Source organism: Streptomyces sp. NPDC087859 (genome assembly GCF_044742595.1).
GTDB classification, from domain to species: domain Bacteria; phylum Actinomycetota; class Actinomycetes; order Streptomycetales; family Streptomycetaceae; genus Streptomyces; species Streptomyces canus_F.
Map to the genome: position 1 here is coordinate 57,672 of NZ_JBIUUU010000016.1, position 204,079 is coordinate 261,750.

The window sequence follows — 204,079 nt, forward strand, 5'->3', positions numbered from 1 at the left end:
CCGACCACCGACGGCTTCGAGGGCTGGAGCGGTACGCAGTTCAAGGCGTACTCCTCCAAGGACCTGGTCCACTGGACCGACCACGGCGTCATCCTGGACCTGGGTCCGGACGTCTCCTGGGCGGACAGCAGGGCCTGGGCGCCGGCCATGGAGGAGCGGGACGGCAAGTACTACTTCTACTTCTGCGCCGACGCGAACATCGGCGTCGCGGTCTCCGACTCACCCACCGGCCCGTTCAAGGACGCGCTCGGCAAGCCGCTGCTGAAGGCCGGTGCCTACCCGGGCCAGATGATCGACCCGGCCGTCTTCACCGACGACGACGGCACCTCGTACCTGTACTGGGGCAACGGCCGCGCCTATGTCGTCCCGCTCAACGACGACATGGTCTCCTTCGACGCCTCGAAGGTCACCAACATCACGCCGAGCAACTACAACGAGGGCTCCTTCGTCATCAAGCGCAAGGGCACCTACTACTTCATGTGGTCGGAGAACGACACACGTGACGAGAACTACCAGGTCGCCTACGCCACCGGCCCCTCGCCCACCGGTCCCTGGACCAAGCAGGGCGTGATCCTGGAGAAGGACCTCTCGCTCGGCATCAAGGGCCCCGGCCACCACTCGGTGGTCCACGTCCCCAACACCGACGACTGGTACATCGTCTACCACCGCTTCGCCATCCCCGGCGGTGACGGCATGCACCGCGAAACCACCATCGACACAATGGAGTTCGACGCCGACGGCCTGATCAAGAAGGTCGTCCCCACCCTGGAGAGCATCGACCCGGTCACCATCGCCCGGGCCGGCGCGGACGCCTCCGGCAAGGAAGGCGACAGGATCCAGCTCAACGGCACGGTATCCGGCGCGGGCACCGCCAAGTGGACCACCGAGGCCGGGGCGCCCTGCACCTTCGCCGACGCCGGGGCCGCCCGTACGACGCTCACCTGCACCGACAACGGCACGTTCAAGGTGACACTGACCGGCGGCCGCAGCAGCGACACGGCAACCGTCGAGGTCGCCAACGCGGCACCGGCCCTCACCTCCGCCACGGGACCGAAGTCCCCGGTGTCGGTGGGCAAGCAGGCGGTCGTCACGGCCGGGTTCACCGACCCGGGCACCCGTGACACCCACACCTGCACGGTCGACTGGAAGGACGGCACCGCGCCGACGGCCGGCACGGTCACCGCGTCCGGCTGCCGGGCGGAGCACACCTACCGCAAGACCGGTATCCGCAAGCCGGTGATCACCGTCACCGACGACGAAGGCGCCTCGGACAGCAGGACGCTCCCCGAGCTGATCGTCTACGACCGCGCCGCCGGACCCGCGTTCGGCACCGGCCTCTTCACCTCACCGGCCGGGGCCTACCCCGCCAAGCCGACACTGACCGGCAAGGCCGCCTTCTTCTTCACCGCCTTCTACACGAATCTGACCTCCGTCCCCATCGGCCAGATGTCCCTCGACTTCGGCCCGGCCAAGCTCAAGTTCCGCTCCACCGGCTCCGACTGGCTCGTGGTCACCGGCTCCCAGGCCGTCTACCAGGGCACCGGCACGGTCAACGGCACCGACGGCTACGCCTTCCGCGTCACCGCCACCGATACCCCGGACAGCTTCCACGTCAGGATCTGGAAGAAGTCCGGTGGTGATGTCGTCTACGACAACGTCACCAGCTCGAAGATCACCGGATTGGTCACCATCGGCGACCGTCGGGAGTGACCCCCAGGCCGGGCGTACCGGTCACGCCGTCCCCCCACACTCGACGGCCAACCCCCCACAGGAGGACCTCATATGAGCCCACGTCAGAGCAAGGAGCACAGTCCTCGAACGGCCATACCCCGGCGCACCGCACTGGCCGTCACCGCGCTCGCCGCGGCCCTGCTCGCGGGGCCCGGCGTCGCGCAGGCCGCGCCGAAGGCAGCGCCCGTTCCCCAGGAGCAGGTGGCGGCGGCCACCATCACCTGGACCCTGGAACGGGCGAGCAATCCCACGGCGGACCAGCAGACCGCGTACAACCTCATCACGGCGGCCATGAACGCGGCCGTGGCGCGCTACAACAACCTCAGCGACCTGGGGAAGAGCATCACCGTGCGCTACGACCCGGGCGTGCCCACCGCCGACGGCAACATCAACGGCACCATCCGCTTCGGCAACCGCAGCTACATGACCGAGAGGACGGCCCTGCACGAGATCGCCCACACCATCGGAGTGGGAACGAGCTCGCGCTGGTCCGCTCTCGGCGGCAGCGGCACCTGGACCGGCGCGCAAGCCACGGCACTGGTCCGGCAGTTCGACGGTTCCAGCGCCAAGCTGTCCACGGGCGGTGGCCACTTCTGGCCCTACGGCCTGAACTACGAGAACGAGATGTCCGGTACGGCGGCCGACCGCCATGTGCAGATCGTCGCCGCCATGGTGCGTGACGGGCTGTAACCCACGGCCGGGAATGCCTGGGGTGTCCAACCCCCCAGGCATTCCCTTATTTCTGGCCGAGTCGGTCGGCGAGATCGCTCAAGTCGGCGGCGTGCACATCGAATCGGTCCGAGGAAGCGGGCGGGTCGCCGACCGGGCGGGCCACATAGGCGGTGCGCAGGCCGACGCTCTGCGCACCGCGCAGGTCCCAGGCATGGGCGGCGACCATCAGCAGCCGCTCCGGCGGTAGGCCGGAGACGGTGACAGCCAGTCGGTAGACGGCCGGGTCCGGCTTGTAGCTCCGGACGTCCTCGGCGGACAGGGCCTGATGCCAGCGCAGTCCCGCGTGGGCGTTGATGCCCAGGAGCGCCGTCCGGCTCGCGTTGGAGAGTCCGATCAGCGGGAACCGTTCGGCAAGGCGGGCGAGCCCCGCGACGGTGTCGGGCCAGGGCGGCAGCCGGCGACCCGACAGGGACAGCGCCGCCACCGCCGCCGGGTCGGCGACTCCGGCGGCGTCGGCGACCACGCGGGCGGCTTCCAGGTCCAGTACGTCGGTGGGGACATAAGCCCGGACTCCGTCGAGGACGCGGCGCTGCTCGGTCTCGATGTGCCGCTGCCACAGCGACAGGAGTTCCTCGATCCCGGGGGCGTCGAGCTTCGGGGCGAACTCACGGATACCGGCGCGCAGACCGGCGGGTTCGTCGACGAGGGTGCCGAGCACGTCGAACACGATGGCGTCGATCTCCGGCTCTGCCATGGGGAGGTCTCCTGGACGAGCTGGGACGGGTGAGCGGTCGTGGGAACAACGCGACGATCGGCCACCCTGATTCCCGAACCGGCTGCACGCTTCGAGGCTGCGCGTATCCCCGCTTGGAGGATGAGGGATGAGAGCGGGTCCGCGTGGTGAAGTGTGGGCCTTCGACAACTCCGACAGCAGGGAGCGTTCCTTCCGATGACCACCACACAGCCCGCACGCCCTGAGCGCGGCGGCCCCGGGACCGACTCGGCGGTGGATGTCTCGCCGTTCAAGCCTTCCCTCGTCAAAGCGGTGTTCAGGGACGTGAGCCCGATGCACGTGTCTCGGTCGGCCGCGTGGGCCGCCGCGTCGGTGACGCGGACAGTGCTGACGGAGATCATCGACGGTGCGAGGCGGGCGGCGGAGGCGGAGGCCCGGAAGAAGCTGATCCCCGGGGACCTTCTCTCGGCGATCGACCGGAACGTCGAGCTCGAGGTGGGGACCGAGTGGTACGACCACAGCCCGACGTTTCACGGCCTGACCGGTGTCCTGTACGACGCCGAGGGCGTCATCGTGCCTTCTCGTCAGCGCAGCAGGTCGCGCAGGCCGAGTGCGGTGGTCGGCGCCCACAGGTTCGAGGCCGGGGTCAAGAAGCTGCTGCGGAGCCGGCGGGCGACGGCCGTCCCGGCGATGGTCCGCGACCTGGACGGAATCGCGAGCGTGTTCCTGACGGACCTCGCCCGGGACGCGGTCATGGTCGTCCGCGAGGGCGGGGTCCAACGTTTCGGTACGGTCACCCTGGAGATGTCGGGCGAACCGTCCCCTCCCCCGTTCCACAAGGATCCCCTCCAGGCCCTGTCCACCCGCAGGGGGGACGGTCGGACCATCGGCAGGGAGGACATCCTGGCCGCCACCACGATGCAGTTGTTCGGCGGCAACCTCAGGCAGCGAGCCCTCGCCGAAGCACGCAAGGCGACACAGCGCACTTCGGTCGGCTGAGCGGGTGCGACCAGCACATCGACGCGCCCGTCAACTCATCCTTCGACGGCCTTCTTGATGAGCGCGGCGACTCGCTCCTCGGTGTCGCCCGTCAGGTCCGTCAGCGCGTAGGCGGTCGGGAACAGCGGGCCGTCGTCGAGCTTCGCCAGGTCGCTGAAGCCGAGCGTGGCGTAGCGCGTCTTGAACTTCTGCGCGCTCTGGAAGAAGCAGACGACCTTGCCGCCCCTGGCATACGCCGGCATGCCGTACCAGAGCTTGGGCTCGAGCTCCGGCGCGCTCGCCCTGACGACGGCGTGGAGCCGCTCGGCCAGGACACGGTCCGGCTCCGGCATCTCCGCGATCTTCGCCAGTACGTCGATCTCAGGGTCCGCCTTGGCGGCCCCCCGGCCCCGCCGCGCGGCCGTCTTCAGCTCCTGGGCGCGCTCCTTCATCGCGCCCCGCTCCTCGTCCGTGAAGCCGTCGTACTTCTCGCCTGCCGCGCCGCCGCTCTTCGCCGACGTCTGGGAGCTCTTCATGGCAGATTCCTTTCGGACGAGCCTTGCTGGGATGCCTCCAGGTTAGGAGTCCTCCGGCGCGGCGGCTTCTCCGAAACTGACCGGATGGCGCCCTGGGGACCAACTCCGGGGTGACGGGGAAGCCGTCTCCGCGAAGGCGAGGATCTCCGGTACCGCTGCGCGCAGGGTGGCGAAGTGGCGGTGTACGCCAGGCACCGGCACCGACGCGTTGACGCCCCACACCGTCATGCCGGCCCGCAGTCCCGCCTCCACCCCGGACGGGGCGTCCTCGATGACCAGGCAGTCCTCGGGCCGGACTCCGAGCTGTCGGGCCGCCTGGAGATAGGGCTCGGGCGACGGTTTGCCCTCCTGGACGGCCGCGGCGTCCACGACGAGGGGCGGGACCGGCAGGCCCGTGCGGGAGAACCGTCCGCGTACCCGGTGCTCGTAGTTCGAGGTCACCAGCGCCCATGCCGTCGGCGGCAGGGTGCCGAGCAGGTCGGCGGCTCCGTCGAAGGCGGTGTAGTCACCGGAACGGACGTCGGCATCCTCCAGTTCGTGCAGACCGGCCAGGCAGTCCTGCGGATTCCGGTCGGGAGCGACCTGGGCGAAGGTCTCGACCGGCCGGGTGCGCAGTGCCACGCGGTAGACCTCGTCCGCGTCCAGTCCGTAGCGGCGTGCCCAAGTCGCCCATACGCGACGCTGGTTGTCCACGGCGTCGATCAACGTGCCGTCGACGTCGAGGAGGACACACTTACGGGGGCTGGGCGGTATGCCGTCACTGATCACCCGGTGATGATGCCAGTGCGCCGCCCGTTCGGGCACCGGGCTCCGGGCTCCGGGCTCCGGGCTCCGGGCTCCGGGAGGCATGGCAAGATCCGCAGGCATGAGCAGCATCGAACAAGCGGATCGCCCCGTCGCCCTGGTCACCGGCTCCACCTCGGGCATCGGGGAGGCCGTCGCACGCAGGCTGGCGGCGGACGGGATGTGTGTCGTCGTGCACTCGCGGCGCAGCGTGGAAGCGGGCGAGGCGCTGGCGGCGGAGCTCGACGGCGCGTATGTGCGGGCCGATCTGGCGGTCGAGGACGAGGCGCGCGCCCTGGTGGAGGAGACACTGGGCCGCCATGGCCGGCTGGACGTCCTGGTCAACAACGCCGGCATCAGCCGGCCCATCCCCCACCACGACCTCGCGGCCGCGACACCGGCGGACTGGCGGCAACTGCTGGAGGTCAACCTGATCGCCCCCTGGGTGCTCTGCACGGCCGCCCTTCCCGCGCTGCGCCGCTCCCCCAGCGGCGGCTCCGTCGTCAACATCACCAGCCACGCCGGGGTGCGCCCCAAGGGCTCGTCGGTGCCGTACGCGGCGAGCAAAGCGGCGCTCAACCACGTCACCCGGCTCCTCGCGGCCGCCCTCGCACCCGATGTACGCGTCAACGCCATCGCCCCCGGCCTGGTCGACACCCCCATGACCAAGGACTGGACGCAGGCCCACGAACTGTGGCGCGACCGCGCCCCCATGGGCCGCCCCGCCCAGCCCTCCGACGTGGCCGACCTCGTGGCCTCCGTCATCGCCGGCACCTACCTCACCGGCGAGGTCATCGTCCTGGACGGCGGACTCAACCTCACCTGAGCGGTCGCACGTGGTTCCCTGCGCTCCGCGGCGGCCGACGGCACAGTGGGCCTATGGACGCAGACGACAGGAACATGCTGGCCCGGGGACGCGTGGCGACCCGGCTGCCCGCCCAGGATTTGGAGCGGGCCCGGCGTTTCTATGCCGAGAAACTCGGGCTGGAGCCCGTCGACGAACGACCCGGCGGACTGCTGTACCGATGCTCGGGCACGGACTTCGCCCTCTTCGCCTCCACGGGAGCCTCGGCCGGCACCTTCACACAGATGGGCTGGGAGGTCGACGACATCGAGGCCGTCGTGACGGAGCTCAAGCGGCGCGGCGTGGTGTTCGAGGACGTCGATGTGCCCGGTCTCCGCACGAAGGACTCCATCGCGGACGTCGAGGGCAACTATCCCGGCAAGGGGGCCCGGGGCGAGCGCGCCGCCTGGTTCCGGGACAGCGAGGGAAACCTGCTGGGCATCGGTGAACCCGTCGTCTGAGGGGTCGGTCCCCGCGGGTGGCGCCTGTCCGGCCGCTTTCCGGGTCTACAGGAGGACGACACATCCTCGTCGTTCCAGCTCGGCGAGGAGCGACGCGGGAGGGTCGCAGGCGTTCCAGCGCAGGTCCAGCTTCTCCAGGGCGGGCATCTCCAGCACCCGGTGCGGCAGGTGGACGAGGCGGTTGCCGCGTAGGTCGAGGTGGCGGAGGCGGGGCAGTGCGGTGAGGGGTTCCGGGAGTTCCGCGAAGGCGTTCTCACGCAGGTCCAGGTGGCGCAGTTCGTGGAGGTCGGCCACGGTCGGAGGCAGGCTTCCGAGTGCGTTGCCCCGGAGCCAGAGTTCACGCAGACCGCGCAGGTCGCCGAGGCTGTCGGGCAGTGCGGTCAACTGGTTGTGCTGGGCTCGCAGTTCGATCAGCCCCGCCATCCGGCCGATGGTCTCCGGCAGCGCGGTCAGCTGGTTCTCCCCGACGTTGAGGTAGCGCAGTCGGGTCAGGTTGCCCAGGGACTGCGGGAGTTCGGCCAGCTCGTTGTCGTGCAGATAGAGGCAGCCGTCGAGGGCGGTCAGGTCTCCGAGCGTGCCGGGCACCGCCGGGAGGAGGTTGTGGCCGAGGTCCAGTGTGGTCAGTCGGTGCAGCCGCCCGACCTCGGCCGAGAGCTCGGTCAGCCCGTTGTCCGCGAGGATCAGCACCTGGAGCTCGGTCCGGTCCCACACCGACTCGGGTACCTCGCCCAGCTGTTGACGCCAGAGGTTCAGGACATGCGGCACGATGTGTTCTTCCTTCCGGTGTACCAGCGGTGCAGAGCCAGTGTCGATCATCCGCGGCTCCTGCCCGTTACTCTTCCGGCGTGTATGCGTACGAGGAACTCACTTCGGCGGAGCGGCAGTTGTGGGACGCGTATCCCACGGGCCGCTTGGTGGACTTCCGTACGGGTGAGGCGGAGGACGACCCCGACAACGGGGGCGACTGGGGCGACGAGCGGACCGTGCGAGCCGGTGTCGTGGCCGCCCTGCTCCTCGGCGCGAACCCGGCCCGGCCGGGAGGGGTGCCCGCGCTGCGGCTCGCGGGCGCGCGGATCAGCGGGGTCCTGGAGCTCGGCGGGGCCGAGATCGGGCATGCCATGCGGTTCGAGGGGTGCTGGTTCGAACAGGGTGTCGGACTGTTCGGCGCGACCACCCGGACGATCCAGATCAAGGGCAGCAGGCTGCCGGGGCTCGATCTCAGCATGGCCAGGGTGGAGGGCAGGGTCGCTCTGCGGTACACGGTGGTCAGCGGTGCCGTGAAGCTGTTGAATGCGCGCGTGACCGGTGAGCTGGCGCTCAGCCACGCGGTCCTCTCGCATCCCGGCGAATGGGCCCTGTTCGCCGGCGGGCTCGTCATGGAAGGCGGGCTGTTCTGCCGTACCGCCACCGTGCGCGGCGGCATGCGGCTCGTGGGCGCCCAGTTGCTCGGTGGCCTGCACATGGAGCGGGCGCGGCTGCACAATCCCGGGGGTGTGGCGCTCCTCGCCGACCACGCGGTGGTGAGCAGCATGGCACTGTCCGAGGGGTTCACGGCCGAGGGGACGGTCAGTCTGCGGGGCACGCAGATCACCGACCAGGTGACCTTCGACGCCGCCGTGCTGCGGGCCGAGGGCACGGCCCTCGACTGTGCCCGTATGCAGGCGGGAATCGTCGTCTTCACCCCGGCCCAGCCGCCGTCCGGCGTGGTGGATCTCGAGGACGCCCGGGCCGCCGCCCTCCACGACCGGGAGGGTGTCTGGCCGGACACCGTACGGCTGCAGGGCTTCACCTACGGCTCCCTGCACGAGAGCAGCGAGCTCCAGGCATCGTCCGTGGAGCGCCGTGTGGCGTGGGTGCGACGGCATCCGGGGTACGCGGCCCAGCCGTACGAGCAACTGGCGTCCTGGTACCGGCAGATCGGCCATGACGACGACGCCCGGCGCGTTCTGCTGGCCAAGCAGCGTCATCGCAGAAGAACCCTGTCGCTGCCCGCCCGGCTGTGGGGCCACGTCCTGGAGGCCACCGTCGGCTACGGCTACCGCCCGTGGCGTGCGGGCGTGTGGCTCGCGGCGCTCGTCCTGCTCGGCACCACGGTCTTCGCCACCCACACCCCCACCGCGACCGAGCCCGGCCAGGTACCCCCGTTCACCCCCTTGGTCTACACGCTCGACCTGCTGATACCCATCGGCGGTCTCGGCCAGCGCACGTCCTGGTACTGGGAGGGCGGGACGGCCGCCTGGCTGTCGTACGCCCTGATCGCGGCGGGCTGGATCCTCACGACGGCGGTGCTCGCCGGTATCACCCGGACCCTGAACCGGAGCTGACCGCCCCCTTCCCGGCATCGCAACCGATGGTTGCGTCAGAGCTCCTTCGGTCGTACTCTGATACGCAACCGATGGTTGCAAAAGGGAGCCGGACATGGAGTACGGAAGCATCGAGCGCGACCTCCACGTCGACGCGTCGCCCGACGTGGTCTTCGAGGTCGTCAGCCGACCGGAACACATGCGGGAGTGGTGGCCGGACGACGCCCGGTTCGAGTCCGTCGAAGGGGCACCCGGAGAGCTCTTCTGGCGTGACAAGGACACGGGCGAGACCAAGACCGTGGCGTTCACGGTGGTCGAGGTCGACCCGCCCAGACGGTTCTCGTTCCGGTGGTGCCACACCGGTGCCGAACGCGGCGGGGACTCCCTGCTGGTCACCTTCGATCTCGAGCCGACGCAGACGGGGACCCTGGTACGGATGACCGAGACCGGGTTCCGCGAGATGGGCTGGGAGATCGCCGTACTCGAGGAGCAGTACCGCGATCACGTGAACGGCTGGGACCACTACATCCCCCGGCTGGGCGCCTACGCAGCACGGCTGGCGTCGACCCGATGAGCACGCCGGTCGACGACGACCTGTGGTCCGCGATCGGCGACCCGACCCGGCGCACCATGATCGACCTGCTCCTCGCGTCCGGACCGGGGACCGCCACCTCGCTCAGCGCGAGCCTTCCCGTCACCCGGCAGGCCGTGTCGAAGCACCTCGCCGTCCTCGACCGGGTCGGGCTGGTCCACGCCGAGGCGGCCGGACGGGAGCGGCGCTATCGCGTCGACGAGGCCCAACTCGCCCGCGCGGTCGCTCAACTGGCCGCGGTCGGCGCCACCTGGGACGCCCGGCTCCGCCGTATCAAGCACATCGCCGAAACGATCGAACGAAGCCGTACCACTACGGAAGGAACATGATCATGGTCGACATCCTGCACCGCATCGGCGCCGTCGCCCCGCTGGACGACGTCTACCAGGCGCTCGCGACACCCGAAGGCCTCGCCGGCTGGTGGACCACCGACACCACGGGCAAGAGCGAGGTCGGCGGCCGACTGGCGTTCCGCTTCGGCGACGTCGGCGGTTTCGACATGGAGATCCTGGAACTCGACCCCGCCGGCCATGTCCGGTGGCGCGTCACGGACGGCCCCGCGGAATGGATCGGCACCGAGATCGACTGGACCCTCAGCCGGACCGACGAATACACGATCGTCCTGTTCAAGCACGAGGGCTGGCGCGAGCCGGTCGAGTTCATGCACCACTGCAGTACGAAGTGGGCGCTCTTCCTGATGAGCCTCAAGGAGTACGCCGAGACGGGTCACGGCAGCCCGGCACCCGCCGATGTCCGGATCAGCGACTGGCACTAGAGGGCACCAGGCGTCGTAGAAGCGTCCTTGGCCGCACAGGGCGTCGAAGACGCGCCGGGCGTGGGCCAGGCGGCGGGCGACATCCCCGTCGGCGACGAACCTTCCCACTGTCGAGTCGTCGGCGGTTCCGGATGCCTCGCGGGAGCCGAGGCGGTCGAGCGGGACCACTCGTGGCTTCCACCCGGCGATTCAACTGCACGGCCGGTGCGCGAAGCCAGTCGCGAATGAATCCGCGTTGAGCGGGAGCCCGGTCCGTCCTACGGTGGCTCGGTGAGTGATGTGGAGCACGACGTCTACTGCACCGAAATCGGCTCTCGGGCCGACGAGTTGCGCGCGGTGGTGCGGTCAGCCGAGGCGGGGCCCGCGGCGACGCCCGTTCCCAGTTGTCCCGGGTGGAGTCTCACCCAGCTCGCCCGGCATGTCGGGGGAACCCATCGGTGGGCGGCGCGGATCGTCCGTGGCCGGGCCACCGGTCCCGTCGCACACGACATGGTGGACGACGTCTTCTCTCCCGGTCCCGAGGCCGCCGCCGACCTGGACGCCTGGGTCGCCGAGGGGGCGGCGGAGCTGACCGGTGCCCTGCGCGAGGCCGGTCCCGACGCCCCGGTGTGGACCGTCGCGCCGAGCGGTGTCGCGGGTTTCTGGGCCCGGCGGATGGCCCATGAGACGACCTTGCACGCCGCCGACGCCGCCTTCGTCACGGGCACCCCCTTCGCCGTACGGGAGGAACTGGCGCGGGACGCCCTGGACGAGTGGATGGGGTTCGGCGCGCTGCCCCGGGTGCTGGAGGCCGCCGGGCCCGACACCCCGCCGCTCACCGGACCCGGCCGTACCCTGCACCTGCACGCCACCGACGCGCCCCACGCCGAATGGCTGGTGGACCTCACGGGCGTCCCGATCACCTGGAGCCACACCCACGCGAAGGCCGCGGTGGCGGTACGCGCCCCGCTCACCGACCTCGTTCTGCTTCTCTACGGCCGCCGCACCCCGGCCGACCCGTCGGTCGAGGTGTTCGGGGACGGCGACCTGCTGTCCCTGTGGCTGGAGCGCTCCGGCTTCTGGCTCCGCAAATAGGTCAGGGTGCCGGGATCCCGAACTCCACCCACAGCGGAAAGTGGTCCGAGATGTGCCAGGACAGCTCGTTGAGCGTCCGCTCGCCGCGCAGCTCGGGCACGAAGTCGATGTGCCCTCCGGCCAGGGCTTCCAGCGTCAGCACCGGCCGGCGCTTCTGCCCCTTGGTGAACCACGCGATCTGGTCGTAGAAGTGTTCGGCGCCCGGGTCGTCGAAGATCGTGCGCGGCAGACCGTCCAAGGAGGGGGCGGGGACCAGGCCGGTGGAGGTGAAGGCCTGGAACAGGGGGTCGCCGGCGCGGTCGATGTTGAAGTCTCCCAGCGCGATGAGGTTGTGGTCCCAGCCGAACTCCTGTTCCGCCCAGGAGGCCAGCCACTGCGCGATCGCCCGCAGTTCCGGTACCCGGTCGCCGGCCTTGTCGCCGTACAGGACGTGCAGGGTGACCAGGGTGAACGTCTGGCCCTGGGAGAGGAAGCTGACCGCGTAGGGCGTACGGGCGAACTGTTTCTCCAGATCGGTCGCGGGTACGCCCGCGTCCTCCTCGATGGGCACCACCAGCTCACAGGCCAGGCCTGACGGCTTCACCCTGCGGGTGTCGAACAGGAACGCCAGCCGCTCGCTGTTGCCCGCGCTGCCCCGTGTCACGTCGGTGAGGATGAACGCCCAGTCGTCGCCGAGGACCTTCAGCAGGTAGCGCAGGGAACGCAGGTTGCCGCGCACCTCCTGCACCGCCACGACGTCGAACCTGCGGACGGCCGAGGCGATCAGGTGGATGTCGGTGAAGTTCCGCTTCGGCGAGGCACCCTCCGGGGTGGTCCAGGCCTTGGTGAGGTCGGAGAAGGCGCGCAGGTTCCAGGTCGCGATCAGCAGGTTGGTCCCGTCGTCCTTCGCCGGTACCGCTCCGTCGAGGAACGCGTCCCAGCGTTCGACCCGTTCGATCACCCGTTGGGGCGGCGCCAAGATGTCGGCTTCAGCGGGCACAGATCCTCCTCGACGCTGGGAGCAGAGCATTTCGAGCCTGCGAGATCGCGCACGGAGGAGCAAGAGGCCGTTGCGGTGACGCGCCTCGCCCGGCCGAACCCGGCGACCCGACGGGCCCGGGCTTCTCCTCCGCCGGGGCCGACCCCGTTCGAGGTGTGATCCGGCGGTTTCATAGGGTCGGGGCATGGTGAGCGAATTCAGCGAGGCGTTCCTGCTCGAGGCCGAACGACATGCCGCGTGGGGCGCGGCCCAGCTCGACGCGCTGGGCGCGTTTCTGCCCGAGGGACCGTGGACCGCCGATCTGCCCTCCTGCCTTTACCAGCAGGGGGAGCTGGAGCTGCGGGTGGCGGTGCTGGGCACGTACGACATGGAGCAGCGGTCCTGGATGTGGGGCTGGGCCAATCCTGGTCTGCGGGGCACCGAGGTGGTGGCGCTGACCGGCGCGGTCCGGCGGTACGGGCGGGTGCACGGGATCGCCGAACTGACCGAGGACATCGTGCCGTTGTCCGGGTTCGCCGATCCTCGGCGGGCCGCCGAGATGCTCGCCTTCACCGGGATGGGAGTGGCCGAGGCGCCCGGGTACATCGGCGTTCCGGCGGGACCGGCCACTCAGGTCTACTTCCTGCCCGACGACGCCCGGGTCCCCCGTGCCGGCCTGGACCCGGTCACGCTGCCCCGGACGCTGCTCACCGGAGCGGGGCTGATCGGGTACTCGGCCCGGGAGGTCGTCGGCGGCTACTTCGATCACCATGGTGTGCCCCGGAGCTCCGAGGGCGACCGGATCGTCGCGGACCTGGGCGCCGGCAACACGGTCGAGGTGGGCTTCGACGCGGTGGGGCGGATATCGGGGGTGCAGGTGAAGGTTCTGCCCTGAGCGACCGGGGGCGGTCAGCGCAGGCGCAGTCCGCCCGGATGCTCGCCCTCGATGATCTCGACCAGCCAGTCGAAGACGGTGGGCCCACGTCCGGCGCGGGCCTCCGCCAGTTCCGCGCTCACGGAGGGCCGGTTCGTCGGGTGGCACCGCGCGAGCCGGATCTCGAGCTGCCGGGCCGTCTCGGGGTGGCCGAGGTGACGGCGGGACGCCTCGTGCTCACGCCACTCGATCACGTAGTCGCCGTCCTCCGGCGTGCCGTAGCCGCCTCGGAGGCAGTCGGCGAAGGCGTCGAGGTTGCGGCCGAAATACCCGTCGTCGCCGATGCTCTCCCCGACAACGCGCCAGAAGTCCTCCAGCGTGGTGACCTGCGAGCCGTCCAGTACGTAGGTGATAGTCACGCCCCGGAGACTACGTGCCGTTCGGTGAGCACCCTCGTGGGACGCATCGGGTGCGAACTCTTCGCAGCGACGGGCAAGATGGCCTCATGACCAAAACATCCGGATCGTCGACACAGCGCACCGGCTCGAACTCCTTGCTGTCCCTGTGGTCGCAGGACTCGGTGCTGTCGATCGGCTCCGTGGGATCGGTGTTGTCCATCGGGTCGGTCGGCTCGGCCCTGTCCGTCGGGTCGATCGGGAGCGCGCTGTCCGTGGGGTCGATCGGGTCGGCGCTGTCGCTGGTCTCGTTCGGATCATGGCTGAGCACGGGATCGTGCCTGTCCGCGCAGTCGCAGTGGTCGGTGCTGTCCTGGCGTTCCTCACGCACCTTCCGCTCGGCCGGCGTCCTGGGGGTGGTGGGCGCGGCGGCACTGTTGATGGCTCAGCGGTCGCGGCACGGAGAGCGCACCTGACGGAAGAGTCCACTGCCGAGGGCCTCAGGACGTCAGTTCCGACTGTGCCGCTCCCGTGGAGACGGGATCGTGGCGGATGTACCACTCCGTCGACAGCAGCAGTTCACGGCCGGCCGCCGGGAGGTCGGCGATCAGGCCCGGGGCGGCTCCTCGGGTCACCTCGGTGCGGTGGGCGAGGACGGCGGCGATCTTCTGCTCCAGCCAAGGGCGGACATCGACCGTCGCGGTGACGCGCGCGTCGGGAACGGTGTACATCGCCTTGCCCGTGGGGGCCCAGTGGTCGCCCCACGCCCGCATGGCGGAGTGCGGATGCGTGGCCGTGTACATGGCTCTCGGTTGCCAGGGCTCGCCGGCTTCGGGGTAGAGGCGTTCCAGGCCGGCCGCCTCGAGAGCGAGTGTCGTGACCCGGTGGGTGTGGACATGGTCCGGATGGCCCGTCAGACCGCCGTAGGCATCGTGGGTGATCACGATGTCGGGCCGGAACTCCCGGATGCGCGTGACCAGTTGACCCACCAGGTCGTCGAGCGGCGCATCGCAGAACCGTGGACTGCCCGGGGCCGAGTGAGGAGCACGCGCGTCGGCGTGGCCGAGCATCCGCGGGGCGCCCGCACCGAGGATGCGCAGCGCCTCGGCCAACTCCGCGGCGCGCGGGGTGCCTTCCGCCCAGGTCGCCGTGACGACCCCGGTGCGCGCGCCGGCGGACGCGTGGCGGGCGAGCACTCCGCCCGCCGACAGGGACTCGTCGTCGGGGTGGGCGAAGACGGCGAGCAGGCTCGGCACGGGCACGGGTGATCACCTTCCGGGCGAGTGGTCGGCCGGATCGGGGACGGGGCGACCCGGTTGCGTTGCGTCCGGCGGAGGGGCGGGATGCCGCCGGGCCGGTGCCGGTCACCTGCCAAAGACCCTGCTGCGGCGGTCAGTCGGCGGTCCCCTCGGCGGGCTGCCAGGCACGCGGCCAGTTGCCGGAGGGCGGCGGCGGACCGGCCACCCCCAGCTCGCTGCGGGCGCAGGTGTAGAACGCGTCGCGTTTGCGGCTCAGCCGCTGGGAGTCCCGGGTCCATCCCTGCGCGTCCTGACGCTGCTCCCGCACGTGCAGCTCCAGGGTCCAGACGGCCTCGTGCCACGACCGCGCGGCGGTCACCGTCTCCGCGTCGCCCACCAGCAGGACGGACTCCCACAGTGTGGCCCGGCGCGCTTCTGCCTCGGCCAGCAAGGGCAGCCCTTCCGCGGGCTCCAGCGGGTCGACGACATGCGCGTACCCCAGGGCCGCTCCGATGCGCTGGGTGATCCCGATCTGTTCCTTGAGCGCGTTGCTGTAGCGCGCGTACACGTCGAACTTCTTCTCCTGCCAGCGCTCGGCCTGCGCACGGCGCCACCGTGCCCGTTCGGTCAGGGCCGTGACCGCGTACGACGCCACGGCACCCACCAGCACACCCAACAGCGTGCCCCACTGATCCACCACCGCGCTCCCCCGTTCGCCGGCTGATGCTGAACCTGGTGCGGCGCTCAGTCGCGCTTGCGCGCCACGCCGCCGTAGAAGCCGATCAGTTCGGACCCGGGCGGCGGCGGAGCGTCCGGGCGCCAGAGCGGGGCCTGGGCGAGGCCGGGTTCGACGAGGTCGAAGCCGTCGAAGTAGCGCTCGACCTCGGCGTGGGACCGGAGGTTCAGGCTGGCGGCGGCCTTGTTGTAGACGGCCTGGGCCGCGGTGCGGTCGGCGAAGTCGCCGGTGGCGTGGGACAGGACGAGGTAGCTGCCGGAGGGGAGTGCGTCCCGCAGGGTGGCGATGATCTCCTCGGGCTTGTCCGCGTCGGTCAGGAAGTGGACGATCGCGACGAGCAGCAGGGCGACCGGCTCGTCGAAGTCGATGACCCGGCGGATGTCGGGGTGGTCCACGACGGCTCGCGGGTCCCGGAGGTCGCCGAGCACGATGCTGGTCGTGCCGTCGCCGCTACGCAGGGCGTCGCCGTGTGTCTTGACGATCGGGTCGTTGTCGACATAGGCGACACGGACGTCCGATGCGACCTCGTGGGCGATCTCATGGACGTTCGGCGAGGTGGGGAGGCCGGTGCCGATGTCGAGGATCTGGCGGACGCCGCCCTCGGCGACGACGTGGCGGACGGCGCGCCGCAGAAACCCCCGGTTGGCGCGGAGGCCGATCCGTACCTCGGGTGCGGCGGCGGCGAGTTCGTCGCCGGCTCGCCGGTCGACCTCGTAGTGGTCCTTGCCGCCCAGCAGATAGTCGTAGATCCGGGCAGGGTGCGGTCTGCTGGTGTCGATCACCTCGGCACGCACGCCGTCCGCTGTCACCCTGCGCTCCTCTCGACGCCCGCCACGGCCCGCTCGCCGCCCACGGTGAGGACAGCTTCGCATATCAACTTCCGTGCTCGTGGCCCCAGTTCCGGTCGCCGTGCCGCTACGGGCGCAGCTCGACGGAGATGTGCGGCGACAGTGCGCGAAGGAAGTCGGGCGCGTCGAAGATCTCGCCGGCGGAGGCGACCCCGACCGTCCTGGTCCGGCCGGTGAGGATGCGGTGGACCGCCTCGACCGCGAGCGGTGCGGTGACGGCGTAGATGTCCCGACCCCGGGCCACCGCGCGCCGTTCGGTGCCGCCGGAGCGGACGACGGCGTCGACGAGGAAGGTCTGGTCGGAGCGCCCGTCGTCGGTCACGGTCGGCGCCGGTGTGTCGGAGGCGGCGAGTTCCCTGGCCGCCTCGGTCGCCATGTGGGTGCTCACCTCGGGGATGGACAGATGGCTGGGGATGGTGACGACGTCGGCCATCGTGAACTCCCCCATGACGTCCCGGATGCCCATCGGCTCGGGGAAGTGCCACTTCAGAACCGTCGGCTGGTCGTCGTGGTACGCCAGCCGCCCCTTCGTGTAGCGCACGCGCTGCCCGCCCCGTCGGCCGTGGGAGACCTCGCCCGCGGCCCGGGTGCCGGCGGTGGGATGCCAGCTGCTCAGCCCGTAGGCGATGTGGGCCTCGTCGGCCGTCGTCCAGTCGCCCATCGCGGCCGTGGCCAGGAGGTCGCCGAGACCGCCGTAGAACGCCATCGCGGGGACGATCACGGCTCTCGCCGCCCGGGCGCGGTCCGCGAAGCCGGTGAAGGTGTCGACGTTGGCCTCGATCTCGGCGGCCACGTCCACGTAGGGGATCCCGGCGCGCAGGGCCGCCTCGATCACGGGGGCGGCGGTGGTCGCGAAGGGGCCCGCGCTGTTGATCACGGCGTCCGCGCCGGCCAGGGCGCGGTCGAGGGCGGCGCTGTCGTCGACGGAGGCGGGCCGGACGTCGAGGCCGGGGAAGGAGGCGGCCAGCTGCCGCAGCTTGTCGGCGTCACGGCCGGAGAGCACGGGGACGAATCCGCGCTCCAGCAGGTGTGCGACCACGAAGCGTCCGGTGTGCCCGTACGCGCCGTACACCGTGACCGTCTGTCCCGATCCCATGAGATCTCCCCTGTGTGCGACTGATCAACGGTGTGCGCTGATCGACTGAGACCATCCTGTCGAATTCCTACGCCCATGCGTGAGTGTCTGGAACGACGTGCCCCGTACACTTTCGGACATGGCCTCTCTCGCGCTCGCCGTCACCGACGGAATGCTCCACTTCGAACTGTCCATGGCCTACGAGGTGTTCGAAGCCGCCCCGGTCGGCGTGACCGTCCCCTGGTACGAGGTCACCGTCTGCGGTTCCGCCGCCGTGCGGGTCGGCCGGTTCCGCCTCGAGCCCGATCAGGGGCTCGACGGGCTCCGGCACGCCGACACGGTGATCGTGCCGGGCTGGGCGGACGTCGACGTGGACCCGCCCGCCGAGCTGGTCGACGCGGTGCGCGCGGCCCATGAGGCGGGTGCCCGGGTGGCCTCCCTGTGCACGGGGGCGTTCGTGCTGGCCGCCGCCGGTCTGCTGGACGGGAGGCAGGCGACCACGCACTGGGCGCACACCGACGTGCTGGCCGCCCGGCATCCGCGCGTCGACGTGGATCCGGACGTGCTCTACGTCGACAACGGCAGCGTGCTCACCTCCGCGGGCAAGGCCGCCGCGATGGACCTGTGTCTGCACCTCGTCCGGCAGGACCACGGCTCGGCCGTCGCCAACGCCGTCGCCCGCCGCCTGGTGGTGCCACCGCACCGGGCGGGCGGCCAGGCACAGTTCGTCGCCGCCCCGGTGCCGACCCGCGACGACCATCCGCTCGGCGCGCTGCTCCCCTGGGTCGTCGAGCGGCTCGACCGGCCGCTGACCGTGGAGGATCTGGCCCGTCAGGCCCGGATGAGCTCACGCCACCTGGGCCGCCGGTTCCGGGAGACGACCGGCACCACCCCGCTCCAGTGGCTGCTGACCCAACGCATCCGCCGGGCCCAGGAGTTGCTGGAGGCCACCGACGACAGCGTCGACGCCATCGCGACGGCCACCGGTATGGGCACCGCCACGACCCTGCGCCGCCACTTCAACCGCACGGTCGGTGTGCCCCCGGACAGCTATCGCCGCACTTTCCGCGCACGCTCAATGTGACTCACGGCTGACTTCGGACCCGCTGGAGCCGACGAGGAAGTCGAGGTCGGCCCCGGTGTCGGCCTGCAGGACATGGTCGACGTAGAGCCGCTCCCAGCCGCGTCGGGGTGCGGCGAAGCCGTCGACCGTGGCCTGGTCGGGCTTGCGGTGGGCGAGTTCGTCGTCCGGTACGTCGACGTCGATACGGCGGGCTCCGACATCGAGGGTGATGAAGTCACCCGTGCGCACCAGCCCCAGCGGACCGCCCGCCGCCGCTTCGGGGGCCACGTGCAGGACGACCGTGCCGTACGCCGTGCCGCTCATCCGGCCGTCGCAGACGCGGACCATGTCGCGGACGCCCTGTTCGAGGAGCTTCTTCGGCAGCGGCATGTTGGAGACCTCGGGCATGCCCGGGTAGCCCTTGGGTCCACAGCCGCGCAGGACGAGGACGGAGTCGGCGTCGACGTCCAGGTCGGGGTCGTCGACACGGGCGTGGAAGTCCTCGATGGAGTCGAAGACGACGGCGCGGCCTCGATGGCGCAGCAGGTGCGGAGAGGCGGCGGCCGGTTTGACGAGGGCGCCGTCGGGGGCGAGGTTGCCGCGCAGGACGGCGATACCGCCCTCGGCGACGAGTGGCTCGGCGCGGGGGCGGATGACTTCGGCGTCCCAGACAGGGGCGTCGTCGAGGAAACCGACCAGGGGTTCGCCGGTGACGGTCAACGCGTCGGGATCGAGCAGGTCGCGGACTTCGCGCAGGACGGCGAGAAGTCCCCCGGCGCGGTGGAGATCCTCCATGAGGAAGCGGCCGGCGGGCTGGAGGTCCACCAGGACGGGGACGCGTGAACCGATGCGGTCGAAGTCGTCGAGGGTCAGGGCGATGCCCAACCGGCCCGCGATCGCGAGGAGATGGACGACCGCGTTGGTCGAGCCCCCCACCGCGGCCAGTGCCACGATCGCGTTGTGGAAGGAGCCCTTGGTCAGGAAGGTGCCCGGCCGCCGGTCGGCGGCGACCATGTCCACCGCCAGCCGTCCGGTGTGGTGCGCGGCCTCCAGGAGACGGCTGTCGGGCGCCGGGGTGCCGGCCACGCCGGGCAGTACCGTGCCCAGCGCCTCGGCGACCAGCGCCATCGTCGACGCCGTGCCCATGGTGTTGCAGTGTCCGCGGCTGCGGATCATCGAGGACTCGGAGCGGGTGAACTGCTCCTGGGAGAGCGTGCCCGCCCGGACCTCCTCCGACAGCTGCCACACCCCGGTGCCGCAGCCCAGCAGGCCGCCGCGGAAGGTGCCGTTGAGCATCGGGCCGCCGGGAACCACGACCGCGGGCAGGTCCACCGAGGCGGCGGCCATGAGCAACGAAGGGATCGTCTTGTCGCAGCCGCCCAACAGGACGACGCCGTCCAGGGGGTTGGCCCGCAGCATCTCCTCCGTGGCCATCGCGGCCATGTTGCGCCAGAGCATCGCGGTGGGCCGTACGTTCGTCTCGCCGAGCGACACGACCGGCAGGTCCAGCGGGATGCCGCCCGCCTCGTAGACGCCGTTGCGCACCGAGGCCGCGACCTCGTCGAGGTGTGCGTTGCAGGGGGTCAGGTCCGAGGCGGTGTTGGCGATGGCGATCTGGGGCCGCCCGGTGAACGCGTCGGCGGGCACGCCCCGGCGCATCCACGCCCGGTGGATGTAGCCGTTGCGGTCCTGACCCGCGTACCACTGTGCGCTGCGGAGCCTCACCATGGAGTCCCTTCCAATAGTCGGTACGGCGGTCTACTGTTCGGAACGCGATGAAGCCTACGCAGACGTACCACGGATCGACAGACCTCGGCACGGACGGCGCGACCGACGTCGACGGCGGCCGCCTTGTGGGTTCGGACCGGGTGCTCGCGGTCCTCAAGGAGCTCGCCCGCCATCCCCGCGGCGTGGGGCTGGAGGAGCTGACCCGGGTGATGGGAAGCCCCAAGCCGACCGTGCACCGGGCGCTGGGGGCGCTGCGGCGGGCGGGGCTGGCCGACCAGGACGCGCGCGGCCGTTATGTGCTGGGGGACGAGTTCCTGCGGATGGCGTTCGCCCACCACGAGGCACGGCCCGATCATGTCCGGGTCCGTCCCGTGCTCGACGCGCTGGCGGGCCGGTTCGGTGAGACGGCGCACTACGCGGTGCTCGACGGCCATGAGGTCGTCTACCGCGCCAAGGTCGACCCGCCCACCGGTGCCGTACGGCTCACGTCGACGATCGGCGGGCGCAACCCCGCCCACACCACCGCCGTCGGAAAGCTGCTGCTCGCAAGGGAGTTGACCTCCCTGGAGGAGGTCGAGGCGTGGGTGGGGGACTCGGGCGGCCCGGATCGCCGTACGCCACGGAGTCTGTGCGCGGCGGCCGATCTGCACCGGGAGCTCGCGGCCACGCGGGAGCGCGGGTACGGCGTCGACGACCAGGAGAACGAGACCGGGGTCAACTGCCTTGCCCTGCCGGTCTATCTCACCTCCCCGACGACCCCCTCCGGAGCCGTGAGCATCAGCGCGCTCGCCTACCGGACACCGCTCGCCTCCCTCGTCGACGCCCTCGACGAGATCCGTGCCCTGCTGAACGAGCCGAACGGCTGAAGCCCCCGTCACCGCTGGAGACAGCCCCGTGTACCTCATGCGCATCGGTGCCCCCGGCGCCGAGAAGCCCGTCGCCCGCGTCGACGACGAGACCTACGTCGATCTCTCCGACGTCGTCACCGACTTCGACGAGGCGTTCTTCGGTTCGGGCGGCCTGGACCGCGTCCGTCCCGTCGTGGCCGAGCGGACGGCGGCGGGGCAGGTGTCCCGCTTCGCCGGGGAGCGCGTCGGCGCCCCCTTCGCACGTCCGCACCAGATCCTGTGCATCGGGCTCAACTACCGTGACCACGCCGCCGAGAGCGGCATGGCCGTGCCCGACGAGCCGATCCTGTTCACCAAGTCGCCCAACACCCTGATCGGGCCCCACGACGACGTGCGCATCCCGCGCGGTTCCGCCAAGACCGACTGGGAGGTGGAGCTCGGCATCGTGATCGGCCGGCGCACCAGCTACCTGGACTCGGTGGCGGAAGCCCGCGACGCCATCGCCGGGTATGTGGTCGTCAACGACGTCAGCGAGCGCGGCTTCCAGCTGGAGCGCGGCGGGCAGTGGGCCAAGGGCAAGTCCGCGGAGACCTTCAACCCGGCGGGACCGTGGCTGGCCACGGCCGACGAGATCGACGACGTCCTCGCGCTGGACATGTGGCTCGACGTCAACGGGGTGCGGCGGCAGACCGGCAGCACCAAGACGATGATCTTCGACCCGTACTTCATCGTGCACTACCTCAGCCAGTTCCTCGTCCTGGAACCCGGCGACCTCATCAACACCGGCACCCCGCCCGGCGTCGGCATGGGCCTCACCCCGCCCGTGTATCTCCAGCCGGGTGACGTGATGGAGCTGGGCATCAAGCAGCTCGGCACGCAGCGCCAGCAAGTGCTCGGGCCCCGGTGAACGGCTCTCGATGCGCGCTTTCGTACTGACCGGCCCCGGTACCTACGAGGTCCAGGACCTCCCGGCGCCGGTGGCCGGACCCGGTGAGGTCGTCGTCGACGTCGAGCGGGTCGGCGTGTGCGGCACCGACGTGGAGTTCTTCACCGGCGAGATGGCCTATCTCCATCAGGGACACGCCGCCTACCCGATGCGCCTCGGCCACGAGTGGTCCGGCCGGGTCACGGCGCTCGGCGACGGCGTCGACCCCGGCCGGCTCGGACGACGGGTCATGGGCGACACGATGCTCGGCTGCGGCACCTGCCGTCGCTGTCTGCTGGGCCGCGGGCATGTCTGCGAGAAGCGCCAGGAGGTGGGTATCCGCGGGGCCAGGGCGGGGGCGCTGGCGGAACAACTCGCCGTTCCCGCCTCCTCGTTGCACGACCTGCCGGACTCCGTCGACGCCGTGCTCGGAGCACTCGTGGAGCCGGGCGGGAATGCCCTGCGCGCCGCACGGGCCGCCGCGTCGCGTCCCGGTGACCGGGCCCTGGTGCTGGGCCCGGGGACGATCGGGCTGCTGGTCGCGATGTTCCTGCGGGCCGCCGGTGCCGAGGTGCACCTGATGGGGGTCACCGACAGCTCCCTCGCCTTCGCCCGCGACCTGGGCTTCGCGCACGTATGGACGGAAGGGGACGTGCCGGACCTGCCGTTCGACTCGGTCGTGGACGCCTCGACCGCCCCGCATCTCCCCAACCGCGCCCTGGAGTTGGTCGAGCCGGCGGGCCGTGTCGTGTACATCGGGCTGGCCGGCGAACCCGCCCGTCTCGACCATCGCACGCTCCTCCTCAAGGACGTGACGGCGGTGGGCGTCCTGTCCGCCTCCCCGGGGCTCGACGCGACGATCAAGGCCTACGCCGAGGGGTCGGTGGACCCCAGGCCGCTGGTCGCCGCCACCGTGGGGCTCGACGAGGTCGGACCGGTGCTCGCCGGTGAGCGTCCGGCGGGCGCCGGGCCGGGTCCGAAGATCCACGTCGACCCGCGGCTGCCTCACGTCGCCGCGTCACCAGTGACGCGCAAGGCCTGAACATCCCGTCGTCGTGAGGGGCCGCACCCACCGCGGGTGCGGCCCCTCACCGTGCGCGGCGGACGGTCGACGGAGCCCTTCCGACGCCTTTCGTCAACGGCGCAGTTTCACCTTGCTGAGCGCTGCGACACCGAGGGCCGCGAGCGCGATCTGGATAAGCCATTCGACCCAGTCGACGCCGTCGGTGTCGGCGACGTCCAGGCCCGAGGCGATGCCGCTTCCGATGAACGCGGCGACGATGCCGATCGCGATCGTCCACAGCACACCGATGCGCTGACGGCCAGGAATGACGAGCCGGCCGAGCACACCGATCACTATGCCGATCACGATCGCGCTGATGACACCTGATATCTCCATGAGCGGTATGCCACCCCTCACTCGTTGGTGACATACGAGTGCCCGTTCGACTCGATGCCACGCAGATCCGTTTCATGGCTGCGAAATCGGCTGCGGGCGGGGCCGGTCGAGGCATACCGTCCCGCTGTGCGTTGATCTCCCGGGCGGCGGCCGAGCGCCGCCGCGGACGGTACGGGGCGCCCCCGCTGCGGGGCCGCCTTCACAGCCATGCCGCCGGCCTTCTGGAGATCACCCATGCCCGCTCCGCACCCCCTCACCTACGACTCCTTCGTGAAGCTCGCCCTCACCGACCCCGCCGTCGTCGGCCTCGTCCTCAAGGGCTCCCGCGCCCACGAGGGCATGGTCACCGAGCACTCCGACCACGACCTGTACGTCGTTCTCGCCGACGGCGCGACCACGGATCTCACCCGGTTCCAGGGCTACCGCACCGCCGGGCTCGATCTCGTCGTCATCCCGCTCACCGAGTTCCGCACGGCCGGCATGCCCGGCTTCGAGCGCTACGCCCTCGCCCGCGCGCAGGTCGTGCTCGACCGGCTGGACGGCGGCATCTCCGGGATCCTGGCCGCCAAGGCACTCCTGGACGCCGACGAGGCGTACCGGGACGCCGGCGGTTGGCTCGACGCCTACGCCAACTCCCTCTACCGGTCCCTCAAGAACGCGCGCGACGGCCATGGGCTCGCCGCCCGGCTCGACGCCTCCGACAGCGTGCGGTTCCTGCTGGAACTGCTCTTCGCCCTCGACCGCCGCCCCCGTCCCTACAACAAGTACCTGGAGTGGGAACTCGCCCGCCGTCCGCTGCCCGGCTGGGACACCGGCCCGCTCCTCGACGCCGTGGACCGCGTCGCGCGGACCGGCGACGCGGTCCTGCAACGCCGCCTCTTCGCCCGCGTCGAGGCGGCGGCCCGGCAGGCCGGGCACGGGGCGGTGCTGGACGCCTGGGGAACGGACCTCGGCCTGATGCGCCCGAGGTGACCGGCCGGTCGCCGGCTCACTCGTTGTGCAGCACTTCCGCGATCGTCAGCCGTGCCGCACGGCGGGCCGGGACGAACGCGCCCAGGACCGCGATCGCGAGGCCCGCGAGGGCGAGTCCGGTCAGGGCCGGGGCGTGCCAGACGTCCGTCATGTACGAGGGCAGGGTGATGTCGACCGCGTCCGCCATCCGCGGTACCACCAGGTGGTGGACCACGATGCCGAGCGGGATGCCGAGGAGGGAGCCGAGGGCACCGAGGACCGCCATCGACGTCACCGTCATCACCGTGACCTGGCGTGGCGTCATGCCGATGGACTTGAGCATGCCCAGGTCACGGCGGCGGTCCTGGGTGTTGAGGACGACGGTGTTGAAGACGCCGAGGGACGCGACCACGGCGAGCATCAGGGTGAGTGCCGTCGCGGAGCCGATGATCGTCTGGGTGACGGTGTCGGAGCCCTGCACGGTCGGGCTGAGCCCGGCGTCCGCGGCTCGGGCAGCCCGGGCGTAGGCGGCCGGGTCGGCGCCCTCGCGGAGTGTGACGTGGTACGCGATCGGTTTCTCCTTGGGTGCCGGGGCCGTGAAGGTCGCACGGTCGGCGACGACCAGCCGGGCGTTGCTCTCCATGAACTCCCCGACGACGAGCACCCTTTCGCCCCGGCCGCCCTTCTCCAGTCGCAGCCGGTCGCCGACGCGCAGGGCGTTCTCGCGCAGGAAGGCCGAGCCGGCGACGATCTCGCCCGCGTGCCGCGTCCACCGGCCCGCGGTGAGCACGCTGTCCAGTCGCGGCCGGTCCCCCCGACGGGCTTCGAGCCACACGGTCTCCCCGGAGCCCGCCACGCGGACCTCGACATCAGCCCGGGCCGTGACCTCGCGGGCGTCGGGCAGTGCGCGCAGGAGCGAGTGCAGCTCGGGATCGTCGTGGCGGGGCCGGATCTCCTTGCCGTCCTTGAAGGCGCCGACGTAGACCGTGACCTGGTAGGCGTCCCGGCCCGCGGTCCCGAACCGGTCCATCGTGGTGGCCAGGCCGGTCGCGAACGTCACGGTGGTCACGCCGAGGACGACGGCGGCGAGGGTGAGCGCGCTGCGCCCCGGCCGGGCGAACGGCAGCCCCAGCTCCCTCACGCGTGCTTCCTTCTCCCCGACCAGGCATCATGGCGCCCGGCAGCAAGGAGAAGGGAGCGCGCACGTGGGAGTCCACGTCAGCCTCGTACACGTCACTCAGGTCGGCACCAGCTCCAAGGGGCGCAGCCTTCGCCGCATGGCCACCGTGGGGAGATCCGGCGAGACCTTCGCCGACCTGTGTGCCCGGAGCGGACTTCCCATGCTGAGTCGCGTGGACCCCTACAGGACCCGGATCCTGACCGTGCGGGACATGCCGCAGTTCATCTCCGAGCTCGAAGCGACACGGGCACAGGGTGAGGATCCAGGGGCCGTCGGGCTGCTGAACGACCTGATCGCCCTCGCCCACCGTTGCGCGTCGGAGCCGGATCTGGAGATCCATCTCGACGGCGACTAGGTCTCCCGGGAGGCACTCACGATGTCCGAGCTCGACAGTCAAGTCCCCTACTGGGACGCGGCCGCCGCCACGAAGACGTTCACGCACCCGCTCCATCTGCCCTGGCTGGACGTCCTCGGCGGACAGGCCGCGATCCTCGACTACGGATGCGGGTACGGCCGCGCGATGGCAGAGCTCGAACGGCACGGCTTCGACAACCTCACCGGCGTCGACACCTCGCCGGGAATGCTCGACCGGGCCCGCGACCTGCACCCCGGCATGCGCTTCGCGCTCCTGGACACACCACCGCTCATGCCGTGTCCGGACGCCGCCTTCGACGCGGTCCTGCTCTTCGCCGTGCTGACCTGCGTCCCCGTCGACGACGCCCAGGACCGGTTGGTCGCCGAGCTGCACCGCGTCCTCGCACCCGGCGGGCTCCTCTTCATCAGTGACCTTCTGCTGCAGGAGGACGAGCGCTACCGCGACCGCTACAGCCGCCATGCCACGCGGTACGGAAGCTACGGCGTGTTCGAGGCCGGCGATGGTGCCGTGTGCCGCCATCACTCGCGCGAACGGCTCTGCGCTCTTCTCGCCGGGTTCGAAACCGTCGACACCCGGGTCATTCCCGTGCGGACGATGAACGGGCATACGTCGAAGGGGATCCAGATGCTCGCCCGTAAGTCCTGACGGCCGAGGTCGGCCTGTTCGGGGCATCGGGGAGCGTTCCGGCCGTCAGGAAGAACGTGACGGCGTAGGTGAAGCAACCCGTGCGCGCGGCCTCGTCGAACTGGACCACGAAGCGGTCCGCGTCCGCCGGATCGAGGTGGCCTCGGACCGCGGCCGTGTGCGCCCAGGTGCGCAGGCCCATGACGTGGTCGACCGCCGACGGATCACGGACGACCAGCGTGCGGGCCTCCACCGTGATGTCGTCGAGGCCACGCGCCGCGAGAAGGCCGCCGTGCCGGTGGGCCAGGGTGCCGTTGCGCAGCAGCACGTCGGCGCGGAAGCGCAGCACTCGGCGGGCGAGGTCCTGGTCGTCGATGTCGAGGACCTGGGTGTCGTAGTCGGGGTCCGCCAGCGCGACCCGGCCACCGGGGCGGACCACCCGCAGGAGCTCGTCCAGCACCCGGCCGGGATCGGCGACATGCTGCACGACCCGGTCGGCCCAGGCCCCGTCGAACCGCCCCGCGCCGAACGGCAGCCGGTGGCCGTCCGCGACGCAGGCGTGCGCGAGCCCTCGCGCCCGGGCCTGCGCGACCATCGTCAAGGAGCTGTCGACCGCGACGACTTCGGCCCCCCAACGCGAACACAGCGCCTGCGCGGCATCCCCCGTACCCGCTCCGACCTCCAGGAACACGCCGCCCGCAGCGGGGCGCAGCAACTCCTGCAAGCGCTGCTTGTAGGCGGCGTAGAACGGCTCCGCGGCCACCCGGTCCAGGACTCGCACCCAGTCGCCGGGCCGGGGCTGCGAGTCCACCGACGTGAAGCCATGAGCAACACCGGGATCGTCCATGCGAGCACGCTAATGCCCCGGGCAGTGCCCTCGGAGCGACTCCTGGGAACGCATGGTCCTCGCGGGCCCCAACCGTGACCGCTCGTCAGTCGCCCGTCGTCACCGCCGCGTCGAGGAGGGGGCCGAGTTCCCGGGCCACGGTCGTCAGGGCGCGGACGTCCCGTTCGGCCCGGGCGATGAGGAGGGCCCCTTCCAGGCTGCTGATCATGAGCGTGGCGAGATCCCCGGCCCGTTGCCCGGGCACGCCCATGTCGGAGAGCGCCTGGGCCACCGGTCCGGTCCAGGTGGCGAACGCGGCGGACGCGGCCTGCCGCGTGGACTCGGTGGACTCCGCGCAGTCGATCGTGGCGGCGGCGACGGGACAGCCGCCCGCGAAGCCGTCGGCCGCGTACTCGTCGGTCCACTGCCGCACCATCTCGGCGAACAGTGCGCCGGGCGTGGGCTCGTCCAGGGCGACGAGGAAACGGGCGACGCGTCTGCCCGCGTACCGGCCGGCCCACCCCACCGCCTCGTTGACCAGCTGTTCCTTGCCGCCCGGGAAGTAGTGCTGGAGCGAGCCGCGCGGCGCGCCGGCGTGGGCGGCGACCTCGCGCATACCGGTGGCGGCGACCCCGTCGCGCCGGATGAGCTGGGCCGCGCTGAAGACCATCCGCTCGCGCGGTCCTCGTTCGGACATCGTCGTCGGTCTCCCCTTCGTCGTGCGCTTCGACGCCCACTCTATGACCGCTGTCATAACGACGGCTACTATGACCGCTGTCATAGCTGGATTCAGGGCGGCCCTGCTTCGGTGGGGGCCGGGAAAGGCGGCGCCTCATGCACGTCGGATTCGTCGGCCTCGGGCTCATGGGGCAGCCCATGGCGCTCAACCTCGTCCGCGCCGGGACTCCGCTCGTCGTCTGGAACCGCACGCCCGGGCGTTGCGCACCCCTGCGCGCCGCGGGAGCGGAGGTCGCGGCGAGCGCGGCCGAGCTCTTCGACCGGGCGGAGACCGTGATCCTCATGCTGGCCGACGAGGCCGCCATGGACGCGGTCCTGGGGCGCGGCACCCCGGACTTCGCCACGCGCGTCGCCGGACACACCGTGGTCCACATGGGCACCACCTCGGCCGACTACTCGAGCGGCCTGGAGGACGACGTCCGGGCCGCGGGCGGCCGCTATGTCGAGGCGCCGGTCTCCGGTTCCCGTGCCCCGGCCGAGCAGGGCGAGCTGGTCGGGATGCTGGCCGGTGACGACGACGCCGTGGCGGCCGTACGTCCCCTGCTGGCGCCCGTCTGCCGGGAGATGTTCGAGTGCGGTGCCGTACCGGGCGCGCTGCTGATGAAGTTCTCGGTGAACCTGTTCCTGATCACCCTGGTCACCGGGCTGACCGAGGCGTTCCACTTCGCCGACCGGCACGGACTCGACCAGCGTCTGCTCCGGGACGTCCTGGACGCGGGCCCGATGGCCAGCGCCGTCTCCCGCATGAAGGCACCCAAGCTGCTGGCCCGCGACTTCGCCGCCCAGGCGGCCGCCGCGGACGTGCTGAAGAACAACCTGCTGATCGCGGAGTCGGCCCGCAAGGCCGACATCGCCTCCCCGCTCCTCGACGTCTGCCACACCCTCTTCGGCGAGACGGTCGACCAGGGCCATGGCGGGAAGGACATGGTGGCCGTGCTGCACGCGCTCGAGACGCGCACCGCCCAGGGTGTCCCATGGAACCGGAAGGCCGGGCAGAAGCGTTGTGATGAGGGAGTGGAGGGCGGGCCCTGACTCTCCGCCGGAGCGAATGAGGACGATCCATGAGTGACAAGGCCCGGATCCTGTTCGAAGCCCTCGACCTCGACCAGAACGGGACCCTGACCCGGCAGGAGATCATCATCGCCCTGCGGTCGAAGGGGCCGACGCTCGCCGCGTCGGGAGCCCTGCCGCTCTGGGCCTTGGGAGACGCCGACGCCTCCTCCGCGCTGTTCCACGCCGCAGACCAGAACGGCGACGCCGTGCTGACGCTGGAGGAGTTCGCGGCCGTGGTGGACCGTCGTTTCGGCTGGCGCTGACCTCGTCCTACGAAGCCGTGTGCGGCTTCACCAGGCCGCTCTGATAGGCGATGACGACGAGTTGCGCGCGGTCGCGGGCATCCAGTTTGGTCATGGCCCGCTGGATGTGGCTGCGTACGGTCAGCGGGCTCAGCACGAGCCGTTCGGCGATCTCGGCATTGGATCTGCCGTAGGCGGCCAGGGCCGTGACCTCGCGTTCGCGGTCGGTCAGGGCTTTGACGGCGTCGGGGAGGGCGAGGAAGCCGTCGGTGTCGGGGGTGGCCAGGAAGCGGGTGACGAGGGCCCGGGTGGCGGCGGGCGACAGAAGGGCGTCACCGGCCGCCACGGTACGGATGCTCGACAGCAGGTCCTCGGGGCGTACCCCCTTGCCCAGGAAGCCGCTCGCGCCGGCGCGCAGGGCCTTGGCCACGTTCTCGTCGTTCTCGAACGTGGTGAGGACGAGGATGTGGGTGCCCGACAGCTCGGGCCGGGAGCAGATGGCGGCGGTGGCCGCCACCCCGTCGAGGTTGGGCATACGGATGTCCATGACGACCACGTCGGGCCGGTGCTCGGCGGTGAGGTCGACGGCTTCCTGACCGTCGGCGGCCTCCGCGACCACGGTCAGGTCCTCGACCGAGTCGATGAGGATGCGGAAGGTGGCCCGGAGCAGGGCCTGGTCGTCGGCGAGCAGGACTCGGATGGTCATGTGGCGGGGCTCTCGTCGTGGCTGTGCGGCGGCGGGGCGTCGTGCGGGTCCGGTGGCGGGGCACCGTGGTGGTGGAGCGGCAGGGTGCAGGCGACCTCGAAGCCGCCGTGCGGACGCCGGCCGGCGTGGAAGGTGCCGCCCGCGGCCGCGGCGCGCTCGCGCATACCGAGCAGGCCGAAGCCGCCCCCGGTGGTGCCGGGGGCCACGGGGCGGTCCGGGGTGGTGTCGTTGGTGACGGTCAGGGTCAAGTAGTGGGGTGTGTAGGCGAGTCGGACCTGAGCGGTGCGGGTGGCGGCGTGCTTGGTGACGTTGGTGAGCGCTTCCTGGACGATCCGGTAGGCCGTCAGGTCGAGTACGGGTGGCAGTGGTCGCCGCTGTCCCTCGACGGTGACCGTCACCTCCAGGCCGACCATCGAGCAGGCGTCGACCAGGTCGGGCAGCCGGTCCAGTCCCGGTGCGGGAGTCAGGTCGGAGGTGTCGTTGTCCTGGCGCAACAGCCCTACCGCGGCCTTGAGTTCGCGCAGCGCGGCCGCGGTGGTCTCCGGCAGTCTCGCGAGGATGTCGAGGGCCTGCTCCGGGTGCGTGCGCGCGAGGTGCGCCGCGGTGCCGGCCTGGGCGTCGGCCAGGGTCAGGTGGTGGGCGACCACGTCGTGCAACTCCCGTGCGATGCGCATGCGTTCCTGGATCACGCGGTGCCGTGCCTCCTCCTCACGCTCGCGGACGGCGTGCTCGGCGCGGGCCACCGCGTACTGCCGGCGCACCCGGACATAGGCGCCGAGGGCCGCCGACAGCAGCACCATGGCCACCGGGTTGACGGTCCCGAGGATCGGTGAGTCGCGAAACGACGGAACGAACAGACCGGTCAGGACCAGACCCGCGGCAGCCGCGAGCGCGCTGTTCCAACTGGTACGACGCGGCGTCCGCACGCTGGTGGAGTACTGCGCGACCAGGAGCGGGACCATCACTCCGGCCGTCAGGAGGTATCCCACGGCCCCCAGGGCGATGGTGCACAGCGTCGTCGCGGCGAGTACCACCAGGGGGCGCTCGCGGCGCCAGGGCAGTGCGGCGCAGCCCACCGCGGCGAGCGCGATGCCGGACCACAGGTGGGGTGTCCCGGGCATCACCGCCCGGGTGACGAGGACAGCGGCGACGGTGAGCGCGAACAGCAGGACCAGTGTGGTGGCCTCGACCGCTTGGGGACGGGTCGCCGCCCGCCGCTGCCAGCTGTTGCTCATCGCGCTCCGAGAAAGGTTCGAGGACAGTCATGCTCACACACCACGGACCGCGATGCCGTCTCGCAGAAGGGCGCCGCGGTCCGTCGCAGGAGATTCAGATCCGGGCCGGTTCCTGCGGCACCGCCTCGCCGACCTCGTGCGTCTTCGGCGTGCCGAGTCCGGCGCCCTCCACGTCGACACGGGGCAGCAGCCGGTCGAGCCGGGCCGGCAGCCACCACGCCTTGTCGCCGAGCAGGGCGAGGACCGCGGGCACGATCGCCATGCGGACGACGAACGCGTCGAACAGCACCGCGACGGCGAGCCCGAAGCCCATGGTCTTGATCATCGACTCCTGGGCGCCGATGAAGCCGGAGAACACCGCGATCATGATGACCGCCGCGGCGGCGACCACCCGGGCACTGTGCCGGAAGCCCGTCACGATCGCCTGGGCGGGCCGGTCCCCGTGGACGTACGCCTCCCGCATCCGTGAGACGAGGAAGACCTCGTAGTCCATCGCCAGGCCGAACACGATGCCCACCAGGAAGATCGGCATCAGGCTCATGATCGGACCTGACTGCTCCACCCCGAGCAGTTCCGCGCCCCAGCCCCACTGGAAGACCGCCACGACGGCGCCGAGCGCGGCCAGCACCGACAGCAGGAACCCGAGTGCGGCCTTGACGGGCACGAGCACGGAGCGGAAGACGACCAGCAGCAGGATCAGCGCCAGCACGATGATGACGGCCAGATAGGGCACGAGCGCGTCCTGAAGGGCCTGGGCGACGTCGATGTTCATCGCGGTGTTGCCGGTCACCTCGAACGTCGCCCCCGTCTCCCGCTCCAGGTCCGGGCGCTCGGAGCGGATCGACTGGACGAGGTCCTTGGTCTTCTCGTCGTTCGGACCGGTGGCCGGCACCGCGGAGAGGAGGGCGGCGTCTCCCGCCTGGTTGAACTGCGCGGGAGTGACGGACACGACTCCGCTGGTCGCGCCGATCTTCTCGGCGATGTCGCTCACGGCGGCCTTGGGTTCGGCGGCCCCCTTGACGTCCACCACGATCGTCAGCGGCCCGTTGAAGCCGGCGCCGAAACCGTCCGCGAGCGCGTCGTAGGCACGCCGTTCCGTCGAGGAGACGGGCTTGGACTCGTCCCCCGGCATGCCCAGTTCCAGCTGTGCGGCGGGCAGCGCCAGCACACCCAGACCGGCGACGCAGGTCACCAGCACGGCCACGGGGCGGCGCAGCACGAACCGTGCCCACCGGGATCCGCCGTTGCCCTCCGTCGACGGAGCCGGGGCGCCGTTCTTGCGGGTACGGCGGGGCAGTACGGCGTCGGGCCACATGCCCAGCAGCGCGGGGACCAGGGTGAGCGCGATCAGCACGGCGACGACCACCGCGCCCGCGGCGCACAGCCCCATCTTGGCCAGCATGGGCACGCCGATGACGGTCAGTCCGGCCAGGGCGATGACGACCGTGAGACCGGCGAACACCACGGCGGAGCCGGCCGTGCCGACGGCGAGGCCGGTCGCCTCACGCGCGTCGTGTCCGTTGGCGCGCTCCTCCCGGTAGCGGGAGACCACGAAGAGGGCGTAGTCGATGCCGACCGCCAGGCCGAGCATCGTGGCGAGCGTCCCGGTGGTCATGGAGAGGCCGAAGACGCTGCCCAGGGCCATGATGGCGGCCATGCTGACGCCCACGCCGATGATGGCGGTGAGCAGCGGAAGGCCGGCCGCCGCGAGGGAGCCGAAGGTGATCAGCAGGACGACCGCGGCGAGGGCGATGCCGATGGCCTCGGAGGCGCCGCCCGCCGCGGGCTGGGTGGCGAGTGCGGTGCCTCCGGCCTCGACCGTGAGGCCGGAGTGGCGGGCCTCGTCGATGGCCTTCTCCAGCGTGGCCTTGTCGGCGTCGGTGAGGTCGGCGGCCTTCACCTTGTACTCCACCGTGGCGTAGGCGGTGGAGCCGTCCTTGCTCACCGCGCCCACCGTGAACGGGCTGGTGGCGCCGGCGACCCGGGGCTCGTCGGCGGCCTCGGCGACGAGCGACTCGATGGCGGCGCGGTGGCCGGCCGCCGTCACCTTCTCCCCGTCGGGGGCGGTGAACACGATCCGCGCGTCGGCCCCATTGGCGTCCCCGCCGGGGAAACGCTCCCCGATCAGGTCGAAGGCCTTCTGCGCCTCGATGCCCGGCATGAAGGAGGTGCCGTCGTCGGAGGCGGCGGGCGCCTTGGCGGCGCCCAGGCCGACGGCGCCGAGGACCACGGCCCACAACAGCGCCACGAGCAGGCGCCGCCGGAAGGCGGCCCGGCCCATCCGATACAGGAAGGTAGCCACGAGAAACGGATCTCCAGGTCTGGGTTCGGGTAGATCACCAGCCTGGCCTGACAGGGGGCACCGACACATCGTGCCGGTGCTGGCACTCCCCGTTGGTGGCCCTGCACGAGACGGGGCGCTCGTCTCCTCCTCAAGGACGAGCGCCGACTGCTGCGTGCGGAGGACGCGGGGCCGGGGATGCCGGACCGCGACCGTGGTCAGCGCGACGGCGCACCCACAGCGAGGAGCCCCCGGTACCCGGGCCTCGCCCTAGGGTGGTGGACCCGGGCCGTAGGCCCACCACGACCCGTGCCCGCACGAGAACTCACGGAAGAACACGCCATGCTCCCGATGGACCAGCTCCGGGCACGCCTGCGGGAACACGACGACCCCGGTCACCTGGAACGCCCCGCGGACTTCGACCGGGCCACTTCACGGCACTGTTTCGCCCGGCTGCTGAGCGCCCTCGAGGAACGCTTCGGGCCGTCCTGCTCAAGCGGCCTGGGTCAGGACAGCAGCTTCTACGGTGTCATCGATGTCCCGGCGGGCGCGACAGGCGTCGACCGGCCCATGGGTGTCGCGATGAGCAACTTCGGCACCTACTTCGTCACCGCGTTCATGAGGGTTGATGAGGGCTCTCCCGGTAGAGAGGCATGCCCGCCCGAGGAGTTCGTGACGTGGCTCGACGGCGTATGTACGGCCATGGGGTGCACCTTCATCCCGACCGGGCTGCTTCGTGAACCGTATGAGGGGCCGTCGGTCCTGGCGGCGGCAGGAGACCTGGAACTGGCGGCGGTGCTCGTGGCCGCCGGCCTGGCCGAGGCCGAGGACGACGACGAGGAGCTGGGCACGTCGGACTGGCACGACCGGTACTTCGACCACATGTGAGGCATCTGCGGCCCCGTCGGTCGCGCGTCTTCGCCTCGCCCGTCCCGAACAGGCAAAGGGAGATGTCCGCCCCGGGGAAGCACCGCTCCCGAGCGGTGGTCTTCACTGTCGGCCACCCGCCTCGGCGCAAGGGGGCCGATCATGGCCGAAGCAATCCGGCGGACAGGGGCGGACACCGTCGCGTCCAGCGCCGGGCGGCCCTCCGCCGACCGACCGAAGCGGACCGGATCACCCCGACCTCTACTCGGGCAGCCGCTCCAGCGCCGCCGAGATCCCGGACCGCTCCACCACCTCCATCAGCGCCTGTCCGATCACGGAGACGGGCTCGCGGGCCGGGAGCACCAGGCCGATCTGTTCGGAGCGGACGGGCCGGACCAGCGGGACGGCGCGCATGCCCGCGGGGACGCCGAAGACATGGAGCCAGGCATACGGGACGATGCTCGCCCACTGTCCGGCCCTGACCTGGGCGAACAGGGAGGCGATCGAGTCGGTCTCCACGCGCGGGGTGACGGAGACCCCGACGGTCGCGAACACCGCGTCGAGGATCTGGCGGCCCTGCATCATCGGGTCGAGCAGGCACAGGGGGTACTGAGCCGCCTCCTCCCAGGAGATGTCCACGGGGCCGGTGTCCGGGGCGCTCCGCTGGGTCAACAGGACGTGGCGTTCCCGGTACAGCGGGACGAACTTGAAGTCGTGGTCCGCGACCGAGCTCTGGTAGGTCACGGCGGCGTCGAGTTCGAATGCGCGAAGCCGGTTCACGATGTCCTCGGCCCGCAGGTCGGCGAAGACCTGGACGGTCGCCAGCGGGTTGGCGGCGCAGAACGGCTGGGTCAGCAGCCCCACCGCCGTGGAGGCCGTGGGCACGGTCCCGATCCGCAGGCGGCCGCTGAGCCCGGCCCGCAGTGCCTGGATCTCGTTCTCCATGGCGTCCCGGTCGGCGAGGATCCGCTGGGCCCACAGGACGACCCGCTCGCCCTCCGGGGTGAGCCCGTCGAACCGGCGCCCCCGCTGGACCAGGGGGATGCCGAGCTCCTCCTCCAGCTTCCGGATGCCCTCGGACAGGGCCGGCTGGGAGACATAGCAGGCCTGCGCCGCCTTGGCGAAGTGGCGGACCCGGGCGAGGGCGACGAGGTACTCGAGTTGACGGAGCAGCACCCCTCAATGATCCACCGCGTGCGCGGGATCCGGGGCCGACGGCTGTGCGGGTGTCATCGGTGCGGCCTATCACGCGATAACAACTACCGCTTTGACCTGGACGGATGCGCTGACGAAGAGTGAGGGGAGAACAGCTGGGAGAGGGCGTGGTGCTCGATGCGGGACATCGGCGAACCGGATGAGAGCGAGCTGTCGGTGACGGCTCCCAAGACGTGGGCCGCGGGCACTCCGGGCGTCGTGCACGCCCTTCAGTACGCGCTGGGCCAGACCTCGCCGAAACGCACCGCGCTCACCCTGCTCAACCTCAACCAGGCGAAGGGCATCGACTGCCCGGGCTGTGCCTGGCCGGAGCCCGCGCCGGGGCAGCGGCACCTCAACGAGTACTGCGAGAACGGCGCCAAGCACATCAGTGACGAGGCCACGTCCCGGCGGGTGACCGCCGAGTTCTTCCAGCGGTACTCCGTAGCCGAGCTGAGCCGTAAGTCGGACTACTGGCTCAACCAGCAGGGGCGGCTGACCGAGCCGATGGTGCTGCGCGAGGGCGCGGACCACTACGAGCCCATCGGCTGGGACGAGGCACTGGAGCTGCTCGCCCGCGAGCTGCGCGCCCTGGACCACCCGGACGAGGCGCTGTTCTACACGTCGGGGCGGCTGGCCAACGAGCCGGCGTTCCTGCTCCAGCTGTTCGCCCGGGCCTTCGGCACCAACAACCTGCCGGACTGCTCCAACATGTGCCACGAGTCCAGCGGCTCGGCGCTGAACGAGACCCTGGGCATCGGCAAGGGCAGCGTCACACTCGACGACCTGTACAACGCAGACCTCGTCTTCGTCGTGGGACAGAACCCCGGCACCAACCATCCGCGGATGCTGTCCGCGCTGGAGGAGACCAAGCGCCGCGGTGGCAGTGTCGTCGCCGTCAATCCACTGCCCGAGGCCGGGCTCATGCGCTTCAAGAACCCCCAGAAGGCGCGCGGCGTCATCGGCCGGGGCACCGCCCTCGCCGACCAGTTCCTGCAGATCCGTCCCGGTGGCGACCTGGCCCTCTTCCAGGCGCTCAACCTGATGCTCATCGAGGCCGAGGACAAGGAGCCGGGCACCGTCCTGGACCGGGAGTTCATCGACGCGCACACCACCGGCTACGAGGCCTTCGCCGAGCATCTGCGCGCCACGACGTCGTGGGACGAGGTCCTGGAGGCCACGGGGCTGAGCCAGGACGAGATCGAGCAGGTGCACGCACGGGTCCTGGAGAGCCGTGGGGTCATCGTCTGCTGGGCCATGGGCCTGACGCAGCACAAGCACGGTGTGCCCACCATCAGGGAGGTCGTCAACTTCCTTCTGCTGCGCGGCAACATCGGGCGTGCCGGCGCGGGGGTGTGCCCGGTCCGCGGGCACAGCAACGTGCAGGGCGACCGCACGATGGGCATCTGGGAGCGCATGCCCCAGTCGTTCCTGGACCGGCTGGGCGACGAGTTCCGCTTCACCGCGCCGACGGCGCACGGTCTGGACTCCGTCGACTCCATCCGGGCCATGCTCGACGGACGGGCCAAGGTCTTCCTCGGTGTCGCGGGCAACTTCGTGCGGGCCACGCCCGACAGCGACGTCACCGAGCGCGCCATGCGCAACTGCCGTCTGACCGCGCACATCTCGACGAAGCTCAACCGCTCCCACACGGTGTGCGGGCGCACGGCGCTCATCCTGCCCACGCTCGGCCGCAGCGACCGGGACGTCCAGGCGGGCGGGGAGCAGTTCATGACGGTCGAGGACTCCATGAGCGAGGTCCACGCCACCCGCGGCCGGCTCGCCCCCGCGTCCGCGCGGCTGCTGAGCGAGGTCTCCATCATCAGCCGCCTCGCCCGCAAGGTCCTGGGCTCCGCACCGGAGATCCCCTGGGAGGACTTCGAGGCCGACTACGGTCTCGTCCGCGACCGCATCTCCCGAGTCGTCGAAGGCTTCGAGGACTTCGACGAGCGGGTACGGCGCCCCGGCGGTTTCCGGCTGCCCAACCCGGTCAACGACAAGGTGTTCCGGACACCCAGCGGGAAGGCCGTCTTCAGCGTCAACGACTTCACGATGCTCCGGGCCCCGCAGGGCCATCTGATCCTGCAGACCCTGCGCTCGCACGACCAGTGGAACACCGTGCCCTACGCGATGGACGACCGCTACCGGGGCATCAAGGGCGGCCGCCGCGTCGTCCTCGTGAACTCCGCAGACCTCGCCGACCTCGACATCCCGGACGGCAGCCTCGTCGATCTGGTCGGCGTCTGGTCCGACGGCTCGGAGCGCCGCGCGGACGCCTTCCGTGTCGTCGCCTACCCCACTCCCCCGGGTTCGGCCGCCGCGTACTACCCGGAGACCAATGTGCTGGTGCCGCTCGACAGCGTCGCGGACATCAGCAACACGCCCACGTCGAAGAGCGTGATCGTCCGCCTGGAACGACGGCGGGCTTCGGCGTCGTAGCCTCGGGTCGTGTTGCCTCTACGACGGTGACCGGCCGCGGAGGTCCGCCGTGCTCGCTCGGCTCACCGTGCCGGGACGGGGTCAGCCGACCGGTGCGGTGCGGATGGCCGCGATGTCGAACTGGAGGCGGACCTTCTCGCTCACCATGGCGCCGCCCTCGGCCAGTCTGGAGTCGTAGTTCAGGCCCCATTCGGTGCGGTTGATGGTGGTGGTGCCGTCGAAACCGGCCCGCTGGTAGCCGAACGGGTCGGTGACATGGCCTATGTAGGTGAGCTCCAGGACCACGGGGCGGGTGCGGGCCTTGATGGTGAGGTCGCCGGTCATGCGGTAGACATCGTTACCGACCATCTCCACGGCGGTGCTCGCGAAGCGCATGCGCGGGTAGTTCCGGGCGTCGAGGAAGTCACGGCCCACGAGGTGGGCGTCGCGCTGTTCCACGCCGGTGTCGACGCTGCCGGTCGACAGCAGGATCTCCGCCTGCGAGCGGGACGGATCGCGGCCGTCGAAGTACAGGCGGCTCTGGTACTCCGCGAAGGATCCGCGGACCGTGGTCACCATCGCGTGCCGTACGGAGAAGCCGATCCTGCTGTGGGCGGGATCGATGACCCATTCGCCGGTCAGAGGCGCCAGCGCCGGGTCCGGGAGGAGCGCGGTGCCGGCAGCCGTCGCCATGGTGGGGGGCTGGGGCGTGACGGCGCGCTCCGTGCGGCGGAACGAAGTGTCACGGCTGAACAATTTCATGATTCACCTAGTTACTGCACGGGAGTTGTCGCCGCAAGCCCTGATCATCGATGAACAAAAACTCCACAAATTCCCCATGTCGTGGTCCAGTTCACTCCTGGTCCGCTCCGACGAGGGTGCGGACCTCGAAGTCCTCGTAGCTTTCGGGCGATTGCGGACTGCTCAACACCGAGCCCAGCCAACCGAGAAGGAATCCGGCCGGAATGGAGACAATGCCGGGATTCTGCAGGGGAAACAGGGCGAAATCGGCGGACGGGTAGAGCGAGGAGGGAGTGGAGGAAACCACCGGCGAGAAGACGACGAGCAGGATGGAGCTCAACAGGCCGCCGCAGAGGCTGAGCAGGGCGCCCTGAGCCGTGAACCGCCGCCAGAACAGGGTGTAGACGAGTGTCGGCAGGAGAGCGGAGGCGGCGATCGCGAAGGCGAGGAATGCCAGTGTCGCCGTGTTCGCGCCCCAGGAGATCAGCGCGAGCAGCATGCCCAGGACACCGATGACGGCCGCCGCGAGACGGGCCACGGCCAGTTCCTCGGTCTCCTTCGCCCGACCCTTGCGGATCACCTCGCCGTAGAGGTCGTGGGCGAGGGAGGAGGCCGCGGCCAGGGTGAGGCCGGCGGCGACGGCGAGGAGGGTGACGAACGCCAGACAGGACAGCAGGGCGGTCAGGATGCCCCCGCCGAGGTCCTGGGCCAGCAGCAGGACGGCGGCGTCGCCCTTGCGGTCGGTCTGCGCGATGGTGTCGCGGCCCACGATGGCGGTGGCGCCCAGGCCGAGGATGCCCGCGGCCAGACAGACGAGACTGACCAGGCCCATGGCCCACACCACCGAGGAGCGCAGCACGCCGACCTGCTTCGGGGCGAGGAGCCGCATCATCACGTGCGGAAGCGCGGCGAGGCCGAGCACGATGGCCAACTGGAGGCTGAAGAAGTCCAGTTTGCTGGTGGTGCTGCCGCCGTAGCGCAGTCCGGGTTCGAGGAACCGCTGGCCTCGACCGCTGTTGTCCGCGGCGGCGGCCAGCAGGGCGTCGAAGTTCCAGTCGAAGCGGTGCAGCACCATCACGGCGGTCACGGTGACCCCGCAGATCAGCATCACGGCCTTGACGACCTGGATGAACGTGGCGCCGGGCATGCCGCCGATGGCGGCGTACACGATGACGATGGTGCCGATGACGACCACGCACAGGGCGCGGGTGGTGGCACTGGGCTCGCCGGTGAACTGGGTCAACAGCGCGACGCTGCCGACGAGTTGGGCTACCAGGTAGAGGGTGGCGACGGCGAGGGTGCAGACGGCCAGGGCGAGGCGTACCGGTCGCTGCATGCGGGGCAGACGGTACGCCAGGGTGTCGCCCAGGGTGAACCTGCCGGCGTTGCGCAGGGGTTCGGCGATGAGCAGCAGGACCATCATCCAGGCGACGGCGGTGCCGCACAGATACAGCAGTCCGTCGTAGCCGGTCAGGGCGACCAGGCCGGTACTGCCCAGCAGGGTCGCGGCCGACAGGTAGTCGCCGCACATGGCCAGTCCGTTGCGCAGCGGCGACATCATGCGGTTGCCGAGGTAGAACTCGCTGATCTCGTCGCCCTGCGGTGCGGTCAGCAACGCGGTGAAGAGGGTGACGACGACCACGGACAGGAAGAGCACGAGCGTCAGTTGCAGGCTGAAGCGGTCCACGACCGCGGCGCCGGTCGTCATCATCGGCGGTGGTCCCCCTCACGGGGAGCGGCGCTCACTCGCGCCCGCGCCGCGGCCTCCTGGTGGCGGGCGAGCCCGCGCAGGCCTCGGACGACGGGTGTGATGTGGGTGCGGTGGTGCACGAGGTAGCGCCGCACGATGACGCCCATCAGCACGAACTGCCCGAGCCCCAGGGCCAGCCCCAGGGTGAGGTGGCCGCCGAGGGTGCGGTTCATCAGAGCGGGAGCGAAGCCGGACAGCAGGACGTACACCAGGAATCCGCCGACGGCGACGGCCGTGGCCCGCGCTCCGAACCGGCGGTGGGCGTGGCGGAGTGTCCGATAGGCGGGATCGCGCGCCACCGTCGACCGCTCCGTGGATTCACGGGGAGTTTCGGAGTTCGGCGGCGGGGCGCCGAACGGCAGGGAGTGCCGTGACACAATGCACCTTCTTCGCTGCTTTGCGCGGAGGCAGGCCAGAGCCACGCTCTGTGCGGACTTCGTGGGGGATTCGTGCATCAGAAATTCGCGTGACGCGAATTGTCACAACGGGGTCGGGACGGGGATTCTCGCAGCGGCCACGTTGAACTATCAACGGGCCGAACAAGGCCGGTTCCCGCCCTGACTCATTCACACGCTCCGGCCTCCGCGACGACTCCCGCACAGCCTGCGGAAAGGGCTCTCCAGGGATCAGGTCTGCACCTTCTCTCGAGCCAGATTGTCTCAAATGCAGTACACAGCAAGGCAGTTGCCGCAGCCGCCGCACCAAGGACGGCACCGGGTAAGACCAAGATCCGCCCAAGATCACGTCACGCTTTCCCCGCGCTTCACCATGGTTTGGCAACGCGACGGACCGGCGCCGGACTCGGACATACGTTCGTCGCCGTGAACTCTCAAGACACTCCCCACAGAGCCGGGCGCCGCGCACTGCTGCGCGCCGGGCTCACCGGTGCCGCGGCTCTCGGCGCCGGCCTCACGCTCGGCGCTACCCCCGCCTCGGCTACCCCCGCCGGCACGCGTCCTCGACCCGGCACTCCCGACGAGGCGCTGCGGGAACTGGCGGCGGGCAATCTGCGCTGGCGCACCTACCGCGAGCGGCACCCCGACGAATCACCCGCCGTCCGGCAGGCCCTGGCCACGGGACAGCACCCCTTCGCCCTCGTCCTCGGGTGCATCGACTCCCGGGTGCCCCCGGAGCTCGTCTTCGACCAGGGCCTCGGCGATCTGATGACGGTGCGCAGCGGCGGTGAGGTGCTGGACGAGGCCGTGCTCGGCAGTGTCGCGTACGGAGTGCTCGAACTCGACATCCCGCTGGTGCTGGTCCTGGGTCATCAGTCCTGCGGCGCCGTGAAGGCCGCCGTCGAGAGCGACGTCACCGGCGCGCAACTGCCCGCCCACATCCAGTACCTGGCCGACCAGATACGACCGAACATAGACCGCACCAAGGACGGCGCCGCCCGCGTCGACGCGACCATCGACGCCAACGTCCGGGCCATCCGCTCCCGCATCGCCGCGGAGCCCGACCTCGCCGCGAAGGTGGCCGCCGGTGAACTGGCCGTCGTAGGGGCCCGTTACGAGCTGACCACCCAGCTCGTGCACCGCATCTCCTGAACCGGGGACGGGGTCGCCACCGGTCAAGTCACCGGCGGCGACCCCGTCTTCGTGTATAGGCTGAGCACGCAGCTGGTTCGCCCTGTCCGCCAGGCAGGCGCGTCGTAAGAGGGAACCCGGTGGGAATCCGGGACTGCCCCGCAGCGGTGAGCGGGAACGACCGCCGTCACACGCACTGGACCCGGCAAGCGGGTCTGGGAAGCGACGGCCATTAGGTGCCTCGTATGTCACGAGGTGTGCCCGCGAGTCCGAAGACCTGCCACTGCCCGTGTACGACCGATTCGTACACGGAGATCCCGGTGACCTCGAGGGCGGGTCGGCGAACACTCAGAGCGGGCACGGGTTCTCGTGCGGCCGCCCGGAGTGCCGTTCCCTTCGCGTTCTCCCCCGTCGCCGGGGTCGTGCTACGAGAACAGCTCGCGAAGGAGAGTTCCGTGACCACCGAGTCCGCAGCCGCGGCAGCGCACGCCACCGTGTACGGCTACCCGCGCCAGGGCCCGAACCGGGAACTGAAGAAGGCGGTCGAGGGCTACTGGAAGGGCCGCGTCACCGCCGACGCGCTCCACCGGACCGCCACCGACCTGCGCCGTTCGAACTGGCGAGAGCTGGCCGACGCCGGCCTCCACGAGGTGCCGACGGGCGCCTTCTCGTACTACGACCACGTCCTGGACACCACCGTCATGGTCGGCGCGATCCCCGCCCGCCACCGCGACGCCGTCGCGGCGGACCCACTGGACGGCTACTTCGCCATGGCGCGCGGCGGCCGGGACACCGCGCCACTGGAGATGACGAAGTGGTTCGACACCAACTACCACTACCTCGTTCCCGAGTTGGGGCCGGACACCGTCTTCGCCGCGGATCCCTCGAAGCAGGTGGCCGAGGTACGGGAAGCCCGCGCACTCGGCCTGGCGGCCCGGCCGGTCCTGGTCGGCCCGGTCACCTATCTGCTGCTGGCCAAGCCCGCCCCCGGGGTCGCCGCCGACTTCGACCCGCTGACCCTGCTGGACCGGCTGCTGCCCGTGTACGCCGACGTCCTGTCGGATCTGCGGGCCGCCGGCGCCGAGTGGGTGCAGCTGGACGAGCCCGCGCTCGTCCAGGACCGGACCCCGGCGGAACTGAACGCCGCCGCCCGCGCCTACCGTGAACTCGGCGCTCCGGCCGACCGGCCGAAGCTGCTCGTGGCCTCGTACTTCGACCGCCTCGGACAGGCCCTGCCCGTTCTGGCCAAGGCACCCGTCGACGGCCTCGCCCTGGACTTCACCGGCCCGGCCGCCGCGAACCTCGACGACCTCGCCGCCGTGGGCGGGCTGCCGGGCAAGCGGCTGGTGGCCGGGGTGGTCGACGGGCGCAACATCTGGATCAACGATCTGGAGAAGTCACTGTCCACGCTGGGCACCCTGCTGGGCCTCGCCGACCGGGTCGACGTGGCCGCTTCCTGCTCCCTGCTCCACGTCCCGCTCGACGTCACGGCCGAACGCGATATCGCCCCTCAGATCGCCCGCTGGCTTGCCTTCGCCCGGCAGAAGACGTCCGAGATCGTCACCCTGGCACGCGGACTGGCCCGCGGCACCGACGCCATCGCCGCCGAACTCGCCGCGAATCGCGCGGACCTGGCCTCCCGCGCGGCCTCCCCCCTCACCCACGACGACGCCGTGCGCGCCCGGACGGCCGCCGTCACCGATGCCGACACCCGCCGCTCACAGCCGTACGCCGAGCGTGTTCTGGCCCAGCGCGCCCGTCTGAAGCTCCCGCCGCTGCCCACGACGACCATCGGCTCCTTCCCCCAGACCGGCGAACTACGCACGGCACGGGCGGACTTGAAGGCCGGACGCATCGACACGGCGGCATACGACAAGCGCATCGAGGCAGAGATCCGCGAGGTGATCTCCTTCCAGGAGAAGACCGGCATCGACGTCCTCGTGCACGGCGAGCCCGAACGCAACGACATGGTCCAGTACTTCGCCGAACAGCTCACCGGCTACCTCGCCACCCGGCACGGCTGGGTCCAGTCCTACGGCACCCGATACGTCCGGCCGCCGATCCTCGCCGGCGACATCTCGCGCCCCGAACCGATGACGGTCCGCTGGACGGCGTACGCCCAGTCCCTCACCGACCGCCCGGTCAAGGGCATGCTCACCGGTCCGGTCACCATGCTCGCCTGGTCGTTCGTCCGCGACGACCAGCCCCTCGGGGAGACCGCCCGCCAGGTCGCCCTCGCCCTGCGCGACGAGGTGAACGACCTGGAGTCGTCCGGCACTTCGGTCATCCAGGTCGACGAGCCGGCGTTGCGCGAGACCCTGCCGCTGCGGGCCGCCGACCGGCCGGCCTACCTGACGTGGGCCACCGAGGCGTTCCGGCTCACCACGGCGGGCGTACGGTCCGAGACGCAGATCCACACCCATATGTGCTACGCGGAGTTCGGTGACATCGTCGGGGCGATCGACGACCTCGACGCCGATGTCATCAGTCTGGAGGCGGCCCGCTCGCACATGCAGGTGGCCGGTGAGCTGGCCGCGCACGGCTATCCGCGCGAGGCGGGGCCGGGGGTGTACGACATCCATTCGCCGCGGGTGCCGAGTGCGGCGGAGGCCGCGGCCCTGCTCCGCAAGGGACTTGAGGCCCTGCCGGCCGAACGGCTGTGGGCGAACCCCGACTGCGGTCTGAAGACCCGTGACTGGCCCGAGGTGCGTGCGTCGCTAGAGAACCTGGTGGCGGCGGCACGTGAGGTCCGGGGCGACGTGTCCTGAGTGGGTCGATGGCGGGTGCGGCCCCGGGAAGGCTTCCGGGACCGCACCCGCCATCCCCCTTGTGCGGGCTCAGCGGGCCGGTGTCACGAGGACAGCCACTCGGTGGCGTTCAGCGCGAGCGCCGCGTTGGTGGCGCCGGTGTCGTTCCAGCCGTCGTAGAGCGTGTTGCCGGACTGGCCGGTGCCGTCGTCGATCGGGGAGCTGTCGCCCCAGAAGGCGATCTTTCCGCTGCCGAAGGTGCTGGTCGCGAAGAAGGCTCCGGTGGTGCCGGAATGACCGCTGCGGTAGAGAAGCCCCTTGACGGCCGAGTTGTCGGCGGGCTTGAGGGTGGCCGTCGTACCGCTGGCGATCAGGCTCTTGGTGACGGTGCCGAAGGAGCCGTGCAGCACCGGGTCGGCGCTGTCGCTGATCGCCGCGGGGTAGCCGGAGCTGATGCTGAGCGAGTCGATGGACAGGCCGAACGGGTCGGTGGAGTCGACGCTGTTGTTCGTCATCAGGTCGTTGAGGATCTCGACCGCGTCCTCGCCGTCGTTGTTGCGGTCGGCGCCGGTGTGGTCGGAGATCATGAACAGGCCGCCGCCGTTCTTCACGAAGTTCATGATCGCCGTCTTCTCGGCGGTCGTGAACAGCGTGTTGGGCTCCGGCAGGACGAGGGTGTCGAAGTTCGACAGGTCGGTCGCCGAGGAGCCGCCGTAGGTGAGGCCGGAGCCCGACGGCAGGGTGTCCAGCGTGTAGTCGCCGGTCTGCTGGAGCGCCACACCCCAGGAGGACAGCGCGCCCGTCCAGTCCGTCTCGCCGGAGGGCGAGGAGTCCTCGCCGGTCGGGTCGGGCTGGCTGGTGGAGACGATCCAGTCGGCGTTGCCGGCCGTCTCGGCGTGCGCGTTGTCGAACAGGACGCGGTGGGTGGTGGCGGCGGCCGCCGGACCGGCGGTGGAAGCCTGGACCGCGGCGCCGGTGGCGAGCAGTCCGAACACGGTGACGGCGGTGGTGAATCTGCGGGGGGACGTGCCGAGGCCGAGCATGCGGTGAACCTCCAGGGGTGGGGGGAGCGGGAGGCGGTGCGGGCGCCGGATCTGCGCGCGTAGAACGGCGGTTGCACGACCGCCGCTCGACACAAGGCTGGACGCTACACACAAGATCCAGACGGGCGGCAGGGCCCGCTGGGGGTTCACGTAGAGCTCTTACCCCGGCAGGCTTCCCCGCGCACTACGTCGATACAGGACCGCCCCCGAGCCCGATCTCGTTGCCGTCCGGGTCGTGGTAGGTCATCTTGCGGACGCCGTTGGAGTAGGTCTCGCGCCTCGCGGGTCGCAGGCCCCGGTCGGCGATGGCGGCGACGCGGGTGTCGAGGTCGTCGACGAAGAGGGTGTGGAGGGCGTTGCCGGCGCGGGCGGGGAGTTGCTCGATGTAGATGTAGCGGTGTTCCGCCAGCTCCCAGACGGCTTCCGTGTCGTTCGGGAAGAACGCCGCTGGGGTGCCGAGGAGTTGTTCGTACCAGGCCAGGGCCGCCGTGTAGTCGCTGACCGGAATGCCTGCGAAGAGGTCGAGGGACATCCGCCCATGTTAGGCGTTCGCGCTCCACGCCGCCCTCGCCACGGCCGTTCCGGCCCGCAGCGCGGCCACGGGATCGGCCGCCTCGTCCAACTCGATCAGCACCGTGCCGGCACCCGGCGTGCGGGACATCGCCGCGGCCCAGCCCGGCCAGTCCACGATGCCGTTGCCGAGTTCGGTCATGTACGGCTGCTGTTGGGCGTAGATGGTGTCGTCGACGGTGAGGTGGACGTCGATCGGGCGTACCGCGTCCTTCCAGTGGGCCAGCGCGATCCGCGGGGCGTGGCGGCGGGCGACGGCCACCGGGTCGCCGCCGCCGAGCGCGATGTGGCAGGAGTCGGGGCACAGCCAGACGTAGCGCGGGTCGGTCAGGGCCATGAACAGGTCGATGTCCCGCTCGTACCAGAGCGTGCTGTGGGACTCCGTGTGGAAGGCGAGCTTCACACCCTGCCGGGCGACGGCCTCGCCTACCACGTGCGCGATGTCGGCCATGCGGGTCATGTAGGCGGCGTCGACGAAGAACGGCGGCCGGGTCCCGTACGTCGTCCGCATCGGCAGCCCGGCGACGAGGAGTTCACCGCCGGCCTCGGCGAGGAAGGCCGCCCGGCGTTCGGCGTCGGCGACGATCGCGGGCAGGTTGTCGCCGTGCCGCCAGTCGGGGGCGTCACTGCCCGCGATGAACGCGCTCACGACGGACAGGCCCCGGGCCGCGAGCTCGCCGCGGAACGCGGGGGCACTGCCGAAGGCGCGCAGGGCGGAGTCGATGTCGCCGGGCGCGAAGGTCAGCTCGATCCCGGTGACACCGGCGTCGCCCAGGACGTCCATGACCCGGGCCCAGAAGAGCTCCGGGTGTGCCCGGGCCCACTCGCGTACGGCGTCCGCCGAGGCAAGGCCCCAGAAGTCCGGGTGGTAGAAGGTGATGATGTCGGTCGCGAAACGCGGCGTCGTCATTCGGCACCTCCGCGGGCGTTGTAGACGACCCCGTCGCCCGCGTCGACGGCCTTGCGGTAGTCGCGGAACACGGCGAGAGCCTCGTCCCGGAGCACGTCGCCCACGACCTCGATGCCGCGTGCCTCGAACTGCCGGGCCCAGTCCGCGCCGAGCGGGCCCTCGTCGAAGGTGGTGATCTCCTCCAGTTCCGGACCCTCGCCGGCGACGACGAGTCCGCGCACCCCTGACCACATGGTCGCGCCGTAACACTGGATGCAGGGACGCCAGTTGACGACCAGCTCATGGGCGGGGAGCCCCTCGCCGCCGAGATCCCAGCCGCCGGTCGCCGTCTGGGCGAGGCCGAGCGCGAGAACCTCGGCGTGGGCGCTGGAGACTCCCGAGGCGAGGACGACGTTCACGCCGACGGAGACGATCCGGCCGGTGTCCCGTTCGGCGACAAGGGCGGCGAACGGGCCGCCGTTGCCCTCGCGCCAGTTGCGGTCGGCCATGCGGTGGACGAGGCGCATCCGCTCGTCGCGGTCGGGGATGACGGCGGGCACGTCGGCCAGTTCGTCGTCGATCCAGGCCGGCAGGGCCAGGTGGAACTGCTTGGCGATGTCGATCACGGTGGGGCTTCCTGTCAGTGGGCGGCGAGTGCGGTGTTGCGTACGGTCACGGCGCGGGCGGCCCGGATGGCGGTCACCGCGCCGGTCAGGGTGACGTTGGCGGCCATCGCGGTGGGGATGACGCCGTTTCCGGCGAGGTACAGGTTGTCGTAGCCCCACACCCTGCCGTCCTGGTCGCACACGCTGGTGCCGTCGTCGGCCGTGCCGGAGCGGACGGTGCCGGTCTGGTGCAGGGACGAGCCGGGCGGGAGCAGCGCGCTCTCGGTCGCCGGGTCGAAGGGCCCGAACTCCTCGGCCAGCGAACGGACTTCGGCCAGGGCTCGGTCGATCAGGGTGCGGTCGGTGTCGGAGTAGCCGAACTCGACGGTGATCCGGGGCATTCCGGCGAGGTCGGTCTCGGTGTCGGAGAAGACGAGCCGGTTCTCGGGGCGGGACTCGACGGGGGCGTAGAGCGACAGGCCCACGGAGTGGGCGAGGGGGCGGCCGCCGTCGTCGACGTAGGTGCGGTTCATGATCTGGCCGTGGAACGGCTGGGCCGGCCCGTTGTGCGGCAGCCAGAGCGAGTCGGTGCTGAACTCGCCGGGGCGTGGCAGGGGCAGGGTGTCGAGGTCGATGCCGAACCGGTCGAGGTCGAGCAGGACGCGGGCGGTGATGAACGCGTGCTCGTTGAGGCGGCGGCCGAGCGCTGGGGGCCGGATGCCCGAGGCGAACAGCAGTTGCGGGGTGCGCAGGGCATCGGCGCACACCACGACGGTGTCGGCGTGGAGTTCGGACTCGGCGCCGTCGGCGACGCGGCGCAGCCGGGCACCGGTGACCCGGCCGTCCGTGGCCAGGAGGGAGGTCACGACCGTGCCGGTCAGCAGGGTGAAGGCGCGGTCGCCGCCGGTCGCGAGGGCGGGGAAGATCGTCCCGGGAGCCGTGCGGGGCATGGGGCCCGACGCGGTCGGGGTGACGGCCATGGGCATCGGCTGCGGTCGCCGGTCCTGCGGTCCCACGCCGTCGAAGCGTCGGCGCAGGATGTCGAGGACCCGGCTCCCCACCTCGGTCGGGCCGATCGCGGCGGGCGTGACGGCGAGGATCCGGCGCGCGGTGTCCAGGTCCGTCGCCCAGCCGACCGGGTCACCGAAGTCGAACACCTCGTCCCCGGCGGGCCAGGGGGTCGCGGCGGTCCAGTGGACGCCCATGCCGCCCGCGTTCCACGCGAGCGCCGCCTGGGGCATCGCCTCGGCGTCCTCGCCGAAGGCCAGGGCGTGGAACATGCCGGGTGTCAGGTCGGCGAGGCTGCCCGTGACCTCGCGCACCACCTCGGCGCCGGTGTACATGCCCTGGATGCCGGTGGCGACGCGTTCGTTGTAGCGCGCCCACAGGTCCGGGTCGTCGAGGTCGTGCAGGTGCAGGCCGGGAGCCGCGCCGATCGTGCTGCCGCCGTCCACCATGGTGATGCGCAGCGCCGGATCGCTGTCGCGCAGCTGCCGGGCCACGACGGATCCCATGATGCCGCTGCCCACGACGAGGACGTCGGTGCGGGGGGTGTCGGTCAAGGTGAGACTCCATGTGTTGTGCCACGGGTGCGGGAGAAGAGTGGGAGGTTGCCGTCACGCGCGCGGGACGAGCGGGCCGAACAGTTCGGTGTCCATGCGGTCGAGGGCCAGCTTCACGGCGCCGACGAGGGCCGCGTCGCGGCCCAGGACGGTGGCGCGCAGTTCGATCTCGGGGGCGCGGGCGTCGCGCATCGCCTCCCGCACCCGGGGCAGCAGCACGTCGGCCGCGTCCTCCAGGCCGCCGCCGAGCACGATGAGCGAGGGGGCGACCGTCCACGACAGGATGGTGAGGATCGACGCCATGTTCTCCACGAACTCGTCGACCTCCGCGAGCGCGGACGCCTCGCCCGATCTCGCGGCCTCGCAGCGGGCGAGGGCGACGGCCCGCTGTCCCGGTTCGGGTGAACTCAGCCAAGCCACGGGGTGGTTCTCGACCGAGGCCGTCGGTATCGACCGTGCCTCGACGATCTCGCCCGCCGCGCCGTCGAGACCGCGGTGCACGGCGCCCCGTATGAGGATGCCGAGACCGGTGCGGTTGCCGAGGATGGCCCAGACGACGTTGTCGTGGTCGCCGGCCACGCCCCGCCAACGCTCCGCGAGCGCACCGAGGTTGGTGTCGTTGTCCGCGAACCACGGCATCGGGATACGCCGTTGGAGTTCCTCGGGGAGGTGCACGCCCTCCCAGTGCTTCGTGTGCACCAGCCGCCGTACGACTCCCTCGTCGTCGATGGCGCCGCCACCGGCGACCGCTCCGGCGCGCAGCCGGTCCACCGACCCGCCCGCGTCGTCGAGCGCCCGAAGGACCAGCGCCGCCGCGTCGTCGAGCGTGGTCTGCGGGTCCTGGTAGGCGCGCAGTGGTCCCTCGGCCCTGCCGAGGATGCGTCCGCGCACATCGGCGACGACCGCGGACGCGCCCGAGGTGGTGATGCACACGGCGGCCAACAGGGCGTGTTCGGCGCGTAGTTCGTAGCGCCGGGCGGGCCTGCCGGCCGAGCCGCTGACCGGGACCCGGTCGAGCTCCGCCACCCAGCCGGCTTCGACGAGCGAGTCCAGGATGAGTTCGATGGTACGGCGGGAAAGACCGGCCTGACCGGCGAGCGCGGTCAGCGTCGTGGGCCCGGCCGACACCGCGAGCGCCCGCAGCACGACCGAGGTGTTGACGCGTCGGACGGCGCTCTGGTTCATCCCGGACATCAGCACGTCGCCGCCTCGGGCAGTGGCCGTACGACGGGATCGAACACGCCCGTGGTGTCGGCCACGAGCGGTGCACCGGTACGGCCGTACTCGCGCGCCGGGTCGCCGGGCACGCCGGTCGCGCGTGCCCAGTCCGGTTCCTCGCCGTGGAGGAACGCGACCAGGTCGGCGTGCATGGAAGTGGCCAGCTCCTGGGGCGGGTCGGTGCCGAGGGCCTCGGCGATCCCGCCCGCGTCGAGTACGTCGAAGAAGTACGGGATGTCGACGCAGTGGGCGGCGCCTCCGAGCACGGGCGAGGGCCATTCGAAGGAGTACAGCCAGGTGTCGGCGCGGGCGGCGCGACGGGCCGCCGCGGCTCGGGGGCAGGCGGCGCGGAACAGGGTGTCGGTGCGACGGGTGCCCGCCGCGCGGGCTCCGTGAACGGGACCTGGGCCGCTGTCGAACTCGTCCCCCGTGGCACCGAGCAGCAGAGGTACGTCATGCCCGTGCGCGCCGAGACCCTCCACGACCGGCACCGGGAGGATGTCGTCGCCGACGAACGGGCCCAGCACGAGCGCGTCGTCGCCTGCTTCGTCCCGCAGGTCGAGGACGGCCCGCTGGAGGTCCGCAACGCCGCGGGCGCCGAATCCGGCGCGCGTCGCGGGCACACCGAGCCGCTCCCCCAGCCGCCCGAGGAACGCGCGGACCGCGCGTGGCTCGAAGAACCCGCCGGACAGACTGACCGCCCGCTGGAAGCGGCCACGGCCGGCCGGCGACGAGAGCAGCGCGAGCACCGCCGCGCCCCCGGCCGACTGCCCTGCGACGGTCACCCGGTCCGGATCACCGCCGAAGGCGGCGATGTTCTCCCGCACCCAGTCGAGGGCGAGCAGCAGGTCCCGCAGCCCCAGGTTGGTGGGGACGTCGTCCAGTACGGCGAATCCGTCGACGCCGAGCCGGTAGCCGACGGTGACGCAGACGACGCCGTCGCGGGCGAAGGCGCGGCCGTCGTACCAGGGGCCGGCCGGACTTCCCGCGAGGAACCCGCCGCCGTGGATCCACACCATGACCGGGAAGGGCCCGCGGTCGTCGTCCGCGGCCGGGGCGACCACGCTGAGGTTCAGCACGTCGTCCCCCGGCACCGACGGCTCGGGCACGGTGGTCGTAGCGAACAGCGGCACGCGCTGGGCGGTCGGGCCGTGCCGGGAGGCGTCGTACGGCTCCGGGAACCGGCCGCGTGGGACGGGCGCGGCGAACCGACGTACGCCCGTGGGTGGTTGGGCGTAGGGGATGCCGAGGAAGCGGCGTACCTGACGATGGCGGCGACCGGTGATCGTGCCGGCCGGAGCGCGGACCGTGACCGGCTCGCCCGGCGCGTCGAGGGAGTTCATCACGCTCACCGCATTCCCGTTCCCGAGATGCCCTGCACGAAGTAGCGCTGGAGGAACAGGAAGAGCAGCAGCACCGGCAGCATCACGACGATCGCACCGGCGAGGAGCAGGCCGTAGTCCTTGACGTTGGCGGCCGCCTGGCTGGTGGCGGCCAGGCCCACCGGCAGGGTGTAGGTGTCCATGCTCTGGGCGACGATGAGCGGCCAGATGAAGTTGTTCCACGAGGCGAGGAACGACATGATCGTGATCGTCGCGACGGCGGGGCCGGACAGCGGGAGGAAGATCCTGAAGAAGATCCGGAACTCGCCCGCGCCGTCGATCCGGGCCGCTTCGAGGAGTTCGTCGGGGATCGACATCGCGTACTGCCGCATGATGAAGACGGACAGCGGCATCGCCACGCCGGGCAGGGCGATCCCGGTGAGGGTGTCCGCGAGACCGAGGTCGACGGTGATCACGAACTGCGTGACGAACACCGCGGTGAACGGCACCATCATCGCCGCCATGACCGCGCCGAACGCGAGCCTCTTGCCCGCGAAGTCGAGCTTGGCGAGCGCGTATCCGGCGGCCGACGCCGCGACGACGTTGCCGGCCACGACGATGGCCGCGACCACGACGCTGTTGACCATGAACTGGCCGAAACCCTCGGTGCGGAACAGCCGCAGGAAGTTGTCGAAGGTGACGTGGTGCGGGAGCCAGGCGCCGGGGTCGGAGCGGATCTCGTCGAGGCTGCGCAGCGAGCCGCTGAGCACCCAGAAGAAGGGCAGCGCCGTGAGCAGCGCGCACAGCACCAGCGCGCCGTACAGCAGTGGCCGGGGCACGGGCCGGCGGCGCGGGGCGAGGAGATCGGTGGTGGTGGAAGTGTTCCGCAGCGCGGCGAGAGCGGTCATGTGCGGGGCCTCAGCAGTCGGAACTGGACAAGACTCACCAGGGCCACCAGGACGAGCATCACGAACGACGCGGCCGAGGACATCCCGAACTCGCCGGCGCCGAACTGGTGGTAGGTGTACAGCGCCACGGACTCGGTGGAGCCGAGCGGGCCGCCGTCCGTGAGCAGATAGGGCTCGTCGAAGACCTGGAGGTAGAAGACGGTCAGCAGCACCGACACCATCAAGGTGGTGGGCAGCAGCAGCGGCAGGGTGATGTGCCGGAGCTGCCGCCACTTCCCCGCCCCGTCGAGGGAGGCGGCCTCGTACACGTCGTCCGGGATGGCCTGCAGACCGGCGAGGAACAGCACCATCGCGGTGCCGAAGTTGCGCCAGACGCCGAGCAGGATGACCACGGGCATGGCGAGGTTCGGGTCGTCCAGCCAGTTCGGCCCGGCGAGGCCGACGGCGCCGAGCCCTCTGTTGACGGTGCCGTCGGCGGAGAAGGCGTACTGCCAGATCAGGGCGACCGCTACGACGTTGGTGACGACCGGCGCGAAGAAGAGCGTGCGGAAGGTGCCGCGCAGACGGCGGATGCCGGAGTTCAGCGCCACGGCCAGGGCGAAGCCGATCACCATGGTCAGCGGCACGCCGACGGCCACGAACAGGGCCGTGTTCAGGATGTCGCGCAGGAAGCTGTCGTCCTGGAACAGCCGGACGAAGTTGTCCAGGCCGGTGAAGTCGACCGCGAACGGATGCTTGAGGTCGGTGCCCCGCAGATCGGTGAGGCTGAAGCCGAGCGCGGCGACGGTGGGGACGGCCGTGTAGACCAGGAACACCACGGCGAACGGCGCGAGGAACAGCCAGGCGACGGCGGTACGGCGGGCGCGCCGCCGGGGGCGCGCCACGGAGGTGGTGGTCATGGGCGGCTCACTTCGCGCCCGTGCCAAGGCTGTCGGCGTACGACTGGATGCCCGCGGCGGCCTTCTCCGCGGTCGACGTGCCCCGGGCGACGGCCTCCATCTCCTTGCCGATCCGGGTCGCGACCTGCTGCCAGGTGCTGACCCGCGGGAAGGTCCGGGTGTTCTTGAGCTGTGTGAGGAAGGCGTCGAGGAGCGGCTGCCCCTTGATCGCGGAGTCGTCCCAGGCGGAGACCACCGCGGGCAGTGAGCTGTACGCCTTGTACTGCGCGACCTGGGTGCTCGGCTGCGCCATGTGCCGGACGAGCTTCCACGAGGCGTCCGCGTTGGCACTGTCCGCGAGGACGCCCCAGCTGCCGCCGGCGGAGAAGGAGACGCTGCCCGAGGACCCGGCCGGCAGGGGTGCGGTGGCGACGTGGGACGCGGTCCAGCCGTCCTTCTTCGCGGCGGTGTCGAGCTGGCCGACCACCCACGGACCGGTGATCATCGTGGCGGTCTTCCCGCTGACGAAGTACGGCTGCGCGTCGAGGAAGGTGGGCGTGGCGGTGTCGGCGACGCCCGAGGTGAAGAACGACGCGTTGTACTTGAGCGCGTCGATCATCGCCGGGGTGTCGAGTGTCCACTTCCCGCGGGCGGAGAGGAGCGAGCCGCCCGCCTGCCATGCGTACATCGCGACGTCCTGGCCGTTGAAGATGTCCCACCCGATGTCGGCCGCGAGGCCGTGCTTGGCGCCGGCGCTCTGGAGGGCCCTGAAGAACGGCACCATCTCGTCCCACGTGGCCGGCGCCTCGACGCCCGCCTTCTTGGCCAGATCGGAGCGGTACACGAGGGCGTACGTATAGGCGTACCAGGGCACCGTGTAGGCCACGTCGTCGACGACGCCCGCGTCCCAGAGGCTCTTGAAGAAGCTGTTCGGGTCGACGAGGCCGCCCGGCACCGGCTGGAGGATCGACGGGTCGAGGAACTGGGCCTGCGACTCGGGGAAGAACTGGGCGATGTCGGGCCCCTTGCCCGCCGCGACCGCCGACTGCAGCTTGGTGTAGTAGTCGGCGTTCGGGATCAGCGTGAACTTCACGGTGACGTCGGGGTTGGCGGTCTTGAACGGCTTGATGACCTTGTCGAGCACATCGGCGTCGCCCTGCGCGGCCCAGACCGTGACGGTTCCGGTGGCCGGCGAGTCCCCGATGGGCGAGGCGGAGGACTTCGCGGCGGCGGCGCCGTCCTCGCGTCCGCAGCCGGTGAGGCCGAGGGTGCCGAGGACGGCCATGCCGGCGGTCAGCTTCAGGGCACCGCGTCTGGAGAGGTTGGGCACCTTGGGCTCCTGGGATTTCAGGGGGAAGTAGCGTTTTCGGTCCGGCGGACCCGAGGACGAAGCTACGAGGCATGCATTTCGGCCATATGCACGGAGCCGTCGCGAATAATTTCGGAACTTGTAGCGAAATCGAGGCGCCGTGCGCTCCGGCGCCGCTTCCGGGCAGCGGCCCGGCAAGCACGCCGCCCAGTGACATGCCGACGAAGCGGGCCGTAAGTTGACCCGATGGGCCTTTTCGACAAGCTGACCGGCACGCGCCACCCCGACCGCGGCACCGCACCGCGTTCCACCGAGGAGGTCAGGACCGCGCTGCTCGCCGTCAACCGGCCCGACGTGCCGTACGTCGTGCGCGACGCCCGGCCCGACGAGCGTGCCGACCTGGTCGCGGAGTGGCGGATCGAGGAACCCGCCTGGCACACCTTCTTCGCCCGCTCCCAGCTCACGTCGACCCTCAGGACGCGGATGCGCCTGGTCCCGGACGACCAGGAGGTGCGGGCGGTCGACGAGCAGTGGCAGGTCACCTGGGTCGGGGAGACGCCCCGGCTGGCCATCTCGCGCGAGTACTCGCGTGGGCAGGTCTCCATGGTCAGCCGGCAATGGACGTACGAGCGCGGGGACGACGGCCGGATGCACAAGACGGAGGTGTTCCGCTTCGATCCCGCGGACCTCAAGGACCCGCTGCGCGCGGCGGTCCTCGGCGCGGGCTGGACGTGGCGCGGCGTCGTCTTCAAGTTGTGACGCCCTGACACTGCCGAGGCGTCCATCTCATTTGCCCACCGGCCTGCGCGCCGAGCGACCCATGGCCCAAGATGAGCAGGTCATGCACCCACCCGCCACGCACCGTCCAGCGCCCCTGCCCGTCCTGCGGGCCGCGGTGTTCGCCGTCGTCGGCACGGTGCTGGGGGTGAGCGCCCACCATCTGGCCGCCGAGGGCGCCGTACCGTGGGCGCGGGGCTCGGTCGTGGCCGCCGCGCTGTTCGGTCTGGGGCTGGTCGGCGTACGCCGTCCCCGGCGCATGGCAACGGTCGTGGCCTGCAGTGTCGTGGGCCAGTCCGGGCTGCACCTGTGGCTGACCCTCGGCGCGCACGCGCGGCCGCCCGCTCACCAGCACGGTCACCGCATGCAGGGCGCCCACACGGCCTCGTACGACTCCGTGGCCATGGCGGCGGCCCACGCCGTGGCCGCCGTGCTCGTCGCGGTGCTGCTGCACCGCGCGGACGCGGCGTGCTGGACCCTCGCGCGTGGCGTGGCCGCGGTGTTCGACGCGGCGCGTGCCCATGTCGCCGCCGCGCACACGTTGTTCACACGGCCCCGGACGGCGGTGCGGCTCCGGCCGCCGGTGCTCGTGCCGATGGAGACCGGATGGTGCGCGGCCACCGGTCCGGTGCTCGCGTATGCGGTGGTACGGCGCGGTCCTCCCGCGTTCGGGTCGGCCGAAGCCAACTGACCCAGCCGGGAGGCCTGTTGAGGCCGCCCCGGCGCACCCCCCTGCCTGGAGACACCCATGTCCCGCACCACCCGCCGCCTCGCCGTCGCCACCGCGGCCGCGGCAACCGCCGTCCTGCTCAGCGCCGTTCCGGCCGCCGCCCATGTGGAGGTCGAGGCCGACGGCGCACAGGCCCTCGCCCAGGACGTCGAGCTCACCTTCACCGCCGAGTCGGAGTCGGCGACCGCCGGCATCACCCAGCTCCGGGTGATCCTGCCCAAGGGCATCGCCCCGTCCGACGTGACGTACGAGGACGGCCCCGAGGGCTGGAAGTTCGCCACCACGAACGACGGTTACACCGTCAAGGGTCCGGCCGTGAAGGTCGGTGGCGACGCCGAGCACTCGGTGGTCGTACGGCAGCTGCCCGACGCGAAGGAGCTGGTGTTCAAGACGCTCCAGACCTACAGCGACGGCAAGGTCGACCGCTGGATCGAACTGGGCGAGTCCGACGACGGCCACGGACACGGGCACGGCAACGAGGCCCCGGTCCTCGAACTGAAGGCGGCCACCCCGGGCGCGACCACGGTGAGCCCCACCCCCAGCACGTCGCCCACGCCGACGCCGACGCCGACCGCCACGGAGACCGGCGTCTCCTCCACCCCGCAGGCCGCCGACACCGAACAGGACGAGGACAGCGGTCTGTCCACGGGCGCGTGGATCGGTATCGCGGCGGCGGTACTGCTCGTGGCCGGGGCGGTCTTCCTCGTCGTACGCCGACGGGGCGGCGCTCAGCAGTAGTCCGGCGGCACGCTCCAAGGGCCCTCGCATCCACGGCAGTTCACGGTGCGGGGGCCCTGCCTCAGAAGTTCTTGACGAGCAACGTCGCCAGCCACAACGCGACCACCACCGCGGCGAGCACTCCGACCACCTGGACGGCCCGGACAGGAATCCTGCGCATCGCGTCCACCCTCTCCTCGACTCCTGACGCAGTCCTACCCCGGGCACTGGCCGGCGGCACGGTTCACCGCGACGATCCGAGGGAATCCCGACCAATCGGCGGTCAAGGAGAGCCCCTGTGAAGGCCATCGTCCAGAACGCCTACGGCTCCACCGACACACTGCACCTGCGGGACATCGACCGTCCCGTGCCCCGCGACGACGAGGTGCTCGTCGAGGTGCGGGCCGCCGGCGTCGACCCGAGCGTCTGGCACCTGATGACCGGACGGCCCTACATCGCCCGGCTCAGTCCTCAGCTCGGACTGCGCCGCCCCGCCCACACCGTGCGCGGCTGGGACGCCGCCGGACGCGTCGAGGCCGTGGGCGCCGAGGTGACCGGGTTCAAGCCCGGCGACGAGGTCTTCGGCCAGTGCGACGGCTCCTTCGCGGAGTACGCGCGCGGCAAGGCCGGACAGCTCGCCGCCAAGCCGGCGAGCCTCTCCTTCGAACAGGCCGCCGTCCTGCCCGTCTCGGGCGTCACCGCCCTCCAGGCCCTCGACGTGGCGCGCCCCCGGCCGGGGCAGAAGGTCCTCGTCATCGGCGCGTCGGGCGGGGTGGGGACGTACGCCGTCCAGCTCGCGGCGCACTACGGCGCCCAGGTCACCGGCGTCTGCGGTCCCCCGGCGAGGACGCGGGCCCCGTGCTCGGCGGACTGGACCGGTGGGTCCGCGGTCTGGTCCTCTCCGCGTTCGTGGGCCAGCGCCTGCGACCGGTGTTCGCGGTCACCCGGCAGCAGGACCTCCTCACGCTCAGGGCTCTCGTCGAGACGGGCGCGATCACTCCGGTCATCGACCGCGCCTATCCCCTGGCCGAGGCGGCCGACGCCGTACGCCACCTGGAGAAAGGGCATCCGCGGGGCAAGTTGGTCGTCACGGTCTGAAGCGGCGTTCGGCCGCTCCGGCGTCAGTCGGTGCGCGCGCCCTGCCGACCGCCGGGGGACTCCGCCCGGGCGAGCCAGGTCGTGAGGAGCGTTTCGAGGGTCTCGGCCTCGCCGGGTGTCAGCAGGTCCAGGAGCCGGCGTTCGTTGCGCATGTGGTCGGTGAAGGCCCGGTCGATCAGGTCGCGGCCGGGCCTGGTGAGGGCGACGATCCGGCCCCGCTGGTCGTCGGCGGCGCGTCGGCGGGTGACGAGTCCGGCGCGCTCCAGGCGGTCGATCCGCTTCGTCATCGCGCCGGTGGTGACCATGGTGTGGGCGGCGAGCTCGCCGGGCGCCCGTTCGTAGGGCTCGCCGGCGCGGCGCAGGGCGCACAGGACGTCGAACTCCCCCTCGCTCAGGCCGTAGTCGCCGTAGACGAGGCAGAGCTCCTCGGTGAGCCGGTCGGCCAGGCGGTGCAGCCGGCCGATCACTCCCTGCGGGGTGACGTCGACGTCCGGCCGTTCACGACGCCAGTCGGCCTGGATGCGGGCCACGCGGTCGAGTTCTTCCATGCGGTCACAATACCTTCCCGGGAAGCTATATTGGCTTCCATGGAAGCTAATGCGCGCTGGGTGGCCCTGACCGCGGTCGCGCCGGTGGCCTGGGGCACCAACTACTACGTCACGCACGAGTACCTCCCCGCCGACAGTCCGCTGTACGGGGCCGCTCTGCGGGCGCTGCCCGCCGGGCTCGTCCTGCTCGCGCTGTGCCGGAAGCTGCCGCGTGGGGCGTGGTGGTGGCGGTCGGCGGTACTGGGGCTGCTCAATGTGAGCGTGTTCTTCGTGCTCGTCTACGTCGCTTCCCAGCTGCTTCCGACAAGCATCGCCTCGACCGTCATGGCCATGTCCCCGCTGACGATGATGCTCATCGCCTGGCCGCTGGTCGCCGAGCGGCCCGGCCTCGCGCACCTGACCGGCGCGGCGGTCGGGCTCGGCGGGGTGTGCCTGATGCTGCTCACCGGGGAGGGCGGGGTGAACGTGCCGGGCGTCCTCGCCTCGGCGGGGGCGATGCTGGTGTCGGCCTTCGGTCACATCCTGACCAAGCGGTGGAACGCCGGTACGGACGTGCTCGCCTCCACGGCCTGGCAGCTGACCGCCGGGGCGGTGTTCCTGCTGCCGGTCGCCGCGGCCGTGGAGGGCCCACCACCCACGCTCTCCCCGTCGGCGCTTCTCGCCTTCGGCTACGTCTCCCTGGTCGCCACCGCGCTGGCCTTCACCGTCTGGTTCGCCGGACTGCGCCATCTGCCCGCGGCGACCGTGGGCCTGATCGGGCTGCTCAACCCGGTGACGGGTGTGCTGCTCGGCACGGCCGTCGCGGGCGAGGCGATGACGGGCCGGCAACTGTGCGGGCTGGCGCTCGTGCTGATCGGCGTGGTGCTGGGCAGGCCCGCGCGCCCGGGCCGACGGGACTCCCGTCCGCGAACCCTCACGCCTCCCGCACCCGAGCCCTCCGCCTGCGAGCGCCGGTGAGACCGGTGCAAGGTTGAGGGGTGACCGAACGACGCTTCGACGTATGGGCGGCCGGGGACGCGTACGAGCGGTACATGGGCCGCTGGAGCCGGCTCGTGGCCGACGAGTTCGTGGCGTGGCTCCCCTGCCCGCCCGGCGCACGGTGGCTGGACATCGGATGCGGCTCGGGCGCGCTCACCTCCACGGTGGCCGTCCGCTGCCGGCCCCGGACGGTGCTCGGACTGGACGGGTCCGCCGGGTTCGTCACCACGGCCCGTGCCTCGACCCCCGAACCGGCCCGCTTCGCCGTGGCGGACGCCCGTGCCCTGCCCGTGCGGGACGCGGACTTCGACGTGGCCGTCAGCGGACTGGTCATCAACTTCCTCCCCACGCCCGGCGCCGCGCTCGCCGAGGCGGCGCGCGCGGTGCGGCCCGGCGGCCTGGTCGCCGCCTATGTGTGGGACTACGCCGAGGGCATGGAGTTCCTGCGCCACTTCTGGGCTGCCGCGACAACCGTGGATCCCTCGGCGACCGCCCACGACGAGAGCCGCCGCTTCCCGCTCTGCGATCCCACCGCACTGCGCGACCTGTGGGACGAGGCCGGGCTGACCCGGGTGACGGTCGCACCGATCGACATCACCACCCTCTTCCCCCACTTCGACGACCTGTGGTCCCCGTTCCTCTCCGGCCAGGGCCCCGCCCCCGGTTACGTCGCCACCCTCTCACCGGCCACCCGGGAACGGCTGCGCCGGACGCTGCACGACCGGGTACCGGCCGGGGCCGACGGGACGATCGCCCTGAAAGCCCGCGCGTGGGCCGTACGGGGGAGCAAGCCGGATCACTGACAGCACCCGGTAGTGTCCGCCCGGTGAATCTGAACCTCTCCGACAAGGTCCCCAAAGGGCTGACCCTGCGCGCCCGCAGTTTCATCGGCAGCGACTGCGTCAAGGTCGACGTCCAATCGAGGGAGCAAAACCGGCAGGCGTGGCTCGAGTTCGGCATCCCCGCGGAGGAGATAGACCGCGTCGTGGCGTTTCAGCGCCAATGGGGCGGCCTCGTACTGCCACCGTATCCGCGCTACGACGGTGGGCCCAGTTATCTGAATCCCGATGTGCCGGTGCGCTCCGGGGACGAAGGCTGGTGGTTCGCGGCAGGGGACCAACGGTGCTCGGTGCCCTTCTCGTTCATGATCGGACCCGGCGGGGAGTTCGGCATCCACTCGTGGCGCTGGACCCCCCTGCACGAGACGATCGAGGGGTGGGTGGAGTCCCTCGCCCTGGCTTACCACGCGGCCTTGTGGGCCAAGTGCATCACCAAGGTGACCGGCGACGAGGTCGAGGCCATCTCGCTGGACGGCTACCAGCCGGTGCGCGAGGTCAGAGGGCTGGCGGACACCTGGTGGCGGGGCACCGACTCGCTCGTGGCGATCTTCAACGGTGAGGCCGACTGTCTTTCGGCTCCCCAATCCCGTACGGCGTTGATCTACTCCGGCCTCGACGAGTGGGGCCTGAGAGGGGGTGTCGACGACGAAGAGTGAGTGCCCGGAACCTTGTCCCATATACCCTCCCCGGGTATGTTCCGTCGAGAGGAACTCCCGCACGGCACAAGGAGGGTGACCGCCATGTCCGAGAACCCTGCCGGCGTCGACGGCTTCGCCGAGGACGGGTACGCCGAGGTGCGGCGGGTCTTTCAACGGCTCGTGGACGACGGGGCGGAGACCGGGGCCGGGCTGTCGGTCTGGCGGGACGGGCGGGAGGTGGCGCGGCTGAGCGCGGGGTGGGCCGATGCCGGGCGGAGTCGGCCGTGGCGGGCGGACACACTGGTCATGCCGTACTCGCTGTCGAAGACCTTCGTCACGCTCGCGGCGCTGGTGGCGGTGCGCGAGGGGGTGTTGGCGCTGGACGAGCCCGTCGGCACGTACTGGAAGGCGTACGGGAGCAACGGCAAGGAGGCGACCACCCTCCGCCAGATCCTCACCACCGCGCGGGCCAGCCCCGCTTCCCCGCCGAGGCCGCGGACCTCGGCCTGCTGGACGACGCCGGGCTGCGCGACAGCCTGGCGCGGGCGGTACCGGAGTACGTCCCGGGCACCTCGCTCGCGAACACGCCCTGACGTACGGCCATCTCGTCGACGGCATCCTGCGCGCGGCCGCCGACACCACGCTCGGGGCGATGTTCAACGACGTCGTGCGGCCGGCACTGGACCTCGACGCCTGGTTCGGCGTACCGGACGGCGCGTTGGACCGCGTCGCCGACCTCGAGTACGCGCACCCCGACTGGCCGGAGCAACTGCCCGCCGCGCCCTGGCTGCGGATCCCCCACGGCGCCCTGGACACGGAGCGGACCAACTCCCGGGCCTGGCGCCAGTCGGTGTTCGGCGCGGCCAACCTCCAGACGACGGCCACCTCGACCGCGGCCTTCTTCTCCCGCCTCACCGACGACGACGGACCCGTACGTCAACTCCTGGGCCCGCGGCTGCACTCAGAGCTCCTCACCTCCCAGGTCACCGGCCACGACGAGGGGAAGATCGTCAAGGGCGGCATCGGCGGTTCCGCCGCCTGGTGGTCACTGCGGCACCGGCACGCCTGCGCGTATCTGACCCGCCGACTGGACGACCACGCGCGCGCCGTGCGGATCGCCACGGCCCTGGGAGACGACCTGACCGTCGGGGGCGAGGACCGAACAGGCCCCAGTTCTAGCGCAGTTCGACCGTCGCGCCACGGCGTTCGAGGAGTTGGACGATCTCCTCGAAGTAGGTGAGCCCCTCCTCGGACACGTCATCGGCGAAGGCCTGCCGTGCGATGTGGGAGCCGTGCCAGATCAGGGTGAAGGGCGCGGCGATGCCGAAGCCACCGCCCAGACAGTCCCTGAACGCGTTCCACTCACGCCCGAAGTAGCCGCCCGGACCCACCAGCGCCTCGGCCATCGCACAGTGCAGGCCGGGCTCGTCGGTGACGAAGGCGCCGTCGAGGTGGTGGACGCCACCGGAGCGGTCGAAGTGCGGCTCGCCGACACCGGTGGCGGTGAGTTCGAGCCACTCGTACCGGCCCTCGGTCGTGTGGGGAGCCCATTGATTACGGACCGTCGGGGCTCCCCGGTACCAGGTCTCCCAGATCGGACGGGCCGCCAACGGGCGCTGGTCGCCGCCGTCGGTGAGCGTGATGTCGAGGAGGTCGGCGCCGAGCACGGACGGACGTGCCTTCTCGATGCGCAGATACACGTGGTGGCGGTACATCACCCGGCCGTGCTGGTCCAGCGCCCACAGCCCCACCCAGTCCCTGTCCCACTTGCGCCGTCGGCTCAGTACGGTGCGCAGCGGCTCGGCGGGCTCACAGCCGAGGAGGTGCATCGGCACCGGCCCCCGGCCGTAACGGGAGACGAACAGCCCCTCCACGTCCAGGCACTGCCCGGCGGGCGTGGCCCCCGCGGTGGTCCCTGCGAACACCTTGAACACCGGCTGTGCCGGCCGCGTGTGCTCCCAGGCGTGTTCCTCTTCGACGCCCGCCCCCACGACGACATCCACCAGTGCCGGATGGCTCCGGTTCGGCCGGTGTGCCAGTACGACGGTGTCGGCCAGGGTCCACCACTGCAGCGGCTGTTCCTCGTCCCAGACCTCGACACACAGGTCACCCAGCAGCCCGGTGCCCGTACTGTCCGACAACAGGGCGTCCCGCAGCGGGCCTTCGGGAGTGCAGCCCCGCAGCGTCAGAACCTCACGCGGCGGCGGCACCTTGTCGACGAACAGGCCCTCGACAGCGGCACAGCGTCCCCAGTACCGCTCCTCGCCGTCCGCGTCCTCCTGAACCAGCAGATATCTGACCGGGACATCCCGCTCCCAGACCGCATGCTCCGCGCCCCGCACCCATCCCCCACACTCGAACCACCCGCACCCGACCCGCACTTGGGATCAGGTCCACGGAAGCGTTTCACCCGGGCGCGGTTCGCGCCTCTCAATTAGTTACCGATTCCGGCGGCGACCACGGAAGAATCGGGCCATGGGGATAGATCTGCAGTTGCACAACGGGCGGCCGCACCAGCCCAAGCGGCGTCAGAAGCAGAAGCCGAAGCCGACGCTGATCCGTCAGTCCCACGAGCATGGCGAGGCGCTGGCCGGGCTGATCTCCGAACTGCCCACCAACACCTCGGGCAAGCTCTGGATGGTCGACCCGTACAGGGACACCCTCTTCAACGAGCAGGTGGCCGAGGCCGCGCTCCGGGAGATCCCCGATCTGCTGAACCGCTGCGCGGACGACGCTCAGACCGCTGCGGTCCGGGACCTCGCCGCGTGTCTGGAGGACTGCGCCACGACCCCCGGCAGTTATCTCGTGTTCGTCGGGGACTGAGCGGCCTCACTCACACGTGGCGGTCCTGCTCATACGGCGCCGAGGAACCCCGGGTCGGCCGGGCCCAGCTGCCGGGCGAAGTCGGCGGCCACTCCGAGGACTTCGCGCATCGGCACGGCCCGCCAGCTGTTCGCGGCGAGATCGGCGTGGGCCTCCTCGGTCCACAGGAACGGGAACACGCTGATGCCCTGCGAGAGATCCAGCGCGGCGGCCTCCTCGCGCCAGCCGGGCCGCCGCAGCCCGTCGTAGAACGTCTCCAGGCGGCCGGACAACAGCCAGTGCACCCATGAGGAGTGGCCCATGTCCATCGCCTCCCACGCCAGGGTGTCGGGCGCGAAGTAGGTCATCCGGCCCGGGGAACCGGGGCGTCCGGACGCTGCGGGATCATGACCGTTCAGGGCGAACACACCTCCCAGCGCGTCCTGGCCCACCACGAGCCCGGCCTCGGGAGACCAGTCCGGGTCGAACGCGTCGGGGAAGCGGTTGACCTGGGCCAGGCTCGGCAGGCCGCCGCTCGCGTCGGAGCCGCCGCCGAAGACCCGTACCCAGCCGTCGTCGAGGACCAGTCCGCCGCAGTTCCAGGCCAGGGCGCCGAGCGTGGAGCGTGCGGTGACCTGCATCTGCAGCACGCTCCGACGCCCCTCGGCCGGGTCGGCGGCGAGCACCCGCACCGGGACGGCACTGCCCGCGAACGCCTCCCGGAGTTCCGGCCAGGCCGGGTCGTCCACCCGTGTGAGCTCGTCGATCTCCCGCATCCGAGGATGATCGCAGCCCTCGGAGGGGCGGGCTCTAGGGGGCCGCCGCCTCCAGGTCGGCGACGGTGCCCGACATGATCGTCCGGACATGTTCGGTGATGTGCTCCAGCGGCCAGTCCCACCAGGCCACCGCCAGCAGCCGGGCGATGTCCTCGTCGCTGTACCGGGTGCGGATGAGGCGGGCCGGGTTGCCGCCGACGATCCCGTAGTCGGGGACGTCGGTGGTGACCACCGCGCCGGTGCCGATGATGGCGCCGTGACCGATCCGTACGCCGGGCATCACCGTCGTGCCGTGGCCGAACCAGACGTCGTTGCCCACGACCGTGTCACCCCGGTTCGGCAGTCCGGTGAGCAGGTCGAAGTGCTCGGACCAGGAGCCGCCCATGGTCGGGAAGGGGAACGTCGAAGGGCCGTCCATACGGTGGTTGGCACCGTTCATGATGAACCGCACCCCCGTCCCCAGTGCGCAGAACCTGCCGATCACCAGCTTCTCCGGCCCGTAGTGGTACAGCACGTTCCGCGTCTCGAAGGCGGTCGGGTCCTCCGGGTCGTCGTAGTAGGAGAACTCCCCCACCTCGATGAGCGGCGACTTCACCAACGGCTTGAGCAGCACCACACGCGGCTGCTCGGGCATCGGATGAAGCACCGTGGGGTCGGCGGGTACGGGCATGGTGGCGATTCCTTGCTGATCCGGGTACCGGGGGTCCGGAGCCACGATCGCAGTGGGCCGGGCCCGGCGACACCGAATTCCCGCCGAGCCGCGGTGGCCGTCTCGGGCGGCGGCGCCGGTCACGGCTGGATCGGCGCACCAGGTGCTGCCCTACTGCTTGGCCGAGGGTCGGCATGACGATCCGCAGGCGGAACGGGTCGGCCGGCACTCCGTAGCGATTCGCGACACCCCCTGCCGGTTCACCGCGCCCAGTGCGGCGCCCAGGTCTCCGCGTCGGGGCGCCCCGGCCCCGTGCTGTCGAGGTAGGCACGGAGCCTCGCGAGGGCGGGGTGGGGGTTGTCGGACCGCCAGATCAGTGAGTGCGGGTACACCGGCACCGGGTCGCGCAGCGCGATGCGACGCAGGTCCTGGTCGGTGGGCCAGACCATGCGGGTCTGTTCGCCGACCAGGGTGGCCAGCTGCGGGGAGTCGGCGATCGTGTCCAGGAGCGGATCGGTGCCGAAGTCGGGTCCGGTCGCCTCGATGGTGAGACCGAACTCCGTGGCGAACTCGTCGTAGTACGACGCCCATTCGGTACCGGCGACCAGGCCCGGCATCCAGATCCGGTGCCCGGCGAGCTGGGCCGGGGTGACCGCGCGGGCCGTGGCCAGGGCGTGCTGTGGCCCGGTCAGCAGCTGGACGGGCTCGTCGTGGACCCGCGCCGCGTCGATGCCGTCGGGGAGCCGGCGAGCGGGGACGGTGACGGCGCGGAAGGAGGCGTCGATCGTCCCGGACCGGATGGCGGCCAGTGCCTCCTTGGCGTCGAAGAGGGTGACCACGTCGAGTTCGATCTCGGGACACGCGCGATGGAAACCGCGCAGCAGCGCGGCCGGGCCCAGCCGGCGGCCGATCACGTCCACGCGCAGAGCACGGGAGCCGGGCCGTACGGAGGCCATGGCCCGCTCCGCGGTGTCGAGCAGCGCCCGGGCGTGCGGCAGGAACGCCTGACCGTCGATGGTGAGCCGCACTCCGCGCGGGGTGCGCGTGAACAACCGCACGGCGAGCTCCTTCTCGAGCGCGGCGACGCGCTTGGAGACCGCCTGCTGGGTGACCGCCAGGGCCGTGGCGGCGTCCTGGAGCCGTCCCGTCTCCGCGGCCGTCACGAACGTCCGCACGGCATCGAGGTCCATGGCCGCCATCGTAGAGCCACAACCCCTGGTTGTGTCCGAGCCGCTCGGGGGTTGTTTGATCTCTGGATCCGTCGACCGCTTGGATGTCCGTGGACCAGGGAGAGAGGCGGCGGCATGGGGCGGGCGTTCGGGTGGTTGTGGGCCGCGTACGGCGTCAGTGCGCTCGGCACCGCGCTGGCTCTCCATGCCTTTCCGCTGATCGCGATCCTCGTGTTGCACGCAGGTCCGGCCGAGGTGTCGGTGCTGGCAGCGGCGGGGCTCGCGGTCGGGGCGGTGGTGGCGGTGCCGCTCGGGCCGTGGGTGGAGTTCCGCCGTAAGCGGCCGGTAATGATGGCCATGGATCTGGCCCGGTGCGCGCTGCTGCTGAGCGTCCCGGTGGCGTACGCCTTCGATCGGCTCAGCTTCGTACAACTTCTGGTTGTGTCGGTGCTCGTCGCCGCGGCCGACATCACCTTCACCGCCGCGTCCGGCGCCTGCCTCAAGGCGCTGGTGCCGCCGGAGGATCTGCTGACCGCCAACGGACGGTTCGAGGCCACGATGTGGACCACCACCATGATCGGGCCGCCCCTCGGCGGCGCGGCGATCGGGCTGCTCGGCCCTGTGGTGACCGTCGTCGCCGACGCCGTCAGCTATCTGCTCTCGGCGGTCGGGATCCGCGCCATGGGCGGGAAGAAGGAGACCCGCCCGATACGGCCCGAGACGGGAGACCGGCTCAGGAGCGGTGACCTGCTCGACGGCTGGCGCTTCATCCTCACCGATCCGGTGCTGCGCCCGCTGTTCCTCAACGCCGTCCTCGTCAACGGGCTGATCATGGTGGCCGCCCCGCTGCTCTCCGTCCTCATGCTCGGCGGCCTCCATTTCGCACCCTGGCAGTACAGCCTCGCCTTCGCGGTGCCGTGCGTCGGCGGGCTGATCGGCGCTCGGCTGTCCCGGCGGCTCGTCGCGCGGTTCGGCCGGCACGAGGTCCTCGTGACCGCCGGGACCCTGCGGGTGTGCTGGCCGCTGGGGCTGGCCTTCGTCGGTCCCGGTGTGCCCGGACTCCTGCTGGTCATGGTCGTCGAGCTCGGGCTCATCACCTGCATCGGCGTCTTCAATCCGGTTCTGGCCACCTACCGGCTCGAACACACCCCGCACGACCGTGTCGCCCGCACACTCTCCGCCTGGTCCATCAGCGCCAAACTGACCATCGCCGCCCTGACCGCGCTCTGGGGCCTGCTGGCCACCCTCACCAGCGCCCGCACCGCCATCGCCGTGGCCGGACTCCTCCTCCTCGCCACGCCCCTCCTGCTCGGCAGGCGCGCGCTGCCGTCGGCCTGACGCGGCAGCGGATCACCTCCGGGACGTACGCGCCGCCCCGGCCCTCCCCGCAGGCGCGCTCCTCACAGCCGTACGACGATCAGGGCCGTGTCGTCCGTGGCCCCCTCCGGCGGGAGGAGTTCCTCCAGGACCGCGTCCGCCAGCGTCTCCGGATCGGCGTCCCGGTGGCGGGTGAGGGAGTCCGCCAGGCGCCCCAGACCGATCTCGATGTCCTCGCGGCGGCGTTCCACCAGGCCGTCGGTGTAGAGCACCAGGGTGGAGCCGTCGGTGAAGGAGGTCGTCGCCTGCGGTCGCGGGACCGGGTCGGGGCTGGCGTCCAGCGGCGGGTCCGTGGCCGCGTCGAGGAACTCGACCTTGCCGTCGGCGTGGACCAGGGCCGGCGGAGGATGCCCCGCACTGCTGTAGGTGACGGTGCGGACGTCGAAGTCGATGAAGGTGATGACCACCGTGGCGGACTCCGCGCCGGCCACCACGTGCGCGTAGCGCCCCAGGACGTCGAGGGCCTGCGAGGGACCCTCGGCCACCCGCGAGGCGGCGCTCAGCGCGCTGCGCAGCTGACCCATCACGCAGGCCGCCGCGAGTCCGTGGCCGACCACGTCACCGACCGCGACACCGATACGGTCGCCGCCGACCAGGTCCACGAGGTCGTACCAGTCACCGCACACGTTCAGCGCGCCGACCGCGGGCCGGTAGCGCACGGCCACCCGGTGGTCCCCCTTCAGCTTGGGTGTCGGCAGCATGGCCTCCTGGAGCGCCAGCGCGACCTCACGCTCACGGGCGTGGGCCTTTCTCAGGCGCTCGTTGACCTCCTGCAACTCCCGGGCACGGATGTACAGTTCGGCCTCCAGCGCCCGGGCCCGGGTGCCGACGGGCCCGCCGCGGTCTCGGATGAACTCGGTGACCTCCTCCACCCGGTGCACGAGCAGAGCGACCTCGCCGTCGGGGCCCAGCACGGGGGCGTTGACCGGGCTCCAGTAGTGCTCCTCCCAGCGCCCCGGCAGCTCCAGGGACCGGACGTCGTAGCGCTGCACCGCCATGGTGTCGCGCTCGCCGGTGGTCAGGACACGCTGCAAGGAGGCGGCAAGATTGCGCATGCCGGAGGCGCCCGGGTCCTCCGGGTTGTCCGGGAAGACGTCGAAGAGGTAGTGCCCGACCAGCTGCTCCCGGCTGCGGCCGGACATACGGACGAACTCCTCGTTGGCGTCCACGTACACCAGATCGGGTGTCAGGACCGCCACCATGCCGGGCAGGGCCTGGAACACCGCCGCGTAGTCGATCCCCGCGTCCGCCATGGCACTGCCGCCTCACTGCCGATATTGCATCACTTCCCACGATATGAGGCGACGGTGTCCGGCGGGCGGTTCTTGCAGATCACGGGTGCCGGTAATTCGGTTGCCGCGACCCTGTCCGCACGGGCTAGATTCCGCGCATGGCAGACATTCGGGGCTCGTACGACGATCTGTTCACCGCCGTGCCGAACGCGCTGGCCGGTTTCCTCGACGCCGGGGACGTGGGTGGTTCGGTCGCGGTCTTCGTGGACGGTGAGCCCGTGGTGGACGTCTGGGGCGGCTTCGCGGACGCCGGCCGCACGGTGCCGTGGGAGCGGGACACCGTCACCAACGTCTGGTCGGTCACCAAGACGATGACGGCACTGTCCGCGCTGGTGCTGGCGGACCGGGGCGATCTCGACGTGGACGCGCCGGTCGCCCGGTACTGGCCGGAGTTCGCCGCGGCCGGCAAGGAGAAGGTGCTCGTACGGCACCTGCTCGCGCACACCGCCGGTCTGCCGGACTACGACGGGCCGGTGGAGGAGCTGTACGACTGGGCGGCGGTCACCGCCCGGCTGGCCGCGCTGGCGCCGCAGTGGGAGCCGGGGACCTCGGCCGGGTACCACTCGCTGACGCAGGGGTTCCTCGTCGGCGAGGTCGTCCGCAGGATCACGGGCCGGACGCCGGGCGCGTTCTTCGCCGAGGAGGTGGCCGGGCCGCTCGGCGCCGACTTCCGGATGGGGCTGTCCGCCGAGCACGACCACCGCGTCGCGCTCGCCGTTGCGCCGCCCGGCCAGGACGAGGACTACGTCGCCGGGGCCGCGGGCCAGGACCCGACCCCCTCCACGGCCACCGGGATCCGGCTCCGGGACGGCAACAGCATGTCCTGGCGCCGGGCCCAGATCCCCGCGGCGAGCGGCTTCGGCAACGCCCGCTCGGTCGCCCTCGTCCAGTCGGTGATGGCCTGCGCGGGCACGGTGCGCGGAGTCCGGCTGCTGTCCCCGGCGGGCTGCGCACGGGCCTGGGAGGAGCAGTACAGCGGCGAGGACCGCATCCTCGGCATGCCGGTGAGCTGGGGCCTCGGCTACGGCCGCTTCGGCACCACGTACGGCTGGGGCGGCTGGGGCGGCTCACTCGTCATGATCGATCCGGGCGCCCGTATGACAGTGGCGTACGTGACGAACCAGATGCGCGAGCCGGGGGCGGACCAGCGGGGCCTGGAACTGGTGATGGCGGCCTACGAAGGGCTGCAGGGGCTGGGCGGCTGAGCCCGACGGCGGGGGCGGGATTGCCGGGCCGGGGCCCCAGCGCGGGGAGACAGGGCGCGGGGGCCCGCGGCCCGCAAGCACAGGGGCGCGGGGCCAGGGGCCGGGCCGGGCACAGTCCGCACCGCGGGCGCACAGCGTCGAGGCCCGCGCCGCGAGAGCGCGCAGGCCCGACTCCGGGACACAGGGCCGGGCCCCGTTCCCGGGACGCAGGACGTCCGCGCATCGTCAGACCCTCGCGCACCGGCGGCGAATTCCAGGGCAGGGCCGGGCCGGGCACAATCCGCACCGCGGGCGCACAGTGTCAAGGCCCGCGCCGCGAGAGCCCGCAGGCCCGACTCCGGGACACAGGGCCGGGCCCCGTTCCCGGGACGCAGGGCGTCCGCGCATCGTCAGGGCCCCCGCCCTCCGACCGGGCAACATTCCCCGACCGGGTGCCCGGGGTGCGGCAAACTGTCCTGCGTACGGCGTGCTGCCGCAGAGGCCGTCCCACCCGGCGGTCCGTGCCTGCGCCCCGCGCCCGGCTCTTCGTACCGCCCGGTCGGGCGGGGCACCGAACCCCCGCCCGACTTCCGTCCCATCCGCCCCACCCGGATGCGCCACGGGCCCCTCGTGGCGCATTCTTGCTGTGTGTCGCCCGTGGGGCGATGCAGGGACAAGGCAGGCCGATGACTGGGAGCGGCGAGAACGCGCACCGGGCGCCGGGACGGCTGGCCGCGCTGCTGATCGACGCCTCGACAGAGGCGATCGGCGCGGGCGGTGGTCACTCCGGCGGCGTCTACCTGCGTTCGAGCACCTCCGGAATGCTGCGTCTCGCGGTGCTCGCCGGGCTCCCGGGACCGTTGTTCCGGCCGTGGTGGCGGCTGCACGCCGACCGTCCGTTCCCCGTCGCCGACGCCTACCGGCTCGGGGTGCAGGTCGTGCTGCCGAACGCCACGGAGACCATGCGCCGCTACCCCCAGTTCGCGGCCGGTCTGCCGTTCCAGTTCGGGTCGCTGTACGTACCGGTCGTAGGGACGTCCACGACCTTCGGCGTGCTGACCGTGCTGCGCCCTTCCGCCGCGGACGCCGCCGAGGTACTGGCCGAGCGGGAACGGGTGACCCGGGTGGCGGAGGACCTGGCCCGCCGACTGGAGGACCTGGAGGACACCGAGCCGGTCGCCTGGGACGGTGAGCCTTTGTGCGTGCGGCCGCCGACCGCGCATGTGTCGGCGGGACGGCTCGGACGGTTCGCCTGGGATCCGGCGACCGGCGTGGTCACCGCGGACGCGCACCTGCATGCCCTGCTGGGCGTGGCACCCACGGAGTTCGGCGGCACGGTCGAGGCGCTCGCCCGGGCCGTGGCCCCCGACGACACCCGGCGCGTGCTCGCCGCACTGCGGGAGGCAGCCGCGAGCACACCGTCGCTGCCGCTGTATGTGCGGGCCGCGGACGGCGGACTGCGGCTCATGGAGTTCTGGACCCCCGAGGCCCCCTCCGCCGCGTCCGGCGCACGGCCCGTCAGGGGTTTCATCCTCGATCCCGGGTCAGGGTCCGCGGCCGACGCCGCCGCCGATCTGCTCCCGGAGGGTGTGTTCTGCCTGGACCGGCTGGGGCTGGTCACCTACGCGAATCCCCGCGCCGCACAGCTGCTGCACCGGCCGCGGGACGTACTCCTGGGCCGCCCGCTGTGGGACGGCGTGCCCTGGCTGGCCCAGCCCGACTTCGAGGACCATCTGCGCAGCGCCCTGCTGTCGCCCGAGCCGGTGCATCTGCAGGTGCGGCGGCCGCCCGACGTGGACGCCGCCTACGAGGGCGACTGGCTCGCGCTGTCCGTCTTCCCCGGCCCGGACGTGCTGACCTGTACGGTTCAGCCGACGAGCCGGATGCCGGACTCCGCCGAGACCTTCGAGGTCGCCCAGACGGGTACGTCGTCGCTGGCGCCGCTGTACCGCCCGATCGTGCTGGCCATCGCGCTGACCGAGGCGGTCACCGCCCGTCAGGTGTCGGCCGTGGTCATGAAGGAGCTGCTGCCCGTGTTCGGGGGGCGCCGGCTGGCGATCTACCTCCTCCAGGACCGGCATCTGTACCTGGCGTGGGAGTCCGGTTTCCCGCCGGGGTTCCTCGCCCCGTTCGACGGGGTGGGGCTCGACGAGCATCTGCCCGGCGTCGAGACGCTCACCAGCGGCAAGCCGCTGTTCTTCGACTCGATGCAGCAACTCACCGATGCCTACCCCGGCATCCCGCTGGACGCGACGGAGGGCGCCCGTGCCTTCCTGCCGCTGATCGCCTCGGGGCGTCCGGTCGGCTCCTGCATCCTGGGCTTCGACCGCCCCCGCACCTTCACCGGCGAGGAACGCTCGGTCCTCACCGCGCTCGCCGGGCTGATCGCCCATGCCATGGACAAGGCACGGCGTTACGAGAGCGAGGCCGCACTCGCCCGTGGTCTGCAACAGGCCCTCCTCCCCCGCCGTCTGACGGACCATCCGCTGGTGGAGACGGCGGGCCGCTATCTGCCGGGCACCCAGGGCATGGAGGTGGGCGGGGACTGGTACGACGTCGTCGAGGCGGGCGACGGTCTGGCCCTGGTCATCGGGGACGTCCAGGGACACGGTGTGCAGGCCGCCGCGACGATGGGCCAACTGCGCAGCGCGGTGAGGGCGTTCGCGCTGGGCGACCGGCCGCCCGACGAGGTGATGAGCGGTACGAACCATCTCCTCATCGACCTCGACCCCGGCCAGTTCGCCAGCTGCTGCTACATCCGTCTGGACCCGGTCACCGGGCGCGCCCGGGTGGCCCGCGCGGGACACCCGCCGCCGCTCCTGCGCAACCCCGACGGCAGCACCCGCGTCCTCGACGTGCCCGGCGGCGTCGTGCTCGGCGTGGACCCGGGCGCCCATTACCCGGTCACGGAGCTGCGGATCGAGCCGGGCGCCGTCCTGGCGCTCTACACCGACGGTCTGGTCGAGCGGCCGGGCATCGACATCGACGACGGCATCAGCGCGCTGCGCGTGGCCCTCGCCCGGGCCGGAGCCCCCACGGCACGTCTGGCGGGTGTGGCGGACTGGCTCACCGCGGCGGCCCGGCAGGCCGTCGAGCGGCCCGACGACATCGCACTGCTGCTCGCCACCCGTAGGCGGCAGCGGTGAGGCGCCGTAGCCGTTCCGTCACGTTGTGTGACGCCTCTCGCCTCATGGGGCCGTGCAGTGTAGACATGGCACATGGCCCGACTCTCGCAGCGTGACGCAGGCCGGTCGCGGCGCGGGCGAGTCGCCGAAGCCCGCTCGGCGCTGGGCGGACGCAGCGTAGCCGGCCAGGTGTTCGTATCCCAGGTCGTGATCGTGCTGCTGCTGGTCGTGGCCGCGGTGGTGGCGCTGGTGCTGCAGGTGCGGCACGACAGCACGACCGAGGCCCGCAACCGTTCTGTCGCGGTCGCCGAGGCGTTCGCCAACGCGCCGGGCACCCGCGAAGCCCTCGACGCCCCCGATCCCACGGCGGTCCTGCAGCCACGGGCCGAGGCGGCGCGCAAGGCGACCGGCGTGGACTTCATCGTGGTCATGAACACCGACGGGATCCGCTACACGCATCCCAAGCCGGACCGCATCGGGAAGAAGTTCGTCGGCACCCTGGAGCCCGCCCTGGCGGGGAAGGTCGTGATCGAGGAGGTCGACGGGACCATCGGCCGGCTGGTGCAGGCCGTCGTACCGATCAAGGCGCCCGACGGGAAGGTCGTGGGGCTGGTGTCGGCCGGCATCACCACCGAGCACGTGGGCGGCACCGCGGACGAGCAGTTGCCGCTCCTGCTGGCCGCAGCGGCGGGCGGCCTCGCCCTGGCCACGGCGGGCACGGCCCTGGTCAGCAGACGGCTGCGGCGCCAGACACACGGTCTGGGACCGCACGAGATGACCAAGATGTACGAGCATCACGACGCCGTGCTGCACGCCGTGCGCGAGGGCGTGCTCATCGTGAGCGGCGAGGGCGTGCTGCTGCTCGCCAACGACGAGGCCGCGCGGCTGCTCCATCTGCCCGCCGACGCCGAGGGCCGCCACGTCCTCGAGCTCGGCCTTCCGGCGGACACCGCCGACCTGCTGGCCTCGGGACGGGTCGCCACGGACGAGGTGCACCTGGTCGGCGAACGGCTGCTGGCCGTCAACCAGCGGCTCACGGACCTGGAGGGCGGCCCGGCCGGCAGCGTGGCCACGCTGCGCGACTCGACGGAACTGCGGGCCCTGTCCGGCCGGGCCGAGACGGCACGGGAGCGCCTGAACATGCTGTACGACGCCGGGGTGGGCATCGGCACCAGCCTGGACGTGACCCGGACCGCCGAGGAACTGGCCGAGCTGGCCGTGCCCCGGTTCGCGGACTTCGTCACCGTGGACCTGTTCGACGCCGTACTGAGCGGCGGGCAGCCGGACTCGGGCACCGATCTGCGCCGCACGGCGTTCAGCGGGATCCGCAAGGACGCGCCGCTCCACTCGGTGGGCGACCGGATGCGGTTGGTCGCGTCCTCGCCGCAGATCCGCGCGCTGCACTCCGGGCAGGCGGTCCTCGAAGCGCGCCTGGCCGAGTCCCCGGGCTGGCGGGCCCAGGATCTCGAACGCACCGCGCAGGTCCTGGAGTTCGGCATCCACTCGCTGATCGCGGTGCCGCTGCGCGCGGGCGCCCTGGTCCTGGGTGTGGTCAACTTCTGGCGCTCGGAGAAGCCCGAGCCCTTCGACACCGACGAACTCGCCCTGGCGGAGGAGCTGGTGGCCCGGGCCGCGGTCTCCATCGACAACGCCCGCCGCTACACCCGCGAGCACACCATGGCGGTGACGCTGCAACGCAGTCTGCTGCCGCGCAACCTGCCCGAGCAGAACGCCCTCGACATCGCCTACCGCTACCTCCCCGCGCAGGCGGGGGTGGGCGGCGACTGGTTCGACGTCCTGCCGCTGTCCGGCGCGCGCGTGGCGCTGATCGTCGGGGACGTCGTCGGCCACGGACTGTACGCGGCGGCGACGATGGGCCGGCTGCGTACCGCGGTCCACAACTTCTCCGCCCTCGACCTGCCGCCCGACGAACTGCTGGTGCTGCTGGACGAACTGGTCAGCCGCATCGACCAGGACGAGACCCAGGACGGCGACAGCGCCCCGGTCACCGGAGCGACCTGTCTGTACGCCGTCTACGACCCGGTCACCCGGATCTGCACCGTCGCCCGCGCCGGACACCCGCCGCCCGCCCTGATCCACCCGGACGGCAGCGTGGAGTTCCCGGACGTGCCCGCGGGCCCCCCGCTGGGCCTCGGCGGCCTGCCGTTCGAGACGGCCGACCTCGAACTGGCCGAGGGCAGCCGCCTCGTGCTCTACACGGACGGGCTGGTCGAGGACCGGGAGCGGGACATCGACGTAGGGCTGGAACTCCTGCGGACCGCCCTGGAGCGGGCCGGTGACTCGCCGGAGGACACCTGCCGGACCGTGCTCGACTCCCGGCTCACCTCCCGGGCCGTCGACGACATCGCCCTGATCGTGGCCCGCACCCGGGCGCTCGGCGCGGACCAGGTCGCCGAGTGGGACGTGCCGTCCGACCCGGTGGCCGTCGCACAGGTGCGCGCCGATGTCACCCGGCAGCTGTCCCGATGGGGGCTGGAGGAGCTGGAGTTCGCCACCGAGCTGATCCTGAGCGAGCTGGTCACCAACGCGATCCGGTACGGCGGCGAGCCCATCCGCGTGCGGGTGCTGCGTGACCGCAGCCTGATCTGCGAGGTCTTCGACAGCAGCAGCACCTCGCCCCATCTGCGCTACGCGGCGATGACGGACGAGGGCGGCCGCGGCCTGTTCCTCGTCGCGCAGCTCGCCGAGCGCTGGGGCACGCGGTACACGCCCGAGGGCAAGGTCATCTGGGCGGAGCAGCCGCTGCCGTAACCGGCACACCTTGTTCATAGGTACGAACCTTTGACGCGACGGGTTCTCATTGTGTCGTGGCTCTGATAGTAAACCTTCCTATCAGTTCACGTACGGCCAACTCCCCACCCCCCACCTCCTTTTGGAGCCGCCGTGAAACACATGTCCCGCCGCGCCCTTCTCGGCCTGCTCGGCGCGTCCGCCGTCACCGTCCCCCTGTTCACCTCCGAGGCCGCCGCGGTCCGCGCCACAGCGACCGGACTCGACGACCCGGCGAAGAAGGAGATCGCCATGCAGCTGGTGTCGAGCGCGGAGAACTCCTCGCTCGACTGGAAAGCGCAGTACAAGTACATCGAGGACATCGGCGACGGCCGCGGCTACACCGCCGGCATCATCGGCTTCTGCTCCGGCACCGGCGACATGCTCGACCTCGTCGAGCTGTACGCCGACCGCCGCCCCGGCAATGTCCTCGCCCCCTACCTGCCGGCGCTCCGCCGGGTCGACGGCACCGACTCGCACGCCGGACTCGACCCGAACTTCCCCCGGGACTGGCGCCGGGCCGCCCAGGACCAGGCGTTCCGGCAGGCACAGAACGACGAGCGCGACCGCGTGTACTTCGACCCCGCCGTGCGCCAGGGCAAGGCCGACGGGCTGCGTGTGCTGGGCCAGTTCGCCTACTACGACGCCATCGTCATGCACGGCGACGGCACCGACCCGACCAGCTTCCGCAACATCCGAAAGCGCGCCCTGAACCGGGCCCGGCCCCCGGCCCAGGGCGGCGACGAGGTCACCTACCTGCACGCCTTCCTGGACGCGCGGGTGTGGGCCATGAAGCAGGAGGAGGCCCACAGCGACACCAGCCGCGTCGACACCGCCCAGCGGGTCTTCCTGCGCGCGGGCAACCTGGACCTGAACCCGCCGCTGGACTGGAAGGTGTACGGGGACAGTTACCACATCGGCTGACCGTCCCGGGGCACCGCGGTCCCGGCTACGGGCGCTGACCGATACGGTCCACGACGCCCAACTCCTCCCGGGCACGCATCTCGTGGTACCAGTCGCGATGCTTGAACTTCCCGTCGACGACGTCCGCGGTGCTCCCCTTCAGACGCAGCCCCAGGTACCTGTAGTCCTTCGCGTCGAAGATGAACGCGGAGTCGAACTTCGGATAGGAGACGGCTACTCCCTTGCGGCCGAGGCCGTCCACCGCCTCGCGATCGATCCGGATGCCGGGGATCCTGGCGACCGCCTCGAACGTGGCCGCCTCCAGCCCGGGCGGCATGATCCGCGGGACCACGAAGAACTGGACGGCGTTGACGAACGCCACCCTGTCGACGTCTTCCTGGCTCATCGGCGTCTCGTGGACCTTGTCCGATCCCACCGTCGCCTTCGCCGACCGGTCGCCGGCGCCCAAGCCCATCCGCAGCGTGTCCAGCAGTTCGTCCGGGTCCGTCGGCCACTCCGCCAGCTTGGAGTAGGCGGTCGGCGGCCACCTCACCTCATGCTTGCCGAGCGGCGGATCGCGGTGGATCTTGCCGTACTCCTGGCGCCTGGAGGGCTTGGAGCCGTCCACGGACATCCAGCTCTCGTCCGTCCAGGTCCTGCGCTTCCCGCCCTTCACATAGGTCCGGGTGATGAACATCTTGGTGTACACGTACTGGTCGTCGCGCGGAACCGGCGCCCCGGCGCTGTCGGCACGGGATCGCGCCGCGGCCTTGTGCATCAGCTCGGCCGCGCTCATCGTCGCCATCCGCGAGGTATCCGCGCCACCGTCTCCGTCGTGCCGGGCGGCCACGACCACGCCACCGGCGACCGCCGCCGTGGCGGTCCCCACCACCGCGACCCTGAGCATCAGCCGCCGGGACAGCGCGCCCGGGCGGCCGTCCCGGACGATTTCGCGCCGCAGCCGGGCGCGGGCGGCAAAACGGGCGTCGTCGGTGAGCGGGGCCACGTCGGCCTCGAACTCGCGCACCACAGTGAGGTCATCCACGGTCGGTCTCCTCGTTCTCCTCGTGAAGGGCTGTGGGGTCCGCCCCGCCCAGTGCGGCGCGCAGCCTGGTCCGCGCCCGGTTGAGCCGTGAGCGCACCGTGCCCACGGGGATGCCGAGGGCCTCCGCGGCCTCGGCGTAGTCGAGATCGCCCCAGGCGATCACCAGCAGCACGTCCCGGTACCGTGCGGGCAACTTGGCGAGCGCACCCGCCAGTTGGGCGCGGGAGTGCTCGGCGCCGACCTTCGCCACGACCCGGTCGGCCAGCGCCTCGCCGCCCTCACCGGCCCCTGTCGAAGCGACGCGCGAGAACGCCCTCAACCGCCTCGCCTCGGCGCGCCGGTGCTGGCCGACGAGGTTGGTGACGATCCCGTAGAGCCACGGGCGGGCCTGCGGCCGCGACAGGTCGTAGCGGTGGCGCTGCTGGAACGCGATGACGAAGGTCTCGGCCATCAGGTCGTCGGCCGCCTCGGCGCCGAGGCGTCGGGCCGCGTAGCGGTGGATGTCGTCGGCGTATCGGTGGAAGAGGATCTCGAAGGCATCGGGCTCCTCCCGCGAACGCTCGACGACCGAGGCGTCGGACTCGACGCCGTCGCGGGGGACGACGTCGGGAAGGTCTTCGACGCTTGGATCGCCTGTCGATTGCATGCGGTTCCCTCGAAGTCATGGGCATGGTCGACTGCTGTTGGCCGATGCCCGCGATCGGGTTCCCGTCCGGCATGGGAGGGTGCTCGCACAGCCCGTCGAGGTCATAAAGTAGCCTTATGAGCTCATAGACCGGACCCGCGTACCAGCTTAGGCTTGCCTTAGTTTAGGCTTCCCGACGAGATCGCTTTGTCGCCACTCGAAGGGAACCTGATCATGCCCCGCCCCCTGCGGGTAGCCATCGTCGGCGCCGGCCCGGCCGGCATCTACGCCGCCGACGCTCTGCTCAAGTCCGACGTGGCCACCGAGCCCGGTGTGTCCATCGACATCTTCGAGCGGATGCCCGCCCCGTTCGGGCTGATCCGGTACGGCGTCGCTCCCGACCACCCCCGCATCAAGGGCATCATCAAGGCCCTGCACCAGGTCCTCGACAAGCCGCAGGTCCGCCTCTTCGGCAACGTGGACTACGGCACCGACATCAACCTGGACGACCTGCGCGCGTTCTACGACGGCGTGATCTTCTCGACCGGCGCCATGGCGGACCGCGAGCTGAAGATCCCCGGCGTCGAGCTCGACGGCTCCTACGGCGCCGCCGACTTCGCCTCCTGGTACGACGGCCACCCCGACGTGCCGCGCACCTGGCCCCTGGAGGCCGAGAAGGTCGCCGTCCTCGGCGTGGGCAACGTGGCGCTCGACATCTCCCGCATCCTCGCGAAGACGGCCGACGAGCTGCTGCCGACCGAGATCCCGCCGAACGTCTACGAGGGCCTCAAGGCGAACAAGGCCGTCGAGATCCACGTCTTCGGCCGCCGTGGCCCGGCGCAGGCGAAGTTCAGCCCGATGGAGCTGCGCGAGCTGGACCACTCCCCCAACATCGAGGTCATCGTCAACCCCGAGGACATCGACTACGACGAGGGCTCGATCGCCGAGCGGCGGGGCAACAAGCAGGTCGACATGGTCGCCAAGACCCTGGAGAACTGGGCCATCCGCGACATCGGCGACCGCCCGCACAAGCTCTTCCTGCACTTCTTCGAGTCTCCGACGGAGATACTCGGCGAGGACGGCAAGGTCGTCGGTCTGCGCACCGAGCGCACCGAGCTGGACGGCACCGGCAACGTCAAGGGCACCGGACAGTTCACCGACTGGGACGTCAACGCGGTCTACCGCGCGGTCGGTTACCTCTCCGACAAGCTCCCCAAGCTGCCCTGGGACATCGGCTCGGGCACCGTCCCCGACGAGGGCGGCCGCGTCATCCAGGAGAGCGGCGCGCACCTTCAGTCCGTGTACGTCACCGGCTGGATCCGGCGCGGTCCGGTGGGCCTCATCGGCCACACCAAGGGCGACGCCAACGAGACCGTGGCGAACCTGCTGGACGACTTCGCCAACAGCCGTCTGCAGACGCCGGCCTCCCCCGAGCCGGAGGCCGTGGAGGCGTTCCTCGCCGAGCGCGAGCTCCGCGTCACCACCTGGGAGGGCTGGTACAGGCTGGACGCCGCCGAGAAGGCGCTGGGCGAGCCGCAGGGCCGCGAGCGCGTGAAGCTCGTCGAGCGTGAGGACATGCTCAAGGCGAGCGGCGCGTAAGCAAGTTGTTCCGTACGACGTGACGGGGCCAGGGCATGTCCCCGGCCCCGTCACGCGTTTCACTGCCCGACGGTGACGACGATCTTCCCGACCTGCGAGCCCGCCTCCATGTACCGGTGCGCCTCGGCGATCTCCTCCAGGGCGAAGAGGCGGTCCACGACGGGAGCGAAGACACCTGTCCTCAGACCGGCGGTGACGAACGCCTCGGCGCGGCGCAGCCGTTCGGGGTCCCTCGTCGTCTCGGGGAGGGTGTAGGTGCGCATGTTCAGCGCGGGCATGCCGAGGTCGAACCCGGGGTACGGGGTGGGCCGGCCGCTCAATGCGCCGTACAGGAACAGCGTGCCGCCGGGGGCGACCACCCGGGCCAGGTCCACCACGCCCGGACCGGCGACGGCGTCGAAGACGAACTCGGCGCCGCGCCCCGCCGTCAGCTCCAGCACCCGGCCGACGACGTCGTCCTCCGCGGTCACGATCACCTCGGCCGCGCCCGCCTTCAGCAGCGCCTCCCTCTTGGCCCGGGTGCGGGTGGTGGCGACGGGGACCGCGCCGACGCTGCGGGCGACCTGGATGGCGGCCAGGCCCACGCTGCTCGACGCGGCCGTCAGGACGACGGTGTCCCCGGCCCGCATCCCGCCGACCTCGACCAGCGCGCCGTAGGCCGTCAGATACGGCATCCACACCGCGGCCCCGGCGATGGCGTCGAGCCCGTCGGGGCGGCGCAGTACCGCCCTGGCGGGGACGACGGCGCGCTCGGCGTAGACCCCGTAGTCGTTCATGGAGAACGCCGGCACCACGCTGACGGGTTGGCCGATCGCGAACCCCGTCACGTCCGCGCCGACCGCCTCGACGATGCCCGAGGCTTCGATCCCGAGGCGGGCGGGGAGCCGGGCGGGTTCGATGTACTGGCCGCTGCGGAACAGCACTTCGGCCCGGTTGAGACCGATGGCGTCCACGCGGATCAGCAGCTCACCGGCGCCGGGTTCGCCGACCGGCACATCCTCCAGCCGCAGCACCTCGGGCCCGCCGAGCTCATGGAACCGCACGGTCCTGGTCATGACGCATCCCCCTGAAGCCTGAAGTTCGACGATTACCGTAGTTCGATAGTCACCGTACTTCAACGACCCCTAGAGACGGTCGAGTTCTCCCGTCGTACGTCCCAGGCAGGCGACCGGGCCGCCCAGGTCCGGGACGTCGATCTCATGGAAGCCGAGGCGGTCGTAGAAGGCGCGGGCCGGGACGTTGGCCGTCGCCATCACCAGATGCACGGCCGGCACCCCGCGGCCCCGCAGGGCCCGCAGGAAGGTCCGCATCAGCTCTCGGCCGTGACCGCGGCCCTGCCACTCGGGGAGCAGGTCGATGTGCAAGTGGGCGGGGTACGCGGCCAGTTCGGGGACGACCATGCGCTCGGGGTGGTGCAGCAGCGGGATCATCGCCTCGTCGGGGGTGGCGGGCGGGCCGCTGGGTTCCGGGTAGCGGTCGGCGACGAGAGGAAGCCACTTCTCGCGGAAGTCGTCGGCGAAGCGGGGCGTGTCGTCGGTGCCGAGGATGTAGCCGACCGCCTGCCCGTGCCCGTCGTCCAGCACGAACACAAGGTCCGGTTCCAGTTCGGCGTAGGGAGTCGCGAAGATCACCGGAAGGATTCCGGGGTCCGCGTAGACGGGGCGGCTGTCCAGGCCGTTGTGGGCGGTGCGGATGCAGATGTCCTCGAGGGCGGCTCGGTCCTCGGGACGGTACGAACGGATCACGGCTGGCGAAGTCATCGCAGCATCCTGCACAGTTGGGAGCGCTCCCACAACCCCGTGGACGGAAGATCACCTGTTAGCGTCCTGCGGTGTTCTCCCTCCATGAGCCTGCCCTCTTCACCCGTCTTCGTGCCGCGCGACGGATACTCGTCGCCGGTGCGGGCGGCGGTTTCGACATCTATGCCGGTCTTCCGCTGGCCCTCGCGCTGAGGTCGGCCGGAAAGGAAGTACATCTGGCCAACCTGTCCTTCGCGGATCTGTACGGCCTCGACACGGACGTGTGGCTGGACGTGGACGTCGCGGCCGTACGCCCCGACACCGCCGCCCGCGGCGACTACTTCCCCGAGCGCTCCCTCGCCCAGTGGCTGGACCGCCAGGGTCTGCCCGCGACGGTGTACGCCTTCCCCCGCACCGGCGTACAGCCGCTGCGGGCCGCCTATCGCACGCTCCTCGACCACCTCGGCCCGGTGGACGCGATCGTGCTGGTGGACGGCGGGACCGACATCCTGCTGCGGGGCGACGAGCACGGGCTCGGCACCCCGGAGGAGGACATGGCGAGCCTGGCCGCGGTGGCGGGACTGGAGGACATACCCGAACGGCTCGTGGCGTGCCTCGGGTTCGGGGTGGACTCCTACCACGGCGTCAACCACTCCCTGGTCCTGGAGAACCTGGCCGCACTGGACCGCGAGGGCGGCTATCTGGGCGCGTTCTCGCTGCCGCGCGAAAGCCGCGAAGGCGCCCTGTACCTCGACGCGGTGGCCCATGCCCAGGAGCTCACCCCGGAGCATCCGAGCATCGTCAACGGCTCGGTCGCCGCGGCCGTGCGCGGGGATTTCGGAGACGTCCGCTTCACCGAACGGACCCGCGACAGCGAGCTGTTCATCAATCCCCTGATGGCCCTGTACTTCTGCGTGGATGCCCCGGCCCTCGCCCGCCGCAACCTCTACCTGGACCGGCTCGAGGACACCGCGCTGATGCGCCAGATCAGTTCCGTCATCGCGGAGTTCCGTGACGAACTGCCACGGCAGCGGCCGCCGCGCGCGTACCCGCACTGAAGGTCACGTTTCGGGGAATCAACCGTGATCGCCCGGCAAGGCTGTATACGCTCCAGGTTCTTCTTCACTGAACCTTCACAAGGGGGGCCTTGTCATGCGTATACGCCTTGCCGCCACGACCGCCGCCGCCGCGGGCACACTGATCGCGCTCACGGCCGTACCGGCCCAGGCCGCCGAGTACACGTCCGCGCTGAAGCTCCGCGGCGTCCAGTACGACGCGCCCGGCAGCGACTCCAACAACTGCTCCACGGGGAACACCAAGGACGAGTATCTGACCGTCAAGAACTACTCGTCGACCAAGACCGTGAACCTGAAGGGCTACCTCGTCGAGGACGCGGTGGGCAACTACTTCGAGTTCACCGCGAACCACTACCTCCAGCCCGGTGACTACGTGAAGCTCCGCGGCGGCAACGGCTCCGACTCCGACGCAAAGAACGTCGTCTACCGCGACAACTGCAACTTCATCTGGAACAACGACAAGGACACGATCTACCTCTACAAGCCGTCCGGCAGCCGGGCCGACGTGCACTCCTACACCAAGAGCGGCTCCGACCCGGACCGGAACGGTTACATCAAGTTCCACAGCTGAGGTCGCGCCTGGCCAGCACCCCCAGCACCACGACCAGCAGCGCGAGGGCGGCCGCCTGGGCGACCGCGCCGACGAGGAACACGGCGGGCAGGGGGAAGCCGAGCCACGGGAACAGTGCCGCCACCCGCACCCCGAGGATCAGCAGGCCCAGTACGGCCAGGGCCAGGGCACTGCTCCCGGCGCCCGGTTCCGCGCGGCGGGCGCCCAGCAGCAGCCAGCCCAGGACGGCGAGCACGAAGCAGGTCGCGGGCGCCCAGGCGATGTCGGCCATGGCGGGCAGGACGGCGACGGAGGCGCCCGTGACGACGCAGCAGGCCAGGAAGACGAGGCCGGGCGCATCGCCGGGCAGCGTGGCCTGCGGGGCGTCGCGGTGGTACGCGGCGCACACGGCGAGGGCCGGCAGCCAGGCGAACAGCGCGTTGGCGGTGGCGAACCACGGGTCGGACGCCGACCAGTCGCTCACCAGCGGCGCGATCAGCGGCCACAGCGAGGGCAGCGCGGCCAGCAGAACGGCGGCCCGGGCGAGGCGCCGGTGGTCGTGGAAGAGGGCGAAGAACCCGACCGTCCACAGCAACGGCAGCACCCAGCCGGCGACGGTGACCACGGTCTCCGTCGGGCCGCCACCGGCGAAGCCCGTCAGGAACATGTCCCATTCACGCGCACCCCGGGAAGCCGACCAGGTCACCCGCAGGATCTCGTCGGAGACGACGGCGGCCGCCTGGAGCAGTACGGCGTACAGCGCGAAACGCCGGACGGCGGCGCCGAGCAGGGCGTAGCGGCGGGGCGCGCCGACGGTGGCCAGCCTGCTGCGGACGGCGAGGGCGGCGATGCTGGCCACTTCCCCGAGCGTGGGCCTGCTCTGGTCCTGGGTGTCGCGGTCGACGTCCCACAGGTAGACCTCGACCATCTCCTCCTCCCGGTCCCTGCGGTAGTAGGCGGGGAGCAGGCGCAGCACGGTGCGGTAGCGCGCTTCGAGCAGGGTCGTCATGCGAGTCCTCCCGCGAGTCCCGGGCCGGTGACGGGTGGGGTGCCGGTGGCCCTGCGGCCGTCGGCGATCCGCTGCTTGGCGGCGCTGGCGCCCGCGGCCATCCGCTCCGCCTCGGCGTCGAGGGCCCGCATGCCCTCGTCGGTGAGGCGGTAGTAGCGCCGGAGCCGGCCGTCGTGGACCTCCTCGCGGTCCAGCACGATCAGGGCGTCCGCGGTGAGCCGGTCCAGCACGCCGTACAGCGTGCCGACCCTCATCTGCACCGCTCCGGCGGAGAGTTCCTCGACCTCGCGCAGGATGCCGTAACCGTGCCGCGGTTCATCCGCCAGGGCGGTGAGGACGAAGAACGCCGCCTGTGTCATGTTCCTCGATGCCATGGAACTGAATATATCGGCTCCCGATATATTCTGCGAGCGCGACACACCTTGTCGGTTGCTGTCCGGGTCAGAGCGTGCGCCCCAGGAGCTCCAGCAGTGCCACCCAATGGCGGTCCGTCGCCTCGGCGCCGTACATCGCCGTGTCGGCCTGGGTGAAGCCGTGGTGGGCGCCGGGGTAGACCTCGGCGCGGTGGCGGACGCCCGCCGCGGTGAGGGCCTTGCCGAGGCGGGCTATCTGGTCGGCCGGGTTGGTGGAGTCCTGGTCGGCGTGGCCGAAGTAGAGCTCGGCGGTGATGCGGTCGGCGAGGAGGTGAGGGCTGTCCGGGGCGTCGGTGGCGAGGAACGCGCCATGGAAGCCGGCCGCCGCGGCGACGCGGTCGGGGTGGGTGCCGGCGGTGCGCAGGGCGAGCCCCGCGCCCATGCAGTAGCCGGCGACGCCCACCTTGCCGTCGGTGGCCAGCGGGGACCGGGCGAGCCAGTCGAGATAGACGGCCGCGTCGCGCATGGCCGCCTCCGGGGTGAGGCTCAGGGCGGCCGGACGGAGGCTCGCGATGATCTCCGGTCGTTCCGCCGGATCGATGAAGTCGGGCAAGTCCACGAGGGGCGCCCGGCCGGAGCGGTAGAAGACGTTGGGGACGAGGACGGTGTAGCCCGCCGAGGCGAGCCGGTCCGCCATGCCCTTGAGGTGCGGGCGCAGTCCGAAGGCGTCCATGTACAGCAGGACGGCGGGGTGCGGGGCGCCGTCGTCCGGGTGGGCGAGAAAGGCGTCGGCGGTGCCGTCCTGGGTGGGAATGTCGATCATCGTGTTCATGCGGCGGCACTCCCGGACTCGATTCTTGATACCCAAACTGACACCGAGTGTCACGCTAGCCACCAAGCTTCTCTCTTGCAAGTGAGCGTCGGAATGGCGGTACGATCACCGGGTGACCGGAGCAGCGCGCACGAACACCAGAGACATCGCCCGGGCCGCCGTACGGGCCGAACTGGCGCAGGTGGCCTTCGAGTTGTTCCGTCGTGAGGGGTTCGACAAGGTCACTCTCGACGACCTGGCGGCGGCCGCCGGAGTGTCGCGCAGCACCTTCCTGCGCTACTTCGGCACCAAGGAGGACGCCGTCCTGGGCGCCTTCGAGGGCCACGACCGGCGAGTGGCCGACGCACTGCGCGCCCGGCCCGCGGACGAGGACGAGTGGACGGCGCTGCGGGGTGCGATGGACACCGTCATCGAGCGGTATCGCGAGGACCCGGAGGGCTCGCTGGCGACGACACAGCTGGTCCGGGAGACCCCGGCCCTGTGCGCCCGGCATCTGGAGAAGCAGCACAGCTGGCGACCCGCGCTGGTCGAGGCGCTGGCCGAGCGGTCCGGCAGCGAGGGGCACCCGGCACTGGGCCAGACGGTGCGGGCCGCCGCCGCGATCGACTGTCTCCAGGTCGCCATCGACCACTGGACGGCCTCCGACGGCCGGCTCGACCTGGTCACCCTGCTCGACGAGGCCTTCGCCGCACTCGCACCACGCTGAACCGCGGGCCCGCAGCGGAGTCGATAGCCGGGCACCGGACGGACGCCACCACCGGCCGACACCACCCCGGCCGACACCCACCCGCCCTCGGCACCAGCCCGGCCTCACCGACCCCCGGCACGGCCCAGCACCACCACCGGCCGCCACCCGACCAGCGCCACCCACCCCCGGCACCGCCCCGACCACCCGCCATGACCGCCAGTCGTCACCCGACCGCCGTCACCACGTCACCCGACCGGCGTCATCCACCCGCAGTCACCCACACGTCGTCACCACAAGGTCCTCTCCACCAGCCGGCCGCCACCCGACCAGCGCCACCACCGGCCGCCACCCGACCGCCGTCACCACCAGCCGCCACCCGACCGCCGTCACCGACCCCCGGCACCGCCCGGCGTCACCAACCACCGCCGCCCGCCCGACCGTTCACTCACCCACCGTGCCAGTGATACCGGCGTTCGGGACGCCCCGCGTGGCCGTAGCGCAGGGACACCACCGCCCGGCCCGTGACGGCGAGGTGTTCGAGGTAGCGGCGTGCGCTGACCCGGGAGATGCCGACCCGTTCCGCGCACTCCGCGGCGGACAGGGTCCCGTCGACCGCGCGCAGCGCCCGCTCGACCAGCTCCGAGGTCTCCACGCTCATGCCCTTCGGCAGCGTGGGCGCCACCGTCGGCGTGGCGACCCGGCCCAGTGCCCGGTCCACGTCGGCCTGTCCGCTCACCGTTCCGGCGCACAGGTCGCCGCGCCGGGCGCTGTAGCGTTCCAGCCGGTCCTTGAGCTCCTCGGCGTCGAACGGTTTCAGCAGATAGTCCACGACACCCTGGCGTACGGCACGGCGCACCGCCTCCGCCTCGCGGGCGGCACTGATCACCATCACGTCGCAGTCGTGACCGGCGGTCCGCAGCCGGGGGACGACGTCCAGGCCGAACATGTCGGGCAGATAGAGGTCGAGCAGGACAAGGTCGGGCTCCAGCTCGGCGACGGCGGTGAGGGCCTGTTCCCCGCAGTTCGCCGTGCCGACCACGCGGAAGCCCTCGACGCTGTCGACGAATCCACGGTGGATGCGCGCCACCATGAAGTCGTCCTCGACCACGAGTACGTCGATCACCGGACCTCCTCCGTCTCCCGCTCGGCCGGCCGGCCCACGGACATCCGAGCCGTGAACACCGCGCCCGTCTCCGTGTTGGTCACCGACACCTCGCCGCCCCTGCGCGTACAGACCAGCCGGGTGAGGGCCAGGCCGATCCCCCGGACACCGCCCTGCGCGGCCTTCGTGGTGAAGCCGTGGGAGAAGACCTCCTGGGCGAGCTCGGGAGCCACACCCGGGCCCGAGTCGCGGACCACGATCTCCACGCAGGAGGCGTCCTGGCTCAGCTCGACCTCCACCCAGGCGCCGTCGGCACGTTCCGAGGCCGCCGCCGCGTCGAGAGCGTTGTCGACGAGATTGCCCAGCACGGTGGCCACGTCCGCGGAGTCCATCGGCTCCAGCCGGTCCAGGGCCGTGCGTTCGGAGATCCGCAGCTGTACCCGGCGCTCCGCCGCCAGCGCGGACTTGGCCATCAGCAGCGCGGCGACGGCCCGGTCCCGGACCCGGCTGGTGAGGGTCAGATCGAGCGACTCGCGGTGCTTGCGCAGGGCGCGGACATACCGTACGACCTCGTCGTGCTCGCCGATCTGGATCAGCCCGGAGATGGTGTGCAGCTGGTTGGAGAACTCGTGCGCCTGGGCGCGCAACAGCTCGGTACTACTGCGGAAGGACCCCAACTCCCGCTCCATCCGGGCCAGTTCGGTGCGGTCGCGCAGTGTCGTCACCGAGCCGAGGCGTCGGCCGTCCTTGGTGACCTCCATACGGTTCATCACCAGTACCCGGCCCCGGCGCACGACCACCTCGTCGCGCTGCCCGGCGCCGCGGTCACCGCCGGTCCCCGCGAGGACGTCGTACAGCCTGCCCTCGATCCCCAGATCGGCCAGGCTCATCCCGACGCAGCTCTCGGGCAGGTCCAGCAGGGCGCGGCCGACCTCGTTGACCAGCGTGAGCCGCAGCCGCGGGTCGAGGGCGACCACTCCTTCGGCGAGCCCGAACAGCATGGCCTCGCGATGCTCGGCGAGACCGGCGATCTCGCGGGGTTCGAGGCCGAGGGTCTGCCGTTTGATGCGGCGGGCCAGCAGCCAGGACCCGGCCACGCCGAGCACGCTCGCGGTGCCGAGGTAGGCGAGCAGATAGGAGGAGGCCCCGCTCAGGCGCTGCCAGACCGACGGTGAGGCCCGTCCGATCATGACCGTGCCGATGTGCTCGCCGACATGGGCGTCGTGTTCGGCGAGCACCGGCGCCTGGGCGACCAGTTCCCGGACTCCGGCCACCGCGAGCTCTCCCGACCAGCCGCGGGCCCGCGCGACGTTCGCCCCTACGACCGGGAGCCGGGTCCCGACCAGGGTGGGGTTGGTGGCGGCCACGATCTCGCCGTCCGCGTCGGCGACGGTGACCGAGGTGACGTTCGACCGGGTCCGTGTGGTCTGCAGCAGCGGTGCCAGCACTTCACCGGGCGCGGGCAGCACGAGCTGGGTGCGCAGCAGGGGGTTGCCGGCCATCTCCTCGGCGAGGGCGGTCACCCGGCGGCCCTCGACCCGGTCGAACGTCGCCTCGGACTGCGCCAGCGAGACGGCGGCCACCGCGACCAGCACAACCACCACGATGGCGAGCTGAAGCACCAGCAGCTCACCGGCGAGCGTGGGGCGGCGCGATCTCACGACCACTATGAACTCAACCTTCAATGGTCACACAAGGCAGACGGGCTGTTCGAGAATCCGCACAATCATGGCGCCGGACCAGCCCGAGCGAAAGAGATGAGCCATGAGAACTCGCAGAGCCGCACTTCTCGGCGCTCTTGCCACCCTGTCGATGATCGCCGTGAGCGCCTGCGGTGCCACCGCGGAGAAGGAGGACTCGGGAAGCGGAGGGTCCAAGACGGCCACCGGTCTGCGCCTGATGGTGCCCAACACCCCGGGCAGCGGGTACGACGTGACCGCCCGGACCGTCGCCCAGGTGATGCAGGACTCCGAGGTGGCGTCCGGGGTCCAGGTGTACAACCTGCCCGGCGCGGGCGGCACCGTGGGGCTCCAGCGCCTGGTCAACGAGAAGGGCAACGGCAAGCTGGCCATGCAGATGGGCCTGGGTGTCGTGGGTGCCGCGTACACCTCGAAGTCGAAGGCGACGCTCACCGACACGACACCGCTCGCCAAGCTGATCGAGGAGGCCGGCGCGATCGTCGTGTCGAAGGACTCCCCGTACAAGACGATCGACGACCTCGTGACGGCCTGGAAGAAGAACCCCAAGAAGGTTGCCGTGGGCGGCGGTTCGTCACCGGGCGGTCCTGACCATCTGCTGCCGATGCAGCTGGCGAAGGCGGTCGGCATCGAGCCGAAGGACGTCAACTACGTCTCCTACGACGGCGGCGGTGAGCTCCTGCCCGCGATCCTCGGCAACAAGATCGCCTTCGGTGCCAGCGGGTTCGGCGAGTTCCTCGACCAGATCGAGGCCGGGCAGGTGCGGGTCCTGGCGGTCACCAGCGAGGAGCCGATCGCGGCGGTCAAGGACGCGCCCACCCTCAAGGGCTCCGGCATCGACCTGGTCTTCACCAACTGGCGCGGCTTCGTGGCCCCTCCGGGGATCACCGACGCGCAGAAGGCGTCCTGGATCGACGCGCTGACCACGATGCACGAGTCGAAGGAGTGGAAGGCCGAGCTGACCAAGCGCGGCTGGACCGACGCCTTCGTCACCGGTGACGAGTTCGGCACCTATCTGAAGGACCAGGACAAGTCCGTCGCCGGTCTGCTGGCAGAGCTCGGGCTGGCATGAGCTCCCAGGTGACGGACGAACACACCGTGGCGGACGCCCGTCCGCCCCGGGACGGGGACCGCGCCCAGTACGGAGTGTGCGCGTTCCTCGTCCTGCTGGGCATCGCGGTGATCGTGGACGGACTGGGGATCCCGCACATCACCAGCGGCACCGACCCGGTCGGGCCGCGCGCGGTGCCGGTGATCCTGGGCGTGCTGCTCCTGGTGGCCGCGGCGGTGTACGCGGTCGACGTGGCCCGCGGCGGCCGAGGTGAGCCGGAGGCCGGGGAGGACGTCGACCTGTCCCGGGGCGGCGACTGGCGCACGGTTCTGCTGCTGATCGCCGCGTTCGTGGTGAACGCGGTGCTGATCGAGCGGCTCGGCTGGGTGATCAGCGGCGCGCTGCTGTTCTGGGGGACGGCCTTCGCCCTCGGCAACCGGCACTACGTACGCAATCTGCTGATCGCGGTGACGCTGTCCCTCACCACGTTCTACGCCTTCGCGATCGGGCTCGGTGTGAACCTCCCGGCCGGTGTGCTGCAAGGGATCCTGTAGATGGACAACCTCGACAACCTCATGCAGGGCTTCGCGGACGTCGTCGCCCCGATGAACCTGCTGCTGGCGCTTATAGGTGTCGTCATCGGCACCGCGGTGGGCGTGCTGCCGGGGATCGGCCCGGCGATGACGGTGGCCCTGCTGCTGCCGGTCACCTACGGCATGGAGCCGGTACAGGCGTTCATCATGTTCGCCGGCATCTTCTACGGCGGGATGTACGGCGGGTCGACCACCTCGATCCTGCTCAACACCCCCGGCGAGTCGTCCTCGGTGGTGACGGCCATCGAGGGCAACAGGATGGCCAAGACGGGGCGGGCCGCCCAGGCGCTCGCGACCGCCGCGATCGGTTCCTTCGTGGCGGGCACCATCGGCACCCTGCTGCTGGTTCTGGTCACCCCGTTCGTGGTCGACTTCGCGGTCGGTCTGGGCGCGCCGGACTACTTCGCCCTGATGCTGCTGTCGTTCATCGCGGTCACCTCCGTGCTGGGCGCCTCCCGGATCCGGGGACTGATCTCGCTGCTGCTGGGGCTGACGATCGGCCTGGTCGGCATCGACGCGGTCTCCGGACAGCAGCGGCTCACCCTGGGCATCCCCCAGCTCGCGGACGGCATCGACGTGGTCGTCGTCGCGGTCGGCATCTTCGCCGTCGGCGAGGCGATGTGGGTGGCCGCGCATCTGCGGCGCAAGCCCGCCGAGATCATCCCGGTCGGCACACCGTGGATGGGGAAGCAGGACTTCAAGCGGTCCTGGAAGCCCTGGCTGCGAGGCACGGCGCTCGGTTTCCCGTTCGGCGCGCTGCCGGCCGGCGGCGCGGAGATCCCGACCTTCCTGTCGTACGCGACGGAGAAGCGGCTGACCAAGCACCCCGAGGAGTTCGGCAAGGGTGCCATCGAGGGGGTGGCCGGTCCGGAGGCCGCGAACAACGCCTCCGCCGCCGGCACCCTGGTCCCGATGCTGGCCATCGGCCTGCCGACGAACGCCACCGCCGCCGTCATGCTGGCCGCCTTCCAGTCGTACGGCATCCAGCCCGGCCCCCTCCTCTTCGAGCGTGAGGCGAGCCTGGTGTGGGTGCTGATCGCCAGCCTGTTCGTCGGCAATCTGCTGCTGCTCCTGCTCAACCTGCCGCTGGCGCCCGCCTGGGCGAAGCTGCTGCAGATACCGCGCCCCTATCTGTACGCCGGGATCCTGTTCTTCGCGTCGATGGGCGCCTACGCCGTCAACGCCCAGCCCCTGGACCTGTTCCTGCTGCTGCTCCTCGGACTCCTCGGCTTCGGGATGCGGCGGTTCGGACTGCCGGTGCTGCCCCTCATCGTCGGCGTCATCCTCGGACCGCGGGCCGAACTGCAGGGGCGGCGCTCCCTGCAGCTGTCCGGCGGCGAACTGTCGGGACTGGTGGGCGGGCCGGTCTCGTACGCCGTGTACACGACGATCGTCCTGGTGCTCGCCTGGCCGCTGGTCCGGCGGCTCGTCGTGCGTCCCCTGCGTGAGCGAAGTGCCTGAGAGGAAGAGCAGACATGACCGTACTGGTCGGATACGTACCCTCACCCGAGGGTGAGGCCGCGCTACGGGCAGGGATCGACGAGGCCCGGCTGCGCGGCGAGAAGCTGATGGTGGTGAACACCTCGCGCGGGGACGCCTATGTGGACCCGCGGTTCGCGCAGGAGCCGGATCTGGCCCATGTCCGGGAGGATCTCGCCGCGCTCGGCGTCGAGTTCGACATCCGTCAGGTGCTCGGCGGGAGCGACGCCGCCGAGGAGATCATCGAGCTGGCGGAGCAGGCGGACGTGTCCCTGGTGGTGATCGGGCTGCGGCGGCGCAGCGCGGTCGGCAAGCTGATCACGGGCTCGGCCGCACAGCAGATCCTGCTCGGAACCGGCTGCCCGGTCCTCGCCGTGAAGGCCGCGGTGTAGCCGTCGCGCACGTCGGTGCGAACAGGGCCCGCCCCAATGCGGATGGTGGGCGGACCCTGTTCGTCCCGGACATTGTGGTGCGCGGATCGCACCGCGGACATGGGTGAACCGTGGGCACGCGAAGTGGATCGCGCACACCCCGGGTGCGCGGTTCGCACCGGGGCGGTGGCGGGATACCGACCCCGCCCGACCGGCGCGGTCCGGCGGTGACGATACTGGGAGCCGCACGGAACCCCGCCCCACAGATGGACTCATGCAGACCTCCCCCGCAGCCCTTCCCCCCACCGTGTGGCCGGCCCGCGGCCGCCACGTCGGATCCGCCGCCGCGGACGTGCTCCGCGTGAACCTCCGCCAGCTCAAGGACGGCGCTGTCGTCGACGACTTCCTGGAGCTCAAGGAGGAACAGGTCTTCGAGGCCCGCTGGCGGGTCGACGGCGAGGTGACCGTACGGGCCCGGCTGACGCTCGGGTCCGGCGAGGAGTGGGTCCTGGTCGCGGAGGCGGAACAGCCGTGGAAGGCGACGTGGGCCTCTCCGGTCGGCATGTTCTGGCCGCTGGACCCGGACGCGGGCTGGGACCACGACACCGTCGCCGGACTGCGCTTCCGTGACGTCAACCGGCTGCCCGAGGACGACAAGGAGCTGCGGCGACTGCTGCGGGACTGCGTGCGCGACTCCTGGGCGCTGCACATCGTCGTCCACGAGGCCATGACCCCCGACGAGCGTGGCCGCCGGCCGCTGACCGGGCATCTGCCGGCGAGCCTGCGTCATCGCGTGGTGGAGCACCGGGCCGCGCCGCATCAGCTGCGGGCCGTCAACTGGGCACTGAAGGAGTTCGACGTCCAGGTCCCGCGCGGCGGAGCCGTCGTACTGTCCCCGCTGCCGCTCGACCGCGACACCGACGCCGACGCCTTCTCCGTACGCAGTGTCTTCCTGGACGGCACCCCGCCCACGGAACTCATCGACGCCGTGACCCGCTTCGCCGGGCTGCCGAGGCCGCTGCCGGAGGGCGCCGAGGAGGCACTGACCGCGCTGCGCGAGCAGTGGCGGCTGACGACCGCCGAGGAGGAGCTGGTCCGCCAGCGCGAGCTCGTCGCCATGTACGCCGAGGCGCTCGAGGCGATGACGAACTCCCGCGACCTGTACCGGGAGGCCGCCGAGCGCGCCAACGAGGCGCTGGCCGCCTACCGTGAGGCGGGCGCCGAGGCGCCGAGACCGCCCGCCGAACAGCCTGGCTCGCCGCTGCAGCAGCTGACCCGGACCCTGGAGCGCTTCAAGCCTCGCCGGCCCCCGCGGGACGAGAACGGCGCCGGATAGCTGCCGCGGGCGCTGCGGTCACGACGGCGTCCTGGTCGCCGTCGGCCGCGGCGCCCGCCGCGCGATCACTCCGCCAGCAGGCGGTCCGCCGCGCTCCGCCCCGGTGTGTGCGAGGCCAGCCGGACGACCAGGGCGGCCAGTGCCGCGAGTGCCGCGCAGACCGCGGCGAGGCCGGCGACCCAGGCCGGCGCGAGCGTGAGATCGAGGGCCGCCGACAGCCGGCCCGAGTCGAAGCGGCTCGCGTACAGCTGGGCCGCCGCCAGGGCCGCCGGCACCAGGACCGCCGCGGCCAGCACCGGCACCGCCGGACGCACGGCCACCAGCAGACCGAGCAGCAGGCACAGCCCGGCCAGGCCGAGGACGAGGCCGTAGCGGCGCAGGGACACCCCGTCCTGGTGCAGCGGGAAATGGGCGACGGCGCAGAGGAAAAGGGCCACCGCGGTGAGGCCGGCGGGCCAGACAGGAGGCCGGGCGGGACGGCGGCGCACGAGGCCGGGGCCGGCCGCCGGGTCCCGGTGCCGGCCGGCGTCGTCCACTTCGTCCACGTGGTCCGCCGACGCTTCCGTGGTCTTCGGCGGAGGGGCTCCCTTGCGCTCCTCGGCCAGCCGGCCGATCAGCTCCACGAGTTCCTCGACGGACCGGCCGGTAGCGGCCGCCCTGACCGCCTCCTGCCCGCAGTGCGGCTCGAGCGGTGCCTGTTGCAGCAGGGCCATCAGCCGGGTCACGTCCTCGACCGGGCGGGTCTCGGCCGCGGCGCGGATCGCCTCGTCCGCGCTCGCCACGTCCCGCGGCGGCCGGGTGAGCAGGACGACCAGCCGGGTGACGTCGTCCACGGACCGGGTGACACCGACCGCTCGGAGCGCGTCGACCGTGGCCCGTGCGTACAGGGGAGACTGTTCGAGCAGCGTGATGAGCTGCGCCACTTCTTCCAGCGGCCGGTCGGCCACGGCGGCACGCACCAGGCCGTCCACCGGATCGCCGTAGGTCGAACCACGCCCCCCGACGGCAACGGGCGCAGGGCTCAGGGAGCCGGTGATCTCCGTCGCGGGTATGGCGGGATCGTTCGACTGCGGGATTGACGAGGGACTGGTCATGCGCGTTTCTCCAAGCGAGGGGATACGGCCGCTGTTGCGTCCCCGACACGCGACACGCGACCTTACGGTGACCATTACCGGGCGTCCGCGCCCGGGGCGCCACTCGGGTGCGCCACAGGTATGACTCCCGCTTCGGCGCCCCCACCCCGCCACCCCCACTGGTGTTCGGGTGCACCGGTTTGGCCCTGGCAGGCAATACCGGCGCCCCGAGCGGGAATCCGATAATTCGCGCGCGCTTCACGGGGCGCCCCGGAACGAGGAGGGCCCGTTGGACATCACCACCCGATGGATCGCTGTCGCCGTACTCCTCGCGGCGGCCGTCCTCGCCATTGCCGTCGCGGTGTTCGTACGACTGGTCCGGGCCCGGCGGGGGCTGCGGCAGGCCGGACTCCCGACCGGCCCGCGCTGGGTCTTCTGGGGGGCTCTCGCGTACTTCTTCCTGCCGGCCGATCTGGTGCCCGACCCCGTGTACCTCGACGACATCGGCGTCCTGCTGCTCGCGTTGCGCACGATGCGCAGGCACTCGGGCAGTGAACCTGCCTGAGTTCACCCACGTCTCCCCCAATGTCCGGAGCAGAAACCGCCAACAACTACGCAGCGTAAGGAAACCAATCACCCGTTCGATTCGTATAAGTCTCAGGAAGCCGACGGGAGTCGGCGGCCCGAGCGACGGCGCAAGGTGACCATCGCTGGATCGGCGCAGGACCCACGAGGGAGAGACGATGCAACCGTTCGCGCTCAACTACGCACGTCCGGCAGCGGAGTCGGAGGTCACCGCTCCGTACGCCTACGACACCGGACTGCAGTTGAACGTGCTCTCGGACGGGCGGATCGCCGCCCACGACCACGCGCTGCTGAGAGAGTTCGGGACCACGACCTCAACGGCGGGGTCGAAGACGCACTTCGACGACTGAACACGGGCAGACACTGATGACCGTGTTGATCCTGACCTGTGAAGCGGACGTCACCGCCGACATGGTGGTCGTCCACCTCCATACGACAGGCGTTCCGGTGGTCCGCCTCGACCCCGCCGACCTCACCGAGGGGGTGTCGCTGTCGGGCGAGTACGTGCACGGCGCCTTCCGGGGCCATCTGTCGTCGGGGGGCCGGCTGGTGAGCATCAACGGGCTGCGGTCCGTCTGGGTGCGCCGGCCGGGCACCGCGGCCGCCCGGGCGGCCGAGCCGTCAGGGTGGCTGACCGAGGAGTCGTCGCAGGCGCTGTACGGGATGCTCCGCAGTTCGGACGCGCGCTGGATGAACCACCCCGACGCCTCCCGCCGGGCCCGGCACAAGCCCTGGCAGCTGCGGCACGCCCAGCGCTGCGGGCTGCCCGTGCCGGCCACGCTGATCACGACCTTTCCGCAGGCCGCCCGCGAGTTCTCCGCGCGCTATCCGGACCTGGTGGTCAAACCGGTCTCCGGGGCGCATCCGCAGGACCCGCCGAGGGCGGTGCCGACCAGCCGGGTCACGCCCGACACGGACTTCGCCGCCGTCGCGTTCGGCCCCACGCTGCTGCAGCGGCGGGTCGCCAAACGGGCGGACATACGGCTCACGGTGGTGGGCGACCGGATGCTGGCCGCGCGCAAGACGACCGCGGAGGACGACGAGGTGGACGTCCGTTTCGCCTCCCCCGCCTCTCCGTGGCGCCCCACCGACGTGCCGCCGCGGGTCGCCGAAGCGGTGCGCGCGTACATGCGCGACGCCGAACTGGCTTACGGCGCCTTCGATTTCGCCGAGGACGCCGACGGGACGTGGTGGTTCCTGGAGTGCAATCAGTCGGGGCAGTTCGGCTTCGTCGAGGTGGAGACGGGTCAGCCGATCGCGCGCTCGATCGCCGAGTGGCTGGCCCGGCCCGTGCCGGACGGTGCGGGGCTCGTCAAGGGCAGGGACACCGTGGTCCCCTGAGCCTCACCTCTGCCCGGGTCCGGGCAGGGCCGCCCGCTGCCACTGCGGCGCGGGCGGCGCGGAGGGCAGTTCTCCGTAGTGGGAGCGGTCCATGGAGCGGAGGGGCTGCATGACGAACTCCAGTTCCCTGCTGACTCGCTCGGCCTCCCTGCGAACCTGAGTGGGAACGTCACCGCGCTCCGCGATGAGCCGGTCATAGATGGGGGAATCCTGGAACACCCGTCAACGTGCCTTTCGTGTCACGGCCCATAGGTATGGGCGCAGCTGCCGAGTCTAGGCGCCCTTGCACCCTGCGGGGTGAATTCCACCGTTCGACTTGACTCAGGCGCCCGTCGTGGAACCGGGGCGGACGATCATCAGAACGGTGACCGTGGCCCACAGCAGGTTGAAGATCCCGGTGAACATGGCGAGTTGGACGGTGTGGGCGCGCTCGACCGTCTGTCGGGCGCCCAGCTCTTCGAGAAGTTCCTCCTGACGGGGCAGCACGAAGGCGACCAGGACGCCGGCGGCCAGGGCGGTCAGGGTGATGGAGGTGATGAGCCAGGCATCACCCAGGACACCCATCGCGAGGGCGGTGGCGAGGCCGAACAGGGGCACGGCCACGCCGAAGCGGGCGTAGACCCGGCAGATGCGGTGCAGCAGGGCGACGGTGTCCACCGCTGTCCCGGAGGGGTCCGCGCGGCGCACGGCGGGAGGGAACATGCTGGCCGCGACGGTCACGGGGCCGATGGCGACGATGGCGGCCAGGACATGGAGGGACAGCAGGAACTTCGTCATGGGTGGCGTCCAGGGTGGTTCGGAGGTGTTCGGCCGCCCACGCTAGGGATCTCCGTGCCGGAGCGCCCAGAGGCTGAAACGACAGCTTGCAACGGATTCCCGCCAACCCCTGCTACCTGGTTGCTCTTGGCTTGACCCCGCATGATGGCGCTGGCGGGAATCCGCCTATCGTGTCGTTCATGCACACCGTGGCGATCCTGGCTCTCGACCAGGTGGTGCCGTTCGACATGGCGGCGCCCATGCAGGTCTTCGACTGGACGCGGCTGCCCGACGGCCGTTCTCCCTACCGGATCCGGCTGTGCGCCGCGTCGCCGGAGGTACGGGCCGACGGCGGCTTCTCGCTGCGCGTCGAGCGCGGGCTGGAGGCGCTGGCGGACGCGGACACCGTCGTCGTGCCGGGCTGCTCCCCGGCGGCCGGACCGACGCCCGCGCCCGTGCTGGAGGCGCTGCGCCAGGCGGCCGCGGCGGGCACCAGGATCGCCTCGGTGTGCGTGGGTGCCTTCGTGCTGGCCGAGGCCGGGCTGCTGGACGGGCTGCGCGCCACCACGCACTGGGTGGCCGCGCAGGAATTGGCGCGCCGCTTTCCGGACGTACGGGTGGAGCCGGACGTGCTCTATGTCGACAACGGACAGATCCTCACCTCGGCCGGTGCCGCCGCGGGCCTCGACATGTGTCTGCACATGATCCGCCGTGACTTCGGCTCGGCGGTCGCCGCGCACTCCGCCCGTATGTCCGTCATGCCTCTCGAGCGGGAAGGCGGACAGGCCCAGTTCATCGTCCATGACCATCCGCCGGTGCCGCGCGGCTCGACGCTCGAACCGGTCCTGGAGTGGATCGAGGACAATCTGGCCCGGGAGATCACGCTGGGCGCGCTGGCGTCCCGGTCGGGGATGAGCGAGCGGACCTTCAGCCGCCGGTTCCGCGAGCAGACGGGCACCACGCCGCTGCAGTGGCTGCTGCGGGCGCGGGTGCGGCGCGCCCAGTATCTGCTGGAGAACAGCGACCACACGATCGAACGGATCGCGCAGCAGGCGGGGTTCGGTTCACCGACCGCCTTCCGCGAGCGGTTCCGCCGGGTGGTCGGCACCAGTCCGCAGGGCTATCGCTCGGCTTTCCACGGGAGGCCGGGTTCCCCGGCAGCGCACGTCTGAGCCTGCGGACCTGGTGCCGACGAGGCCTTACACGGCCAACAGGCCGCCACGTCCTGCCGGTTCCTTCGCCGTGGACGCCGTCGGGCCCACGCCGAGGAGGAGAGCGTCCGCCTTCGCGACCGCGTCGCGGATGCCGGTGGTGCCCATCATGACGCAGAGTGTGTAGCTGACGTCCTCCAACTCCCTTGTCGTCGCGGGGTTGCCCCGCTCCGCGTCGGCGATCCGCAGCGATGCGTACCGCGTCAGCAGCTCTCTGACGACCTTCGGATCCGGAACGAGCACGGAGAGCCCCTTTCTCGATTTTCCGCTGCGTATGCCCGGGCAGGGGGAGGCCAATCACATCTCCCGCTCTCCGGCTCGCGATTGACGGGATCCTGTCGCCGAGCACCCGACTGACGCTCGAATCCCACCGGTGCGAAACCCACAGGAGTGACGTTTCGGCGGGTACGGCGCCGACCCGCTTCCCCCGGGGCCGCGGGCAGTTGAACAGGGGGCAGCCCCTCAGCACGGACGCACGAACGGTGACATCCATGAACTGCCCCCAGCGCCTGCTCTGCGCGCTCTACGTCAGCACGAGCTCCGGACTCGCCCTGACCACGGTCCACGAATTCCGACACGGCCCCTGGTGGGCCGCGGGTCTCTTCGCCGCCGCGAGCCTCGTCCCCCTGGTCGCCGTCGTCCGCGAGGCCGAGCCGCGTGGGCCGGCGACCGAACGGCGCCTGCGCAGCGTCGGCTCCGATGCCGACGAGGACATCGTGCGCATCGAGCTCGACGCCGCGTGCTGCGAACGCTGGTGGACGAGTTGCGGCACCGAACACGACGCGGCCTGCCCGCACCGCGTCCCGCGGAGCAGCGCCGCCTGACGGGTGCGGTGCCGTCAGGCGGCCTGCCCGCTGTGCAGCGCCGTGTACGCCCCTCCCCGACGCAGGAGTTCGTCGTGCGTGCCGATCTCCTGGACGCGGCCGTCGCCCATGACCACGATCCGGTCGGCGCCCCGCACGGTGGACAGCCGGTGCGCCACCACGAACGTGGTCCGTCCGCGCAGCAGCCGGGCGAGCGCCTGCTGCACCAGGGCCTCGGAGCGGGTGTCGAGGGCGGAGGTCGCCTCGTCGAGGACCAGCACCCTGGGGTTCCTGATCAGGGCGCGGGCGATGGCGAGGCGCTGGCGCTGCCCGCCGGACAGCCGGGCGCCACGCTCGCCGACGAGGGTGTCCAGGCCCTGCGGCAACTGCTCGACGAACTCCAGCGCGTTGGCGTCCCGCAGCGCCGCGCGCACCGCCTTCTCGTCGGCCTCGTCCTCCATGCCGTAGGCGACGTTCTCCCGGATGGTGCCGTCGAAGAGGATCGACTCCTGCGGCACGACCGAGACGAACCGCCGGTAGGTGCGCAGGTCGAGGGTGTTCATGTCGGTGCCGTCGAGCAGCAGCCGGCCCGAGGTCGGGCGGATGAAGCCGATGACGAGGTTGAGGACGGTGGACTTGCCCGCCCCGGACGCGCCGACGAGGGCGATGGTCTCCCCCGGCCGCACGGAGAGGGTGAACTCGTGCACGGCGGGCCGCTCACCGTCCCCGTAGACGTGGCCCACCTGCTCGAAGGCCACGGCCCCGCGCACCTCGGAGACCTCCGACTTGCCCTCGTTGTCCTCCAGTTCGGGCGCCTGGAGGACCTCGCCGACCGAGCGGACGGACTCCAGGCCCTTGGTGATGACCGGCGCGAGACCCGCCAGCGTGGTCGTGGAGTTGGTCAGCGTGGTCAGGAAGGCGCTGAGCATGACGACGTCGCCGGCGGTGACACCCCAGACGTCGTAGTACGACACCAGCGCCGCACCGGCGAGGACCAGCACACCGACGACGTTGAGCACCACCCAGGCCAGCGAGCCGAAGCGGCCGTTGACGAGGTCGAGGCGCATCCCGGAGGTGAGCAGCCGGTGCAGGGTGCCGTCCATGCGGCGCAGCGCCTTGCCCTCCAGGCCGTGGGCGCGGGTGACCGGGATGAGACGGGTCATCTCGGTCACGCGCGAGGACAGGGTCTCGACCTCGTGCCGGAAGTGCTCGTTGTGGGTGCGCAGCCGGGCGCGGAGGCGGGCCACGACGAGGGCGGCGGCGGGGACGACGACGAGGAAGACCGGGAGGAACTCCGGTGTGCGGACGCCGATGATGACGAGGCCGCCGATGAGCACGGTGCCCGCCCCGAGCCCGGTCTCCGCGGTCTGCTGCACCATCTGCTCCACGGTCTCCACGTCCCGCACCACCTTGGCCTGGAGCACACCGGCGCTGACGCGGGAGTGGTAGCCGATGGACAGCTGCTGCATACGGATGCAGAGCGCGGAGCGCAGCGAGGTGCCCATGCGGCGCACGCTGCCGTACAGGAGACGGACGTAGAGGATGTGCAGGGGGTAGTTGACGAGCAGGATCAGCAGGATGATCCCGGTGCTGAGCCAGAGCTCGGTGATCGCCCGGTGCTCGACGACGGTGTCGATGATGGACGCGGTGATCAGCGGCAGCAGCCAGACGGGGCTGTGCTTGACCGTGAAGATGCCGACCGCTGCGGCCAGGCGCCTGCGGTCGGCACGGAACAGATAGGCAAGGGTGCGGACGGGATGCTCGCCCCGGTAGCGGTGGTCGAGCGGTCTCTCCAACGGCGAGGCCATTGGTGGCGGTTCCTTCCGGGCGGTCGGATCATGGGGCTTCAGCAAGCGCTTTCTGCCCGGGGTGTGCCGGATTACACCGCATCCAGTACGGCGATCTCCTCCGCCGTCAGGACCAGATCGGCCGCGGCGACCGAGTCCCGGATCGTCTCCGGGCGGCTCGCGCCCGGGATCGGTACGACGACCGGCGACTTGGCGAGCATCCACGCCAGGCACACACGCTGCGGGCTCACCCCGTGCTTCTCGGCGATCCGGGCGAACGGCGCGTAGGCGGAGCCCAGTTCACCGGCCCGGGAGATACCGCCGAGAGGGCTCCAGGGCAGGAACGCGATGCCGAGTTCGTCGCACAGGCGCAGCTCGGGCTCGCTGGAGCGGAAGGCCGGGGAGAACTGGTTCTGCACGGAGACGAGCCGTCCGCCGAGGATGTCCTGGGCCTGCCGGATCTGCTCCGGGTTCGCGTTGGAGATGCCCGCCAGGCGGATCTTGCCCTCGTCCAGCAGGTCCCGCACGGCGCCGACCGAGTCCGCGTACGGCACGCGCGGGTCGGGGCGGTGGAACTGGTAGAGCCCGATGGCCTCCACACCCAGCCGGCGCAGGGACGCCTCACAGGCCTCCTTGAGGTACCGCGGGCTGCCGTCCAGGGTCCAGCTCCCGTCACCGGGACGCAGATGGCCGCCCTTGGTGGCGACCAGGACATCGGCGCCCCGGTCGTGGGAGGAGAGGGCCTTGGCGATCAGGGACTCGTTGTGGCCGACCTCGTCGGCGTCGCGGTGATAGGCGTCCGCGGTGTCGATCAGCGTCACGCCCGCGTCGAGGGCGGCGTGCAGCGTGGCGAGCGAGCGGGCCTCGTCCGGGCGCCCCTCGATCGACATGGGCATCCCGCCCAGACCGATCGCACTGACCTCGACATCACCGATGCGTCGCGTGTGCATGGCTCGTGACCTCTTCCGGGCTGTCGCGGGACGTTGGGCACCGGCAAGCGGTTGCACCGCACCGGTCGCACACCAGCCTGAACCCGCCTCGGCCCGCAGGTCCAATAGAAGAACGCGAACGTATTCAGCAGCGCGAGGACTGAATCACCGAGGCGTTCCGCCTGCCCGGCGCCCCGGAGCACGGCGAGGGCGGGCGCGTCGAAACCCGCGGCGGGCTGCCGCACGGCAGCCAGTGCTCGTACGCGGTCACGCATACGGGCGCCGCGTGCCCGATCAGCCGGGGCAGCAGGTCCGAGGACGCCAGGCCGGTACGTCGTGCGGCGAACTCCGTGACCAGCATCCACCACAGGGGCGACTTCCCGAGACAACTGATCAGGCTGGAGAAGCTGTTGGCGGCGACCGATCCGGCCGTCCCGCCCGGGCTCCCGCCGCTCCGCCCGTCACCGCCTGCCCCGTCCCGTGTCCGCACCCACGCCCACTCCCCCGATCACGCATCGGGCGGACCCCGCCCACGCCACCGCTCGCAACCGGGCCGACTCCGACGTATCCGGACGCTCCGGCGCCAGGCCCGGACATGTCATCGATCTTTCCCCGCATTCCGGTTGCGCGGCCCTCAGGTGCGTGTGGCACTCTCGGGCTGGACCTTCGGGGTGTGGAAAGGCGGGGCCATGCGCATCGGACTGCTCGGCACGGGCTCATGGGCCGAGGGGGCGCACGCGCCCGCCCTGAGCTCACACCGCGAGCTGGATTTCGTCGGGGTGTGGGGCCGCCGTCCGGAGGCCGCCAAGGAGTTGGCGGGCCGCTTCGGCACACGGGCCTACGACGACGTCGACGCCCTGTTCGCCGACGTGGACGCCGTCGCGGTGGCGCTGCCGCCCGCCGTCCAGGCCGGACTGGCGGTACGGGCGGCGCGGGCGGGCTGCCATCTGCTGCTGGACAAGCCGCTCGCGCCGACGGTCGAGGAGGGCCGGGCCGTGGTCGAGGCGGTCCGGGAGGCGGGAGTCGCCTCGGTCGTCTTCTTCACGACCCGCTTCCAGAGCGTGACCGAGGCGTGGATCACCGAACAGGCCGCCGTCGAGGGCTGGTTCACCGCGCGGGCCGAGTGGCTCGGCGCGGTGTTCACCACGGACAGTCCGTTCGGGGACTCGCCGTGGCGACGGGAGAAGGGCGCGCTGTGGGACGTCGGGCCGCACGCCCTGTCGGTGCTGCTGCCGGTCCTGGGCGACGTACGGCAGGTGGCCGCCGCCGCGCACGGTCCCGCGGACACCGTGCACCTGGTCCTTCACCACACCGGTGGCGCGTCCAGCACGCTGACGCTGAGCCTGACGGCGCCGCCCGCGGCGGCGGGTGCGGCGGTCGAACTGCGCGGCGAGGGCGGGGTGGCGCTCCTCCCGCGCAGCCCGGACGGCGCGGTTCCCGCGCTCGAACGGGCCGCGGACGCGCTGCTCGCCGCCGCTCGCAGCGGCCGTCCGCATCCGTGCGACGCCACGTTCGGGCTGCGGGTCACGGAGATCCTGGCGACGGCGGAGGCCCTGCTGGGCGGCTGACGCCGCTCACCACTCCCTCTCGACCGCCTCCGTCAGCCGGGAGACGGCCGCCGGATCCGGCAGGCTCGCCAGCGTGTCGACGACCTTCTTGCTCGCGAACTCCCGTTGTGCGGTGGTCGCGTCCGGATCGATCGCGCCCTCGGCCTGCACCTTGACGAAGTTCAGATCCGTCGCGAACAGCATCGAGAACGCGTCCAGGCTCCTGACCGTCGCACGGCCGCCGGCGTCCACGTACGCCCGCACGAGCCGACGCGCGGATCCGGCGGTGAAGTCGTTTCCGCCCGCCCAGACGTACAGGGCACGGGCCAGTTCACGTTCCGCCGCGATGGGTCCGGCGTTGTCCCAGTCCAGGAGGGAGGGGCCGGCCGGGCCGACCAGGACGTTCTGCGGCTGCATGTCGAGATGCGACACCACCAGGTCACCGGGGCCGGACGGGGAGACGTACCGAGCGAGTTCGGGCGCCGTGGTGTCGATGAACCGGCCGAGCTCGTCGGCCCACGGCATCCCGGCTCGGCGGACCTCCTTGTGGAGCTCCGCCCAGTCGGCGTCCCGGGGGCACTCCTCGTACCAGACGTGAGGTGTCCCGGTCGCGCCCCGGCCCGCCCGGTGGAGGAGGGCCAGGGTCCGGCCGCACCAGCTCAGGAGGTCCGGGTCGGCGGGGTCCGCCTGGGTTCCGGTGACCCAGTCGTAGAGCTTCACGGCGGAACCGTCGAGCTGCGAGACGTGCGCGCCGTCGCGGTTGGGCAGGAGGCGTGGTGCGGAGATCCCCAGACCTTCGGTGGCCTCGCGCAGGGCGATCTCGTACCGGAACTCCTCCTCGCTGCCGCCGAAGATCAGTTCCTTCACCGCCCACGAGGTGCCGTTCCCGGTCAGCTTCCAGATCTGCCCCAGGGCGCCGCGGGTGACCGGCGTCATCGTCCAGGGCCCGGCACCCAGTCCGTAGGTGTCTGCGATCAAGTCGGCGGCGCTCTGCATACAGCTCTCCTCCATGCGTCTCAACCACCCAAGATCGCAGGGAGGGCACCTACTCGTCGAAGGGTTTGTCGCTCCAGCGGAACCAGGCCCGGTCGCCCTCGATGTGCAGGAGGAACTCGGGGACCGGGCCTTCCGGCGAGGTCAGGGACACGCGTCTCCGGATCTCGTCGTAGGCCCGCTCCCATTCCTCGCCCAGGTCCTCGGTCAGGGCGAGTTCGCGGGCGAACAGCTCCCGCAGGGCGTCGAAGGCAGGAGCGGCCGTGAAGCGGCCCGACAGCCAGGGGAAGTCGCCTTCGTCGATCAGGATCTCCCCGACCGGGACATCGCCGCTGTGCAGGTGCCAGACCTCGCCGTCGAACCCCACTACGCCTCCGTCACCCGGTGCCGACTCTCCTGGACACCCTGCCATCCGGCACTGACAGCGGCGCCCGGGCCTACCGCGCGTCCGCCGGCAGATGGAAGTTGACGCGTTCGCGCGTGACCGGGTATCCGGCCTTGGCGAAGTGCGCGGCCATCGGGGCGTTGCCCTGGTCCGTCGCGGCGACGATGAACTCGGCGCCCTGCGCGACGAGGTGGTGGGTGCACTCGGTCAGAAGGTCGTAGGCGTAGCCGTGTCCGCGCTGTTCGGGCACGACGCCGATGAAGCCGACGATCGGGGCCTGGTGGTTGCGGGCCGGGATGTGGATCCCCGCCAGCTCTCCTTGCGGCGTGTGCGCGACCTGCCACCACTCGCGCGGCGACGGGCACCAGCGGAAGAAGTCGAGCTCCTCCTGTGCCGCCTTGTCGACGCCGCCCTCCTGGACGGCCTTCAGCGCGTGGGCGTCCAGGGTGGCGGAGTGGATCCGGCGCAGCGCGTCGAAGAAGACGGCGTCGTCGGGTTCGGCGCCGAAGACCAGACGTCCGGGCCGCTCGGGCAGCCCGCATGCGGGGGTCCAGCGGTAGTTGAAGCGTTCGACCAACAATGCGTACCCGGCCGCCCGTGCGGCGGTGAAGCGGGCCTCGACGGCGGTGCGCAGGGCCGGGTTCTCGCGCCAGCCGGGCGGCAGGCTGAAGTCGATGTCGACCTGCCAGGGCGCCGAGCGCAGGAGTTCCGCGGCCGCCTCCGTCTCACCGTCGGCCATGTCGAGCCGGTCGACGCAGAGCGGTTCGGTGTCGTCGGGGCCGCCCCACCAGGCGGCCCGGGCGACGATCCGGCCGTCGCGCAGCGCCACGCGCTGCCAGTCGGGGCGGTGCCGGGTCAGCGGGTGCGCGGCGCGCACACCGAGCGGGTCGGGCAGGGAGTCGAACTCATGGGCGGTGCTGTCGTCGAGCTGGCGGATGACCGTCGCGGTCATGGATTCCTCCGGGATGCTGTGTGGAGCGCTCCCGGGAAGCTCAGAGACGCACGCCGGGGGCGACGTGAAGGGAGCGCGGGATGTCGGTGTACTGCACGGCACTCGCCTCCTTCCGTCGGTCTCGGGGCGTGACGCGCTGACGCTAGAGGCTCCCGCGGGCGGCGTCCAGCGAATTTCCCCGGCGTGCGCGGCGCACCGGGTCGGAGGACCGTAGAGGCGTGGGAAAGGCGCAGGTCACACGGGACCGCCGGGACCGGCGCGGCTGGTTGCACGGCGCACCGCCGCCCGGCTGGGTACGCGTGCTGCCGCCCGCCCTGCTCGCGGGGGTGTGCGCGGTGACCCTGGCCAGCCCCGGCCCCCTCGATATCGGCTTCCTGCTGGGAGCCATCCCGCCACTGGCCGTGCTGTCCTACGGCCCCGTGGGCACCGCGCTGCTCGGCGGCCTCGTCGTGAGCGTGCTGGTCGTCCCGGCGTTCCGGCTCAACGACCCCGGCACCACGGATCTGCTGACCGTCTCCTTCGTCGCCGCGCTGAGTGTGCTGGTGTCCTACGTACGGAGCAGGCGCGACGCCCAGTTGGTCACCGAACGGGCGGTGGCCGAGGCCGCCCAGCGGGCCGTGGTGCCGCCGCTGCCGGAGCGGGTGGGGCCGGTGGGATGTGCGGGGCTGTACCGGGCGGCGCAGCACGGCACGCTCGTCGGCGGTGACTTCTTCGACGTACGGCGGGGCCCGCACGGTGTGCGTGCGGTGATGGGCGATGTGCAGGGGCACGGGCTGTCGGCCGTCGCGACCGTCGCCTCGCTGCTGGGCGCGTTCCGGGAGGCGGTGCTGGACGAGCCGGACCCGGAGTCGGTGGCGGCCCGGCTCGACCGCAGGCTGGTGGTGGACTCCGCGGACGTGCCGCACGCCGAGCTGTTCGCCACGGCCGTGGTGCTGGAGTTCTCCGCCGACGCGCGGGCCGTGCGCATCGTCGTGTGCGGGCATCCGGCGCCGCTGCTGCTGCGCGAGGGGCGGGTGGCGGAGCTGGAGGTGACGGCGGGTGTGCCGCTGGGGCTGGGGCTGTCCGGGGCCGGCCCGGCGGTGGGGGTCACGGTGCCGTTGCGCGCCGGTGACCGGCTCTTCCTCGCGTCCGACGGGGTCTCCGAGGCCAGGGGCGCCGACGGTGCCTTCTATCCGCTGCTCGACCGGCTCACCGGGTTCGCCGATGACGATCCCGCGGTCATGGTGCGGCATGTGTGGCGCGACCTGACGGGGTACGGCGGAACCGTCCTGGACGATGTGACGATGCTCGTCCTCAGCCCTGTCTGACCGGTTCGTGCTCCCCCTCGGCGTCGATGTGCGGCAGGATCCGGTCCAGCCACCTCGGGGTCCACCAGGCGTGCCGGCCCAGCAGCGTCATGACCGCCGGAACCATGAGCAGCCGGACGACGGTCGCGTCGATCAGCACGCTCACGGCGAGTCCCAGGCCGAGCATCTTGACCACGATGTTGTCGCTGACGATGAACGCCGCGAAGACGCTCACCATGATCAGTGCCGCGCAGGTGATGACCCGTGCCGTGATCTCCAGCGCGTGGGCGACCGACGCCTTGGCATCCCCGGTGCGCAGCCAGGCCTCGTGCACCCGGGACAGCAGGAAGATCTCGTAGTCCATGCTCAGCCCGAAGATGATCGCGAACATCATCATCGGGACATAGCTCTCGATGGGCACCGTGCCGGAGACTCCGAGGGCGGGGCCGCCCCAGCCCCACTGGAAGACGGCGACGACGACCCCGTAGGAAGCGGCGATCGACAGGACGTTGAGGACGGCCGCCTTGATCGCGACGAGCAGCCCGCGGAAGACCGCGAGGATGATCAGGAAGGCCAGGGCGACCACGACGCCGATGATGAGGGGCAGCCGGCTGGAGACGATGTCGCGGAAGTCGACCTGGGCGGCGGTCGTGCCGGTGACGTAGCCCTGGGCGTCGGTGCCGGACACCGCGGCGGGCAGCGTGTCGTCGATCAGGCGGTTGGTCAGGTCCGTGGTGGCGGCGCTCTGCGGGGACGTCTTCGAGTAGACCGTGCCGATCAGGACGTCGCCGTCCTCGGTGGTCGTCAGCGGAGTGACGGTGGCCGCGCCGGAGACACCGTCGAGGGTCTTCTGGGCCTGTGAGGTGAGGTCGGAGCGGCCGGAGTCCGGCACGGAGGTCTGGTCGATGACGACGGTGAGCGGGCCGTTGGAGCCGGGGCCGAACGCGTCGGTCATCAGGTCGTAGGCGCGCCGGTCGGTGAAGGAGGTGGGGTCGGCGCCGTCGCCGATGTGGCCGAGCTGGATGGAGAACACCGGGATGGCGAGGACGGCGACGGTTACCAGTCCCGCGGCCAGATAGCGCAGCGGGTGGTGTTCCACGCGGAGCGCGTAACGGTGCCAGGTGCCGTGCGGCTCGGCGCCTTCCCCGGCGTCGGTCTCGGCGACGGGGCGGCGCACCCGGTAGCGGTCGATACGGGTGCCGATCAGCCCGAGCAGGGCCGGGACCAGGGTGAGCGCGCCGAGCACGGCGGAGACGACCGTCACGGCGGCGGCGACACCGAGTTTGCCGATGAACCCCACACCGGAGGCGGACAGGCCCGCGAGCGCGACGATGACCGTGCAGCCGGAGACGAGTACGGCACGACCGCTGGTCGCGGTGGCCCGGCCCGCGGCGGTGACCGGGTCGGCGCCGTTCATCAGGTGCTGGCGATGACGGGTGATCAGGAACAGCGCGTAGTCGATGCCGACGCCCAGTCCGATCATCGTGGCCAGGGTCGGCGAGACGGTCGCGAAGGTGAACGCGGCGGCGAGCAGTCCGAGGCAGGCGAGCCCGCCGATCACACTGATCAACGCGGTCAGCAGAGGCAGACCCGCGGCGATCACACTGCCGAAGCCGACGAGCAGGACGACGATCGCCACCGCGAAACCGATCAACTCGCTCACCCGGTCGTCGGCTGCGGGCCGCGCCAGCTCGCCGAGCGGTCCGCCGTACTCGACGTCGGCGCCGGCCGACCGCAGCGGCTGCACCGAGGTGTCCACCCCGTGCAGGTAGTCGTCGCCCAGGGTGGAGGGCTGTACGTCGAAGCGGACGGTGATGTACGCCGTCTTCGCGTCGGAGGACAGCGGTCCGACGGCCGAGGAGGTGGCGGTCAGCGGGTTCTGGACGGCCAGGACGTGCGGGAGCTTCTGCAGGTCGCCGACGGTCGTCGACATCTGGGAGTCCAGCGAGGTGAGGGCCTTGTCGCCGTCGTGCACGACGATCTGGCTGCTGTAACCGCCCGCCGCCGGGTCGTGCTTCTTCAGGACGTCCAGGCCCTGTTCGGACTGCACGTCGGGCAGGGAGAAGTTGTCCTCGTACTCCCCGCCGAAGGACCGGTTCAGGACCTGGAGGGCGACCAGCGCGACCAACCAGGCGACGATGACGATCACGAAGTGCCGGGCACACCACTGGCCCAGCCGGCGCAGTGCCCCGACGGGGGCGGCCTCTTCGTCCCCTGCGGTACTTCGGGTGGGTGACATGTCCTGGACCTTTGTTCGGTACCCCCATTACACGCCCGCGCGATCTCCGCGGCATCCCGGGTGAGGCCCCTCCGGATGCACGCGGCGCTCCCGGGGTGAATGGTGATATCGGACCCGATGACGACCCGAGGAGCAGAGATCATGCCGACGTCACAGCCCGACGCGTCCGGTCCGTCCGAGGACCGCGCCACCCCGGACGCCCTGCTCCACACCCGCACCGGCACCGAGGTGTCACCCGAGGACCTGGTGCTCGCCACAGGCAGGGACCTCACCCCGCGCAACCTGGAGTGGGCCAGGCGCAAGCTGGAGGCCGAGGGACCGGCCGCCATGGAGAAGCTGCTGCCCTAGCGCCTGTCCGGCGGACAGGTCTGGTTGCACCACCATCGGGCCCGGTCTTCCGACCGGGCCCGTCAGTCCGCTGCGTCTTCGTCAGTCCGATGCGTCGTCCTGGTCCCTGCAGAGCACCGGAACCCGCTGGACGAGGTTGTTGGCGAACCCGCCCCGGTTCCAGGGCTGGTCCAGCGGCTGGGTGTGCCCCTCGGCGTCGGTGGCCCGCGCGCTCAGCAGGTACGCGCCGGGCGTCGCCGTCCAGGTGAGACGCCAGCGGCGCCATGCCCAGCGGTGCCCGTCGTCCGGCTCCAGTACGGTCTCGTGCCAGGTGCGACCGGCGTCCGCGCTCACCTCGACCCGGGTCACCGGCGCCCGCCCGGACCAGGCGCGCCCCTCCCGCGGGACCTCGCCCGGCCGCACCACCCGGGTCCGTGACATGAAGTCCGGGAAGCCCGGCGGCACCAGCAGGGCGCGCGGCGCGATGCGGGTGACGGGTTCGCCCGGGTCCTCGGGGCGTTCCCGCAGGCGGTAGGCGACGGCCTGCTGGAACCCGGTGAACGGTTCGTCGACGACGCTCACGTCGCACAGCCACTTCACATGGGCCATGCCGTACCAGCCGGGTACCACCAGCCGCAGCGGATACCCGTGCTGCGGCGGCAGCGGGGCGCCGTTCATCTCGTACGCCACCAGCACCTCGGGCTCGCCGCCCGTGGCGTCCTCGACGGACAGGGAGCGCTGGTAGTCCTGCTCGACCCCGCGCTCCACCCCGTGATCGGCGCCGGTGAAGACCACGTCGACGGCACCGGGCTCGATGCCGGCCTCCGCCAGCAGCAGCCGCAGCGGCACACCGGTCCACTCGGCGGTGCCGACCGCCTCGACGAGCCAGGGCTGGCTCACCGGCCGAGGCGTCAGCAGGGCCCGCCCGTTGCCGGCGCACTCCAGCGTCACCCTGGTGGTGACCTGGGGGAACGCCCGCAGGTCGGCCAGGTCCAGGCGCAGCGAGCGGCGGACCAGGCCGCCGAGAGTGAGCTGCCACGCGGTGTCGTCGGGGACGTAGGGAATGTCGTAGTGCGTCAGCACGTAGTGCAGGCCCGGCGGGGTGAGGTCGTGGCGCAGGGCTTCCAGGGGCAGTCCGTGGTTGCGGGTGGCGAGGGCGAGTTCGTCCGGGCCGATGCCCTCGTCGGGGGCGGCCAGCCGGGCGGGTGCGCTCACGTCACCGAGTCGTCGACCCATGACTCCAGTGTCGCGCCGCGAGCCAACCCTTGCACGCTGCTTGCGGGTTCACCCTTTCGAATGGGGCCCTCGAGCTGCCAGACTGCGGAAGGTGCCCGACTTCGACATGCTTGTCATCGGATCCGGTCCGGGTGGCCAGAAGGCCGCCATCGCCGCGGCCAAGCTGGGCCGCCGAGTGGCCGTCATCGACCGCCCCGACATGGTCGGCGGGGTCTCCATCCACACCGGCACCATTCCCTCCAAGACGCTGCGCGAGGCGGTGCTCTACCTCACCGGTCTCACCCAGCGCGATCTGTACGGGCAGAGCTACCGGCTCAAGGAGGACATCACCGTCGCCGACCTGACCGCCCGCACCCAGCACGTGGTCGGCCGGGAGGTCGACGTCATCCGCAGCCAGCTCTCCCGCAACCACGTCGCCCTCTACGCCGGAACCGGCCGTTTCGTCGACTCCCACACCGTCGCCCTGCGCGAGGTGACCGGCCATGAACGGCTGATCAGCGCCGAGCACATCGTCATCGCCACCGGCACCCGGCCCGCCCGGCCGGACACGGTCGAGTTCGACGAGCGGACGATCCTGGACTCGGACAACGTCCTCGCCCTGGAACACGTTCCGCGGTCCATGGTCATCGTCGGCGCGGGTGTCATCGGCATGGAGTACGCGTCCATGTTCGCCGCGCTCGGCAGCAAGATCACCGTGGTCGAGAAGCGGGCCGGGATGCTCGACATGTGCGACATCGAGGTGATCGAGTCGCTCAAGTACCACCTGCGGGACCTCGCCGTGACGTTCCGGTTCGGGGAGACGGTGGCCGCGGTCGAGCGGCACCCCCGGGGCACGCTCACCATTCTGGAGAGCGGCAAGAAGATCCCCGCCGACGCGGTGATGTACTCGGCGGGCCGACAGGGGCTCACCGACGACCTCGATCTCGACAAGGCGGGGCTGGCGGCGGACCGCCGGGGCAGGATCACGGTCGACGAGCACTACCGCACCGAGGTGCCGCACATCTACGCCGTCGGCGACGTCATCGGCTTCCCGGCGCTGGCCGCGACCTCGATGGAGCAGGGCCGGTCGGCGGCCTACCACGCCTGTGGGGAGACCGTCGGGCGGATGCACCACCTCCAGCCGATCGGCATCTACACCATCCCGGAGATCAGCTTCGTGGGCCGGACGGAGGATCAACTCACCGAGGACAGTGTCCCGTTCGAGGTCGGCATCTCCCGCTACCGCGAACTGGCCCGCGGACAGATCATCGGCGACTCGCACGGCATGCTGAAACTGCTGGTCTCCCCCGAGGACCGCACGTTGCTCGGCGTGCACTGCTTCGGCACCGGCGCCACCGAACTCATCCACATCGGCCAGTCCGTGATGGGCTGCGGCGGCACGGTCGACTACCTCGTCGACGCGGTGTTCAACTACCCGACGCTCGCGGAGTCCTACAAGGTCGCCGCCCTCGACGCCACGAACAAACTCCGCCAGATCGACCGCATCGGGGACTGAGGGAACCCGGCGCTCGGACGCTCCTCGCTGGTTCCGGTGGGCCGGTGCACGTCATCGGCTCCCGATCCGCCCTTCCGCACCACGGTCCTCCGTCGCGGGCCCTCGACAAAGCCCCTGGCCTGCGGCGGAGTTGGAAGCGAGAGGTTACCCTCCGGTCAATCCCGAAAGGGGATCCGGTAGGGCTATCATCACTCGCACACACGGTGCGTGACCGTCTGCCGACGCGACGCTGAACGGTGTCCGCCGCCCCCCATTGTGCCGCCGCCGGCCGAGGCCATCCCTCTTCGGCCTGAGGCGGGTTCACCCCCCACCCCTTACGCCGTCGAGGCCTGGTCGCCCTCGCGTCGTGCACGACGGAAAGCAGCTTCAGCATGAGCAACAGCAGGGGCAGAGGGTTGCAGGCCAACGCCCTCGGCACGTTCGACACGGTGGTGATGGCGGTCGCGGGAAGCGCCCCGGCCTACTCGATCGCCGCCACCACCGCCGTCCTTGTCGGCGCGGTGGGTCTCGCCAGCCCGGCCGCACTCCTGTACTGCGCGATCCCGATGCTGGGCATCGCGCTGGCGTTCAGCTATCTCAGCCGCATCGACGTGAACGCGGGCGCCAGTTACTCATGGGTGGGGCGAACTCTCCACCCGTTCCTGGGCTTTCTCAGCGGCTGGGCGCTGGTGGTGTCGGCGACCATCTTCATGGTGGCCGGTTCACTGCCGGCCGGTTCGATGACGCTCGCCCTGTTCGACGAGGGCCTCGCCGACGACACCGCGCTGTCCACACTCGTCGGCGCCGCCTGGTTCGTGGCCATGCTGCTGGTCGTGCTCGGCGGCGCCCGGCTCACCGTCCGCGCCCAGCTCCTGATGTCCGGCGTCGAGCTGGTGATACTGGCCCTGTTCGCGGTCCTGGCCTTCTTCCACACGGACAACGCCCGTGCCTTCGACTGGTCCTGGTTCGGCTTCGGCCAGTTCGACGGCATGGCCGGGTTCGCGTCCGGTGCGCTGATCGCCGCGTTCTACTACTGGGGCTGGGACGTGACCAGCAACCTCAGCGAGGAGACCCGCAACAGCCGCCGTACGACCGGACTCGCGGGCCTGATCGGGGTCGGCATCGTCTTCCTGCTGTTCGAGGTGTTCACCATCGCGGTGAACGTCGTGCTGTCCTCGACACAGGTCCGGGAGAACGAGGCCAACGTGCTCGCCGTGCTGGGCGAGGAGATCTGGCCGGGCTGGGGCGGCAAGCTGCTGATCGTCGCGGTGATGCTGTCCACCATCGCCACACTGGAGACCACGCTGATCCAGGTCACACGCTCACTGTTCGCGATGGGCCGCGACCGTACGATGCCGTCCGCGCTGGGCAGGGTGCACCGCGAGTGGAACACGCCCTGGGTCGCCATCGTCGTGGTCGGCGCGGTGGCGCTGGTGATGTTCATCGCCTCCAACGCGCTCGGCTCGGTGGGCGACATCCTCTCCGACGCGATCTCTGCGATCGGTCTGCAGATCGCCGTCTACTACGGTCTCGCGGGCCTCGCGGCCGTCGTCGCCTACCGCAAGATGCTGCTGAAATCCGCCGCCAACTTCTTCTTCGGCGGCCTGTGGCCACTGCTGGGCGCCCTGTTCATGTTCTGGATCTTCATCGAGTCGCTGGGCGAGCTCAGCCGGGCCGCCGTCACGATCGGCATCGGCGGACTCGCCGCCGGGCTGGTCCCGATGCTCTGGTACTGGAGGAAGGGCAGCGACTACTACCGGCCCGCCGCGCTGGACGCCACCCACACCATCGAGGCGGACTTCGTCCCCGCCGGGGCCGTGCCCGCGCAGTCCCGTGCCCACGAGGGTCTCTCCACCGACTTCTGAGGGGTGTGGCGATGACGCGGGATCGCTTCGCTCCCGACTTCGACCCCGACTGCGGGGACGTACCCCTCACCACGGCCCGCCAGGACATCGTCATCGGACGCTGGCAGGGTCTGAGGGAACTGCTGCGGGCGACCGGACCCGACTGGCCGGTACGCGGCCACCGGGTCCGACTGCTCGCCCAGGCCTGCGCGGGCAGTTCGACGGCGGAGTCATGGCTGGCCGCCGAACCGCACAGCGCCGACGCGCTGGTGCTGCGGGCGGCGACCGAGACGGCCCGGGCGTTCAACCTGGCGATCGCCGCGGGCCGCGGGGTGCCGATCGACCAGCACCGCGTCGACACCGCGGTGATGGCGAGCCTGCAGGCCGCCGACGCGTATCCGGAGGACCCCACCCCGTGGATCTCCCTGATCTCCGTGGCACGGCTGTACCCGGCGGGCGTCCGGAGGCAGGAACTGGCACGCTGGTGGGACGAGTTGCACCAACGCGACCCCTACAGCGTGGAGGGTCACCTCCAGGTGCTGCACTACTACTCGGCCCGCTGGCACGGCACCCACGGCCTGATGTACGACTTCGCCCGCGACGCGGCCGGAGTGGCACCGCCGGGCTGCGCGCTGCCGGTGCTGGTGCAGTACGCCCGGGTCGAGGAGTACCGGTTCGCGCTGGACGCGGCCAAGGGCCGGCAGTCCGCGGTGGCGCTCGCCCAGCACTGGAGCAACGACGGTGCCGTCAGCGACGTACGCCGCACCTGGCAGCGCTGGATCGCCGGCCGGCCCGAGGCCCCGGTCGCCCCCGCCGAGCTGCGTGACCTCAACTACCTGACGCACGCGGCCTGTCACGCGGGCCTCGCGGAGGTCGCGGGCCCGCTGTTCCGGATGCTGGGGCGGCGGGCCACCCGCACTCCCTGGTCCTACACCGGGGAGCCGGACAAGCAGATCGCCAAGTGGCGCAAGGAGGTGGGGGTGCGCGCCTGACGCGCTCGCCCCGGGTCCGGTCGCGGCCGGGGGGGTGAGTCAGGGCGTGGCGTTCGGGCCGTCCGGGCGGCTGCTGCGCCGCTCGACCATCTCCCGGGTGAGCTGCTCCGTCTCCGATTCCGGCAGCCGCTCGAAGCCGTCCTCGGTGATGACCGAGACGATCGGGAAGATCCGCCGGTTGAGGTCGGGGCCGCCGGTCGCGGAGTCGTCGTCCGCCGCGTCCCACAGGGCCTGGAGGGCGGCGAGCGCGGCGTCGCGTCGGGACATGCCCTTGTGGAACAGCTTCTTCAGCGCGCCCCGGGCGTAGGGCGAGCCGGAGCCCTCGGCGTGGAAGTCCGTCTTCTCGTACAGGCCGCCGGCGACGTCGAAGCTGAAGATGCGGCCCTTCTCCCCGTCGTCGGCCGTGTGGTCGTAGCCGGTGAGGAGGGGGACGACGGCGAGGCCCTGCATGGCCTGGCCGAGGTTCTGCCGGATCATGTTCGCCAGGCGCCGCGCCTTGGCGTTGAGGGACATCGGTGCGCCCTCGATCTTCTCGAAGTGCGTGAGCTCCACCTGGTACAGCTTCACCATGTCCAGGGCGAGACCGACGGTGCCCGCGAAGGCGACGGCGGTGTGGTCGTCGGCCGGATGCACCTTCTCCAGGTCGCGCTGGGCGATGAGGTTGCCCATCGTGGCCCTGCGGTCGCCTGCGAGCAGCACGCCGTCGCGGTAGGCGAGGGCCAGCACGGTGGTGCCGTGCGGGAACTGGTCAGGGGCGGCGCGCACGCCGTCGGGGAAAGGTCTGCGGGTGGGCAGCAGGGCAGGCCGGTGGGCGCCGAGGAACTCGGTGAAGGACGTGCTTCCCGGAGTGAAGAACTCCTCCCCCAGCCGTCCGCCGTGCTCGCTCTCCGTCATGCCGTTCCCCCTCGTGTCCCCGGTCCGACATCCGAGTCCTACCTGAAGCGGACGGACGGGAAACACGCGGCCGGGATCACAACTCACGCCCGGGACGCACCTGTTGTCCTCACAGGGCCTTGCGTCGCACCAGCACGCCGAGCACGACCAGGCCCGGCACCAGCGGCAGCCACACGGTCAGGAGCCGGTAGCCGAGTACGGCGGAGGCGGCCGCGGCGGCCGGGGCGCCCGCGGTGGTGAGGGCGAAGGCCAGGGCCGCGTCGAGGGATCCGAGGCCGCCTGGGGTGGGAAGCAGGGCGGCGGCACTGCTGGCGGCGAGATAGAGCAGCGCCACCCGGGCCGGCGGCAGGGGGAGCGCGACGGCCTGTGTGACGGCGATCAGGACGAGGGCGTGCAGGGCGGCGAAGGCCAGCGAGCCGCCCCACAGAGCGGCTGCCCGAGGCGGGTTGGCGTGCACGGCCCGGATGTCGGCGGCCACGGCGGCCAGGGCGCGCCGGCACCGCGGCCACGCCAGCACGCCGGCCGCGCAGACGACGGCGGCGAGGAGGGCGACGAGGATCGCTCCGGGCAACTGCGGTAAGCGCAGCACCCCCGGGCAGGCCAGCGCGAGCGCCACCACCAGGACGACCCGCACCACCGCGGCGGCGGTGCCCTTGACGGCGAGGGCGGTCGCCGCGCGGCCGGCCGACAGCCCGCAGCGCATGAGGAAGCGCAGGTTGACCGCGCCCGCGCCGAGCCCGGCGGGCAGCAGATGGTTGGCGGCGGAGGCCGCGAACTGCGCTGCCACAAGCCGTCCTTGGGGCAGGTGCCGGACGACCGCGCCCTGCTGGGCGAGCGCCGCGCAGACCCAGGTCGCGGCGGCGGCCGTGCCGCCCACCAGCAGCCAGCCCTGGTCGGCGACGGCGAGCCGCACCGCCCCGCGTTCGAGGACCGGCCAGTGCCGCTGGGCCAGGCAGACCGTACCCACCAGGACGACGAGGGAGAGTGCGGTGTGCCAGTAGACGCGTCTTCGACCTGGGGCGACGACGACCGGTTCGGACGTCATGGGCCGCCGTCCTCCCCCGCGGGTCCGATCCGCACCTGGAGCCCGTCGATCCGGTACGCGGCCCAGTCGCGGGCGTACCCGGCCGGGCCGCGGTGCTCCGGCACGAGGTGGGCGACCGGGATCCGGCGGGCGGTCTCCTGGATCTCCGCCGCCGTGGAGTTGGTGTTGGGGCCGCTGACCGCCGCGGAGGAGCAACCGGCGTAGTAGGCGATGGGGAGCGCCTCTTCTCCGGTGAGCAGACAGGGCGGCCGGACGCCCAGCCGGTGCAGGTCGGCCGCGGTGCGCTCCCAGGCCTGCCGGTCGGCGGTGCTGCGGCTGACGGTGCGGTCCAGGACCGCGAACTGCACGGCCAGGTGCCCGGCCAGCCCGAGCGCGACCAGGGTCGTGGCCACCGGTCGCCACTTGCCGCCCGGTGCCGTGACCAGGTGGAGCAGCCCGTCGGCGACCGGGATGGCCAGCAGCGCGTAGGTGGGCAGGAGGAAGCGGGGGGCCGCGTATCCGATCAGGAACAGGTACGGGAAGGCCGCCGACGCGGCGCAGGCCAGCGTGACGAGCGTGCGTGCGGTGCGGCCGGCCCGGACGGCGACGACGAGGCCGAGGAGGGCGAGCAGCGGAAGGACGTACCACCACACGGTGATCGCGGGGTGGGGCATCGAGCCCGTGCACGGCCGGCACAGGGTGCGCCCGACGAGGCTGCGCATCTGGTCGTCGACGGCGAGGTTCCAGCCGAGTCCGCCCTGGATGCGGGAGCCGTCGTGCAGTCGCTGCGCCAGACCGCCGTAGCTGAGGTACGCCTCCGCCACCCACTGGGCGGCGCCGAGGGCGGCTCCCGCGAGGAGGGCGGCGAGCAGGCGCCAATGGCGCAGCGCCACCGTGAGGGCGAGGAGGGGCAGGGTCACCCAGACGGCGTCGGTGGGCCGCATGAGCGCCATGAGGGCGGCACCCGCCGCGACACCCCACAGGTTGGCCGGGGCGCGCAGGAAGGAGCCGACGCAGACCAGCGCGCCGATCGCCACCCAGTAGTTGGGCATGGCCTGGGGGCCGTAGTAGACCGTCACCCACAGGGAGGCGAAGAGCGCCCCGGCGCCGGCGAGCACACGGGCCGGGAAGACCCCGCGCCAGACGCGCAGGGCGAGATAGAGCCCGATGCCCGACAGCACGGCCAGGTAGACGCGCAGCAGTGCGGTGGACGTCGACCAGGACGCGATGGGCGACACCAGCAGCGAGATGCCACGCGCGCGTGGTGCGCTGAAGTAGGAGGGTGGCGCCTGGGCACTGACCTGGCTGACGTACACGGTCTCGTCCCAGCCGAGGCCCATCCAGGGACGTACGAGGATCAACTGGGCGAGGACGAACGCACCGGCCACCACGGCGAGCAGAACGTCACCGCGGCGGTGCCGGGCCGTACAGGGCACGGTCGCCGTGTCGCGCCGTCGCACACTCACGAGCGTCGCGTTCGCGCCGTGCACCATCGTCCACCCCTTCGCCCCTACGCGTCGCAGGGTTCCTGAGACCCCATGGCCATGAGCTGGGGAAATAGAGAAAACACGGACAAAATAACCCGCGTCCGATCGGTGCGCAGCGCGAAGTTCGGCCAGGTGCCTGATATTTCGTCCGATTATCGGCGCAACCGTCGCGTCAGTCGTGCGGGAACGAGTGGTGCTCGTGGGCGACGAGCCAGCGGCCGTCCTGTTTGCGGAGCCCGAAGGTCAGGCGCAGGCGGAGGCCGGGGTGTTCGGCGAGTTCCTCGGGGGTCGCGCAGCGCAGGAGGGCGTGGGCGTAGGCGACCTCGGAGCCGGCGGTGACGTCGAGGGACTCGATGTCGAAGCAGGCACCCTGGGCCTGCCAGGCGAAGAAGGGCGGCCAGGCGGCGCCGTAGGCGGCCAGTCCGTGGATGCCGTGGTGGGGCGGCGGGACGTCGTACATGACGATGTCCTCGGCGTGGTCGGCCAGTACACCGTCGAGGTCGCCGCGGTGGACGGCGTCGGCCCAGTTCGTGATCAGGGTGCGGATCTGTGAGGCGTCGTCGGGCACGGTGGCGGCTCCCTCCTGTGTCCCCTCGCCATCCTCCCCGCCGCCCTGGGTCCCCGCGCGGCGGTGGGTGACACACTCTGCGGTGTGCCGCTGACATTCGACGACCTGCTCATCCGCGCCCGGGCCCTCGCGCGGGGCGACCGGCGCGCGATCCTCGGCATCGCGGGCAGCCCCGGCGCGGGCAAGACGACACTCGCCCAGATGCTGGTCCGGGAGCTGAACGCGGGCGCGGAGCCGTGGGTCGCGCACGTCCCCATGGACGGCTTCCACCTCGCCGACGTGGAACTGGACCGGCTCGGACTCGGCGACCGCAAGGGCGCGCCGGACACCTTCGACGCGGCGGGATACGCGGCGCTGCTGCGGCGGCTGCGCGCGGAGGACGAGGAGGACGGTGCCATCGTGTACGCGCCCGGTTTCGAGCGGGTGCTGGAGCAACCGATCGCCGCAGCCGTGCCGGTGCCGCCGACGGCCCGCCTGGTGGTGACCGAGGGCAACTACCTGCTGCTGGACACCGGTGCGTGGGCACGGGTGAGGCGGCAGCTGGACGAGGTGTGGTTCTGCGAGCTGGACGAGGCGGAGCGGATCCGGCGGCTGGTGGCCCGGCACGAGCGGTTCGGCAAGGAGCACGACGAGGCCGTGACATGGGTGCGGGGCACGGACCAGCGCAACGCCGACCTGGTCACGGCGACCCGGGACCGCGCGGACCTGGTCGTCCCCACCCGGGCCCTGGAACGCCGTCAGGCGGTGTCGTAGGCACTCCTCGCCCGCTCGACCTCGTCGAGGTGGTCGGCGGACCAGTCGGCGAGGTGCGCGAAGAGCGGGGCGAGGCTGCGGCCCAGTTCGCTGATCTCGTACTCGACCCTGGGCGGAACCTCGGGGTGATATGTGCGCACGACCAGCCCGTCCCGCTCCAACTGCCGCAGCCGCTGGGTGAGAACCTTCGGGGTGATCTTCGTGATGCGCCGCTCCAGCTCGACGAAGCGCTGGCGGCCGTGCGCGTGCAGGCTCCACAGGATCGGGGTGGTCCAGCGGCTGAACACGATGTCCACGACCGGGCCGATGGGGCAGGCGAGTGCGGGGTCGGTCGTCGCCTCGGCCTTCATGTGCATCCCTCCGAGATAGCCACTTTCCTCTAGGTACCTACTATATCCACGCTGTTAGCGTCCCTTCGTCGGCAACAACGCCGATTTCTCAAGGGAGTTGTTCATGATCGTGGTGACGGGGGCGACGGGCAACGTCGGCCGAGAGCTCGTGAGGACGCTGGCCGCCGACGGCACGCGGGTGACCGCGACGTCCCGGCGGATCGCCGACGGGGACGTGCCGCAGGGTGTCCGCGCATGGCCGGCGGATCTGGCGGACGCCGAGAGTCTCAGGGCCGTGCTCGACGGAGCCGACGCGCTCTTCCTCCATGACGGCGGCCTGTCCGCACACCTTCTCGACGTTCCGCATCTCATGGACGTCGCCAAGGCCGGCGGGGTCCGGCGGGTCGTCCTGCTGTCCTCGCTGGGAGTCGTGACCAGGCCGGAGTCGGTCTCGCACGGTGGCATCGGGCGGGCCATCGACGAGGCCGTACGCCAGTCGGGCCTGGAGTGGACGATCCTGCGGCCGAACGGTTTCCACTCCAACGCGTTCGCCTGGGCCGAGTCCGTGCGCGCCCAGCGCACCGTCGCCGCTCCGTTCGGCGACGTCGGCCTGCCCACGGTCGACCCCGCGGACATCGCCGCGGTCGCCGCGGTGGCGCTGCGCGAGGGCGGACACGCCGGACTGGCCTACGAGTTGACCGGCCCGGTCCCGGTCACGCCCCGTCAGCAGGCCGCGGCTCTCGGCACGGCGCTGGGCGAGCCGGTCCGGTTCGTCGAGCTGGGCCGGGACGAGGCCCGGACTCACTTGCTGCGCTTCATGCCCGAACCCGTGGCCGACACCACCCTCGACGTCCTGGGCTCCCCCACCCCCGCCGAACAGCGCGTCAGCCCCGACATCGAGCGCGTCACCGGCCGCGCTCCGGGCACGTTCGCCGACTGGGCGCGACGGAACGCCGCCGCGTTCCGGTAGGACTGAGCGCATGGGTCTGGACATCACCGTGCTCGCCGTCGACTGGCAGCGGCTGGCGGCGACACCGCGCGACGAGCGGCTCGGGCTGCTGGAGGACGCGGCGCTTCCCGAGGACGAGATCGACTGGGACGCCGAGCCGCGGAAGGGCTGGGCGTTCCCGGCGGCATCGAACGTGCCGTGGTGCGGGCGCTACGAGTTCCACAGCACTCCGGGCTCGTACAAGCCGCACTTCTGGGCGGGGCAGGCCTGGGAGGACGTACGGGACTTCGCCGACCCGGTGTTGCGGGAGCGGCTGAACGGGTTCCTGAGCCCGTTGCTCTGGGACGAGGACGACACCGGCCTCTTCCCGGCCGACCCCGACCCTCGGCGCCCCAAACTGCTGCTCGTCTGTCCCCCGCCGACCGTCTCCGCGCTGGCTGTCCACTGGGCCCTGGCGGAACCGCTGTTGGAGAGCCTGCGCGAGCCGTTCGCCACGCACGCGGCATCTCCGGGACGGTGGATCGAGGACTTCGACGAGTTCTCGGTACTGCTGCGCGAGTGGGCGGTGGTGGTGGGCGAGGCCGACCAGCGGGGCTGGGGACTGGTCGGCCTGCCGCTGTGATGCAGCAGGCTCTTGCGAGGAAACCCAGGCGTTTACGCCTGGGAGGAATCGCATCGTGTAGCGGCGGCGCGGAGCGTCGCAGCATCGAAGGGTTCGGACACGGAGTGCCCGCAGGGCTGTGCGGCGGAGCCGGACACTGCTCGCGCCTCAGCCGGGGCGTTTCTGGTTCTCGATGTATTCCTTGACCACGGTGAGAGGGGCTGCGCCGACAGAGGCGGCGAAGTAGGAGGGGGATCAGAAGTGTTCGCCCCACAGGTAACGCTGGATGTGCTCGGGGAACTCCTGGCGCAGGCGGCGGGCCGAGACGCCCTTGAGGGAGCCGACCAGTCGGGACAGGGCGACCTTGGGCGGGTAGTGCGCCAGCAGGTGGACGTGGTCGCGCTCGCTGGGCATCGTGAACATCGCCACCACCTCGGACGGCCAGATCATGGCCGGGCGTGCCCTGAACCGGGGACGGCTGCGCGAACGCACACTACGGACCAAGCTGCAGCGCAAGAACACCCCGTCCGCCAGGCGCCGGCTGAAGAAACGCAGGCGCAAGGAGACACGGCGGGCCAAGGACATCAACCACAAGATCGCGAAGCATGTGGTGGCCGAGGCAGAACGCACCGGACGCGGAATCGCCCTTGAAGACCTGACGGGCATCCGTGAACGGGTACGGCTTCGCAAGCCCCAACGGGCCACCCTCCACAGCTGGACGTTCGCCCAGCTGGGGCAGTTCATCGCGTACAAGGCCCGCCACGCGGGGGTACCGGTGGTGTACGTCGATCCGGCATACACCTCCCGCACCTGTTCCGAATGCGGCCACATCGACAAGGCGAACCGGGTCTCGCAGGCCTGGTTCGCGTGCCGGAACTGCGGATTCGTTGATCACGCAGACCGCAACAGCTCCCGCAACATCCGCGCTCGCGCGGAAGAGTTGTGGCGACGCGGGGCGCAGTCAACCGCCCCAGACCCACCCCCGACACCCGAGGGCGGGACCAGACGCAAGCGCAGCACCACACCCAGTGGCGCCCGCTGCGCAAGCCCATCGCTTTAGCGACGGGTAGTTGACAGGTGCAGCGTCAGCTCCGGTTCGCCGTGGGCGTCGCCCGCGATGTCACCGATCACGGCGGTGAACGCCTCGGTCCGGACCGTCAGGCCCTCGGCACCCTGCTCGACCGTCACCGTGCACGCGCCGCCGGGGCCGTAGCGCACCGCGAAGACATGCAGGTCCTCCGGGGCGTCCGGTACCGGGGCGGCCTCCAGCGCCGTCGAGGAGACCAGATGGCTCCAACCCTCGTCGGGGTTCCCGTAACCGCGGGGGTCCTCGGCGAGGGCGAAGGCGGCCTGCTGCTGGGTGGTCTCCGAGCGGGCGTCGAAGTGGTCGGCGCCCTCCGACCGCGGGTGGGTCAGGCGGAGTTCGCCGACGGAGGCGACCCGGGCCTCGGCGGTCCGGCGGACCCGGTCGCCGTCGTCCGCGGCGTAGGGCATCCCGGCGAGCAGATACGGCGTGCCGGGCAGGCGCTCCACGGCGACCGTCACCCACAGGCTCGTGCCGTCGGTGACGTACAGGGACCGCACGTGCCGCAGGACGTGGTCGCGGCCGACGACCGGCTTGGTGACCAGCTTGGCCGCCAGGCTCTCGGCGCGGACGTCACGGACGCGGACCTCGCCCATCGGGCGGCAGAACAGGAAGCCGTCGACGACCGGGCCGTACCCGTGCTGCCGGTTGACGGCGGCGGGCAGGTAGTACGTGCCGTCCGCCTCGGTCACGGACGGGGTCATGTGGCTGTCGAAGGCCACCGACACGGTTCCCAACCGGAGTTGATGACGGGCGGGCTCGGCCGACGGAGTACGGTGCCAGCGCGTCGTGTCCTCGGTCTGCCAGACCAGCATCCACGCGAAGTGCCCGTCGACCCCGCCGTCCGCCTTCACCGCATGCCGGGCCCAGCGGCTGTCGCCCCGGTAGCGGCCCAGGTCGGAGCCGATCCGGGCGCCGAAGTAGCGCAGTCCCAGGACCGACTCGAACGCGGAGTGCTGCTCGCTGTAGCGGGGGCCGCCGTTGTCGAAGCCGCCGCCCGTCAGCCGGGCGTCGATGTAGCGGGCGAGGGCGTCGCCGTCCTCCGCGAAGATCTCCTCGCCGCTGACCCGATGGGCCTGGGCGAGGAAGGACAGGGAGATCGGGCCGTAGTTGTTGTCGTAGGCGCCACCGTGCTCGGGGGGCAGCAGGGCGCCGCGGTCGCGGACCCGGTGGGCGCGGATCCTGTCGACGTACAGGTCCACGGCGTGCCCGCGGACCGACTCCCGTTCCGGGGACGGCAGATGGCTCGCCAGCATCAGCCCGCCCACGACACAGCCGATCGCCTGGTTGCCCGCTTCCTGCGGGTTGAAGAACGTCGCCTCGGTCAGCCAGCGCCAGTAGCCGCGCGCCACCTCGACCAGCTCGCCGCGCTGCGCGTCGTCGACGAGACCGTCCGCGGCGTCCAGCAGATTGACCGCCTGGAGCAGCGCCCACACCGTGCTGGGCCAGTCCCCGATGGGGTGCGCTCCGGCCTCGAGGGTGTAACGGGCGTACGGCAGACCGGAGTTGCGGACCCTCAGGTTCGGATAGCCGGGGTTGTCCTCGACGTACACCCGCTCGCGCAGATGGAAGGCGAGGCTGCGGCGCACCGCCTCCGGCAGCCGCGGGTCCTTGGTGCGCTGCCAGGCGAACGCGAGGAGCGAGGTGATGCCGAGGGAGGTGTCGCCGATGTCGTCGACACAGTCGGGGTGTTCGAGGTTGCCCTCCGGCGTGAGCCGGGCCAGGGCCTGCTCGACGACGTCGGCGAGGACGGCGTCGTACGCCTCCGGGGTGTCCGGGAGGTCGTGGAGCGGGCCGCGCTGGTGGAGGAGGTGCACGGGTGGATCAGCCCTTCATGCCTGAGATGTGGCGCGCAGTGTGAGGGTCAGTGTCTGCGGTCCGTGCCCACCGAGGTAGACGCGGTTCCCGGTCGTCGCGTCGGTGCCGCCGACCACGGTGTAGTCCTGCCCCGGGTCGTAGCGCAGTACGTCGCTCCGGTCCGGTCCGGCGAGCGGTTCGCCCGTCTCGACGGCGACCTCGACCCGGATCTCGTCGTCGCCGACGCGGTAAGTCAACGGCTCGGTCGTCATGCACCAGCTTCCGTCGCCGAGCGGTACGGCGCCCTGCGGCTCGCCGCCCGGCCGGAAGGTCAGTTCGAGGGCCCAGGGCACCGCCGGGCCGCTGATGTCGATCCGCAGGTCGGCCCCGTCCTCCCGCAGGTCGACCTCGACTCGGGTCGTGTGGGAGACCTCGTCCTGAGGGCGGTCGGGGAAGGCCATCGCCGCGGAGAAGCGACCTTCGTCCACCAGGCGGTAGGCGCCGTCGTCGCGCCTCCGGTCCTTCGGGAGCGGCTGGTAGTAGGCGGCGGTGAGGGTTTGGGTGAGCCGGTACCGGTTGTCGGCGAGCTGTTCCATGTCGGCGGCACGGAACGGGCCCAGGTCGAAGAACGCCCGCGAGACGCGGACCGCGTCGAGGACGGCGGCACCGGCGAACAGCCGCAGGAAGGTGGGGTTGCAGGCGAGGCCCGAGCGGATGCGCCGGTGCTCGGGCACGTCGGAGCCGCCGTACACCACGGTGTGCGCGGTGGCCGAGACGTGTGCGGCGAGGCGTGCGGTGGGAAGGTACCGGTCGCGCGGGAGCTTCTCCGCGTCCGGGGCCGGCAGGGCGCGGCACAGATCCGGGGTGAGGAGGGCCTGGGCGAGCAGGTCGGGGTCGTCGATGCCGTCGGCGGCCGCCAGGCGGGCCGCGCGGGCGAAGTCGCCCCGGCCGGTACGGATCGCGAGCAGTCGGTAGTGCGGCAGGTAGGGCCACAGCGCGAACGAAAGCTTCTGGTCCTGGCGGCGCGAGTGGACGGTCTCCACCGTGCCGTCCGGCCTGATCAGGTCCAGGGTCGCGGCGAGGTTGCGTTCGACGGCGTCCAGCAGGTCGGTACGCCCGAGCACCTCGGCCAGCAACAGCAGCGCCGGGTTGGTCACGATGGACGCGTAGACGGCGCTGCGTTCCGAGTACAGGCCCTCGGTGTCGATGTCGACGCCCTCGGCGAGCCACTCCTCGACGCGGGTGAGCAGCCGGTCGTCGGGGAAGGACCGGTGCAGACGGGCGAGCGCCGCGGACAGCTCCCAGCGGTGGTTCGGGGTGTGCACGCCGCCGGTGAGGAGACTGCCGGTGGCGGCGTCGGCGATCTCGGCGAGCGCTTCCGTGACGTCGCGCAGTTCCGGCCCCGCGCCGGCGGCGAGGACGTGCGCGTCGCACACGTCGTTGACGGTGAAGGCGGAGTCCGGCGGCGACTGCACGTTGTCGCCGCCCGCGAAGAGGCCGGAGGCCGTCTGCGCGGCCCGCAGGGCGCGGAGGTGGGTCATCGTGGCGGCGACGGCCTGTTCGCTGCCGTGCAGCGCCGAATCCGGGGAGCGGTAGGCCGCCACCAGGGTCTTCACCCGGCGGGCCAGGGCTCGGTGGGTCACCCCGGCGGGTTCCACGTGCGGGCCGGCCGCGAGCGGGGCGGCCGGCCCGTCGGCCGCGCGGGCGACCGCGCGGACGAACTCGTGGTCGAGCGGGCTGGGCAAGGTCAGTCCTTCAGGCCGGCGTTGATGTCGGCGCTCATGACGTACCGCTGGAACACCAGGAAGACGGCGATCAGCGGGATCATGGAGATGACCGATCCGCCGAGCAGCACCGACCAGTTGATGTTCTGTGCCCCGACGAGGCTCTGGATGCCGATCTGCACGGTGAACTTGTCGGGGTCGTTGAGCATCAGCAGCGGCCAGATGTAGTCGTTCCACCGCCACTGGAACGACAGGATGGCGAGCGTCAGCATGATGGGCCGGGAGATCGGCACCATGATCCTCAGGAAGATCGACAGCTCACGCGCCCCGTCGATGCGGGCGGCCTCGATGAGTTCGTCGGGCACCGTCAGGAAGAACTGGCGGAACATGAAGCATCCGGTCGCGGTGAGCACCGCCGGGAGGATGATGCCGCCGAAGGAGTTGTAGAGGCCGAGGTCGCGGACGACCAGGAACTCCGGGGCGAGCATGACCTCGGACGGCAGCATCGTGGTGGCGAGGATGCAGATGAAGAAGAACTTGAGCCACTTGTTGTCGTACTTGGCCAGGGCGTACCCGGTGCAGCAGCTGGCTCCCACGGTGAGGACCGTCGTGACCACGCACACGAGGGCCGTGTTGACGAAGTACTGGGAGAAGTTGGCGCTGTCCCACGCCGCCTTGTAACCCGACAGGGTGGGGTCGTGCGGAAGCACCGTCAGCGGGAGGGAGAACAGGTCTCCCGCCGGCTTGAAGGAGCTGAGGACGAACCACAGCACCGGCAGCCCGTAGAGGGCGGCCAGGATCCACAGCAGTGTCGTCGCGGGCACCGCGCGCCGGAGCCCGCCGCTGCTCACCCCGCGGGGCCGCTTCTTGGAGACGGCCCGTACGGAAGCGGCGTCGGTCTTACGCGGCGTGTCTGTGGTGGTCATCGGTTCTCCATCCGCCGGTTGACGATCAGCTGGATGATCGCGACGGCCATCAGGATGAGCATGAGCACGAACGACGCGGCGCTCGCGTAGCCGATCTGGCCCGTTTTGAAGCCGGTTTGGTAGATGTACTGGACCATCAGGTTGTTGGACGTTCCCGGTCCGCCGTTGTTGAGAGCGAGGAAGAGCGGGTATTCCTTCATCGCGTTGATCGTGTTGAGCAGGATGACGATGAAGGAGGTCGGCGCGATGCTCGGCAGGGTGATGCTGATGAACTGGCGCCAGGGGCCGGCACCGTCGAGTGAGGCCGCCTCGTAGTACGAGGTGGGCACGTTCTTGATCGCCGCGATGAACAGCAGCATCGAGAAGGCCGTGCCCCACCAGGCGCCCGCCATCACGACCACGCCCAGCGACAGGTCCGCGTTCGACTGCCACGCGATCGGGTCCCCGCCGAGCTTCTCTATGACGTAGTTGATCAGTCCGAAGTTCTCACCGAACAGCCACCGCCACAGCACGCCCACGACGATGGGCGAGATGAGCCACGGGATGAAGAAGACGACACGGGCGATCGACGCCCCCTTGGCCTGCTTGCTGACCACCAGGTTGGCGATGAGCAGCGAGAGCACGAAGTTCAGCGGAACGACGAGCACGGCGTAGAGCAGTGTCCGGCCCAGCGCGTCGTAGAAGATGGAGTCGCCGAACAGGTTCTGGTAGTTGTCCAGACCGACGAACTGGAACGCCCCTACGCCCGTGTAGTTCGTGAAGGAGTAGACGAGCCCGATCACCGCCGGCCAGACGAAGAACAGCGAGAAGAGCACGACATTGGCCGCGATGAGGACGAGCGGCGCAAGGGTGTACTTACTGCGTCTCCTGGGCGGGCTCACGGACACGTCCGAGGCGCGTTTTGTCATCTTCCTGACTCCGTGCTGGTGGATGGGATTGCGGTGGGCTCATGCCATGGGCCCGGCATCATGCGGCGCCCAGGGCCGGGCGGCGGTGGGTCGTCCCCGCCGCCCGGCCCTGTGGCCGACGATCAGCCGCCGACCTGCTGGTTGTAGCCGTCCACGATGTTCTGCAGGGCCTTGTCGGCCGACTGCTGGCCGTTGATCGCCTTGCCGAGCTCCGTCTTGGTCGGGTCCTCGGTGAGGCTCTTGCCCTTCAGCACCCAGTTCGTCTGCGCGCTGTTGAAGTAGCCGGAGATCGGGGCGTAGAGCGGGATCGACTCGTTGTAGAGCTTGAACGCCGCCTGCGCCGCCTCGGACTTGAAGGGGTACGTCGGGTTCAGACCGCTCTCGACGGGCAGGAACCCGGACGCCTCGCACAGGGCCTTGTAGTGGGCCGGCTCGTACAGCCAGGACAGGAACTTCGTCGCGGCCTTGGACGCGTCCGCGTTGTTGTTGAAGCCCACCGTCATGCCGCCGCTGTTGACGTCGCTGGCCTGCACCGGCTGGGCGGGAGTCGGGACGCTGGCCCACTCGAACTTCGTGATGCTGTCCGCGAAGGCGGGAACCTGCCACACGCCGGACCAGTAGGCGACGACGTCACCGCTCTGGAACATGGCCGCCGGGTCGGCGCCGCTGGTCCACACCGACTTCGGCATGACCTTGTTGTCGTTCCATCCGACGAAGGTGTTCACGGCCTTCTTGGTCGCCGCGTCCACCGAGAACTTGCCGGAGGAGTCCGCGTGGACGTACTGGCCGCCCATCTCGTACACCATGGCGCGCAGCCGCGACGGCGACTGGTCGAACGTCAGGGAGTACTTGGCGTCGGTCTTCTCCCGGACCTCGTTCGCCGCCTTGATGAAGTCGGTCCAGGTCCAGGTCTTCGAGGGCGAGGTCGGGAAGGAGACACCGGCCTTCTCGAAGAGCGACTTGTTGATGAACATGCCGGACGCGGTGACGTCCGAGGGGATGGACAGCACCTTCCCGGACGAGTCCTTGGCGACGAAGTTGGCGTTGATCTTGTTCGTCTTGTTGTTGGCGATGGAGCTGAGGTCGATCAGCTTGTTCGACCAGATCGGGTCCAGCGCCGGCACGGCCGCCACGTCGGGCAGCGAGTTCGCCTGCGCGGCGTTGTGCAGCTTCGTCGTGTAGCCGTCGTAGGGGATGTTGACGAGCTTGACGGAGACGCCGGTCTCCTTCTTGTACTGCGCCACCATCTTCTTCCAGCCCGCGTCCTGCCCCGGAACCGTGGAGATCCAGAACGTCAGCGACTTGGAGGTACCGCCCGAGTCGGAGCCCCCTCCGCAGGCGGAGAGCAGCAGGGCGCCTGCCGAAACCGCGGCAGCGAGGGGAACCATGCGGCGCATGCCACGGCCGAGTCGGCGTGAGCGCCGTACACCTACATTGGTCATCTTCGATCCCTTTTTCGTCGCAGGGGACGGAGCACGGCGCCGATCATGGCGGCACGGGTGCATTTTGCAGGAGAAGTCACTTTCCGGGGGCGCGGCCTCGCCCGGCCGCGTCATCCTGACGGGCGAGGATCCCCGGCCTTCATGGCCGTCACCGCACGGGCACGCCCTCGTGCGGTTGCCGTACGTCGAGTACGGGCGGGACGCTCGCTCCAAGCCGGCGTCCCGGCCGACTTAGAAAGCGCTTGTCCGGACATTGGCAGACCAAGCCGGAACCCGTCAATCCTTGGCCCGCGCCACATCGGTCACGGTTTGGACTCCCCGGGCCACGGCGAGCCGGGAAGCGCCCACGACGGTGCCGAGATCACCCACCGTGCTGCTCACCACCTCGGTGGGCCAGCTCAGCCGCGCCATCTCCGCCCGCACTCCCGCCAGGAGCAGGGGATCGGCACCGGTGCTGCCGCCCAGCACGATCAGTCCGGGGTCCAGTACGGCGGTCACCGCGGCGGCCAGCCGGCCGATGTCGGCGGCGTGACGGGCCACGACTGTACGGGCCGCCGCCCGGCCCTCCTGGGCCAGCGCGAAGAGCTCGTCCGGGGTACGCGGGCAGGGCCCGTCGGCCTCCGGCCAGGCCTCGGCGGCCCGGCGTACCAGCGAGCGGGCGCCGATGTACTCCTCCAGGGCCTCCTGACGCGGCTCCACGCCCTCGTCCCAGGGGTAGGGCAGCCGGGCGAGCTCACCGGCGGCCCCGTTGGCCCCGCGCAGCACCTGGCCGCCGACCACGATGCCGAGACCGATACCGACGCCGATCCGCAGATAGCCGAAGGAGGCGCGGCCCCGGGCGGCGCCCTCGTGCAGCTCGGCCAGCGCGGCGCAATTGACGTTGTTCTCGAGATGGACCGGGACGCCCTTCGGCAGGGCGACGGCCATGGCGTCGAAGACGGGCCCGGCCTTGGCGGTGGCGGGGCGGGCCCCCGCGCCGTCCTGCTCCGCGGTGACATCACCGACGGCGACGACGATGGAGCGCAGCGGAGCGCCGTCGGGCAGCGCGAAGACGGCCTCGCGCACGACGTCGGCCGCCTCGTCCCGGGAGCCGGTGGCCTGGGCGAGCAGGGTGCCGTCCAGGGCGCAGCCGCGCACCCGGGTGAGGGCGGGGCCGAGGTCGACGGCGAGCACCGCTCCGGCGGCCGGTCCCAGACCGTATACGGCGGCGGAGCGCCCGGTGGCGCCGGAGGCGGTGCCGGAGTGGGCGGCGAGGCGGGCGCTCTCGAGTTCCGCGACGGCGGAGGACACCGTCGGCTTCGACAGGCCCGCCAGGCTCGCGAGCTGCGGGCGGGTAGCCGTGCCGGCCTGTGCCAGCACGGCGAACACAGCGCTGGCGCTCTCGGTCAGACGGGGGGCTTCCGCCACGTCGTGTTCCACAGTTCTCCCACAGAGGTCGAGCGCCGCGCCCCGGGTCGAAGCGTCTTCACGGAATGCGGCGATGGGATGCCATGACGTCACGCGTTCCCGCCCCGCAGCGGCCCTGCGGTGGTCGAGTGCGCGATTTCTCTTGACGCACTGTACTTCGTTAGTTAACTTCCTAACGAACGTCACGGTACTCGCCTGCCGTGGTCCGTCAGAGGCCCGTCCCGGGGCTTCCCTAGTTCTTCAACTGCCCTTCCTCCGGCACGGTTTCGCCCGCCGTCGCATGCTTCAGCGCACCGACGAAAGAGGATCCGTGCAGGACGCCACACCCTCTGGCCCGCTCGTGGTCGGTATCGACGTGGGCGGCACCAAGACGCATCTGCGCGCCTTCGCGGGCGACACCCCGGTCGCCGACCACGTCCGCTCCAGCAGCGGCTGGCGGCCGCACGACCCCGTGACCGCCGCCGGCTGGCTCGCCACGCTGGCCGCCGACGCCCTGCCGGCGGGCGCCCGCCCGTCCGCTCTGGCGGTCGGCGGACATGCCTGCGAGACCCCCCGCCAGTGCGCCCAGATCCGCACCGCCCTGCAACTCCACTTCGACGCGCCCGCGCTGGTCGTGGGCGACGCCGAACTCCTCGTGCCCGCGGCGGGCCTGGACAAGGGGGTCGGCCTGGTGGCCGGTACCGGTTCGGTCGCCGTGGGCCGCTTCCCCGACGGACGCCCGGCTCAGGTCGGCGGCTGGGGTGCGGTCCTCGGTGACGAGGGCGGCGCCGCCGGTCTCGTCCGTGAGGCCGCACGCGCCGTCTGGGCGGCCCATGACCGCGGCGAGGAGCCCGACGCGCTCGCGCACGGCCTCGTCGCCTCCTTCGGAGTCGCCGAAGTCCCCGCGATCGGGGCGGCGATGGAAGCCGCCAAGGACATCTCCGCCGAGTGGGGCCGGCACGCCCCGGCCGTGTTCGCCGCCGCCGAGGCGGGCTCACCGCTCGCCCTGGCGGTCATCGAGGAGGGCGGCCGCTCGCTGGCCGCGCTCGTCGGACGGCTCGCCGCACGCGGAGTCGCGGTGGACGACGTGGTGGTCGCGGGCAGCACCGTCCTCGCCCAGTCGGTCCTCTACGACGCCTTCACCTCCGCCCTCTCGGACAGGGTGCCCACAGCCAGGCCACAGCCGCTGGGGGTGCCGCCGGTCGAGGGGGCGGTGGCGCTGGCGCGTTCACTCCTGTGACACCCGCCGGACGCCGGGCCCACCCCCGTCCGACACGACTCGCCCGTAGATCTTCGCTCGTAGGCCTCATGGGGCACCCCGCGGCTCGCTCCTCCTCCCGCGCCCCACGGGCCGTCATCGCACGACTCCCCCGGCCGCACGGCCGAAGAACTCAAGAGAGGCAGCAGCATGCCGTCATCCGCCGGGCCCCGCTCCACGTCGTCGGTCAGTGAACTCACCGTGAACAGAAGGGGGTTCCTGCGGACCTCCCTCGGTGTCTCGGCCGGCGTCCTGGCCGCGCCCACCTTCGCTTCGTGGCTCGGCGCCGCGGACGCGAAGGCCGCCACCGGTGCCGCCGCGTTCGTCGACGACTACAAGACCAACATTACGGCGAACCAGACCGCCGAGACCAACGCCGTGCTGCGGATCCTCGGCGGCTTCGCCGAGATATGGAAGACCGGCGGCACCTGGAACACCGGCGCGCCGCTGCTGCCCGAGATCCTGCGCGCCAACATGCGCTACTGCGCCCGCCTCACGCAGGCGCGCACCGAGGCGCAGGCCAGGGAGGCGTTCGTCTACGACCGCCAGCACCAGAGTTACGCGATGATCGGCGCGCTCGGTCCGCTCGCCGACCTGTACCGGTCGGGCGCCAAGGCGGTCACGTCGATCACCAGCGCGCCGGACACCACACCCGCGACCACCATCAGCGACGCCGTACCGGCCGGTGCGCCCGCGGGGTCCGCGATCGGCGCCGGCTCGTACACCTCGGACCTCGGCCTGGTCGCCAAGCTGGTCGACACCGTGCGCGGCCCGTTCGCCTCGGGCAACCCGGCCAAGTTCGCCTTCCAGTACCCGCGTCCGTGGCGCATGAACGAGAACAGCGAGGTCGTCGACACCGGGAGGACCGACGCGCTCGGCTTCCCCGTGTACGACTCGGACGTGGTCGTCGTGACCCAGCTGCTGCGTCAGCGCGGCACCAACGCGGCCGAGGACGGCGGCTTCCCCAGCGGGCACACCAACGCCTTCCACCTGGCGGCCCTGGCGTTCGCCTACGCCGTTCCCGAGCGGTTCCAGGAGTTGGTGACCCGCGCCTTCGAGCTCAGCCACACGCGGATCATGTCGGGCATGCACTCCACGGTCGACGTCCTCGGCGGCCGTGTCATGGCCACCGCCCTGGCCGCCGCCGCCCTCGCCGACCCGGCGAACGCGGACCTCAAGGCCGCGGCGCGCGCCCAGGCCCTGGCGTACTTCGAGGCGCAGACCGGCTCGACGGCGGACACGCTCTTCGCCTACGCCCACTCGGACGCCTCGGACGCGTACGCCGACCGCGACGACAACGCCTGCCTGGTCGAGCCCAAGCTGACGTACGTCCTCACCCGTCGGGGCCGCAGCACACCGCTGACCGTGCCGAAGGGCGCCGAGGTGCTGCTGGAGACGCGACTGCCCTACCTGGACGCCGAACAGCGGCGCGAGGTGCTGCGCACGACCGCGCTGCCCTCCGGGTACGTCCTGTTGGACGGCTTCGAGCAGTGGGGCCGGCTCAACCTGTTCGCCGCGGCGGACGGTTACGGCTCCTTCGACACCGACGTGAGCGTCGCGCTCGACGCCTCGGCCGGTGGCTTCGGTGCCGCCGACACCTGGCGCAACGACATCGACGGCGACGGCTCGCTGACCAAGCGCGGCACCGGCACCCTCACCCTGACCGGCCACAACCGGTACACCGGCGGCACCGTGGTGCGCGAGGGCGTCCTGTCCGCCGCCTCGGCGCACGCCCTCGGCCACGGCGACGTACGGGTGTCGGGCGGCACGCTGCGGGTGGCGACCAAGTCGTCGGTGCAGATCCACGGGACGTACGCCCAGGAGTCCTCGACGCTCGATGTGACGCTGCGTTCGGGCCGCGGTCCCGCCCTGGAGGTGACGCGGCGCGCGGTGCTCGGCGCGGGCAGCGTGCTGTCGCTGCGGCTCGACGCCGACAAGCCGCCGACGGCCGGCAGCGTGGTGCGCGTGCTCGCCGCCGCGGGACTGCGCGGCCGGTTCGACCGGGTGGAGCTGAACTCCGACACGCTGCGGGCCGTACCCGTCTACACGGCGGAAGGTCTGTCGGTACGACTCCTGAAGCGGTGACGCCCTGAGGGGCGGGAGCTGGTGCAGAGTAGGCGCATGAGGCGTCTCCGCATCGCTCCCGCCCCCTCGCGGCCCACGTCGTCGCGGGGCGGATGATGGCGCGCGAACTGCACCCGGTCCTGGAACCGGAGACGCCCCCCGACGTACCCGCCCCGCGGGCGGCGGGACGGTCGGGCAGGCCCTGGCTCGTGCCGCTCCTCGTCGTGCTGCTGCTCGCCCAGATGGCCTGCGCCATGGTGACCACCGCGGTGCAGCAGACGCCGACCATCGACGAGCCCGTGTACGTGGGCACCGCCGCCGACTCCCTGCACGCGCACGAGATCCGCTACAACCCCGAGCACCCGCCCCTGGGAAAGCTCGTCATAGCCGTCGGGGTGGCCCTCGCCGATCCGCGCTACGACCCGTCCTTCAGCGGCGATCAGGGGCAGGTCGGGCGGCATCTGCTGTACGAGTCCGGCAACGATCCCTGGCAGGTGATGCTGTGGGCCCGGCTGCCGGTGATCGTGCTGACGCTGGCGTTCGGGCTGGTGGTCCTCGGCTTCGCCCGTGAACTCGCCGGCCCGGCGGGCGGGTTGGTGGCGCTCGCCCTGTACACCTTCTCCCCCGACGTGATCGCGCACGGCTCGCTGGCCACCCTCGACGTGCCCGCGGCCGGCTTCCTGCTGACGTCGGTGTGGCTGCTGTGGCGGGCGCGCCGTCGGCCGCGGCTGTACGTACCGCTCGCCGGGGTGGCCGCCGGGGCGGCGCTGGCGACGAAGATGAGCGCGCTGGCAGCCGTTCCGGTGCTGCTGGCACTCGCCGCCTGGTCGGTGTGGCGCCACGACTCCCACGACCGTCGCAAGGCGCTGGCGCGGGCGGCCGCGGGGGCGGGTGTGGTGGCGGTGGCCGCGATCGCCGTCGTATGGCTCTCCTATCTGGTGGTGGATCCGAGGCTGCGCTGGAGTCCGCAGCAGCATGTGCCCGTCGTGCACGGTCTGCGGGCGCTGCTGGTCGATCTGATGCCGTTCCCGGAGGCCTACCGGGACGGGATGCGGGTGCAGTTCGGCTTCGAGAACCATCCGTGGCAGGGGTTCCTGTTCGGGCGGCTCTACACCGGCTCCCTCTGGTACTACCTGCCGGCCGCGCTGCTGGTGAAGACCCCGCTCGGCATGCTCGCCCTGTGGGCCGCGGGTGCCGTCGCTCTCGTGGCGGTACGACGGTTGCGGCCCGCGGCGCCCTATCTGCTGGCCCCCACCGCCGTGTTGCTCGCCGCGGCCATGACCGGCTCCCGGGACTTCGGCACCCGGTACGCGCTGTTCGTGCCGATGTTCCTGGCGGTGGCGGCGGCCGGTGTGCTCGCGGTGCGACGGCGGTGGGCCGTTGTCGCGGCGGGGGCGCTGGTGCTGTTCGTCGCGGTCAGCTCGGTGCGTACGTTCCCCTACTATCTGCCGTACTCCAACGAGGCGTTCGGCGGACCGGCGAAGACGCGTCTGCGGCTGCACGACTCCAACGTGGACTGGGGCCAGGACCTGGGCCGCCTCGCCGACCGGCTGCGCGAGCGGTATCCGGCGGAGCGGATCTGGCTCGTCTACAAGGGCAGTGGTGTGCCGTCGTACTACGGCATCGACGCATCCGATCCGCGCGGGGTCCCCCTGGAGGACGTGCACGGACTGCTGGTGGTGTCGGACTCCTCGGTCGCCAAGGCCACGGGCCGACTGGCCGAGTTGATCGACAGCAGCCGCTCGATCGATCAAGTCGGTCACTCGATCACGATCTATCGACGGTGACCGCACAACCCCTGGTCACAACAGTGTGTGGGCTATGTTGAGGCACTGTGGAAGACAAAGGAGGCGCACCCGTGCCATCGCCGCAGCAGGCACGCGCGCAGGCATCCGCGATCACCTCGGGCAAGTCGGTTCCGGAGGCCGAGGCCTCCCCGACCTCCCAGCTCAGGGCCCTCTTCGACCGGCCCCGGCTCTCCCCGGGGCAGCGCCGTATCGCCCAGTACCTGATCGAGCACATCACCGAGGCGGCCTTCCTTTCGATCACCGATCTCGCCGAGCGGGTGGGCGTGAGCCAGCCCTCGGTGACACGGTTCGCCGCGGCGGTGGGCTTCAGCGGATACCCCGCGCTGCGGGAGAAGCTCCAGTCGATCGCCCTCGGCACGCTGGCGGGGGGTCCGGCGGCCGCCGAGGAGAACAGCGGCAACGAGTTGCAGGCCGCGGTCGACGCCGAGATCGAGAACCTGGAGAACCTGCGGCGCGACTTCGCCGACCCCGACCAGCTCATCGACCTCGGCCGCAAGCTGTCGCAGTCGACCCCGCTGACCGTGCTCGGGGTGCGCATCTCGGTGTCGCTGGCGGAGTACTTCGCCTACGCCGCCCGCCGCGTCCATCCCGACGTACGGCTGGTGACCCTGGGCGGCAGCGTCGCCTACGACGCACTCCTGCAGTCGCGCGAGGCGGGCGGCACCTGGGTGCTGGCGTTCTCGATGCCCCGGCACGCGCAGGAGACCCTCACGGCCGTGCGGGTCGCACGCAGCGCGGGGCTGCGCGTCGCCCTCATCACGGATCTGGCGCTCGGTCCGGTCGCCGACGAGGCGGACATCGTCTTCGCCACCGGCACCGGCTCCCGCCTGGTCTTCGACTCCTACGCCGCCCCCGGGGTGATGGCCGCCGCGCTGCTCCAGGCCATGACCGACGCCGACCCCGAGCGGACCCAGGCCCGGCTCGAGGAGTACGAGCAGATCTCCGACCAGCACCAGTTCTTCCTGCGCGACTGACGCGGCGGGCCGACACGGCCCCTCCCGGCCCTCTCCGGCCACACCCGACGAACCAGATCACCAAGGGATCAATCGTCTTATTTCACGCATGAATGTTTTCATACGTCTTGCAAACCGGACGGCATATATAAATACTGCTCACGGATCGCCCCCGGCCGCTCCCGGGACGCGTTCCGCACCCCCGTCCCCACCCTTCGCAACAGCCCGCAGAAAGCCGACGGTCCGCCCATGCGCACGCTGCACCATCCGCCGCGCAGGCGCCGTCTGCCGTCCGGGCCCCTGCGCGAACACCCGAAGCCGCCGCCACCTACCCGCGACGGCGCCTCGGGTGTTCGGTCGGGCATCGCCTCGGCGAGTGCCCGCGGCGGCCCCGGTCATCCCCTAGGCCGGGGCCGCCCATACCCGTCGGACCACCCCCTCCTGACGCCGCACACCCGGAAGAGACGGCCATGACTCCCATGACTCTGACGACCACGCGCATCAGCCCGGACTGGCCCTGCCAGGTCAAGACTCCCGGCAGCTACGACTGGGAGCGCTCGGCGGCGAAGTGGCTGCGCGAACTGGTGCCGGCCCGCTACGCCAGCTACCCGGCGCTGATCCGCCACCCCGTGCTGCTGGCCCGGCATGCGCACATCCAGGTCCAGCAGGAGATCCGGGTCGCCCGCACCGCCCTCCAGACCGCCCGCGCCGACCTTCCGGGGCTCGGGCTGCCCGAGTCGGTCATCGAGCACACGATCAAGCTGTACGCGGCCGAGGTCCTCCAGCTACAGCACATCGCCCGCAGCGTACGGGCGGTTTCCCAGGCTCTCGTCGAGCACAGCGCCGGACGTTGACCAGGGCGCACTTTCGAGTGAAACCGGTCCTGACAAGGCGGCGATCGCACCGGGTTCCGTGTGCGATGCTCGTCGCGTGACGAGCGAGCCCGCCAGCCCAGCGGAGTCCGGCGCCCCCGACACGGTCGCGCTGGCGAAGATCGTCGCCCGCCAGCGTGCCGAGATGGACCGGCTGCGTGACCAGGCGGCGACCTCGGCTGTCGTGGAACGGGCCAAGGGCGCCCTGATGGCGCTGACCGGGTGCTCCCCGGACGCCGCGGGCGAGGAGCTGGCGCAGCGCGCGAAAGCGGCACACCACACGCTGCTGGAGGAGTGCTGGATCACCCTCGGCGGCCTGGTCCCACCGGACCCGACCGCCGCCTCCGCGGACGCACCGGGACAGGACGCCGTCGTCCACGCCTTCCGGGGCCCGGCCGACGACGCCCTCGACCTCGGACGCCTCGGCCGGGCCCTCGTCCGCATCGGCACCCCACAGGATCTCGCCCGGTGCCTGCTCGAGCATCTGACGCCCGGCACGGAGTCGGACGCGGTGATGATCTTCGCCCGGCTGCCCGCCGGGGCGCTCGAACTGGTCGGGCACGCCGGCATCGACGAGACCCTGGCCGCCCAGTGGCGCCAGGTGCCGCCGCTCAGCGGGATCGCCGCGCTCGACGCGCTGCGCACCGGGGAGCCGCGCTGGCTGGAGGACATCGAGACGGCCCGCGAGCGGTACCTCCTCATCGGGGATCCCCCCGAACGCTGGCTCTCCCGTGCCTGGATCCCCGTGCTCACCAAGGACCGTGCCGACGTCTGCATCGGGGTCCTGCGCACCCGCGGCGGAGAGTTCACCCCGGCCGTCCGGGAGCATCTGCTCGCCGTCGCGCGGCTGTGCGCCGGCCGGCTGCGCGCGTTCGATCCACGCCGGGGACCGTCCACCGACGCCGCCGTGGACGCCGTGCAGACGGTGTTCGACGCGCTGCCGGGCTCGACCATGCTGCTCACCCCGCTGCGTGCCCCATCCGGTGAGGTCGAGGACTACCGCATCGAGGCCGCGACCGAGGAGACGTTCGACGCCCTCGGCCGTACCGGCCGGGACCTGCTCGGTCTGCGACTGCTGGAGTGCTTCCCCACGCTCGCCGGTGATCCCCTGTGGGAGGGGTGCCGGCACACGCTGGCCACCGGAGAGGCGTACGACGGAGCGCCGTTCGCGCAACAGGAGGTGGTGGCGGGCGTCGCGGAGTTGTCCACCTACTCCGTGCGGGTCACGCGGCTGGGCGGCGGACTGGCCGTCAGCTGGCTGCGGCACGACTCCTCCGACCGGCAGGAGCAACGGCTGGCCGACGTCCAGCGGCTGGGGAACCTGGGCTGGGCGAACTGGAACCTGATCACGCACGACGTCAGCTGGTCCTCGCAGGTCTACACCGTGCTCGACCGGGACACCGCGGCCGGTCCGGTGCGCCTGACCGCGCTGCGCGACCTCGCGGTGCCCGAGGACGCACCCGCCCTGACCCACACCGTCGACGAACTCATGCGCCGGGGCCGGCCCTGCGCGATGCCGTTCCGGATCAGGGCCGCGGACGGGATCCGGCATCTGCGGCTCGTCGCCGAGGCGGTCACCGACGTCCACGGCACGCCCGTCGAGGTGCACGGCTTCGTCCAGGACCTGACCGCACAGCGCAGCGCAGAACTGGCCCTCGTCGAGAGCGAGCAGGCGATCGTGACCCAGCACGACGTCCTGCGCGCCGAACGCACACTGGCCGCCCGACTCCAGCACGCCCTGCTGCCCCTGCCCACCCGCCCCGTACAGCCGGCCGGGCTCCAGGTCGAAGTCGCCTATCTGCCCGCCCAGTCCGGGATCCATGTCGGCGGCGACTGGTTCAGCGCCATAGAACTCCCCGACGGCGACGCCCTGTTCGTGGTCGGTGACGTCGCCGGACACGGCATCGACGCCGTCGCCACGATGGCCCAGCTCCGCTTCACCGCCAAGGGCATGGTCATCACGGGTTCTTCGCTGACCGGTGCCCTCGCCCGGCTCAACACCCTGCTGCTGCACTCCCGCGACACCCACGGCACGGCCACCATGATCCTGGCCCGCTACACCCCCGACCGGCACCGCCTGGTGTGGGCACAGGCCGGGCATCCGGCGCCGCTCCTGCTGCGTGCCGGCGAGGCCCGCTATCTGGACCGGCCGCGCGGCATGCTCCTCGGGGCGAGCTCGGCACCGCACTTCCAGGAGGCCGAGTGCGTCCTCGAACCGGGCGACCGACTGCTGCTCTATACGGACGGGCTGGTCGAGCGGCCCTCCGAGGGCATCGACCGGGGCTTCACACGGCTCGCCGAGGCCTTGGTGACCTACCATGGCGACGAGTCCGGCTCCCTGGGGTCGATGCTGGCGGACCTGCTGGAGAGTGATCGTCGGGACGACGTGTGCGTCGTCGACATCCGGGTGCCGTTCACCGACCTCTAGCACCGCTTCCCTTCGTCATTCCAAAGAGCCGCTGAGATTGCTGGGACCGTTTCACTCGTCGCCGCGATGGCGCCAGTACCACAACGCGCCCACGACGAGGGCCACCAGGAAGACGGCGGGCAGTACGAGGCCCGGGATGCGGGAGACGCTCATCAGCATGGCCTTCGGCTCGGACGGGTGCGTCCATCGTGAGGCCCGTCGGCGCGGGGTCCCGAGCTCTTTCCCCTTGTGTTACCCGGCGTTCGAGAGGTCAGCCCGTACGGGACTCCAGTGCGAGCCGGGTGTCGTCGCCGTACACGCCGGTCTCGTCGCCCCGGATGCCGTACCAGACCTGGAAGCGGGCCACGGCCTCGGTGAGGACGGCGTCGTAGGTCCCGCTGGTGGAGCCGTTGTCGTAGACGTTCGGGATACGCAGCAGGCGTTGCTGAAGGTCGGCCACCTCGGGGCCGCTGGCGCCCTCGCGCAGGGTGCCGGGCCCGTCGGGGTCGGTGGCGGCCGGGGTGGTCACGGCCGAGGGGGTGGGAGTGGCGGACGGGGTGGGAGTGGCGGACGGCGGGGGTGCCGCGGTGGCGTCGCCGCGGCCCGGCAGCAGGAGGGCGCAGCCGAAGCCGATGAGCGCCGCCGCGCTCACGCCGACCGTGATGGCGGCACGCCGCAGACCGGGGCCGAAGCCGAAGGGACGGGCGCCGTCGCGGGCGGGGACGGGCGGCAGTTCCTGTGTCTCGTCCTCGGTGCCGGACAGCCGTCGCGGCATCACCACGGACTCGTAGCGGGTGCTCTCCTGCGGTGGTTCCCTGAAGAGTTCCGCCAGGGCGTCGGTGCGACGGGGGCGCAGCACCCGGATCGGTTCCAGGGGCAGGGGGTCCTGCGGCCGGCCGCGCTCGGGCGGTGTCGGCATCTCGCTCTCCTTCCGTCCCGTAGCCAGGGGCCGGGTCCGTCCCCTCGCGGAGTGATACGCGGCCACGGCCCGCTGAGTTCAGCGGATCCATCCATCGATAAACGATCGATACGCTCACCTTGGTATGAGCTATTGAGCGTTTGATCGATGCCGTGCTAGAAACCGCCGTCATGACGACTCGTTGGTCACGCCGCGGCTTTCTGGCCGCCAGCACCGGTACCGCTGTCGCTGTCGGGCTCCCGGCCCAGTCGAGCGCAACCCCCGTGTCCGCCCTCCAGGCGGCGGAGGCGGACGAGTTCACGGCGCTGCGGGCGAAATGGCGCACCCTGCTCCTCGGCGAGGGGTTCAGTCCCACCGCCGAGCCGTTCCGGAGCCGGCTCACCGAACTGGGCACCACCGCGGCCCAGTTGCAGTCCTCCATGGCGCCGGTGTCCGGCTCGCTGTGGCCGGATCTGGTGTACGCGGATCCGGAGCCCGACACCGACCAGGAGTCGTACGGCTACTCGGGGAACATGAACGCGAGCTACAACCGGCTGAGCACGCTCGCGCAGGCGTACCGCCAGCAGGGCACGGGGCTGACCGGCGACGCGGGCCTGCGGTCCGCGATCCTCACCGGCCTCGACCACCTGCACTCCGAGGTCTACCACGCGGGCCGGGCGCGCTACGGCAACTGGTACAGCTGGCAGATCGGCGCACCGCAGGCCCTGCTCGACGTGTGCGTGCTGATGTACGACCAGCTGGCGGCGACACAGATCACCGACTACGTCGCCGCCGTGGACCACTTCGTGCCCGACTCTGCCGTCGCGAGCTACTCCGGCACCAGCACCGGGGCCAACCGCGTCGACCTGTGCCGGGTGCTGGCGCTGCGCGGCATCGTCGGCGGTTCGTCCGCGAAGGTCGCGCTGGCCCGCGACGCCCTCTCCCCCGTCTTCCCGTACGTGAGCGGCGGCGACGGTCTCTACCCCGACGGCTCGTTCATCCAGCACACGACCGTGCCGTACACCGGCTCGTACGGTTCGGTCATGCTCGGCGGCCTCGGGATGCTGTTCGCGCTGCTCACCGGGTCGAGCTGGGCGGTGACCGACACGAACCGGCAGATCGTGTTCGACGCCGTGGAGAACGCGTGGGCGCCCTTCCTCTACAACGGGCTCGTGATGGACGGGGTGTCCGGCCGGGCGATCAGCCGGGGCCTGTCCGCGACCGACCCTAAGCAGATCCAGCAGAACGATCACCTGCGCGGTCATCCGATCCTCGCGTCGATCGTGCTCCTCGGACAGGGCGCGAGCACCACCGAGAACGCCCGCTGGCGCGGCCTGGTCAAGGGCTGGACGCAGCGCGACTACTACAGCCCGCCGATGAGCAACCCCTCACTCGGCCTGACGAGCCTGGCCCGGCTCAAGAACGTCCTGGACGACACGTCCGTCACCGCGATCGCCGAGCCGACCGGCCACCGCCTGTTCACCAACATGGCGCGGGCCACCCACCGCAGACCCGGCTGGGCCGCGTCGATCAGCATGGCCGACCGGCGCGTCACCCACTACGAGACCGGCAACGGCGAGAACCTGCGCGGCTGGCACACCGGTTCCGGAATGCTCTACTGGTGGGGCGACACCTACGCCAACGGCCAGTACAGCGACGCCTTCTGGCCCACCGTCGACCCGTACCGGCTGCCCGGCACGACCGCCTCGCGCCTGGCGCTCGCGGACGCGGCCGGCGGCGACTGGGGCGCCTCCCTGCCGGACGTGAACTGGGTGGGCGGTGCCACGGACGGACAGCGGGCCGCGATCGGCCAGTACCTCAAGGGTCTTCAGTCCACGCTCCTGGCGAAGAAGTCGTGGTTCTGTCTGGACGACTCGATCCTGTGTCTCGGCGCCGGCATCAGGTGCACCGACGGCACGACCGTGGAGTCGACGATCGACAACCGCAACCTCGGCCCCACCGGCGGCCACTCCTTCACCGTCGACGGCACCGTCAAGCCGGTCGCCTACCCCTGGTCCGAGACGCTCACCGGCGCGACCTGGGCGCACCTCGGCGGCATGGGCGGCTATGTCTTCCCCGGCGGCGCGACCGTCCGGGCACTGCGCGACTCCCGTGAGGGCACCTGGAGCGCCGTCAACAAGGGCGGCTCCACGACGGTCCTCAACCGCAAGTACCTGACGATGTACGTCGACCACGGCACCGACCCGACGAACGGCACCTACGCCTGTCTCCTCATGCCGGGCGCCTCGGCCGCCCAGACCCGGGCGCGGGCCGCCGCCACGACCTGGCTCACCGTCCTCGCCAACACCGACGACCAGCAGGGCGTGTCCGTTCCCTCGCTGGGCTTCACCGGCGTCAACTTCTGGTTCGGCGGCACGGCCGGGAGGCTCGTCGCGAGCGATCCGTGCTCGGTGATGATCACCGAGAGGAGCGACGGCACCGCGGTGATCTGCGTCAGCGATCCGAAGCGGACGAACACGAGCCTCACCCTCACCTGGAACCGGGCGGTGTCCGCGGTGGTGTCGAAGCCGTCCACGGTGACCTCGGCGACCACGGGATCCGCGCTTCAGCTGGTCTTCGCAGACATGACCACCCTGGCCGGTGCCACCCAGAAGATCACCGTCAGGCTGGGGTGACTCCTCACGCCCCGAGGAACCGGTGCAGGGACGCCTTCATCGCCGCCACGAAGGCGTCCCTGCCGCCGTCGTCCAGCGCGTCCAGGGACAGATAGGGGTTCAGGTCCTCCAGTTCGACGAGCAGCAGCTCGCCTCCGGGTGCACGGCAGGCGTCGACGCGCTGGATGCCGTGGCCGATGGCGTTCCAGTCGATGAACCGGCGGGCGAACTCGAGGTCGTCGTCGGTGGGTTCGTAGGGTTCCAGCTGCCAGCGCCGGTCAGGGTGCGGCGCGTACAACGCGTACTGGAAGTCGTGGTCGACGAAGTAGAAGGACACCTCGTAGGCGAAGTCGACGCACGGCTGGACCAGGACACCCTCGCCGACGAGGTCGCGCACACGGTCGCCGGTCACGATCCGCAGACCCATCGAGTCGGCACCGAGCTTCGGCTTGACGACATACCGGTCCGTCTGCGGCAGGCGGTGCAGGTCGTCGGCGTCGTCGACCGTGGGGATCACCGGGTATCCCGCCGCGCTCAGGTCGAGCAGATACTGCTTGCCCGCCATGTCGGCCTTACCGGACAAGGGGTTGTAGACGCGGGCCCCGGTCGCGGTCGCCCGCTCGCGGAAGGCGTCGTAGGCGTCCTGGTGGGTGAGGACGGGCCCGCTGTTGCGGACGACGACGGCGTCGAAGGCGTCCATCAACGCCGCCGCGTCCCGCGGGTCGCACAGGGCGAGATCGAAGTCCTCGCGCAGCCGTGAGGTGAGGAATATGTCCTCGTCGCAGTAGCGGCGCCCGCGAGCCTCGTAGGCCAGGTCGGTGACGTACAGGATGCGGGGCATGCGGGTCTCCTCGGCGGCTGCGGCGAGGGGCGATCGTATGCGGCACGCCTCGGTCGAACAAAATTCCGGCCTGCGAGATCCTGCGAGGTCCGCGCGCTCTACGAGGTCCGTGCGCTCCGCGCGGTCACAGTCCCGCCGTCCACAGTTCCCTGGGGCCGATTCCCTTCAGGTCCGGGAGCACGGTCCGCCGGGGCGCGGGATCGATCGCCGCGTACGAGGGGACGGCGAGCACCCGGCACCCCGCCGCCTCGGCCGCCCGCACGCCGATGGGTGAGTCCTCCACCGCGAGGCAGGCCGCCGGGTCGACACCGAGCGCACGGGCCGCCGCACGGTAGGGGTCCGAAGCGGGCTTGGTGCGGGGCGTCTCGCCTTCGGCGACCGTCGTACGGAAACGGTGGGCGCCCAGCACGTCGAGGACCGCGTCCACGACGGGGCGCGAGGAGGCGGACACCAGGGCCGCGGGGATGTCGGACGCCGCGAGGAGGTCCAGGAGGTCGAGGGCGCCCGGCAGCGGGGTGACGTCCTTCTGGACGGCCGCCAGGAACCGCGACTCCAGGTCGGCGGCGAGGGCCTGCGGGTCGGCGCCGGTGCGTGTGTGCAGGTGGGCGGCGGTGTCGGCGACCGAGCGGCCCAGGACGTGGGCCACGTCGACGTCGGGTGCGATCTCGCGGACCGTGCGCAGCCACAGCGACTCGGTGTCGACGAGGGTGCCGTCCATGTCCAGGAGAACGGCATGCGGGCGGGCGGCGAAGGGGCGGCCGTCCAGCGACCAGTGCCGGTCCGGATGACGGCCCACGGAGACCAGCGCCTGGGCCGCGACATCCACGTGGCGCACGACGGGTGGCGGCGCGCCGATGCCCGGGCCCGCCGCGATCAGCCACGCCGTGCGCTCCTCGGTCGTACGGCCGCCGTGGCCGCCCGCGTCGGCATGACCGTGGTCGGTGACGACGAGGACGGTCCAGCGCTCGCCGGAGTACGAAGGCCGGGAACGCACCGCCGCCAGCAGTCGGCCGAGGCGGGCGTCGGCCTCTCGTACCGAGGTCTCGTACTCCTCGCCGCAGCCCAGGAAGTGCGCCGTCTCGTCGGGCGCGCCGAGGTAGACGAACGACGCCCGCATGTCCTCCTCGGCGAGCACGCGCGCGGCCGCCGTGGTGATCTGCTCGTCGCACTCCTCCCACGCCGGCGGGGTGTCCTCGGCCGGTGCGATGTAGACGGACCGGGACGGGGCCCGGAAGAGCGGGCCGCCGCTGCGGACCTGCATCAGGGGCTGCCAGCCGGCGGCCACGAACGTGCGGCTGCCGTCCTTCTCGGCGAGGCGGGTGGTGAAGTCGGGGAACACGTCGAGCCGGTGGCCGGTGAAGTTGTTGCTCCACACCCCGTGCTTGGCCACCGACACGCCGGTGACGACGGTCGCCCAGCACGGGCCCGACATGGTCGGGGTGTCCGCGTCCACCTCGACGGGGGTCAGGAAGCCGTCGGCCGCCAGAGCGTCGAGGTGCGGGGTGGGCAGGCGCCTCAGTACGTCGAGGCGTACGCCGTCGATACCGACGACCAGAACACGATCCTGCACGGGATGTCCCTTCGGGTGTGGGGTGTTCAGGCCGAGCGCGACAGTTCCTCGGACCCGACCTCGTGGGCGAACGGCAAGCCTTGCGCGTACCGGGAGACCTCGTCGATGGCCCAGTCGGTCATCCGGTGCAGCTCGTTGCCGAGGGAGCCGGCCATGTGCGGGGTGAGCAGCACGTTGGGCAGCGTGTACAGCGGCGAGTCGGCGGGCGGCACGTCCGGTTCCGTGACATCGAGGACGGCGTGGACACGGCCGGTGACCAGGTGCTCGGTGAGGGCGGCGGTGTCGACGAGGGAGCCCCGCGCGGTGTTGATGAGCGTGGCGCCGTCCCTGAGGAGTGCGAGGCGGCGGGTGTCGAACATGTGCTGCGTCTCGGGGAGTTGGGGCGCGTGGATGGAGACCACGTCGCTGCGGCGGACGAGTTCGTCGAGTCCGACCGGCTCCACTCCGAGGACGCGGGCCTCCTGTTCGGTGACGTACGGGTCGTGCAGGAGTACGTCGAGGTCGTGCGGGCGCAGCAGCTCGACGACCCGGCGTCCGATGCGCGAGGCGCCGACGATGCCTACCGTGCGGTGGTAGTTGCCGTGACCGCTGAAGTACGGCAGCAGGTCGGGCCGGGCGCGGGCGGTGGCGTAGCCGCGGGCCACCTCCAGGACGCGCTTGTTCGCGAACAGGATGGCGGCCAGGGTGAATTCGGCCACCGGCAGGGCGTTGGCGGCGGCCGCGGAGGAGACCGCGATGCCGCGTCGCCAGACGGCGTCGGTGACGTGGTGCTTGACCGAGCCGGCGGCGTGCACGACCGCGCGCAGCCGTGGCAGCCGGTGCAGGGCCTCCTCGGTGAGTTCCGGTGCGCCCCAGTGGGTGAAGAGAACCTCGGTCACGGCGAGTTGACGGGCGTCGGCGGTGGTCAGGTCGGTGACGACGGTGGCCGTGTCGACGCGGGCGACGGAGGGGAGCCGGTCCAGGCCGCCTTCGGTCAGGAGCCGCTGGTGGATGGTGGCGCCCATGGCGAGCAGGGTGTGCGGGCGGGGCAGGGCGGCCGACGGATGGATGCTGTTCAGGAGGGTGCCTTCCGGGGCGGGCGGCGTCACTTGACGGCGCCGGCGGTCAGGCCGGAGCGCCAGAAGCGCTGCAGGCAGACGAACGCGACGATCAGCGGGACGACGGCGACGAGGGAGCCCGTGATGACCAGCGAGTAGAACTCGGGCTGCTGCGCGGTGGTGCTGTTCCACATGAACAGCCCCAGATTGACCGGGTAGAGCTTGTCGTCGTTGAGCATGACGAGGGCACCGAAGAAGTTGTTCCAGCTCGCGGTGAACGAGAACAGGAAGATCGTCATGAAACCGGGGGCCAGCATGGGCAGAGCGATCCGCGCGAACATGCCCAGTTCGCCGGCTCCGTCGACCCGGGCCGCCTCCAGGACCTCGTTCGGTACGTAACCCTCCGAGAAGACGCGGGCGAGATAGACACCGAAGGGGTTGACGAGGGCGGGCAGGAGCAGCGCCCAGTACGTGTTGACGACGCCCGCCTTGGTGGCGAGGAGGTACATCGGCAGCTGGATGACCGTGGTGGGCACGAGGACGCCGCCGAGCACCAGGCCGAACAGCTTCTCCTTGCCCTTGAAGTCGTACTTGTCGAAGGCGTAGCCGGTGGCGACGCACAGGAACGTGGACGCGGCCGAGCCGACCACGGAGTAGAGGACGCTGTTGCCGAACCAGCGCAGGTAGATGCCGTCGTTGAAGGTGAAGAGGCGCTCGAGGTTCGCGAAGAGGTTGAAGTCGCCGAACGCGAAGCCGGAGGTGGCGAAGAGGTCGCGGTGGTTCTTGGTGGCGGCGAACAGCAGCCAGCTGACCGGCATGAGTGTGTAGAACGCGGCGACGAGCAGGATGCCGTTGACGGCGCCCCTGGACAGGAGGGTGCCCGCGGAGCTGCGGCGGCGGGAGTGCGCGGGGGTGCGGGGGCCGGCCTCCTGCCGGGTGGCGGGTGCGGTGTCGTGGGTGAGGGTGATCATGACGTGGCCGCCTTCCACCGGTTGCCGAGCCGGGTGACGAGATAGGAGAGGGCCACACCGAGCGCGGCGAGCATCAGGGACGCGGCGGCGGCCAGGCCGTAGTCGTGCTGTACGAAGCCGGCCTTCCAGATGAAGAGGGTGGGCGACCACTCGGTGTCGATGGAGGGCGCGCCCCGCTGGCCCAGGAGTTTCGGCTCGGTGAAGATCTGGATCGCGCCGACACAGGTGAACAGGACGGTCATGACGACCGCGGAGGCGATCATCGGCACCTTGATCTGGAGGGCGGTGCGGATGGCTCCGGCTCCGTCCACGACGGCCGCCTCGATCACTTCACGCGGGACGGCCTGGAGAGCGGCGTAGAAGATGACCATGTTGTAGCCCGTCCACTGCCACGCGCACAGGTTGACCATCGACGCGAGCACATGGTCGTTGCTGTAGAAGTCCCAGGAGCCGCCGAGCGCGCCGATCCCGTCGATCACCGGGCTCAGGCCCGGGGTGTAGAGATAGATCCAGATGATCGAAGCGATCAGTCCGGGGATGGCGTGCGGCAGGAACAGGGCGAGTTGGAAGAAGCGCTTGGCGCGGGCGAGGGCCGAGTCGACGAGGAGCGCGAGAGCGAGCGAGCCGCCGATCATCACCGGGATGTACAGGGCGCAGTAGAGCGCGATGTGCGCGAAGCCGCTCCGGAACCCGGCGTCGCCCAGGGCGTTGGCGTAGTTGGCGAAGCCGGCGAAGACGCGCTCGGTGCCGCCGAAGCCGAGTCCTGAGGACCGCTCCTGGAACAGGCTCATCCACACCGCGTAGCCGATGGGCGCCGCCATCACCGCGGTGAACAGGACGAAGAACGGAACGATGAAGAGCGCGGCGGTACGACGCTGACTGCGTCGCAGTTTCGAGACGCCCGGCGACCGGTCCGGGGGCCGGCGCACGGCCGACCGGCTCGCGGGTCGGGCGGAGGAGAGTGCCACGGGGGCTCCTTGACGGCGGGGTGGGTGGGGCTCATGCGGGGGGCGGGGTGAGAGGCCGCCGGGGCGGCCTGGCGGAGCGAGTAGGGCCGGTCGACCCGGACCGACGGCCGACCGGGGCGAGGCTTGCGGGCGGCGCCGGTGCTGGAGGCGGCGAGGCCGGTGGGCCGGGGTGTAGTCGGTGCCGGAGGTAACCGCGTCGGTGGAGCCAGTGCCTTGAGTGCCCGGGCCGGTGCCGGAGGGTGTAGTCGGTGCCGAGAGCGGCGGGTCGGTGCAGTCGAGCGCCTGGAATGACCGGGCCCGTGGCTGAAGGCTGTGGTCGGTGCGGACAACGATCGGGTCGGTGCAGCTACTGCCTGGAGTGGCCGGTGGGGGCAGTCGGTGCCGTACGTGGCGGGGCCGTGTCGTGGGTTCGGGCACGGCCCCATGCCTGACGGGGGGGGTGAGTGAGGTGGGGAGGGGCAGGCGTTTCGGTCCAGGTGGGTCCGGTCCGTCGCGCGGTGCGTTCGGTGGGCCTGTCCTGGGCGGGACGGCTGCCGACGCGGTCGCCGTCGTCCCGGTCCGCTACTTCGCGAGCTTGAGTCCGCGTTCCGTGATGCCGGACTCCGCCTTGTCCTGGCCCGCGTCGACGCCCGCCGTGAAGCCGGACTTGGCGGTGGCGTCCTGGACGGCGGTGTAGACGTCCATCTGGTTCGGGCCCCAGGTCCAGCCGGGCACGATGGTGTCGACCTGCTCGGAGGCGAGCGCGTAGAGGTCCTGGCCGTTCAGGTACGCGGTGTCGAACTTGGCGGCCGCCACCTCACGCATCTCCGGGTTGGCCGGCAGGGCGCTGCTGGGTGACTCCAGGTCGGCGAGCCGGGCCTCGACGCCGGCCTTGTCCGTGGTGAGCCAGGTGATGAACTCGGCCGCGGCCTCGGCGTGGTCGCTGCCCTTGAGGACACCGTAGGAGGTGCCGCCGTAGTTGCCGCTGGCGGCGGTGCCCCAGTTGGGCATCGGGGCCGCGGCCCACTTGCCGGAGAGGTCGGGCATCGAGGTCTTCATGCCGCCCGCGGACCACGAGGCGCCGAGGAAGGAGAGGGTCTTGCCGGAGGCGCGGGCCTTGGTCTCCTCGGGGCTCCAGCCGGTGAAGGTCTGGACAAGGTCGTTCTCGACCAGACCGTCCCAGTAAGCGGCGACCTTCTTGGTGTCGGCGTCGTTCACGCCGGTCTTCCACGCGTCGCCCTCGGTGGCGAACCACTTGCCGCCGGCCTGCCAGGACAGCGCGGCCAGCAGTGCCGGGTCGCTCTTGGGCATGGAGGCCAGGCGGACGTTCTTGTCCTCCTTCTTGACCTTCTCCGCGGCCGTCCTGAACTCGTCCCAGGTCTTGGGGACTTCGATGCCGTACTTCTCGAACAGGTCGGTCCGGTAGTAGTACAGCTGCGGCGCGGCGTCGTACGGGACGGTCCAGGTCTTGCCGCCGAAGGTCACGAGACTCTGGATGGACTCCGGGAACTTCGACTTGACCGTTTCACCGGCGTATTCGGTCAGATCGATCAGGTTCCCCTGGCTCGCGAACTCGGGGACCATCTGGTACTCGATCGTGGCCACGTCGGGCGCGTTGCCTGCCTTCACCGCGTTGGCCATCTTGCTGTAGCCCTCGGTGCCGCTCGGCATCTCGGTGAACTTGACCCGGATGTCCTTGTGGGTCCTGTTGAACGCCTCGACGGTCGACTTGGCGCCGAGTGTCCAGGTCCAGTAGTCCAGGGTGACCGGCTTGCCGTCGGACGCGGAGTCGGACGTGTCACCGTCGCCGCCGCAGGCGGTGGCGAACAGGCCCAGGGCTGCGACGGCGGCTACGGCTGCGGTGCGGAACGAACGTGAAGTGCGCGTCATGTACGGCTCCTACGAGACCTCGTACGGAAAGAGGCGGTCGGAGGACATCTTTTGTGCACACACGATCGGAGTCAAGAGCGTTCGCGCAAGACAATCAAAACGATCGAACAACGCTCATCGATCGATCATTGAGCTTCAACTCGCCGCGGAGTCGCCACCGCAAGAGGAGCGGATCCTCAACTCCGGGAGCAGGTCGAGGTGTTGACGCGGACCCGGCCGCTGGCCGCTCCTGCGCTCCGCGAGCCGCTGGAGCACCAGCTGAGCGGCCAGTTCCCCGACCGAGCGCTTGGGCGGCGCGACGGCGGTGAGCGGCACGTCGGAGAGACCGGCCACCTCGTCGTCGTAGGCGATCAGCGCCAGATCGTCCGGCACGCGGATGCCGCACGCCTGGAGTCGGGGCACGAGCACGATCGCGTCCTCGTCGCTGTGCACCAGTGCCGCGGTGACGCCGCGCTTCTTCACCGCTTCGACCAGGTAGTCGACGCTCGCCTCATAGTCGCCGTGCTCACGCACGCTCGGGGCTGCCGTGTCGACGTCGAGCCCCAAGGACTGCACCGCCGCTTGAAAACCCGCCGAGATCTGTACGGCGTGCGGGCCGTCCTGCAGCACGGCGGTGACCTTGCGGTGTCCCAGCGAGGCGAAGTGACTCACGGCGACCGCGGCCCCGTGCGCCCGGTCGGTGCGCACCCGGTCGAGCACCGCCGCCGGGTTCGCGGGCGGCGCGGAGCGCTCCACCAGAACGGCCGGTACATCGCGCTCCAGCAGCCACTTCTCCTGGCCGTCGACGGGTACGCCGCCGAACCAGCTGGGCGCGACCAGCAGTCCCTCGGCCCCGCCCGCCACCAGGTGCTCGGCCTGCACCGCGTCCTCGGCGTCGACGTATCCGGTCACCCCGAGCACGAGCCGTGCTCCCTGCGCGGCGACGGCCTCCCGGGCCCCGCGGACGATGTCGGCGAAGATGTAGTTCGTGGTCGGCACGATCATTCCGATCACGACGCCCTCGGAGTCCTCCGCCCGCTCCCGTACCTCGACCGCCCCCTCCCCCGGCCACACCACCGCACCGTGCAGCCGCTGCACCCGGCCCTGCGCCGCCAGCGCCTCCACGTCGCGCCGCAGGGTGACCGCCGAGACCCCGAGTTCGGCGGCGAGTTCGGCGACCCGGAGGCTGCCCCGCTGCCGGACTAGTTCGAGTACCCGCTCATGGCGCTGGTCGACGTGCAGTCGCATGGAATCCCCCTGGGGCGAGGCCGGACGAACGGTCTACGGACCCACGCGGAGCGTGATCCCGAATCGCTCACTCTACGCCCACAAATCGTATCGATCACTTCCGATCAATACGATCGACCGCCATGACACTCGGCACTCAGTTCCCCAGAAGAGCGCACTGAGTGCTGTCCATGCCGCTCCGGTGCTACGTTCCCGTCCATGAGCGAGAAGACGGAAGCGGCCCCCACCAAGCCGCCCATGCGGGACGCCCTGATCGCGGCCGCTTTCCAGCTGTTCACGGAGCGAGGGTACGAGCAGACCACGGTCGACGACATCGTGACGCTCGCCGGGGTGGGGCGCCGGTCGTTCTTCCGCTACTTCCCCTCCAAGGAGGACGTGGTCTTCCCCGACCACGAGGGCTGCCTCGCCGACGTGACGGCCTTTCTCGCCGCCGGCGACGACGCCGACGAGCCGGTGCAGCGGGTCTGCGACGCGGTCCGGCTGGTGCTGCGGATGTACACGGAGAACCCGGCCTTCTCGGTGCAGCGCTATCGGCTCACCAAGCAGGTTCCCGGGCTGCGCGCGTACGAGCTCTCCGTGGTGTGGCGCTACGAGCGCGCCTTCGCCGAGTACCTCCGCGGACGGCTCGCCGGGCGGCGCGACGGGGCCCTGCAGGCCGACGTGGCAGCGGCGGCCGTCGCCGCGGCGCACAACAACGCCCTGCGCTCCTGGCTGCGCTCGGACGGCGAGGGCGATGTAGGCACGGAGATGGACCACGCGCTCGGTTACGTCCGGTCCGCGTTCGGCGCGCCGCCTGCCGATGCCGAGCGCACCGAGGACGTCGTGGTCCTCGTCTCCCGGCGCGGGGCGCCCCTGTGGCGGGTCGTCCAGGAGATCGAGGCGACGCTCGGCGAGGACTGACCCCGGCCGCCCCCGACGGGACCGCCGAAAAATTCAGGGTACGCAGTACCTTTACGGGTGGCACTCAGTGCCATACATTGTTGGCGTGCACGGTGGCACAGCGAACCGGGCATGTGGGATTCCGCCCGAGCGCAGGGAGTTGACCAGCGTGTACCACCACTCAGCCAGCGTTGTCCGTCAGGGATCCGGCTCCGCAGCGGGCCTGCTCGAACCCACGGCCCCCGCGTCCGACGCCATGCAGTTCCAGCGCTGCACCTGGTGCGGCACCGCGATGTACCACCGGCTGCTGTGTCCGGTCTGCCAGGGCAGCGACCTGCGCACGGAGCGCAGCGAGGGCGTCGGGATCGTCCGTCACTCCTCGGTGGTGCACCGCAACACCCCCGCCGCGCGCAATGTGTCGATGATCGAGATGGCCGAGGGGTTCGTCGTGCGTGGCCGGGTCATGGGCCCGCTCATCGGCATCCACAGCGGGGACCGGGTGCGGCTGTCCGCGGCCAAGGACCCGGTGCGCGGCGAGCCCGTCTTCCAGCTGATCGACGAGCCCTACCGCGCCTGGAGCTGACGGGCCGGGCCGGGCCGCCGTTCCCGGTCGGATCTCCTGGTCACCGGTCCCACCCGACCACCCCGCGCATCGGCTCAGTCGTCCCATACCCCACGGATCAGCGCCCGCACAGCCACGGGCCGCCCCGTCTCGAAGCACCGGTTGGCGGCGAGCCCCACGGCCAGTGCGAGGGCCCCGTCGCGCTCCGTGGCCGTCGGATGCGCCCCCTCCTCCGTCACCGTGCCCGCGTCCACGGGGCCGAAGAGCGCGTCCAGCATCCGCGGGTCTCCCCCGCCGTGCGCCTCGTGCGCGGTGACCAGCGGCACCTCGACCGGCGGTTCCCACAGCGGCCGCAGGACGAGCCGCGCACCCCCGGCGTGCTCCGCGGCCGTGTCCCCGTGCACCGCTCCGGTGCCGGAGGTGATCCGCGTCGACGGCCGCTGCCAGCGGCTCTCCTCGACCTCGAGCTCCAGCCGCCCGGCGCTGCCGTTGAACATGACCCGGTAGCCCTCCCACGGGGAGTAGGCGGTGAGGTGGTACGTCATCGTCGCGCCCCGCGTGTAGCGCACCAGGACCGCCATGTCATCCTCGATGGTGACGGGCTCGCCGAAGACGTTGCGGTCCCGGACGTAGCCGTCGTCCTGCTCGGCATCCAGATAGAGGGCGCGCAGTGTGTCGTCGGCCGCCAGGTCCAGGGCGAAGGGGTCGTCGTCGGCCGGGGCGGCGCCGTGGGCCCGCTCGTAGTCGCGGCGCAGCCCGTGGCGCTCGCCCGCCGCACTGCCGTAGAAGGCGAGTCGTCCGTAGCCGAAGACCTCGTGCGGTACGTCGGCGAGCCACCAGTTGACCAGGTCGAAGTGGTGACTCGACTTGTGCACCATCAGCCCGCCGCTGCTGCGCTTGTCCCGGTGCCAGCGGCGGAAGTAGTCGGCGCCGTGGCGGGTGTCGAGGAGCCACTCGAAATGGACGGAGACGACCTCGCCGATCGCGCCCTCGGCGAGCAGGGCACGCACCTTCTCGTGCACGGGGTTGAAGCGGTAGTTGAAGGCGACGGTCAGGGAGTTGCCGGTCTCCCGGACGGTGTCCAGGATGCGGGCGCAGCGGTCCGCGTCGACGGTCATGGGCTTCTCGGTGATCACGCGGCAGCCCGCCTTCAGGGCGGGGACGACGTAGTGGTCGTGGGCGGCGTCGACGGTGGTGACGACGACCTCGTCGATGTCCTCCTTCGCCAGCAGGTCCATGAAGCGCTCGGGTTCCCACTGGGTGGCGGCGCCTTCGCCGGCCTCGGCCAGCAGCCGGTTGTGGAAGGCCATCCGGGTCGGGCTGGGATCACACAGGGCGGCGACCTGGTGGCCCGGGCGGGCGGCGAGGGCCCGGGTGTACAGCTGGGCGCGGTGACCGGTGCCGACGACTGCCGCGCGGAGAAAGGGAGTTCGGCTCATTGTGAGGGCCTTTCCCGTCGTACGGCACGCCAGTCCCGCGTGCGCTCCGCTGGCTTGATCACATCCCTCGGCCCTCACTCGCCCCTTCGCACAGACAACCCACAGACGCTTCTCACCCGTCCTCTGTGACGCGAGAGGCTTTCCGGGACCGACGGGACGCCTGCGCTCTGGGTTTTGAGGAGTGAACCTTGATCCGTGCCCGGCGAATATGTGTGACCGCCGTGGCGGTGCTGGCGGCCCTGGCGGGCTCGCCCGGACCGGTACAGGCTCAACAGCCGCCCGATACAGGGACGTTGAGTGCGAGTGACGAGAACGGACTGCCGCCGGGCTGGCGGATCGACGGCGAAGGAGCGGCCCGCGAGCTGGTCTGGCGCGCTCCCGAGCATGTACCCATGGGGGACGCGCGTGTCGAGTTCCGGGCCGGGGAGCGGCTGCTCGGCGTGCCGCAGCCGGCGAAGGACGGCCGGACCTTCCGGTTGAACCTCGCGGGAGCCACCGCCAAGGGGCTGACGGACCTTCAGGTGACCGCCGGAGGACGGCGGTTGGACGCCTCCGACGACGACCGGGGCAAGGCCTCCCGGGTCGCTCCGAAGCAGTCCGCCGCGCTGCCCGCGAACTCCGTCGACCCCGGGAAGCCCGGGTCGTACCGCACGGTCAGCGGGGAGTACGAGCTCGACGCGGTGCGCCTGCCCGGCTACAAGACCCCGATCGAGATGCGGGCCGAGGTCGTGGCCCCCAAGGGCGCCACGGGCGCCCGTCCGCTCGCGCTGTTCCTGCACGGCCGCCACTCCACCTGCTACAAGCCGGGCGCCGAGGACGACGTGTCCGGTGAGTGGCCCTGCCCGGACGGCTACAAATCGATCCCCAGCTACCGGGGTTACGAGCGCGACCAGCAACTCCTGGCCTCCCAGGGCTATGTGACGGTGTCGATCTCGGCGAACGGCATCAACGCCCAGGACGCGGGGGCCGATGACGCCGGTGCCCAGGCGCGCTCCTCGCTGGTGCGCCGGCACCTCGCCCACTGGGCCGAGTGGACCGCCCGGCCGAACACCGCCCCGGCCGCCGTGCGCCAGGGCGCGAAGGCCGATCTCTCCCACGTCCTGCTCGTCGGGCACTCCCGCGGCGGCGAGGGCGTCAACCGGGCCGCCATGGACAGCCTGTACCCGCCGCCCGCTGCCCAGGACGGCTACCGGGGCCCGGTGCGCTGGAAGGTGCGCGGCACCGTACTCATCGGACCGACGATCTTCGGCCAGAATCCGGTGGCGGACGTGCCGTCCGTGACGCTGCTGCCGGGCTGCGACGGCGATGTGTCGGACCTCCAGGGCGAGGTGTACACCGACGGGACGCGCGGGATCAGCCGGGGCGGCGCCCTGCACAGCGCGGTCTACATGGTCGGCGCCAACCACAACTACTTCAACAGCGAGTGGACCCCGGGCCAGGCCGAGGCGCCCGCCTGGGACGACTTCTGGAAGGACGAGGAGCGGCCCGACCCGGTGTGCGAGCCGGGCACCGCGACTAGGCTGACCGCCGACCAGCAGCACAAGGCGGGCGCCACCTACATCGCGTCCGCCGCCCGGCTGTTCCTCGCGGGGGACGACCGGGTGCGCCCGCTGCTCGACGGCTCCGGCAAGCGGGCTCCGTCCGCCGACCCGGCCCGGGTGCTGACCCACGCGGTCGGCGGCCGGCGCGCCGGCGGCTTCCTGCCCGACGGTCCGGTGAAGGTGACCGGCGCCCGGCTGTGCGAGGCGATCGATCCCGACCCCGCCGTGTCCTGTCTGCCTCCGGAGACGGAGGGCTCCTCGCCGCACTTCGCCTGGTGGGAGACCGAACGGGAGACCGGCCGCCGCGCGGTCGACCTGAAGTGGTCGGCGCCCGGTACGGCGGCGCGGATCACCCCGGCGAAGCCGCTGTCGATGGCCGGTTCGAAGAAGCTCGCTCTGCGGGTCTTCGTTCCGCCGAACACCACCGGCACCAAGCTCGACGTGTCCGTCACCGACGCCGCCGGCCGCCGGGCCGACCTCGGCCGCGTCCAGGTGGACGGCCTGCCGGGCTCCGACCGCACCTCCTCCTACTGGGCGCGTGAGGTACGCGTACCGCTCACCGCCGCCACCCACGCGGGGCTCGACCTCAAGCACGTCAAGTCCCTTGAGATCACCCCGCGTTCCGGCTCCGGAAAGGCCTGGCTCATGGACGCCTGGGGCTGGGCTCCCGGCACCCCGGCGGTCAAGGCGGCGGCACTGCCGCGCGTCGACGTCGGCCGCACGGTCGTCAAGGAGGGCGACTCGGGCACGGTCACCTACCGGATCCCGGTGCGGGTCTCCGGGCACGGCAGCGGCCAGGTCCGTGTGTACGTCCTCGACCCGGACTCCGGTGCCGCCACCGAGAAGCTGGTCACGGTGAAGCCGGGCAGCAACACCGTCGACGTGCCGGTCGAGGTGAAGGGCGACACCACCTTCGCCTACGACGTCCAGCACGACATCGCGGTGAAGGCGGTGCGGGGCGCCGTCGTGGGAGCCCACCGCGGCGGGATCACCGTCGAGAACGACGACCCCGAGCCGGTGATCACCCTGACCCCGGTCGCCGACCGGGTGAACGAGGGCGAGACGCTCAAGTGGCGGTTGTCGCTCGCCGAGCCCGCGGCAGTGGACATCTGGCAGCCGGTGCGGGTGCTGCCGGTCACGGACGGGGCCGAGCTGTCCACGAAGGACGTGGACCCGCAGTGGCTGATGGACTACGCCGGTGACGTGCCGGACCCGGAGCGGCCGCTGTCCCAGGCGAACCTGTGGGTGTGGACCAGCATCCCGGCCGGGAGCACGAGCGCCGACTTCGACGTCGTGACGATCCGGGACCAGCTGGCCGAGCCGACCGAGTCGCTGCGCCTCGCGCTCACCGACTACGAAGCCGAGCCGCTGCCCGACCGCCCGGTGCTGACGGGGACCGTGCTGGACGCCTCCTAGCCGGCCCGCTCAAAGAGCCAGGGGGCACGGACCGGCCGGTCCGTGCCCCCTGGCCGTGTTCCGCGTCCGTCACAGCGTGACGCGGATCCCGACCGTGCCGTTCACGCCTCGCCGCAGCCGGCTGCCGAGGAGGCTGAGCCGGCCGGTGATGCCGTACTTGCGGGCGATGAGCCTGCGGTAGTGGGCAGTGGTCCCGGCGTCGCAGATCTCGGCGGTGGCCCGGACCGGGTCGCCGGTGGGATTGCCGCGCAGGTCGCAGGGGCCGACGAGGACGTCGGCGCGGGCCCGGATCCGCTTGACCTTCCAGGAGTCGGCGACCGTCCACACGCCGAGGGCGTCCCCGTCGCGCACCACCCATACCGGGGTGGGAACCGGGCTGCCGTTCTTGCGGTAGCTCGTGATCAGCAGGTACTTCCCGGCACCGAGCCGGTCCAGCGGCGTGTCGCTCATGGCGGGGAGTCTAGGCAGAGATCATCGGGCCGGTGCCTCCAGGGCGCGAACAATTCGGTTCACCTCTGGTTTCGTCCGGGGGATGCTGGTGGTGACGCACCGGACAGGGGGCTTCTCAGTGACCTGGAAACCTGGGGACGGCGCACGGGACACGCTGGAGGTCGTGTGCGACGAGTCGGGGTCGGACGGGGAGAACCTCACCGGCGGCAACACCGACGTGTTCGCGCACGGCAGTGTGTCCATGCCGACGGAGGTCGCCGCCGCGTACGTCCAGGAGGTCCGGGACCGGATCCGCTCGCCCGCCACCGAGTACAAGGCCAACCATCTGCTGCGGGAGAAGCACCGGGACGTCCTGGAGTGGCTGCTCTCGCCCTCGGGCCCGCTCGACGGGCACGCCCATGTCCACCTCACCGAGAAGGCGTACTTCGTCGTGGACCGGACCGTCGACCTGCTGCTCGGCGACGGGACGGAGGCGCTCGCCCTGTACCGGCTGGGGCGGCGGGAGTTCGGCGAGGAGCGGTGGCGGGACTTCCTCGACGCGGCCAACCGGCTGCTCCGGGTACGGGTCAACGGGGAGGCGGAGGGTCCCGTCGACGGGTTCTTCCGCACGGTGGACGACCTGCGGCGCGCGCATCCCCGCAGGGAGATCCTGGAGCGGCTCGCGGCGGCCCGGTCCCGCGCCGACGCCTACCGGGCGCGCCTGCTCGAAGGGCCGCCCGTGATCCCGGTACTCAATCCGCTGCTGCCCGCCATCGTGCACACGGTCGCGCACTGGAGCACCGGCGGGCGGACCGTGCGGGTGGTGCACGACCGGCAGAACATGCTCACCGAGCAGCGCATCGCGTGGATCGAGGAGCAGGCGGCGCGGGCCGGGATCGGGTTCGCCGGTCTGGAGCTGGCGCAGGCGCGCTGGGACCCGCGGATCCTGCTGGCCGACTTCCTCGCCGGGATCGCCCGCAAGCTGGCGTCCGACGAGCTGAACGGGCGCGCGGACCCGGCGCTCATCGCGTTGCTGCGCCCCTTCGTGGGGCCGACGTCGGTGTGGGGGGACGCGCGCAGCCGGGCCTCGCTCGCGGAAAACACGGAAAGTGCCGCAGCCCTCTCACCAAACATCAACACTGCCGTCTAGATTGCCGGTTGACGTCGTAAGCCAAGTACTCCACCAGGCATTCCAGGAGACCCGAGCCCTGTGACGGACGCCGAGGACCTCGCCGCGACCCTGCGCCGGCGGATCAACACGCTACAGCCGCACACGGCGCGGATCTGGAACTACTGGCTGGGCGGCGGGGACTACTACGAAGTCGATCGCGCGGCGGGTGACCGGATCCGTGAACTGCACCCGGGCATCGGCGAGTACGCGCGCGCCGACCGGTTGTTCCTGGGGCGCGCGGTGCGCCATCTCGTCGCGGAGGCCGGGATCCGCCAGTTCCTCGACATCGGCACCGGGCTCCCCACCGCGGACAACACGCACGAGGTCGCCCAGCGCCTCGCACCGGCGTCACGGATCGTCTACGTCGACAACGACCCGCTGGTCCTGGCCCACGCCCGTGCCCTGCTCACCAGCACGTCCCAGGGGGCGACCGACCATCTCGACGAGGACCTGCGCAACGTGGAGCAGATCCTCCAACGGGCCGCCCTCACGCTGGACTTCACGCGCCCGGTCGCCCTGCTGCTGCTCGGCGTGGTCATCTTCATCGACGACGAGGAGGACCCGTACGGCATCGTGCGCCGGCTCATGGACGCGTTGCCGTCCGGCAGCCATCTCGTGCTGTCGCACACCGTCGTCCACCCGTCGATGCCGGACGTCGACGAGGCCGTGCGGTTCTGGAACGCGCACGGCACGCCCCGGCTGACCCAGCGCCCGCCCGAGGCGGTGGCCCGGTTCTTCGACGGACTCGACCTGCTGGAGCCGGGGGTGGTGTCGTGCTCACGCTGGCGTCCCGAGCGTGAGCACGGCGCCGAGCCGCGGCAGGTGGCCCTGTACGGCGGAGTGGGGCGCAAGAGGTGAACGCGGGCGCCCCGGGCCGCGTATGACAGGGGGGTGCTCGACTACCGGAGCGCCACGCGGTGTTGATGCCGTGCTGTTCGGGGTTCGGGAGCCATGCATGAGGCACGCACGACGACGGATGGTCCGGCGAGTGACACGGCTGGCCGCCGTCGGCGGACTCCTTCTCGGCTCGGTCATGGTCACACGCGCCATGGCGAGCGAGCCCCCGGACGCCTCCGCCCTGCCGCGTACGACCGCGCAGTCGGCCTCCGCCACGGGCTCCGACCTGGTGTCGCGGCTCGGCACGTCCCGTACGGCGGGCTCCTGGATCGACTCCGAGGGGCGCCCGGTCGTCGCCGTCACCGACAAGGACACGGCTGCCCAGGTACGCAAGGCGGGCGCCACCGCGAAGGTGGTGCGGCACAGCATGGACGACCTCAAGTCGGCGACCGGCACGCTGCGTTCGGCGCCCCGGGTGGCCGGGACGTCCTGGGCCGTGGACTACCGGACCAACGAGGTGGTGGTACGGGCCGACAGCACCGTCTCGGCCGCCGACTGGTCCCGGATGACCGAACTGGCCGAGAACATCGGCGGCTTCGTCCGCATGGAACGCACCGAGGGCACCTTCACGACCCGTATCAACGGGGCGCAGCCGATCCTGTCGACCGGCGGGCGCTGCTCGGCGGGCTTCAACGTGACCAACGGGCAGAGCGACTTCATCCTCACCGCCGGGCACTGCGGGCCCACGGGCTCCGTCTGGTTCGCGGACAACCGGGGCCGGACGCAGATCGGCAAGACCATCGAGCAGAACTTCCCCGGCGCGGACTTCTCCCTCGTCCAGTACGACGGCGGACGGGCGGGGGACGGCGCCGACGTCGTGGCGATCGGCAACGGCAACGGCGTACGGATCACGGGCGCCGCCGACCCGACGGTGGGGCAGCGGGTGTTCCGCAGCGGCAGTACGAGCGGACTGCGCGACGGTACGGTCACGGCGCTGAACGCGACGGTGAACTACCCCGAGGGCACGGTCACCGGGCTGATCGAGACGAACGTGTGCGCCGAACCCGGGGACAGCGGTGGGCCGATGTTCTCCGAAGGGATCGCGCTCGGTGTGACGTCCGGCGGGAGCGGTGACTGCACGACGGGCGGGACGACGTTCTTCCAGCCGGTGACGAAGGCGATGACTGAGCTCGGGGTCCAGATGATCGTGTCGCAGCAGCAGGCGGGGGCCGGACAGCAGGGTGCCTCGCCGGCGCCGTCCGCGGCGGCCACACAGGGCGCGATCGCCCCCGGCGCGGCCTCGCCGGGCTCCTCGGCTCCCGCTTCGGGCGTCGGCACGACCACGCAGACGCTGCTGGCCCGGCTCACGGACACCCGGAACATCGGTCCGGGGCTGTTGGTGATCGGGGGCAGCATGATCGCGCTGGTGGCGACGCGGTACATCCGCGCCGAGCAGGACCGCAAGGCGTATCAGCGGTACTACTCGGCGACCTGGGGCTGAGATGACGTGAGGTGGTGGCTGCCCCGGCGTCGGCCGCCGGGGCAGGGAAAGCGGGGCATGAAAAAGGCACCCGTGCGAGCGGGTGCCCTCGATGATCTGCCGAGTGGAGGCGTCAGACCTGCTGCGGGGCCGCGGCGGCCCACTCCAGGACGAGCCGCCGGTATTCCTCGCGCTGCTCGCCGCTCAGTGTCCCGCCCGACCGGAGCCACAGGGCCCTGATCTCCTCGTTGACCTCGTCAGCCGTTCTATCGAAGGCGGATTCAACAGTGGTGGACATGATGTGAAGCATACGGCTCCGGAGGTGAAGGCCGCGTGAGTAAGTACGAGTAATTCGGGCATTTCGGACCGTGTCGCTGATCACGTGCATCTGGCAGGCCAGGTGGGGCAGTTCGGACACCCCGACCGTGGCGGAACTCACGCTTCCGCCGTCCCCAGCACCAGCACCTGGATCGCCAGGACGGCCGCCCCGCGGGCCCAGTCGTGAAAGTCGGACACCTTGGTCTCCAGGTCGACGGGGGCGGCCAGCGGGTGCCGTCCGGCGCGGACGGCCTCGGCCACGGACTTCCCGGCGACGTCCATCAGACCGACCCCTTCGCCGGCGAGCAGGATCTTCTGCGGCATCGCGAAGTTGGAGATCTGCGCGACCAGGGTGCCGAGAGCACGCGCGGCCTCGTCGATGACCCGGGCAGGCATGGGCTCGCCCGCGGCGGCGAGGGTGAGGATCTCCTCGTAGCTGTGGTCACGGCCGGTGGCGGCGTGCACCTGGTAGCGGATGTTGGGGATGGTCAGCAGCGAGACGGCACTGCCGCGTTCCCCCTCGGGGGTGAGCGGGCCGTTGGGATTGACGATCCAGTGCCGCCCGAAGCCGCGGTCCTCCTCGGCGTAAGGCACCCTGCGCCCGCCCAGTACCAGGCCGTAGCCGAGGCCGGCGCCGATGGTGAGGACGACGAAGCGCTCCAGTCCGCGCCCGGCACCGAACCAGGTCTCGGCCTCGACCAGGGCGGCGACGTCGTTCTCCAGCACGACCGGCAGCCCCGTGCGCTCCTCGACCAGTTCGGCGAGCGGCACGTCCCGCCAGTGCAGGAACGGGGACTCCCCCACAACGGCACGCCGCCGGACCAGGCCGCCCACGCCGATGCCGATGCCGGCGAGACGTGAGCCGTGCGCACGGGCGAGTTCGTCGGTCATCTCCGCGAGCAGGTCGGCGACTTCGGCCGGGTCATGGGTGGCCAGGGGGCGGTCGTGGCGGGCCACGATGTCGCTTCTGAGGGTGGTGACCACGCCGTAGACCATGTCGTCGGTGATCTTGAAGCCGATGAAGGAACGGGACTCGACGACCACGTCCAGCGGCTGTGAGGGGCGACCGGTACGCACCTCGGCAGAAGCCCCCGCTTCGGGGACCTCGATCAGCAGGCCCGACTCGATCAGGGGTTTGGTGAGCCGGGTGAGGCTGCCCGCGGACAGGTCGAGACGCCGGGCGAGCTCGGTGCGCGAGAGCGGTCCGTTGACGAGCACCTCGATCGCCACCGAGCGTTCACCGGGGCTCAGTGGATGCCAGCTGGCGGCTACTGCGGTCATGCAGGTCAGTCTCCCCCATCAGGTTTCTTTCGTGATGAAACCAATAAGACCACTCTACGTCACTCCAGGTGGCCTGGAAAAGATGTTTGCACGCCCCTTGACGGCTGGATTCTTTCGCCACAAAAGTAAGTGGCCCGAGGACGAGCCGCCGCAGACGAGGGAGTCTCCCGATGACCATCGCCTCCAGCAGCCCCCCGTCGCGTCTGCCCCTGGGCAGCGCCGAGGAGGCAGCGACGAAACCGAGGACGCGCAAGGCGCGGGCCCGCGAGGGCGGGGGCGACGGACGGCTCGCCGCGGTGTTCATCGCACCGGCCCTGCTGGGCTTCCTGGTCTTCCTGCTCTGGCCGACGCTGCGGGGCATCTACCTGAGCTTCACCCGCTTCAACCTGCTGACCCCCGCGGAGTGGGTGGGCCTCGACAACTACACGCGGATGGTCCACGACCCCATCTTCTGGGACTCGTTGCAGGTGACCGTCGAGTACGTGTTCATCAACATCGGCATCCAGACGGTCTCGGCGCTCGCCATAGCCGTCCTCCTGCAGCGGTTGACGCAGTCGGCGATGCTGCGCGGGATCGTGCTCACGCCCTATCTGATGTCCAACGTGGTCGCGGGCATCGTCTGGCTGTGGATCCTGGACACCCAGCTCGGCATCGGCAACGAGATCATCGCCGGGCTCGGTTTCGACCGCATCCCGTTCCTGGCCGACGAGACCTGGGCGATCCCGACGATCGCCCTGATCAATGTGTGGCGGCACGTCGGGTACACCGCGCTGCTGCTGTTCGCGGGCCTCCAGGCCATTCCGAACGACATGTACGAGGCCGCGAAGGTGGACGGCGCGAGCGAGTGGCGGATGTTCTGGCGGATCACCATGCCGCTGCTGCGGCCGGTCCTCGCGGTCGTGCTGATCATGACCGTGATCGGGTCGTTCCAGGTGTTCGACACGGTCGCCGTGACGACCAACGGCGGTCCGGCGAACGCCACCAACGTGCTCCAGTTCTACATCTACGGCGCCGCGTTCGGCCGCTTCCAGTTCGGCTACGCCTCCGCGATGTCGGTGGCCCTGCTGGTCGTCCTCAGCGCGATCACCTTCCTGCAGTACCGGCTCACCCGGGCCGGCCAGACGGATCTCGGCTGAGAGAGGAGACACCGACATGGCTGCTGTGACCGCGCCGACCGCACCTGCGGCGCCCCGTACCCGTCCTGTCCGACGCCGCCCCTCCCTGGGACGGGTCGTGGCCTGGGTGGCGATGGCCGCGATGATCCTCGTGACCCTGCTGCCGTTCTACTGGATCCTGCGCACCGCGCTGTCCTCGAACACCGCCCTCGCGGCCCACCCCGGCGACCCGCTGCCGGTGGACTTCACCACCGGCGGCTTCGAGCGGGCGCTGGGCCTGCAGTCCACCGAGGAGGCCATCGCCCAGGGCGGCTCCGGCGGCGGACTGAAGTTCTGGCGCTATCTGATCAACTCGGTCGTCGTCTCGACCCTGATCACCGTCTGCCAGATCTTCTTCTCCGCCATGGCCGCCTACGCCTTCGCCCGGCTGCGGTGGCGCGGACGGGACAAGGTGTTCGGGCTGTTCCTGGCCGGCCTGATGGTCCCGGCCATCTTCACCCTGCTGCCGAACTTCGTACTCATCAAGCAACTCGGCCTGGTCGACAACCTGTTGGGCATCGCCCTGCCGACGATGTTCATGACGCCGTTCGCGGTGTTCTTCCTGCGCCAGTTCTTCATGAACGTGCCCCGGGAGGTCGAGGAGGCCGCCCTGCTCGACGGCGCCGGCAAGATCAGGATCTTCTTCCGGGTGATGCTGCCGATGGCGTCCACACCGATCCTCACCCTCGGTGTACTGACGTACATCACCTCCTGGAACGACTACTTCTGGCCGCTGATGGTGTCCTACAGCGACAGCTCACGCGTCCTCACTGTGGCCCTCGCCATCTTCCGGGCGCAGACCCCGCAGACCGGCTACGACTGGTCCGGCCTGATGGCGGCCACGCTCATCGCGGCCCTCCCGATGCTGGTCCTCTTCGGTGCCTTCGCGCGCCGCATCGTCAGCACCATCAGCTTCACCGGCGTCAAGTAAGGGGACCGGAATGCGAATTCGTACCGTAGTGGCGGTGTCCGGAGCCCTGGCCCTGACCCTGGTGTCCGGGTGCGCGCAGGGCGGCGCGGCCGGGTCGGGCGCGAACACCGTGACGTACTGGCTGTGGGACGCCAACCAGCTGCCCGCCTACCAGGCCTGCGCGAAGGGCTTCGAGAAGGAGAACCCCGGCCTCGACGTCAAGATCACACAGATGGGCTGGGCCGACTACTGGACCAAGCTCACCGCGAGCTTCATCGCCGGCACGGAGCCGGACGTGTTCACCGACCACATCCAGAAGTTCGGCCAGTTCGCCGACCTCAAGGTGCTCGAACCGCTGGACGACCTCGGTATCGACGACTCCGCCTACCAGGCCGGCCTGGGCGCCAACTGGACGGGCCAGGACGGCCATCGTTACGGCGCACCCAAGGACTGGGACACCGTCGCGCTCTTCTACAACCAGAAGATGGTCAAGGACGCCGGGCTCACGGCCGACGAGCTCAACACCCTCGCCTGGAACCCGCGGGACGGCGGCACCTTCGAGAAGGCGATCGCGCATCTGACCGTCGACAAGAACGGCAAGCGCGGCGACGAGCCCGGCTTCGACAAGAACAACGTCAAGGTGTACGGCCTCGCCACGGGCGGCGCGGGCGACGGCGACGGGCAGACCACCTGGAGCCCGTTCGTGGAATCGGCGGGCTGGCACTACACGGACAAGGCGCGCTGGGGCAGCAAGTACCAGTACGACAGCAAGACCTTCCAGTCGGTGATCGACTGGTACTTCGGCCTGGCGAAGAAGGGCTACCTCGCCCCCTTCACCGACTACACCGACGGCGCCAACCCGGCCAACGCCCAGGTCGCCTCGGGCAGGGCGGCGGCCTCCTTCGACGGCGCCTGGATGATCTCGACGTACTACGGCACCAAGGGCCTGAGGGTCGGCACCGCCCCCACACCGACCGGCCCGAACGGCAAGCGGGCCACGATGATGAACGGCCTCGCCGACTCGGTCACCAAGAACGCCCGCAACAAGGACGGCGCGAAGAAGTGGGTGCGGTACCTGGCCTCCGACGCGTGCCAGAAGACCGTCGGCGGCTACGGCATCGTCTTCCCCGCCACCCCGTCGGGCACCGAGGCCGCCGTGGCCGCGTACAAGAAGAAGGGCATCGACGTGTCCGCCTTCACCGAACCGGTCACCGACAAGAAGGACTCCAGGACCTTCTCCTTCCCGATCACCGACTACGCGGCGGACGTCTACGCCCTGATGCGCCCGGCCATGCAGGACGTCTTCGCCAACGGGGCCCCCGTGAGCGGCCTGACCGAAACCAACGACCAGATCAACTTCATCCTCGGCCAGTGAAAGGCACTTACTCCATGACGTTCTCCCTCGGCATCGTCGGCGCCGGGCAGTTCTCGGGCCAGTTCGCGAAACTGTTCCTGGCCCATCCCGGCGTCAGCGACGTCTACGTCACCGATCTCCTCCCGGAAAGGGCCGAGCAACTCTCCGCCGCCGAAGGCCTGTCGGGCACCTTCCCCTCGTACGAGGCGATGCTGGAGTCGAAGGCGGTCGACGCCGTCGCGATCTTCACCCAGCGCTGGACACACGGCCCGCTCGTGGTGCAGGGCCTCAACGCCGGCAAGCACGTCTATTCCGCGGTACCCATGGCCATCACCACGCAGGAGATCGCGGCGATCATCGACGCGGTCCGGGCGACCGGACTGACGTACATGATGGGCGAGACCAGCCAGTACAACCCGGCGACGGTGCACGCCCGCAACCAGATCGCGGAGGGCTCCTTCGGGCGCATCTTCTACGCCGAGGGCGACTACGTCCACGACATGGACCTGGGGTTCTACGAGGCGTACCAGTACAGCGGCGGCGAGAACTGGAAGGCGACCGCCAGCTATCCCCCGCTGCTGTACCCGACGCACTCGGTGGGCGGTGTGCTCGGCGCCTGGCAGACGCACGCGGTGAGCGTGTCGGCGATCGGGGTGGCCGACGACCGGGACGACGGCGTCTTCGACAAGGACGTCAGCCAGTTCGGCAACGACATCTCCAACGCCACCGCGCTGTTCGAGGTGGCGGGCGGCGGATCGTTCCGGACCAACGAGTTCCGGCGGGTCGGGTATCCCTCCCACATCCGGGAATCCCGTTTCCGCTTCTTCGGCACGGAGGGGAGCATGGAGCAGCTCGCCACCTTCGCGCTGTGGCAGGACAAGAACGGGGTGAAGGACATCAGCGAACTGCTGGAACCCAAGCCCACCCTGCCCCCTGACGACCCGTCACTCCAGCACATCGCCCCGGACCTGCGGGCCGCCTTCACCTCCGGCTCGGCCCCCGTGCACGACCGGTCCCGGCTGCCCCGGGAGTTCGACAACCTGCACAACGGGCACGAGGGCAGCCACCACTTCCTGGTGGACGACTTCGTCACCGCGGTCAACACCCGCACACTGCCGTCGGTGAACGCGTGGGTGGCCGCCCGCTACACCCTGCCGGGCATCGTCGCGCACGACTCCGCGCGGCAGGGCGGGGCGCGGCTGGAGATCCCGGACTTCGGGGACGCGCCGCAGTGATGCGCTGACAGCGAGCCGGGCGCCGACGGTCAGGTGCCCGGCTTGCGGCCGTAGACGAAGACGTCGTCGCCCTTCTTCAGCAGCGACCAGTACTTCTTGGCGGTCGTCTTGGTCATGTTGACGCAGCCGTGGGAGCCCGGCGGGTTCCACATGCTGAGGTTGACCGAGTGGAAGGCCTGGCCGCCGTCGAAGAACTGGCTGTAGGGCATGGGCACGTCGTAGATGTTCGAGACGTGGTCGATGTCGCGCCAGTAGATCTTCTTCAGACCGGTGCGGGTCTCGTAGCCGTTGCGGCCGGTGCGGACGGGCACCGGACCGTAGACGAGGGTGTTGCCGTCCTGGATCCAGCTCAGCTGGAGCGTCAGGTTGACGCAGGCGATACGGCCCTTGTTGGTCGGGCACTTGCCGTCCTTGTTGGGCTTGTTCCCGACGGCCTTCTGCTTGTTCATCAGGTCCATCACGCCCCAGGTGACGGCGCCCGCGTAGCCGGCGTTCGGCGTGATGCCGTGCTTGGTCTGGAAGGCCTGGATGGCCTTGCAGTCGGCGGCGGACTGCTTGCCGTCGACGGGGCGGCCGAGGAACTTCTCGACCTTCTTCTGGTACGGCCCGGTCTGTGTGGTGCAGGCGGTGGCCGCCTGCGCGGGCGCGGTGCCCAGCGTGAGGGTGAGTGGTGCGATCAGTCCGGTGATTCCGAGGGCGATGGCCCCTCGTCTGCGTATGTCCCCCATGGCGGGCCCCTCCGTTGGGCTGTGATGTCCTGTGATCTGCCTGCTAGACAGGTGCGCGGGGGCGGCGGTTGTACGCCGGCTCAGGCTGTGACGAAACGGTGAACTTCCCGCTAGGCACAGCGGCGCAGCAGGTGGACCGCGCGGCTGAGGACGTCCGGCGTCGCCGTGAACGGCAGGCGCAGGTGGTGGGTGAGCGTGGTGCGGTCGGCGGCGAAGTGCGGGCCGGGTGTCACCGCGAGGCCCAGCCGGGCGGCCCGGGCCGCGAGGTCCGTCGCCGACGCGGTCGGGCCGAGGTGCGGCCACAGCGACAGACCGCCCTGCGGGAGCGTGTACGTCCATCCCGTGCCGTCGAGAAGTGCGGCGAGGTGGTCGCGCTGGGCGCGCAGCCTGGCCCGGCGGTCGGCGAGCATCTCGTCCAGTCCGTCGCCGAGCAGTTCCGTGGCGATGAGCTGTTCCAGGGGCGGTGGCGACAGCTGTGCCTGGAGGGGGCTCCGGCACAGCTGTCGTACGAGATCGGCGGTGGCGCGGATCCAGCCGACCCGCAGCCCGCTCCACACGGTCTTGCTCGCCGAGCCGATCTGGATCACCCGGGGTCCCGCCAGATGCGGTTCGGTGCCGGGCTCGGTTCTCAGGTCGAGGTCGCGCATGGTCTCGTCGGCGATGACCGTGAGCGGGAGGCCGGCGATCCCGGCGCGGGTCGCGGCGTCCATGTGGGCGCCGGTGGGGTTCTGGAAGTCGGGGATCAGATAGGCGAGCCGGGGGTCGCGGGTGCGTAGGGCGGTCGCGAGGTGGGCGATGTCCCAGCCGGCGTCCGAGGTCACGGGGACGGGGAGGAGGCGGGCCTTGCGGGCGCGCAGGACCGCCAGGGCGCCCGGGTAGGACGGGCTCTCCACCGCGACGGGGCGTCGGCGGTCGGTGTGGAGGTGGTCGAGGAGCAGGGTGAGGGCGGCCTGGGCACCGGAGGTGACGAGGATCTGTTCGGGGCGGGTGGCGAGGCCCTCGCGGGTGTAGCGGTCGGCCAGGAGTTCCCGCAGGCGCGGCAGCCCGGCGGTGGCGATGCCGGAGTCGACGAGGAGGGCCGCGCTGCGTTCGGCGGCCCGGGCGAGGGCGGCGAGATAGGCCTCGTGGGGTGCGGCGGTGAGGGCGAGGGTGAGGTCGAGGTCCGCGTCGCCCGCTCCGCCGCGGTCCAGGGACCAGGGCGTGGTGCGTTCGGTGAGGCGGGCGGGGAGGCGGACGAGGCTGCCGCTGCCGTGCCGGGTGTGCAGCCAGCCGTCGTCCCGCAGCAGGGCGAGGGCGGCGACCACCGTGCCGCGGCTGATGTCGAGGACGCGGGCGAGTTCCCGCTCGGACGGCAGTCTGGTCCCGGCGGGCAGCCGCCCGTCGACGACCGCCTCGCGTACGGCCGCCGCCAGCGTCCGGGCCAGTGGGCCTCGCCGGTCGCGCCAGGTGCCGAGGGCGGCGGCGAATCCCGTGGTCATCGGTCCAGTTTGCCCCAAGTGGACCAGGCCGTGGACGGCCGCGCCCTCCTACGCTGCCCCTCATGCACCGAACTCTCGCCGACGACCTCTCCCGGCTCCCCGAACTCCTCCAGTCCGCCCGCGACCTCGCCGCCCGTGAGCTGGCCGGTCTGCCCGAGCGGCCGGTCGTCCACCTCGGCAAGGCGCCCGACCGCGAGGCCCTGCCGGCCGGGGGCGCCGGGGCGCAGGGTGCTCTCGCGCGGTTCGCCGAGCGGTGGGCGCCCGGCTTCTCGGGCTCGGCGGGGCCGCGCTACCTCGGCTTCGTCACGGGCGGCGCGACGCCCGCCTCTCTCGCCGGGGACTGGCTGACCGGCGTGTACGACCAGAACGGCTCGGGGGCGGCGGGGTCCTGGGCGACCGCCCTGGAACGGGAGACGGTGAGCTGGCTGCGCGCGCTGTTCGGACTGGGCGAGGCGCACAGCGGGGCGTTCGTCACGGGGGCGACCGCGTCCAACACCGTCGGGCTCGCCATCGCCCGCGAGTGGCTGGGCGAGCGGCTCGGCGTGTCCGTGTCGCGCGACGGGGCGGCCGCTCTCGGCCCGGTCCACGTGCTGTCCGGCAGCCCGCACTCCAGCATCGGCAAGGCCCTGTCCGTGCTCGGCATCGGCCGCGACCGGCTGCGGTCCGTGCCGGTGCTGTCCGGCAACCGGGAGGCCGTCGACGTCGCCGCGCTGGACTCCGCGCTGTCCGCGCTGGACGGCCGCCCCGCGATCGTGGTGGCCAACGCCGGCACCGTGAACACCGTCGACTTCGACGATCTGCGGGCCATCGCCGCGCTCCGGGAACGGCACGACTTCTGGCTGCACGTGGACGCCGCGTTCGGCGGCTTCGCCGCGCTCTCCCCGTCGTACGCCGGTCTCGTGGAGGGTCTCGACGCCGCCGACTCGGTCTGTGTCGACCTGCACAAGTGGCTCAACGTGCCCTATGACGCGGCCGTCCAGTTCACCCGCCGCCGGGATCTTCAGGTGGCGGTCTTCCACAACGCGTCGCCGTACCTCGGACTCCCGGTCGGCGAGCCCGACTTCGTGCATCTCACGCCCGAGAACTCCCGGCGGCTGCGGGCCCTTCCGGCGTGGTTCTCGCTCATGGCGTACGGACGTGACGGGCATCGCGAGATCGTCGAGCGGAACGTGGCACTGGCCCGGGAACTCGGCGAGCGCGTCGCCGCGACGCACGGGCTCCGCCTGCTCGCCCCGGTCCGGCTGAACGTCGTCTGCTTCACCCTGGCCGACGATCCGACGCAGGAGCGGGTCGACGCGCTGGCGCGGGCCGTGGCGGCCACCGGCGAGGCGTTCGTGACACCGACCGTGTACGACGGGACTCCCGGGCTGCGGGCCGCGTTCAGCAACTGGCGTACGTCCGCGGCGGACGTGGACCGGATCAGCGGGGCTGTGGCGCGGGCGCTGTGACCGGGGTGTGCCGCGGGAGTTCACGCCGGGTGCGGACCGGGGAGAGGAAGACCGGCAGGAAGGCCGCCGTCATCAGCGCCCCTCCCACCCACAACGTGACGCGTACGCCGACGAGTTCGCCGAGCACGCCCGACACGGCGGCGCCGATCGCGAGCGCTCCGGTCAGGACGAAGCGGTAGGTGGCGTTCATACGGCCGAGGAGTTCGTCCGACGTCATCCGCTGGCGCAGACTGACGCCGAGGACGTTGTCCGTGCCGGTCTTGAACAGGACCAGGGTCCATCCCAGGCCGGCGATCCACAGCCACGGGCCGCGGTCGATGAGCGGCACGAGCAGGGCGGCGGGCGCCAGGATCGCGCCGACCACTCCGAGCGTGCGGCCGTGGCCCAGGCGTGCGGCGAGGGGGCGGGCGCAGCGGGCGCCGAGCAGCAGGCCCAGTCCGCCCGCAGCCCAGAAGAGGCCCAACGCGCTCGCGGGGAGGTCGAGTTCGCGGACGAACAGGAGGGGGAGCATGGTGTTCACGACCTGCATGCCGAGGTTGATGAGGGCGGCGGTGAGGGCGAGGGCGCGCAGTTCCGGGTTGCGGAAGACGTGTCGGAGGCCTTCGGCGATCTCCGCCTTCAGCGTGGTCTTGCGGTTCCGGCTTCGGCGGCTCTCCTCGCCCCGGATCATGGTGAGTTGGAGGGCGGAGGCCAGATAGGTGAGCGCGGCGCACACGACGGCCACCGGAGCGGTGAGGAACTGGACCAGGGCACCGCCGGCGCCGCGGCCCGCGACATTGCCCACCGCCTGCAGGCCGACCAGGGCGGCGTTGGCGGGTACGAGGGCGTCGCGGCCGACCAGGCTTGGCAGGGTGCTCTGGGAGGCGACGTCGAAGAAGACGGTCGCGGCGCCGTTCAGCAGGACGACGGCGTACAGCTGGCCGAGGGTGAGGGTGTCCGTCCACCAGGCGAGCGGGACGGAGGCGTACAGGACCGCGCGGGCCAGGTCCGCCACGATCAGCACCCGGCGGTGCCGCATCCGGTCCACCCAGGCCCCGGCGGGCAGCCCGAGGAGCAGGAACGCCAGCGTGCTGAGGGTGGCCAGCGCACCGACCTGTCCGGGTCCGGCGTCCAGCGCGGTGACGGCGAGCAGGGGGACGGCGACGTAGCTGACGTTCGTTCCGAGCTGACTGAGGGTGCTCGCGGCGAACAGGACGCGGAAGTCGGCGGTACGCCAAGGGGAGTGAGGCAGGGTGTCGGGCTGGGTGTCGGGCACACGAGAACGCTGCCCGACACCGTCTAGGAAGGACAAGTGAAAAGATCTACAGCTAGTGTTAAGCGTTCCTACGCAGTTGGCGGAAGCCGGAGTCGACCGCGGTGATCCCGCCGTCGACGGGCAGGGTGGCTCCGGTGATCCAGGACGCGTCGCGGGAGGCGAGGAAGAGGATGGCGGCGGCGATGTCCTCGGGTTCACCGACGCGCCCCAGGGGATACAGCTCGCGCGCTCTTGCCAGGTCTCCCTCGCGGCCCTCCCATGCGGTGGTGCGGACGGTGCCGGGGGCGACGAGGTTGACGCGGACGCCACGGGGGGCGGCGTGTCCGGCGAGGGTGCGGGTCAGGGAGCCGAGGCCTGCCTTGGCGGCGCTGTAGGCGTGGTTGCCGAAGTCGGTCAGGCCGTTGACGGAGCCGACGTTGACGATCGCGCCGCGACCGGAGGCGGCCAGGTGCGGGAGGGCCGCCCGGCAGCAGCGGTAGGCGCCGGTGAGGGTGATGTCGAGGTCGCGGGTCCACTCGTCGTCCGGTTCGTCCTCGAAGAGGGGGGCGTCCGGGGTGCAGTGGCAGGCGTTGTTGACCAGGACGTCCAGCGAGCCGAAGGCCCCGACGGCATGACCGACGGCCGCCTCCACGTCGGCCCGGTCCCCCACGTCGCACCCGAACGCCCGGGCCACCAGGCCCTGTTCGCGCAGGGTCGCCGCGGTCTGCTCGGCCGCGGGCACGTCGATGTCGGTCACCAGCACCCGCGCGCCCTCCTCCGCGAACCGCCGCGCGGTCGCGGCGCCGATGCCGCGCGCCGCGCCGGTGATGAGAACCCCGTATCCCTCGAAGCGTGTTGTGTCCGTCATGGGATCGCACCGTAGCGCCCTGTCGATCAACCGGGCAGATACCGTGCGCCCATGTCCGCGTTCATACAGCAACTGCCCGCGCTCATCGGCGTCGTGATCGGGGCGCTCGGCTCCTACATGGCGGTCGTCCGCAGCGACGGTGCCCGCTTCCGCCGTGAGCAGACGGCCCGCTGGGAGGAGCGGCGGCTCGCGGTGTACTCCGACTACGCGCGCACGCTGAAGCGGAGGGTCACCCTGACGTACCGGATAGCGTCCCACTTCGGCAACGACCCGCATCCGCATCCCCTCTCCCCCGAGGAGGCCGCTCCCCAGCTTGCCGAGGCCACACTCGCCCAGGACCCGACCTGGGAATCGCTGCTCATGCTGGGGAGCCCGGAGGCGGTGGAGAAGGCACGGGTCTGGGTCTCGGTGGTGATCGAGATGGAGCAGTTCCTGCGCGACGAGACGCGGGATCCCGAGGCATGGCAGGCGTTGATGGAGCGGCAGCGTGCCGGTCGCGCCGACTACTACACGGCCGTACGCGACGACCTGGCGCTGCCACCGGGCCACTCGGCGCGATGGCAGCTGCCGTCGGTCCGGCAGCCCTGATGTCAGCGGTAGCCGGTGGTGTCCGCCGGCTTGCCCGCGTCCTGGACCTCGACGACATAGCGCCAGGCGTCCGGGCGGCTGCCGTCGAGGTCGGTGAAGCCGTAGGTCCGGGCGAGGCCGCCGCTGGAGAGGGACTGGCCGTTGAAGCGGGCCACGTCGGGGTCGGCGGCGAGGGCGGCGACGGCGCGGCCCACATAGCGCGGGGTCTCCGAGATGGCGAAGTGGGGGACGCGGTCGAGGGCGTCGCGCCAGTTGTCCTCGCCCACCCCGAAGTGCTCCAGCATCATCTCCGACCGGAGCCAGCCCGGGGTCAGCGCGACGGCGGTGGCTCCGCGCGGACCGAGTTCGTGGCCGAGGGAGAAGCCCATCCGCAGGACGGACGTCTTGGCGAGGTCGTAGAAGAAGGAGTTGCGGTAGGTCGCGCCGTTGTACTCGGCGGTGCCGTCCGTCATCTCGACGACCAGTCCCCCGGGGTTGCGCAGCAGCAGCGGCAGGGCGTGGTGGCTGGTGATCGCGTGGGTCTCGACCGCGAGGCGCAGCAGCCTGAGCCCGTTGTCGAGGTCGTGCTCCCAGACGGGGCTCTCCCACTCGAAGAGTTTCTCGCCGCCCCAGATGTTGTTGACGAGCACGTCGAGACGGCCCTCGGCGTCCGCGATCCGGTCGACGAGGGTGCGGACCTGCGCCGGGTCGAGGTGGTCCGCAGGTACGGCGATGCCCGTACCGCCGGCCTCGCTCACCAGGTCGGCGGTGTCCTCGATGGTCTCGGGGCGGTCGTACTCCGAGCGCCGGTCCCGCGTGCTGCGCCCCGTCACATAGACGGTGGCGCCGGCCGCCCCGAGTTCCACGGCGATGCCTCGCCCGGCTCCTCGGGTCGCTCCGGCGACCAGTGCGACCCTGCCCTTCAGCGGCTGTGACATGTCCGGCCTCCCGTGTTGTCGTCGTCGATTCCACGGTGCCGGGTAAGCCGGACATCTTCTGTCACCTTTTTCGCCGGGTCACCGGGATCCTCTCCGGCGTCACCCGACCGCGCGGCTGCACGGCGAGGTGCGGCGCCACGCGCTCGTCAGTGGCCGCGCGCGATCCACTCCTCCAGATGCGGGGCCTCCGCGCCGATGGTCGTGGCGTCACCGTGGCCGGTGAGGACCTTCGTCTCCGGCGGCAGGGTGAGCAGCCGGTCGCGGATCGAGTCGACGATCGTGGGGAAGTGCGAGAAGGAGCGGCCGGTGGCGCCGGGGCCGCCCTGGAAGAGGGTGTCGCCGGTGAAGACCGTCGCCAGGCCGGGGTCGTGGAGGCAGACCGCGCCGGGGGCGTGGCCCGGGGTGTGCAGCACCCGCAGGTCGGCGCCGGCCGCCTCGATCACCTGGCCGTCCTGGAGGTGGGCGTCGGGCTCGCGGTCGGGGTGGGTCTGCTTCCACAGCGGCAGGTCGTCGGGGTGCAGCCAGATGGTGGCACCAGTGAGGTCGGCCAGGGCGGGCGCGGCGTCGATGTGGTCGTTGTGCGCGTGTGTGCACACGATGGCGGTCACCCGGCGCTGCCCCACGGCGGCGGCGATCGCCTCGGCGTCGTGCGCGGCGTCGATGACGATCACCTCGTGGTCGTCGCCGACGATCCACACGTTGTTGTCGACGTCCCAGGTACCGCCGTCGAGGCTGAACTGTCCGGACGTCACGAGGCGTTCGATGCGGGCGGTCATCAGAACACCACCACCGAGCGCAGGACGTCGCCGCCGTGCATCCGCTCGAAGGCCTTCTCGACCTCGTCGAGCCGGATCGTCTCGGTCACGAACGCCCCGAGGTCCAGGCGGCCTTGGAGGTGGAGGTCGATCAGCATCGGGAAGTCGCGGGAGGGCAGGCAGTCGCCGTACCAGGAGGACTTCAGCGAACCGCCGCGGCCGAAGACGTCCAGCAGTGGCAGCTCCAGCTTCATCTCCGGGGTGGGCACACCCACCAGGACGACGGTGCCGGCGAGGTCGCGGGCGTAGAAGGCCTGCTGGTACGTCTCGGGGCGGCCGACCGCCTCGATGACGACGTCGGCGCCGAAGCCGCCGGTCAGCTCACGGATCGCCTCGACCGGGTCGGAGTTCTTGGAGTTCACGGTGTGGGTGGCGCCCATCGAGCGCGCCGTGTCCAGCTTGCGGTCGTCGATGTCGACGGCGATGATCCGCGCCGCACCCGCCAGCCGGGAACCGGCGATCGCCGCGTCTCCCACGCCACCGCAGCCGATCACCGCGACGGTGTCCCCCCGGCCCACATTGCCGGTGTTGATGGCGGCGCCGATCCCGGCCATGACCCCGCACCCCAGCAGCCCGGCCACCTGCGGCGCCACGCTCGGGTCCACCTTGGTGCACTGTCCGGCCGCGACCAGCGTCTTCTCCGCGAACGCCCCGATTCCCAGCGCGGGCGAGAGCTCCTGTCCGGTCGCGGCGAGCGTCATCTTCTGCGAGGCGTTGTGGGTGTTGAAGCAGTACCACGGGCGCCCCCGCAGACAGGCCCGGCAATTCCCGCACACGGCACGCCAGTTGAGGATGACGAAGTCACCGGGAGCGACATCGGTGACGCCCTCGCCGACCGCCTCCACGACACCCGCCGCCTCATGACCGAGCAGGAACGGGAAGTCGTCCGAGATCCCGCCCTGCTTGTAGTGCAGGTCGGTATGACACACCCCGCAGGCCTGCACCTGTACGACCGCTTCCCCCGGGCCGGGGTCGGGCACCAGGATCGTCTCCACCCGGACCGGCTCGTCCTTGCCCGGTGCGATCACGCCGCGAACTTCCTGCGCCATGGTGGTGAACCTTTCCTTCCGCCGGTGTCCGTCCCCTCGACCCTACGTGCAACTGATCAGTAGCGGCACGGGAGCGGATCCGTCAGCGCAGGAAGCCCCGGACGACCCGGCCCAGCGCCTCCTCGTCCCGGGTGTCCGCGCCGCCCAGGGCCAGCAGCCGGTGCGGCACATGGACCAGTGTCCCGGCGACCTGCCGGGCCGAGGTCCCCGGAAGGCCGGGCTCGACCAGCACCAGGTCCGCCCGGTCGGCGGCGAGGGCGGCCGTGCGCAGGCCGATCTCGTCGAAGGGCCGGACGGTGGTCGCGTAGAGGACCGTCAGGTCGAGGCCCGCGGTGGCGCGCAGCACCGGGTCGAGGGTGGAGCCGACCGCGAGGACCACGCCGTCGAGGCCTTCCCGGACGAGTTCGAACCCTTCCGTCGCTCCGCGCGGCTCAGCATTGGAGTCGGCACAGACATGGACGTACGCCCGTTCGCCGGCCGCCACCGCGGCCAGCACGGCGCGGCGCACTTCGGCGGGGTGGCCGGGGACATGCACGGTCCAGCCCGGAGTGGCGGCGAATCTGGTCAGTTCCTCCACCGCTCCGTAGCCGACGAGGACGGTGCCGCTCGTCGTGGAGTCCGGAAGGGATTCGGCGGCGGCGATCAGCATGTCGGAGTGCATGGGACGACCTCCTGGTGAGGACATTCTTTCGACGCGTCAAGAATTCGTTAGGAAACGAGCTCGACGGTCACTCATATCGCCCTGGATTCCCCGCACCCGAGTCGCCCACCCCCGTAATTCAACACCTTTAACAGGCTCACAGAAATGTGGACGTCTCTTTGCCCGGTCCAGGTGTCCGCCTGGTTCTTGATGATGGACCGCCGCGTTTACCTTGATGGTCGTCTCTCCCTGTCGGATGAAGCGGAAGGGGACATCCCGCCATGGCCCAGAGCGACACACGTCCGGCGACCGGTCCGTCGGTCCATCTCATCGCCGGACCGACCGGTGTCGGCAAGAGCGCGGCAGCCACGCGGCTGGCCCGGGCGACCAGTGTCCCGATCGTGGTCGCCGATCGTCTCCAGTGCTTCACCGATCTCACCACCACGAGCGCCCGCGCCGGTGCCGAGGTGCCGGATGTGAGCCGGTACTGGCTCGGGGACCGCACCTTCGCCGACGGCGACCTGTGCGCGACGGAGGCGACGGACACCCTGGTCGCGCTGGTGGAACGGCTCGGCGCCCGGCACCGGTCGGTGATCGTCGAGGGTGGCTCGATCTCCCTGCTGCGGGAGCTGGCCGCCCGGCGGGCCGAGCTGCCCTGGCGGCTGTCGGTCCGCCTTCTGTCCCCGCCCGGCCGGGACGAGTACGTCGCCGCGCTCGCCCGCAGGGCACGCGAGATGCTCGCCCCGCGGGCTTCGGGGCACAGCCTCCTCGAAGAACTGGCCGCGCTGTGGCGCGAGCCGCGGCAGCGGCTGTTCGCGGCCTCCGTCAACGGCTTCGAGGCCGTCCTCGAATGCTGCGCCAAGTACGCGCTGGATGTGGAGTCCGTCGACCGGCAACCACTTTCGGAACACGTACTGGATCGGATGGCCACGCTGATAGCCGAACGCCATGCCGAACACGGCTTTCTCCAGCACCGCGTGTTCTCCGAAATTTTCGACAGTCGAATAGCGAGCTGGGGATTCGACGATTTCGACGGCGACCTCCTGGAGAGTGCGGCGTGAATGCGATCCGCGAGGACATGGCACTCGCCTCGCACGATTTCGGCCACATCGTCGAATCCCGCCCGCTCGGAGTCGTGCGGCCGCGTTCCGGTGGCACGGTCCGGGAAATCGTCTCCTTCGCCGGTGCGCGGGGGTTGCCCGTCACCGCCCGTGGTTGCGGACACGCCCCGTACGGGCAGGGCCAGGCGCACGGCGGATACGTCGTCGACATGGGCGGGCTCGACGAGGTGCGCTGCGTGCCGGGCGACCGGACGCTGGTCGCCGGGGCGGGCGCGACCTGGGGCGAGGTCGTGCGGGCCGCGCTCGCCGAGGGGCTGGCGCCGCCGGTGCTCCCCGACCATCTGGGCGCCAGCGTCGGCGGGGTGCTGAGCACCGGCGGGTTCGGCGGGTCGAGCCACCGTCGCGGGCTGGTCGCCGACTGGGTGCGGGAACTGGAGGTGGTCACCGGCGCCGGCGAACGGCTGGTCTGTTCGCCCGAGCGGCATCCGGACCTGTTCGGCGCGGTCCTGGCGGGACTCGGCCAGTGCGCCCTGATCGTGCGGGCCACCCTCCGGCTGGTGCCCGCGCCGGTACGCGTCCGCCGCTACCGCCTCTATCACGAGGATCCAGCCGGCTTCTTCACGGACCAGCGCAGGCTGGCCCGCGACGGCCGGTTCAGTCATGTCGCGGGACAGGCCCGCCCGGCGCTCGGCGGCATCTGGCGGTACATGATCGAGGCGGTGACTCCGTACGACGGTGGACTCCCCCGCACCGACGGCCTGTTGACCCGAGACGACCTGCTGACCGGAGACGACCTGTTGATCGGTGACCTGGACCACGACCGGGACACCGAGGAGATCGAGGATCTGTCGTACGCCGGGTACCTGCACCGCCTGGACCGCGACGAGCGGCTGCTGCGTGCCACGGGCGAGTGGGACCGGCCGCATCCCTGGCTCACGCTGCTGCTCCCGGAGGCAGCCGCCTCGGCCTTCGTCCCGGCGGTGCTGGCCGAGGCCGGCCAACAGGACCTCAGGTGCTGCGGCGTGGTGCAGCTGCGTCCGCTCTGCGGGAGCGTGTTCCGCGCGCCGCTGCTGCGCAGGCCGCCCGGCGAACTCCTGTGCCTGCTCTCGCTGATGCGCACCGCGCCGCCCACCGATCCGGGCACCGTACAGCGCATGGTCGCCGCCAATCGCGGTCTGTACGAGCGGGCCAGGGCCGTGGGCGGGGTCCTCCATCCCGTCAGCGCGCTGCCGATGACACCCGAGGACTGGCGGGTCCATTTCGGTCCCGACTGGGCGGGCTTCGCCCGTGTCAAGGAGCAGTACGACCCGCGGCACATCCTGACCATGGGGTACGGGCTGTGGGCGTGAGCGCCGTGACCGTCTTCTGCGGTGCGTCCGCCGGACACCGCTCCGCTCCTCTGCACGCCGCTGCCGATCTGGGCCGCGCCCTGGGCAAGGCCGGGATACGACTGGTCTACGGCGGCGCCCGCACCGGTCTGATGGGCGCCGTCGCGGACGGGGCGCTGGGCGCGGGCGGCTCGGTGACCGGGGTCGTCCCGCGCGCGATGCTGCCGTACGAGATCACCCACACAGGGCTCACCGAACTGGAAGTGGTCGCGGACCTCCACGAACGCAAGGCGCGGATGGCCGAGTCGGGCGACGCGTTCGTGGCGCTGCCGGGCGGTCTGGGCACGGCGGAGGAGCTTCTTGAGGCGTTGTCCTGGGCCCAGTTGGGCCTGCACCGCAAACCGTGCCTCCTGCTCGATCCGTCCGGTTTCTACCGTCCGCTGCTGTCGTTCCTGGAGCACGCCGGGGACGAGGGTTTCCTGCATCCGGGGGATCTGGAGCGGATCGTGGTGTGCCGGTCGGCCGAGGAGGTGCTCGCGCGGCTGGCGGACCCGCCGATGGCCGACACCCCCGTGCGGGTGCCGCGAGGTCGGACCGCGTTCCTGTTCTCGGCGGCCGGCTCGCAGCAGCCGCGGATGGGGCGCGAACTCCACGCCACGTCACCGGTGTTCGCCGAGACCCTCGACGAGGTGTGCGGCCTGCTCACCCCCTACCTGGACCTGCCGCTGCGGGACGTGATGTTCGCCCCGGCCGGGACGCGCACCGCGGCGCTGCTCGACCGGGTCGCGTACGGCTTTCCGGCGATCTTCGCGCTCCAGGTCGCCCAGTACCGGCTGCTGGAGAGCCAGGGGCTGCGCCCCGACGTGCTGTTCGGGTACTCGGCCGGGCACATGGCGGCGGCCCACGCGGCGGGAGTGCTCTCGCTGGCCGACGCCTGTCGCGCGGTCGGCACGCTGTCACGGCTGATGCGGACCCTGCCGGAGGGCGGATGCATGGCCGCGGTGGAGGCGGGGCCGCAGGAGCTGCGCCTGGGGCCCGGCGCGGTGGTCGCGGCGGTCAACGGTCCCCGGTCCGTCGTCGTGGCCGGGGACCGCGGGGCGGTGACGGCGGTGTGCGCGCAGTGGTCGGCCCGCGGCCGCCGCACCCATGTGCTGCGCGTGGACGCGGCTCCCCACTCCCCGCTCTTCGAGCCCCTCCTCGCCGACTACCACCGCGTCCTGCTCACGATGGAGCTCCATGTCCCCCGTATCCCGCTGCTGTCCGACATTACCGCCGAGCCGGTCACCAGGGCGGCCACCGAACCCGGCTACTGGGTACGCGCCCTGCGCCGGCCCGTCCGCTTCGCGGACGCGGTCGCCCGGCTGCACGCCGAGGGCACGACCACCTACGTCGAGATCGGCCCGGGCGAGGTCCTGACCGGCATGCTCGACGCCTGTCTGCCCCGCGGGGCCGGCCGTCCCCTGCTCCTCTCCGTGACACGGAACTGGCGAGCCCTGCGCAAGGAGTCGGACGTAGCCTGAAGGCTCCGCCCGACCCGCAAGGAGCGCCGTGAGCATCGCCGCGACCGAGCCGTCCCCGCCCACCTGGCGGCTGCTCCTCGGATACGTCCGACCCCACCGCTGGGCCCTGCTGGCGGGAGCCCTGCTCTCGCTGGTCACGGGCGCCACCGGGCTGCTGCTGCCACTCGTGGCACGGGAGTTGATCGACGACCTCTCCCACGACCGCACCATCACGGGCGCGTTGCTCGTCATGTCCGGCCTGGTGGTGACCAACGCGGCGGTGGGTGCGCTGGGTTCGTACGTGCTGCGGCGCACCGCCGAGTCGGTCGTGCTCGGTGCGCGGCGCTCGCTGTCGTCGTATCTGCTGAGGCTGCGCATCACGGCCGTGGACCGCAGTGAACCGGGCGACCTGATGGCCCGCATCACCTCGGACACCACGCTGCTGCGCGAGGTCACCACCGACTCCCTCGTCGGCCTCGGCACCGGCGGGCTGACGCTGGTGGCGACGGTGGTCATGATGGGGCTGGTCGATCCGGTGCTGCTGGCCGTCACCCTGGCCGTGATCGCGGGCGCGGGCACGATCCTCGGTGTGATCGTGCCGCGCATCAACAGGGCCAGCAGGCAGGCTCAGGACGCGGTCGGCGTGATGGGGGCCTCGCTGGAGCGGATTCTCGGCGCGCTGCGCACGGTGAAGGCGTCCGGCGCGGAGCACCGGGAGGAACGTACGCTGCACGCGGCCGCCGAGGAGTCGTGGCGGCAGAGCGTGCGGGCCGCCAAGTGGTCGGCGGCCGCGGGCAACACGGCGGGGCTGGCGATGCAGATCGCCTTCATCACGGTGCTCGCGGTGGGCGGGGCACGGGTGGCGACCGGGTCGATCGACGTCGGCACGCTGGTCGCGTTCCTGCTGTACGTCTTCTACCTGATGTCGCCGATCCAGCAGGTCGTCGGCGCGATCACCCAGTACCAGACGGGCGCCGCGGCCCTCGCCCGTATCCAGGAGGCCCTGCGGCTGCCCGCCGAACCCGCCGGTGTGCCCGCCCCGTTGCCCGCGGCCGGCGCGGAACCCGCCGCCGTCGGCTTCACCGACGTACGGTTCCGCTACGCCGACGACCTCCCCTACGTCCACCACGGGGTGACCTTCGCGGTGCCCGCCCAGGGCATGACGGCGTTCGTCGGCCCCTCCGGCGCAGGGAAGACGACCGTCTTCTCCCTCATCGAGCGGTTCTACGACCCGGAGTCCGGGACGATCACGCTGGACGGCCGCGACCTCGCCGACTGGGAGTTGCCGCAACTGCGTTCGGCGATCGGCTATGTCGAGCAGGACGCCCCGGTACTGTCGGGCTCGCTGCGCGACAATCTGCTGCTGGGCAACCCGGACGCGGACGACGCGGCGTTGGCACGGGTCCTGAAGACCACCCGCCTGGACGGCCTGGTGGCTCGTCTGCCCGGCGGAGTCGACACGCTCGTCGGTCACCGCGGCACCAGGCTCTCGGGCGGCGAACGCCAACGCGTCGCCATCGCCCGCGCCCTGCTGCGCCGCCCCCGTCTCCTCCTCCTCGACGAGGCCACCTCGCAGCTGGACGCCGTGAACGAGGCCGCGCTGCGCGACACGGTCGCCGACGTCGCCCGGACGACGACCGTGCTGGTCGTCGCCCACCGGCTGTCCACGGTGACGATGGCCGACCGCATCGTGGTCATGGACGCGGGGCGGGTGCGGGCGGTGGGGACACATCGGGAACTGGTGGCCGCGGACCCGCTGTACGCGGAGCTGGCGGCCACGCAGTTCCTGGCGACGGCGGACTGAACGGGGCGTGCCGGCGGAGCAGGGCTGTCAACACTCCCACGCGTTGCGGCAATTCGGCGGGCAGTGGGGCTACGAGCGGTTCCTCGACGCCCGGTTCGGCACCCCCACCCGGTTCGACCAGGACAGTGCGGTCGACGACCGCGAGTTCTCCATGACCGACGTCACCGGGACGTCGGCTGGACACGGCCTTCGACCTGCCGCAACCCCTCGACCGCGTGGCCCGTTGAGCCCTCGCCGCGAGCGGCCGGACGGCTATGCGGTCTCCAGCCTCCGCAGCCTCTCCGCGTCACTGGTGCGCGGGCATGTGGAGCAGGCCTCGGCCGGGCGGATCGCGTAGAACATGCAGCAGCCGGTGCGCGTGCGCGTGGCGTGGCGGGTGCCGTCGTCGCCCACCAGATGGCGGAAGTCGGCGCCGCTGGGATACGGGGGCACGGGGATCGGCAGCACCTCGGTGGCGGCCCTGATCGCGGCGCCCTCCTGGCCCAGCATCCGGCCCAGGTACCAGAGGGCGGAGACGAGGTCGTCGGAGACCATCCCCCACAGGGCGCGTGACCGGCGGCGCGCGACGGGGCCGAGGGCGGCGAGCAGGGGGCGCATGTGCTCGGCGAGGGACATACGCAACTGGGCGCGCAGCTGGTCCTCCTGAGGGAGCGTCAGCACGCCGGGGAGTGCGGCCACGGGGTCGTCGGGCAGACAGGCGAGTTCGGTCCCGGGGGTGATCTCGTACGTCCCTGAGGCGAGGTCGATACGCAGGTCCTCGGGGCGGATGCGGGGCACCCTCCGTTCGAGGTACCAGGTGCCACCCATGAGCACACCGACGGACCAGGCGTAGTCGTGCAGGGCGCGGGAGGCGGCGACGTCCGGGCGTACGGCGACTCCGTAGCGGTCGCGGATGCGGGCCGCCTCTGCTTCGACGAACGCGTCCAGCACGGACCGGTCCGACGCCAACCGGTCGGCCGTCACGCCCACGCGACCGCTCTCGGAAACTCTCGCGTCCAGCGCTTCGCAGATGCCGGCCAGCCGTCGGTAGACGTCACCGAGGGCTCGGGAGACGGCACCGTCCGGCGTGGTCTTGAGGGCCAGGGACATCGACGTGCTCCAGGTGCGGGGAGTTTCGGGAGAGCCTCAATAGGCAAGCCTTACCTTACCTTGATCAAGGGAGCCGCACGTCAAGCCGCCTCAAAGGAATCACACAGTCAGTTGAAAACTAAAGCAAGCCTCACCTAAGCTCACGCCTCGTGACTGCGACCCATCGGGGCGCACCCCCCACAGGTGTGTCCTTTCGTGCCTTCAGGCACATACCGCTCTTCCTCACCGGCCTCGCGGCCCTGACCCTCTGCACCGCCCTGAGCCTCGCCCTCGGCGCCCGCTCGGTCCCCCTGTCCACCGTGGCCGACGCCCTGTTCGGCCACGCCCACGGGCGCGACGCCCTCGTCGTGACCGGACTGCGGCTCCCGCGCACCGTCATCGGCCTCGCGGTCGGTGCCGCGCTCGGTGCCGCCGGGGCCGTCGCCCAGGGCATCACCCGCAACCCGCTCGCCTCCCCCACCACCCTCGGCATCAACGCGGGCGCGGGCTTCGCGGTCGTCGTCGCGATCTACGCACTCAAGCTCAACGACCCCGTCGAATACGTGTGGTTCGCGTTCGCCGGAGCCGCGGCCGCCGCGGTCCTCGCACAGGCGCTGGCCCGCCGCGCCGGTGACATCGATCCCGTACGGCTCGCCCTCGGCGGCACCGTGCTCCAACTCGTGCTGCTGTCCTGGACGTCCGCGGTGATGCTGCTGAACCAGCGCACACTCGACGAGGCCCGCTTCTGGCTCGCCGGCTCCCTGTCCGGACGCCCCCTCGACACCCTGTGGCCGGTCCTGCCGACATTGCTGCTCGGCATCGTCATCGCGCTGGCCGTCTCCCCCGCCCTCAACGCCCTTGCCCTGGGCGACGATTCGGCGCAGGCCCTCGGTGTCCCGGTGACCCGCATCCGGCTGGCCGGCGGCATCGCGGTCGTCCTGCTCGCCGGTTCGGCGGTCGCGGTCGCCGGACCGATCGCCTTCATCGGGCTCGCCGCGCCCCATCTCGTCCGTCCGCTGCTCGGCGGCGACCACCGACTGCTGGTGCCCGGCTGTCTGATCGCCGGTCCACTGCTGCTGCTCGCCGCCGACGTGCTCGGCCGGATGGTGATCCGCCCCTCGGAACTGGAGGTCGGCATCGTGACCGCGTTCCTGGGCGCGCCGCTGCTGGCGCTGCTGGCCCGGAAGGTGGCCACCCGGTGAACCGGCCCAGGACCGGTGCGCGCGTACTCGTCTTCGCCGCCTCCGGTCTCGTCGCGCTGTCCGTGCTGCTCACCGTCTCCCTGACGACCGGTGAGATGCGGATCCCCACCGCCACGGCGCTGCGTGCCCTGGCCGGGTTCGGTGACACGGGAGACGTCCTCGTGGTGCAGCAGTTCCGGGCGCCCCGGTCGATGGCGGCCATCGTCGGCGGCGCCGGGCTCGGCGTGGCGGGCTGCGTGCTGCAACGGCTGTTCCGCAACCCTCTGGCCTCCCCGGACGTCATGGGGGTGACCGGCGGGGCCTCGCTCGGCGCGGTCGCCCTGATCGCCGCCGGGGCCTCCCAGACGCTGATCCCGCTCGGAGCACTCGGCGGAGGCCTCCTCGCGGCCCTGCTGCTGGGCGTGTTCGCCTGGGGATCCGGGCTCGCCGTCACCCGCCTGGTGCTCACCGGCCTCGCCGTCCAGGCGGGGCTCGCCGCCGCCGTGAACCTGATGATCGTGCGCTTCCCGGCCGAACTGGCCGGATCGGCGCTGCAGTGGACCACGGGTTCGGTGTACGGGCGCACGTGGACGGAGGTGTGGGGAGCGGGCGGCGCCATGGTCCTGGCGCTCGCCGCCGCCTTCGTCCTGCATCGCCGACTGGCCGTGCTCGACCTCGGGGACGACTCCGCGGGCGCCCTCGGCCTCAACACCTCCGCGGCACGCCTCCAACTGCTCGTCCTCGCGGTCGTGCTGGCCTCGCTCGCCGCCGCGCTCGCCGGACCGGTGACGTTCGTGGCGCTCGCGGTGCCGCACATCGTGCGGTTCGTCACCGGGCCGCCCACCGCCGTCTCGCTCGCGCTGGCCGGCCTCACCGGGGCGGTGCTGCTGCTCGCCTCCGACCTGGTGGTGCAGCACCTGCTGCCGATCGAAGGGCTGCCGGTGGGCGCGGTCACCGCCACGCTCGGCGCGCCCTGGCTGCTGGTGCTGATGTTCCGGCAGAGCTCGCCCGTGAAGAGGAGCCACGCATGACCGGCGCACGGAAGACGGCCCAGGACCCGCTCAAGACCGCCGTACAGGAGCCGCGCATGACCACCGCCAACCAGCTCTCGACGCAGCGCCTCGACCTCAGGTACGGCGACCGGCTGGTCGTCGGCGGCCTCGACCTCACCCTCCCCGGCGGCGCCGTCACCGCGATCGTCGGCCCCAACGCCTGTGGCAAATCGACCCTGTTGCGCGGACTGAGCCGGCTGCTGGCCCCCACCGCCGGCACCGTCACCCTCGACGGCTCCGACATCCACCGCATGCCCGCGAAGTCCCTCGCGCTGCGCATGGGTCTGCTGCCGCAGCAGCCGGTCACACCCGAGGCGATCACCGTCGAGGCGCTCGTACGGCTGGGCCGCTATCCGCATCAGCGGCTGCTGAGCCCCTGGTCGGCCGCCGATCAGCAGGCGGTGGACGAGGCCCTGGAGCGCACCGGGACCGCGTCCCTGCGCGACCAGCCGGTGGACCGGCTCTCCGGCGGTCAGCGGCAACGCGCCTGGATCGCCCTGGCGTTGGCCCAGGACACCGAGCTGCTGCTGCTCGACGAGCCCACGACCTTCCTCGATCTGCGGCACCAGCTCGACGTGCTCGACCTGGTGGCCGCCCTGCACGCCGAGGCGGGCCGCACCGTGGTGATGGTGCTGCACGACCTCGGACAGGCCGCCCGCTACGCGGACCACATGGTGGTCCTCAAGGACGGCCGGCTCGCCGCCGCCGGAGCCCCGGCGGACGTCCTCGACGCGGAGCTGGTGAAGTCCGTGTTCGACGTGGACTGCCGGGTCATCCCCGACCCGGAGACCGGCACCCCGCTGGTGGTCCCGAGAAGCAGCGCGGTGCGGCACTCCGCCGCCACCGCCTGATCAGCACCTACCAAGAAGGAACCAACCCCCCATGTCCCACCGCTCCGCCATGCCCGGAATCCGCCGGATTATGGCCTCCCTGCTGGCCGTGACACTCGGTACCGCCGCTCTGGTCGCCTGCGGCTCGGAGTCCGAGGACTCCACCTCCGCGAAGCCCGCCGCCGATGCGGGCGGCGCCTTCCCGCGCACCCTCAAGACCGCCATGGGCGACGTCAAGATCCCCTCCCGGCCGAAGCGCGTCGTCGTCCTCGACACCGGCGAACTGGACGACGTGACGCTGCTCGGCATCGACCCGGTCGGCGCGGTCGCCCCGCACTTCAAGACGGAGGGCGGCTTCCCCACGTATCTGAAGGGCGAGTTGAAGAACACCGCCGACGTCGGCCCGCTCCTGGAGCCCAACCTGGAGAAGATCGCCTCGCTCAAGCCCGATCTGATCCTGTCCTCCAAGGTCCGCCACGAGAAGGTCTACGACAAGCTCAGCGCCATCGCCCCGACCGTCTTCACCGAGACCACCGGCGGTGTCTGGAAGGAGAACCTGAAGGTCCACGCCGAGGCACTGGGCCTGGAGAAGGAGGCCACGGACAAGCTGACGGAGTACGAGACGCGGGCCAAGGCGCTGGGTGAGGCCATCAGGAAGAAGGACGGCGGCACCATGCCGACCGCGTCCGTGGTCCGCTTCATCGCCGGTCCGACCCGTCTGTACCAGTCCAACTCCTACAGCGGTGTCGTCCTGAATGACATCGGCTTCAAGCGGCCGTCCTCGCAGGTCTCGAACGACCCCGAGGTCACCATGAAGGACGTCAGCCCCGAGCAGATCGACCAGGCCGACGCCGACCTGGTCTTCGTCACCTCCGCGGACGTGGACGACAAGACGCAGAAGAAGCAGGTCACGTCGAACCCGGTGTGGAAGTCCCTGACCGCCGTGAAGGACGGCAAGGTCTTCGAGGTCCCGGACGAGACGTGGATGTCCGGCATCGGCGTCCAGGCCGCCGAGCAGATGCTCGCGGACGTGGCCAAGGCCACCGGTGTGCCGCTTCCCGCCAAGTAACTCCCGCTGAATCGGGGCGGGCCGCAGCCATGGCCCGGGCCCGCCCCTTCAACCCCCCACCCGCTAGCGGAAGTTCAAAGCCACCCATGCGTCTGTACCTGCTCGCCCTCAACCCGACCGACTCCGTCACCGAGGGCTTTCTGCCCGCGGCCGCCCGCCTGGGACTGGACGTCACCGTCCTCACCGACCAGCCCGACGCCCACCGCGCGACCTACCCGGACATCGAGATCCTGCCGTGCGACGTCCGCGACTTCCGGGCCGTCGTCACCCGTATCTCCACCCACCACCGCCCCGACGCGGTCTTCACCAACAGCGACCACCTCCAGACCCAAGCCGCCCTGGCCGCCGCCTACTTCGGGCTCCCCGGCAAGGACTGGCGGGCCACCTTGCGCTGCAAGGACAAGGCCGAGATGCGCCGCCGCCTCGCCGGCGCGGGCCTGGACACGGTCTGGTCGACCGAGCTCACCGGACCGACCGCCCTGCCGGACGCCCCGTACCCCTGTGTCGTCAAGCCGCGCGAGGGCGTGGCCAGCGAGGACGTCGTCCTCGTCGACACCGCCGAGGACCTGGCGACGCGCTCCAAGGAGATCCTCGACCGGCGCCCCGGCACCGTCCTGGTCGTCGAGGAGTACCTCCCCGGCGAACTCCACACCCTGGAGACGCTGGGCGACGGGCGGACCCGGCACGTTCTGGGCGGCTTCCACACCGAGCTGTCGCCGCCGCCGTACTTCATCGAGGAACGCCTCACCTTCGTACCGGCCCACCCCGAGCCGGTCGTCGAGCAGGTCCTCGCCCAACTGGACGCGCTGGGCGTCGGGTTCGGCGCCTGCCACACCGAGTTCGTGGTGCACGAGGGCCGGGCGAGGCTCATCGAGGTCAACTACCGCGCCATCGGCGACCAGTGCGACCTGCTGCTGGCCCGGCTGCTGGAGATCCCGCTCTTCGAGCACATCCTCCGCACCCACCTGGGAGAGCCGCTCCCCGCGGACCTGGGCGCCCGCCACGACGGAGCCGCCCGCCTGGACTACCCCTGCGCCGAGCGCCCCGGCACCCTCACCGACGCCCCCGCTGCCACGGAACTCACCCTCGACGGCGTCCACTTGACGTACCGTCCGCTGCGCGCGGCGGGCGAGCGGCACGAGCTGTACGGCACCAACCGCGACTACCTCGGCGTCCTGCGCGCCACGGGCACCGACCAGCCGACGGTGGACCGGGTGGCGGCGGGATTCCTGGCCGGACTGCGCTGGGAGATCCAGCCGTGACGGCCGCGACGAGGGCGACGACCGACACCTGCGAGGAGGAACTGCTCACACGCGTGCTCAGCGCCCTGCTCCGCGAGGACGTGGTGGGACTGCGCACCGACAGCACACTCCTGCACCGGCCGGACGGCCCCTGGCTACGGCTGCCGGCCGAGGGCGACGCGCTGCTCCTGCCCGTCGTCGAGGACGGCTTCCAGTGCGAGTACGCCGCCCGGCTGCCCCTGCTCGTCCGCGAGTCGGACGGCTCCGAGCTCACCTCGTACGACACCGTCCTCGCCGCCCTGCGCGCGCTCGCCGACCCCGCGGACCGAGGCGGGTACGACGCCTTCACCGAGGAGTGCCGGCAGACCCTGGCCACCCTGCGACTGCACACGGCCACCCGGGCCGAGGTCGAGGGGAGGCTCGGCGGCGACTCGGCGCGGTGGCCCTCGCTCGCGTACGACACCCTCGCCGCCCGCCTCGACCATCCGGTCTACCCGACCGCGCGCGGCCGCTCCGGCCTCAGCGAGCTGCAACTTCAGGCCTACGCACCGGAGTTCCACCCGCGCTTCGCGCTGCGCTGGATCGCCCTGCGCCGGGAGACCGTCACCCTGACCGGCACGCTCCCCGGCTTCTGGCCCACCCCCCGGCAGCTCGGCCTCGCCGGGACGGAGGGCACGCATGTGGTCCTGCCGGTACATCCGTTGACGGTCGACGCCCTGCTCGACGCCGGGCTCCCCGACGGGGCGGTGTTCGCCGAGCGGGCCCATCTGGAGGTGGTACCGACGCTGTCGATGCGTACGGTGGCCGTGAACCCGTCGGCGCATCTCAAACTCCCGCTGGCCACGGCGACGTTGGGGCTGCGCAACAAGCGGACCGTCAAGCCCGGCACGCTCGTGGACGGCGCCGCCGGACAGCGGCTGCTGGAGGCCGTGACCGCCCGGGAGCCCCGGTTCCAGGGCACGATCCTGCACGCGGACGAGGCGACGTACGCCCATGCCGGGCACGAGCTGCTGGCCGTCCTGTGCCGGCGCTTCCCGGCCGGCCTGGCCGGCGCCGAGGTCGTACCGCTGGCCGCCCTGCTCGCCGACGCCCCGGACGGGCGGCTGGTCGTCGACCACCTCGCCGACCGCTTCTACGGCGGCGACCCGCTGGCCCTGCTGGACGCCTTCCTGACCCTGTTGTTCGACTGGCAGACCACACTGTTCGGGTACGGCATCGCGCTGGAGTCGCATCAGCAGAACATCTCGCTGGTACTGCGGCCCGGCAGTCTGCGGCTGCTGTTCAAGGACAACGACGGGCCCCGCGTCAACGCGAAGCGGCTCGGCGCGGTGCTTCCCGGCCCGTGGGGCTTCGACGACGCACGGACCTATGTCTCCGGGGACGGGCCGGTCGCCGACCTGTTCGCCACCATCACGGTCCATCTGTGCGCGGGCGCCTACGCGTTCGGCCTCCCCCGGCACCGGAGGGCTCTGCTCGATCTCGTACGCGACCGGCTGGCCGAAGCCGTGGACCGGCTCGGCGGGGACGCGGCCGCCGTCCTGCGCGCGCATGTGCTGGACGCGCCTCGGCTGCCGGTGAAGGCGATGGTCACGGCCGGCTCCCTGCTGTCCAAGGAGCGCTCCGGCGCGGCCGACATCAACAAGCACTACACGACCGGACCCAACTACCTCCTGCGACAAGGGGGTTCGGCATGAGCGCCGGGGCCCTGCGCATACCGCGGTCCGCCTCCGGGCGTGGTCAGGTGCACGCGGTGGCCGCCTGCTACTTCGTGGCGTCCTTCGCGGCCCTGGGCCTGCCGCCGTACCTCACCGAGATCCTGCCGGGGCTGGGCGACCGCGACGCCCGCTGGGCGGGGGTGCTGTATGTCGTCCCGACCGTGTTCGGGGGCATCGCGGCCCCGATGTGGGGGCGGCTCGCCGACCGCTACGGCCGCAAACGGCTGCTGTTGCGCGCCCAGTTGGGGCTCGCGGTGGCCTTCCTGCTCGCCGGGTGGGCCGACTCACTGGCCACCTTCACCGTCGCGCTCGTCCTCCAGGGGATCCTGGGCGGCACCTTCGCCGCGTCCAACGGATACCTGGGCGCGGCCCTGGAGGGCCCGGCCCTGTCCAAAGCGCTCACCCTGATGCAGGGCAGCGCCCGGGCGGCCCTGGTCTTCGCACCGATCGTGGTCGGCGCGCTGTCCGGCTGGCTCTCCCCGCACCGCCAGTACGCACTCCTCGCCGTTCTCCCCCTCACGGCCGCGCTGCTGCTGGCGGCCCTGCCCGAACCGGATCCGGTCGCCCGCTCCACGAGCGAGACCGCCACCGCGGACCACACACCCCCGCTGGTGTCGCTCAAGGCGCTCTACGCACTCGAGTTCGCCTTCGTCTTCTCCACCGTCATCTCCTTCCCCTATCTCATCGCCCTGGTCGACGACCGGCTCCCCGGCACCTCGCCGACCCTGTCCGGAGTGCTCTTCGCCCTCCCCCACCTGTGCTACCTGGTGGCGGCGCTGACCGTGCACTCCGGGTTCCGGGGCCGCCCCAAGGCCGGGATCGTGCTCGGCTTCGTCCTCATCGCCCTCGGTCTCGCCGGACACGGCGTCGTCGACTCGCTGCCCGCGCTGATCGCCGTACGGCTGCTGCTCGGTGCGGGCCTCACGCTCGGCCTGGTGTGTCTGCAGGTGCTCGCGGCGGACTGCGCCCAGGGCCGCGCGCCCGGCGGGCTGTTCGGCTCGCTGGAGTTCTTCTCCAAGGCCGGAGCGGTCGCCGCCGGTCTCGCCGCGGCGGCCGGCAGCGTCCGCTTCGGCCCGGCCGCCCCCGTGCTGACCGGTGCCGCCGCTGCCGCCGTCACCGCCGTGGCGACCCTCCTCCCCTCCATGACCCCCCGCTGGAGCCGCTGATGCCCTCCCTCGCCGATACGCCCGCGCGCACCGACCTGCCCACCGCCGACGACGTGGTGGCCCACACGCTCCTGAACTGTCTGCTGCGCGAGGTCTCCGGGCCCGAGCACCAGAGCGTGGTCACCGACGGCCGGCTCCTCCTGCGACTGCCCCGCCGTGGTGTCCTGCTCCGCGTGACCCTGCGCCGCACGTCGCTGCTCGGCGCGCACCGGTTCACCGGCCCCGTGCAGGAACAGCGCGACGGCGACTGGGCGGAGCTGGACTGGAGCCGCCTCGCGGAGTACACGCACGACGAGCTGTCGCTGCGGACCGGGGTGCGCAACGAGGAGTTCCTGGAGCAGATCGCCTCCAGCCACGAAGCCGTGACGACAGCTCTCACCTCGACCGGCGCCTCGCGGGGCGGCGACCCCTACCTCGCCTCCGAGCAGTCCCTGTTCTTCGGGCACCGCTTCCATCCCACGCCCAAGGCCCGCACCGGCGACCCGCGCGCCTGGTCGGCGTACGCGCCGGAGACGGGGGCCGCCTTCCCGCTGCGACACCTCGCCGTACGGGAGCATCTGATCGCCGAGGAGGCCGCGGAGCCCTCGGCCACCGCCGTCCTGGACCGGCTGCGGGCCGACGTCCCGGCCGGATACCGTCTGCTGCCCGCCCACCCCTGGCAGTACGACACACTCCGCGAGCATCCGGCGCTGAGCGCGGCGCTCGAGAACGGCGATGTCCTCGACCTCGGCCCGGGCGGACAGCCCTTCGCGGCGACGGCGTCCGTGCGCACGCTCTACGACGGAGAGACCTTCCTCAAGTTCAGCCTGAACGTGCGGATCACCAACTGCCTTCGCAAGAACAGCAGTTACGAGCTGTCCGGTGCCGTCGCCCTGACCCGTGTCCTGGCCCCGGCGCTGGCCGACCTCGCCGAACGCTTCCCCGGCAGCGCGGTGCTCCGCGAGCCCGCCTACCGCACGCTCGCCCTGCCGGGACCCGACGGCAGCCCGGACCAGGCGCTGTTCGAGGGCTTCGGCGTGATCGTCCGCGAAGGACTGCCCGAGAGGCTCGCGCCCGGCACCACCGCCCTGCTGGCCGCCGCCGTCGCCGACGAGTACCCGAGCAGCGCCGCCCACATCTCCCGTCTGCTGGACGGGGCCGGCGCGCAGGCGGCTCTCGCCTGGTGGTCGGCGTACCTCGATCTGCTCGTCCCGCCGGTCCTGGCCGCCTACTTCGACCACGGCCTGGTCCTCGAACCCCACCTCCAGAACGTCCTGGTGTGCGTGGACGGCGACGGCATGCCCGCCCAGGTCCTCTTCCGCGACCTGGAGGGCACCAAGCTCGTCCCCGAGCACCACGCCGACACCCTCGCGGCACTGCCGCCCGAGGTCGCGGGCCCGATGACGTACGACGCGCAGCGCGGCTGGGACCGGGTCGTCTACTGCCTCCTGGTCAACCACGTCGCGGAGCTGCTCGCCGCCCTGGCCGATCTGCACCCGGAGACGGAGGCCGAGCTGTGGGGCCGCGTCCGCTCGATGCTCCGGTCGTACGCCGACCGGAGCGGCTGCCCGCCCCGCCTCTCCGCCCTGCTCGCCGGTGTACCGCTGCCCGCGAAGGCGAACCTGCTGACCCGCTGGGAGCGCAAGGCCGACCGCGAGGCCGGTTACGTCCGTCTGCCGTCCCCGCTCGCCGAGGACATCCTGACCGGGAGCACCCGATGACCCCTGCCGTCCACGACCGCGCCCTCTCCCTCGCGTCGGCCGAACTGCCCGCGTACCTCTACGACTTGGCGGCCCTGCGGACACACGCGGCTGCCGTACGGTCCGCTCTCCCCGAGCAGGTCGAGCTGTACTACGCCGCCAAGGCCAACCCCGAGCCGGAGATCCTCGCCGCGCTCGGTCCGTACGTGGACGGCTACGAGGTCTCCTCGGGCGGTGAACTCGCCCATGTGGCCAAGGCGGTGCCGGGACGTCCGCTGGCTTTCGGCGGCCCCGGCAAGACACCGGACGAGGTGACGGCCGCTCTGGAGCAGGGCGTCGAGCGTTTCCACGTCGAGAGCCTGTACGAGCTGCGGATGCTGGGCGAGCTGGCGCGGCGGGCGGGGCGGCGGGTCGCGGTGCTGGCGCGGGTCAACCTGTCCTTGTCCGACGGTTCGCTGGCGGGCAGTTCACTGGCGATGGGCGGGCGTCCGACACCGTTCGGCATGGACCCGGACCAGGCTCTGGAGATGGTTCGCGCGCTCACGGACGGCACCTATCCGCACCTCGAACTGCGGGGCGTCCACGCCCACTTGGCCAGCGGTCTCGAAGCCCCGGAGCAGCTCGCGGTGGCCGAGGCGATCGTGGCCTGGGCCACCGGGCTCGGGGTCCCGGTCGCGGAGGTCAACGTCGGTGGCGGTATGCACGTCGACTACGCGGACCCGGACCGGCGCTTCGACTGGGCCGCGTACGGCGAGGGGCTCGCCCGACTCACCGCGGCGCACCCGGGGTTGACGCTGCGCATCGAGCCGGGGCGGGCACTGACGGCGTACTGCGGCTGGTACGCCACGGAGGTGCTGGACGTGAAGCGCAGCCACGGCGAGGAGTTCGGTGTGGTCCGGGGCGGCACCCACCATCTGCGGACCCCGGCGACGAAGGGCCACGACCAGCCCTGCTCGGTCCTGAAGGTGGACGGCTGGTCGCATCCGTGGCCGCGACCGGCGGCGGAGGACGAACACGTCACGTTGGCCGGGCAGTTGTGCACACCGAAGGACGTCCTCGCCCGCCGGGTCCCCGCAGCGGGGCTGCGGGCCGGTGACCGGGTGGTGTTCGCGCTGGCGGGCGCCTACGCGTGGAACATCTCGCACCACGACTTCCTGATGCACCCCCGGCCCGGCTTCCACTTCCTGGACGCCGGGCCGGAGGCCACCGTCACGCCCTAGAACGGGTAGTGCGCCTGCTGGGTGGCGATGGTCACCCAGCGGGTGTTGGAGAAGGCCTCGATACCCCAGCGCCCGCCGAAGCGGCCGTACCCGGAGGCCTTGAAGCCGCCGAAGGGGGCCTGCGGCTCGTCGGCCACCGACTGGTCGTTGATGTGCACGATGCCGGTACGGACACCACGGGCGACGGCCAGTCCGTGGGTGGCGTTCTCGGTGATGATGCCGCAGGTCAGACCGTTCTCCGTGTCGTTGGCGACGGCCACGGCGGCGGCGTCGTCGGAGAACGTCTCGATCACGCACACCGGACCGAACGCCTCGGCGTGGTAGATCTCGGCGTCCTTCGGCACATCGGTGAGCACGGTCGCCGGGTGCACCGCTCCGTCGGGTTTCCCGCCGCCGGTGAGGACCTTCGCGCCCTTGGCGACGGCGTCCTCGACCAGAGCGGCCACGCGCTGCGCGGCGGAAGCGGCGACGAGCGGGCCGACCACGGTGTGCGGGTGGTTCGGGTCACCGGCCTGGAGCGAGGCCGTCTTGGCGGTGAACTTCCGGGTGAACTCCTCGGCCAGCGACTCGTGGACGAGGATCCGGTCGCCGGACATGCAGATCTGTCCGGCGTTCATGAACACGCTGAAGGTGACGGCGTCCACGGCGTAGTCGACGTCGGCGTCGTCGAGCACGATGACGGAGTTCTTGCCGCCCAACTCCAGTACTGCGGGCTTGAGATGACGGGCCGCGTGCTCGCCGATGATCCGGCCCACGTTGGTGGAGCCGGTGAAGTTCACCGCGCGGACGCGCTCGTCGGCGATCAGCGCCTCGGCGATCTCGGCCGCGTCCTCACGGGCGTTGGTGACGACGTTGAGCACCCCGTCCGGCAGCCCGGCCTCGCGCAGCACATCGGCCACGAACAGGGCGCACGCGATCGGCGCGTCCTCGCTCGCCTTGACGACGACGGTGTTGCCGGCGGCCAGCGGCGCCGCGACCGCCCGTACCCCGAGGATGACGGGCGCGTTCCACGGCGCGAACGCCGCGACGACGCCCACCGGTTCGCGGACCGCGAGGCCCAGCGCGCCCTGCTCCTGGGCGGTGAGGACCTCGCCGCGCGGGGCCGTCACGGCGGCAGCGGCCTCGCGCAGCATGTTCGCGGCGAGGTAGACGTTGAAGTGCGCCCACGGCCGGGTTCCGCCGGCCTCGTGGGCCATCAGTTCGGCGACCTGGTCGCCCTTGCCGTCGAGGAGGTCGGCGGCCTTCAGCAGGATCGCGCGCCGGGCGAACGGGGCCAGCGCGGCCCACTCGGGGAACGCCGCCTCGGCCGCGTCCACGGCCCGTCGTACGTCCTCGGGCCCCGCGGCCGCGACGGTCGCATACACCTCGCCCGTGTAAGGGTTGACGTCCTCCGCCCTACGGCCGGAGGCGGCGGGCTCGTCCTTGCCGCCGATGAACAGTTCGCGGGTGATGGGCATGATGCGGACCTCTTTGTTCGCCACGTGAACCAAGATTCATTTCTAAGCGCATGCTCTGTTCACCCGGCAACAATGTCAAGGGCCGCCCGGCCATGCTTGCTTTCTGGCGGCCGGGCGGCCCTCGGTGCGGTCGTACGCGTGTCGATCAGTACTGGATGCCTGGCAGCAGCTGGGTGACGGGGGCGGCCAGGTCGGTCACCTGGGTCAGCTGCTGGAGGTCGTTCAGCTTGTTCAGCTCCGCCAGCTGCGCGGAGGGCCGCGGGAGCGCGTCCTTGTACTCCGCGGGCAGGTCACTCACAGTGAGCGAGTCGAGCGTGGCCATCGGGCTCAGGGGGGCGGCGCCCTTGTCCTCGGGGGCCGCGCTCGCCAGCGGGGCGGCGAGACCGGTGACGCCGACGGCGAGACCGACGACGGCGGCGATACGTCGAGTGGAGATCATGTTTTCAGCAACGCCGGCGGGCCCGCGCCGGACACGGGCACCGGGCGTCGCTCACCCGTCAGGCGGAGTGTCGCGGTTGCGCTTGCCGAGCCCGGCGGGGCGGAGGAGTCTCGAAGGAGAGGCCCTCGCGGCCCGCTCCCCTTCGACCGCGGGCCTTCACCGGAGGTCAACCATGGGCACCGCGTTCAACACCGAGACACTGCGCAAGAGCATCGAGGGAAACACGGCGACGAATCTGCTGTCGCTCTACACGGACGACGCGGAACTGCGCGTCGTGGACCGCAACACCCAGCCCAGCAGTCCACGGGTCCTGCACGGTCGCGAGGAGATCGGCGAACTCCTCGAGGACGTCTACAACCGCGACATGACGCACAAGCTGGAGCGCTGCGTCGTGGACGGCGACACCGTCGCGTTCAGCGAGAGCTGCCTGTACTCGGACGGGGTGCGCGTCCTGGCCGAGTCGATGATCACGCTGCGCGACGGCAAGATCGCCGAACAGATCATGATCCAGGCATGGGACGAGTAAGGAGACGGCTGCCGAAGGTCCAGATCACGACTCGGCTGACCTGGACCTTCGCGGTGCGAGCCCGTCCGGTGCGCTCTCCGCGGCCACGACCAGCTTCCGCAACAGGTCGGCTAGCGTCCGTTGCTCTTCTGCGGTCAGTGCTGCGAGCAGCGCGACCTCGTCCGCTTCCTCCGCCGCCGCATGCTGTTCGAAGGCGGCGTATCCGGCGTCGGTGAGCCGGACCAGCACCCTTCGCCGGTCGGCACTCTCGTGCGTACGGTCGATCAGCCCGGCCTCCTCCAGCGGCGCCAGCCGTGCCGACAGGGCACCCCGCGTCAGCCCGAGCCGGTCGGCGAGCTCCGAGGGACTCGCGGTGTACGGCGGACCATGCCGGCGCAGCGTCAGCAGCACCTTGAACTGCCAGTGCCGCAGCCCGTCGGAGTCGAGGGCGTCGCGACGCGCCTGGGACGCGTGCCGGGCGAGTTTCGCCAGCCGCACATAGATCGCCTCCTTGACCGGGTCCATCCAGGCGAGTTCCTTCGACCACTGCGCGACGTGCCGGTCGACCGAGTCCTGCGTCCCCTGCTCCACGCAGTGGTTTTCTTGTGGATGGTTTTCCATCTCACTACCTTCCCCTGGCATGACGAACACCACGAGCACATTCGTCGAACTCGACGAACTCCTCGCCTCCGCAAGGGACTTGTCGCTGGCGGGACGGTGGGACCGGGCGCTGCGCCTGTTGGACGCGACGACGTCCGACGCTCCCGAGGACCGCGCCCGCCTCGCCCTGGCGGCGGCCGAAGTCGCCCTGGAGAGCGACTGGTTCGGCGGTACGCGGCTCACCGCCGCCCGCGTCGAGCAGGCGGAGAAGGAGTCCCCGGGCGGCGACTGGGACCTGGACTTCGTACGGCTGCGCCACGACTATCTGCGACTGTTCCGCCCCGACGGCACGTCCCGGCACGGCGCCGAGGGCAAGGACCCGGCGGCACTCGTGGCGATCCGGCGCCGCGGACACGACCTGCGCGAGGCCGCCCCCGACGAGGTGCGGCGGGGCTGGGCCTCGATGTACCTGGGCCTGATCGCCGACAACCTCTTCGGCGAGCGCGACGCGGCGCCCGCCCACTACGAGGCCGCCCTGCGCGCCGGCGGCTCGGGCGACGACCTGCTGGTCCGCGAGGCGCTGCGGCACCTCGGTGACCACGACCACGACGCCGGCGAACACGAACGGGCCCTGGAGCGCTGGGAGCGGGCCACCGCGCTGGGCGCACGCGCGGGCATGATCCCCGGGGTGCTCACCCAGCAGATGCTGCTGGCGGTGCTGGCCCGTGACACGGGTGACGAGGGCGGCGCGACCGCGCTGGCCACGGAGATCGCCCGCTGGGCCGAGGCGATCGGCGCCGGCCACCTCCACGCTCAGGCGACCGGGTTCCTCGCCGGAGTCGACCCGACGGCGCCACCGCGGGAGAGCGGGTCCCGACCGTCGTAGGACACAGGGGGTCCCGGCCCGAGGACCGGCTCGGTTAGGCTGATGGCGGGCCGTGACTGGCGCTGAGGTGGAGCACCACCGGGGAGCGGCCCGCGGAACCTGATGCCGTGCGCCTGGGCGAACCGACTACCAGCCCAGGAGTGGATCATGTCTCAGGCCCGGCTCATGGACGGCACGGCGCTCGCCCGGCGGATCGTGGAGGAGACCGGCAAGCGCGCCGCCGACCTCACCGAACGCACCGGCGCCACACCCTGTCTCGCGACCGTACTGGTCGGCGAGGACCCCGCCTCCGTGACGTACGTCCGGATGAAGCAGAACCGCTGCCGCAAGGCCGGTATCGCCTCCCGGCACGTGGAGCTGCCCGCGGCGACCACGACCGAGGAACTGGTGGGCACGCTCAAGGCGCTCTCCGCCGATCCCGCCGTCCACGGCATCCTGCTCCAGCATCCGATGGGCGGGCACATCGACGAGCGCGCCGCGTTCGAGGCGATCGCGCCCGAGAAGGACGTCGACGGCGTCACTTTCGCCTCGTTCGCGTCGATGAGCTTCGGCCTGCCGGGCTTCGTGTCGTGCACGCCCGGCGGGATCATGCGGCTGCTCGACGAGTACGGCGTCGACCCGTCCGGCAAGCGGGCCGTGCTCGTCGGCCGCAGCGCGATCCTCGGCAAGCCGGCCGGGATGCTGCTGCTCGCGCGCGACGCGACGGTGACGTACTGCCACTCGCGGACGGCGGACCTGTCCGCGGCCGTCCGCGAGGCGGACATCGTCGTCGCAGCCGTGGGCCGGGCGCGGCTCATCAAGGGCCAGGACATCAAGCCCGGCGCCGTCGTGCTCGACGCCGGCTACAACGAGGGGAACATCGGCGACGTCGACTTCGACTCCGCCGCGGAGCGGGCCTCGCTGATCACTCCGGTGCCGGGCGGCGTGGGTCCGATGACGATCGCCACGCTGCTGGAGCAGACGGTCGACGCGGCCGCCCGGCAGCTCGGGGTCTGAATCAGCGCATCCAGGCGCTGTAGTCCATGACGTCCCCGGCCCTGACGCCGTACTCGGGCTCCGCCTTCGTGAAGGTGGTCTCCAGGCCGAGTACGGCGCCGCTGACCGGGTCCATGATCAGCATCCGGCGGGTGCCCGACTGCTGGTACTCATACGCCTGTCCGCGCCGCCCGAGCCGGTCGGTGACCTGTCCGACGGGCTTGAGCCCCTCGGCGTCCGCCAGCATCTCGGCCACCGTCGCGGATTCACGGGCACCGAGGTGCCAGGTGTCGAGAAGCACCCGGACGCCGTCGAGGAGCTGCCCGGTGTCCAGTGCGGTGTCGGTGTACGTGGCTTCCTGTAGGTAGGCGCGCAGACGGGTGACGTCGTGCGGGGGCCGCGACTGCGGCGGGGCGTCGCTCCAACTGGGCGGATAGGTCTGCGAGGTGCGGTCGTGGCCGTCGTCGACGATCACCGTGTGGCTGTCGTCGGCGTTCCACCGCACGATGCGCTCCTCCGGGTAGGTGATCGGAGGGTTGTCCTCGCTCATGCCGAGGCTCCACGACTTCACATGGGTGCCCTTGCGGAGCTCGGGCGATCCGTCGGCCGCTCGCGCCCGCGCCGCCAGGGTCTGAAGGGATACGGGGGTGGAGTCGGCCCGCACCACGAGCGGGCGGGGCGCGGCGACCGCCGGCGCGGTGGTCTGGTCGGTGAACAGCAGGGCCGCGACCAGCGCGCCGACGACGGCCGTGGCCGCAAGGCCCCAGAGCAGCCGGGGGCGGCGGGAGGTCCGTTGCCGCATGAGCCGGTTCAACTGCCGCTCGGCGTGGTGGTCGAGGGGGCCGTCGCCGAAGTGGGGGCCGTCGGTCGGCACCGGGTTGGCGCGGCGCAGGAGTTCGAGTTCGTCAGCCATGGCCGTTCTCCTTCAGGGCGGCGGCGGTCGTGGGGCCCAGGCGGTCGATCTCGGCTCTCAGCCGGCGCCGGGCGCGGTGCAGCCGCATCGACGCGGCCCGCCGGCCGCAGCCGAGGGCGACAGCCACCTCATCGGTGTCCAGTTCCTCCCAGGCCGTGAGCCTCAGCACCTCCTGGTCGGCCGGGGAGAGCCGGGCCAGCGCGTCGTGCACCCAGGCGCCGGGGCTCTCCGCGTCGGGGCCGGCCTCGATGTGCCGCCCGTGTGCCGTGTCGTCGTTGCCCAGCCGGTCCACCAGCCGCCGCCGGCGCCCCTGTCCGCGCACCGCGTTGGCCAGGCAGTTCCGTGCCACCCCGTACAGCCAGGGCAGGGGGGAGTCCGGGAGGTCGGTCCGGCGGCGCCAGGCGACGGTGAAGACCTCCGCCACCACTTCCTCCACGTCACTCGTCCGCCCGTCCAGTCGCCGCGCGACATAGCGGCTGACCGCCCAGTAGTGCTCGCGATAGGCAGCGGCGAAGTTGTCGTCGTCGCTCATGTTCCGTTCGTGTCCGGCACCCTCGGGATCGTCACAGCCGTTTCCGTGATTCTCGTCGCGTCCCTGAAGTGTGACGTCCGGGCCGGGCGCGGACACAGGCGGGGCATGAGGCACCTGAAGTGGCTGACGACCACGGATCACAAGACGATCGGAACGCTGTATCTGGTCACGTCGTTCGCGTTCTTCTGCATCGGTGGTCTGCTGGCGCTGTTCATGCGCGCCGAGCTGGCCCG

General features: G+C 71.4%; 193 protein-coding genes, 5 pseudogenes and 2 riboswitches (1 of these 200 running past the window's edge). Of the genes and pseudogenes, 101 read left to right on the forward strand and 97 right to left on the reverse strand.

Annotated features, from left to right (window positions below):
- Positions 1-1,710: the final stretch of a family 43 glycosylhydrolase gene (locus ACIOHP_RS34750; RefSeq protein WP_401893638.1), read on the forward strand. The gene continues 3,501 nt to the left of window position 1, outside the view; the window shows 1,710 of its 5,211 coding nt (coding positions 3,502-5,211); its start codon lies beyond the left edge, outside the window; the stop codon is at positions 1,708-1,710.
- A 72-nt stretch (positions 1,711-1,782) separates the two neighbouring features.
- Positions 1,783-2,421, forward strand: a complete 639-nt coding sequence (locus tag ACIOHP_RS34755; RefSeq protein ID WP_361555240.1) for a hypothetical protein — start codon at positions 1,783-1,785, stop codon at positions 2,419-2,421.
- A gap of 46 nt (positions 2,422-2,467) precedes the next feature.
- Here the strand turns inward: ACIOHP_RS34755 and ACIOHP_RS34760 are convergent, their stop codons facing one another.
- Complete coding sequence (locus tag ACIOHP_RS34760; RefSeq protein WP_401893640.1) at positions 2,468-3,157, reverse strand: haloacid dehalogenase type II; 690 nt, start codon at positions 3,155-3,157, stop codon at positions 2,468-2,470.
- Between the two features lie 195 nt (positions 3,158-3,352).
- Between ACIOHP_RS34760 and ACIOHP_RS34765 the strand changes: the two genes are divergently transcribed.
- Positions 3,353-4,135, forward strand: a complete 783-nt coding sequence (locus ACIOHP_RS34765; RefSeq protein ID WP_401893641.1) for a hypothetical protein — start codon at positions 3,353-3,355, stop codon at positions 4,133-4,135.
- 35 nt (positions 4,136-4,170) lie between these two features.
- Here the strand turns inward: ACIOHP_RS34765 and ACIOHP_RS34770 are convergent, their stop codons facing one another.
- Both ACIOHP_RS34770 and ACIOHP_RS34775 read right to left on the reverse strand, forming a co-directional pair.
- On the reverse strand, positions 4,171-4,650 hold the full coding sequence (locus ACIOHP_RS34770; protein WP_401893643.1) for an iron chaperone: 480 nt from the start codon (positions 4,648-4,650) through the stop codon (positions 4,171-4,173).
- A gap of 42 nt (positions 4,651-4,692) precedes the next feature.
- Positions 4,693-5,418: an HAD family hydrolase gene (locus tag ACIOHP_RS34775; protein WP_401893645.1), complete on the reverse strand. Its 726-nt coding sequence runs from the start codon at positions 5,416-5,418 to the stop codon at positions 4,693-4,695.
- Between the two features lie 97 nt (positions 5,419-5,515).
- Between ACIOHP_RS34775 and ACIOHP_RS34780 the strand changes: the two genes are divergently transcribed.
- Together ACIOHP_RS34780 and ACIOHP_RS34785 are read left to right on the forward strand one after the other, a co-directional pair.
- Positions 5,516-6,259, forward strand: a complete 744-nt coding sequence (locus tag ACIOHP_RS34780) for an SDR family NAD(P)-dependent oxidoreductase (RefSeq protein ID WP_401893647.1) — start codon at positions 5,516-5,518, stop codon at positions 6,257-6,259.
- Between the two features lie 53 nt (positions 6,260-6,312).
- The gene (locus ACIOHP_RS34785) at positions 6,313-6,738 is read left to right on the forward strand and encodes a VOC family protein (protein WP_401893648.1); all 426 of its coding nucleotides are present in this window, start codon (positions 6,313-6,315) and stop codon (positions 6,736-6,738) included.
- Between the two features lie 45 nt (positions 6,739-6,783).
- Here ACIOHP_RS34785 and ACIOHP_RS34790 read toward each other — a convergent pair whose 3' ends face one another.
- Positions 6,784-7,503, reverse strand: a complete 720-nt coding sequence (locus ACIOHP_RS34790; RefSeq protein ID WP_401893650.1) for a leucine-rich repeat domain-containing protein — start codon at positions 7,501-7,503, stop codon at positions 6,784-6,786.
- A gap of 80 nt (positions 7,504-7,583) precedes the next feature.
- On the opposite strand from ACIOHP_RS34790, the gene ACIOHP_RS34795 reads away from it, so the two are divergent.
- The 5 genes from ACIOHP_RS34795 to ACIOHP_RS34815 all read left to right on the forward strand — a co-directional run bounded on the left by ACIOHP_RS34795 (position 7,584) and on the right by ACIOHP_RS34815 (position 11,482).
- Positions 7,584-9,062 carry an oxidoreductase gene (locus ACIOHP_RS34795; protein ID WP_401893652.1) on the forward strand — a complete coding sequence of 493 codons (1,479 nt, stop codon included), beginning with the start codon at positions 7,584-7,586 and terminating at the stop codon, positions 9,060-9,062.
- Between the two features lie 94 nt (positions 9,063-9,156).
- The gene (locus ACIOHP_RS34800; RefSeq protein ID WP_401893654.1) at positions 9,157-9,615 is read left to right on the forward strand and encodes an SRPBCC domain-containing protein; all 459 of its coding nucleotides are present in this window, start codon (positions 9,157-9,159) and stop codon (positions 9,613-9,615) included.
- A complete protein-coding gene (locus tag ACIOHP_RS34805; RefSeq protein WP_401893655.1) occupies positions 9,612-9,962 on the forward strand; it encodes an ArsR/SmtB family transcription factor in 351 nt (116 codons plus the stop codon). The genes ACIOHP_RS34800 and ACIOHP_RS34805 overlap by 4 nt, the downstream gene beginning before the upstream one ends.
- Positions 9,959-10,408, forward strand: coding sequence for an SRPBCC domain-containing protein (locus ACIOHP_RS34810; RefSeq protein WP_401893657.1), 450 nt, complete (start codon positions 9,959-9,961; stop codon positions 10,406-10,408). The genes ACIOHP_RS34805 and ACIOHP_RS34810 overlap by 4 nt, the downstream gene beginning before the upstream one ends.
- A 270-nt stretch (positions 10,409-10,678) precedes the next feature.
- The gene (locus ACIOHP_RS34815; RefSeq protein ID WP_401893658.1) at positions 10,679-11,482 is read left to right on the forward strand and encodes a maleylpyruvate isomerase family mycothiol-dependent enzyme; all 804 of its coding nucleotides are present in this window, start codon (positions 10,679-10,681) and stop codon (positions 11,480-11,482) included.
- A gap of 1 nt (position 11,483) precedes the next feature.
- Here the strand turns inward: ACIOHP_RS34815 and ACIOHP_RS34820 are convergent, their stop codons facing one another.
- Positions 11,484-12,461 (reverse strand): endonuclease/exonuclease/phosphatase family protein, encoded by a 978-nt coding sequence (locus ACIOHP_RS34820; RefSeq protein ID WP_401893660.1) that lies wholly within the window; start codon positions 12,459-12,461, stop codon positions 11,484-11,486.
- A 184-nt stretch (positions 12,462-12,645) separates the two neighbouring features.
- Here ACIOHP_RS34820 and ACIOHP_RS34825 point away from each other — a divergent pair, with 184 nt between their 5' ends.
- Entirely contained in the window at positions 12,646-13,335 is a 690-nt protein-coding gene (locus ACIOHP_RS34825) for a DUF6882 domain-containing protein (RefSeq protein WP_401893661.1), read from the forward strand.
- A gap of 14 nt (positions 13,336-13,349) precedes the next feature.
- On the opposite strand, the gene ACIOHP_RS34830 is transcribed toward ACIOHP_RS34825, so the two are convergent.
- Entirely contained in the window at positions 13,350-13,733 is a 384-nt protein-coding gene (locus tag ACIOHP_RS34830) for a barstar family protein (protein ID WP_401893663.1), read from the reverse strand.
- Between the two features lie 86 nt (positions 13,734-13,819).
- Here ACIOHP_RS34830 and ACIOHP_RS34835 point away from each other — a divergent pair, with 86 nt between their 5' ends.
- Positions 13,820-14,185: a hypothetical protein gene (locus tag ACIOHP_RS34835; protein WP_401893665.1), complete on the forward strand. Its 366-nt coding sequence runs from the start codon at positions 13,820-13,822 to the stop codon at positions 14,183-14,185.
- A gap of 24 nt (positions 14,186-14,209) precedes the next feature.
- On the opposite strand, the gene ACIOHP_RS34840 is transcribed toward ACIOHP_RS34835, so the two are convergent.
- The 4 genes from ACIOHP_RS34840 to ACIOHP_RS34855 all read right to left on the reverse strand — a co-directional run bounded on the left by ACIOHP_RS34840 (position 14,210) and on the right by ACIOHP_RS34855 (position 17,627).
- Positions 14,210-14,971: a PIG-L family deacetylase gene (locus ACIOHP_RS34840; protein WP_401893666.1), complete on the reverse strand. Its 762-nt coding sequence runs from the start codon at positions 14,969-14,971 to the stop codon at positions 14,210-14,212.
- Positions 14,972-15,101: 130 nt separating this feature from the next.
- The gene (locus ACIOHP_RS34845) at positions 15,102-15,644 is read right to left on the reverse strand and encodes a hypothetical protein (RefSeq protein WP_401893668.1); all 543 of its coding nucleotides are present in this window, start codon (positions 15,642-15,644) and stop codon (positions 15,102-15,104) included.
- Positions 15,645-15,691: 47 nt separating this feature from the next.
- Positions 15,692-16,492, reverse strand: a complete 801-nt coding sequence (locus tag ACIOHP_RS34850) for an SAM-dependent methyltransferase (protein ID WP_401893670.1) — start codon at positions 16,490-16,492, stop codon at positions 15,692-15,694.
- A gap of 106 nt (positions 16,493-16,598) precedes the next feature.
- Positions 16,599-17,627, reverse strand: coding sequence for a saccharopine dehydrogenase family protein (locus ACIOHP_RS34855; RefSeq protein WP_401893672.1), 1,029 nt, complete (start codon positions 17,625-17,627; stop codon positions 16,599-16,601).
- Between the two features lie 118 nt (positions 17,628-17,745).
- Between ACIOHP_RS34855 and ACIOHP_RS34860 the strand changes: the two genes are divergently transcribed.
- On the forward strand, positions 17,746-18,690 hold the full coding sequence (locus ACIOHP_RS34860) for a helix-turn-helix domain-containing protein (RefSeq protein ID WP_401893673.1): 945 nt from the start codon (positions 17,746-17,748) through the stop codon (positions 18,688-18,690).
- On the opposite strand, the gene ACIOHP_RS34865 is transcribed toward ACIOHP_RS34860, so the two are convergent.
- A complete protein-coding gene (locus ACIOHP_RS34865) occupies positions 18,682-20,397 on the reverse strand; it encodes an IlvD/Edd family dehydratase (protein WP_401893675.1) in 1,716 nt (571 codons plus the stop codon). The genes ACIOHP_RS34860 and ACIOHP_RS34865 overlap by 9 nt on opposite strands.
- Positions 20,398-20,444: 47 nt before the next feature.
- Here ACIOHP_RS34865 and ACIOHP_RS34870 point away from each other — a divergent pair, with 47 nt between their 5' ends.
- From ACIOHP_RS34870 to ACIOHP_RS34880, 3 genes are read left to right on the forward strand one after another with little or no spacing between them, the layout of a single operon-like run.
- Positions 20,445-21,263, forward strand: coding sequence for an IclR family transcriptional regulator (locus tag ACIOHP_RS34870; protein WP_401893677.1), 819 nt, complete (start codon positions 20,445-20,447; stop codon positions 21,261-21,263).
- Positions 21,264-21,291: 28 nt separating this feature from the next.
- Positions 21,292-22,152, forward strand: a complete 861-nt coding sequence (locus ACIOHP_RS34875) for a fumarylacetoacetate hydrolase family protein (protein WP_401893679.1) — start codon at positions 21,292-21,294, stop codon at positions 22,150-22,152.
- A 10-nt stretch (positions 22,153-22,162) separates the two neighbouring features.
- Positions 22,163-23,212 (forward strand): zinc-binding dehydrogenase, encoded by a 1,050-nt coding sequence (locus tag ACIOHP_RS34880; RefSeq protein WP_401893680.1) that lies wholly within the window; start codon positions 22,163-22,165, stop codon positions 23,210-23,212.
- Between the two features lie 93 nt (positions 23,213-23,305).
- Here the strand turns inward: ACIOHP_RS34880 and ACIOHP_RS34885 are convergent, their stop codons facing one another.
- Positions 23,306-23,569 (reverse strand): GlsB/YeaQ/YmgE family stress response membrane protein, encoded by a 264-nt coding sequence (locus tag ACIOHP_RS34885; protein ID WP_361492750.1) that lies wholly within the window; start codon positions 23,567-23,569, stop codon positions 23,306-23,308.
- Between the two features lie 234 nt (positions 23,570-23,803).
- Here ACIOHP_RS34885 and ACIOHP_RS34890 point away from each other — a divergent pair, with 234 nt between their 5' ends.
- A complete protein-coding gene (locus ACIOHP_RS34890; RefSeq protein ID WP_401893682.1) occupies positions 23,804-24,541 on the forward strand; it encodes a hypothetical protein in 738 nt (245 codons plus the stop codon).
- Between the two features lie 16 nt (positions 24,542-24,557).
- Here the strand turns inward: ACIOHP_RS34890 and ACIOHP_RS34895 are convergent, their stop codons facing one another.
- Positions 24,558-25,661 carry an ABC transporter permease gene (locus ACIOHP_RS34895; RefSeq protein WP_401893684.1) on the reverse strand — a complete coding sequence of 368 codons (1,104 nt, stop codon included), beginning with the start codon at positions 25,659-25,661 and terminating at the stop codon, positions 24,558-24,560.
- 64 nt (positions 25,662-25,725) lie between these two features.
- Between ACIOHP_RS34895 and ACIOHP_RS34900 the strand changes: the two genes are divergently transcribed.
- Together ACIOHP_RS34900 and ACIOHP_RS34905 are read left to right on the forward strand one after the other, a co-directional pair.
- On the forward strand, positions 25,726-26,055 hold the full coding sequence (locus ACIOHP_RS34900; RefSeq protein WP_401893685.1) for a hypothetical protein: 330 nt from the start codon (positions 25,726-25,728) through the stop codon (positions 26,053-26,055).
- Between the two features lie 21 nt (positions 26,056-26,076).
- On the forward strand, positions 26,077-26,721 hold the full coding sequence (locus ACIOHP_RS34905) for a class I SAM-dependent methyltransferase (protein WP_401893687.1): 645 nt from the start codon (positions 26,077-26,079) through the stop codon (positions 26,719-26,721).
- On the opposite strand, the gene ACIOHP_RS34910 is transcribed toward ACIOHP_RS34905, so the two are convergent.
- Both ACIOHP_RS34910 and ACIOHP_RS34915 read right to left on the reverse strand, forming a co-directional pair.
- Complete coding sequence (locus ACIOHP_RS34910) at positions 26,654-27,547, reverse strand: methyltransferase domain-containing protein (protein ID WP_401893689.1); 894 nt, start codon at positions 27,545-27,547, stop codon at positions 26,654-26,656. The two genes, ACIOHP_RS34905 and ACIOHP_RS34910, sit on opposite strands and share 68 nt — an antisense overlap.
- A gap of 85 nt (positions 27,548-27,632) precedes the next feature.
- The gene (locus ACIOHP_RS34915) at positions 27,633-28,223 is read right to left on the reverse strand and encodes a TetR/AcrR family transcriptional regulator (protein ID WP_401893690.1); all 591 of its coding nucleotides are present in this window, start codon (positions 28,221-28,223) and stop codon (positions 27,633-27,635) included.
- 137 nt (positions 28,224-28,360) lie between these two features.
- On the opposite strand from ACIOHP_RS34915, the gene ACIOHP_RS34920 reads away from it, so the two are divergent.
- Together ACIOHP_RS34920 and ACIOHP_RS34925 are read left to right on the forward strand one after the other, a co-directional pair.
- Positions 28,361-29,296, forward strand: a complete 936-nt coding sequence (locus ACIOHP_RS34920; RefSeq protein ID WP_401893692.1) for an NAD(P)-dependent oxidoreductase — start codon at positions 28,361-28,363, stop codon at positions 29,294-29,296.
- Between the two features lie 29 nt (positions 29,297-29,325).
- The gene (locus tag ACIOHP_RS34925) at positions 29,326-29,580 is read left to right on the forward strand and encodes an EF-hand domain-containing protein (RefSeq protein ID WP_401893694.1); all 255 of its coding nucleotides are present in this window, start codon (positions 29,326-29,328) and stop codon (positions 29,578-29,580) included.
- Between the two features lie 7 nt (positions 29,581-29,587).
- Here the strand turns inward: ACIOHP_RS34925 and ACIOHP_RS34930 are convergent, their stop codons facing one another.
- The 3 genes from ACIOHP_RS34930 to ACIOHP_RS34940 all read right to left on the reverse strand — a co-directional run bounded on the left by ACIOHP_RS34930 (position 29,588) and on the right by ACIOHP_RS34940 (position 33,802).
- Positions 29,588-30,265: a response regulator transcription factor gene (locus tag ACIOHP_RS34930; protein WP_361555358.1), complete on the reverse strand. Its 678-nt coding sequence runs from the start codon at positions 30,263-30,265 to the stop codon at positions 29,588-29,590.
- A complete protein-coding gene (locus ACIOHP_RS34935; protein WP_401893696.1) occupies positions 30,262-31,500 on the reverse strand; it encodes a sensor histidine kinase in 1,239 nt (412 codons plus the stop codon). The genes ACIOHP_RS34930 and ACIOHP_RS34935 overlap by 4 nt, the downstream gene beginning before the upstream one ends.
- 94 nt (positions 31,501-31,594) lie before the next feature.
- Positions 31,595-33,802, reverse strand: a complete 2,208-nt coding sequence (locus ACIOHP_RS34940) for an MMPL family transporter (RefSeq protein WP_401893697.1) — start codon at positions 33,800-33,802, stop codon at positions 31,595-31,597.
- Positions 33,803-34,123: 321 nt separating this feature from the next.
- Between ACIOHP_RS34940 and ACIOHP_RS34945 the strand changes: the two genes are divergently transcribed.
- Entirely contained in the window at positions 34,124-34,669 is a 546-nt protein-coding gene (locus ACIOHP_RS34945) for a hypothetical protein (protein ID WP_401893698.1), read from the forward strand.
- A gap of 240 nt (positions 34,670-34,909) precedes the next feature.
- Here ACIOHP_RS34945 and ACIOHP_RS34950 read toward each other — a convergent pair whose 3' ends face one another.
- The gene (locus tag ACIOHP_RS34950) at positions 34,910-35,824 is read right to left on the reverse strand and encodes a LysR family transcriptional regulator (RefSeq protein WP_401893700.1); all 915 of its coding nucleotides are present in this window, start codon (positions 35,822-35,824) and stop codon (positions 34,910-34,912) included.
- 156 nt (positions 35,825-35,980) lie between these two features.
- Between ACIOHP_RS34950 and ACIOHP_RS34955 the strand changes: the two genes are divergently transcribed.
- Entirely contained in the window at positions 35,981-38,281 is a 2,301-nt protein-coding gene (locus tag ACIOHP_RS34955; RefSeq protein ID WP_401893702.1) for an FdhF/YdeP family oxidoreductase, read from the forward strand.
- An 81-nt stretch (positions 38,282-38,362) separates the two neighbouring features.
- Here the strand turns inward: ACIOHP_RS34955 and ACIOHP_RS34960 are convergent, their stop codons facing one another.
- From ACIOHP_RS34960 to ACIOHP_RS34970, 3 genes are all read right to left on the reverse strand, one after another.
- A complete protein-coding gene (locus ACIOHP_RS34960) occupies positions 38,363-39,022 on the reverse strand; it encodes a YceI family protein (protein ID WP_401893704.1) in 660 nt (219 codons plus the stop codon).
- Positions 39,023-39,113: 91 nt separating this feature from the next.
- The gene (locus ACIOHP_RS34965) at positions 39,114-40,712 is read right to left on the reverse strand and encodes a cation acetate symporter (protein ID WP_401893706.1); all 1,599 of its coding nucleotides are present in this window, start codon (positions 40,710-40,712) and stop codon (positions 39,114-39,116) included.
- Positions 40,709-41,128 (reverse strand): DUF485 domain-containing protein, encoded by a 420-nt coding sequence (locus ACIOHP_RS34970; protein WP_401893708.1) that lies wholly within the window; start codon positions 41,126-41,128, stop codon positions 40,709-40,711. Before ACIOHP_RS34970 ends, ACIOHP_RS34965 begins: the two co-directional genes overlap by 4 nt.
- A 444-nt stretch (positions 41,129-41,572) precedes the next feature.
- Between ACIOHP_RS34970 and ACIOHP_RS34975 the strand changes: the two genes are divergently transcribed.
- Both ACIOHP_RS34975 and metE read left to right on the forward strand, forming a co-directional pair.
- The gene (locus ACIOHP_RS34975; protein ID WP_401893710.1) at positions 41,573-42,298 is read left to right on the forward strand and encodes a carbonic anhydrase; all 726 of its coding nucleotides are present in this window, start codon (positions 41,573-41,575) and stop codon (positions 42,296-42,298) included.
- A 56-nt stretch (positions 42,299-42,354) separates the two neighbouring features.
- Positions 42,355-42,577, forward strand: a riboswitch (cobalamin riboswitch).
- Positions 42,578-42,732: 155 nt separating this feature from the next.
- Entirely contained in the window at positions 42,733-45,045 is a 2,313-nt protein-coding gene (gene metE, locus ACIOHP_RS34980; protein ID WP_401893712.1) for a 5-methyltetrahydropteroyltriglutamate--homocysteine S-methyltransferase, read from the forward strand.
- Between the two features lie 83 nt (positions 45,046-45,128).
- On the opposite strand, the gene ACIOHP_RS34985 is transcribed toward metE, so the two are convergent.
- The 10 genes from ACIOHP_RS34985 to ACIOHP_RS35030 form a co-directional block, all read right to left on the reverse strand.
- Positions 45,129-46,067, reverse strand: a complete 939-nt coding sequence (locus ACIOHP_RS34985) for a hydrolase (RefSeq protein ID WP_401893714.1) — start codon at positions 46,065-46,067, stop codon at positions 45,129-45,131.
- Positions 46,068-46,251: 184 nt separating this feature from the next.
- Positions 46,252-46,599, reverse strand: a complete 348-nt coding sequence (locus ACIOHP_RS34990; RefSeq protein ID WP_401893715.1) for a VOC family protein — start codon at positions 46,597-46,599, stop codon at positions 46,252-46,254.
- Between the two features lie 9 nt (positions 46,600-46,608).
- Positions 46,609-47,547 carry a sugar phosphate isomerase/epimerase family protein gene (locus tag ACIOHP_RS34995; protein WP_401893717.1) on the reverse strand — a complete coding sequence of 313 codons (939 nt, stop codon included), beginning with the start codon at positions 47,545-47,547 and terminating at the stop codon, positions 46,609-46,611.
- Complete coding sequence (locus ACIOHP_RS35000) at positions 47,544-48,152, reverse strand: nucleoside deaminase (RefSeq protein WP_361551853.1); 609 nt, start codon at positions 48,150-48,152, stop codon at positions 47,544-47,546. Before ACIOHP_RS35000 ends, ACIOHP_RS34995 begins: the two co-directional genes overlap by 4 nt.
- 14 nt (positions 48,153-48,166) lie before the next feature.
- Positions 48,167-49,693 carry a GMC oxidoreductase gene (locus tag ACIOHP_RS35005; protein WP_401893719.1) on the reverse strand — a complete coding sequence of 509 codons (1,527 nt, stop codon included), beginning with the start codon at positions 49,691-49,693 and terminating at the stop codon, positions 48,167-48,169.
- 54 nt (positions 49,694-49,747) lie between these two features.
- Positions 49,748-50,878, reverse strand: coding sequence for an ROK family protein (locus tag ACIOHP_RS35010; RefSeq protein ID WP_401893889.1), 1,131 nt, complete (start codon positions 50,876-50,878; stop codon positions 49,748-49,750).
- 8 nt (positions 50,879-50,886) lie between these two features.
- The gene (locus ACIOHP_RS35015; protein WP_401893721.1) at positions 50,887-52,254 is read right to left on the reverse strand and encodes a carboxylesterase family protein; all 1,368 of its coding nucleotides are present in this window, start codon (positions 52,252-52,254) and stop codon (positions 50,887-50,889) included.
- Positions 52,255-52,259: 5 nt separating this feature from the next.
- The gene (locus ACIOHP_RS35020; protein WP_401893722.1) at positions 52,260-53,141 is read right to left on the reverse strand and encodes a carbohydrate ABC transporter permease; all 882 of its coding nucleotides are present in this window, start codon (positions 53,139-53,141) and stop codon (positions 52,260-52,262) included.
- The gene (locus ACIOHP_RS35025; RefSeq protein ID WP_361551842.1) at positions 53,138-54,040 is read right to left on the reverse strand and encodes a sugar ABC transporter permease; all 903 of its coding nucleotides are present in this window, start codon (positions 54,038-54,040) and stop codon (positions 53,138-53,140) included. The genes ACIOHP_RS35020 and ACIOHP_RS35025 overlap by 4 nt, the downstream gene beginning before the upstream one ends.
- A gap of 7 nt (positions 54,041-54,047) precedes the next feature.
- Positions 54,048-55,349 (reverse strand): extracellular solute-binding protein, encoded by a 1,302-nt coding sequence (locus ACIOHP_RS35030; protein WP_401893724.1) that lies wholly within the window; start codon positions 55,347-55,349, stop codon positions 54,048-54,050.
- Positions 55,350-55,574: 225 nt separating this feature from the next.
- Here ACIOHP_RS35030 and ACIOHP_RS35035 point away from each other — a divergent pair, with 225 nt between their 5' ends.
- The 5 genes and pseudogenes from ACIOHP_RS35035 to ACIOHP_RS35055 all read left to right on the forward strand — a co-directional run bounded on the left by ACIOHP_RS35035 (position 55,575) and on the right by ACIOHP_RS35055 (position 58,650).
- Positions 55,575-56,087: a hypothetical protein gene (locus tag ACIOHP_RS35035; protein WP_361551836.1), complete on the forward strand. Its 513-nt coding sequence runs from the start codon at positions 55,575-55,577 to the stop codon at positions 56,085-56,087.
- Between the two features lie 82 nt (positions 56,088-56,169).
- A complete protein-coding gene (locus tag ACIOHP_RS35040; RefSeq protein ID WP_401893726.1) occupies positions 56,170-56,796 on the forward strand; it encodes a hypothetical protein in 627 nt (208 codons plus the stop codon).
- 57 nt (positions 56,797-56,853) lie between these two features.
- A complete protein-coding gene (locus ACIOHP_RS35045; protein WP_401893728.1) occupies positions 56,854-57,573 on the forward strand; it encodes a DUF1775 domain-containing protein in 720 nt (239 codons plus the stop codon).
- A 415-nt stretch (positions 57,574-57,988) separates the two neighbouring features.
- Positions 57,989-58,141: pseudogene (locus ACIOHP_RS35050) on the forward strand (alcohol dehydrogenase catalytic domain-containing protein); the annotation flags it as partial.
- Between the two features lie 341 nt (positions 58,142-58,482).
- Complete coding sequence (locus ACIOHP_RS35055; RefSeq protein WP_401893891.1) at positions 58,483-58,650, forward strand: zinc-binding dehydrogenase; 168 nt, start codon at positions 58,483-58,485, stop codon at positions 58,648-58,650.
- Positions 58,651-58,673: 23 nt separating this feature from the next.
- Here ACIOHP_RS35055 and ACIOHP_RS35060 read toward each other — a convergent pair whose 3' ends face one another.
- Complete coding sequence (locus tag ACIOHP_RS35060) at positions 58,674-59,198, reverse strand: MarR family winged helix-turn-helix transcriptional regulator (protein ID WP_401893730.1); 525 nt, start codon at positions 59,196-59,198, stop codon at positions 58,674-58,676.
- 39 nt (positions 59,199-59,237) lie between these two features.
- On the opposite strand from ACIOHP_RS35060, the gene ACIOHP_RS35065 reads away from it, so the two are divergent.
- The 5 genes and pseudogenes from ACIOHP_RS35065 (at position 59,238) to ACIOHP_RS35085 (ending at position 62,893) form a co-directional block, all read left to right on the forward strand.
- The gene (locus ACIOHP_RS35065) at positions 59,238-60,155 is read left to right on the forward strand and encodes an EamA family transporter (RefSeq protein ID WP_361551821.1); all 918 of its coding nucleotides are present in this window, start codon (positions 59,238-59,240) and stop codon (positions 60,153-60,155) included.
- 20 nt (positions 60,156-60,175) lie between these two features.
- Positions 60,176-60,979, forward strand: coding sequence for a class I SAM-dependent methyltransferase (locus ACIOHP_RS35070; protein ID WP_401893732.1), 804 nt, complete (start codon positions 60,176-60,178; stop codon positions 60,977-60,979).
- Between the two features lie 23 nt (positions 60,980-61,002).
- Positions 61,003-61,671, forward strand: coding sequence for a hypothetical protein (locus ACIOHP_RS35075; RefSeq protein ID WP_401893734.1), 669 nt, complete (start codon positions 61,003-61,005; stop codon positions 61,669-61,671).
- Positions 61,672-61,755: 84 nt separating this feature from the next.
- Positions 61,756-62,058: pseudogene (locus ACIOHP_RS35080) on the forward strand (serine hydrolase domain-containing protein); the annotation flags it as partial.
- Positions 62,059-62,305: 247 nt separating this feature from the next.
- A complete protein-coding gene (locus ACIOHP_RS35085) occupies positions 62,306-62,893 on the forward strand; it encodes a hypothetical protein (protein ID WP_401893735.1) in 588 nt (195 codons plus the stop codon).
- Here the strand turns inward: ACIOHP_RS35085 and ACIOHP_RS35090 are convergent.
- Complete coding sequence (locus tag ACIOHP_RS35090) at positions 62,829-63,995, reverse strand: barstar family protein (protein ID WP_401893737.1); 1,167 nt, start codon at positions 63,993-63,995, stop codon at positions 62,829-62,831. The two genes, ACIOHP_RS35085 and ACIOHP_RS35090, sit on opposite strands and share 65 nt — an antisense overlap.
- Before the next feature lie 133 nt (positions 63,996-64,128).
- On the opposite strand from ACIOHP_RS35090, the gene ACIOHP_RS35095 reads away from it, so the two are divergent.
- A complete protein-coding gene (locus ACIOHP_RS35095) occupies positions 64,129-64,476 on the forward strand; it encodes a hypothetical protein (RefSeq protein WP_401893739.1) in 348 nt (115 codons plus the stop codon).
- A 29-nt stretch (positions 64,477-64,505) separates the two neighbouring features.
- On the opposite strand, the gene ACIOHP_RS35100 is transcribed toward ACIOHP_RS35095, so the two are convergent.
- From ACIOHP_RS35100 to ACIOHP_RS35110, 3 genes are all read right to left on the reverse strand, one after another.
- Positions 64,506-65,231: a DUF2625 family protein gene (locus ACIOHP_RS35100; protein WP_361551815.1), complete on the reverse strand. Its 726-nt coding sequence runs from the start codon at positions 65,229-65,231 to the stop codon at positions 64,506-64,508.
- A 34-nt stretch (positions 65,232-65,265) separates the two neighbouring features.
- Positions 65,266-65,901, reverse strand: coding sequence for a CatB-related O-acetyltransferase (locus ACIOHP_RS35105; protein ID WP_401893741.1), 636 nt, complete (start codon positions 65,899-65,901; stop codon positions 65,266-65,268).
- A gap of 239 nt (positions 65,902-66,140) precedes the next feature.
- A complete protein-coding gene (locus ACIOHP_RS35110) occupies positions 66,141-67,070 on the reverse strand; it encodes a LysR family transcriptional regulator (RefSeq protein ID WP_401893743.1) in 930 nt (309 codons plus the stop codon).
- A gap of 114 nt (positions 67,071-67,184) precedes the next feature.
- Here ACIOHP_RS35110 and ACIOHP_RS35115 point away from each other — a divergent pair, with 114 nt between their 5' ends.
- Positions 67,185-68,387, forward strand: coding sequence for an MFS transporter (locus ACIOHP_RS35115; protein WP_401893745.1), 1,203 nt, complete (start codon positions 67,185-67,187; stop codon positions 68,385-68,387).
- Between the two features lie 62 nt (positions 68,388-68,449).
- Here the strand turns inward: ACIOHP_RS35115 and ACIOHP_RS35120 are convergent, their stop codons facing one another.
- Positions 68,450-69,679 (reverse strand): PP2C family protein-serine/threonine phosphatase, encoded by a 1,230-nt coding sequence (locus ACIOHP_RS35120; protein WP_401893746.1) that lies wholly within the window; start codon positions 69,677-69,679, stop codon positions 68,450-68,452.
- 137 nt (positions 69,680-69,816) lie between these two features.
- On the opposite strand from ACIOHP_RS35120, the gene ACIOHP_RS35125 reads away from it, so the two are divergent.
- The 4 genes from ACIOHP_RS35125 (at position 69,817) to ACIOHP_RS35140 (ending at position 77,741) form a co-directional block, all read left to right on the forward strand.
- Positions 69,817-70,923 (forward strand): serine hydrolase domain-containing protein, encoded by a 1,107-nt coding sequence (locus tag ACIOHP_RS35125; protein ID WP_401893747.1) that lies wholly within the window; start codon positions 69,817-69,819, stop codon positions 70,921-70,923.
- 665 nt (positions 70,924-71,588) lie between these two features.
- Positions 71,589-74,048 (forward strand): SpoIIE family protein phosphatase, encoded by a 2,460-nt coding sequence (locus ACIOHP_RS35130; RefSeq protein WP_401893748.1) that lies wholly within the window; start codon positions 71,589-71,591, stop codon positions 74,046-74,048.
- 72 nt (positions 74,049-74,120) lie between these two features.
- Entirely contained in the window at positions 74,121-76,799 is a 2,679-nt protein-coding gene (locus ACIOHP_RS35135) for a SpoIIE family protein phosphatase (protein ID WP_401893749.1), read from the forward strand.
- Positions 76,800-76,940: 141 nt separating this feature from the next.
- On the forward strand, positions 76,941-77,741 hold the full coding sequence (locus tag ACIOHP_RS35140) for a chitosanase (protein WP_401893893.1): 801 nt from the start codon (positions 76,941-76,943) through the stop codon (positions 77,739-77,741).
- Positions 77,742-77,766: 25 nt separating this feature from the next.
- Here the strand turns inward: ACIOHP_RS35140 and ACIOHP_RS35145 are convergent, their stop codons facing one another.
- Both ACIOHP_RS35145 and ACIOHP_RS35150 read right to left on the reverse strand, forming a co-directional pair.
- On the reverse strand, positions 77,767-78,765 hold the full coding sequence (locus ACIOHP_RS35145; protein ID WP_401893751.1) for a CU044_5270 family protein: 999 nt from the start codon (positions 78,763-78,765) through the stop codon (positions 77,767-77,769).
- Positions 78,758-79,411: an RNA polymerase sigma factor gene (locus tag ACIOHP_RS35150; RefSeq protein WP_401893752.1), complete on the reverse strand. Its 654-nt coding sequence runs from the start codon at positions 79,409-79,411 to the stop codon at positions 78,758-78,760. The genes ACIOHP_RS35145 and ACIOHP_RS35150 overlap by 8 nt, the downstream gene beginning before the upstream one ends.
- A 213-nt stretch (positions 79,412-79,624) precedes the next feature.
- Here ACIOHP_RS35150 and ACIOHP_RS35155 point away from each other — a divergent pair, with 213 nt between their 5' ends.
- Positions 79,625-80,989 (forward strand): FAD-dependent oxidoreductase, encoded by a 1,365-nt coding sequence (locus ACIOHP_RS35155; protein ID WP_361551782.1) that lies wholly within the window; start codon positions 79,625-79,627, stop codon positions 80,987-80,989.
- A gap of 59 nt (positions 80,990-81,048) precedes the next feature.
- Here the strand turns inward: ACIOHP_RS35155 and ACIOHP_RS35160 are convergent, their stop codons facing one another.
- Together ACIOHP_RS35160 and ACIOHP_RS35165 are read right to left on the reverse strand one after the other, a co-directional pair.
- A complete protein-coding gene (locus tag ACIOHP_RS35160) occupies positions 81,049-82,044 on the reverse strand; it encodes a zinc-dependent alcohol dehydrogenase family protein (protein ID WP_401893754.1) in 996 nt (331 codons plus the stop codon).
- A 69-nt stretch (positions 82,045-82,113) separates the two neighbouring features.
- Positions 82,114-82,749 (reverse strand): GNAT family N-acetyltransferase, encoded by a 636-nt coding sequence (locus ACIOHP_RS35165; RefSeq protein ID WP_401893756.1) that lies wholly within the window; start codon positions 82,747-82,749, stop codon positions 82,114-82,116.
- Positions 82,750-82,820: 71 nt separating this feature from the next.
- Between ACIOHP_RS35165 and ACIOHP_RS35170 the strand changes: the two genes are divergently transcribed.
- Positions 82,821-83,786, forward strand: coding sequence for a DUF1152 domain-containing protein (locus tag ACIOHP_RS35170; protein ID WP_401893758.1), 966 nt, complete (start codon positions 82,821-82,823; stop codon positions 83,784-83,786).
- A gap of 94 nt (positions 83,787-83,880) precedes the next feature.
- A complete protein-coding gene (locus ACIOHP_RS35175; protein WP_401893760.1) occupies positions 83,881-84,375 on the forward strand; it encodes a lamin tail domain-containing protein in 495 nt (164 codons plus the stop codon).
- Here ACIOHP_RS35175 and ACIOHP_RS35180 read toward each other — a convergent pair.
- The 3 genes from ACIOHP_RS35180 to ACIOHP_RS35190 form a co-directional block, all read right to left on the reverse strand.
- On the reverse strand, positions 84,359-85,363 hold the full coding sequence (locus tag ACIOHP_RS35180) for a hypothetical protein (RefSeq protein WP_401893761.1): 1,005 nt from the start codon (positions 85,361-85,363) through the stop codon (positions 84,359-84,361). The genes ACIOHP_RS35175 and ACIOHP_RS35180 overlap by 17 nt on opposite strands.
- Entirely contained in the window at positions 85,360-85,722 is a 363-nt protein-coding gene (locus ACIOHP_RS35185) for a PadR family transcriptional regulator (RefSeq protein ID WP_401893895.1), read from the reverse strand. The genes ACIOHP_RS35180 and ACIOHP_RS35185 overlap by 4 nt, the downstream gene beginning before the upstream one ends.
- A gap of 82 nt (positions 85,723-85,804) precedes the next feature.
- On the reverse strand, positions 85,805-86,548 hold the full coding sequence (locus tag ACIOHP_RS35190; RefSeq protein WP_401893762.1) for a dienelactone hydrolase family protein: 744 nt from the start codon (positions 86,546-86,548) through the stop codon (positions 85,805-85,807).
- Between the two features lie 112 nt (positions 86,549-86,660).
- Between ACIOHP_RS35190 and ACIOHP_RS35195 the strand changes: the two genes are divergently transcribed.
- Positions 86,661-87,254 carry a TetR family transcriptional regulator gene (locus tag ACIOHP_RS35195; RefSeq protein ID WP_401893763.1) on the forward strand — a complete coding sequence of 198 codons (594 nt, stop codon included), beginning with the start codon at positions 86,661-86,663 and terminating at the stop codon, positions 87,252-87,254.
- Positions 87,255-87,681: 427 nt separating this feature from the next.
- On the opposite strand, the gene ACIOHP_RS35200 is transcribed toward ACIOHP_RS35195, so the two are convergent.
- Together ACIOHP_RS35200 and ACIOHP_RS35205 are read right to left on the reverse strand one after the other, a co-directional pair.
- The gene (locus ACIOHP_RS35200) at positions 87,682-88,359 is read right to left on the reverse strand and encodes a response regulator (protein ID WP_361551758.1); all 678 of its coding nucleotides are present in this window, start codon (positions 88,357-88,359) and stop codon (positions 87,682-87,684) included.
- A complete protein-coding gene (locus ACIOHP_RS35205) occupies positions 88,356-90,005 on the reverse strand; it encodes an ATP-binding protein (RefSeq protein ID WP_401893764.1) in 1,650 nt (549 codons plus the stop codon). The genes ACIOHP_RS35200 and ACIOHP_RS35205 overlap by 4 nt, the downstream gene beginning before the upstream one ends.
- 97 nt (positions 90,006-90,102) lie before the next feature.
- On the opposite strand from ACIOHP_RS35205, the gene ACIOHP_RS35210 reads away from it, so the two are divergent.
- From ACIOHP_RS35210 to ACIOHP_RS35230, 5 genes are all read left to right on the forward strand, one after another.
- Positions 90,103-91,107, forward strand: a complete 1,005-nt coding sequence (locus ACIOHP_RS35210; protein WP_401893765.1) for a Bug family tripartite tricarboxylate transporter substrate binding protein — start codon at positions 90,103-90,105, stop codon at positions 91,105-91,107.
- Positions 91,104-91,640, forward strand: coding sequence for a tripartite tricarboxylate transporter TctB family protein (locus ACIOHP_RS35215; protein WP_401893766.1), 537 nt, complete (start codon positions 91,104-91,106; stop codon positions 91,638-91,640). The genes ACIOHP_RS35210 and ACIOHP_RS35215 overlap by 4 nt, the downstream gene beginning before the upstream one ends.
- On the forward strand, positions 91,641-93,140 hold the full coding sequence (locus tag ACIOHP_RS35220; RefSeq protein WP_401893768.1) for a tripartite tricarboxylate transporter permease: 1,500 nt from the start codon (positions 91,641-91,643) through the stop codon (positions 93,138-93,140). It begins immediately after the preceding gene.
- Between the two features lie 14 nt (positions 93,141-93,154).
- Positions 93,155-93,550 carry a universal stress protein gene (locus ACIOHP_RS35225; RefSeq protein WP_401893770.1) on the forward strand — a complete coding sequence of 132 codons (396 nt, stop codon included), beginning with the start codon at positions 93,155-93,157 and terminating at the stop codon, positions 93,548-93,550.
- 253 nt (positions 93,551-93,803) lie between these two features.
- Positions 93,804-94,865, forward strand: coding sequence for a hypothetical protein (locus tag ACIOHP_RS35230; protein WP_401893772.1), 1,062 nt, complete (start codon positions 93,804-93,806; stop codon positions 94,863-94,865).
- 65 nt (positions 94,866-94,930) lie between these two features.
- Here ACIOHP_RS35230 and ACIOHP_RS35235 read toward each other — a convergent pair whose 3' ends face one another.
- Positions 94,931-95,959, reverse strand: coding sequence for a hypothetical protein (locus ACIOHP_RS35235; RefSeq protein WP_401893773.1), 1,029 nt, complete (start codon positions 95,957-95,959; stop codon positions 94,931-94,933).
- A gap of 268 nt (positions 95,960-96,227) precedes the next feature.
- Between ACIOHP_RS35235 and ACIOHP_RS35240 the strand changes: the two genes are divergently transcribed.
- The 3 genes from ACIOHP_RS35240 to tgmB all read left to right on the forward strand — a co-directional run bounded on the left by ACIOHP_RS35240 (position 96,228) and on the right by tgmB (position 97,864).
- Positions 96,228-96,503 (forward strand): YkvA family protein, encoded by a 276-nt coding sequence (locus ACIOHP_RS35240; protein WP_361551734.1) that lies wholly within the window; start codon positions 96,228-96,230, stop codon positions 96,501-96,503.
- 178 nt (positions 96,504-96,681) lie between these two features.
- Positions 96,682-96,873 carry a putative ATP-grasp-modified RiPP gene (gene tgmA, locus ACIOHP_RS35245; protein WP_046258248.1) on the forward strand — a complete coding sequence of 64 codons (192 nt, stop codon included), beginning with the start codon at positions 96,682-96,684 and terminating at the stop codon, positions 96,871-96,873.
- A 16-nt stretch (positions 96,874-96,889) separates the two neighbouring features.
- On the forward strand, positions 96,890-97,864 hold the full coding sequence (gene tgmB / locus ACIOHP_RS35250) for an ATP-grasp ribosomal peptide maturase (protein ID WP_361551731.1): 975 nt from the start codon (positions 96,890-96,892) through the stop codon (positions 97,862-97,864).
- Between the two features lie 3 nt (positions 97,865-97,867).
- Here the strand turns inward: tgmB and ACIOHP_RS35255 are convergent, their stop codons facing one another.
- Positions 97,868-98,083: a hypothetical protein gene (locus ACIOHP_RS35255; protein ID WP_046258246.1), complete on the reverse strand. Its 216-nt coding sequence runs from the start codon at positions 98,081-98,083 to the stop codon at positions 97,868-97,870.
- Positions 98,084-98,185: 102 nt separating this feature from the next.
- A complete protein-coding gene (locus ACIOHP_RS35260; RefSeq protein WP_361551728.1) occupies positions 98,186-98,641 on the reverse strand; it encodes a hypothetical protein in 456 nt (151 codons plus the stop codon).
- Between the two features lie 179 nt (positions 98,642-98,820).
- Between ACIOHP_RS35260 and ACIOHP_RS35265 the strand changes: the two genes are divergently transcribed.
- A complete protein-coding gene (locus ACIOHP_RS35265) occupies positions 98,821-99,792 on the forward strand; it encodes a GlxA family transcriptional regulator (protein ID WP_401893776.1) in 972 nt (323 codons plus the stop codon).
- A gap of 27 nt (positions 99,793-99,819) precedes the next feature.
- Here the strand turns inward: ACIOHP_RS35265 and ACIOHP_RS35270 are convergent, their stop codons facing one another.
- Positions 99,820-100,074 carry a DUF5133 domain-containing protein gene (locus tag ACIOHP_RS35270; RefSeq protein ID WP_361551725.1) on the reverse strand — a complete coding sequence of 85 codons (255 nt, stop codon included), beginning with the start codon at positions 100,072-100,074 and terminating at the stop codon, positions 99,820-99,822.
- Positions 100,075-100,322: 248 nt separating this feature from the next.
- Here ACIOHP_RS35270 and ACIOHP_RS35275 point away from each other — a divergent pair, with 248 nt between their 5' ends.
- Complete coding sequence (locus ACIOHP_RS35275; RefSeq protein ID WP_361551722.1) at positions 100,323-100,655, forward strand: hypothetical protein; 333 nt, start codon at positions 100,323-100,325, stop codon at positions 100,653-100,655.
- Positions 100,656-100,669: 14 nt separating this feature from the next.
- Here ACIOHP_RS35275 and ACIOHP_RS35280 read toward each other — a convergent pair whose 3' ends face one another.
- From ACIOHP_RS35280 to ACIOHP_RS35290, 3 genes are all read right to left on the reverse strand, one after another.
- Complete coding sequence (locus tag ACIOHP_RS35280; RefSeq protein ID WP_401893777.1) at positions 100,670-102,442, reverse strand: ABC transporter ATP-binding protein; 1,773 nt, start codon at positions 102,440-102,442, stop codon at positions 100,670-100,672.
- Between the two features lie 71 nt (positions 102,443-102,513).
- Positions 102,514-103,371 (reverse strand): aldo/keto reductase, encoded by an 858-nt coding sequence (locus ACIOHP_RS35285; RefSeq protein ID WP_401893779.1) that lies wholly within the window; start codon positions 103,369-103,371, stop codon positions 102,514-102,516.
- A 124-nt stretch (positions 103,372-103,495) separates the two neighbouring features.
- A complete protein-coding gene (locus tag ACIOHP_RS35290; protein ID WP_401893897.1) occupies positions 103,496-103,711 on the reverse strand; it encodes a hypothetical protein in 216 nt (71 codons plus the stop codon).
- A gap of 328 nt (positions 103,712-104,039) precedes the next feature.
- On the opposite strand from ACIOHP_RS35290, the gene ACIOHP_RS35295 reads away from it, so the two are divergent.
- Positions 104,040-104,918 carry a Gfo/Idh/MocA family protein gene (locus ACIOHP_RS35295; RefSeq protein WP_401893780.1) on the forward strand — a complete coding sequence of 293 codons (879 nt, stop codon included), beginning with the start codon at positions 104,040-104,042 and terminating at the stop codon, positions 104,916-104,918.
- A gap of 6 nt (positions 104,919-104,924) precedes the next feature.
- On the opposite strand, the gene ACIOHP_RS35300 is transcribed toward ACIOHP_RS35295, so the two are convergent.
- The 3 genes from ACIOHP_RS35300 to ACIOHP_RS35310 form a co-directional block, all read right to left on the reverse strand.
- Positions 104,925-105,893, reverse strand: a complete 969-nt coding sequence (locus ACIOHP_RS35300) for a phosphotransferase enzyme family protein (RefSeq protein ID WP_401893781.1) — start codon at positions 105,891-105,893, stop codon at positions 104,925-104,927.
- Between the two features lie 49 nt (positions 105,894-105,942).
- Positions 105,943-106,257: a hypothetical protein gene (locus tag ACIOHP_RS35305; protein ID WP_361551705.1), complete on the reverse strand. Its 315-nt coding sequence runs from the start codon at positions 106,255-106,257 to the stop codon at positions 105,943-105,945.
- A 70-nt stretch (positions 106,258-106,327) separates the two neighbouring features.
- Positions 106,328-107,227 carry a GNAT family N-acetyltransferase gene (locus tag ACIOHP_RS35310; RefSeq protein ID WP_401893783.1) on the reverse strand — a complete coding sequence of 300 codons (900 nt, stop codon included), beginning with the start codon at positions 107,225-107,227 and terminating at the stop codon, positions 106,328-106,330.
- A gap of 218 nt (positions 107,228-107,445) precedes the next feature.
- On the opposite strand from ACIOHP_RS35310, the gene ACIOHP_RS35315 reads away from it, so the two are divergent.
- Positions 107,446-108,534: a PP2C family protein-serine/threonine phosphatase gene (locus tag ACIOHP_RS35315; RefSeq protein ID WP_401893784.1), complete on the forward strand. Its 1,089-nt coding sequence runs from the start codon at positions 107,446-107,448 to the stop codon at positions 108,532-108,534.
- Here ACIOHP_RS35315 and ACIOHP_RS35320 read toward each other — a convergent pair.
- Positions 108,521-110,752, reverse strand: coding sequence for an MMPL family transporter (locus ACIOHP_RS35320; RefSeq protein WP_401893785.1), 2,232 nt, complete (start codon positions 110,750-110,752; stop codon positions 108,521-108,523). The genes ACIOHP_RS35315 and ACIOHP_RS35320 overlap by 14 nt on opposite strands.
- Before the next feature lie 141 nt (positions 110,753-110,893).
- Here ACIOHP_RS35320 and ACIOHP_RS35325 point away from each other — a divergent pair, with 141 nt between their 5' ends.
- Positions 110,894-111,100, forward strand: a complete 207-nt coding sequence (locus ACIOHP_RS35325) for a hypothetical protein (protein WP_361492869.1) — start codon at positions 110,894-110,896, stop codon at positions 111,098-111,100.
- Between the two features lie 81 nt (positions 111,101-111,181).
- Here ACIOHP_RS35325 and ACIOHP_RS35330 read toward each other — a convergent pair whose 3' ends face one another.
- A complete protein-coding gene (locus tag ACIOHP_RS35330) occupies positions 111,182-112,315 on the reverse strand; it encodes a sulfite oxidase (RefSeq protein ID WP_401893787.1) in 1,134 nt (377 codons plus the stop codon).
- Between the two features lie 91 nt (positions 112,316-112,406).
- On the opposite strand from ACIOHP_RS35330, the gene sthA reads away from it, so the two are divergent.
- From sthA to ACIOHP_RS35345, 3 genes are all read left to right on the forward strand, one after another.
- On the forward strand, positions 112,407-113,810 hold the full coding sequence (gene sthA, locus ACIOHP_RS35335) for a Si-specific NAD(P)(+) transhydrogenase (protein ID WP_401893788.1): 1,404 nt from the start codon (positions 112,407-112,409) through the stop codon (positions 113,808-113,810).
- A 371-nt stretch (positions 113,811-114,181) separates the two neighbouring features.
- The gene (locus tag ACIOHP_RS35340; protein WP_401893789.1) at positions 114,182-115,654 is read left to right on the forward strand and encodes an APC family permease; all 1,473 of its coding nucleotides are present in this window, start codon (positions 114,182-114,184) and stop codon (positions 115,652-115,654) included.
- 11 nt (positions 115,655-115,665) lie between these two features.
- Positions 115,666-116,625: a hypothetical protein gene (locus ACIOHP_RS35345; RefSeq protein ID WP_401893791.1), complete on the forward strand. Its 960-nt coding sequence runs from the start codon at positions 115,666-115,668 to the stop codon at positions 116,623-116,625.
- A gap of 39 nt (positions 116,626-116,664) precedes the next feature.
- On the opposite strand, the gene prcB is transcribed toward ACIOHP_RS35345, so the two are convergent.
- The 4 genes from prcB to ACIOHP_RS35365 form a co-directional block, all read right to left on the reverse strand.
- Complete coding sequence (gene prcB, locus ACIOHP_RS35350; protein ID WP_401893792.1) at positions 116,665-117,519, reverse strand: proteasome subunit beta; 855 nt, start codon at positions 117,517-117,519, stop codon at positions 116,665-116,667.
- Positions 117,520-117,628: 109 nt separating this feature from the next.
- Positions 117,629-118,564 carry a lysylphosphatidylglycerol synthase domain-containing protein gene (locus ACIOHP_RS35355; RefSeq protein WP_401893793.1) on the reverse strand — a complete coding sequence of 312 codons (936 nt, stop codon included), beginning with the start codon at positions 118,562-118,564 and terminating at the stop codon, positions 117,629-117,631.
- Complete coding sequence (locus ACIOHP_RS35360; protein WP_401893795.1) at positions 118,561-120,036, reverse strand: hypothetical protein; 1,476 nt, start codon at positions 120,034-120,036, stop codon at positions 118,561-118,563. The genes ACIOHP_RS35355 and ACIOHP_RS35360 overlap by 4 nt, the downstream gene beginning before the upstream one ends.
- Before the next feature lie 166 nt (positions 120,037-120,202).
- On the reverse strand, positions 120,203-120,598 hold the full coding sequence (locus tag ACIOHP_RS35365) for an SgcJ/EcaC family oxidoreductase (protein WP_361551673.1): 396 nt from the start codon (positions 120,596-120,598) through the stop codon (positions 120,203-120,205).
- 84 nt (positions 120,599-120,682) lie between these two features.
- On the opposite strand from ACIOHP_RS35365, the gene ACIOHP_RS35370 reads away from it, so the two are divergent.
- On the forward strand, positions 120,683-121,351 hold the full coding sequence (locus ACIOHP_RS35370; RefSeq protein WP_401893796.1) for a nucleoside/nucleotide kinase family protein: 669 nt from the start codon (positions 120,683-120,685) through the stop codon (positions 121,349-121,351).
- On the opposite strand, the gene ACIOHP_RS35375 is transcribed toward ACIOHP_RS35370, so the two are convergent.
- Positions 121,336-121,701 carry a helix-turn-helix domain-containing protein gene (locus ACIOHP_RS35375; RefSeq protein ID WP_361493041.1) on the reverse strand — a complete coding sequence of 122 codons (366 nt, stop codon included), beginning with the start codon at positions 121,699-121,701 and terminating at the stop codon, positions 121,336-121,338. The two genes, ACIOHP_RS35370 and ACIOHP_RS35375, sit on opposite strands and share 16 nt — an antisense overlap.
- A 103-nt stretch (positions 121,702-121,804) precedes the next feature.
- Between ACIOHP_RS35375 and ACIOHP_RS35380 the strand changes: the two genes are divergently transcribed.
- Positions 121,805-122,650 carry an NAD(P)H-binding protein gene (locus ACIOHP_RS35380; protein ID WP_401893798.1) on the forward strand — a complete coding sequence of 282 codons (846 nt, stop codon included), beginning with the start codon at positions 121,805-121,807 and terminating at the stop codon, positions 122,648-122,650.
- Between the two features lie 10 nt (positions 122,651-122,660).
- Positions 122,661-123,251, forward strand: a complete 591-nt coding sequence (locus ACIOHP_RS35385; RefSeq protein ID WP_401893799.1) for a hypothetical protein — start codon at positions 122,661-122,663, stop codon at positions 123,249-123,251.
- Positions 123,252-123,398: 147 nt separating this feature from the next.
- On the opposite strand, the pseudogene tnpA reads toward ACIOHP_RS35385, so the two are convergent.
- A pseudogene (gene tnpA / locus ACIOHP_RS35390) lies at positions 123,399-123,635 on the reverse strand (IS200/IS605 family transposase); the annotation flags it as partial.
- Between the two features lies 1 nt (position 123,636).
- On the opposite strand from tnpA, the pseudogene ACIOHP_RS35395 reads away from it, so the two are divergent.
- Positions 123,637-124,290, forward strand: a pseudogene (locus ACIOHP_RS35395) (RNA-guided endonuclease InsQ/TnpB family protein); the annotation flags it as partial.
- On the opposite strand, the gene ACIOHP_RS35400 reads toward ACIOHP_RS35395, so the two are convergent.
- From ACIOHP_RS35400 to ACIOHP_RS35425, 6 genes are all read right to left on the reverse strand, one after another.
- Positions 124,287-126,131 (reverse strand): hypothetical protein, encoded by a 1,845-nt coding sequence (locus tag ACIOHP_RS35400; RefSeq protein WP_401893800.1) that lies wholly within the window; start codon positions 126,129-126,131, stop codon positions 124,287-124,289. The pseudogene ACIOHP_RS35395 and the gene ACIOHP_RS35400 overlap by 4 nt on opposite strands.
- 15 nt (positions 126,132-126,146) lie before the next feature.
- Positions 126,147-127,856 (reverse strand): hypothetical protein, encoded by a 1,710-nt coding sequence (locus ACIOHP_RS35405; protein ID WP_401893802.1) that lies wholly within the window; start codon positions 127,854-127,856, stop codon positions 126,147-126,149.
- Positions 127,857-127,858: 2 nt separating this feature from the next.
- Complete coding sequence (locus ACIOHP_RS35410) at positions 127,859-128,761, reverse strand: carbohydrate ABC transporter permease (protein WP_401893804.1); 903 nt, start codon at positions 128,759-128,761, stop codon at positions 127,859-127,861.
- Entirely contained in the window at positions 128,758-129,669 is a 912-nt protein-coding gene (locus tag ACIOHP_RS35415) for a sugar ABC transporter permease (RefSeq protein WP_361551651.1), read from the reverse strand. Before ACIOHP_RS35415 ends, ACIOHP_RS35410 begins: the two co-directional genes overlap by 4 nt.
- Positions 129,670-129,791: 122 nt before the next feature.
- Positions 129,792-131,111, reverse strand: a complete 1,320-nt coding sequence (locus ACIOHP_RS35420) for an extracellular solute-binding protein (protein ID WP_361551648.1) — start codon at positions 131,109-131,111, stop codon at positions 129,792-129,794.
- Positions 131,112-131,387: 276 nt separating this feature from the next.
- A complete protein-coding gene (locus ACIOHP_RS35425) occupies positions 131,388-132,518 on the reverse strand; it encodes an ROK family transcriptional regulator (protein ID WP_361551645.1) in 1,131 nt (376 codons plus the stop codon).
- A 280-nt stretch (positions 132,519-132,798) separates the two neighbouring features.
- Here ACIOHP_RS35425 and ACIOHP_RS35430 point away from each other — a divergent pair, with 280 nt between their 5' ends.
- The 6 genes from ACIOHP_RS35430 (at position 132,799) to ACIOHP_RS35455 (ending at position 141,880) form a co-directional block, all read left to right on the forward strand.
- Positions 132,799-133,737: an N-acetylglucosamine kinase gene (locus ACIOHP_RS35430; protein ID WP_401893806.1), complete on the forward strand. Its 939-nt coding sequence runs from the start codon at positions 132,799-132,801 to the stop codon at positions 133,735-133,737.
- Between the two features lie 168 nt (positions 133,738-133,905).
- Positions 133,906-135,840 (forward strand): phosphatase PAP2 family protein, encoded by a 1,935-nt coding sequence (locus tag ACIOHP_RS35435; protein WP_401893808.1) that lies wholly within the window; start codon positions 133,906-133,908, stop codon positions 135,838-135,840.
- A 92-nt stretch (positions 135,841-135,932) separates the two neighbouring features.
- Entirely contained in the window at positions 135,933-137,606 is a 1,674-nt protein-coding gene (locus tag ACIOHP_RS35440; RefSeq protein WP_401893810.1) for a phospholipid carrier-dependent glycosyltransferase, read from the forward strand.
- Between the two features lie 71 nt (positions 137,607-137,677).
- A complete protein-coding gene (locus ACIOHP_RS35445) occupies positions 137,678-138,601 on the forward strand; it encodes a MurR/RpiR family transcriptional regulator (RefSeq protein WP_266819376.1) in 924 nt (307 codons plus the stop codon).
- Positions 138,602-139,059: 458 nt separating this feature from the next.
- On the forward strand, positions 139,060-139,434 hold the full coding sequence (locus ACIOHP_RS35450; protein WP_307037012.1) for a hypothetical protein: 375 nt from the start codon (positions 139,060-139,062) through the stop codon (positions 139,432-139,434).
- Positions 139,435-139,510: 76 nt separating this feature from the next.
- Positions 139,511-141,880, forward strand: a complete 2,370-nt coding sequence (locus ACIOHP_RS35455) for a SpoIIE family protein phosphatase (RefSeq protein WP_401893812.1) — start codon at positions 139,511-139,513, stop codon at positions 141,878-141,880.
- A gap of 250 nt (positions 141,881-142,130) precedes the next feature.
- Here the strand turns inward: ACIOHP_RS35455 and ACIOHP_RS35460 are convergent, their stop codons facing one another.
- Positions 142,131-142,778, reverse strand: coding sequence for a peptidoglycan-binding protein (locus ACIOHP_RS35460; RefSeq protein ID WP_401893814.1), 648 nt, complete (start codon positions 142,776-142,778; stop codon positions 142,131-142,133).
- 170 nt (positions 142,779-142,948) lie between these two features.
- Here ACIOHP_RS35460 and ACIOHP_RS35465 point away from each other — a divergent pair, with 170 nt between their 5' ends.
- Positions 142,949-145,393, forward strand: coding sequence for a polysaccharide lyase 8 family protein (locus ACIOHP_RS35465; RefSeq protein WP_401893815.1), 2,445 nt, complete (start codon positions 142,949-142,951; stop codon positions 145,391-145,393).
- Positions 145,394-145,397: 4 nt separating this feature from the next.
- Here ACIOHP_RS35465 and ACIOHP_RS35470 read toward each other — a convergent pair whose 3' ends face one another.
- From ACIOHP_RS35470 to ACIOHP_RS35500, 7 genes are all read right to left on the reverse strand, one after another.
- Complete coding sequence (locus ACIOHP_RS35470) at positions 145,398-146,213, reverse strand: hypothetical protein (RefSeq protein WP_401893817.1); 816 nt, start codon at positions 146,211-146,213, stop codon at positions 145,398-145,400.
- Positions 146,214-146,337: 124 nt separating this feature from the next.
- The gene (locus ACIOHP_RS35475; RefSeq protein WP_401893819.1) at positions 146,338-147,783 is read right to left on the reverse strand and encodes an HAD-IA family hydrolase; all 1,446 of its coding nucleotides are present in this window, start codon (positions 147,781-147,783) and stop codon (positions 146,338-146,340) included.
- 26 nt (positions 147,784-147,809) lie between these two features.
- Positions 147,810-148,787, reverse strand: a complete 978-nt coding sequence (locus ACIOHP_RS35480; protein WP_401893899.1) for a hydroxyacid dehydrogenase — start codon at positions 148,785-148,787, stop codon at positions 147,810-147,812.
- 80 nt (positions 148,788-148,867) lie between these two features.
- On the reverse strand, positions 148,868-149,791 hold the full coding sequence (locus tag ACIOHP_RS35485) for a carbohydrate ABC transporter permease (protein WP_401893821.1): 924 nt from the start codon (positions 149,789-149,791) through the stop codon (positions 148,868-148,870).
- Positions 149,788-150,612, reverse strand: coding sequence for a sugar ABC transporter permease (locus tag ACIOHP_RS35490; RefSeq protein ID WP_361493050.1), 825 nt, complete (start codon positions 150,610-150,612; stop codon positions 149,788-149,790). Before ACIOHP_RS35490 ends, ACIOHP_RS35485 begins: the two co-directional genes overlap by 4 nt.
- A gap of 708 nt (positions 150,613-151,320) precedes the next feature.
- Entirely contained in the window at positions 151,321-152,628 is a 1,308-nt protein-coding gene (locus ACIOHP_RS35495) for an ABC transporter substrate-binding protein (protein WP_401893823.1), read from the reverse strand.
- A 135-nt stretch (positions 152,629-152,763) separates the two neighbouring features.
- Positions 152,764-153,855: a substrate-binding domain-containing protein gene (locus ACIOHP_RS35500; protein WP_401893825.1), complete on the reverse strand. Its 1,092-nt coding sequence runs from the start codon at positions 153,853-153,855 to the stop codon at positions 152,764-152,766.
- Between the two features lie 198 nt (positions 153,856-154,053).
- Between ACIOHP_RS35500 and ACIOHP_RS35505 the strand changes: the two genes are divergently transcribed.
- Both ACIOHP_RS35505 and ACIOHP_RS35510 read left to right on the forward strand, forming a co-directional pair.
- On the forward strand, positions 154,054-154,755 hold the full coding sequence (locus ACIOHP_RS35505; RefSeq protein WP_401893827.1) for a TetR family transcriptional regulator: 702 nt from the start codon (positions 154,054-154,056) through the stop codon (positions 154,753-154,755).
- 148 nt (positions 154,756-154,903) lie between these two features.
- A complete protein-coding gene (locus ACIOHP_RS35510) occupies positions 154,904-155,317 on the forward strand; it encodes a zinc ribbon domain-containing protein (RefSeq protein WP_361551609.1) in 414 nt (137 codons plus the stop codon).
- Positions 155,318-155,391: 74 nt separating this feature from the next.
- Here the strand turns inward: ACIOHP_RS35510 and ACIOHP_RS35515 are convergent, their stop codons facing one another.
- Positions 155,392-156,735 (reverse strand): Gfo/Idh/MocA family protein, encoded by a 1,344-nt coding sequence (locus ACIOHP_RS35515; protein ID WP_401893829.1) that lies wholly within the window; start codon positions 156,733-156,735, stop codon positions 155,392-155,394.
- 212 nt (positions 156,736-156,947) lie between these two features.
- Between ACIOHP_RS35515 and ACIOHP_RS35520 the strand changes: the two genes are divergently transcribed.
- Positions 156,948-159,692 carry a hypothetical protein gene (locus tag ACIOHP_RS35520; protein WP_401893900.1) on the forward strand — a complete coding sequence of 915 codons (2,745 nt, stop codon included), beginning with the start codon at positions 156,948-156,950 and terminating at the stop codon, positions 159,690-159,692.
- A gap of 69 nt (positions 159,693-159,761) precedes the next feature.
- Here the strand turns inward: ACIOHP_RS35520 and ACIOHP_RS35525 are convergent, their stop codons facing one another.
- A complete protein-coding gene (locus tag ACIOHP_RS35525; RefSeq protein ID WP_361551599.1) occupies positions 159,762-160,142 on the reverse strand; it encodes a PPOX class F420-dependent oxidoreductase in 381 nt (126 codons plus the stop codon).
- A gap of 118 nt (positions 160,143-160,260) precedes the next feature.
- Here ACIOHP_RS35525 and ACIOHP_RS35530 point away from each other — a divergent pair, with 118 nt between their 5' ends.
- The 3 genes from ACIOHP_RS35530 to ACIOHP_RS35540 all read left to right on the forward strand — a co-directional run bounded on the left by ACIOHP_RS35530 (position 160,261) and on the right by ACIOHP_RS35540 (position 163,630).
- The gene (locus ACIOHP_RS35530; RefSeq protein ID WP_401893830.1) at positions 160,261-161,271 is read left to right on the forward strand and encodes a hypothetical protein; all 1,011 of its coding nucleotides are present in this window, start codon (positions 160,261-160,263) and stop codon (positions 161,269-161,271) included.
- Positions 161,272-161,331: 60 nt separating this feature from the next.
- Positions 161,332-162,150 (forward strand): SAM-dependent methyltransferase, encoded by an 819-nt coding sequence (locus ACIOHP_RS35535; protein ID WP_361551593.1) that lies wholly within the window; start codon positions 161,332-161,334, stop codon positions 162,148-162,150.
- A 97-nt stretch (positions 162,151-162,247) separates the two neighbouring features.
- Entirely contained in the window at positions 162,248-163,630 is a 1,383-nt protein-coding gene (locus ACIOHP_RS35540) for a S1 family peptidase (RefSeq protein ID WP_361551590.1), read from the forward strand.
- A 112-nt stretch (positions 163,631-163,742) separates the two neighbouring features.
- Here ACIOHP_RS35540 and ACIOHP_RS35545 read toward each other — a convergent pair whose 3' ends face one another.
- Positions 163,743-163,907 carry a hypothetical protein gene (locus tag ACIOHP_RS35545; protein ID WP_361551887.1) on the reverse strand — a complete coding sequence of 55 codons (165 nt, stop codon included), beginning with the start codon at positions 163,905-163,907 and terminating at the stop codon, positions 163,743-163,745.
- 137 nt (positions 163,908-164,044) lie between these two features.
- Complete coding sequence (locus ACIOHP_RS35550) at positions 164,045-165,208, reverse strand: ROK family protein (RefSeq protein WP_401893832.1); 1,164 nt, start codon at positions 165,206-165,208, stop codon at positions 164,045-164,047.
- A 170-nt stretch (positions 165,209-165,378) separates the two neighbouring features.
- On the opposite strand from ACIOHP_RS35550, the gene ACIOHP_RS35555 reads away from it, so the two are divergent.
- Genes ACIOHP_RS35555 through ACIOHP_RS35570 form a run of 4 tightly spaced genes read left to right on the forward strand, consistent with a single transcriptional unit; the run spans position 165,379 to position 169,861 of the window.
- Complete coding sequence (locus ACIOHP_RS35555; RefSeq protein ID WP_361551584.1) at positions 165,379-166,344, forward strand: sugar ABC transporter permease; 966 nt, start codon at positions 165,379-165,381, stop codon at positions 166,342-166,344.
- Between the two features lie 16 nt (positions 166,345-166,360).
- Complete coding sequence (locus ACIOHP_RS35560; protein WP_401893834.1) at positions 166,361-167,293, forward strand: carbohydrate ABC transporter permease; 933 nt, start codon at positions 166,361-166,363, stop codon at positions 167,291-167,293.
- A gap of 10 nt (positions 167,294-167,303) precedes the next feature.
- Entirely contained in the window at positions 167,304-168,647 is a 1,344-nt protein-coding gene (locus ACIOHP_RS35565) for an ABC transporter substrate-binding protein (protein ID WP_401893836.1), read from the forward strand.
- A 14-nt stretch (positions 168,648-168,661) separates the two neighbouring features.
- Positions 168,662-169,861, forward strand: coding sequence for a Gfo/Idh/MocA family protein (locus ACIOHP_RS35570; protein ID WP_401893838.1), 1,200 nt, complete (start codon positions 168,662-168,664; stop codon positions 169,859-169,861).
- Positions 169,862-169,890: 29 nt separating this feature from the next.
- Here the strand turns inward: ACIOHP_RS35570 and ACIOHP_RS35575 are convergent, their stop codons facing one another.
- Together ACIOHP_RS35575 and ACIOHP_RS35580 are read right to left on the reverse strand one after the other, a co-directional pair.
- Positions 169,891-170,589, reverse strand: a complete 699-nt coding sequence (locus ACIOHP_RS35575; RefSeq protein ID WP_401893839.1) for a L,D-transpeptidase family protein — start codon at positions 170,587-170,589, stop codon at positions 169,891-169,893.
- 110 nt (positions 170,590-170,699) lie between these two features.
- Positions 170,700-172,067 carry a PLP-dependent aminotransferase family protein gene (locus ACIOHP_RS35580; protein ID WP_401893841.1) on the reverse strand — a complete coding sequence of 456 codons (1,368 nt, stop codon included), beginning with the start codon at positions 172,065-172,067 and terminating at the stop codon, positions 170,700-170,702.
- Between the two features lie 62 nt (positions 172,068-172,129).
- On the opposite strand from ACIOHP_RS35580, the gene ACIOHP_RS35585 reads away from it, so the two are divergent.
- The gene (locus ACIOHP_RS35585; protein ID WP_401893843.1) at positions 172,130-173,515 is read left to right on the forward strand and encodes a pyridoxal phosphate-dependent decarboxylase family protein; all 1,386 of its coding nucleotides are present in this window, start codon (positions 172,130-172,132) and stop codon (positions 173,513-173,515) included.
- Here ACIOHP_RS35585 and ACIOHP_RS35590 read toward each other — a convergent pair.
- The gene (locus ACIOHP_RS35590; protein ID WP_401893845.1) at positions 173,487-174,770 is read right to left on the reverse strand and encodes an MFS transporter; all 1,284 of its coding nucleotides are present in this window, start codon (positions 174,768-174,770) and stop codon (positions 173,487-173,489) included. The two genes, ACIOHP_RS35585 and ACIOHP_RS35590, sit on opposite strands and share 29 nt — an antisense overlap.
- A gap of 58 nt (positions 174,771-174,828) precedes the next feature.
- On the reverse strand, positions 174,829-175,617 hold the full coding sequence (locus ACIOHP_RS35595) for an SDR family NAD(P)-dependent oxidoreductase (RefSeq protein WP_401893847.1): 789 nt from the start codon (positions 175,615-175,617) through the stop codon (positions 174,829-174,831).
- A gap of 51 nt (positions 175,618-175,668) precedes the next feature.
- On the opposite strand from ACIOHP_RS35595, the gene ACIOHP_RS35600 reads away from it, so the two are divergent.
- Positions 175,669-176,205 carry a hypothetical protein gene (locus ACIOHP_RS35600; protein ID WP_401893848.1) on the forward strand — a complete coding sequence of 179 codons (537 nt, stop codon included), beginning with the start codon at positions 175,669-175,671 and terminating at the stop codon, positions 176,203-176,205.
- Positions 176,206-176,207: 2 nt separating this feature from the next.
- On the opposite strand, the gene ACIOHP_RS35605 is transcribed toward ACIOHP_RS35600, so the two are convergent.
- The 4 genes from ACIOHP_RS35605 to ACIOHP_RS35620 all read right to left on the reverse strand — a co-directional run bounded on the left by ACIOHP_RS35605 (position 176,208) and on the right by ACIOHP_RS35620 (position 179,647).
- Positions 176,208-177,122, reverse strand: coding sequence for an SDR family oxidoreductase (locus ACIOHP_RS35605; RefSeq protein WP_401893850.1), 915 nt, complete (start codon positions 177,120-177,122; stop codon positions 176,208-176,210).
- Between the two features lie 146 nt (positions 177,123-177,268).
- Entirely contained in the window at positions 177,269-177,898 is a 630-nt protein-coding gene (locus tag ACIOHP_RS35610; protein ID WP_401893851.1) for an MBL fold metallo-hydrolase, read from the reverse strand.
- Positions 177,898-178,986: an S-(hydroxymethyl)mycothiol dehydrogenase gene (locus ACIOHP_RS35615; protein ID WP_401893852.1), complete on the reverse strand. Its 1,089-nt coding sequence runs from the start codon at positions 178,984-178,986 to the stop codon at positions 177,898-177,900. The genes ACIOHP_RS35610 and ACIOHP_RS35615 overlap by 1 nt, the downstream gene beginning before the upstream one ends.
- 82 nt (positions 178,987-179,068) lie before the next feature.
- Entirely contained in the window at positions 179,069-179,647 is a 579-nt protein-coding gene (locus ACIOHP_RS35620) for a transketolase (protein ID WP_401893854.1), read from the reverse strand.
- Between the two features lie 260 nt (positions 179,648-179,907).
- Between ACIOHP_RS35620 and ACIOHP_RS35625 the strand changes: the two genes are divergently transcribed.
- The 4 genes from ACIOHP_RS35625 to ACIOHP_RS35640 are packed head-to-tail and all read left to right on the forward strand — an operon-like array spanning position 179,908 to position 185,318.
- Positions 179,908-180,687 carry an isopentenyl transferase family protein gene (locus ACIOHP_RS35625; RefSeq protein ID WP_401893856.1) on the forward strand — a complete coding sequence of 260 codons (780 nt, stop codon included), beginning with the start codon at positions 179,908-179,910 and terminating at the stop codon, positions 180,685-180,687.
- On the forward strand, positions 180,684-182,036 hold the full coding sequence (locus ACIOHP_RS35630; protein ID WP_401893858.1) for an FAD-binding protein: 1,353 nt from the start codon (positions 180,684-180,686) through the stop codon (positions 182,034-182,036). The genes ACIOHP_RS35625 and ACIOHP_RS35630 overlap by 4 nt, the downstream gene beginning before the upstream one ends.
- Positions 182,033-183,535 (forward strand): TIGR00730 family Rossman fold protein, encoded by a 1,503-nt coding sequence (locus tag ACIOHP_RS35635; RefSeq protein WP_401893859.1) that lies wholly within the window; start codon positions 182,033-182,035, stop codon positions 183,533-183,535. The genes ACIOHP_RS35630 and ACIOHP_RS35635 overlap by 4 nt, the downstream gene beginning before the upstream one ends.
- A gap of 28 nt (positions 183,536-183,563) precedes the next feature.
- Entirely contained in the window at positions 183,564-185,318 is a 1,755-nt protein-coding gene (locus ACIOHP_RS35640; protein WP_401893860.1) for an ABC transporter ATP-binding protein, read from the forward strand.
- Positions 185,319-185,570: 252 nt separating this feature from the next.
- Here the strand turns inward: ACIOHP_RS35640 and ACIOHP_RS35645 are convergent, their stop codons facing one another.
- Positions 185,571-186,407, reverse strand: coding sequence for a (2Fe-2S)-binding protein (locus ACIOHP_RS35645; RefSeq protein WP_401893861.1), 837 nt, complete (start codon positions 186,405-186,407; stop codon positions 185,571-185,573).
- A 185-nt stretch (positions 186,408-186,592) separates the two neighbouring features.
- Here ACIOHP_RS35645 and ACIOHP_RS35650 point away from each other — a divergent pair, with 185 nt between their 5' ends.
- The 9 genes from ACIOHP_RS35650 (at position 186,593) to ACIOHP_RS35690 (ending at position 197,539) form a co-directional block, all read left to right on the forward strand.
- Positions 186,593-187,588 carry a FecCD family ABC transporter permease gene (locus ACIOHP_RS35650; RefSeq protein ID WP_401893862.1) on the forward strand — a complete coding sequence of 332 codons (996 nt, stop codon included), beginning with the start codon at positions 186,593-186,595 and terminating at the stop codon, positions 187,586-187,588.
- Positions 187,585-188,598: a FecCD family ABC transporter permease gene (locus ACIOHP_RS35655; protein ID WP_401893864.1), complete on the forward strand. Its 1,014-nt coding sequence runs from the start codon at positions 187,585-187,587 to the stop codon at positions 188,596-188,598. The genes ACIOHP_RS35650 and ACIOHP_RS35655 overlap by 4 nt, the downstream gene beginning before the upstream one ends.
- A gap of 56 nt (positions 188,599-188,654) precedes the next feature.
- On the forward strand, positions 188,655-189,470 hold the full coding sequence (locus ACIOHP_RS35660) for an ABC transporter ATP-binding protein (protein ID WP_401893902.1): 816 nt from the start codon (positions 188,655-188,657) through the stop codon (positions 189,468-189,470).
- 31 nt (positions 189,471-189,501) lie between these two features.
- Positions 189,502-190,518 carry an ABC transporter substrate-binding protein gene (locus ACIOHP_RS35665; RefSeq protein ID WP_401893866.1) on the forward strand — a complete coding sequence of 339 codons (1,017 nt, stop codon included), beginning with the start codon at positions 189,502-189,504 and terminating at the stop codon, positions 190,516-190,518.
- 86 nt (positions 190,519-190,604) lie between these two features.
- Positions 190,605-191,780, forward strand: coding sequence for an acetyl-CoA carboxylase biotin carboxylase subunit family protein (locus ACIOHP_RS35670; RefSeq protein ID WP_401893868.1), 1,176 nt, complete (start codon positions 190,605-190,607; stop codon positions 191,778-191,780).
- Complete coding sequence (locus ACIOHP_RS35675) at positions 191,777-193,453, forward strand: IucA/IucC family protein (protein WP_401893870.1); 1,677 nt, start codon at positions 191,777-191,779, stop codon at positions 193,451-193,453. Before ACIOHP_RS35670 ends, ACIOHP_RS35675 begins: the two co-directional genes overlap by 4 nt.
- On the forward strand, positions 193,450-194,640 hold the full coding sequence (locus ACIOHP_RS35680) for an MFS transporter (protein ID WP_401893871.1): 1,191 nt from the start codon (positions 193,450-193,452) through the stop codon (positions 194,638-194,640). The genes ACIOHP_RS35675 and ACIOHP_RS35680 overlap by 4 nt, the downstream gene beginning before the upstream one ends.
- Complete coding sequence (locus tag ACIOHP_RS35685; protein WP_401893873.1) at positions 194,640-196,340, forward strand: IucA/IucC family protein; 1,701 nt, start codon at positions 194,640-194,642, stop codon at positions 196,338-196,340. The genes ACIOHP_RS35680 and ACIOHP_RS35685 overlap by 1 nt, the downstream gene beginning before the upstream one ends.
- Positions 196,337-197,539, forward strand: a complete 1,203-nt coding sequence (locus ACIOHP_RS35690) for a type III PLP-dependent enzyme (RefSeq protein WP_401893875.1) — start codon at positions 196,337-196,339, stop codon at positions 197,537-197,539. The genes ACIOHP_RS35685 and ACIOHP_RS35690 overlap by 4 nt, the downstream gene beginning before the upstream one ends.
- Here the strand turns inward: ACIOHP_RS35690 and ACIOHP_RS35695 are convergent.
- Together ACIOHP_RS35695 and ACIOHP_RS35700 are read right to left on the reverse strand one after the other, a co-directional pair.
- Positions 197,536-198,996, reverse strand: coding sequence for an aldehyde dehydrogenase family protein (locus tag ACIOHP_RS35695; protein ID WP_401893876.1), 1,461 nt, complete (start codon positions 198,994-198,996; stop codon positions 197,536-197,538). The two genes, ACIOHP_RS35690 and ACIOHP_RS35695, sit on opposite strands and share 4 nt — an antisense overlap.
- 145 nt (positions 198,997-199,141) lie before the next feature.
- On the reverse strand, positions 199,142-199,435 hold the full coding sequence (locus ACIOHP_RS35700) for a hypothetical protein (protein ID WP_361493015.1): 294 nt from the start codon (positions 199,433-199,435) through the stop codon (positions 199,142-199,144).
- A 172-nt stretch (positions 199,436-199,607) separates the two neighbouring features.
- Here ACIOHP_RS35700 and ACIOHP_RS35705 point away from each other — a divergent pair, with 172 nt between their 5' ends.
- Positions 199,608-199,961 carry a nuclear transport factor 2 family protein gene (locus ACIOHP_RS35705; protein WP_361551476.1) on the forward strand — a complete coding sequence of 118 codons (354 nt, stop codon included), beginning with the start codon at positions 199,608-199,610 and terminating at the stop codon, positions 199,959-199,961.
- Between the two features lie 24 nt (positions 199,962-199,985).
- Here ACIOHP_RS35705 and ACIOHP_RS35710 read toward each other — a convergent pair whose 3' ends face one another.
- Entirely contained in the window at positions 199,986-200,531 is a 546-nt protein-coding gene (locus tag ACIOHP_RS35710) for a MarR family winged helix-turn-helix transcriptional regulator (protein WP_401893879.1), read from the reverse strand.
- 49 nt (positions 200,532-200,580) lie between these two features.
- Between ACIOHP_RS35710 and ACIOHP_RS35715 the strand changes: the two genes are divergently transcribed.
- Positions 200,581-201,426, forward strand: a complete 846-nt coding sequence (locus ACIOHP_RS35715; RefSeq protein WP_401893881.1) for a hypothetical protein — start codon at positions 200,581-200,583, stop codon at positions 201,424-201,426.
- A 42-nt stretch (positions 201,427-201,468) separates the two neighbouring features.
- Positions 201,469-201,552, forward strand: a riboswitch (ZMP/ZTP riboswitch).
- A 21-nt stretch (positions 201,553-201,573) separates the two neighbouring features.
- Positions 201,574-202,422, forward strand: a complete 849-nt coding sequence (locus tag ACIOHP_RS35720; protein ID WP_401893883.1) for a bifunctional 5,10-methylenetetrahydrofolate dehydrogenase/5,10-methenyltetrahydrofolate cyclohydrolase — start codon at positions 201,574-201,576, stop codon at positions 202,420-202,422.
- A gap of 1 nt (position 202,423) precedes the next feature.
- On the opposite strand, the gene ACIOHP_RS35725 is transcribed toward ACIOHP_RS35720, so the two are convergent.
- Positions 202,424-203,314 carry a CU044_5270 family protein gene (locus tag ACIOHP_RS35725; RefSeq protein WP_401893885.1) on the reverse strand — a complete coding sequence of 297 codons (891 nt, stop codon included), beginning with the start codon at positions 203,312-203,314 and terminating at the stop codon, positions 202,424-202,426.
- Complete coding sequence (locus ACIOHP_RS35730; RefSeq protein WP_361493028.1) at positions 203,307-203,846, reverse strand: sigma-70 family RNA polymerase sigma factor; 540 nt, start codon at positions 203,844-203,846, stop codon at positions 203,307-203,309. Before ACIOHP_RS35730 ends, ACIOHP_RS35725 begins: the two co-directional genes overlap by 8 nt.
- 9 nt (positions 203,847-203,855) lie before the next feature.
- On the opposite strand from ACIOHP_RS35730, the pseudogene ACIOHP_RS35735 reads away from it, so the two are divergent.
- Positions 203,856-204,079, forward strand: a pseudogene (locus ACIOHP_RS35735) (cytochrome ubiquinol oxidase subunit I); the annotation flags it as partial.

Coding starts and splice junctions, on each gene's coding strand:
- ACIOHP_RS34755 (WP_361555240.1), top strand. CDS start 1,783: ATGAGCCCACGTCAGAGCAAGGAGCACAGTCCTCGAACGGCCATACCC.
- ACIOHP_RS34760 (WP_401893640.1), bottom strand. CDS start 3,157: ATGGCAGAGCCGGAGATCGACGCCATCGTGTTCGACGTGCTCGGCACC.
- ACIOHP_RS34765 (WP_401893641.1), top strand. CDS start 3,353: ATGACCACCACACAGCCCGCACGCCCTGAGCGCGGCGGCCCCGGGACC.
- ACIOHP_RS34770 (WP_401893643.1), bottom strand. CDS start 4,650: ATGAAGAGCTCCCAGACGTCGGCGAAGAGCGGCGGCGCGGCAGGCGAG.
- ACIOHP_RS34780 (WP_401893647.1), top strand. CDS start 5,516: ATGAGCAGCATCGAACAAGCGGATCGCCCCGTCGCCCTGGTCACCGGC.
- ACIOHP_RS34785 (WP_401893648.1), top strand. CDS start 6,313: ATGGACGCAGACGACAGGAACATGCTGGCCCGGGGACGCGTGGCGACC.
- ACIOHP_RS34800 (WP_401893654.1), top strand. CDS start 9,157: ATGGAGTACGGAAGCATCGAGCGCGACCTCCACGTCGACGCGTCGCCC.
- ACIOHP_RS34805 (WP_401893655.1), top strand. CDS start 9,612: ATGAGCACGCCGGTCGACGACGACCTGTGGTCCGCGATCGGCGACCCG.
- ACIOHP_RS34810 (WP_401893657.1), top strand. CDS start 9,959: ATGATCATGGTCGACATCCTGCACCGCATCGGCGCCGTCGCCCCGCTG.
- ACIOHP_RS34825 (WP_401893661.1), top strand. CDS start 12,646: ATGGTGAGCGAATTCAGCGAGGCGTTCCTGCTCGAGGCCGAACGACAT.
- ACIOHP_RS34835 (WP_401893665.1), top strand. CDS start 13,820: ATGACCAAAACATCCGGATCGTCGACACAGCGCACCGGCTCGAACTCC.
- ACIOHP_RS34855 (WP_401893672.1), bottom strand. CDS start 17,627: ATGGGATCGGGACAGACGGTCACGGTGTACGGCGCGTACGGGCACACC.
- ACIOHP_RS34860 (WP_401893673.1), top strand. CDS start 17,746: ATGGCCTCTCTCGCGCTCGCCGTCACCGACGGAATGCTCCACTTCGAA.
- ACIOHP_RS34865 (WP_401893675.1), bottom strand. CDS start 20,397: ATGGTGAGGCTCCGCAGCGCACAGTGGTACGCGGGTCAGGACCGCAAC.
- ACIOHP_RS34870 (WP_401893677.1), top strand. CDS start 20,445: ATGAAGCCTACGCAGACGTACCACGGATCGACAGACCTCGGCACGGAC.
- ACIOHP_RS34880 (WP_401893680.1), top strand. CDS start 22,163: ATGCGCGCTTTCGTACTGACCGGCCCCGGTACCTACGAGGTCCAGGAC.
- ACIOHP_RS34885 (WP_361492750.1), bottom strand. CDS start 23,569: ATGGAGATATCAGGTGTCATCAGCGCGATCGTGATCGGCATAGTGATC.
- ACIOHP_RS34890 (WP_401893682.1), top strand. CDS start 23,804: ATGCCCGCTCCGCACCCCCTCACCTACGACTCCTTCGTGAAGCTCGCC.
- ACIOHP_RS34905 (WP_401893687.1), top strand. CDS start 26,077: ATGTCCGAGCTCGACAGTCAAGTCCCCTACTGGGACGCGGCCGCCGCC.
- ACIOHP_RS34910 (WP_401893689.1), bottom strand. CDS start 27,547: ATGGACGATCCCGGTGTTGCTCATGGCTTCACGTCGGTGGACTCGCAG.
- ACIOHP_RS34915 (WP_401893690.1), bottom strand. CDS start 28,223: ATGTCCGAACGAGGACCGCGCGAGCGGATGGTCTTCAGCGCGGCCCAG.
- ACIOHP_RS34920 (WP_401893692.1), top strand. CDS start 28,361: ATGCACGTCGGATTCGTCGGCCTCGGGCTCATGGGGCAGCCCATGGCG.
- ACIOHP_RS34925 (WP_401893694.1), top strand. CDS start 29,326: ATGAGTGACAAGGCCCGGATCCTGTTCGAAGCCCTCGACCTCGACCAG.
- ACIOHP_RS34930 (WP_361555358.1), bottom strand. CDS start 30,265: ATGACCATCCGAGTCCTGCTCGCCGACGACCAGGCCCTGCTCCGGGCC.
- ACIOHP_RS34935 (WP_401893696.1), bottom strand. CDS start 31,500: ATGAGCAACAGCTGGCAGCGGCGGGCGGCGACCCGTCCCCAAGCGGTC.
- ACIOHP_RS34945 (WP_401893698.1), top strand. CDS start 34,124: ATGCTCCCGATGGACCAGCTCCGGGCACGCCTGCGGGAACACGACGAC.
- ACIOHP_RS34955 (WP_401893702.1), top strand. CDS start 35,981: ATGCGGGACATCGGCGAACCGGATGAGAGCGAGCTGTCGGTGACGGCT.
- ACIOHP_RS34960 (WP_401893704.1), bottom strand. CDS start 39,022: ATGAAATTGTTCAGCCGTGACACTTCGTTCCGCCGCACGGAGCGCGCC.
- ACIOHP_RS34965 (WP_401893706.1), bottom strand. CDS start 40,712: ATGATGACGACCGGCGCCGCGGTCGTGGACCGCTTCAGCCTGCAACTG.
- ACIOHP_RS34985 (WP_401893714.1), bottom strand. CDS start 46,067: ATGCTCGGCCTCGGCACGTCCCCCCGCAGATTCACCACCGCCGTCACC.
- ACIOHP_RS34990 (WP_401893715.1), bottom strand. CDS start 46,599: ATGTCCCTCGACCTCTTCGCAGGCATTCCGGTCAGCGACTACACGGCG.
- ACIOHP_RS34995 (WP_401893717.1), bottom strand. CDS start 47,547: ATGACGACGCCGCGTTTCGCGACCGACATCATCACCTTCTACCACCCG.
- ACIOHP_RS35010 (WP_401893889.1), bottom strand. CDS start 50,878: ATGAACCAGAGCGCCGTCCGACGCGTCAACACCTCGGTCGTGCTGCGG.
- ACIOHP_RS35015 (WP_401893721.1), bottom strand. CDS start 52,254: ATGAACTCCCTCGACGCGCCGGGCGAGCCGGTCACGGTCCGCGCTCCG.
- ACIOHP_RS35020 (WP_401893722.1), bottom strand. CDS start 53,141: ATGACCGCTCTCGCCGCGCTGCGGAACACTTCCACCACCACCGATCTC.
- ACIOHP_RS35025 (WP_361551842.1), bottom strand. CDS start 54,040: ATGACCACCACCTCCGTGGCGCGCCCCCGGCGGCGCGCCCGCCGTACC.
- ACIOHP_RS35035 (WP_361551836.1), top strand. CDS start 55,575: ATGGGCCTTTTCGACAAGCTGACCGGCACGCGCCACCCCGACCGCGGC.
- ACIOHP_RS35040 (WP_401893726.1), top strand. CDS start 56,170: ATGCACCCACCCGCCACGCACCGTCCAGCGCCCCTGCCCGTCCTGCGG.
- ACIOHP_RS35045 (WP_401893728.1), top strand. CDS start 56,854: ATGTCCCGCACCACCCGCCGCCTCGCCGTCGCCACCGCGGCCGCGGCA.
- ACIOHP_RS35060 (WP_401893730.1), bottom strand. CDS start 59,198: ATGGAAGAACTCGACCGCGTGGCCCGCATCCAGGCCGACTGGCGTCGT.
- ACIOHP_RS35065 (WP_361551821.1), top strand. CDS start 59,238: ATGGAAGCTAATGCGCGCTGGGTGGCCCTGACCGCGGTCGCGCCGGTG.
- ACIOHP_RS35085 (WP_401893735.1), top strand. CDS start 62,306: ATGTTCAACGACGTCGTGCGGCCGGCACTGGACCTCGACGCCTGGTTC.
- ACIOHP_RS35095 (WP_401893739.1), top strand. CDS start 64,129: ATGGGGATAGATCTGCAGTTGCACAACGGGCGGCCGCACCAGCCCAAG.
- ACIOHP_RS35100 (WP_361551815.1), bottom strand. CDS start 65,231: ATGCGGGAGATCGACGAGCTCACACGGGTGGACGACCCGGCCTGGCCG.
- ACIOHP_RS35105 (WP_401893741.1), bottom strand. CDS start 65,901: ATGCCCGTACCCGCCGACCCCACGGTGCTTCATCCGATGCCCGAGCAG.
- ACIOHP_RS35110 (WP_401893743.1), bottom strand. CDS start 67,070: ATGGACCTCGATGCCGTGCGGACGTTCGTGACGGCCGCGGAGACGGGA.
- ACIOHP_RS35115 (WP_401893745.1), top strand. CDS start 67,185: ATGGGGCGGGCGTTCGGGTGGTTGTGGGCCGCGTACGGCGTCAGTGCG.
- ACIOHP_RS35120 (WP_401893746.1), bottom strand. CDS start 69,679: ATGGCGGACGCGGGGATCGACTACGCGGCGGTGTTCCAGGCCCTGCCC.
- ACIOHP_RS35125 (WP_401893747.1), top strand. CDS start 69,817: ATGGCAGACATTCGGGGCTCGTACGACGATCTGTTCACCGCCGTGCCG.
- ACIOHP_RS35130 (WP_401893748.1), top strand. CDS start 71,589: ATGACTGGGAGCGGCGAGAACGCGCACCGGGCGCCGGGACGGCTGGCC.
- ACIOHP_RS35135 (WP_401893749.1), top strand. CDS start 74,121: ATGGCCCGACTCTCGCAGCGTGACGCAGGCCGGTCGCGGCGCGGGCGA.
- ACIOHP_RS35140 (WP_401893893.1), top strand. CDS start 76,941: ATGTCCCGCCGCGCCCTTCTCGGCCTGCTCGGCGCGTCCGCCGTCACC.
- ACIOHP_RS35150 (WP_401893752.1), bottom strand. CDS start 79,411: ATGCAATCGACAGGCGATCCAAGCGTCGAAGACCTTCCCGACGTCGTC.
- ACIOHP_RS35155 (WP_361551782.1), top strand. CDS start 79,625: ATGCCCCGCCCCCTGCGGGTAGCCATCGTCGGCGCCGGCCCGGCCGGC.
- ACIOHP_RS35160 (WP_401893754.1), bottom strand. CDS start 82,044: ATGACCAGGACCGTGCGGTTCCATGAGCTCGGCGGGCCCGAGGTGCTG.
- ACIOHP_RS35165 (WP_401893756.1), bottom strand. CDS start 82,749: ATGACTTCGCCAGCCGTGATCCGTTCGTACCGTCCCGAGGACCGAGCC.
- ACIOHP_RS35175 (WP_401893760.1), top strand. CDS start 83,881: ATGCGTATACGCCTTGCCGCCACGACCGCCGCCGCCGCGGGCACACTG.
- ACIOHP_RS35180 (WP_401893761.1), bottom strand. CDS start 85,363: ATGACGACCCTGCTCGAAGCGCGCTACCGCACCGTGCTGCGCCTGCTC.
- ACIOHP_RS35185 (WP_401893895.1), bottom strand. CDS start 85,722: ATGACACAGGCGGCGTTCTTCGTCCTCACCGCCCTGGCGGATGAACCG.
- ACIOHP_RS35190 (WP_401893762.1), bottom strand. CDS start 86,548: ATGAACACGATGATCGACATTCCCACCCAGGACGGCACCGCCGACGCC.
- ACIOHP_RS35210 (WP_401893765.1), top strand. CDS start 90,103: ATGAGAACTCGCAGAGCCGCACTTCTCGGCGCTCTTGCCACCCTGTCG.
- ACIOHP_RS35215 (WP_401893766.1), top strand. CDS start 91,104: ATGAGCTCCCAGGTGACGGACGAACACACCGTGGCGGACGCCCGTCCG.
- ACIOHP_RS35220 (WP_401893768.1), top strand. CDS start 91,641: ATGGACAACCTCGACAACCTCATGCAGGGCTTCGCGGACGTCGTCGCC.
- ACIOHP_RS35225 (WP_401893770.1), top strand. CDS start 93,155: ATGACCGTACTGGTCGGATACGTACCCTCACCCGAGGGTGAGGCCGCG.
- ACIOHP_RS35230 (WP_401893772.1), top strand. CDS start 93,804: ATGCAGACCTCCCCCGCAGCCCTTCCCCCCACCGTGTGGCCGGCCCGC.
- ACIOHP_RS35235 (WP_401893773.1), bottom strand. CDS start 95,959: ATGACCAGTCCCTCGTCAATCCCGCAGTCGAACGATCCCGCCATACCC.
- tgmA (WP_046258248.1), top strand. CDS start 96,682: ATGCAACCGTTCGCGCTCAACTACGCACGTCCGGCAGCGGAGTCGGAG.
- tgmB (WP_361551731.1), top strand. CDS start 96,890: ATGACCGTGTTGATCCTGACCTGTGAAGCGGACGTCACCGCCGACATG.
- ACIOHP_RS35260 (WP_361551728.1), bottom strand. CDS start 98,641: ATGACGAAGTTCCTGCTGTCCCTCCATGTCCTGGCCGCCATCGTCGCC.
- ACIOHP_RS35265 (WP_401893776.1), top strand. CDS start 98,821: ATGCACACCGTGGCGATCCTGGCTCTCGACCAGGTGGTGCCGTTCGAC.
- ACIOHP_RS35275 (WP_361551722.1), top strand. CDS start 100,323: ATGAACTGCCCCCAGCGCCTGCTCTGCGCGCTCTACGTCAGCACGAGC.
- ACIOHP_RS35280 (WP_401893777.1), bottom strand. CDS start 102,442: ATGGCCTCGCCGTTGGAGAGACCGCTCGACCACCGCTACCGGGGCGAG.
- ACIOHP_RS35285 (WP_401893779.1), bottom strand. CDS start 103,371: ATGCACACGCGACGCATCGGTGATGTCGAGGTCAGTGCGATCGGTCTG.
- ACIOHP_RS35290 (WP_401893897.1), bottom strand. CDS start 103,711: ATGCTGGTCACGGAGTTCGCCGCACGACGTACCGGCCTGGCGTCCTCG.
- ACIOHP_RS35295 (WP_401893780.1), top strand. CDS start 104,040: ATGCGCATCGGACTGCTCGGCACGGGCTCATGGGCCGAGGGGGCGCAC.
- ACIOHP_RS35300 (WP_401893781.1), bottom strand. CDS start 105,893: ATGCAGAGCGCCGCCGACTTGATCGCAGACACCTACGGACTGGGTGCC.
- ACIOHP_RS35310 (WP_401893783.1), bottom strand. CDS start 107,227: ATGACCGCGACGGTCATCCGCCAGCTCGACGACAGCACCGCCCATGAG.
- ACIOHP_RS35320 (WP_401893785.1), bottom strand. CDS start 110,752: ATGTCACCCACCCGAAGTACCGCAGGGGACGAAGAGGCCGCCCCCGTC.
- ACIOHP_RS35325 (WP_361492869.1), top strand. CDS start 110,894: ATGCCGACGTCACAGCCCGACGCGTCCGGTCCGTCCGAGGACCGCGCC.
- ACIOHP_RS35330 (WP_401893787.1), bottom strand. CDS start 112,315: ATGGGTCGACGACTCGGTGACGTGAGCGCACCCGCCCGGCTGGCCGCC.
- ACIOHP_RS35340 (WP_401893789.1), top strand. CDS start 114,182: ATGAGCAACAGCAGGGGCAGAGGGTTGCAGGCCAACGCCCTCGGCACG.
- ACIOHP_RS35345 (WP_401893791.1), top strand. CDS start 115,666: ATGACGCGGGATCGCTTCGCTCCCGACTTCGACCCCGACTGCGGGGAC.
- prcB (WP_401893792.1), bottom strand. CDS start 117,519: ATGACGGAGAGCGAGCACGGCGGACGGCTGGGGGAGGAGTTCTTCACT.
- ACIOHP_RS35355 (WP_401893793.1), bottom strand. CDS start 118,564: ATGACGTCCGAACCGGTCGTCGTCGCCCCAGGTCGAAGACGCGTCTAC.
- ACIOHP_RS35360 (WP_401893795.1), bottom strand. CDS start 120,036: ATGGTGCACGGCGCGAACGCGACGCTCGTGAGTGTGCGACGGCGCGAC.
- ACIOHP_RS35375 (WP_361493041.1), bottom strand. CDS start 121,701: ATGAAGGCCGAGGCGACGACCGACCCCGCACTCGCCTGCCCCATCGGC.
- ACIOHP_RS35380 (WP_401893798.1), top strand. CDS start 121,805: ATGATCGTGGTGACGGGGGCGACGGGCAACGTCGGCCGAGAGCTCGTG.
- ACIOHP_RS35385 (WP_401893799.1), top strand. CDS start 122,661: ATGGGTCTGGACATCACCGTGCTCGCCGTCGACTGGCAGCGGCTGGCG.
- ACIOHP_RS35410 (WP_401893804.1), bottom strand. CDS start 128,761: ATGACCACCACAGACACGCCGCGTAAGACCGACGCCGCTTCCGTACGG.
- ACIOHP_RS35415 (WP_361551651.1), bottom strand. CDS start 129,669: ATGACAAAACGCGCCTCGGACGTGTCCGTGAGCCCGCCCAGGAGACGC.
- ACIOHP_RS35420 (WP_361551648.1), bottom strand. CDS start 131,111: ATGACCAATGTAGGTGTACGGCGCTCACGCCGACTCGGCCGTGGCATG.
- ACIOHP_RS35430 (WP_401893806.1), top strand. CDS start 132,799: ATGCTTCAGCGCACCGACGAAAGAGGATCCGTGCAGGACGCCACACCC.
- ACIOHP_RS35435 (WP_401893808.1), top strand. CDS start 133,906: ATGCCGTCATCCGCCGGGCCCCGCTCCACGTCGTCGGTCAGTGAACTC.
- ACIOHP_RS35440 (WP_401893810.1), top strand. CDS start 135,933: ATGATGGCGCGCGAACTGCACCCGGTCCTGGAACCGGAGACGCCCCCC.
- ACIOHP_RS35450 (WP_307037012.1), top strand. CDS start 139,060: ATGACTCTGACGACCACGCGCATCAGCCCGGACTGGCCCTGCCAGGTC.
- ACIOHP_RS35460 (WP_401893814.1), bottom strand. CDS start 142,778: ATGCCGACACCGCCCGAGCGCGGCCGGCCGCAGGACCCCCTGCCCCTG.
- ACIOHP_RS35465 (WP_401893815.1), top strand. CDS start 142,949: ATGACGACTCGTTGGTCACGCCGCGGCTTTCTGGCCGCCAGCACCGGT.
- ACIOHP_RS35470 (WP_401893817.1), bottom strand. CDS start 146,213: ATGCCCCGCATCCTGTACGTCACCGACCTGGCCTACGAGGCTCGCGGG.
- ACIOHP_RS35480 (WP_401893899.1), bottom strand. CDS start 148,787: ATGGGCGCCACCATCCACCAGCGGCTCCTGACCGAAGGCGGCCTGGAC.
- ACIOHP_RS35485 (WP_401893821.1), bottom strand. CDS start 149,791: ATGATCACCCTCACCCACGACACCGCACCCGCCACCCGGCAGGAGGCC.
- ACIOHP_RS35490 (WP_361493050.1), bottom strand. CDS start 150,612: ATGGCGGCGCCCATCGGCTACGCGGTGTGGATGAGCCTGTTCCAGGAG.
- ACIOHP_RS35495 (WP_401893823.1), bottom strand. CDS start 152,628: ATGACGCGCACTTCACGTTCGTTCCGCACCGCAGCCGTAGCCGCCGTC.
- ACIOHP_RS35500 (WP_401893825.1), bottom strand. CDS start 153,855: ATGCGACTGCACGTCGACCAGCGCCATGAGCGGGTACTCGAACTAGTC.
- ACIOHP_RS35505 (WP_401893827.1), top strand. CDS start 154,054: ATGAGCGAGAAGACGGAAGCGGCCCCCACCAAGCCGCCCATGCGGGAC.
- ACIOHP_RS35515 (WP_401893829.1), bottom strand. CDS start 156,735: ATGAGCCGAACTCCCTTTCTCCGCGCGGCAGTCGTCGGCACCGGTCAC.
- ACIOHP_RS35525 (WP_361551599.1), bottom strand. CDS start 160,142: ATGAGCGACACGCCGCTGGACCGGCTCGGTGCCGGGAAGTACCTGCTG.
- ACIOHP_RS35540 (WP_361551590.1), top strand. CDS start 162,248: ATGAGGCACGCACGACGACGGATGGTCCGGCGAGTGACACGGCTGGCC.
- ACIOHP_RS35545 (WP_361551887.1), bottom strand. CDS start 163,907: ATGTCCACCACTGTTGAATCCGCCTTCGATAGAACGGCTGACGAGGTC.
- ACIOHP_RS35550 (WP_401893832.1), bottom strand. CDS start 165,208: ATGACCGCAGTAGCCGCCAGCTGGCATCCACTGAGCCCCGGTGAACGC.
- ACIOHP_RS35555 (WP_361551584.1), top strand. CDS start 165,379: ATGACCATCGCCTCCAGCAGCCCCCCGTCGCGTCTGCCCCTGGGCAGC.
- ACIOHP_RS35560 (WP_401893834.1), top strand. CDS start 166,361: ATGGCTGCTGTGACCGCGCCGACCGCACCTGCGGCGCCCCGTACCCGT.
- ACIOHP_RS35565 (WP_401893836.1), top strand. CDS start 167,304: ATGCGAATTCGTACCGTAGTGGCGGTGTCCGGAGCCCTGGCCCTGACC.
- ACIOHP_RS35570 (WP_401893838.1), top strand. CDS start 168,662: ATGACGTTCTCCCTCGGCATCGTCGGCGCCGGGCAGTTCTCGGGCCAG.
- ACIOHP_RS35575 (WP_401893839.1), bottom strand. CDS start 170,589: ATGGGGGACATACGCAGACGAGGGGCCATCGCCCTCGGAATCACCGGA.
- ACIOHP_RS35580 (WP_401893841.1), bottom strand. CDS start 172,067: ATGACCACGGGATTCGCCGCCGCCCTCGGCACCTGGCGCGACCGGCGA.
- ACIOHP_RS35585 (WP_401893843.1), top strand. CDS start 172,130: ATGCACCGAACTCTCGCCGACGACCTCTCCCGGCTCCCCGAACTCCTC.
- ACIOHP_RS35595 (WP_401893847.1), bottom strand. CDS start 175,617: ATGACGGACACAACACGCTTCGAGGGATACGGGGTTCTCATCACCGGC.
- ACIOHP_RS35600 (WP_401893848.1), top strand. CDS start 175,669: ATGTCCGCGTTCATACAGCAACTGCCCGCGCTCATCGGCGTCGTGATC.
- ACIOHP_RS35605 (WP_401893850.1), bottom strand. CDS start 177,122: ATGTCACAGCCGCTGAAGGGCAGGGTCGCACTGGTCGCCGGAGCGACC.
- ACIOHP_RS35610 (WP_401893851.1), bottom strand. CDS start 177,898: ATGACCGCCCGCATCGAACGCCTCGTGACGTCCGGACAGTTCAGCCTC.
- ACIOHP_RS35615 (WP_401893852.1), bottom strand. CDS start 178,986: ATGGCGCAGGAAGTTCGCGGCGTGATCGCACCGGGCAAGGACGAGCCG.
- ACIOHP_RS35620 (WP_401893854.1), bottom strand. CDS start 179,647: ATGCACTCCGACATGCTGATCGCCGCCGCCGAATCCCTTCCGGACTCC.
- ACIOHP_RS35625 (WP_401893856.1), top strand. CDS start 179,908: ATGGCCCAGAGCGACACACGTCCGGCGACCGGTCCGTCGGTCCATCTC.
- ACIOHP_RS35645 (WP_401893861.1), bottom strand. CDS start 186,407: ATGTCCCTGGCCCTCAAGACCACGCCGGACGGTGCCGTCTCCCGAGCC.
- ACIOHP_RS35660 (WP_401893902.1), top strand. CDS start 188,655: ATGACCACCGCCAACCAGCTCTCGACGCAGCGCCTCGACCTCAGGTAC.
- ACIOHP_RS35665 (WP_401893866.1), top strand. CDS start 189,502: ATGTCCCACCGCTCCGCCATGCCCGGAATCCGCCGGATTATGGCCTCC.
- ACIOHP_RS35670 (WP_401893868.1), top strand. CDS start 190,605: ATGCGTCTGTACCTGCTCGCCCTCAACCCGACCGACTCCGTCACCGAG.
- ACIOHP_RS35680 (WP_401893871.1), top strand. CDS start 193,450: ATGAGCGCCGGGGCCCTGCGCATACCGCGGTCCGCCTCCGGGCGTGGT.
- ACIOHP_RS35685 (WP_401893873.1), top strand. CDS start 194,640: ATGCCCTCCCTCGCCGATACGCCCGCGCGCACCGACCTGCCCACCGCC.
- ACIOHP_RS35690 (WP_401893875.1), top strand. CDS start 196,337: ATGACCCCTGCCGTCCACGACCGCGCCCTCTCCCTCGCGTCGGCCGAA.
- ACIOHP_RS35695 (WP_401893876.1), bottom strand. CDS start 198,996: ATGCCCATCACCCGCGAACTGTTCATCGGCGGCAAGGACGAGCCCGCC.
- ACIOHP_RS35700 (WP_361493015.1), bottom strand. CDS start 199,435: ATGATCTCCACTCGACGTATCGCCGCCGTCGTCGGTCTCGCCGTCGGC.
- ACIOHP_RS35705 (WP_361551476.1), top strand. CDS start 199,608: ATGGGCACCGCGTTCAACACCGAGACACTGCGCAAGAGCATCGAGGGA.
- ACIOHP_RS35715 (WP_401893881.1), top strand. CDS start 200,581: ATGACGAACACCACGAGCACATTCGTCGAACTCGACGAACTCCTCGCC.
- ACIOHP_RS35720 (WP_401893883.1), top strand. CDS start 201,574: ATGTCTCAGGCCCGGCTCATGGACGGCACGGCGCTCGCCCGGCGGATC.
- ACIOHP_RS35725 (WP_401893885.1), bottom strand. CDS start 203,314: ATGGCTGACGAACTCGAACTCCTGCGCCGCGCCAACCCGGTGCCGACC.
- ACIOHP_RS35730 (WP_361493028.1), bottom strand. CDS start 203,846: ATGAGCGACGACGACAACTTCGCCGCTGCCTATCGCGAGCACTACTGG.